The sequence below is a fragment of the Emcibacter sp. SYSU 3D8 genome, from assembly GCF_039655875.1.
Classification (GTDB): domain Bacteria; phylum Pseudomonadota; class Alphaproteobacteria; order SMXS01; family SMXS01; genus RI-34.
The window spans coordinates 456,485-633,945 of sequence record NZ_JBBYXK010000003.1 but is presented as its reverse complement, the minus strand read 5'-3'; the positions used below and the strand labels follow the sequence as shown (position 1 = coordinate 633,945).

Below are 177,461 nucleotides of genomic sequence, written 5' to 3'. Positions count from 1 at the left end.
GGCGCGCTATCGGGCTGCCGGGACGTACCGGACTGCGCTGCCTCGGGACGTGCCCGCGAACGCCGCTCCTCGGCGGCATCAGCCGGCGCGCTATCGGGCTGCCGGGACGTACCGGACTGCGCTGCCTCGGGACGTGCCCGCGAACGCCGCTCCTCGGCGGCATCAGCCGGCGCGCTATCGGGCGGCGGGGTCACACCCGGCCGCGATGCCTCGGGGCGTGCCCGAGAGCGCCGCTCCTCGCTGGCAGCATCCGGCTTTGTACCGGGCGGCTTGACCGCACCGGGCCGCGCCTGATCAGGGCGCGTCCGCGCACGCCGTTCCTCGGCTGTATCACCCGCAGGCGTATCGGACACTCCCGCACCGGGTTTGGCGCGGTCCGGGGTTGACGGCCTTTTGACCTGGGGCGGTAAGGGTGCATTGCGGACGGTTTCGCGCGTGTAGAGACGGTGTGCGTTCTTGCCTGACGGCTCCACCCTGCCTTTGCGGGGCTCGAATTGCGTCGAGAGGCCCTTGACGACCTCGGCTGACGGTTTCGGCGCACTGTTCTGAAGCCCGGCACCTTGCGGAACGCGCTGGCGGACGCGCGTTTGCGTTTCCCGTCCCGCCTCCACCTTCGTAATCAGGTCAGGCTTCTTGGTTATTTCGCTCCTGTTTACGTATTCTATACGCTTGCCTGTCGAGCGCTCGACCTTGGCGACATCAATGCTCGCGTTTACAACGTAATTGTTTACGACCTTATAATTGGTGATGTTGGTCGTGTTGTTCAGAATATTGACAACCGCGGGCCGGCTTTCGACGGCATACCGCCGGTAATCTCGATCGACTATCCGATTCGGGCTGATGAATACCCAGTTCGCGGAAAACAGGTTTTCATTATAGGCGTTTCCATACCACTGCCTGTAGCCGTAATAGTCACGAGTATTACGAAGATCTATGTGGATACCGATGCTGAGCGATCCCTGACGGCCCTCATTGCGGAAATCGCCACGGATGAATTCTTCGTCGGGAGGCATGGGCATCCAGCCAATGTACCGATCATTCGAGCGCCAGATCACCCAGCCCGGGCTCCACACATAACCGGGAATCCACAGCCAGCCGTCATAGGGATCATTGACCCAGCGGCCATAGTGGAACGGGATATCGCCCCAGTCGTCATACGACACCCAGGTGAATCCATACTCCCTGGTGCTGACCCAGCGGCCATTGGTGGCATAGGGGTGGAAGTCGCGGTCGACGTCGCGCGGGATCCACACGGGGCCCCAGCGATCGCTGTAGACCCAATCCCCATAGGGAGCCAATGCGCGATGAAAGCTGTCAAAGCCGACCGCCGCGTTGTCCTGGCCATGTTCGCGATGATAGCGCTCCCAGCGCCCGCGCTCCATATAGAATGGCAGCCCGCGATAATAGCTGTCCCAATAGCTGCCGAACCTGAACGAAACCTGGCCGATCCCCGCATAGGGCCCCACATCGGCAAGAAGTCTGCGCCGATCCCGATAATCGACCAGCAGATCTTCGGCATCGATCCATCCCCGCTCAGAGCGTACGCTGACATCACAGAAGCTCCAGTCAGCCAGGCACCCATAGACGTTGACGATGCGTCCCTCGCGAACGCTGCGAACGACCGGGTAATCGTCGTCGGGTCCGGCGCGCAGTGCCGTGGATTCAGCGATGTACGCAGTTGCCCCGATGGCGGCGCCCGGCAAAAGCATTGCGCCGGCCACGAACGCGGCGGCGATGAGCGACTTCTGACTCATGGTATTCTCCAGAGTTGGTTCGTCAGTTTCCAGCGCGGACGTACGTGCTGGATCGATCAACGGTATGGGATGGCGTGATCATGCTCGATCTCGAGAAGCGCCTATCGCTCGATAAAGCTGTGAGCGATTCAAACCAAATCTTCAGCAATGGCCGTCAGATACCACAGGCCCGTCAGTGCGAACGTTCACTGCGGGCAGCGGTTCCCTGTCGCCCAGCTTGCATTCGTCCTGACGATACACTCCCGTTATGAATATCGGCTTAACGGCTGATCCCGACTTCCCTGGTACCCCAGGTCGGCCGAGCCCAGCCCGCCGTCCTTACCCGCCGAACGACTTCACCGCGATGAGGGTCAGCAGCACGATCTGCGCGCCGTAGAACATGAAGCGCAGATAGACCGCCGGGATGCTGGTCGAGGCCATGTGCACAGCCGACTGGAAGATGCGGGCATAGAGGATCCATAGGGCATAGCGGTCGGCCATGGCGCTGTTGCCTGCCAGGATGGCGACCAGCAGCACGCCGATGACGATCGGCAGGTTCTCGTAGCAATTGGCGTGGGCCCGTGCGAGGCGGCGGGAGAAGCCGCCGACGTCCTCGCCGGTGGGCGAGAACTCGTTGGCTGCCTTCCTGCCCCGCATCACCAGGACAGTGCGGGTCATGGCGATGGTGACGCTGAGCAGCAGCGTCCACATGGCAAAGCCCAGAATGGCCATCAATGTCGGTGTCATCAAACCGTCTCCCCGCGATTCACCCCGGCGCAGCATAGCCGTGAATGCGGCCTGCTTGGAACGGGCATACGCTCTGCTACACTCGGGCACCGGAACAGGCAGGAGACCTTCATGAGCGGACAGATCGCGGCGCGGCTACAGGAACTGGGCATCGAACTGGCCGAGGCGCCCAAACCGGTGGCGGCCTATGTACCGTTCGTGGTGACCGGCGGGCTGATTTTCGTGTCGGGCCAGGTCTCGGCGGTGGCGAGCGGCGTGCGCTATACCGGCAAGGTGGGTTTCGACCTGACCGTCGAACAGGGTCACCAGGCCGCGCGGGTGTGCGGCCTGAACATCCTGGCGCAGCTGAGCGCGGCGCTGGATGGCGACCTGGACCGCATCACCCGGATCGTCAAGCTGACCGGCTTCGTCAATTGCACCGACGGCTTTACCCAACAGCCGCAGGTGGTCAACGGCGCATCGGAGTTGATGGTCGACGTGTTCGGCGACGCCGGCCGCCACGCCCGCGCGGCGCTGGGCGCGAACGCCCTGCCGCTGGGCATGGCCGTCGAGGTGGACGCGGTGGCAGCGTTCACGTGAGCCTGTCGCCATGAGTGCCGCCGTCACCGCCACCGCAATCCCGTCGCTGTCCGCCGTTCGTGCACAGGACTGGGACGCCTGCGCCGGCCCGGAGAATCCATTCGTTTCCTATGCCTTCCTGTCGGCGCTGGAGGACAGCGGCTGCGTGGGCGCCGGCACCGGCTGGCAACCGACCCATATCGTCATCGAGACGGACGGCGGCGGACCGGGCGGCGGGGCGCTGGCCGGCTGCGTGCCCATGTACCTGAAGTCCCATTCCCAGGGCGAATATGTGTTCGACCACAGCTGGGCGCATGCCTGGGAGCGCGCGGGCGGCGACTATTACCCCAAGCTGCAGGTATCGGTGCCGTTCTCGCCGGTGACCGGCCCGCGCCTGCTGGCGCCGGACGCGGACACCCGCGGTCTGTTGCTCAATGCCTGCGTACAGGCTGCCGACCAGATGGGGGTGTCGTCGCTGCACATCACCTTTCCCACCTTCGAGCAATGGACCGAAATGGGCGCGGCCGGCCTGCTCCTGCGCAAGGACCAGCAGTTCATCTGGCGCAACGACGGCTATGCCGGCTTCGACGACTTCCTGGCGGCGCTGAGCTCGCGCAAGCGCAAGAACATCCGCAAGGAACGGGCCCAGGCGGTGGCGCCCGGCATCGACATCGAGGTGCTGACCGGCAGCGACCTGAAGGAGCATCACTGGGACGCGTTCTACGGATTCTATGTGGATACTTCCTCGCGCAAATGGGGCCAGCCCTATCTGAACCGGACGTTCTTCTCGCTGCTCGGCGAGCGCATGCCCGAGAAGGTCGTGCTGGTGCTGTGCAAGCGCGCCGGGCGCTACGTCGCAGGCGCCATCAACCTGCTGGGAAGCGACGCGCTGTACGGCCGCAACTGGGGCTGCATCGAGGACCATCCCTGCCTGCATTTCGAGGCCTGCTATTACCAGGCCATCGACTTTGCCATCAGCCACGGGCTGAACCGCGTGGAGGCCGGCGCGCAGGGCCAGCACAAGCTGGCGCGCGGCTATCTGCCCCAATTCACCTATTCCGCCCACTGGATCGCCGACCCGGGTTTCCGCGCGGCCGTCGCCCGGTTCCTCAAGGAGGAAGGCGCCTATGTGGAATCCGACCAGGAAGTGCTGGCGGCCCACGGCCCGTTCAAGAAGGTGGGCGGGGACGCGCAAGGGGACGAATAGGTGGGGAGCGAGACAACGCGCTTCACCCTGTCCTATTCCGAGGAGTAAATTTGACGCACAGCAAAAAGGGCCGGTGTTTCCACCGGCCCTTTGCTGTTTTCACTCGCCTGACGCTCAATCGGCCAGGACGGGCTCGTCCTTTTCCTTTTTCGTGTTCGGGCGCGGCGTGGCGGTCAGCGGGGTGATGGCGAAATCGAGCGCGTCGTTCTTCACCTTCACCTTGACGTGACCGCCCTTGGCCAGCTTGCCGAACAGCAGTTCGTCGGCCAACGGCTTCTTGATGTATTCCTGGATGATGCGGCCCATGGGGCGCGCGCCGTACAGCCGGTCGTAGCCCTTGGTCACCAGCCACTCGATGGCCGCCGAGGTAAGCTCGAAGGTCACGTGACGGTCGGTAAGCTGGGCCTCGAGCTGCATGATGAACTTCTCCACCACGCGGCTGACGACTTCCGGGCTCAGATGACCGAAGGCGATGGTCGCGTCGAGGCGGTTACGGAACTCGGGCGTGAACATCTTCTTGATCGCCTCATCATCGGCATCGTCCTTGGTGCCGCGGCCGAAGCCGATGGAGGACTGGCTGAGCTCGGCCGCGCCGGCGTTGGTGGTCATGATCAGGATGGCATTGCGGAAGTCGACCGACTTGCCCGAATGGTCTGTCAGCTTGCCGTGATCCATGATCTGGAGCAGCACGTTGAACACGTCCGGATGGGCTTTCTCGATCTCGTCGAGCAGCAGCACGCAATGCGGGTGCTGGTCGACCGCGTCGGTCAGCAGGCCGCCCTGGTCGAAGCCCACATAGCCCGGCGGTGCGCCGATCAGCCGCGAGACCGAATGGCGTTCCATGTATTCGGACATGTCGAAGCGGATCAGTTCGATACCCATGATGGTCGCCAGCTGTCGCGCCACCTCGGTCTTGCCGACGCCGGTCGGGCCCGAGAACAGGTAGGAGCCGATCGGCTTTTCGGGCTCGCGCAGGCCGGCACGGGCCAGCTTGATGGCCGACGACAGCGCCGAGATGGCCGCATCCTGGCCATAGACAACCTGCTTCAGGTCACCGGTCAGATTGGCCAGCGCCGCCCGGTCGTCGCGCGATACGGACTTCGCGGGAATGCGGGCGATCTTGGCGACGATTTCCTCGACCTCGCGTACGCCGATGGTCTTGCGGCGGCGGCTTTCCGGCACCAGCATCTGCGCCGCGCCGACCTCGTCGATGACGTCGATGGCCTTGTCCGGCAGCTTGCGGTCGTTGATGTACTTGGCCGCCAGCTCCACCGCCGTCTTGATGGCGTCGTTGGTGTAGCGGACCTTGTGATGTTCCTCGAAATAGGGCTTCAGGCCCTTCATGATCTTGATGGCGTCTTCCACCGACGGCTCGTTGACGTCGATCTTCTGGAACCGGCGCAGCAGGGCCCGGTCCTTCTCGAAATACGAGCGGAATTCCTTGTAGGTGGTCGAGCCGATGCAGCGCAGGCCGCCCGACTGAAGCGCAGGCTTCAGCAGGTTGGAGGCGTCCATGGCGCCGCCGCTGGTGGCGCCGGCGCCGATCACGGTATGGATTTCGTCGATGAACAGGATCGCGTTGTCGTGTTCCTCGACCTCCTTCACCACGGCCTTGAGCCGCTCCTCGAAGTCACCGCGATAGCGGGTGCCGGCGAGCAGGGCGCCCATGTCGAGCGCGAAGATGGTGGCGTCGCGCAGGATCTCCGGCACTTCCTGCCGGATGATCTGGCGCGCCAGGCCCTCGGCGATGGCGGTCTTGCCGACGCCGGGGTCGCCGACCAGCAGCGGATTGTTCTTCTGCCGGCGGCACAGGATCTGGATGACCCGCTCGACCTCGGCGTGGCGGCCGATCAGCGGGTCGATCTTGCCATCGCGGGCCTTCTTGTTGAGATCGACGCAATAGGTCGACAGCGCCTCGCCGCCTTTGGCCGACGTGGGCTCAGGCTCTTCCTCGGCACCGCGCGGGATGCGCGTCTCGGTGCGCGTGGCCGCCTTGGCGATGCCATGCGAGATGTAGTTCACCGCATCGAGCCGGGTCATGTCCTGCTCCTGCAGGAAGAACGCGGCATGGGATTCTCGCTCGGAATAGATGGCGACCAGCACATTGGCGCCGGTCACTTCCTCGCGGCCCGAACTCTGCACATGAATGATGGCGCGCTGGATCGCCCGCTGGAAGCCGGCGGTCGGCTTGGCGTCCATCTTCTCGGAGACACGGATACCGGCGAGCTCACGCTCGAAATAGTCGAGAATGGTCTGGCGCAGCTTGTCGAGATCGACGCTGCAGGCGCGCATCACGGCGATGGCGTCCGGGTCTTCGGTCAGTTTGAACAGAAGGTGCTCGAGGGTCGCGTACTCGTGGTGATGCTCATTGGCCAGGGCCAGAGCACCGTGAAGCGTCTTTTCGAGATTCTGCGAAATGGCTGGCACGGTCTGTTCCTCTTTCTACTCTTTTTCGAGAGTGCACTGCAGCGGATGTTCGTGCCGCCGCGCGTAGTCGATGACCTGGGTCACCTTGGTTTCAGCCACTTCGAACGTGAACACGCCGCAGACGCCGATACCCTTCTGATGCACCATCAACATGATATGGGTCGCTTCTTCGCGGTTCTTATTGAAAAAACGCTCCAGCACGTGCACGACGAATTCCATCGGCGTGTAATCATCGTTCAGCAGCAGGACCTTGTAGAGGGACGGCTTCTTGGTCTTGGGCTTGGTTTTGGTGACCACGCCGGTGCCGGTGCCCCCGTTTCCGTCTTCGTTCTCGTTGCTCATTCAGACCGTATCCGCTCATGGTGTCGCCGCGCCGGGTTCGGGGCTGCGGAGCGCAGCGGGCGACGGGCCTATTAAATAGGGAATTACGGTCGGTTTCAAAGGCGATTTTATTTGGGCGCCGCCGGGGGATGCTCCAACGAAAAAGGCCCGGTACATCGTCTGCACCGGGCCTTTTTTCCATCTGACTGCTCCGCCGCCCTAGAGGGCGAGGGGTTTGGAAAGCTTTTCCATGGCCGCGCTCAGCCGGCTCTGTATCGGCGCCATGGCGTCCTTGGAATATTCGCCCAGCATCTCGCCGATCTTGGTGGTGTCGGCGACCATGTGGTCCCACGAGGTCTTCATCATGTCGGTCTGAAGCTCGAAATATTCCTTCGGGCTCTTGGCGGCGGCAAGCGCCTTCACGGCGGCGACGCTGTCTTCAACGTTGCGCTTGGAGATGGCGGCGATCTCGGCGTTGACCGCTTCGATGCCCTTGGCGAACACAGTGCCGGCGCTAACGACGGCGTCCATGTTTTCCCGCCCGATGGCGGAGATGTCGCTGATGTTCTGCATGGCTGTTCCGTACTTCTCTTTGCTGGTTGCGACTGCTTGCCCGATGGTCTTGGTGATCTTGCCGGAGCCGGCCTTGACGGCCTTCTCGGCGGCCGACTTGCCGACCTTGACGGCCTTGACCGCCGTGTCCTTGACGGCCGACGCCGCAAGCTCGGCGGATTGTGAAAGTTCGGCGGCGGCGTCCGCGGTCGGGGGCGCCTCAGTTGCCGTCGCTTCGACACGATCGGCGACCGGTTCGACGGTGGGGGGAGACGCCGTCGCTGCCGCCGGAGTGGCCGCGACCGGGGCAACCGGCTCCGCGGGAGCCGGCTTCACCGTCTTCGCCCGGGGCTTGGCCGCCCTCGAGGCCGGCTTGGCGGCTGCCTTCGCGGTAGGGGAAACCGCGGTTGCCGTCTTGGTCGCAGGCTTCGATCTGGTGGTGCGGGTCGTGGCCATTTTGCTTCCTCTTCAGTAACCAAGTCACTCGCAGCGCCGCCGGGAGGGTAGTTGGGGAGAGGTTTATTGCAGCGCAACGTAACCAGAGTATGGGCAGCATGGCCGGGAGCGTCAAGGAATAATTTGTGCACTGCAGCACACAATGTTGCGGTGCGGCCGTAAAACCGCTTCACGACAATATCTTGGACACCGCCCTGGACGCAGATCTGGTGGCGAGGCGGATGACCGCCACGCCTGCCAGGGTCGCCGGTTGAGGTTAGCGCGGTGAAACCTAAAGAGAATCCGGCGGCATGATACCGCTCTGCCGGAGTTGCGCGACCAGTTGCTCCTTCAGACGAGCGAGCCCCTCCCCGGTCGCGGATTCGCAGCGCGCGACCAGTACGTCCTGGGTATTGGAGGCGCGCAGCAGCCACCAGCCGTCACTGTTGGTGACCCGCACGCCGTCGATGTCGTTGACGTCGTCGCCGGAGCCGGCAAGACGGGCCCGGATTTCGCCGGGCACGGCAAACTTGCGGTCCTCGGCGCAGGGAAACCGCAGCTCGGGCGTGTTCATCATGCTGGGCAGGCTGGCGCGAAGCTCGTCCAGGGTCTTGCCCGAGGCGGCGATGGCGCCGAGCAGGCGCACCGCGGCATAGATCGCGTCGTCGAAGCCATACCATTTGTGGGCGAAGAAGATGTGGCCGCTCATCTCGCCGGCCAATGGCGCGCCGGTCTCGGCCATCTTCTGCTTGATCAGCGAATGGCCGGTGCGCCACATCAGCGGCTTGCCGCCATGGTTTGCCACATCGTCGAACAGCACCTGGCTGGACTTCACGTCGGCGACAATGGTGGCGCCGGGCACGTCGCGCAGCACATCGCGGGCCAGCAGCGCCAGCAACTGGTCGCCCCAGATGATGTTGCCCTTGCCGTCGAGCGCACCGATACGGTCGCCGTCGCCGTCGAATCCGAGTCCCAGGTCGAGGCCGTTGTCCAGCGTGGCGGCGCGCAATTGATGCAGGGTTTCCGGATCGGTCGGGTCGGGGTGATGGTTCGGGAAGGTGCCGTCCACCTCGGCGTTGATCACCACCTGACGGCCGCCGATACGCTTGGTGAGCGCCTCGACCACCGGGCCGGCGGCGCCATTGCCGGTGTCCCAGGCGGCATTGAGCGTGCCGCCGGTCCAGTCGCGCAGCAGCCGATCGATATAGGCGTCGAACACCGGCGCGTCCTCCGCCGAACCGCTGCCGGATTCATAGTCGGCGGCGGCGGCGATCCGGCCCAGATGCAGGATCTGCTCGCCGAAAAACGGCTTCTTGCCGATCATCATCTTGAAGCCGTTGTAGTCGGGCGGATTGTGGGAGCCGGTCAGCATGACGCCGCCATCGGCGTCGTTGTGATAGACCGAGAAATACAGCATGGGCGTGGGGCCAAGGCCGATGCGCAGCACCCGCAGGCCGCATGCCTTGAGGCCCTCGACCAGAGCCGCCTCGAGCGCCGGCGAGCTGACCCGGCCGTCATAGCCTGTGCACACGGATCTGCCGCCATTGCGGCGAACCAGCGTGCCGAAGCCACGGCCGACGGCATAGGCATCGGCCTCGGACAGCGTCTTGCCGACAATGCCGCGAATGTCGTATTCGCGCAGCACGGTGGGATGGAACATATGGGCGGTCATCTCGCGGCTCCCCGGCCGATGGAGTGATAGACGAAACCTGTCCCGTCCAGTTCCTCGGGCTGATAGATGTTGCGCAGGTCGACCAGCACCGCCTGTTTCAGCAGACCGCGCGCGCGTTCAAGGTCGAGCGCGCGGAACTGGTTCCATTCGGTGATGATCACCACGCCGTCCGCGCCGTCCATGGCGTCGTAGGCATCGGCGCAGAAGACAACGTCCTCCAGCAGCTTGCCCGCTTCCGTCATTCCCTCGGGATCGTAGGCCCGGATCGTCGCGCCGGCCCGCTGCAGGGCGGGCACGATATCGAGGCTGGGGCTGTCGCGCATGTCGTCGGTGTTCGGCTTGAACGTCAGGCCCAGCACCGCGATTGTCTTGCCCGTGACGGTTCCGCCGCAGGCGGCGACGATGCGATCGGCCATGACGTGCTTGCGCCGGTCATTGGCGCTGACCGCCGCATGGACAATACCCAGCGCCACATCGGCTTCCTCGGCTGTCGCCAGCAGCGCCCGGGTGTCCTTGGGAAAGCAGCTGCCGCCATAGCCGGGACCGGGATGCAGGAACTTGCCGCCGATCCGATGATCGAGGCCGATGCCGTGGGCCAGGTCCTGCACGTCCGCGCCGACCCGCTCGCACAGATCGGCCATCTCGTTGATGAAGGTGATCTTGGTGGCGAGAAAGGCGTTGGCGGCGTACTTGATCAACTCGGCGGTCTCGATCGACGTGAACAACATGGGCGTCTCGCGCAGCGACAGCGGCCGGTAGAGCCGCTGCATCACCCCACGGGCGGCGTCATTCTCGATTCCACAGACCACCCGGTTGGGGCGCATGAAATCGTCGATGGCCGAACCTTCGCGCAGAAATTCGGGATTCGAGGCCACATCGAATGTGACCGTCGAGCCGATTTCCCGCAGCCGGTCGCCCACCACCTGGCGGACCCGCGCCCCCGTCCCCACCGGCACGGTGGACTTGGTGACGATGATGACGTGATCCTCGAGCGCGTCGGCCACCTCGCGGGCGGCGGCGAACACATAGGTCAGGTCCGCGTGACCGTCGCCGCGCCGCGACGGCGTGCCGACCGCGATGAAGACCGCGTCGGATCCAGGAACGGCCGAGGCAAGGTCCGTGGTAAAGGTCAGCCGGCCGGCCGCCACGTTGCGGGCAACGAGGTCATCGAGACCCGGCTCGTAGATCGGCATCTTGCCGCTTTCCAGCGCCCCGATCTTCGCGGGATCCTTGTCGACGCAGACCACATCGTGGCCAAATTCAGAAAAGCATGCTCCGGAAACGAGGCCCACATACCCGCTTCCGATCATTGTAATGCGCATTCACCTGTCCTGGTGCTAGAGGCCCAACTTCTTGATAAACGCAATAACGCCATCGCGCAGGTCCTCCCGCTCGAGCGCGAACGCCAGGTTGGCCTCGAAGAAGCCGACCTTGTCGCCGCAGTCGAAGCGGGTGCCCTCGAACCTGTAGCCATGGAACGGCGCGCCGCCGATCATCCGGGCCAGCGCGTCGGTCAACTGGATTTCGCCGCCGGCGCCTTTCTGCTGGCCGGCAAGATGCTTGAAGACCTCGGGCTGCAGGATGTAGCGGCCGACGACGGCCTGGGTGGACGGCGCCTCGGCGGGCTTGGGCTTCTCGACCAGCCCGGTCACTTCGGTGAGTCGCCCGTTGACCGTTCCCGGCGCAATGATGCCATAGCGCGACGTATGGTCGTGCGGCACATCCATCAGCGCGATCATGTTGCCGCCGGTTTCAGCCTGGGCGTCAACCATCTGCTTCAGGCATGACGTATCGGCCTTGATCAGGTCGTCGGCGAGCAGCACGGCAAAGGGCTCGTCACCCACGAGGTATCGCGCACACCACACCGCATGGCCCAGACCCAGCGGGTCCATCTGCCGCGTATAGGACACCTGACCCGGCTCCGGGACGGAACCGAGCAGTTCCTTGAGCACATCGCCCTTCGCCTTCTCGGCAAGCAGCGCCTCAAGCTCGACCGAGCGGTCGAAATGGTTCTCGATGGCCGACTTGCCGCGGCCGGTAACGAAGATGAATTCCTCGATGCCGGCGGCCTGCGCCTCCTCGACCGCGTACTGGATCAGGGGCTTGTCCACCACCGGCAGCATTTCCTTGGGCATGGCCTTGGTGGCGGGCAGGAATCGCGTCCCCAGGCCGCCAACGGGGAATACGGCTTTTCGTACGGGTCTGTTCATGATCTCGGCGTTTATTGGAAGGGATTTCAGTGCTGTAAGTCTATGCCGGAGCGCCGCGGCTGTATATGTGCGAACCTTGGCGAAAGTGTGTTGCAGTGCAAACCGGGCCTGGCCCTGCCCCGGATCGGATCAGGTTTTCAGCAGCAGGTCCCTGGCTTCATTGAGGCGGGTGGCGAAGTAGGTCGAACCGCCTTGGTCCGGATGGAACTTCTTCATCAGCCGGTGGTGCGCGTCCCGGATTTCCGTGGCCGTGGCGTCCGGCGCAATGCCCAGAATCTCGAACGCCTCGTCGCGCGTCATCGGGCCGTCGCCGGCGGGGCCGGGCCCCGGCTCCTGCCGCCATTCGCCCGGATAGGCGCGCGCCAGATAGGCATCGAGCAGCCGCGCGCCTTCCGGATCGTCGCGCAGAAGCTCGTCATAGAGCGTGCTGAAATCTTCCCGGCCCAGCTCGTCAAGCCGCTGGCCGGCGAAGCGTCCGGCCAGGATGACGCCCGCAAGGTCGCCGGTGTCGTGGTCGAGGGTGACGCGCAGAAAGCTGGTTTCAACCTGGGATTGCTGCTGCGGCGCCTTCTTGCCGCCGCCCAGAAATGCGAGGCGCTTGCGCGACGCCAGCGTGCCGGCCAGCGCCAGCAATGCAAGGGCGACGCCTGTCAGGCCGCGAGCGATCAGGAACAGCGCCGCGACGCCAACCAGGAACGCCCCGAAATACCGCGCCACGCGGCGGACCGTGGCACGGTCGGCACGGGCGGCCCAATTCACCAGCAGCACAAGCAGGACGAGAACAATCGCCCCAAAGAAAATCAAAGGCACCAGGTTTCCCTATATCGTCGGTTCGGCAGCCATCATGGCCCAGCTTGGCGGCGCAGGCCATAGCGAGCGTCACGCCGCCAGATGCCGTTCACCCGCCGGCCACCAGTTTCGCCAGCCGGAGCACCTCGCCGCCCTGGCGATTGCCATAATCCGAAAGCGCCTTGCGCCCGCCGGCGGCGAAGATGGCCACGGCGCTGAGCAACTCGCGGAGCTGCCCGGCGCTGTCGCCATCAAACGGGCACCACGCGCCGCCGGTCAACCGCGCGACCTCGCGGAACACCGACTGGGCATAGGGATCGCCGCCTTCCTGGAACATGAATGCGGGCACGCCGGACAGCGCCAGTTCACCTGCGGCCGCGCAGACCGCGTCGATTTCTTCCTCGCAACTGTCGCCCACATAGACCAGCGCGTTCACCTTGGCTTCGCGCGCTTCCTTTGACGCCCGCTTCAGCACCCGGGCAATCTGCGTATAGCCGCCCTGGCACTGGATCGACGTCATGGCGCGGGTCAGGGGCGCCGACTGGCCATACCAGGGGCTGGCCTTGCATTCGCGGTATCCCCTGAAGAACACCAGCTTGATATCGAGCCCGCCGACCGCATCGGCCTCGCGGAACATGTCAGCCTGGATGTGGCAGGCCCGGTCCCAGGTGGGCTGTCGGCTCATGGTCGCATCGAGGGCGAAGATCAAACGCCCCCGCTTGCCGGAGGCGGGCGCCGGCGTCAGCGACAGCTTGCGCAGGAAGGCGTCGACCTCGCCCGGTCCGCCCACAATTTTTGGTGTCTTGCCCGCCATGCTTGAGTATCGTGCCGCCATGCCAGAGGAACCAGTCATCTTACGTGGCGTCGCCGACCTGCGGGGACAAGTGGCCGCGTGGCGAAAAGCCGGTGAAACCGTCGCCCTCGTCCCGACAATGGGCGCACTTCATGACGGTCACCTGTCGCTGATGCGGCTGGCGAAAGGCTTGGCCGACCGGGTGATCGCCAGCATCTTCGTCAATCCGGCCCAGTTCGGTCCCGGCGAGGATTACGAGCGTTATCCGCGCACCGAGACCGAGGATGTGGCCAAGCTGGCAACCGCCGGCATCGACGCGGCCTTCGTGCCGACGGCGCGCGAGATGTATCCCGAGGGCTTCGCCACCAGGGTGCATATCGACCGGCTGGGCGACGTGCTGTGCGGCGCGCACCGTCCCGGCCATTTCGACGGCATGGCGCTGATCGTGGTCAAGCTGCTGACCTCCGCGCTGCCCGACGTGGCGATCTTCGGCGAGAAGGACTACCAGCAACTGCAGATCATCCGCCGTTTCACCGCCGACCTGAACATTCCGGTGCGTATCCTGGGCGCTCCCATCGAGCGCGAGCCCGACGGCCTCGCCCTGTCGTCGCGCAACCGGTATCTGAGCCCGGAACAGCGCAGGATCGCCGTGGCCCTTTCCCTGGCGCTCAAGTCGGTGCGCGATATTGTGAAGGCGGGCGGCGACCCGTCCGCGGCCTCGGCCACGGCCCGCGAGCAGGTGCTGAAGGCAGGTTTCGACAGCGTCGACTACATCGAGGTCCGCGATCCGGCGAGCCTTGAGCTTGTCACCGCACCCGGCAAGCCCGCCCGGGTTTTCGGCGCGGCCCGGCTGGGGACGACGCGGCTGATCGACAATTGGGCCGTGGAATAGCGCCGCGATCCCCCAGGTAGCGTCATCCCCGCCCATGCGGAGATGACGAACCATTCTAGAGCTTAGAGCAGCCCCAGTTCCCGCAATTCGGCAATCATTTCCGGCGGCATGTCGCCGGTGTCGCCCTCGCTCAGATCGGGCGGCGCGTCCTCGGGCTTGAGGTAACGCCAGCCCTGGTGCGGTCGCCGGGGCCACGGCTGGACCGGCACCACCGTGCCGTCCAGGTAGATCCGGCAATAGGCGCGGCCGTTGTCGTCCTCGAGGCGCTCGATGGACGTCAGCAGCTGACGCGCCTGGATCTTGCGGGCGATGATCCAGTAGACCGAGCCGCCCTCGAGCAGCTCGTCGGCGCGCTTGGGGATGTTGCGCGTATGGATGCAGCGCTCGTCCCCGCGCTCCCGCGTCACCTGCCGCAGATGGTCGAGGTCCGTGACCCCGACCGCCGGCCGCAGCAGGTGAATGCTGGCCATTACGCCAGCTCGATGGCCAGCGCCGTGGCCTCGCCGCCGCCCAGGCAGATCGCCGCGACACCGCGCTTCAGGCCGTGCTTCTCCAGCGCATTGACCAGACCGACGATGATGCGGGCGCCCGACGCCCCGACCGGATGCCCCAGCGCGCAGCCCCCGCCATGAATGTTCATGATGTCGTGGCCGATACCCAGGTCGCGCATCACCGCCATGGGGACGACGGCGAACGCTTCGTTGACTTCGAACAGATCCACGTCGGAGACTTTCCAGCCGACCCGGTCGAGCACCTTCTTCACCGCGCCGACAGGCGCCGTGGTGAACCATTCCGGCTCGTGGGCGAAGGTCGCCTGACCGACGATGCGGGCCAGCGCCTTGACGCCGCGCTTGTCGGCATTGGCGCGGCTCATGAGGGTCACGGCGGCGGCGCCGTCGGAGATGGAACTGGAATTGGCCGGCGTCACCGTGCCGTCCTTGGCGAAGGCCGGCTTCAGGTTGGGGATCTTGGAATGATCGGCGGTGCGGGGCTGCTCGTCCGAATCCACCACCGACTCGCCCTTGCGGGTCTTCACCGTCACCGACGCCATCTCGCGGCGGAAGGTGCCATCCACATTGGCGGTCTGGGCCCGGGTCAGCGAGGCCACGGCGAAGGCGTCCTGCTCCTCGCGGGTGAACTGGTAGCGCTGGGCAGTCGCCTCGGCATAGGTGCCCATCAGACGGCCGTGGCGGAAGTCCTCGAGGCCGTCGGTGAACATGTGGTCCCTGACCTCGCCATGGCCCATGCGCAGGCCCTGACGCACCTTGGGCAGCAGATAGGGGGCGTTCGACATGCTCTCGAGGCCGCCGGCGATCACGATGTCGGCCGATCCGGCGACGATCATGTCGTGGCCCTGCATGATCGCCTTCATGCCCGAGCCGCACATCTTGTTGACGGTGGTGGCGCCCACCGTGTCGGGGATGCCCGCGCCCAGGCTGGCCTGGCGGGCCGGCGCCTGGCCGAGGCCGGCGGGCAGCACGCAGCCCATGACGCATTCGTCGTAATCGGCGACCGGAATGCCGGTCTCGGCGACGGCCTTGCCGACGGCGATGGCGCCCAGTTGCGTGGCGGTCAGGGAGGACAACTCGCCCTGGAACGTGGCCATGGGCGTGCGGCCGATGCCGGTGATGACGATCGAAGTGTCAGACATGGAAATTCCTTCGTTGCGATGCGCCGTGACGGCGGCGCGGTGGATGTGTTTTGTTTTGGCCGGGGGCCGGGAGTCAACCCGCAATGGGACACAGGGTGTGCCCCGCGACGGATTTACATCAGGATCAGCGCGGCGAGACCGAGGAACGCGAAGAAGCCGACCACGTCGGTGACCGTGGTCACGAACACGCTGGAGGCCACCGCCGGATCGACTCCGGCGCGGGCCAGCCCCAGCGGGATCAGCACGCCGGCAAACGCCGCAACCACCAGATTGATGATCATGGCGCTGGCGATAACGCCGCCCAGCATCCAGTTGCCGAAATAGAAGCCGACAAGCAGGCCGATCAGCAGCGCCATGGTAAGGCCGTTCAGCAGGCCCACCGACGCCTCGCGGATCACGGTGCGCATGGCGTTGCTGGAAGTAAGCTCCTTCATGCCCAGCGCTCGCACCGCCACGGCCAGCGCCTGGGTGCCGGCATTGCCGCCCATGCTGGCCACGATGGGCATGAGGACGGCCAGTGCAACCATCTGCTCGATGGTGGCGTCGAACTGCTTGATCACCGAGGCGGCGAGGATCGCGGTCAGCAGGTTGACCAGCAGCCAGGGCAGACGGGTGCGCACGGTCCACAGCACCGATTCGTGCACCGAGGCGTCGGATACGCCGGACAGCAGCAGAATGTCCTCCTGCGCCTCGTCGTGGATGACGTCGACGATGTCGTCGACCATGATCACGCCGAGCAGCCGGTTGTCGTCGTTCACCACCAGCGCCGACACCAGATTGTATTGCTGGAACAGGAACGCCACTTCTTCCTGGTCGGTCATCGCATTGATCAGGATCGGGTCCGGCTCCATGATCTCCTCGACCTTCACCGCCCGCTTGGCGCGCAGCATGCGGTTGAGCGCGACGGTGCCGAACGGTTTCATCTTCGGGTCGACGACGAAGATCTCGTAGAAATCGTCGGGCAGGTCGTCATGCTCGCGCATGTAGTCGATGGTCTGGCCGACGGTCCAGTAGGCGGGCACCGCGATGAAATCGCGCTGCATCAGGCGGCCGGCGGATTCCTCCGGATAGGCCAGCGCGGCCTCGACGTCGGCGCGGTCCTCGACCGGCATGGCATCGAGCACCTCGCGGCGGTCGGCGTCGTCAAGGTCCTGGATCAGATAGGCCGCGTCATCGGCCTCAAGCTCGCTCATGGCCGCGGCGATCTCGCGCGGCTCGAGCAGGTCGATAATCTCGTCGCGAACCGTTTCTTCCAGTTCGGTCAGCGCCTCGGGTGCGATCCGGTCGCGGGCCATCTCGACCAGCCGGACGCGATTCTTCGACGACAGCTGCTCGATCAGGTCGGCCTGGTCGGCCGCGTGATAATCGTCGAGCAACGCGTGGATGAAGACGGTGTCGTCGTTCTTGAGAGCCTCGGCGACCTGCGCGACTTCCTCGGGGGAAACGCGATAGGGCGAGTTTTCAGGTGCCTCGGTGACGGGGCGGTCTTCCGTATCCGTCTCTTCGCTCTGCATGGGCAGCCCCTGCTGAACACCGGTGCACTGAAGAAAAAAGACCTGCAGGTAACTCAGCTACCTGCAGGTCCCTGAACTGGTGCGGTCGAGAAGACTCGAACTTCCACGAGCTTGCGCCCACAGCGACCTCAACGCTGCGCGTCTACCAATTCCGCCACGACCGCAGTGGGCGCTCAAGTAGCAAAATCGAATGGAGGCCGCAAGGAAAGAACGGCGCATTCAGGGTATTAGGTTCGAGCGGTGGAACGATTGCCCGCCGCAGGCCCGGATAACCTCAGATATTCTCCGCGACGTGAATGCCGCACTCGGTCTTGTCCGTGCCCGCCCAGCGGCCGGAACGGTAGTCCTCGCCGGCCTCGACCCGCTTGGTGCAGGGCATACAGCCGATCGACAGATAGCCGTCGGCAACCAGCGGATGACGCGGCAGCTGTTTTTCATTGGCGATGCGCTGCAGATCTTCCAGGCTGAAATTGGCCAGCGGGTTGACCTTGATGCGGCCCTCGCTTTCCTCGATCAGCGGCAAGGCCGCGCGGGTGCCGGTCTGGAACCGCTTGCGGCCGGTGATCCAGGCATCGAATCCTTCCAGCGCCGCGTCCAGCGGCCGGGTCTTGCGCAGGTCGCAGCAGGCATCGAGATTGCGGGTCCACAGCAGGCCGTTCCTGTCCTCTTCCCGAACCTCATCGGCGTCGGGCTTCAGGGTGCGGATGTCGGTCAGGCCGAAGCGGCTCTCCAGCGTGTCGCGGTAGCGCAGGGTCTCGCCGAACAGCTTGCCGGTGTTGAGAAACAGAATCGGCGTCGACGGGTCGATCTGGGCGACCATGTCGATCAGCACGGCGGATTCCGAGCCGAAGGACGACACCAGCGCGATGCGGCCGGGGAAGACTTCCTTGATCATGACCTCGAGCAGATCCCTGCCGTCCAGATGGCCATAGTGTTCGTTCAGCCACGCTTCGTCGCGCGGCCGGTCCTGCTGCTTTGCTTGCAACGCCAAAGTCATTTCAACCACTCGCTCTTCTCGATCATGGCGTCGGTGCGCTCGGCAACCGTCGCCATATCGGCGCCTTCCTCGATCCACTTCCGGCGCTGCGCCGACAGCGTCAGGAGCCGTTCGGCCCATTCAGGCCCAAATTCCTCTTCCAGGTGGCGGCGCAACCTGCGCGCCAAACCCGGACTTGCCCCGCCGGTGCCGACGGCGATCAGCAGGTCGCCGCGCCGGACCGAACCGGGCACGTGGAAGTCGCACAATTCGCGAACATCTTCCACATTCACCAGCACGTTATGCTCGCGTGCCATCAGCGCCAGGCTGAACGACGCGTCGTTGTCGAGCCCGGCGACGTAGAGCAGATCCACGCCGGCCAGATCGGCCACTTCGGGCAACCGGTCATGGACCACGCCGTCGGTCAGCGCCGCGAACCGATCGGTCTCGCCAGGCGCGAACACCGCCACGGCCCTGGCGCCGCCCTCGCGGGCCTGACGCACCCGTCGCTCGGCGGCGGGTCCGTTTCCCGCCACCACGATGGCCACCCTTTCCGGGTCTATCATGATCGGGATCATGGGCCGCTCCGCTCCCGGCAATCGCGCCGACTACCAATTGACACTGTATATTAGGGGTATCGGAAAAAATCTCAAGGGATCATGTAAAACTCAAAATATTACACCGAAATTATGTTAATTCAATTCCCCCGCCAGAACCGACGTTGTTGTGGAACTCTCACCATCGCGTGCCTATTCTGGCGATCCTTCTTGAGAGACATCCAGCGGCAGAAAGGGGAGCCAGCATGTCGGATTCCGTACAATATGTGGCCGATCGTATCGCGTTAACGGACGTGATGCTGAAATACACCAAGGGCGTCGACAATCGCGACCTCGACCTTTATCGGTCGGTGTTCACCGACGATGTGGAAGTCGTGGGCTTCGGCGAGAACGTTTATCATGGCGGCGATGCGTGGACCGCATATGTCAAGGAAGCGCTGGCCCAGTACGGACCGACCCAGCACATGCTTGGCCCGCAGCTCGCCACCGTGGACGGCGACAAGGCCCATTGCCGCACCGACGTGCAGGCACTGCATTATCTGAAGGACAAGCCCGACACCACGCTGACGCTCTGGGCAACCTATGAGAGCGACATGAAGCGCGTGAACGGCGAATGGAAGATCGCCCGCCACGAACTGGTCGCCCGCGGCACCCGTATCCAGGCCGGTTGATCAGCCGGGACAATGTTCTAGCTTGACGGGTATGCCGGACTGGATCATCGCCGACGCACCCGTCGCCTATCCCGACGCGCTCTCCTTCATGGAGCAGCGCGTCGCGGATATCGCGGCCGGCGCCGCGCCCGAGACGGTCTGGCTGCTCGAGCACCCGCCGCTCTACACCGCCGGCACCAGCGCCCATCGCGAAGATCTGCTGACGCCCGACCGGTTTCCGGTTTTCGACACCGGACGCGGCGGCCAGTACACCTATCACGGCCCCGGCCAGCGCGTTGCTTATGTGATGCTGGACCTGAACCGGCGCGGCCGCGACCTGCGGCGCTACATCGCCAGCCTGGAACAGTGGATCATCGACACCCTCGCCGCCTTCAACGTGAAGGGCGAGCGGCGCGCTGGACGCGTCGGCATCTGGGTGGACAGAGGACATGGCCGCGAGGACAAGATCGCCGCCATCGGCGTGCGGGTGCGCCACTGGATCACGTTCCACGGCATCGCCATCAACGTCGACCCGGTGCTGGAGCATTTCTCGGGTATCGTGCCCTGCGGCATTTCCGAGCACGGCGTGACGTCGCTGGTGGATCTGGGCCTGCCGGTCACCCTGGCCGACCTGGACGTGGCGCTGAAGCAAAGCTTCGACGGCGTGTTCAGCGACGCTTACTCGTCATAGGGTCCATCAGTTCGCCGGTCTGCGCCACCGCCCATGTGTTTAGCCCGGTGCTTTCCGGTTGTGCCTCTACCCTGAAAACGTCTCGCGTCCAATCCCGCCTTCACACAGCCTCCAAATTCACCTGCCGCCAAAGGTGGCCGTAAACGAGCATTCTGAACATCGGGATGGAATTACACAGGAGCGGGCAGGATCTGGACAAGATTCCCAAAAAGCACACTGCTCCTGGCCGCTTCGATGCTAACCGTGGCGCGGGACATTTACCGACGGTCTCGTCACTGTTCCATCGGCGGCAAGACGTTCACGCGACGCCTGCGTTCTCAAAGCGGCATGGATGAGCTATAAATGACTTCATGATACCGCTGGTTACAGACAGGCTGAGTGACATTCGCGCTTTGTGCATCAAGCACAAGGTCCGCAAGCTGGCGCTGTTTGGCTCGGCGGCCCATGACGATTTCGATCCGGCTACCAGCGATCTGGATTTTGTGGTTGTGTTCGAGCCGCTGCCTCCAGTGGACTACAAGGATCACTTTTTCGGTCTTCAGCGCGACCTCGAGGATTTATTTTCCCGCAAGATCGACCTCGTCGTCGAGGATGCCATCCGGAATCCCTATCGCCGTGACGCGATCCTGTCTTCAAACGAACTGATTTATGAAGAAGCGGCGTAGCGCGGGCGCCTACCTTTGGGACATCGTGGATGCTTGCGACAAGACGCGGCAGTTCACTGCCGGCGGCACATTGGAAACATACACAGCCGACGCGTACATGAAGTCTGCTGTCGAACGTCAGCTCATGATTGTCGGAGAGGCTATCGTCCAGTTACTGCGGCAATACCCCGACTATGCGGAACACTTCCCCACGCGCTCAGCCATCATCGCCTTTCGCAACCGGCTGGTGCACAGCTATGAGGATACAGCCGACGCGATTGTCTGGGGCATCGTGATCGACGACGTTCCTGAACTGCGGGCCAAGGCCACCAGACTTCTGAACGATCCGCCAAACTAAGCCTGCAATGGGGCCGGCACCCCGAAAAAGCGACGGGCGGGCCACCTTGCGATGACCCGCCCGCCCTGAATATTGCGAAACCTAGAAGCGGAAGGTGCCCTGCACCATCAACTCGCGGCCACGCTCGACGACGCCGGCGAGATCACCGCGGTTGCCGCCGGGTTTGTCGCCCGACGTCAGCACCTTGATCTCGTTGGTCAGGTTGCGGCCGATGAACGCGAACTCCCAGCTGTCGTCGGGATCGTGGAACCGGATCGACGCGCTGATCTTGGCATAGCCGGATTGACGGCTGCCCGGCGCCTGGCTGTCCTGCGACCAGTACCAGCTGATGTACTTCACGTCGCCCGACAGGCCGATATTGACGCCATCGGTGATCGGCGTGTCGTAGGAAACGCCGAAGAAGCCAGAGAACCGGGGCGCATTGGCCAGGGTCTCGCCACTCAGATCAAAGACGTTCGGACCGCCCGGCTTGGACGGCAGGCAGCCTTCCGACGGCAACTGGCCGTTGAAGCACGGCGCGGTGGAGAAGTCCCTGAACTTGGCGACGTTGTAGGTCAGCGCGGTGCGGACGGTCCAGTGATCGTCCGGCACCCACATGATTTCCGCCTCGACGCCCTTGGTCACGGCGGACGCCGCGTTGCGGATGACGAACGAGGTGGTCACGATGTCCAGCGACGAGCGCTGCAGGCCCTTGAACAGGTAGTAATAAGCGTTCAAGTCGACGCGGATGGTGCCGTCCAGCAGCACGCCCTTGTAGCCGATTTCGCCGCCCTTGGCGGTTTCCGGGCCGAACGACAGACCCTGAAACGTCTCGGACTTGAAGATCAGGCCGGCATGCGAGATGCCGCCCGACTTGAAGCCGGTCTTGTAGGCCGCGTAGATCGTATGGTCGGGCGCGGGGTGCCAGGTCAGCGTGGCCTCGGGCGACCAGTTCGACGTGTCCGTGGTGCCCTGGATATTCTGGCCCGGCGGCAGCATCAGCAACTGGAACAGCGAACCGGGATTGATGTAGAGATTCTCGCGGAACGCATACATGTGCTCGTTGGTATAGCGCACGCCAGCGGTGAACTGCAGGTCCTCGACAATGTCCCAGAGCACCTGACCGAAGCCGGACAGGGTCTCGCGCTTGTTGGTGTCGCGGTGCCAGTACCCGATGAAGAAGGGCACCGTGGGGTCCAGGGTCAGGGCCGTGTTGAGGCCGCCGCGTCCCGCATTGTAGGGATGCCGGGTCGTGTTCTCGTAATAACCGCCGATGACGAAATTGACCGGACTGTCAAAGGTACTGGTGACACGCAGCTCCTCACTGAACTGAGACTGGCTTTCGCCATTCAGTCCCGGAAAATGGGTCGACGTGTCATAGCCGTAATTGCCCCATCCCTTGGTGTCGAGATAGTAGAAGCCGGTGATCGAATTGATGTTCACGCTGCCAAAATCGTAGCTCATGTCGAGCGAGATCAAGGTGCTCTTGATCTTGGTGAAGTACTGGCCCTTGTTGCTCTTCTTCTGCAGCGGGTAGGTCGAGGCGATGAACTCGGGCATCTGGCTCGACACGCGGAAATGGTCGGGCACGCAATCCTCGTAGGGATCACGGAAGCCGCGGGTGGTGGCGCCGTCAGCGCCACAGGCGACAACCTGGGTGATGCCGGTCTGCTCGTCATCGGTGTATTGCGAACCCAGGATGCGCAGGGTCGCGGTAAACCGGTCGGAGGGATCGAATTGCATGGTGATGCGGCCGACCAGGTTCTGGTCCGACGGCGTGACCTTGTTCCGCTGGTTGGGGCCGGGCAACGGATAGGCAGGCTCGAACGGGTTGGCGAGCGGGCCCGAGACGTTGCGGAGGTACCCTTCCATCTGCGAGTAGCGGACCGCCACGCGGATACCGAACTTGTCGTTGACCGGGCCGCCATAGGCGCCCTCGACCATGAATTCCTGGGCCTCGAACTCGTAGCCGGCCTGGACGTAGCCTTCCCATTCCGAGCCGGGCCCCTTGGAGCGCAGCGACACCACGCCGGCCGGGCTGTTCTTGCCGAAGAACAGGGCCTGCGGGCCTTTCAGCACCTCGACCTGTCCCAGGTCGAAGAACGCGGCACGCGAAATATAGCCGCGCGAGATCTGGACGCCGTCGACATTGAAACTCACCGCAGTCTCGATACCCGCGTTGGTGGACGAGGACGCGATGCCGCGCAGGATGACTGCACCGCCATTGCCCGACGTACCGGGTGTGATCTGCAGCTGCGGCACCATGTCGCCGATTTCGGTGAGCCTGGTCGCATTGTAGCGATCCAGATCATTTTCGGTCAGCGCGCTGACCGCGACCGGCACGTCCATCAGGGTTTCTTCCTGCTTGCGCGCCGTGGTGGTGACGGATTCGATGCCGCCGGTGCGGGCCGGCGGATCCTGTGCGAGAGCTGGTGCAGCAATGCCGATGCTCAGTGCGCCGAGCACGAGCGGGCGGCAGAGCGCTTGCGCAAGAGCGCTTGCGAAACGATTCATGATTCCCCCCGGGGGTTAATAGACGCTGTTATCCGGGATGGACTGAGCCATCCCTGCTTTCAGAAATTCATTTGTGGCCGGAAACCCCTGTGTCTCCAGCACCAACTTTGTATATGTCCATATATAAAAGTCAAGACCGTCTGCTTTTGACGATTGCCCCGTGCGCCGGGGCCTCACCGACCAGCGGTCAGGGCCGGAAGGCCCCTTCGAGCAGCAGATGGGCCGCGTCGTGCGCAGCCTCGATATCGACCGCCCCCGGATTGACCCGCGCCTGAACGCCGATCCCCCTCAGCATGCCCACAAGCAACACGGTTACGGCGGCCGTAGGCAGCCGGGTGTTGACATCACCGTCGGCCTTGGCCTGCTCGATCATCGTCCCGAGAATGTCGCGGAACAGCGCGTCGAGTTCGGAGAAAGCACTACGGACCACATTGTTGGGCCCCAGCGCCTCGCCAAGCAGGACAAAGAAGGTGCTGGAGCTGACCGAATTCCGCATCAGCGACCCGCAATAGGCATCGATGAAGCGGTACAATGCCGCCAGACCGCGCGCGTCCCCCAATGTCTCGAAAACCTCGTCGCGGAACCGGCGGTGAATCTCGTGGGTGACGGCGGCGATCAGGCCATCCTTGGAGCCGAACCGGGCCATGACCAGACCGTGACTGAAGCCCGAACGGCGGCCGATTTCCATCATCGACGCCCGCGTGCCCACTTCGAGGAATAACTCGACCGCCGCGTTCAGGATCGCATTGGAGGACGCGGCGGATCTCTCGGCCTGCGACCGGCGCGGCTTCCTGCCGGCAAGTGTCATTCGATAAACACCCTTGGCCTCGAATTCCTGCACATGCTGAATGAATGGCGCGAACGGTGGCACAAGTCCTGCGTACGCTCAAGGCGATCGGCGCGCCGGCGCCCCGCTAGGCAGTCTCGCGGATTTCAAATCCGGTGCCGGGGTCGGCCCGCGAGGGATCGGACACGGCCTCACTCACCTTCGAGCCCGGCGGTCCCAGATAGCACGACATCATCATCTCGATGACGTCCTCGTTGGGACCGGAGAACATCGCCTCGACGCTGCCGTCCTGGCGATTGCGGACCCATCCCCTGAGCCCGCGCCGCGTCGCCTCGCGCAATACCCAGGCGCGAAAGCCAACGCCCTGCACGCTGCCGCGGATGCGGGATATGACAGTGCGGCTCATGGGCCTATTCGAATTCCATGATGACCTGGTCGACGGCCATGCTGTCGCCGGGCTTGGCATGGATCTTGGTGACCCTGGACTGCTTCTCGGCGCGCAGGATGTTCTCCATCTTCATGGCCTCGACCGCCGCCAGCGTCTGGCCGGGAAACACTTCCTCGCCCTCTTCGACGGCGATCGACACGATCAGGCCGGGCATCGGGCAGAGCAGCAACTTGGAGGTGTCCGGCGGCACCTTCACCGGCATCATAGCGGCATATCGGGCCACCAGCGGCGAGCGCACGGTAACCTTCACGAACGAGCCGTCACGGGTGAGCAGGTAGCCGTCGGCCAGCCGATCCACCTCGACGGCGAATGGCATGCCGTTCAGCAATCCCTTGAACACCGGCTGCCCCGGCTTCCAGTTCGACTGCAGGTTGACGAACCGGCCGTCGAGGAACACGTCCCAACCGGCGGTGGCCGCAGCGATGCGGGCGTCATGGGATTCGTCGTCGACGCCGACCACCCAATCCGTCGCCTCGGCGGGCGTCCAGTGTGGCAACTGGCCCGACACGGTGGCCTCGCGGGCCGCCGACAGGGAATGGACAACCGTCGCGACACCGATAAGGCCGTCCCTGGTGGCCGGTGTCAGCGGCGCACCGTGGAAGCCGTCAGGATATTCCTGGGCGATGAAATTGGTCGACAGCCGGCCTTCCTTGAAGCGCGGATGGGCCATCACCGCCGACAGGAACGAGACGTTGTGCGAGATGCCGCGCAGGTAATATTCATCGAGCGCCACGCGCATGCGCTCGATGGCCTCGAGCCGGGTCGGCGCGTAGGTGCACAGCTTGGCGACCATGGGATCGTAGAACATGCTGATCTCCGATCCCTCATAGATGCCCGTGTCGATGCGGACGCCGTCGGTTTCGGCCGGCGGCTGATAGCGCTCGATGCGGCCGATGGAGGGCAGGAAGTTGCGCAGCGGATCCTCGGCGTAGATGCGGCTTTCCACTGCCCAGCCGGTCAGCGTCACATCGTCCTGGGTGATGTTCAGCGGCAGGCCGGCGGCCGAGCGGATCATCTGCTCGACGAGGTCGACGCCAGTCACCAGTTCGGTCACCGGATGCTCGACCTGCAGGCGGGTGTTCATTTCGAGGAAATAGAAACTGCCGTCCTGGCCGACGATCATCTCGACGGTGCCGGCGCTGTCGTAGTCCACCACCTGGGCAAGGGCCACGGCCTGCTCGCCCATGGCCTTGCGCAGTTCGGGCGTCAGGAACGGGCTTGGCGCCTCCTCGATCACCTTCTGGTGCCGGCGCTGGATCGAGCACTCACGCTCGCCCAGATAGATCACGTTGCCGTGCTTGTCGCCCAGCACCTGGATTTCGATGTGACGCGGCTCCTCGATGAACTTCTCGATGAACACGCGGTCATCGCCAAAGCTGGAGCGCGCCTCGTTGGTGGCCGAGGTGAAGCCCTCGCGGGCCTCGGCGTCGTTGAAGGCGATACGCATGCCCTTGCCGCCGCCACCGGCGGACGCCTTGACCATGACCGGATAGCCGATCTCGGCCGCGATCTTCGCCGCCTCGTCCTCGTCCTTGATCACGCCCACATAGCCGGGAACCGTGCTGACATTGGCCGCGGCCGCCAGCTTCTTGGATTCGATCTTGTCGCCCATGGCGAAGATGGCATGCGGGTTCGGGCCGATGAAGGCGACGCCCGCCTCCTTCAGCGCATCGGCGAACTTGGTGTTCTCGGACAGGAATCCGTAACCCGGATGCACCGCCTGGGCGCCGGTGCGCCTGACCGCGTCCATGATCTTGTCGATCACCAGATAGGACTGGGCGGCGGGCGACGGGCCGATATGGATGGCCTCGTCAGCCATCTGCACGTGCAATGCCTCGCGGTCGGCATCCGAATAGACCGCGACGGTGGCGATGCCCAGCTTGCGGGCGGTCTTGATGACGCGGCAGGCGATTTCGCCGCGATTGGCGATGAGGATCTTGTCGAACAGCATGGGCTTCCTCCCCTCGCCTTAAAGCGGCAGGTTGTCGTGTTTTTTCCAGGGATTGCGCACGTCCTTGTTCTTCAGGATGCGCAACGAGTTGGCGATCCGGCGCCGCGTGGAATGCGGCATGATCACCTCGTCGATGAAGCCTCGGCTCGCCGCCACGAACGGATTGGCGAAGCGCGCCTCGTAGTTCCTCGTGTGCTCGGCGATCTTCTCGGCATCGCCTATGTCCTTGCGGAAGATGATCTCGACCGCGCCCTTGGCGCCCATCACCGCGATTTCGGCTGTTGGCCAGGCATAGTTGACATCGCCGCGCAGGTGCTTGGAGCTCATCACGTCATAGGCGCCGCCATAGGCCTTGCGGGTGATGACGGTAACCTTCGGCACCGTGGCCTCGCCAAACGCAAACAGCAGCTTGGCGCCATGCTTGATGATGCCGCCATATTCCTGGGCGGTGCCCGGCAGGAAGCCCGGCACGTCGACAAAGGTGACGATCGGGATGTTGAAGGCGTCGCAGAAGCGCACGAAACGGGCAGCCTTGCGCGAGCTGTCGATGTCGAGGCAGCCGGCCAGCACCATGGGCTGGTTGGCGACGATGCCGACAGTGGAGCCTTCCATGCGGCCGAAGCCGGTGATGATGTTGCCCGCGAACTTGGGCTGAACTTCCATGAAGTCGCCCTCGTCGACGACCTTGGAGATCAGCTCCAGCATGTCGTAGGGCTTGTTCGGATTGTCGGGTATCAGCGTATCCAGCGACATTTCGAGCCGGTCGGCGCGATCGAAGGATTCGCGGACCGGCGGCTTTTCCTTGTTGTTCAGCGGCAGGAAATCGAAGAAGCGGCGCGTCTGCAGCAGCGCCTCGACATCGTTTTCGAACGCCAGGTCCGCCACCGACGATTTCGTGGTGTGGGTGATGGCGCCGCCGAGCTGCTCCTGGGTCACGGTCTCCTGGGTGACCGTCTTCACCACTTCGGGACCCGTGACGAACATGTAGGACGTGTCCTTCACCATGAAGATGAAGTCGGTCATGGCGGGGGAATAGACCGCGCCGCCGGCGCACGGGCCCATGATCAGCGACAGCTGGGGAATGACGCCCGATTGCTCGATGTTGCGCTGGAACACGTCGGCATAGCCGGCCAGCGAGGCGACGCCTTCCTGGATGCGGGCGCCGCCCGAATCGTTGATGCCGATGACCGGCGCGCCAACACTGGCGGCGCGGTCCATCACCTTGCAGATCTTCTCGGCGAAGGTTTCCGACAGCGCGCCGCCGAAGACGGTGAAATCCTGCGAGAACACGAAGACCAGGCGGCCATTGATGGTGCCGTGGCCGGTGACCACGCCGTCGCCGGGAATGCGTTGTTCCTGCATGCCGAAATCGGTGTTCCGGTGCTCGACGAACATGTCGTATTCCTCGAACGAGCCGGGATCGAGCAGGACTTCCAGCCGCTCACGGGCTGTCAGCTTGCCGCGCTTGTGCTGCGCGTCGATACGCGCCTCGCCACCGCCCATGCGGGCCTGGGCACGGCGCTTTTCCAACTCCTGCAAGATTTCCTGCATGGCGGGATACCCCCAACGATTGATTGTCGATTATGGAGAGACCGACCGGCAGCCGGCAATTTGGTGGCGACCATATAGCAAGGTTAACTGCTTTGTAACAGACTCTCGCATCTGCGGCATAGGTCGTTTGGCGGGTGCCGGGCCGGGCGATTTTTCACGGGCGGCGTGTGTCAGGAACGGGTCAGCGTCATGAACCGGGCGGCATCGAGCAGATCCTGGCGCAGCAGAACGCGGCGCGCCACCGCCTCGTCGTCAACGCCCCACAGGGATTCCTGCCAAAGCTCGTCGATCTGGCTCAGATCGAAGGCGTCTTCGGCAGCCAGATGGCCTTCGGCGATGGCAGCGGCGAGCACCACCGAGCCCAGCCCCTGGGTCAGCCGGCTGATTCCGACCATGGTGAAATCGTCATAGGCGTCGAGGTGGCGCTGGGCCGCCTCGATGGTACCGGGCGCCTGCGCGACGTGCACGACACCAGTCGTCACGACAAGGCGCAGACCGAGGTGCTCTGCCGCCCAGTCGAGCAGCGGCTGCCAGCTCTCGTCCTGTCGGACGCGGAGGCCGGCCGGCGCATCGGCGCGGTAGCACAGCAGATCGGCATCCGCATAGCCGGCGGCATCCGTCAGTATTTCGCCCCGGCGCGTCGCCATCAGGTCGATGGCGGCGTTGGCCAGTCCGGTCATCGGCATGGACTGGGGCCGCACCTCGTCCTCCTGGGCATCCCATTCGGCGGCAATTGCGGCGGCCAGCGGCCGCGACGGCACGACGAACGGCGCACGGGCCGGCGTCCGGACGGGCTTGCCGTCGAGCGTGATGGCGTGGCCGCCGTCGACGGAGACCGCCTCGACGGCCTTGTAGAACCGCTTCAAGCCGCCTTCTCCCACAGGGTCCCCAGCCAGGGCGACAGGCCGGCATAGTCGCCCAGCACATGGCGCGCGCCGGCATCGGTCAGCTCCTCGGCGGGATGGTAGCCCCAGGACACGCCCAGCGGGTGAACCCCGGCGCTGCGCGCCATGTGAATGTCGAAGACCGTGTCGCCGATCATCACCGTATCCTCGCGCCGCGCCCCGGTGGCGCTCAGAGCGTTGTCGAGCATGCCCGGATGAGGCTTGCTTGGCGCGTCGTCGGCCGTCTGCAGGGTCACGAACAGGTCCCGCATGCCGTGCAGCTTCAGGGTGCTGGCCAGCCCGCGCCGCGACTTTCCAGTAGCGACGCCGAGTAGATAGCCGGCCCCCGACAGTGTCTCCAGCGCCTCGCGGACGCCGGGAAACAGCGGTTCGGTGTGCAGCGGATCATGGCGCAGATGCCCGAACGCATCCTTGTACGATTCGGCCAGGTCGACATGGGTCTTGCGGTCCAGTTGCGGCACCAGCTCGGCAACCGCCTCGACCAGCCCCAGGCCGACGACGCGGCGCACCGCGTTCAGGTCCGGGCAGGCCATGCCATGCCGGTCGAATGCATGGTTCATGGCGGCGAAGATGACATGCTGGCTGTCGACCAGTGTGCCGTCGCAGTCGAACATGATCAGGCGCAGGTCAGTCATCGGCGAACACGTCCTGCCGCATGTTCGGATCGAACTCGAACAGGGCCCAGGTCTCGCGCATGTGCGGTGGCAACGGCGCGGTCACATCGATGGTGCCGCGCACCGGATGGGGAATGACGATATTGCGGGCATGCAGGTGCAGCTTGCTGGAAATACCGTCGCGGAAGGAGTCCTCGCTGCCGTATTTGCCATCGCTGATAATGGGGGTGCCAAGCTGGGCGCAATGGACGCGGAGCTGGTGGGTGCGGCCCGTCACCGGCCGCAGCGCCAGCCAGCACAGCGCATTGCCCGCGTTCTCTATCACCTTGTATTCGGTGATGGCCTTCAGGCCCTTGTCGCCAGGCCGGACGCGCTCGTCCTCCTCGCCGTCCTTTTCCATCATCGAGGTGATCTCACCCTCGTTCGGACTCGGCACGCCGGTGACCAGCGCCCAGTAGGTCTTCCTGGTCTTGCGGTCCTTGAACGACAGCGCCAGCGCGGCGGCCGCCTGGCGGGAACGGGCCAGCACCAGGACGCCGCTGGTGTCCTTGTCCAGACGGTGGACCAGCCGGGGGCGATCCGAGGCGCCGAAGCGCAATGCCTCGAGCATGCCGTCAAGATGCTTGCCGATGCTGGTGCCGCCCTGCACGGCAAGGCCCGGCGGCTTGTTGATTACGATGACGTGATCGTCCTTGTAGAGCACCGCGTCCTGCAGCATCTGGACGTCCTCGCTGCGCGGCGGCGCCGGCAACGGCTTCTTCATGGGCAAGGCCATCTCGCCCATGGGGGGAATGCGGATCTGGTCGCCCGCCAACAGCCGGTAGTCGGCCTTGGCGCGCTTGCCGCCCACCCGGATCTGGCCGGTACGCAACAGCTTCTGCAGGTGGCCGAATGACAGCGCCGGGAAATGCTGCTTGAACCAGCGGTCGAGCCGCTGGTCGGCATCGGCCGGTTTGACCGATATGGTTTGCACGACACTCATGACACGATCCCGTCCATCACTCTAAACCGAAGGTCCAGCCTTCGAAGCGGCGGACCCTATCCGATAAGCCCGCCGGATTCCACAGCGAGGCAGCGCCGGAAAGCCGGCGCAGACCGGCGGCGAGAATCAGCGCGTCGGTCATGTCGTCTGACAGTGCAAATGTATCATTGTTCCCGCCCGGAAAGGGCCCGGAGCCGAAATGGTCCAGGACCCGGTTCAGCCGCCCGGCGCAGCGCACCTTCCCCCGGCCGCAATCCGCCATGCGCACGAAGGCCGTGGGGAAGGTTTCGGCCAGCACCAGCCGGGCACCGGCACTGTCATCGAACGGCCACACCGCCACGCCGGGGCAGTGCTTCAGCCAGCGCAGCATCCGCATGCCGGACAGGGATGCCAGACCCACCTGCCCCGCGCCGACCAGGTTGAATACGGATTCGGCCGCGCCCAGGCCCCGCGCATGGATCAGCGTCTCGACCGTGCGCAGGCGGCGCACATAGCGGTCGCCCGTGACCCCGCCGCGGCGGAAGTGGCGCTGAAACGGACCGGCGCCGGCGAAGTCACCGCCGAACAGGCTGCCTGCAGCGCCGCAATGCGCCTCGACCAGCGCCCACAAGCCGGCATGATCCGCCGGGTCGTCCGCGAAGCCGGGGAAATAGGCCTGCCGGTCTTCCCACGGAAAGCCGAATGAAAAGTCGAGGCTGCACAGCACCCGGTGCGCAGCCGACCGGTCCAGCAGCCACCGGGCGAATGCCGGCCGCGTCCACGGGCCGCCTGCCGGATTGCCGACCAGCGAAGGCGCAGCCTGTCCCGGCGCACACATCGCCACCTGCAGCCCTTTCAGCCCGGGGCCGCGCGCACCCGACCAGTCCGCCCCCACGAACAGGTCGAACGGGTTCACTGCTGGCCGGCCTCGCGCTGCTGCCGTTCGGCGCGCAGCCTGGCCCAGTAGTCGAGGCGCTTGAGCACATCGCGCTCGAAACCCCGCTCGAGAGGCCGGTAGAGTTGCCGGCGTTCCATGCCTTCGGGGAAGTAATTCTGGCCGGAAAAGCCGTCGGCGGCATCGTGGTCGTATTCATAGCCCTTGCCGTAACCCAGATTCTTCATCATCCGGGTCGGCGCGTTGAGGATATGCATGGGCGGCATCAGCGATCCCGCCTCGCGCGCGGCGGCGTTGGCCTGCTTCGAGGCGGTATAGACCGCGTTCGATTTGGGCGCCGTGCCCAGATAGATCACCGCCTGGACGATGCCCAGTTCGCCTTCGGGCGAGCCCAGAAAGTCGTACATGTCCTTGGCGGCCAGCGCCTGGACCAGCGCCTGCGGATCGGCCATGCCAATGTCCTCGGCGGCGAACCGCACGAGACGGCGGGTGATGTAGAGCGGGTCCTCGCCGGCCGTCAACATGCGCGCCAGATAATAGAGCGCCGCGTCCACGTCCGAGCCGCGCAGGCTCTTGTGCAGGGCGCTGATCAGATTGTAGTGGCCCTCCTGGGCCTTGTCGTACACCGGCGCCCGGCGCTGCACCACGTCGGCAAGCGCCGCGGTGTCGAACGGTTCGGTATCCGGGCCGAGCGCGGCCACTTCCTCGACCATGTTGTAGAGAAACCGGCCGTCGCCGTCGGCCATCGCCTTCAGCGCCACTCGCGCATCGGGCTGCAGCGGCAGTGGATGGCCGGTCTCGGCCTCGGCACGCTCCAGCATGGTCTCCATGGCCGCATCGTCGAGCCGGTTGAGCACCATGACCTGGGCGCGCGACAACAACGCGGCGTTGAGTTCGAACGACGGATTCTCGGTGGTGGCGCCCACCAGAATCACCGTCCCATCCTCCACATAGGGCAGGAACGCGTCCTGCTGGGAACGGTTGAACCGGTGGATCTCGTCGACGAAGAGAAGGGTGCCCTTGCCGTCGCGGCGGCGCCCCCGGGCGGTGTCGAACACCTTGCGCAAATCGGCAACGCCCGAGAACACCGCCGATACCTGCTCGAAATGAAGGTCGACATGGTCGGCCAGCAAGCGGGCAATCGTGGTCTTGCCGGTGCCGGGTGGTCCCCACAGGATCAGCGAGGCCATCCGCCGCGCGGCCAGCATGCGGCCGATGGGTCCGGTCGGGCCGAGCAGGTGCCCCTGCCCGACCACATCCTCGATGCGCGCCGGCCGCAGCCGGTCGGCGAGCGGGCGCGGCGCCGATGTCTCGAGCCCGGCTGTCTGGAACAGGTCTGCCATTGGCCTAATGTAGGGCGTGCGGCCTACTGGCGGAAGGTGCCGCTGACGATCTGGCCCTGGCGTTTGATCTTCACGTTCATGACGCCCTTGTAGCCGGCCCACACGGCGTTGAGTTCCGCCACCGTCTTGACCGGCTTGTCGTTGATCGAGACGATGAAGTCGCCCGGCCGAAGACCGGCGCGGTGGGCCGAGCTGCCGCGTTCGATGGCGAGGACGATGACCCCCCGGGCCATGATGTCGAGCTGCAATTCGTCGGCCAGCGCCGGCGACATGTTCGCCACCTTGGCGCCGGCGAACAGATGACCGGCGGGCAGCATGGTTTCGTCGCGCTTGGGCACTTCCGGCGCGGCGACCAGCGGCACGCGAAGGCTCATGGTCTTGCGGTCGCGCACGATCTCGACCTCTACCTTGCCGCCAACGGAATGGGTCGCCAGGATCGAGATCATGCTGCCCGGATCGTCGACCAGCCGTCCTTCAACCTCGGTCAGCACGTCGCCGATCTGCAGCCCGGCCTTGTCGGCGGGACCGCCCGGATAAATTGCGTTGATCAGCACGCCGCCAGGTCGGTCCAGACCAAGCGAGTCGGCCAGGTCGCTGGTGATCACCTGTCCCGTTGCGCCGAACCACGGCCGCAGCACCTTGCCACCCCGGTCGGCCGCATCGACGATACGCTTCACCATGTTTGCCGGGATGGCAAAGCTGATGCCCGCATAGCTGCCGGTGGGCGAGTAGATCCAGGTATTGACGCCGAACAACGTGCCGTCGAGGCCTACCAGCGCGCCGCCGGAATTGCCCGGATTGATGGCGGCATCGGTCTGGATGAAGAATTCATATGCGCCGGCTGAAGAGCGGCTGGCGCGTCCCACTGCGGAGACAATGCCCTGGGTCACGGTCTGGCCGATGCCGAACGGGTTGCCGATGGCGAAGGTAACGTCGCCGACCTCGATCGTGTCCGAGTCCCGCAACTGCAGGAAAGGCAGGCCGGCCGATTCGATCTTCAACACCGCCAGGTCCAGGCGCGCCTCGTCGGCGACGATTTTCGCCTTGAACTCCCGCCGGTCATTCAGCACGACGAATATCTCGTCCGCGCCATCGATGACGTGGTGGTTCGTTACGACAAGACCATCGGCGCGCACGATGACGCCGGAACCCAGCGAGTTCTGTTCCTTCTTTTTCTGTTGCGGCTCGTCGCCGTAACGGTCACCGAAGAATTGGCGGAAGAACGGATCGTTGAACAACCGGTTGCCGCCGGTCTGCACCATCTTGGTGGTGTAGATGTTCACCACGGCAGGCGCCACGCGCTTCATGAGGGGCGCATAGGAATATTCGATCACGGAGGTGTCGGCGGGAACCACCTTCTGAACCGGCGCGGGCGATGCCAGCGGCGCGGGAGCATCGGCGTCCGGTTCGGGCGGCCCGAGTTGCGCGTAACTCCCATAGATGGCACCGCCGACCGCCAGCATGACCACGACCGACAGCGCCCCGCGCCAACCCGACATCCATCCGCTCATATGTCCGTCACCCCGTTCAAAGTCACGTGTTCTATTTAGGCAACCAGCCCCCAAACGCAAAGGGCAGCCGATGAGGCTGCCCTTTCGTGAATTCCCTGTGGACCAGGCTTATGCCTCGTCCTCGACGTCCTCGTCGCGGGCGTCGGCGGTGGGACCGGCATCGGTGCCCTTGGCCGCCGGATCGCGGTCAACCAGCTCGATGAAAGCCATCGGCGCGGCATCGCCGTAGCGGAAGCCAGCCTTCAGCACGCGGGTGTAACCGCCTGACCGCTCTTCGTACCGTTCCGCGATGGTCGAGAACAGCTTGTCCACCACCTTGGACTCCGGAATCTTGCCCGCAGCCTGGCGGCGTGCGTGCAGGCTGCCGGCCTTGCCCAAGGTAATCAGCTTCTCGACGTAGGGCCGAAGCTCCTTCGCCTTGGGCAGTGTGGTCTTGATCTGCTCGTGCTTGAGCAGTGACGTCGCGAGGCTCTGCAAGAGCGCCTTGCGCGACGACGAGTCGCGATTCAGTTTCCGTCCCGACATACCATGGCGCATCGCGCTACTCCCGAATGACCGGCCTAGGGCCGATCAGTACTCACTTTCCAGTTTCTTCGCCAGTTCCTCGATGTTTTCTGGCGGCCAGTTGGGCACTTCCATGCCCAGCTTGAGGCCCATCGAGGACAGCACTTCCTTGATCTCGTTCAGCGACTTGCGGCCGAAATTCGGCGTGCGGAGCATCTCCGCCTCGGTCTTCTGGATGAGATCGCCGATATAGACGATATTGTCGTTCTTCAGACAATTGGCCGAGCGCACCGACAATTCGAGTTCGTCGACCTTGCGCAGGAGATTCCGGTTGAACTCCGGCTCCTTCTCCTCTTCGCGGCGGACGACCTCGCGGGGCTCTTCGAAGTTGACGAACAGCTGCAGCTGGTCCTGCAGGATACGGGCGGCGTAGGCCATCGCGTCCTCGGGGCTGATCGAGCCGTCTGTCTCGACGTCCATGGTCAGCTTGTCATAGTCGAGAACCTGGCCCTCGCGGGTGTTCTCGACCCGGTAGGACACCGTCACGACCGGGCTATAGAGCGCATCGACCGGAATCAGGCCGATCGGCGCATCGTCCGGACGGTTGCGGTCCGCCGGCACGTAGCCCTTGCCGTTGTTGACGGTCAATTCCATGTTGATCTCGGCGCCTTCGTCCAGCGTGCAGATCACCAGGTCCGGGTTGAGGATCTCGATCGACGCATGCTCGCTGATGTTGGCGGCGGTCACCTGCCCCGGGCCCTTGGCCTTGAGCGACAAACGCTTGGGCCCCTCGACGTGCATCTTCACGGCGAGCGACTTGATGTTCAGCACGATGTCGGTGACGTCCTCGCGGACTCCCGAAATCGAGGAAAACTCATGCAGAACATTCTCGATCTGGATGGCGCTGACGGCCGAGCCCTGCAGTGAAGACAGCAGCACGCGGCGCAGAGCGTTGCCCAAGGTCAGCCCGAAGCCGCGCTCGAGCGGCTCGGCGACGACGGTCGCCTTCGTCTTCGCGTCGTTACCCGGCTTGACCTCCAGCTTGTTCGGCCGAATCAATTCCTGCCAGTTCTTCTGTACTACCACCGTTAGACCCCTTTTTAAGGTCAAGCGCCCCGGTGGGGGCGCCGTACTCTTGAATGTTCCGCGTGCCTTGAGGCTTAGACGCGGCGACGCTTGGGCGGGCGGCAACCGTTATGCGGGATCGGCGTCACATCCTTGATCGAGGTGATCGTGAAACCCACCGACTGCAGCGCACGGAGCGCCGACTCACGACCCGAACCAGGACCGCTGACTTCGACTTCAAGCGTCTTCATGCCGTGTTCCTGCGCCTTCCGGCCGGCATCTTCGGCGGCCAGCTGGGCCGCATATGGCGTGGACTTACGCGAGCCCTTGAAGCCCTGCGCACCAGCCGAGGACCAGGCAATCGTGTTGCCCTGGTGATCGGCGATGGTCACCATGGTGTTGTTGAACGTGGCGCTGACATGCGCAACGCCCGAGGTGATGTTCTTGCGTTCGCGACGCTTGACGCGGCCGGTATCGGTTGCCATTGCGCTCTGTCCTTACTTCTTCTTACCGGCGATGGGCTTCGCCTTGCCCTTGCGCGTCCGCGCATTGGTGCTGGTGCGCTGGCCGCGTACCGGCAAGCCACGACGGTGGCGCAGGCCGCGATAGCAACCCAGATCCATCAGCCGCTTGATATTCATTGCCACTTCACGGCGCAGATCGCCTTCGACGATGAAGTCGCTATCGATGCTCTCGCGAATATGAATGACCTCGGAATCGGTCAGTTCGTTGACGCGGCGTTCCGCCGGGATGCTCAGCTTCGCGCAAATCTGTTTGGCGCGCGTATGCCCAATCCCATGAATGTAGGTCAGCGCGATCTCGACCCGCTTGTTGGTCGGTATGTTTACACCGGCGATACGTGCCACGACGTTAGTCTCCTTACGCGTTCAATTCTGCGCTGATCCGCCCTGATTCGCGGAACGCGGGATTATAGAAAGCTACAGCGTCCAGTCAACCGCTCAACCGCTGGTCGGCGGCGAGTACGGTTTTGATCTCTTCGGCGACCTGGTCCATCGGCGCCATGCCGTTGAGCTGAACCAGATTGCCGCGCTTCTTGTAATAGGGCAGCAGCGGCGCCGTTTCCTTGTGATAGGTGGCCAGCCGCGATCGCACTGTCGTCTCGTTGTCGTCGGCGCGGCGCACCATCTCGGTCGAACCGCACACGTCGCACACCCCGGCAACCTTCGTCGGCTTGAACCGGTCATGATAACCGGCGCCGCAATTGCCGCAGGTGAAGCGTCCGGTGATGCGCTCGACCAGCGCCTCGTCGTCGACTTCCATCTGGATCACATGGTCCAGCTTGAGGCCCTTCTTCTCCAGCATGGCGTCAAGCGCTTCGGCCTGGGCCACATTGCGCGGGAAACCATCCAGGATGAAACCGCGCTTGGCGTCCGGCTGATCGATTCGATCCGAAATGATCGACACCACCACGTCATTGGGCACCAGATCGCCGCGCTTCATGATGTCTTCGGCGATCTTGCCGACATCCGTGCCGGCCTTCACGGCGGCACGCAGCATGTCACCTGTCGACAGCTGGACCATTCCGTGACGCTCCTCGAGGAGCTTGGCCTGTGTGCCCTTGCCAGCGCCAGGAGGACCCAGAAGAATAACGTTCAACCCTTCCTCCCGCGCAGCCGCGACTTCTTGATGAGGCCTTCATATTGGTGCGCCAGCAGGTGCCCGTGGATCTGCGTCACCGTGTCCATGGTAACGTTGACGACGATCAGCAGTGACGTGCCGCCGAAATAGAACGGTACCGAAAACTGCGAGATCAGGATTTCCGGGATCAGACAGATGACGCACAGATAGGCGGCGCCCACGACGGTGATGCGGGTCAGCACGTAATCGATATATTCGGCCGTCTTTTCGCCCGGCCGGATGCCAGGCAGGAAGCCGCCATGCTTCTTCAGATTGTCGGCCGTGTCCTGTGGATTGAACACCACCGCCGTATAGAAGAAGCAGAAGAAGATGATCATGCCGAGATACATCGCCAGATACAGCGGCTGACCGTGTCCCAGCGCAGCGGTGACGGTTGTCAGCCATTCCGGCCCGCCCTGCGACGAGAACTGCGCCACGGTAAGCGGCAACAGCAACAGCGAGGAGGCGAAGATCGGCGGGATAACACCGGCGGTGTTGAGCTTCAGTGGCAGGTGCGAGCTGTCGCCCTGGAACACCTTGTTGCCGACCTGACGCTTGGGATACTGAACCAGCAACCGGCGCTGCGACCGCTCGACATAGACGATCACGCCGACAGCCGCGCCCACCAGAATCAGCAGCACCAGGACGAACCAGATGCTGAACTGCTGCTGGTTCCAGCTCAGTTCGAACATCTGCACGACGGCGCGCGGCAGGTTGGCGACAATGCCGGTGAAGATGATCAGCGAGATGCCGTTGCCGACGCCGCGAGCGGTGATCTGCTCGCCCAGCCACATCAGGAACATGGTTCCGCCAAGCAACGTGGTTACCGTGCTGACGTAGAAGAACGGCCCCGTGGACATGGCCAGGTTCTGCGACGCCAGGAACACGGCGATGCCGTAGCCCTGGACGATGGTCAGACCGACCGTGCCGTAGCGGGTGTACTGGTTCAGCCTCTTGCGGCCGCTCTCGCCCTCTTTCTTCAGCTGCGCCAGAGCCGGCGACACGCTGGTCATCAGCTGAACGATGATCGACGCCGAGATGTAGGGCATGATGCCCAGCGCGAAGATCGCCATGCGCTCGATGGAGCCGCCCGCGAACATGTTGAACATGCCCAGGAGGCCGCCGCCCTGCTGGCTGAACATCTGCGACAGCGCGACAGGATCTACACCCGGCAACGGAATGTAGGTGCCAAGACGATAGATGATGAGCGCACCCAGTGTGAACCAGATGCGCTTCTTGAGTTCAGTTGCCTTCGAGAAGGCGCTGAGATTAAAGCTCTGAGCTAGTTGTTCGGCAGCCGACGCCATAGGACTTCCCGCTTCCGCGCCTAGGCGCTTTTATTCGGCGCCGTCCGTCGGCGTCGCTCCCGCGACGATGTGGACCTTGCCCCCCGCCTTTTCAACCGCCTCGATCGCCGTCTTCGACGCACCATTGGCGGTAATCTCGATGGCGGCGGTGATCTCGCCCTTACCCAGCAGACGGAAGCCGTCACGCAGATGCGTCACCACGCCCGCCGCAACCAGCACGGCGCCGTCGATAACACCGGCCTGGAGCTTGCCGGAATCGATGGCTGCCTGCAGACGGCCGATATTGACCGATGCATAGCGCTTGCGATTGATGCTCTTGAAACCACGCTTCGGCAGCCGGCGATGCAGCGGCATCTGACCGCCTTCATAGCCGTGGATTGCCACGCCCGAGCGCGAGGTCTGACCCTTCACGCCACGGCCGCCGGTCTTGCCCTTGCCGGAGCCAATGCCCCGTCCGATGCGCTTGCTGGTCTTGGTCGCGCCGGGATTGTCGCTGATCTGGTTGAGACGCATCTCGATATTCCTTCGTTAGGGGACGACGCTTAAACGTCGACCTCTTCCACCTGCACCAGGTGGTGAATCTTGTTAACCATGCCGCGCACCGAGGGCGTGTCTTCGAGCACGCGGGTACGATGCATCTTGTTCAGGCCCAGGCCAACGAGGGTCGCGCGCTGGTCCTTGGCCCGGCGGATCGGACTACCGATCTGCGTCACCTTCAACATTTTCTCGGACATCTTCCTGACCTTCCGCTTCCGGCCTTATCAGCCTTCGACAATTTCGCCGACCTGCTCGGGACGGCGGACGAGAATGTCGCCCACCTTCTTGCCGCGCTTGCCGGCCGCCATACGCGGCGACATCTGCTTCTTCAGCGCGTCGAACGTGGCGCGCACCATGTTGTAGGGATTCGACGTGCCGATCGACTTGGTCACCACGTCGTGGATGCCCAGCGCCTCGAACACGGCACGCATCGGGCCACCCGCGATGATACCGGTACCGGCTGGCGCCGTACGCAGAACCACCTTGCCGGCGCCATGGCGACCGTCGATGTCATGATGCAGCGTGCGGCCTTCGCGCAGCGGCACACGGATCAGGCTGCGCTTGGCGGCTTCCGTCGCCTTGCGAATTGCCTCAGGCACCTCGCGCGCCTTGCCCTTGCCGAATCCGGCGCGGCCCTTCTGATCACCGACGATGACGAGCGCGGCGAAACCAAAACGCCGACCACCCTTCACCACCTTGGCGACGCGGTTGATGTGCACCAGGCGATCAATGAACTCGCTGTCCTGATTGCGGTCATGCGAGCGATCCGACCGTTCTCCACGTTCCCGTGCCATTTCGTGTTCCTACTCGATTCCGTTATCGGCTTAGAAGTTCAGGCCGCCTTCGCGCGCGGCATCTGCCAAGGCCTTGATCCGGCCGTGGTAGAGGAAACCGCTACGATCGAACATGACATCCTTGATGCCAGCATCGACCGCACGCTTGGCGATCAGGGTGCCCACTTCACGGGCCGCGTCCACATTGGCGCCCGACTTGCCGGCACCGCGGAAATCCTTCTCCAGCGTCGACGCGGAGGCCACCGTCCGGCCTTCCCGGTCGTCAATGACCTGGGCATAGATATGCTTGCCACTACGGTGCACGGCCAGGCGCACCCGCCCGGTTCCGCTTTTCCGCAGCCGGTTGCGCACCCGCTGCTGGCGCCGAAGAAACAGCTCAATTCTCTTGTTCATGGCTTCAAACCCACCAGTGTGCCAAACGCGGCATTTACTTCTTCTTGCCTTCCTTGCGGAAGATGAATTCGTTGGCATAACGCACGCCCTTGCCCTTGTAGGGCTCCGGCTTGCGCCATTCGCGGATCTTCGCCGCGACCTGGCCAACCTTCTGCTTGTCGATGCCCGAAATCTCGATCTCGGTCGGGACCGGCGTCTTGATCTCGATGTCGTCGGGAATCGGGAACACCACGTCGTGGCTGTAACCGAGCTGCAGCGTCAGGGTCCGACCCTGCACCGCGGCGCGGTAACCGACGCCGGTGATCGCCAGCTTCTCGGTGAAGCCCGTGGACACACCGGTGACCAGATTGCTGACGAGCGTGCGCTGCAAACCCCACATGGCGCGCGAGCGCTGGCTCTTGCTGCGAGGCTGCACCGAAATCGCGCCATCTTCCTGCGTCACGACCACGTCATCGACGAAAGTCATGGCGAGCACGCCCTTTGGTCCCTTCACCGACAGCTCCGACCCGCTCAACGTCACATCGACGCCGCTGGGAATGCTGACTGGCTTCTTACCGATACGAGACATCGTTCCGTTTCCTTACGCTCTCGGCCTTAGACGACCGTGCAGATCACTTCGCCGCCAACATTGGCCGCACGGGCCTGGTTGTCGGACATCACGCCCTTGGGCGTTGAAATGATCGAAATGCCCAGGCCGTTGGCGACACGCGGCAGCTCTCCGACCGAGGAGTAGACGCGGCGTCCCGGCGTCGACACGCGGGCGATGGTGCGAATGACCGGCTCGCCCTCGTGATACTTCAAGGACACCTCGATCTCGGCCTTGTTGTCTTCAAGATCGTGGCGCTCGTAGGCGCGGATGTAGCCTTCCGACTGCAGCACCTCGAGAACGCGCTCACGCAGCTTGGAGGCTGGCACGCGCACCGTCGACTTGCGCCGCATCTGGGCGTTGCGAATGCGGGTCAGCATATCGCCGATTGGATCTGATATCGCCATGGGCGTTTCTCCGTTACCAGCTCGACTTGACCAGGCCGGGGATCTGCCCCTTCGACCCGAGCTCGCGCAAGGCAATTCGTGATAGTTTGAACTTGCGATAGACGGCGCGCGGACGGCCAGTCAGTTCGCAGCGATTACGCACGCGGACCAGCGCACCGTTCCTCGGCATCTCGGCCAGCTTCAGCCGGGCGCGGAACCGATCTTCCGGCGACAGCGTGTCGTCCTTCGCCTGAGCCTTCAATTCACGGCGCTTGTCGGCAAACTTGGTCGCCAGACGCTCACGCCTCTTGTTCTTAACAATCGAACTCTTCTTAGCCACGATCAAGTCCTCCTGAGACCTGCTCCAGCGCAAACAACGCCTTAACCCCGGAACGGCACTTGGAAACCGGTCAGCAGGGCTTTCGCCTGCTCGTCGTCGGTCGCCGTGGTGCAAATGATGATGTCCATGCCCCGGATCTCGTCGATCTGGTCATAGTTGATTTCCGGGAACACGATCTGTTCCTTCAGGCCCAGCGCATAATTGCCGTTGCCGTCGAAGCTCTTGGGCGAAACGCCCCGGAAATCCCGAACCCGCGGCAACGCGATGGTCACCAGACGGTCCAGAAACTCGTACATGCGCTTGCCGCGAAGCGTCACCTTGCAACCGACCGGCATGCCTTCGCGCAGCTTGAAGCCGGCGATTGACTTTTTGGCCTTGGTGACCACCGGCTTCTGGCCGGCGATCCTCGTGAGCTCTTCGGCCGCGATGGTGATCTTCTTGGTGTCGCGGGTGCCTTCACCCACGCCCATATTGATCACGATCTTGTCCAGCTTGGGCACGGCGAGCTGATTCTTCAGCCCGAACTGCTCCATGAGCTGCGGACGCACCTCGGTCTCGTAATGGGCCTGCAGGCGCGCTTTTTCAGCGGTCTCAGACATCGATATTCTCTCCTGACTTCTTCGCGAAGCGGACCTTCTGGCCATTCTCGAAGCGGAAGCCGACACGGGTCGCCTCACCCGTCTTGGGGTCGACGATCGACAGGTTGGCCAGCGCCAGCGGCGCCTCTTCCGACTTGATGCCGCCCGGATCGAGCTGGCTCGGACGCTTGTGCTTCTTGACCATGTTCACGCCCTGGACAACGGCGCGGCCGTCATCGGGAATGACCCGCAGCACTTCGCCCTTCTTGCCCCTGTCGCGGCCCTTGGTCACGATGACCTGGTCGCCTTTTTTTATCTTCGCAGCCATTACAGCACCTCCGGCGCCAGCGAGATGATTTTCATCATCGACTTCGCACGCAGTTCGCGGGTCACCGGGCCGAAGATACGGGTACCGATGGGCTCGCCCTGCTTGTTGATCAGCACGGCCGCATTCGTGTCGAACCGGATGCTCGACCCGTCCGACCGGTAAATTTCCTTGGCGGTGCGAACGATAACGGCGCGATGCACGTCACCCTTCTTCACACGCCCCCGCGGAATCGCCTCTTTGACGCTGACGACGATGACGTCGCCGACGGAAGCGACCTTCCGCTTGGAACCGCCGAGAACCTTGATGCACTGGACACGGCGCGCACCCGAGTTATCGGCAACTTCCAGATTCGACTGCATTTGAATCATGGCGTATCTCCCGGAACGTCCATCAAGCCTGTTCGGCAATCACCCGCCAGCGCTTCATGCGCGAGATCGGCGGGCATTCCTCGATACGCACCATGTCACCGACCTGGCAGGTATTTGCTTCGTCATGGGCATGGTAGCGCTTTGACTGGCGCACGACCTTACCCAGCAGCGGATGCTTCACGCGTCGTTCGACACGGACCACCGCAGTCTTTTCGTTGGCGTTACTGACGACCACGCCTTGCAGAATTCTTTTCGGCATCTCTAGCGTACTCCGTCCTACGCGCCGGCCCCGGGGGCCTGTTTCTCGCCAAGAATTGTCTTGATCCGCGCGATGTCCCGGCGCACCTGGCGGCGACGCGCTGGGTTTTCCAACTGACCTGTGGCCTGCTGGACCCGCAAATTGAACTGTTCACGCTTCAGTTCACCGAGACGGTCACTGAGCTGATCGGGGGTCATACCCCTGGTTTCCGAGGCCTTCATGGCTTCAATCTCCTAGTGTTCGCCGGGCCGCGATACCAGACGAGTCTGGATCGACAGCTTGGCGGCGGCGCGATCGAAGGCCTCGCGGGCGATCGTCTCGGACACGCCCTCGATCTCGAACATGATCCGGCCCGGCTTTACGCGAGCCACCCAGAATTCCGGCGAGCCCTTACCCTTGCCCATGCGGACTTCGGTCGGCTTCTTGGAGACCGGCACATCCGGGAAGATCCGGATCCAGACACGACCGGCACGCTTCATGTGACGGCTGATCGCGCGGCGGGCCGCCTCGATCTGGCGCGCCGTGATGCGGCCCGGCTCTACCGCCTTCAGACCGAAGGCGCCGAAGTTGAGTTCGGTGCCACCCTTGGCCTTGCCATGGATGCGGCCTTTGAAGGCCTTCCTAAATTTCGTTTTCTTCGGCTGAAGCATGGACCTGTACCTTCAGTCTGCGCTAGTTCATCGACCGGGAGCCGGGGCCGCCTTGCTGCGACTCCAGTGCCCGCTTTTCGGAGGCCATCGGGTCATGTTCAAGGATCTCGCCCTTGAAAACCCAGACCTTCACACCGCACACGCCGTAGGCGGTGTTGGCACGCCCCTCGCCGTAATCAATATCGGCGCGCAGCGTATGCAGCGGCACACGACCTTCGCGGTACCATTCCATGCGCGCGATTTCCGCGCCGCCGAGACGGCCACCGCAATTGATGCGGATGCCCTTGGCGCCAAGGCGCATGGCGGACTGAACGGCGCGCTTCATGGCGCGGCGGAAGGCGACGCGGCGCTCGAGCTGCTGCGCGATGTTCTCGGCGATCAACTTGGCATCGATCTCGGGCTTGCGGACCTCAACGATGTTGAGATGCACTTCCGAGCCCGTCATCGTCGAGATCTCCCTGCGGAGCTTGTCGATGTCGGCGCCCTTCTTGCCGATGATCACGCCCGGACGCGCCGAGTGAATGGTGACTCGGGCCTTCTTGGCCGGCCGCTCGATGACGATCTTCGAGATACCGGCAGCAGACAGCTTGCTCTCCAGGTATTCGCGGATCTTGATGTCCTCGTGCAGCAGCCGGGCGAAATCCTTGTCATTCGCGTACCAGCGCGAATCCCAGGTGCGGTTTACGCCCAGGCGAAGACCAATTGGATTAATCTTTTGACCCATCAGGCCGTCTCCTCGACTTCGCGGACGATGATCGTCAGCCGGCTGAAGGGCTTTTCGATCCTGGCGCCGCGGCCACGCGCACGGGCATGGAACCGCTTCATCATAAGCGCCTTGCCCACATGGGCTTCGGCGACGATCAGCTGATCGACATCCAGCTGATGATTGTTCTCGGCGTTGGCGATGGCGCTTTCCAGCACCCGCTTCACATCGTTGGCGATGCGGCGCTTGGAGAAGGTCAGGGTATTGAGCGCCTGCTCGGCCTTCATGCCGCGGATCATGCCGGCGACCAGATTCAGCTTACGCGGGCTGGTGCGGATCGAGGTGGCGATAGCCGTCGCCTCGTGATCGCCCAGAGCGCGCTCTTTGGCTTTCTTGCTCATATCAGCCCCTCTTCGCCTTCTTGTCGGCGGCGTGGCCATAGTAGGTACGGGTCGGCGAGAACTCGCCGAGCTTGTGGCCGACCATTTCCTCGGACACATGCACCGGTACGAACTTGTGGCCGTTGTAGACGGCGAAGTTGAGACCGACGAACTGCGGCACGATGGTAGAACGGCGCGACCAGGTCTTGATCGCTTCGCTGCGGCCGCTGTCGCGGACGGCTCCGGCCTTCTTGAGCAGGTAGCCGTCGACAAACGGGCCTTTCCAAACTGAACGTGGCACGCTCTGTCTCCTACTTCTTCCGCGCGTGGCGCGAGCGAACGATGAACTGATCCGTCGACTTGTTGGACCGGGTCTTTTTACCCTTGGTCGGCTTGCCCCACGGGGTGACCGGATGACGACCGCCCGAGGTGCGGCCTTCGCCGCCGCCGTGGGGATGATCGACCGGGTTCATGGCAACACCACGCACCGACGGGCGCTTGTTCAGCCAGCGGTTACGGCCGGCCTTGCCAAGGTTGGTATTCTGATTGTCCGGGTTCGACACCGCGCCAACCGTGGCCATGCATGTGGAATGCACGATCCGCTGTTCGCCCGAGGCCAGACGCAGGATCGAGTAGTCGCCGTCCCGGCCCACATATTGCACATAGGTGCCGGCGGCGCGGGCGATCTGGCCGCCCTTGCCCGGCTTCAGCTCCACGTTGTGCACGATGGTGCCGACCGGCATGGCGCCAAGCGGCATCGCGTTGCCCGGCTTCACGTCGACCTTCTTGCCCGCGATCACCTGATCGCCAACCGACAAACGCTGCGGCGCCAGGATATAGGCCAGTTCGCCGTCCTCGTACTTCACGAGGGCGATGAACGCCGAGCGGTTCGGATCGTATTCCAGACGCTCGACCGTGCCGACAGAGTCGAACTTGCGGCGCTTGAAATCGACCAGCCGGTACGACCGCTTGTGACCGCCGCCCTGACCGAACGCGGTAACGCGTCCGGTATTGTTGCGGCCGCCCTTCTTGGTCAGGCCATGGGTGAGCGCCTTGACAGGCTTGCCCTTCCAGAGACCGGACCGGTCGACCAGCACGAGGCCGCGCTGGCCGGGCGTGATCGGATTATATGTCTTAAGCGCCATCGGTTAGACTCCCGTCGTAATATCGATCGTCTCGCCTTCGGCGAGGGTCACGATGGCCTTCTTGTAGTCGGGACGCTTGCCGACAACACCGCGGAACCGCTTGACCTTACCCTGCTGGCGCAGGGTATTGACCGCGTTGACCTTCACACCGAACACCGTCTCGACGGCTTCCTTGATTTCCGGCTTGGTCGCGTTGAGGGCGACCTTGAAGGTAACCTGGTTGTTCTCGACGCCAACCGTCGACTTTTCAGTGACGACAGGCTTCAGCAGCAGGTCAAAGTGCTTGTTCTTCGCCTTCATCTTGCTCATTTCAGGCGCTCCCCGAGCTTCTCGACCGCGGCCTTTGTCAGCACCAGCGTGTGATGACGCAGGATGTCGTAGACATTCGCGCCCTGGCTGGGCAGCACGTCGATGTGCGGAATGTTGGCCGCGGCGCGAGCGAAGTTCTGCTCGACCGCATCACCATCGATGATCAGCGCGTTGGACCAGCCGAGCTTGGCCAGAGTAGCCACGAGCGCCTTGGTCTTGGCATCCGACAGGGTCGCGTGATCCAGCACCACCAGTTTGCCTTCGGCGTGCTTGACGGACAACGCGGTCTTCAGCGCCAGTTTGCGAACCTTCTTGGGCAGATCATGCTCATGGCTGCGAACGACCGGACCGAAGGCCTTGCCGCCGCCGCGGAACTGCGGCGCCTTGCGATCGCCGTGACGGGCGCCGCCGGAACCTTTCTGCTTCACGAACTTCTTGCCGGTCAGCGCGATTTCCGAGCGACCCTTGGTTTTGTGCGTGCCGGCCTGGCGCTTGGCCAGCTGCCAGCGCACGGCGCGCTGCAGCAGGTCCTGGCGAGCAGGCAGGCCATAGATCGCGTCGTCCAGATCGGCCGAGCCGGCGGCGCCGGCGTCGAGGGTAATGACGTCAACTTTCATCGCCATCACTCCTTGTTCTCGGCGGCATCGCCGCTGGTTCCATCGACCTGGGCCGCGTCAACCTGCGCCTCATCGACCTGGGCTTCCTCGACCTGCGGCTCCTCGGCCACGGCGGCCTGACGGATCGCCGCCGGGAAAGGCAGGTCTTTCGGCTGCTTGCGCTTGACCGCGTCGCGAACCAGGACCCAGCCACTGGCCGGACCCGGAACAGCGCCGTGAACCAAAATCAGGCCACGCTCGACGTCAGTGGAAACCACCTTCAGGTTCTGGGTCGTGACGCGCACGGCACCGAGGTGACCGGCCATCTTCTTGCCCTTGAACACCTTGCCGGGATCCTGACGCTGACCGGTGGAACCGTGCGAGCGATGCGACACCGACACACCGTGCGAGGCCCGCAGACCGCCAAAGTGATGGCGCTTCATGACGCCGGCAAAGCCCTTGCCGATGCTGGTGCCGGTCACGTCGACGAACTGGCCTGCCACGAAATGATCCGTGGTCAACTCCGCGCCGACATCGATCAGCGCGTCCTGCGACACGCGGAACTCGACGACCTTCTTCTTCGGCTCAACATTCGCCTTGGCGAAGTGGCCGCGCATCGGCTTCCCGACCCGGCTTACCTTGGCCATGCCCACTCCGAGCTGGACGGCGGAGTAGCCGTCACGGTCCTCGGTCTTCTGGGCCACGACCTGGCAATTGTCCACCTTGAGGACGGTAACGGGCACATGAGCCCCGTCCTCGGCGAACACGCGGGTCATTCCGACCTTCTGTGCTATCATTCCCGAACGCATTGGAGTCTTCCTGCCTTAGGCCTGCAGCTTGATTTCGACGTCGACACCAGCGGCGAGGTCGAGCTTCATCAGCGCGTCCACGGTTTCCGGCGTCGGGTCAATGATATCCAGCAGCCGCTTGTGGGTGCGGATTTCGAACTGCTCACGCGACTTCTTGTCAATGTGAGGCGAGCGCAGCACGGTGAACTTTTCGATCTTGGTCGGCAGCGGGATCGGGCCGCGAACACGCGCACCGGTCCGCTTGGCCGTCCCCACGATCTCGCCCGTCGACTGGTCGAGAATCCGGTGGTCAAACGCCTTCAGGCGAATGCGGATATTTTGGTTGTCCATGCCACTCTCACCAAATAATTGGGCCGGTCCGGAATAGGCCGGACCGGCCCTTGTTCTTTTCTTACTTCAGGATCTTTGCGACGACGCCGGCGCCGACGGTACGACCGCCCTCGCGGATGGCGAAACGCAGACCCTCGTCCATGGCGATCGGCACGATCAGCTCGACTTCCATGGAGATATTGTCGCCCGGCATCACCATCTCGGTGCCCTCGGGCAGCTTCACCATGCCGGTCACGTCCGTGGTGCGGAAGTAGAACTGCGGCCGGTAATTGCTGAAGAACGGCGTGTGACGGCCACCCTCTTCCTTGGTCAGGATGTAGGCTTCGGCCTGGAACACCGTGTGCGGCGTGATCGAGCCGGGCTTGGCCAGCACCTGGCCACGCTCGACATCGGTGCGATCGACGCCGCGCAGCAGCGCGCCGATGTTGTCGCCCGCCTGGCCCTGGTCCAGCAGCTTGCGGAACATCTCGACGCCGGTGCAAACCGTCTTGCGCGTCGCCTTCATGCCAACGATCTCGACTTCCTCGCCCACCTTCACGATGCCGCGCTCGACACGGCCGGTCACAACCGTGCCGCGGCCCGAGATCGAGAACACGTCCTCGATCGGCATCAGGAACGGCAGGTCGACCGGACGGTGCGGCTGCGGGATGTACTCGTCAACCGCCGCCATCAGCTCCAGAATCTTGTTCTTGCCGATCTCGTCGTTCTTGCCTTCCAGCACCGCCAGCGCCGAGCCGGTGATGATCGGAATGTCGTCGCCCGGGAAATCGTACGACGACAGCAGCTCGCGCACTTCAAGCTCGACCAGCTCAAGCAGTTCCGGATCGTCGACCTGGTCGACCTTGTTCAGGAACACAACAATCGCCGGAACGCCAACCTGGCGCGCCAGAAGAATGTGCTCGCGGGTCTGCGGCATCGGGCCATCGGCCGCCGAAACCACCAGGATCGCGCCATCCATCTGCGCCGCGCCCGTGATCATGTTCTTCACATAATCGGCGTGGCCGGGGCAATCGACGTGCGCGTAGTGACGGTTCGCCGTCTCGTACTCGACATGCGCCGTCGAGATCGTGATGCCACGAGCCCGCTCCTCAGGCGCCTTGTCGATCGAGTCATACGCCTGGAACGTCGCGCCGCCCGTCTCCGCCAGAACCTTCGTGATCGCCGCCGTCAGCGACGTCTTGCCGTGGTCAACGTGACCAATCGTTCCGACGTTGCAATGCGGCTTCGTCCGCTCAAACTTTCCCTTAGCCATGGGATAATTCCTTCTCTCTGCGTTGCTTACGCGCGTTTCGCGACAACCTCGTCACTGACGGCCTTGGGAACTGGCGCGTAGTGCGAGAACTGCATTGTGTACTGGGCGCGGCCCTGGGTCATGGACCGCAGCGTGTTCACGTAACCGAACATGTTGGCGAGCGGCACCGACGCCTTGATGGCGTTGGCATTGCCGCGCATGTCGGTGCCTTCAACAAGACCCCGGCGGCTGTTCAGGTCGCCCATCACGTCGCCGACATAATCTTCCGGAGTCACCACCTCGACGGCCATGATCGGCTCGAGGAGCTGAATGCCAGCCTTCTGGGCCGCTTCGCGGAACGCCGCACGGCTGGCGATTTCGAACGCCAGCACGCTGGAATCCACATCGTGGTACGCGCCGTCGATCAGCTGGACCTTGTAGTCGATAACCGGGAAGCCCGCCAGCACGCCGGCAACGGCGACGCTGTGAACGCCCTTCTCGACGCCCGGAATGTATTCGCGCGGCACCGAACCACCGACGATGGTGGACTCGAACACACCGCCCGAACCAGGCTCGCCGGGCTCGACCACGATCTTGACGCGGGCGAACTGGCCCGAACCGCCGGTCTGCTTCTTATGGGTGTAGTCGACCTCGGCGCGGCGGGTCAGGGTCTCGCGGTACGCCACCTGCGGCGCGCCAACATTGGCCTCGACCTTGAACTCGCGCTTCATGCGATCGACGATGATTTCCAGATGCAGCTCGCCCATGCCCTTGATGATGGTCTGACCGCTTTCGTGGTCGACCGAGACGCGGAACGAGGGATCTTCCTGGGCCAGGCGATGCAGGGCGACGCCCATCTTCTCCTGGTCGGCCTTGGTCTTCGGCTCGACGGCTACTTCGATGACCGGCTCCGGGAATTCCATACGCTCGAGGATGACCGGCTTGACCGCATCGCACAGCGTATCGCCCGTGGTGGTTTCCTTCAGGCCGCAGAAGGCGATGATGTCGCCGGCGCGGGCTTCCTTGACGTCCTCACGGTGGTTCGCATGCATCTCAAGCATACGGCCGACACGCTCGCGCTTGCCCTTCACCGAATTCAGCACCTGGGTGCCGCTCTCTACGACACCGGAATAAATGCGAACGAAGGTCAGCGAGCCGACGAACGGGTCGTTCATGATCTTGAACGCCAGCGCGGCGAAAGGCTGGTCATCGGACGCGCTGCGCTCGGTGGTGTCGTCGCTTTCCGGAACGTGGCCCACATAGGCCGGCACATCGAGCGGCGACGGCAGGAAATCGACAACGGCATCGAGCAGCGGCTGCACGCCCTTGTTCTTGAACGCGGTACCGTTCAGCACCGGCACGAACGCACCGCCGATGGTGCCCTTGCGGATGCACCGACGCAGGGTTTCCTCGTCCGGCTCGTTGCCGTCCAGGTAAAGCTCCAGCGCCTCTTCGTCCTGCTCGACGGCCAGCTCGATCATCTCGAGGCGGGCCGTGGCGGCGGCTTCGGCAAGATCGGCCGGAATATCGACATAATCGAACTCGGCGCCCAGCGACTCGTCGCGCCAGATGACGGCCTTGTTGCGGATCAGGTCGATCAGACCCTTGTAGTCGCTCTCCGAGCCGACCGGCAGCTGAATGACCAGCGCGGTCGCGCCCAGACGGTCGCGGATCATGCCCAGCGTACGCTCGAAGTTGGCGCCGGTGCGGTCCATCTTGTTGATGAAGCACATGCGCGGCACATGATACTTGTCGGCCTGACGCCACACGGTCTCGGACTGGGGCTCAACGCCCGCCACACTGTCGAACACCGCGACGGCGCCATCGAGCACGCGCAGGCTGCGCTCGACTTCGATGGTGAAGTCCACGTGGCCGGGGGTGTCGATGATGTTGATGCGATGGTCGCGCCAGAAACAGGTGGTCGCGGCCGACGTGATGGTAATGCCGCGCTCTTGCTCCTGCTCCATCCAATCCATGGTGGCGGCGCCATCATGGACTTCGCCGATCTTGTGACTGCGGCCGGTGTAATAAAGAATACGTTCGGTCGTGGTCGTCTTACCGGCATCGATGTGCGCCATGATGCCGATGTTGCGGTATCGATCGAGCGAAGTGGTGCGGGACATTTTGAATCAGACCTTAGGGTTCGTTACCAGCGGTAGTGCGAGAACGCGCGATTGGCTTCCGCCATGCGGTGGGTGTCTTCGCGCTTCTTGACGGACGAGCCGCGATTATCGCTGGCTTCCAGGAGCTCCTTGAACAGACGCTCTTCCATCGTGTTCTCGGACCGCTTGCGGGCCGCATCGATGAGCCAGCGAATGGCCAGAGCCTGGGCGCGCTCGGAGCGAACCTCGACCGGCACCTGGTAGGTGGCGCCGCCGACCCGACGCGAGCGAACCTCGATCTGCGGACGGACATTATCGAGCGCGTCGTGGAAGACGCGGACCGGCTCGTTCTTGCCGACCTTCTCGATGCGCGTAAAGGCACCGTACACGATGTCTTCAGCGGCGGACTTCTTGCCGTGATACATCAGGTTGTTGATGAACTTGGACACCACCACGTCGCCATACTTGGCGTCGGGCAGAACTTCACGTTTTTCGGCGGCGCGACGGCGCGACATACTCGGAACTCCTTACTTGGGCCGCTTGGCGCCGTACTTCGAACGGCGCTGACGACGGTCCTTGACGCCCTGCGTATCGAGCACACCGCGCAGGATATGATAGCGGACACCAGGAAGATCCTTTACGCGGCCACCGCGGATCAGCACGACGGAGTGCTCCTGCAGGTTATGGCCTTCGCCCGGGATATAGCTGGTAACCTCGAAGCCGTTGGTGAGACGGACGCGCGCAACTTTACGCAGCGCCGAGTTCGGCTTCTTTGGCGTTGTCGTGTAGACGCGCGTGCAAACACCGCGCTTCTGCGGACAAGCTTCGAGCGCCGGAACCTTGTTTCGTTTCACCGGCTGCTGGCGCGGCTTGCGGATCAACTGGTTAATCGTCGGCATGAGAACCCTTTGGCGTCCATCAAAAACAGCTGCGGCGAATGCCGCATCCAACTAGCAGAAAACCAACGGCATCCCGCCGCTAGGCGGCTGCCGCTGATCGTGTTCTCGGGGTGATCGGTGAGGCTGACATCCACTACTTGGACTGTCACAGCGCAGCGTCTAGGACTTGGCCTACAGCCTGCACCCTCGAGAGGCGCGGAACATATAAGCGGCCTGCCCACTCGTCAAGCGTTAGATCAGGATTCATCCACATGGCGCCGGTGCCTGCAATTCGGCCCAAATCCTGACCATTTCCGCCACTCCCTGGCCCGGTATACTGCGCGTTCATGCAGCGAGGAGGCGGCAATGTCAGGCAGCGGGACAGCATCCGAGGGACGATGCCTGTGCGGAACGGTCCGATACCGCGTCAGCGGGACGCTGGGGCCGGTGCGTTACTGCCATTGCCGCATGTGCCAGCGCGCCTCGGGCAGCGCATTCTCAGCCAACGCATCGGTTCCGGTGGAGCGATTCGCGCTGCTGGCCGGCGCCGACAGCATCCGGGAATATGAGGCCTCGCCCGGCGCATTCCGCTGTTTCTGCGGCCGATGCGGCTCGCCGGTGTTCGCCAGGCTGGCGTTCGACCCGGCGCATATCCGAATCAGGCTTGGCGGTCTCGACCGTCCACACGGTGTCGAGATCACCGCGCATGTCTGGACCGATTCGAAATCCTCCTGGTACGAGATCGGCGAAGCGCTGCCGCAATATGGCCAGGGGTTCGGCTGAGGCGCCCCTCGCATCCATAATGCGGGTGGCGGCATAACCCGGTAGAGTAGCGGCTTGTTAGGTCCAGCCGGACCGCTATTCATTGGGGCAATGCCATGTTGCGACCCATCATCCTTCTGCTCGCTTGCCTGCTGATCGCCGTCCCGCATGTCGAGGCCAAGACCGGCCCCAGGACCAAGGTGGCGGTCGGCGACATGCCGCCCGACTATCTCGGCAAGAACGACACCGGTGGCGACATCCTTGCCAGTGCACTGCGCGGCAAGGTGGTGGTGGTCACATTCTGGGCGACCTGGTGCGGCCCCTGCCTGCTCGAGCTGCCCGTGCTGCAAAGCATTCGCGAGCAGGTGAGCGAGGACAGGCTGGCTATTGTCGCGATCAATTACGGCCAGGGGAAAAGGATCTACCGGAAGATCCTGGAGAGAACGCCCGACTGGACCCTCACCTTCGCCTATGACCCCTGGCAGCGGGCCGCAAAGGCGTTCGGCGTGACGGGACTGCCCCACATGTTCATCATCGACAAGCAGGGCAAGGTCGCGTCAGTACATATGGGCTATGGCGAGGAGACGCTGGCGGCGCTGGTCGGCGAGCTCAACACCTACCTGACAGCGAAACCCTGAAACGAAAAAGCGCGCGGCCCTTTCGGAGCCGCGCGCTTCCTCAAACGTTATGCGCGAGTGTCTTTACTCGGCCGCAGGCGTCGCGGGACTTTCCTCGGCGCCGGGAATCAAACCGGCCACTTCAGGCTGTTCGCTCTGCTGAGCATCAAGGAATTCGCGGTCCCGTTGACTGGCAACCTGGCGCATGCGGTTCATCATGTTGCCCGTACCCGCCGGGATCAGACCACCGACGATGACGTTTTCCTTCAGACCGACAAGGCGATCGATCTTGCCGTTGACCGCCGCTTCGGTAAGAACGCGGGTGGTCTCCTGGAACGAGGCCGCCGAGATGAACGAACGGGTCTGCAACGACGCCTTGGTGATGCCGAGCAGCACCGGCTCGGACGTGGCGACCTTGCCACCTTCCTTGACCGCCTTGGCGTTGAGTTCATCGAACTCGACCCTGTCGACCTGTTCGCCCTTCAGGAACGTGGTATCGCCCGGCGTGAGAATCTCGACCTTCTGCAGCATCTGGCGAACGATCACCTCGATGTGCTTGTCGTTGATCTTCACGCCCTGCAGCCGGTAGACCTCCTGGATTTCGTTGACCAGGTAGTTGGCCAGCGCCTCGACACCCTGCACGCGCAGGATATCGTGCGGCACCGGATTGCCTTCCAGCACGTACTCGCCGCTCTCGATGTAATCGCCTTCGCGCACGCTGATGTGCTTGCCCTTGGGGATCAGGTATTCCACCGGTTCGCCATCGCCTTCCTTCGGCTTGATCACGATCCGCTGCTTGTTCTTGTAATCCTTACCGAACTCCACATAGCCCGAGTTCTCGGCGATAATGCCGTGATCCTTGGGCCGGCGGGCCTCGAACAGCTCGGCCACGCGCGGCAGACCGCCGGTGATGTCGCGGGTACGCGCCGCTTCACGCGGAATACGTGCGACCACGTCGCCGGCATGCAGATCGACACCATCGTTGACCGTGAGGATCGCGTCGACCGACAGCATGTAGCGGGCCTCGAGGCCGTTCGACAGATGGACGATCTCGCCCGCCTCGTCACGCAGGGTAATGCGCGGACGGAGGTCGACGCCCTTGGGCTGTGACCGCCAGTCGATGACGACACGCTGCGAGATGCCGGTGGTTTCGTCGAGCACTTCGCGGATCGAGACGCCGTCGACCAGATCGACATAACGGGCGATGCCGCCGCGTTCGACGATGATCGGGATGGTGTAAGGGTCCCATTCGGCCAGCTTGGTGCCGCGCTTGACCGCACTGCCGTCGTCGACGAGAAGATGCGCGCCGTACGGCACCTTGTAGCGCGCGCGCTGACGGCCGGTGGCATCGGAAACCACGACCTCGCAATTGCGGCTCATGGAGATGAGGCGCTTTTGCGAATCCTCAACGACGTTGCGGTTCTCAAGCATGATCGTGCCGTCGCTGGTGGCCTCGACCGAGGACTGCTCGGCGAACTGCGCCGCGCCGCCGATGTGGAACGTGCGCATGGTGAGCTGGGTGCCCGGCTCGCCGATGGACTGGGCCGCGATGACGCCGACGGCTTCGCCGATGTTCACCTTGGTGCCCCGGGCCAGATCGCGGCCATAGCAGGCGCCGCAGACGCCGCCAGCGGACTCGCAGGTCAGCACCGAGCGGATCTTGAGGGTAGACAGCCCCGCGCGCTCGATCTTGTCGACGATCACTTCGTCCAGTTCCTCACCGGCGCGAACGATCAGCTCACCGGAAACCGGGTCCATGATGTCGTCGGAAGACGACCGGCCGAGGATACGCTCGATCAGCGGTTCGATAACTTCGCCGCCTTCCATCACCTCGGACATGGTCAGGCCGCGGGTGGTGCCGCAGTTCCGCTCGACAATGATGCAGTCCTGCGCCACGTCGACCAGACGGCGGGTCAGGTAACCCGAATTCGCCGTCTTCAGCGCCGTGTCGGCCAGTCCCTTACGGGCGCCGTGAGTCGAGTTGAAGTACTCGAGCACGGTCAGGCCTTCCTTGAAGTTCGAGATGATCGGCGTCTCGATGATTTCGCCCGACGGCTTGGCCATCAGGCCGCGCATGCCGGCAAGCTGCTTCATCTGGGCGGGCGAACCACGCGCGCCCGAATGCGACATCATGTAGATCGAATTGATCGGCTTGGTGCGCTTGGTTTCCTCGTCGATCTGAATCGAGGAGATGCGCTGGATCATCTGGTCGGCGACGCGGTCGGTGCACTGGGCCCAGGCGTCGATGACCTTATTGTACTTCTCGCCCTGGGTAATCAGGCCCTCGGCGTATTGCTGCTCGTATTCCTTCACCAGCGCGCGGGTCTTGTCGACCTCGGCGATCTTGGTTTCCGGAATGACCATGTCGTCCTTGCCGAACGAAATGCCGGCGAGCGCGGCCTGGCGGAAGCCGAGACCCATGATCGCATCGGCGAACAGGACCGTCTCCTTCTGGCCGCAATGGCGGTAGACGATGTCGATCACTTCCGAGATCTGCTTCTTGCCCAGGGTCCGGTTGATGACCTCGAAGCTCACCTTCGGATTCTTGGGGAGGTGCTGGGCCAGAATCATGCGGCCCGGCGTGGATTCCACGCGAACCGTGATCGGGTTGCCATCGGCGTCGACCGTGTCGTAACGGCAGTTGATCTTGGCGTGCAATGACACGGCCCTGGTCTCGAGCGCCTGGCGAATCTCGCTCACGCCCGAGAAGGTCATGCCCTCGCCCGGCTCGTTGTCGTACTGCAGGGTCATGTAATAGAGACCCAGCACGATGTCCTGGCTCGGCACGATGATCGGCTTGCCGTTGGCCGGGCTGAGAATGTTGTTGGTCGACATCATCAGCGCGCGGGCCTCGAGCTGCGCTTCCAGCGACAGCGGCACGTGCACGGCCATCTGATCGCCGTCGAAGTCGGCGTTGAACGCCGAGCAGACCAGCGGATGGAGCTGGATCGCCTTGCCCTCGATGAGTACCGGCTCGAACGCCTGGATGCCCAGACGATGCAGCGTCGGCGCCCGGTTCAGCATGACCGGATGTTCGCGGATGACCTCGTCGAGGATGTCCCAGACCTCGGGGCGCTGGTTCTCGACCATCTTCTTGGCCTGCTTGATGGTGGTCGAGAGACCCTTCTGGTCGAGACGCGAATAGATGAACGGCTTGAACAGCTCGAGCGCCATCTTTTTCGGCAACCCGCACTGATGCAGCTTCAGTTCCGGGCCCACCACGATGACCGAACGTCCGGAATAATCGACGCGCTTGCCAAGCAGGTTCTGACGGAAACGGCCCTGCTTGCCCTTCAGCATGTCGGACAGCGACTTCAGCGGACGCTTGTTGGCGCCGGTGATGGTCCGGCCGCGGCGACCATTGTCGAACAGCGCGTCGACCGACTCCTGCAGCATGCGCTTTTCGTTACGCACGATGATGTCCGGCGCACGCAACTCGATCAGCCGCTTCAGGCGGTTGTTCCGGTTGATGACGCGGCGATACAGGTCGTTGAGATCGGACGTGGCGAAACGGCCGCCGTCCAGCGGGACCAGCGGGCGCAGTTCCGGCGGAATGACCGGCACGACGGTGAGAATCATCCACTCCGGACGGTTGCCCGACTCGATAAACGCCTCGACAACCTTCAGCCGCTTGATCAGTTTCTTCGGCTTCAGTTCGGACTTGGTCTCTGCCAGCTCGGTGCGGATCTCCTCGCGGATGATCGACAGGTCGAGGCCTTCCAGGATGTTGCGGATCGCCTCGGCGCCGATGCCGGCGGTGAAGGCGTCATCGCCATAATTGTCCTGGGCGTCGCGGAATTCTTCCTCGTTGAGCAGCTGGCCCTTCTTCAGCGGCGAGAGGCCGGGCTCGATGACCACATAGGACTCGAAGTACAGGATGCGCTCGAGATCCTTCAGGGTCATGTCGAGCAGCAGGCCGATGCGCGACGGCAGGCTCTTCAGGAACCAGATGTGGGCGACGGGCGCGGCCAGTTCGATATGGCCCATGCGCTCCCGGCGAACCTTCGACAGGGTCACCTCCACGCCGCACTTCTCGCAGACGATGCCGCGATACTTCATGCGCTTGTATTTGCCGCACAGGCACTCGTAGTCCTTGATCGGACCGAAAATGCGGGCACAGAACAGACCATCGCGCTCCGGCTTGAATGTCCGGTAGTTGATGGTCTCTGGCTTTTTGATCTCACCGAAGGACCAGGACCGGATACGATCCGGTGATGCGATCGAAATCTTGATCGAGTTGAAGTTCTGGGCCTTGTTCTGCGGACTGAAGAGGTTAGTGACCTCTTGGTTCATGTTCTGCTCCTCGACTGGACCCGAAGCGGATCCTGCTCGGTAAGATAAGTTCGCAACCTAGTGTACCTGACGTGTCAACTGGGTCAGTCGTCGATGGTGACCAGTTCCACGTTGAGCGCCAGCGACCGCATTTCCTTCACCAGCACGTTGAAGGATTCCGGAATGCCGGCCTCGAACGTGTCGTCGCCCTTGACGATCGCCTCGTAGACGCCGGTACGGCCAGCCACGTCGTCCGACTTCACCGTCAGCATTTCCTGCAGGGTGTAAGCCGCGCCGTATGCCTGCAACGCCCACACTTCCATCTCGCCGAAGCGCTGGCCGCCAAACTGGGCCTTGCCGCCCAGCGGCTGCTGGGTCACCAGGCTGTACGGACCGATGGACCGTGCGTGGATCTTGTCGTCCACCAGATGGTGCAGCTTCAGCATGTAGATGTAACCGACGGTCACCTTGCGATCGAACGACTCGCCGGTGCGGCCGTCATACAAGGTCACCTGGCCGGAGCCGTCCAGGCCGGCCGCGACCAGCGCGTCGACGATGTCGGCTTCCTTGGCGCCGTCGAACACCGGCGTGGCCAGCGGGATACCCTTCGACAGGTTCTTCGCCAGCTCGCGCAGCTGCTCGCCATCCAGATCACGGATGACATCGTCGTACTGGGTGTCGCCGTAGAGCTCCTTGAGACGATCGCGCAGCGCCTGATCCGAGCCCGCGCGTTGCACGTCCTCGAGCAGTTTCGCGACCTGACGCCCGAGGCCGGCCGAAGCCCAGCCCAGATGGGTTTCCAGAATCTGTCCCACATTCATGCGCGACGGCACGCCGAGCGGGTTGAGGACGATGTCGGCCACGGTGCCGTCCGCGAGGAACGGCATGTCTTCCATGGCGGCGATCCGCGAGATGACACCCTTGTTGCCATGGCGACCGGCCATCTTGTCGCCGGGCTGCAACTTGCGCTTCACCGCGACGAACACCTTGACCATCTTCATCACGCCGGGGAGCAGCTCGTCGCCGCGCTGCAGCTTGTCGACCTTCTCCTCGAAACGCTTCTGCAGACGGTCACGGGCATCGTCGAACTGCTTGCGCAGCGCCTCGATGTCGGCCTGACGCGCCTCGTCCTTTACAGCGACATGCCACCACTGGCCCTTGGTCAGCTCGGCCAGCATGTCCTTGGTGACCTCGGCGCCGGGCTTGAAGCCCTTGGGGCCCTTGGCGATCGCCTGTCCGACGAGCAGGTCGTCGAGACGGGCGTAGGAACTGCGCTCCAGGATCGCCAGTTCGTCATCGCGGTCCTTCGCCAGACGCTCGATTTCCTCGCGCTCGATGGTCCGGGCACGCTCGTCCTTGTCGACGCCGTGCCGGTTGAACACGCGGACCTCGACCACCGTGCCCGAGTCACCCGGCGGAACGCGCAGCGACGTGTCGCGGACGTCCGATGCCTTTTCGCCGAAGATGGCGCGCAGCAGCTTCTCTTCCGGGGTCATCGGCGATTCGCCCTTGGGCGTTACCTTGCCGACCAGGATGTCGCCCGCACGTACCTCGGCGCCGATATAGACGATACCGGCCTCGTCCAGGTGGGACAGGCTTTCCTCGCCCACATTGGGGATGTCGCGGGTGATTTCCTCGGGGCCCAGCTTGGTATCGCGGGCCATGACCTCGTATTCCTCGATGTGGATCGAGGTGAAGACGTCCTCGCTGACCATCCGCTCGGAGATCAGGATCGAATCCTCGAAGTTGTAGCCGTTCCAGGGCATGAACGCGACCAGCACGTTGCGGCCCAGGGCCAGCTCGCCCAGATCGGTCGACGGACCATCACCGATGATGTCGCCCTTCTTGACCAGATCGCCCACACGGACCAGCGGACGCTGGGTGATGCAGGTGTTCTGGTTGGAACGCTGGAACTTCACGAGATTGTAGATGTCGACGCCGGACGAGCCGGGATCCACCTCGGACGAGGCACGCACGACGATACGGGTCGAGTCCACCTGGTCGATGATGCCGTCGCGCTTGGCGACCACAGTCACGCCCGAGTCACGCGCCACGACTTCTTCCATGCCGGTGCCGACGAGCGGCGCCTCGGCGCGGACCAGCGGCACGGCCTGACGCTGCATGTTCGAGCCCATCAGCGCGCGGTTGGCGTCATCATTCTCGAGGAACGGGATGAGCGCCGCGGCGACCGACACGAGCTGCTTGGGCGACACGTCCATGGCGCTGATCTGATCCGGCGCCACCATGACGAACTCGCCCGCTTCGCGGCACGACACCAGATCGCTGGTGAAGCGGCCTTCGGCGTCCAGTTCGGCGTTCGCCTGAGCGATGGTGAACTTGCCTTCTTCCATCGCCGACAGGTAGACGACCTCGTCGCTGACCTTGCCGTCGATGATCTTGCGGTAGGGCGATTCGATGAAGCCGTACTTGTTCACCCGCGCGAAGGTGGCGAGCGAATTGATCAGGCCGATGTTCGGGCCTTCCGGTGTCTCAATCGGGCAGATGCGGCCGTAATGGGTCGGATGCACGTCGCGCACCTCGAAGCCGGCGCGCTCGCGGGTCAGGCCACCCGGGCCAAGCGCCGACAGACGACGCTTGTGGGTCACTTCCGACAGCGGATTGGTCTGATCCATGAACTGGCTGAGCTGGCTCGAGCCGAAGAACTCGCGCACTGCGGCAGCCGCCGGCTTGGCATTGATCAGGTCATGGGGCATGACCGTGTCGATCTCGACCGAGCTCATGCGCTCCTTGATGGCGCGTTCCATGCGCAGCAGGCCGATGCGGTACTGATTCTCCATCAGTTCGCCGACCGAGCGGACGCGGCGGTTGCCAAGGTGATCGATATCGTCGATCTCGCCCTTGCCGTCCTTCAGTTCCGTGAGGGTCTTGATGACCGCCAGGATATCGTCCTTGCGCAGGGTGCGGACAGTGTCCTCCACCTCGAGACCAAGGCGCATGTTCATCTTCACACGGCCGACCGACGACAGGTCGTAGCGTTCCGGATCGAAGAACAGGCCGTCGAACAGGGATTCAGCGGTCTCCTTCGTCGGCGGCTCGCCCGGGCGCATGACCCGGTAGATCTCGACCAGCGCGTGCTCGGCGCCCTCGACCTTGTCCGCGAGCATGGTGTTGCGCATGTGCGCGCCCACATTGATGTGGTCGATGTCGAGGGTCGGAACCTCGACAATGCCCGCATCCTCGAACATGGCGATATGCGCTTCGGTGATTTCCTCGCCGGCTTCCAGATAGATCTTGCCGGTCTGCTCGTTCACCAGATCGATCGCCACATAGCGCGTGACCAGATCCTGGGCGGGAACGAGGACTTCGGTGAGGCCCTGCTTCTCGAGCTGGCGCGCGGCGCGCGGGGTCAGCTTCTCGTCGGCCTGCAGGATGACCTCGCCGGTCTCGGCATTGGCGATCGGATAGGGCAGCTTGGCGCCGCGCATGGACTTGGCGTCGAACGGCCGCTTCCAGCCGTCCTTGGCGCGCGTATAGGTGACGTGATTGTAGAAATAGGCGAGGATTTCCTCGCTCGACATGCCCAGCGCATAAAGCAGGGTCGTGACCGGCAGCTTGCGGCGGCGATCGATACGGGCGTGGACGATGTCCTTGGCATCGAATTCGAAATCGAGCCACGAGCCGCGATACGGGATCACCCGCGCAGCGAACAGGAACTTGCCCGACGAATGGGTCTTGCCCCGGTCGTGGTCGAAGAACACGCCCGGCGAACGGTGCATCTGCGAGACGATCACGCGCTCGGTGCCGTTGATGATGAAGGTGCCGTTCGACGTCATGAGCGGCATGTCGCCCATGTAGACTTCCTGCTCCTTGATATCGAGCACGGACTTGGCGCCGGTATCCTCATCGACTTCGAACACGATCAGCCGCAGCGTCGCCTTGAGAGGCGCCGCATAGGTCATGTCGCGCTGCTGGCACTCTTCGGTGTCGTATTTCGGCTGCTCGAACTCATAGCGCACGAACTCCAACGACGCAGTCTCGCCGAAGTCGGAGATCGGGAATACCGACTTGAACACTCCCTGCAGGCCGGCATCGTCGCGCTGGTCCGGCGCCGAATCCTTCTGCAGGAACTGGTCGTAGGAGTTCTTCTGCACCTCGATCAGATTGGGCATCGAGGCAACTTCTTTGATATTGCCGTAGAACTTGCGGACCCGCTTACGACCGGTGAACGAGTTTGCCATCCTTGATCCTTCTCTGACCGCTCAGTCTCATGCCGATGAAAATAGCGGCGATTTTGTGCCTAAATGACCAAAACGGGCAGGCTCCCCAGAACGGAGAGCCTGCCCAATTCCGTAGCGAAGTCTTACTTCACTTCGACCGTGGCACCGGCTTCTTCAAGCTTCTTCTTGAGATCAGCCGCTTCGGTCTTGTTCACGCCTTCCTTCACAGGCTTCGGCGCGCCCTCAACCAGGTCCTTGGCCTCTTTCAGGCCCAGGCCCGTAATCGCACGGACTTCCTTGATCACGTTGATCTTCTTGTCGCCCGCACCGGTCAGGATGACGTCGAAGGAGTCCTTCTCCTCGACGGCTTCGGCCGGAGCGGCACCACCGCCAACGGCGGCGACGGCAACCGGCGCGGCGGCCGAGACGCCCCACTTCTCTTCGAGAAGCTTCGACAGCTCAGCGGCTTCGATCACGGTCAGGTTCGAAAGGTCGTCTACAAGTTTCTGCAGGTCAGCCATTTTGTATCTCCAAAGATTAAGGCCATGTCGGGTTCAACCGATCAGGCGGCCTCGCTATTCCCGTAGGCAGCAAATACGCGAGCCAGCTGGCCGGCCGGTGCCTGAAGCACGCCCGCCACCTTGGTCGCCGGCGCGTTGAGCACGCCGAGGATCTTGGCTCGCAATTCGTCCAGAGACGGCAGTGACGCGAGGGCCTTTACGCCGTTCGCATCCAGTTCCGTCTCGCCCATCACGCCGCCCAGAACGATCAGCTTCTCGTTCTTCTTGGCAAATTCAATCGACACCTTGGCTGCCGCCACGGGGTCATCCGAGTAGGCAATCGCCGTAGGCCCGGTGAACAGATGGGATATGGACTCGCATTTGGTGCCCTCGAGAGCAAGCTTGGTCAGCCTGTTCTTCGTCACGCGGAACTGTGCACCAACACCGTGCATCTGCACGCGCAAGGCCGTCATTTCGGCAACAGTGAGCCCGGAATAGTGCGAGACTACCACGAGGCCCGTCTTGTCGAAGACGCCCTTGAGTTCGGTGACCAGATCCGCCTTTTGGGCTCGGTCCACTTTCACTCTCCAGTGTAAGCGCGACGGGGATTTCCCTGCCGCGCAGCCACATCAAGGTCCGGATAGCGGCGTACCGCCGACCGGACCCGGTTACCCTGTCCCAGGGCCGTGAACCCGATGCCCGCCCGAAGGCCTCCCTGCCAGGAGCGGCCCGGAATATGGTATCCGGACCGAAAGCTTCAAGTACTCGTTTCCCCGTCTGTGCAGGCCGGTGCACCCGATTAAGCCGCTTGCGCGGCGCCTACGGTCTTGGACAGGCGGGCGGCAAACAAGCCGCCCTATCTCCGGACGCCGAGGCGTCCGGAAAATCTCGTTGCTAGGCGCTCAGGCCCGTCACGTCGATCTTGACGCCCGGCCCCATGGTCGAGGTGAGCGAGACCTTCTTCACATAGGTACCCTTGGCGCCAGTCGGCTTGGCCTTGATCACCGCATCGGCAAACGCCCGGATGTTCTGGGCGAGATGGTCCTCGGAGAAGCTGGCCTTGCCAACGCCGCCATGGACGATACCGGCCTTCTCGGCGCGGAACTCGACCTGGCCGCCCTTGGCCGCCTTGACCGCGCCCGCCACGTCGGGCGTGACGGTGCCCAGCTTCGGGTTCGGCATCAGGCCGCGCGGACCGAGCACCTTACCGAGACGGCCAACGAGGGCCATCATGTCGGGGGTGGCAATCACGCGGTCGAAATCCATGACGCCGGCCTGGATCTGCTCGGCGAGGTCTTCGGCACCGACAATGTCCGCACCGGCGGCGCGGGCTTCATCGGCCTTGTTGTCCTTGGCGAACACGGCGACGCGAACGTCCTTGCCGGTGCCATTGGGCAGCAGCACCACGCCGCGGACCATCTGGTCCGAATGGCGCGGATCGACGCCCAGGTTCATGGCGACCTCGATGGTCTCGTCGAACTTGGACCGGGCATGCTGCTTCAGGATGCTGACCGCCTCGTCGAGCGAATAGGTCTTGTTGGAATCGACGGCCTTGCGGTCGTCCTTCTGACGCTTTGACAGTTTCGCCATCGGACTACTCCCTGACCTCGATGCCCATGGAACGGGCAGAACCTTCGATCATCTTCATCGCCGCATCGATATCGTTGGCGTTGAGATCCTTCATCTTCGCTTCGGCGATCTGCTGCAGATCGTCGCGGGTGACGAAGCCGGCGCGGTCGCGGCCGGGAGTCTTGGAGCCCGAATTGATCTTGGCCGCCTTCTTCAGGAAGTGCGCCGCGGGCGGTGTCTTGGTGATGTAGGTGAAGCTGCGGTCGGCATACACGGTGATCACGACGGGGATCGGCGTCCCCTTCTCGATCTCCTGCGTGGCCGCGTTGAAGGCCTTGCAGAATTCCATGATGTTCACGCCGCGCTGACCCAGCGCCGGACCGATTGGCGGCGACGGGGTGGCACTGCCGGCAGCAACCTGGAGGTTGATGTATCCGGTGATCTTCTTCGCCATGGACTTCCCTTCCTTTCGTTACGGGCGGGCGCCGCTTTCGAGGCTACCCAGGGATGCGCGGTCCGGTCATGGCAAACCTCCCGCACGTTCGGGCGCCGGAGCGCCCATAAAACGCGTTGAGCTCAGGTCTTCTCGACCTGCGCATATTCCAGCTCGACCGGCGTGGCGCGCCCGAAGATCGACACCGCCACCTTGAGGCGGGCGCGCTCTTCGTCGACATCCTCGACCAGGCCGTTGAACGACGTGAACGGACCGTCGGTGACCCGCACCTGCTCGCCGATCTCGAACCGGATCGACGGCTTCGGCCGGTCGACGCCTTCCTGAACCTGGCTCAGGATGCGCGCGGCCTCGTTGTCCGTGATCGGCATCGGCTTGTTGCCCGAGCCCAGGAAACCCGAGACCTTCGGGATGTTCTTCACCAGATGATAGGTCTCATCGGTCATGTCCATCTTCGCCAGCACATAGCCGGGGAAGAACTTGCGCTCGGCGTTGACCTTCTGGCCACGCCGGATTTCCACGACCTCTTCCATCGGAACGATCACCTGCTCGAACATGTCAGTCATACCCTGGAGGGCAGCCTGCTCCTTGATCGATTCGGCGACCTTCTTCTCGAAATTGGAATAGGTCTGGATGATGTACCACCTGGCGGTCATGTCGGTTCCGTTTGGCTCAGCCGTTATTCGGCAGGATGAGTTTGACGGCCTGGGCAAAGCCCATGTCGACCAAGAGGAAAAATAGTGACGCGAACAGCACCATGATGAACACCATGAGCGAGGTCACCCAGGTTTCCTTCCACGAAGGTGTGACCACCTTCGAGACTTCCTGTTTGACCTGCCGCATAAACTGCGCTGGATTGGTTCTTGCCATCTTTCCTCAGCGTACCCGCATACTCGTTTGTCTATGTCGCCGTGGCGCTGGCGTAGATACTGGCAGGAGTGGAGGGGCTCGAACCCCCAGCCCCCGGTTTTGGAGACCGGTGCTCTACCAATTGAGCTACACTCCTAAGGCTTCTTAGCCGTTGCTTCGCTCTTCACCGCACCGTCCACAAAGCATCCGGGGACGGCATGTCGCCGCCCCCGGAGCCGTTGATCTGTTTCGAGCCGCACCTTCTATTGTGAACCGGGCTCGATTGTCAACCGTGCGGTGGGCGAAAATCCTTACTTCAGGATCTTTGCGACGACGCCGGCGCCGACGGTACGACCGCCCTCGCGGATGGCGAAACGCAGACCCTCGTCCATGGCGATCGGCACGATCAGCTCGACTTCCATGGAGATATTGTCGCCCGGCATCACCATCTCGGTGCCCTCGGGCAGCTTCACCATGCCGGTCACGTCCGTGGTGCGGAAGTAGAACTGCGGCCGGTAATTGCTGAAGAACGGCGTGTGACGGCCACCCTCTTCCTTGGTCAGGATGTAGGCTTCGGCCTGGAACACCGTGTGCGGCGTGATCGAGCCGGGCTTGGCCAGCACCTGGCCACGCTCGACATCGGTGCGATCGACGCCGCGCAGCAGCGCGCCGATGTTGTCGCCCGCCTGGCCCTGGTCCAGCAGCTTGCGGAACATCTCGACGCCGGTGCAAACCGTCTTGCGCGTCGCCTTCATGCCAACGATCTCGACTTCCTCGCCCACCTTCACGATGCCGCGCTCGACACGGCCGGTCACAACCGTGCCGCGGCCCGAGATCGAGAACACGTCCTCGATCGGCATCAGGAACGGCAGGTCGACCGGACGGTGCGGCTGCGGGATGTACTCGTCAACCGCCGCCATCAGCTCCAGAATCTTGTTCTTGCCGATCTCGTCGTTCTTGCCTTCCAGCACCGCCAGCGCCGAGCCGGTGATGATCGGAATGTCGTCGCCCGGGAAATCGTACGACGACAGCAGCTCGCGCACTTCAAGCTCGACCAGCTCAAGCAGTTCCGGATCGTCGACCTGGTCGACCTTGTTCAGGAACACAACAATCGCCGGAACGCCAACCTGGCGCGCCAGAAGAATGTGCTCGCGGGTCTGCGGCATCGGGCCATCGGCCGCCGAAACCACCAGGATCGCGCCATCCATCTGCGCCGCGCCCGTGATCATGTTCTTCACATAATCGGCGTGGCCGGGGCAATCGACGTGCGCGTAGTGACGGTTCGCCGTCTCGTACTCGACATGCGCCGTCGAGATCGTGATGCCACGAGCCCGCTCCTCAGGCGCCTTGTCGATCGAGTCATACGCCTGGAACGTCGCGCCGCCCGTCTCCGCCAGAACCTTCGTGATCGCCGCCGTCAGCGACGTCTTGCCGTGGTCAACGTGACCAATCGTTCCGACGTTGCAATGCGGCTTCGTCCGCTCAAACTTTCCCTTAGCCATCGGCTCGACCTCTGCTAGTGCGCCCGCACGGCGCGATTGACGTGACCCAAACCTCGTAGTGGAGCGGGTGATGGGAATCGAACCCACGTAGCCAGCTTGGAAGGCTGGAGCTCTACCATTGAGCTACACCCGCACGCGCCGCCGCTTCCGCAGCTCCTTCTGCCCATCAGTTGGACCTTGGTGGAGGGGGTAGGATTTGAACCTACGTAGGGTTACCCCGGCAGATTTACAGTCTGCTGCCATTGACCGCTCGGCCACCCCTCCGCACGGGTCTGCCCCGAAGATGGTGCGGGGAACTAAGAGAATTTGGCCTATGCTGTCAACCCCGAATGGGGTTAAACCGCGTTTCCCTCGTCATGCCCCACGGAACGCCGCGATGAACAGCGACAGACACCACGGAAAACAGCCTCCCGGAGAAGAGCCCTACTGGCTCTACGGCATGCATCCGGTGCGCGCCGCGCTGGCGAATCCGCGCCGCAGGATTCGCCGATTGCTGGCGACCCGGAACGCGGCCCAGACTCTGGCCGAATCACGGAGAGCCGAAGACGCGCCGGGAATCGAGCCCGAAATCGTCGAGCGCAAGGCCATCGACCGGCTGGTGCCGCCCGACGCCGTGCATCAGGGCGTGGCGCTGCTGGTCGACCCGATCGCCGACATCCACCTCGATTCCCTGCTTGAGGACGAGGCGACCCGCATCGTGCTGGTGCTGGATCAGGTTACCGACCCGCACAATGTGGGCGCCATCCTGCGCTCGGCCGCCGCATTCGGCGCCGCCGCCGTGATCACCACATGGCGCCATTCACCGCCCGAGACCGCCGTGCTGGTCAAGGCTGCCGCCGGCGCGTTCGAGGCCATGCCCTACATCCGCATCCAGAACCTGGCGGGCCTGCTGGAGAAGCTGCACGAGCACGATTTCCTCAGCATCGGCCTCGATGCCGGCGGTCCGGTGTTGATGCGCGACGCGCCCCACGGCGAGCGCACCGCGCTGGTGCTGGGCGCCGAAGGCAAGGGCCTGCGTCACCTGACAAGGGAGTTGTGCGGCATGCTGGCGCGGCTGCCGATCTCGGAGCAGGTGGAAAGCCTCAACGTATCGAACGCGGCCGCCGTGGCGCTCTACGAACTCACGCGGGAGAACTGACCACCGGGGCCGTACGACTCGCGCGGCGGAAGACCAAGGCCGCCAGCGCCGCGGGCACAAGCGGCCCCAGCGGAATGCCGTTGACGGAGGCTGCCACGATCACTGCGGGGGCAAAATACAGCACCGCCAGACCCAGCCGCTCATAAGGCAACCAGCCGGTCCTGAGCGCATCGGACTTCAGCCAGAAGCCCGGCACCGCCATGATCGCAAGGTCGTATTCGCCCAGAAACGGGACGCACAGCCCGGTCGCCGCGACCAGCATGGCCAGTTCCGCCCGACCGCCCGGCCGCCGTCTTGCCGTCACGAACAGCATGATCGCCGCGAGCGCCGCCATCATTGCCTGGGCAGTCCAGGCCGCGGCGGCGGGCACCCCGAGAATCCGCGCCGCCGGATAGACCCCGGCGAATCTGTCGAAGCCCGATACGCCGCCGGTGTTCAACTCCCGCACTTCCTGCAGCACGGGCAGATAGGCGGCCCAGGCTTCAGCGCCGAAGCAGGCCACAGAGGCCGCGACGAGCGCCGCGAGGGTGACTGCCGCGCCTGCAACGGATCGCCAGCGCCCCGCCGCGATCAGTACCAGCGGCACCAGCACCGCCAATTGGGGTTTGAACGCCAGGCACCCCAAAAGCACGCCGGCGAGCACCGGCCGGCGGTCGAGGAGCACGGCGGCGCCGGCGAACAAGGCCGCCGAAAGGAGCGAGTTCTGGCCGTACAGGACGCAGATTGTCACCGCCGGAAACGCCAGGGCGGCAGTGAACGCGGCGGTGCCGGCCAATGCCCGCATGGCCGTCAGGTAAGCAGCGGCGCTCAGACCAAGCCATGCCGCGAGGGCCACCGGGAAGGACAGTGTCGCGAAGGGCGACCAGAGCAACAGCGCGGTTGGCGGATAGGCGAAGGGCCAGTGGGCGGCAGGGCCGAGTCGCGCCGCCACCGCGGCCCGAGCCTCGGCGCCATAGGCAGCCGCGCCGTCACCGGCCGATGCCAGGCCGGCCGCCGCCCACAGGGGAACGAAGTCGGCGCCCACCACCAGCGAGGGCGCGACCAACGGCAAGGCTGCCAGAAGCAACAGGATCGCCGCCAGCCAGACGGTCGCTGCGGCCCGCGCCCGGTCTCCGGTGAGCCACAAGGCATCCCTGAGCGGATGGTGCAGGATCGGTGTCAACGGCTACGGCCTGTTCCGCGATCAGGCGAAGCGATGCCAGAACAGGTAGAAGATCGCCTTCACGCCATCCTTCCAGTTGATTTTCTTGCCTTGGTCGTAGCTGCGTCCGTAATAGGAGATGCCGGTTTCGTAGATGCGCAGACGCGATGCGCGCGCCACATTGGCCGAGAACTCGATCTCGAAACCGAAGTCGTTGCGCCGCAACGTCAGCACCTTGAGCACCTCCCGGTTGAACATTTTGTAGCAGACCTCGATGTCCGACAGGATCTGGTTGTAGAGGATGCTGAAAATCAGCGAGATCAGCTTGTTCGCAAGATAGTGATGGTAGTAGAGGCAGCGATGCGGCTCGCCGTGAAACCGCGACCCGTAGACGACGTCGGCGTGGCCCTTCTCAAACAATCCCCAGAAGCGTTTCCAGTCGGCCGGGTCATATTCCAGGTCCGCATCGTGAATGACGATGACATCGCCCGAGGCCTGGCCAAGGCCGGTTCTCAGCGCGGCGCCTTTTCCCATGTTGCGCTCATGCAGGATGGAACGAACGGTCGAAACCGCCCCGGCATCGTTGTCGGGGATGGTGTCGAGCAGCACCGGCGCGCCGGCGCCCGCACACGCTGGGCGCGGCCCCTCCCCGATCACGGACGCGATCCACTCGCGCGACCCGTCAAGCGATCCGTCGTCGACTACGATGATTTCCTTTTCGACGCCCGGCAACGCCGCGAGCACCCGATTGAGGCTCTCGGGCAGGTATTCGACCTCGTTGTAGACGGGAATCACCACTGACAGCTTCATGTGGCTCCTCGGACGGCCGGCACGCGTCTCCTCGCCAGCATGGTCAGGTTGCGATCGCGTCAGAAGATGTACGCCCGCCGAAAAAGTTCAGCCGGATTTCCAGTTTCTGTCAACCCGCAAGGCCAGCCGCAAGGTGCAGCGGAACGCGTGACAATTCTTCTCGTTTGCCGTATCCCGTTCGCGCTTGGTAGCGCCGGATTAGCTCAGTGGTAGAGCAACCGCCTTGTAAGCGGTAGGTCGTCGGTTCAAGTCCGACATCCGGCACCACTCCCCCATCTGCCGTACGACACCAACGCCTGTCAAAGCCCAGAAATCTGCGCTATACTGTATGCTGTCTTGTCACATACACCCTGACATGTCACCACACAGCCGCTCTCGGCTGGGGGCCACATAAGGGGCCACTACATAACATACCCACAGGAGTGGCCCCCAATGTCACTGACCTACACCGCTATCCGGGCCGCTAAGCCCCGCGCGAAGCCCTACAAATTGGCCGACGAGAAGGGGCTGTTCCTGCTGGTTCAGCCTTCTGGCGGACTGCTGTGGCGGCTCAAGTACCGCGCAGACGGCAAAGAAAAAAAGCTGTCGCTGGGCACCTACCCCGCCACCAGCCTTAGTGATGCCCGAGCACGCCGAGACGCAGCACGCAAGCTGCTGGAAGCCAGCGTAGACCCCGGCGCGGCCCGGAAGCAGAAGCAGGCCGAGCAGGCGTTGAGCATCGCCAACACGTTCAAATCCGTCGCGATGGAGTACATCGACAAGATCGAGCGCGAAGGCCGGACCGCCAGCACCACCAAGAAGGCGCGCTGGTTCCTGGAACTGCTGGCGCCCATCGGCGAGCGCCCGGTTGCTGAAATTTCACCGCAGGAGCTGCTTGCGACCCTCAAGAAGCAGGAGGCACGCGGGAGACTGGAAACGGCGCAGCGGCTGCGCTCGTTTGCGGCACGCGTCTTTCGGTACGCGGTCGCGACCACCCGGGCGTCTTCGAACCCAGCCGAACCCCTTCGCGGTGCGCTGGTATCGCCAAGGGTCAAGCACCGGGCGGCGATCCTAGAGCCTAAGCGCGTCGGTGAACTGCTGCGCGCCATAGAAGGATATGAAGGCCAGCCGACGACGATGGCAGCGCTCAAGCTGGCCCCTCACGTGTTCGTGCGCCCCGGCGAATTGCGGCATGCCGAGTGGGCGGAGATCGACTTCGACAAGGCGGTGTGGATCATCCCTGCCGGCAAGATGAAGATGCGCCAGCCGCACTCCGTTCCACTGTCCAAACAGGCGGTGGCCATCCTCCACGACGTCCAGCGGCTGACCGGGCGCGGGCGGTACGTCTTTCCGTCGACCCGCTCCGCTGCCCGGCCCATGTCCGAAAACACCATCACGGCCGCGCTGCGCCGGATGGGCTACGGTGGGGACGAGATGACGGGACATGGTTTCAGGTCCACCGCGAGCACGCTGCTCAACGAGAGCGGCAGGTGGAGCGCCGACGCCATCGAGCGCGCCCTTGCCCACAAAGACGCGGACCTTGTACGCGCGGCTTATCACCGGGGCGCACACTGGAAAGAGCGCGTCGAGATGGCGGCGTGGTGGAGCAACTATCTCGACAAATTGAGGGCTGGCGGCGAGATTATCCAGCTCAGTCGCATAACTAGTTGATATGCAATACCAATCTCATGGTAACATGTCAGCACAGCTAACAAGCACCAATAGTTGGTGATAGCAACTCTTTTATTTTATGTTAACTAGCTAACAGCTTCCTGTTTAGCCCTTGAAGAACACACAACTACGTCGACATACCTCCTCCATTGATTACCTGTGGAGGAGACAATATCGTGGACGAGACCTACACCTTCGATGACTTGTCGGACGATGACTTGTTGCGCTGGGCGGACTGGGCAAGGCGGTCGCCCATCAGCCGCTCGGAAGCGCACGCGCGCATCCAAGAGGGCCGCTTCCCCGCCCCCATCAAGATCGGCAACCGCGCCTCGGCATGGCGCGTCGGCGACCTGCGCGCGTGGCGCGCGGACCCGGCGGGATGGCGCGCGCCGGGCGTAACGGAAATCAAGCCGCGTTCTCGGCGGCAGAGCTGGCCGCGCAAGGGCGAGGTGACGCGGTGAGAGGTGTGCAGGCGTCCATGTCCAAGCCCTCCGTCCTCGCCGTGATCATGGACAACATCCCTGAACTGCTGCGAAGCCGCCCATGCTGGGTACTCTGGCGGATGACCTATAAAGGCGGGCGGTGGACCAAGGTGCCGCACCAGCCGGACGGACGCCACGCTAGCTCGACCGACCCCGCGACTTGGAGCGACTTCGACACTGTCGTCATGGCGTACTTGTGCGACAACTTCGACGGCATCGGCATCGCCCTAGATGGCCGGCTCGACGCGGAGGGGCTGGCTCTCACGGGGGTCGACATCGACAAGGTGAAGGGCAACGCCGCCCAGCAGGCTCGCGCGGACGAGATCATCAGCCTGTTCCGCCCCTACGGCGCCTATGTCGAGTGGTCGCCCGGTGGGGCCGGCTACCGCATCTTTTGTCGAGCGCGTCCCGTCGTCGCCGGGAGGTCGCAGGGTGGCGTCGAGTTGTACACCGACAAGCGTTACCTGACGGTCACCGGCAACACTGTTGGGGGTGCGGATGCTTAACATGGACGCGACGGCGCCCGTCGAGTGGCTGCTGGGCACGCTCGGCGCGACACCACGCCAGATCACCCCACCACAAGCCGACGACGATGCCTGGACCTTCGGCGACCAGCCGGCGGGCGTTCGCCAGCGCCTACCCTACACGGCAACATCGAACCTACCTCTGGTTCAGCGGGCCGGCGTCCTCGCTCTTGAGGAAGCGTGCCGGCTGCGCCAGGTGCCGGCTGATCACTGGTGCGATTACGGCAGCTGGTTTCTGCTCGCGAGCGCGGTTGCAGCTGCGATCGTTGTTCATCCCGACGCCGAGTCTTATCTGCGCGAACTGTTCCACGAGATATCGAGGCAACCGACCGCGTTCTCGTCGACTGGCGTTCACGCGAACGGGTACGACGAGGCAGCAAATGACGAGGCACTAGACCGAGCCATCGCCCGTAGCACCAAGAGGCTCGCCGAGGGCGACGCGGTCAAGACTTTGACCGGCCTTATCCTCGACCTCGACAATCTTGGGCTCATCACGGCGGACGCGGCGTCGGCGATCACCACGCCGGTCGGCGGCGCAGCCAGTCGCCTACATTTCAGCTGCGGTTTCGACGTCATGCACAAGCGGCGACCCGTTGCCGGAGGTCTGGGGCTGCGCGGTGAAGTGACACTGATCATTGGCCCCGGCGGCATAGCCAAGAGCACGGTGGTCACGTTGGTCTGCATGGCGGTCGCAGCTGGGACGGACCATGCCGGCCCGCTCGGTCACCCGCCTCTGTGCGTGCTGATGATCAACGGCGAGGATCAGCGCGGTGAGGTAACGCTGCGGTACCAAGCCACGCTGGCGCATCACAGGCTCAGCACGCAAGATGTTGGCCTGCTTCACATCGCCGGCGCTGACGACCCAGATGTAGCTGGTATTGCCCTTACCGAAGTGGACCGCGAAACCGGCCGGGCTCGCGTCAACAAGAGCGGCATCGCTCGGTTGCGCCAGCTTGTCGTTGAGATCGGCGCCCAGCTCCTTGTGCTCGACCCACTTGCCGCGTTCGTGACAGCTGGCGTGAACGAGAACGAGGTGGCCGCGGCGGTCCTAGTCGCGCTCAAGAGGGTGGCCGCTGAGACTGACTGCGCCATCGTACTGGTCGCCCACACCAAGAAAGGCGCGGCGGCCATGGGCGACAACGCCGAGGCAACGCTCGGTGCCGTGGCGTGGGTGAACCTATCACGCGGCGTCCGGCTGGTCCGCAAGTCCGATGCCAAGACCCTCCGCGACATCGGCGCCATGCCCGGCGAGGATGGTGACATCCGGGAGGTCATCGCGGTAAAGGCCAACATGGGGCCGGCGGACGCGCGGCAGTTCTTCAAGATCGTCGGCGTACCCATGAACAACGCGACGGCTGAGTACCCTGAGGCGGATTGGGTCGGCGTGGCGGAAGTGTTTACGCCACGTACGCCGGGAAGCCAGTTCACGGCGCAAGCTCTCGAAGCGGTGTTGCGGACGCTGGCTCAAGGTGTAGGCGGAGGGACAACCGCTTACAGTGCCTCGCCGCGAGCGGTCGGGCGCTTCTATGGCGACGCGGTGGGGCGCGCGCTGGCACCCTTCTTTGCATCCGTCCACTCCAGCCGCCTGACAGACGTGGCCAAGACCGCGTTCGCCGAGTGCGCTGCTCAAGGTTGGATCGCCGAGGTGCCGGTGAAGGTGGCCAAGCCCGGTAGCACGAGCACCAACACCAAGCAAGGGATCGCAGTGCTCTGGACGCAGTCGCCGTTCGCCGTCCAGCCCTTGCCCGGCCCGTTCGCGACGTGAGCTGCCTCGACGCCTGGGGTTCGCCTCGACGTGAAGTTCATGCGACAGGCCGGGACTGAGGGCCGGCCCCTTCAGGGACGCGCCTCGACGTCCTGTAGGGAGTGTGAGGGACGAGGCGAGGCGTGCCAGCGGCACCTTGTTAAGAACTAAACAACTATGGAGATGACTATGGGTTGGACTGACTTTGGTGTTTCGACCGCGCGGACTGGTGCCGGCTATGAAGGGTGGTGGGTCGACAACGCCGGCAAGCGCCGGCACACCCTCTCCTGCCTCTCGGAGGCAGAGGCCGCGTGGAAGCTCGCTCGGTTGATGCCCCTTCCGCCGCTGTCCGCTGAAATTGAACGCGCATGGAATGGTCTGCGGGCCGAGGCCGGTGGCCACTCGCCCGACGATCCGACCGCCGAGCAGGTTGAGCTAGTGTGGTGGGCCATCAAGTTCCTGGAGAGTAAGAGGAAGTTCGTGACGTTGGGCCTCACCGTGAGCCCCGCCGAGATCGACGCAATTGGCGATGGGCCAGTCAGCCTTCATGTGCATGGCTGCAACACGCACGCCGCCGCGCGATACGAGTTGCGCCGGATGGTGTACTGGCGCTTCGGCGACACCGTCCGCTCGGACAAGCTCGTCGAGGAGAAGATGCGGGAGATTTGGGACGATCCCGCATCGCGCGCGGTGTGCGGAAGCCCCTTGATTCGGCTTTTCTGGATCACCGCCAGCCGCGTGCGGATGGCCATTAAGGAGCAAGCCATGATGCTGTTCCCACCCGGCGCGCCTGCGGCCGATTTCGCGTGGAGCGTGTCGCGCGTCGAGGTGGCCGGCGCGACAGTGACACAGCTCCAACTCGACAGCGTGTGGCCGGTGGGCTTCCCTGCCTCGCATGAGCCTGACACCTGCCTCGACGGCTGGGCGGAGGACATGGCCCGGCGCTGGGACGTGGACGAGAGCTTTCTGAAGCACTGGCGGCTGATGCACTCGGCCGCGCCTGCCGAGCACTACCGCTCGCTGCAACTCGACGCCGAGCTAGAGGAGGCCCTTGGGTAGTCGCAGACCACTCTCTGCCATGCCCGACGGCGAAAAAGGACCCTTGGGTGCAGGAACGCGGCTCCTTGATATTAGTGCACCCGGCAGTTCGGGAGAGTGTGGTATCCTGCCCCTCTGGCTTGGAAGGCGCATCTGTTGCCACGCAGCATGGTCATCGGAGCGCCTGCGGCGCCTAGTGGGACGGTTACGATGACGCTGAGCGATCTGGCCGCCACCACATCTACGTGATGGCCGGCGGACCGCTACCGCCTGATCAGTCGCCCTAGATGGCGAAGCACAGCGCGCCACGCCCTGCCAATCACTCCCGGCCGCTTCGCCGCAGTAGGTGGCAACACAGCGAACGGTGCTGCCTCGGCTCGGGCTGGACGTACCCGACATGTGCCGCGACTCGCCAAAGGAACGCGGTCCCGCAGCCGCACGGTATCGTCGTCGGAAGCACCGGGAGAAATCGACCGTCCACGTCTCTGTCGCTATCTCGGAAGGTGATCGACACCAGCCGCGCCTTTCGGTGCACACGCCCGCAGGTAGGGCAGGCGTAGAGATCGAAGCCCGCTATCATGGTCATTGCGCCGCCTCGTTCATATCGGCTCCGTGTGAAACTCGAACTTGGCACCAGCGTCATAAGGTCAGCACCCCCTTACTCACCATCAAGGAGGCTTACATGCCACGACCCACGCTTACAGCTGACCACCTGCTGGTGGGGCTGCGCTGGCGCACTTTCCTTGGTGGAGAGGGAACATACCGCTTAGTGGAATTCCAGGCCCAGCCCGGTACCTTGACGCTGAGAACGGCTGCCAAAGGAAGAAATCCGCGGCCTTTGGGCGTACTGACGTTTTTTGGCGGTCCCGTAAGGATCGAGTGCATAAACCGCCGGGGCGAAATTATGGAACGAGCACAGGTGAGCGGCGTGCTCAACGCAGCCGAACTGATAGTTGATATGTTGGAGAGGTGCCCCTGGATTCCTACCCTGTTATTGGGCTGGATGAATATCTCTTCAGCCAGGGGCGTCACCCGGATCAGCCTACGGGTGCAAAGCCAAGATTGCAATATGGTCTGCCTTACGGGCACGTCGAGTGGCTTTCTTCCAGGATCAACCTCCTAATGCGGCGTGCGCGATCCGCGCTGAAGTTGAAGAGACCCGAGGGGACGGCCGAGCTCCAAACAGCAGTTGTTGGGCTAAAATATGCGAGCAACCCACTAAGCAACCTTCCGGGCCGCCACGCGGCCTACGCGAGTACTGGCGGACAACACCCAGCCGAGCGGCGCTACAAGCAATTAGTGGGTTTTGGAATAGCGGCGGTACAGTCCATCGAGAGCCGATTAAGCCTAGGCAGCGACCCCGTCGTGGAGTTGGCATCTTGGGCTCGCGAGCCAAACCCATGGGAGGACCTAGTAAAAATCGCTGTCGTGAGGGCTCGGATGAATTTCCATGGCTGGCCGTATTAAAGTGGTTGGTGCAGATGCTGGCTATCGCTGAAGGCGATACTGTAACCGCATACGCGTCACGGCAGTGCCGGCTCGCGGGAGCGGTCGAAGGATTACGAATTCTCGGACGGTTAGGGGGATCCAAAATAGCGGAATCCCCGCCGCGGGAGCGGGGCTCAACGTCCCTATTAATTATAGAGGCAGCGCCCCCGCTAGCGTTTCAGTGATAGCACCTCAGAGTAAGCGCCAGGCGTACCAACCTCGTACCGCTCGGGATCGAAGTAGATGAGCCAACGGATCAACGTCTGGCACGCCGCCTGCCGTTGAGCATGGTTGGCATCCGGCAGTAGGCGTTTCAGCCATTCCGTGACAGCCCCGAACCTGCGGGGCTCACTTAAAAAGTCCTCCAGTTGTTGAACCATCGGCGAGCCTCGCAACTTCTCGCGCACCCGCGCCTCGAACGCGGCATCGCCACCTCCAACATCCACGTCTAAAGCGAGAAGGTCTCGAAGGGCCGCCTCCGATGGTGCTGACCGGACCAACCACTCGGTGTCCCGAGCGAGCCCGTAGAGACGATCAGGTGAACGGAATTCTGGAAACCAGCCAGCAGACAGGTCGCTCGCAGTGGGGTCATCAAGCTGCGCATCGGAGGGCGAGCCAAGGTCCGGCGGCAGGTGGATCTTCAGATCAGCGGCAAGACGTAATACTAAGTCTGCCTCTTCGCGCGTCGCTGTCCGACTCCTCGCCTTTAGGTCGGCGAGAAATAGCGCTGCTGTCGCAGCCTCCATGTCCACTGCTTGCAGCAACTCCAGGTTGGGCTTGGACGATGTCCCCAGAGCTGCCGCGGTGACGTTTGCAGATCCGACCAAGGCTCGCGTACCATCCACCAAGAAGAGCTTGGCGTGGAGTTCGTCACACAGACCAAGTTCTGTCAAAGGCCGGGCCTCCAAAATGTCCAGGATCTGCAGATCGCTTACGCCAGCGGCCACCTCGTCTACACGCCAGCGTGTGTAGACGCTCAAGCTAACCGCAGGCGCCACCGCTTCAAGAAGCCGCTTAAGGGCCGAAACCTTGATGAAAGGCGCCGCAATTACAACGGATCGCTCCGCAAGACCAAGATGGCGTCGCACGTGAGCGTTTAGGTTGCGCCAGAACACTGACTGCGCCTACTCGTCCGCCTCTTTCAAGAAGTCACGGGCGATGCGGCCCCACTGCCCACGGACATCCTCCAACTCGACCCTTTGGTCGCCCGTCGCCTCGTCCTCCATGCGCGCCCAAGCTGTAAGAAGTAGCTTTAGCCCCTGCAACGCCGGACTCTCGGGCGTGTCCGCCTCACCTTCTCGTAGTAGCTCGAAGAGGTGCGCCTGTGCCGGGTGCTTGGTGTTGATGGTGATAATAATAACTCCGGCCTTGGAAGTGACGTCAAAAACCGAGAAGCCTGGGAAGTCGGCGTGTCGGAAGAGAAACTTAATCTTTCGCGTCACGTAGCTGACTGCAATCTCCCGAGCGGTCTGCGGATCCAGCCCCTCCTGCTCGATCTCCCCGCTTAATGCATCCGTACGCTCTTGGTCGGAGGCGTTCTCATCCTTGTCGCTAGCGCCCGTCGCACCGAGTTTCTCCTGCCGTCGGCGTAGAGCTCGGGTCGCAATGGTTTCCGCCGTTGTGCCATCTTCGGACTTTGCCGCCTGTTCGGTTCTCTCGCCCTCGCGCATCCGGTTGATTTGGACACGCATAGTCTCCAGCAGCTTGTCGATGCGGTTGCTGATTTCGTACATTGGCAACCGTGGGTCGTTATCACGCTTCAGCTGCTCTTGATAGTCGGCTAGCTTCATCCCTTGGGCGGCTGCGTCTTCTTCGATATCTAAGCGCTGGAAGCCAGTCGCCGACTGCTTGTTGTTGGTTACCCCAAAGACCACATCGAGTCCCGGTGGAAAGCTGACCTCGATGCCCCACCACCGCTCCCGTGTGTCGTAGGAGTTTTCAAAGGAGCGGTCCAGCTCGAGCTCGCGGTCTGCTCTGACGACCGAGACACCTTGGTTCTTTCGGGCATATGAACCGATGGCAGAGCTGCCGCCCCCCTTTCGGGTCTCCACCTTACAGATTGATGCAGTGATGACGACCCTGTGCTGCTGCCCATCAAAGCCAACCACGAGTTCCTGCGGCTCTCCGAAGGGCTCAAAAGCCGGCGAGATGTCATACGGCGCGGGTGCGCTCGTACGAGCCATCAACATAAGCGGATCGTTGGAACGGACTAGCTCGTCGATATTGTTGACAAACCGTCCACCAATTTCTTCGTAGGCTGCCAACCGGATACTCACGCCGCCCCAGTTAATGAAGTAGCGGTAGATCCGCCCGATCATAAATTCGGCATTACGTAGCAGCGCTGTGCTTTGCTTCCATTTCATCAGATCGAGTTCGGACCAGATGACGAGGGTTCCGCTCTCGCCGATCTCCCCGCTTACCAAAGTCAGCCATTCTTTCGGGATGACGGCGGGCTGTGGCTCCGGGACTTCGACTATTGCCCCGCTCATGATCTCGTCCAAGTCCAGATAGCTGTGCCAGGTCTGGCCATTCTGCCAAGTGTAGACATCGACATGGCGGCATTGGGATATCGACGAATTAGGCAGGCCCATGCCAAACTTGCCTATACCCTTCTGTTTTTCCTCATCGAGATGGCCCCCTACGCCAAACTGCAAGGCGCGCCGAAGCGTATCGGCGTCCATGCCACAGGCGTTGTCGAAGACTGCCAAGCGGTTCAGCCGGCGATGGCCGCCGTCGTAGCCTGGCTTATCGACACAAATTACCTGCACTTGGATGGGCCGTTCGAGGTCCTCCCCTGCTTGGATGGAATTATCGATCAACTCGGCGATTGCATACGCACTGTCCTTGTACCCAGAGCTGCGCATCGCCTTGATGGACAGCGCCTGAGGAATGATCGCGAAGGTCACTGGCTATTCCTCTTCCCAAATGTCATCCCAGAACTCAAAGCCTTCGGCGAGGCTTCGAAAGCCTGGCGCCTGATCAACAACGGTTAGGATTCGGCAGGTCTCGTTACCGCCTGCTCTTGTGCCGCGCGCAGCGCGACCTATCATCTGGCTATAGAGCACCACCGAAGCGGTCGGCCGCGCGATGAAAGCTACATTGGTTTTGGGCGCATCGAACCCGGTGGTGAGCACCCCGTAATTGCAGAGCACGTCCAACTCGTCGGTGTCGCGGTAGCGCTGGATGATCTGCCTCCGCCGTTCTGTCGCCGTGGCTGAGGTCACCGCCGCAGCCCTGACCCCCCGAAGTCGCAACACGCTTGCTAGTAGCCCGGCGTGCTCCACGGACATAGCGAAAAGGATTATCCTTCCACCAGCAGCGATCTCAGCTTCCACGTTCTGAATGATAAGCAGATTGCGCATATCGTCCGCGGCCAACTGCTCGAGGATCCTGGGCGGGAGGTCAAAGCCTTCCTGCAGCCGTTCCTCTTCCGCCTTCGAAAGATGCACGTCCCCACGGGGGCGGAACGGCAGTTGCATGAAATCCATCTTTGCCAGATAGCCTTCCGCAATAAGGTAATCGATAGGGTTGGCATAGCCTTCGATTACTAGCTGCACCTTCTGCCGATGGAAGAACTCGGCTAGCTTGAGATCCGCCTCCACGTCGCGCAAGGAACGCCCCGGCGTCGCCGAGAGTCCTAAAATCCCCGTCACCGGTCGCCGCTGTAGGAGGTTGATGAGGTGGCTGTAGGTAGGCGCAATTGCTTGATGCGCTTCGTCCATGACGATCAACTTCAGTCGGTTTGAGAGTTCGAGGATCTCTCCCTGCCGGCTGAGGCTGTCTTTGTAGAGGAGCTGTAAACCTGCGACAATAAACCCGTCCTGTACCCGCCCGAAGTCAGCAATCCGGTGCGCACCATAATGACGATAGATCGTCATCTCCCGTGAACCTAGGGTCGCCCAGGCTCGCGCCGCCTCTTCCGCGGCTTGATCACATAGCTCTTCAGAGTGAGCAAGCCAGACAACCACCTGCCCGTCTGGCAAGCCACGCAATATGTCCACAATGCTGGTTAGGGCAGTCCGAGTCTTGCCGGAGCCCGTCGGCATGTGCAGTAGAACCCGGGCATCATTGGGACCCAGCTTCTCGCGCACCTTGAGCGCAGCACGCCGTTGGTGGGGAAAGAGAACATAAGGCGGCTGGAGCGTTGCAGTGGAGGGTGTCTCCTCCTCCAAGCTCGCCTCATAGGCCACTCCAAAGAAGGCGTGGAGAGTAGTGAGCTGACCCTCGGAGCGTGAAAAATCAACATTTGCTAGTTGATTGAAGGGATCACCTTCCTCGAGAGCCAATACTTCGCTGAGCTGTTTGGCCTCTTCAGGTTTCAGCGCGCTAATCGCCAAGCTGCGAATATCGGCTGTTTTAAGAGCTTCATTCGCACCTAGTCTCTCAACCACGATGACGGCAAGGTTGTGGGCGTTAAGTGCACGGGTCTCAAGACGGTCAAGTAGGTCTACAGCGCCCTTGCCAGCGAGCGCGTAAAGTGGCTCAACGCCAGCACGCGCCAATGTGTCGATTAACCGCTTGGACACAGCCCCCCCAAAAAAAACTCTAAGCGGCCTCCGCCGCTCAATCCCTCGTGTATAACGCGGTATTCTTTGGTTGCTAAACCTTTTTCAGGCCAGTGGGGGAACCTCCTGCTACTTGTGGCAGACCACGCAGCCAGCCGCAGCCTCGTCGATTCCATACAAATCGTCAATCGTGGGCGGCGTGTCGCCGGCGAGCGGATTGAGCGGCCGCTTGGCGGCTTGCCGCTTTCGACGAGTCTCGAACTCCCGCTCGATTTCGGCAATTCGCTCCGGCTGCGCGAGTTCCTCGAGGCTTTCCCCCTGGCTCCACGTGAAGGGAGAGCCGTGGCTGAGGGCCGTCTTCTCGTAATCTTTGGCTTCTACAAAGGCCGCGGGGTGCTCCCGGCTCAGGCGTACCCATTCGATCTTCTGTTGGAAGAAGCAGAAGGTGCAGCCCGATCGGGAACGCCACCTGTAGTATTCCGGCTCGCCCACTCCCGCACCTTCAAGTATGTCAATAACCCCTCTTCGGTCGATTCCGGCTTCACGCAGCGGCAAGTGGACCTGCATGTTATCGTGGGTGGCTTTGTAACCCTCGCGATTGGGCTCATCTGCCCGAATGGCAACGTACGAATGTATTGTGACGCCTGCGTCGAGGTCCTCCTTTAGCCATTGTTCAAGCGGCCTAAGCTTAAGCTGTCGCGTGCACCAGCGAGTCCGCGGCGACGGCAGGAAATTATTGTACTCTCGAAGCCAGAACTCAAAGTCGCGGTCGGGATTAAGCCGCGTGATGGGCTTGCCTAAAAAGCCCTCAAGCCGATCTAAGAACTGGTAGACCTCCTCAAGCTCCTTGCCCGTGTCGGTGAAAAAATACTCGAGATCGAGCTCTGGGGCAGTCTCACGCATGTATACAGCGAGGGCTGCACTATCGCGCCCACCGGAAACCCCCAAAATGTGCCTTTCGCTCATCAGGCGGCCTCGCTCAATTGGGCGCTCAGGCGCTCGATCACCTGGGCGATGGCCGCGAGTTCGACGTGAGTGGGGGCCGCCATTTCACCCCGCATCGCGTACAACAGGGTATCGGCCAAGCGCTCCGCCTGCTGCCGCTCCTGCTCGGTTACCTCAAAAGTGTGGAAGAGAGGTTGACTTCTAGGGTCGAGCCCAACGACCAGCGAGATGGCTTGTGCAGTGGGGTCTCGGCCCTTAATCGCAGCCAACGCCTCAGCCTCACGGAAGCGGCGTGTGAGCTTGGAGAGCTCGAAAAGGGCTTGCTGCTGCTCACGATCCGTCCAAGAACGCGGGGGCTTATGTACCAAGAGGCTCGCCAGACCTTCGATATCCCCGTCTGCTGCCTCCAATGTGCCGGCCCTCATGGCGAATGCGTCAAAGCGCAAGTCCCCGGTTACGCCTGTCACCATGACTGTCCGTGGTCCAAGCCCTTCAAAAGTTCCTGGCGCGACACCAAGCTGCTCAGCTAATCCTTCCTTGAGCTCGCTCAGCATACGCGGGAAGGCAGCTTCACACTCTTCAAGTGCGCCGGTGACCGCCACGGCGAGATCCGTTTCCTCCTTCAAGACGTCCATTAAATCAGTGAAGAGAAGGGCCTCCGGATCTGAGGCCTTTACCACGACGTCGCGGATGCGCCGCGCTCGCTCAGTGAGCTGCTGCGTACGCTGCGCCCACTGTGGCAAAGCCCGGAATCGTTGATATAGACGGGCGGCAACAGGCAGCGCCTCAGCTTCCAGGGTTTCACCCTCGAGGCTGAGCAGGTGCGCCAGCGCGTTGATAAAAGCCGAGTCCTGGCCCGAACGCCGGATGCGCCGGAACTCGATATGCGATGGATCCTGGAGTAGGCGATCTACGAAGACCTCGTCTAACTGCGGTTGGAAGATTCCTTCCAAATAGACTGCGACCGAGGCGCGGTGCGCAAGCAGATAGGCGAGCGCCAGAATTGGCATCACACCCCGTTTCACGCCAAAGGGCGGCCTGCCCCAGATCCTATAAAGCTCGTCGAGTTGGAGGGACGTGGCCGCCAAAGCCACTTCCCATGCCGATTGGAGCGACGCGCCAAGAGCCGCGTCTTCCGGGTTGCTGAACCGCCAGACACCGTCGGCATCTGGCCGATGCAAGCCGAGTGGGCGCAGAATAGTAAGATAGAGACCGCGCTCCGGCGGGTAGCCTATCATGCCAAGATCAGGCTCACTCCCTTTGCTTACCATGGCGTAGGCGAGCGCCCGTAGAGCGGCCATGGCGTTGGTTGAGGGTTTATCGCGATAGAGTAGCTCGCTGTGCACAATGGGTGCCTGATCGAAAGTTGTCCGGGCGACCATCGACGCGATCATCGAGAGGGGGCTGCCGTCTAACCCCTGCAGCTTGGCGCCGCAGCTGTACCAGCTGGCACTAGCGAAGGTGGACAACAACTCCCGCCGGACGGCCTCCAAAACCTGACTGCGGCGCGCGGCCAGCTCACGACGCGCAATACGGTCACCCTCAAGCTGAGGATGTGCAACCTCTAGGCGATCAATGGCATAGAGGTCTGCCCCATGATCGCGCAGCATGTAGACTGACTTAGCGGCACCTACCGCTGCTATCAGGCCCCGTGCTGCCAACGCGGTGGAGAGCTCCTTGGCAGCCTTCTCCGGCTCGACCTTGAAAGAAGCGCCATCCGGCAGCAGCAGTACCAATATCCCACTTGCCTTCCGCTTTCCTCGGGCCAATCGCTCAGCGCAGGACTGCGCCCATCCAGCCAAATCGACGGACACCTCCTCGCCTAACTGCAGCACCACGTCGAAGGTCCGGAGTGCGCCAGTCTCCATATAGTGCCGCTTGGCAGCAATGGGGCCAATCTGCAAGCGCGCAGGTAGATCAGCAAGAGTTTCGGAATCTAGGCGCTCGCGATGGTTAGTAATCGCCTCATCAAGATCGAAGTCACTGCCGGCGAAGAGTGCATAGCCGCCAAGCCGTGGCTGTCGGATGAAGACTGCCCGCTCCACCAGCTCGGCGATTGCCTCCTCGATCTCGCTGGCTTTTGCCGCGGGGGCACAGAGCGTCAGGATGTCATCTGTAACCGCAAGGCCCGAGCCATTGCGGAAGAACTCAATTAGCGCCGCAGATTTGGCCAGTCTTGCATGCAAGGCTCCTCGCAGAGCGGCCCGTTCCACCGCCTCTATAGCCAGCGACAACTGCGTGCCGTCTACCCCCACCGCCAAGGCCGAGCCGAAATTTGCAACGAGATAGTCCCAAAGCTGGTCGGGCCCGAACCAAGGGTCTGCCGCGTCTACGTCCATCGCGGCTAGGTGCGATTGAAAGCCATGCGGCTCGGCCGATGCCAAGAATCCGAAGACACTCCGCTCGTTTTGCGCAAACCGCTGCCTCGAAACGGGGCCAAGAAGAAGAGTTGTCACTGGGTGCAGCGGCCAGGATGCCTCAAGTACGCCCGCAAGCGCCTCAGCATCCACAGTACGCCGCTTTGCGACGGCGTCGGCGGTTGCAACTGCTAACGGCTTAGCAGCGGATGGCCGTGTCTTCACCTGCACGGCGCGTGCAATAAGCGCAGCCACTTCATCTGCTTGGGCCACGAACGGGATATTCAGATAACGGCCCTGAATCTTGGCCCATTCGTTCCGGGACGTCTTGCCGAGCTTGTTGGCATACTGCTCGAACGACTGATGTAGCAGCCCCACCACGACGAGGCGACCCTTAGAGCGGCTGGCGCGCTCAGCGAGATCCTGCAGCAAATGGACGTCGCCACCCTCGGCCACAGAGTACTCCAAGAACTTGCCCATTTCGTCGATAAGCAGCAGAACGCCGTCGCGCTCTAAGGCCTCACTTTCTAGCTTGGCTATCAGCAGACGATCGTCATCCGCGAGCTTGCAGGTATCGTCTTTGGACCAACCGAAGGTAATGGCACCTGCCTCGGCAATCTCGTTACGAAGCTCCGCGCGTCGGCCAGTTAGGGCGAGAACTGCCCAGCCCTTGCCGGTTTCAGGGAAGGCTGCTGCAAACCGCTCAACCAGTTCCGGCCCAGCTAGTCGCGCGGCAAGAGCCCGCTGTTCGGCCTCCCCCGCCACCAAGCTCGCTACCAGAAGGGCGGCACAGGATTTGCCACCTCCATAAGGTCCCGTCCACGTGAAGGCCGCTTGACCAGCCTCCGTCAGGCCATCCGTCATGGCCTCTAGCGCGCGATTTACACTGGGCTGCATGACGTAGCCAACCAGAGGCGGCGCTCCCTGCAGATCAGTATCCAAGCGGGCTGAGCGGGCGAACCGGCGCTCGACCTGAACAAGCTCGATGAGCCGGGTCATGCTGCCTCTCTCCGCTCCAAGTTGTATGCCTGCTCTAGCAAGTGAGATTCGTTCGGCGGCCGGATCCGAGCTACTTGTCGTAGCCCAGCGGTGTCGGTCCAAACCAACGCTCCGTCAGTTACTTGATCAAGCCGGGTCATTCGCTCAAGAACACTTTCCTCATCAAGCTTGAAGATCCTGCCCGGCGATCCAGCCGCATAGCTTACCTGCTCAACCGACATAGTAGGTGACGTCTCATGCCAGCGGGTCCAGAACTGCCAAAGAGCCAGGGCAAAGACGCCGTCTGGCAGGGTCGGCTTCGGCCCGCGAACGAACTCGAATTGACCCGCGAGACGCGACTCTCGCACCAACCCCAGCTCCGCGAGCAGCGGCTCGACAGCATCTTCGCCGCCATCCCTGCGCGCCACATAACTGCGAACGAATACTTCGACATCGCGACGTAAGGTGTCGAATGATACCCGCAGGCCAGAACGATCCTTAATGAGATCCATCAGACCTTGGACCACCATGTTACGATCGAACATCGCCTGATTCAGGCCATTGAACGCGTAAAACCAAGTGGCAAGCTCCGGCTTTCCAGCAATCGATGCATGCACCAGCCAAAGCGTCGCCGGTTCTTCGAGATAGGGATCAAAACCCTCTCCAAGGTCGAAAACTCGTCTCGCCCAAGGCGTCGGCGAGAGCAAGCCACCCTCGTCACGCAGAACCCCCGCGGCCAATGCCCAGTGCCGGATCGAGATTGCCATGTTTCGTCCGACGCCAAACCGGGCAATGGCATCTTGTTCCTGAAATGTTCCACGGCCAATGGATCCCGCTGCAACTGCGTCATAGGCTTTGCGCAGCCAAAGCAGCCTCAAAGGGAAGGTTTCATGGCCGGCGAACTGCAGCCGCACGCTAGTATCAGCAAGAATCGACCTCATGACACTATGCTACTGGACCCTCGATCCAGTGACAAGGCTTGCTCGTACGGCTGCTGAGATTTTGTCGGCCGCATAGCCCACGTCATCCTCCGACACGTACCTGTCGAAATACATACGTAAAGTCGAGGAGGATTCCGCCTCAGTCAAATTCATGGCCTTAAGCACATAAGAACTAGCCATATGGCCAGCCGAGCAAGCAGAACCGGTTGATAAACATACCACATCCGACAGGCGTCCCACTAGCTCATCGGCGTCTATACCCGGAAACTGGAGACTTAAACTTCCAGGCAAACGTGCTGCACTAGCCACGTTCTGGATGAACCGAACATGTCGCGCCTTGAGCTCAATCAGCATTCGCTCAGCAAGCGCCGCTTGTCGCTCGCCATCCTCACCCATCCTTAATCGCGCGCGCCTAGCTGCCGCCCCGAAGCCAGCAATTAGCGGGGTGGGCAGGGTGCCGGGTCGAAGATTTCCCTCTTGGCCGCCTCCAAACATTAGAGGGCGTGGACGAAGCGACGCGAGAGCGGACACGTAAAGGGCACCTACGCCCATGGGGCCGTGTAGCTTATGTGCCGACAAACTAGCATAGTCGAGTTCGAGAGTAGCTACATCCACCGGCAGCTTACCTGCGAGCTGCGCAAGGTCACTATGGACGAGTGCCCCCTTTTTATGGGCGGCGCTCGCGACGATCTTTAGACGCTGCAAAGCCCCCATCTCGTTGTTAGCGCCCATCACAGAGACAAGTAGGGTCCCTTCGTTCAAAATCTCCTCGAGAGCGTAGAGATCCACGAGCCCATCACGCGTTACCGGTGCCAAACAGGTCTCGAATCCGCGCCCCCCCAGCTCCTCTAGCACCGCTAAGACACTTCTGTGCTCTATCGCGGAGGCTACGATCCGCCGCCGACCCTGCCCAGTCTCTCGCGCTGCTTCAGCAACACCAAGTAGCGCGAGGTTATTGGCTTCGGTAGCGCCCGAGGTGAAGACGACTTCCGACGGCGCAGCCCCAATCAAGAGAGCAACCTCCGTCCTCGCACGCTCGATCTCCACTGCGGCGGCTTGGCCGCGGGCGTGGGGCGAATGGGCGTTCCCAGCCTGCTCAGCCCATAGCCGCGCCATCGCTTCGGCGGCTTCCGGTGCAAGTGGCGTGGTGGCGTGTCCATCAAGGTAAACTAGGCGATTCATGCAGGTATGACCGTAACAGTTCGTTTGCCCACACATGCTATCAGGTCCGCCAAGAACAAGTACATAATGTGAACGCAGAACACGACCCTTCAAGCGCCTTTCCTCTAGTCGCTGCCGGCGCACGGTCGGTAACCTGGCGGGATGCGATATCCGCCTTTGGCAGCTGGGGTCTGAACTCGTCTGCCAGCTAGCATCGCTAGGAGGTGGCTTATCCCAGTGTTGGCGACCCAAACCTGAGAATCAGCGCCTTCGGCTGTTCGGCGGCCGGATCATCATACGTCGGCGAATCAGGAAGTTCACTCTGCCCATTGATCAGTCTCGGCACTGAGCGCGCCTCTGGAATGTTGATGATGATGGATGTACGGGCACCTACCGCCTCGGGCCGTTCGTTCCCAAGTCCCTGCAACTTTGCTGTCGTCTCGATGCCTCGGTGCAGCTGGCCGCTGAGCGCCGCTAGGACCATGGGACGGTCCTCAGTCACAGCACGGTCGGCTTCAGCGTCCAGCCGCCCCAGCGACTTCGCAAGCCGCCCTAGCAGCGCCGACAGGCTTAGCAGATCATCTTGGGTTGGCAGCACCTCACCCGAGACGATGCCTTTGGCGCGGACTACTTCTGCACGAGGGCTGGGCGACGGAGAGACGACTCGCAGCGCAGCGGCGATCTTAGGCGCTAGGCAATCCTTGCGATGCCGTGCGACCGCCGACTTAGATAGGCCGAACCGTTCGGCCACCGCGCGCAACACGACTCCGGAAATGAGGGCGTCCTCAATTTCTTGCGTATCGGTGTGGTGGCAGATGGAGCAAATTCGACCCGTCATTGTTATAGTATAACATTTGTGTCGGTTGTCCCGATAGAGATTTCTTTTTTGGACGCGGGAGGTGCCAAAATCACCCGGTTTCCTGCCCATCCAGAGAGCGAACCATTCCCCTGTCCCGATAGCCATCAAAAGGGCCGCGTTCTATACGAGATAGGTAAACACCCCCCACCCAGTACGTTCGCGTGGCCCCACCCCACCCCCTCCGAAAGGCTTCCAGGTCGTTACGGTTCGGCAACAAGACGTTGACGTTGGGCCGGCTTCATGTGCGCAGGTGGTTCGCAGGCTGGCAATTCTCAGACGCGCTACTGCCGAACTGTTAAGGTGCTAACAGCATACCTGAGGTGACCGTGATGATCCTACCTGCGTGGCTGCACCAACCTACCAAGGTGGAGTTGCAAGGACCGTCGTTCCCTGCTCGCTCCTCTGTATGCTTCCAGAAGCGCGGCGACTACCCGCCACGTCCAGAAACAATCCCGCTGTTCCTGCGGCGCGGCTACATCGCGGCGGCCAGGCGCCCGGTGCTGAGAGTGTTGGCGAGGGCGCGGGCCGCATGGCGGGCGGTCACACGATGAAGAAAAAGCCCGAGATAGAGTCGCGACCGACTATACACAGCGGGTGGCCTCGCGACCCGACGAAGCTACCTCCCGCGCCGATCAAGATCACGCCGCGCCGAGGGCTGACGCAGAGCATATTCGACCGCATCAGGCACCGGCTCACTGCTTGTTGCGTGGGCACCGCTGAGCCGTGGGGGCCATATTGGGGGCCACTGTCGTGGGCGCGGCAGCAGGATTGCCGGACACGCTAGGCTAATTGCCTCTCATGTGGGTCCGACATCCGCACCACTGCCCGGCCTCCGACTCACGCACGCTCCAGCACGACAACCGGAATCTCGCGGCCAGCCTTCTGCTGGTAGTCGTCATAGGGCGGGAACAGCGCCGCCATCTCGCGCCACAATTTGCCGCGCTCGGCACCGGTTGCGATCCGCGCCCGGGCCGGGAATTTGTCCGCCAGCACCTGAACATTCACCGCCGGATCGGCTTCCAGATTGAGGAACCATCCGGGATGGGCTGGCGCGCCGCCCTTGGAGGCAATCACCACATAGTCGTCGCCGCTCCTGCCATAGATCAGCGGCATGATGAATTTATCGCCGCTTTTCCGGCCGGTGGTGGTCAGCAGCAGGGTTGGCACCGGGGGCATCTTGCCCGCCGCGAACATGTGGCCGTCCGCGCCATCCGTCGCCAGATAGCGGCGGACATGATCCTTTACCCAGTCAAGCACGCCATCCGGCACTTTCGCTTCGCTCATGGCAATCTTCCCGCTTGTTGAACCAGTCGCGCCTGGCGCTCCAGCGCCTTCGTCATGCGCCTCGAATCACCAGCACCCCGCCGCCGCCCGCATCAGGCATAGGCCGCCACGGCATCCGCATAGGCCTGCAACTGGGCGAAGGCCTGATCCCGCCCGTCATTGGGCAGTCCGAACACCATGCGCTCGACGCCGAGTTCAGACAGCCGGTCGATATATTGGGGCTCGGGCGGCAGGCCGAGGGCGGTGATGGTCGTCCGGCCGCGTCCCGCCTCGGCCTCCAGCTGCCGCTGCTGGGCGATCATGTCCGGCAGCTCGTGCAGCGGAGTCATCTTGTTTCTCATCGATTCGTGCCACTGCGCCGCGACGACCGGCATCCAGCCATCGCCATAGCCGACCACGCGCTTGATGATGCCCGCGCCGGCGCCGGCCACCAGGATCGGCGGATGCGGCGTCTGCACCGGCTTGGGCCATTGCCAGGACCGGCTGATATTGACGAGTTCGCCGTGATATTCGGCTTCCTCCTCGGTCCACAGCCGCTTCATCGCCTCGACGCGCTCACGCATGATCTTGAACCGCGTGGCGAAGGCGACGCCGTGATTCTCCATTTCGGGCGGATTCCACCCGGCGCCGACGCCGAATACCACGCGCCCGCCTGAGATCTGATCCAGGGTCGAGATCGCCTTGGCGCAATGGATCGGGTCATGTTGCGGCACGATGCAGATCGCCGTTCCCAGCTTGATCCTGCGGGTCACGGCCGCCGCCGCGCCAAGCGCCACGAACGGATCCAGCATGCTCCGATAGGCCATCGGCACGTCGTCACTGAGCGGGAACTTGGTGTCGACCGGAATATGCGAGTGCTCGGACACGAACAGGGACTCGAATCCAAGGCGCTCCGCCTCGGCCGCGATCTCGGCGGGTCCCGCGCTGAAATGCGTCACGAATATGCTGACCCCGAACTTCATGCGTGTCTCCTCGCCCCGATGTTACCGGAAAGTATCCCCTGGCGCAGACTAGCGGCCTCCGGTCTTGCCGTCCATGGCATGCGCCCATGTTGCCTTCACGAACCGTGCGGCAAGGAAGTCGATCAGCGCGGTCACCCGCGCCGGGCGCAGGGTGCCCGGCGGGGTGACGATGTGCAGCGCGATGGACGGAACGGACCAGCCGGGCAGCGCCTCCTCCAGCCGGCCGTCCCGCAGCTCGCGCCAGATCAGGAACTCAGGCTGCAACGCCATGCCGACGCCGGCGAGCAGCGCCGGCACCGCCACATCGCCATTGTTGGTCGCGAACTGGCCGGTGACCTTCACGGCCACGTCGCCCTCCAGCGGGTGCTGGAAGGTCCAATGGCTGGGGGAGGCAAGGTGCGAATAGATGATGGCCCTGTGCTGCTCCAGGTCGCGCGGATGCCGTGGCGTGCCATGCCGCGCCCAATAGGCCGGCGAGGCGACCAGTGGCCGGCGCACCGCACACAGCCGGCGGGCGCGCAGCGACGAATCGGCCAGCGCGCCGATGCGCAGCGCCACGTCGATGCCCTGCCCCACCAGATCGATGGCGTAGTCGCTCAGATGCAGGTCGACGGCGACATCCGGATACAGCGCCAGAAAGTCGGGCAGCGCCTCGCCAAGATGCTCGATACCGAACGACATGGGCGCGGCCAGCCGGACGGTGCCGCGCGGCATGGCGGCCGTCTCGGTCGCCTCCAACTCGAGCGTCTCGCCTTCCGCCCGGATACGCGCCGCCCGCTCGAGGGCCAGCCGGCCCGTGTCGGTCAGCGCCAGCTTGCGCGAGGTGCGGTGCAGCAGCGGCGCGCCGAGGCGCAGCTCCAGCCGGCTTACCGCCTTGGACACCGTGGCCTTGGACAGGCCCAGATCGGCAGCCGCCGCCGAGAACGATCCCCGTTCGGCGACCGTGGCGAAAATGGCCCAGGCTTCAAAGTCAGGCAGCATGACGATTCCTGAAACAAAGAGTTTCGATCATGTGTATTTCGTCAACGAATGAAAGCACCCATCTTGTGTCCATGCAAGGCCGCGACGCGGCAGGACATGACACACAAGATCAGGAGAATTCAGATGATCGAGCTTCGTCCCTTTACCAGCCTCGGCGGCGCCGACCATGGGTGGCTCGACGCCAAGCATCATTTCTCGTTTGCCGGCTACCGCGACGCGGAGCGGATGCACTGGGGCAATCTGCGGGTGTGGAACGACGACACCATCGCCCCGCACAGCGGCTTTCCGCCGCACCCGCACGCCGACATGGAAATCATCACCTATGTCCGCAAGGGCGCCATCACCCACAAGGACAGCCTGGGCAATGAAGGCCGCACCGAGGCGGGCGATGTCCAGGTGATGTCGGCGGGCACCGGCGTCTCGCACTCCGAATACAACATGGAGGACGAGGAGACGACGCTGTTCCAGATCTGGATCATCCCCAGCGAGCCGGACCGGAAGGCGCCGTCCTGGGGCGCCAGGCCCTTCCCCAAGGGTGACCGCTCCGGCCGGTTCGTGACCCTCGCCAGCGGCATCGACGGCGATGAGGACGCGCTGCCGATCCGCACCGACGCCCGCGTCGCCGGCGCCACGTTGAAGGCTGGCGAGACGATCGAGTATCGGCTGGGCGGCGACCGCTACGGCTACCTGGTGCCGGCCGTCGGCTCGGTCGAGGTCAACGGCGTGCGGGTGAACACCCGCGACGGCGCGGCGATCAGCGAGGTCGACGTGCTCCGCGTCACCGCGCTGGAGGACAGCGAGCTGGTACTGGTCGACACCGGCTACACGCCGTAGCCATGGAAGGCCCCCGCAGCGACGCGGGGGCCTTTTTCATGGCGAGCGGGCCGGGGCGATCAGATGGCGGACCACCGGCTTGTCCGGTCCCAGATGGAACCGGGCGATGTCGTCCTGCAGCGCGTGGTCGGTGTGGGTGACCCGCTCGTGCTGGCGCAGGTGCTCGAGCCAGCTTTCCAGCACGAAGGTCTCGACCATCAGGCCGGGTTGCGACGGATCCTCGTAGAGGTTCCAGGAGATCGCCCCGTCCCGCCGGCGGACGCGGTGCAGGCTGTCCATGGCATGGGCGAACTCGGCCACGCGCGCCGGATCGACCCGGTATTCCACTGTCACCATCACCGGCCCCCGGTCGAGCGCGACCTCGCCGTCGACCTGCGGGGCCGGCCAATGCATGGAAGCCGCCAGATCAAGCCGGGAATCGCCGCCGAGCGGCCGGATGAACGCCACGGCGACAGCCACGAGCTGGCCGGCCGCCGCGACCATCAACGCCGTGCGGACATCGGTCTGCGCCGCGAGCACGCCCCAGAGCGTGCTGCCGGCGGTCATGGCGCCCTGGAACACCACCATGTAGACGGCGAGCGCCCGCGCCTTCACCCAGCCCGGCGCCGACATCTGCGCCGCGACGTTGAGCGCCGACAGCATGGCGATCCACGACATGCCCGCGACAGCCATGACCGCGCAGGCGGCCCAATAGCTGGACACCATCGACAGGGCCAGGGCGACACAAGCGAAGCCGATGGTGGCCGCGACGGTCAAGGCGTTCGAGGAGACGCGGCCGCGCAGCCTGGGCAGGAGCAGGGCGCCGGCCACCGCGCCGCCGCCCATGAAGCCGAGCAGGCCGCCATATTCCGCCGCGCCCAGCCCCATGTCGCGGCGTGCGATCACCGGCAATAGCGCCCAGGTGGCGCTGGCGAACAGGAAGAACGCGATGCTGCGCACCAGCACCACGCGCAGCTCCGGCGACTGGCGCACATAGCGCGCCCCCGCCCTGAGCGCGCCCAGGAAGTGCTCGGGCGGCAGGTGTGACGCGGCCGGCGGCCGGCGCCAGCGATAGAGCACCACCATCACGCCGAGGACGGAGACGGCATTGAGCAGGAAGACGGCGGCCGGACCCGACGCGGCGACGATCAGGCCGCCCAGCGCCGGGCCGATGGCGCGCGAGATGTTGACGCCCAGGCTGTTGAGCGCGACCGCATCGGGAAGCACGGTTTTCGGCACCAGCTCGGGCACGATGGACTGAAACGCCGGCGCGTTGAGCGCGGCCGCCGTCGCCAGCGAGAAGGTCAGAAGCAGCAGCACGAGGGCATCGGTCAGTCCCGCCAGCGTCAGCGCCGCCAGCGCCCCGGCCGACAGCAGGCTCCAGACCTGGGCCGCCAGCAACAGTTTGCGGCGGTCGACGATGTCGGCGAGCGCGCCACCGGGCAGCGCGAACAGGAACATCGGCAGCGTCGTCGCCGCCTGCACCAGCGCCACCATCAGCGGATTGGCCGACAGAGAGGTCATCAGCCACGCGGCGCCCACGTCATGCATCCACGTCCCCACATTGGAGACGATGGTGGCGATCCACAGCGCCCGGAAGACCGGCAGGCGAAGGGGGCCGGGCTCGCCCGCCGTCACCTCACACCGCCCAGCAGCCGCAGCCGAGGGCGCCCCAGAAGCCGCGGTCGTCGGCCACCGGAAGGCGCGCGCCCAGCGACGCCGCGTGATCGTGCCCGTGTACGGCGCAGGCGCTGGCGCAGCCGCAGGCGGCCGCCATGGCATGGGCATGACCGGCGTCGCGGTGATAGCCGCCAAAAGTCCTGACCGGCGACCAGTCCGGCGCCGGCGGCGGCAGCGGCGGCGCGAGCGGGCCATAATCGCCCTCGCCATGCACCAGCCTGCCGCCCAGCAGGGTGAGCACCGAGCGCAGGTGGACGATCTCGGCCTCGGGAACACTGAAATAGTCGCCGCTCAGCACGGCCAGGTCGGCAAGCTGGCCAGCCTCGATCCGGCCCTTCTTGCCGGCCTCGCCCGAGAACCAGGTGTTGGCGTCGGTCCACAGCCGCAGCGCCTCCTCCCGGTCCAGCCGGTTGGCCGCGGGATAGAGCCCCAGGCCGCCGACGGTCTTTCCCGTCACCAGCCAGGACAGCGACACCCACGGATTGTAGCTGGCGACCCGGGTCGCGTCGGTGCCCGCGCCGACCGGCACGCCCGCGTCCAGCATGCGCCGGATGGGCGGCGTCGCCTCGGCCGCCCTGGCGCCGTAGCGCTCGACGAAATACTCGCCCTGATAGGCCATGCGGTGCTGCACGGCGATGCCGCCGCCCAGCGCGGCGATCCGCTCGATGTTGCGCTGGTCGATGGTCTCGCAATGATCGAAGAACCAGTGCAGGCCGTCGAACGGGATGTCCCGGTTCACGGTCTCGAACACGTCGAGGGCGCGGCTGATGGTCTGGTTGTAGGTGGCGTGCAGCCGCCATGGCCAGCGCTTCTCGGCCAGCAGGCGCACCACCGCCTCGAGGTCGCCTTCCATATTCGGCGGCATCTCGGGCCGCTCGACCCGGAAGTCCTCGAAATCGGCCGCGCTGTAGACCAGCATCTCGCCGGCGCCGTTCAGCCGGTAGGTGTCGTCGCCCTGCCCCGGTGTCGCCATCTCCGCCCAGCCGGCGAAGTCGGTCAGCTCCTGATTCGGCTTCTGGGTGAACAGGTTGTAGGCGATCCGCACCGTCAGCTGGCCGTCGTCGTGCAGCGTCTCGATGATCTGATAGTCCTCGGGATAGTTCTGGAAGCCGCCGCCCGCGTCGATCACGCCCGTCACGCCCAGCGAATTCAGCTCGCGCATGAAGTGCCGGGTGGAGTTCAGCTGGTATTCGGGCGGCAGCTTGGGACCCTTCGCCAGGGTCGAATAGAGGATCATCGCGTTGGGCTGGGCGAGCAGCAGCCCCGTGGGCTCGCCCGCGGCGTCGCGGACGATCTCGCCACCCGGCGGATTGGGCGTGTCCTTCGTGTAGCCGACGGCGCGCAGGGCGGCGCGGTTGAGCAGCGCCCGGTCGTAGAGATGCAGGATGAACACCGGGGTTTCCGGCGCGGCGGCGTTGATCTCGTCGAGGGTCGGCAAGCGCTTCTCGGCGAACTGGTGCTCGGTGAAGCCGCCCACCACGCGCACCCATTGCGGCGGCGGCGTCACCTGCGCCTGCTTCTTCAGCATGGCCATCGCGTCCGCCAGCGACGGCACGCCGTCCCAGCGCAGCTCCATGTTGTAGTTGAGCCCGCCGCGGATGATGTGCATGTGGCTGTCGATCAGCCCGGGAATGACCCGCCGGCCGCCCAGGTCGATGACCTGGGCGTCTGGAGCGGCGGCCTGGCGCACCTCCTTCTCGGTTCCCACCGCGAGGAAGCGGCCGTCACGGATGGCGAGCGAATCGGCGGCGGGTCTGGCACTGTCGAGCGTCGTGACCTTGCCGTTGATCAGGATGAGGTCGCGGTCTGGCATGATCCTGGTTCCTCGGTTAGCGAAGGCCGGGCCGAGCGCGGCAGCCACGCCGAGTGCCGAAGCGCCGGCGATGGCATATCGGCGGGTGATCTGTGCCATGTTGCCTTCACTTGGATTGGGTGACGACATCCTGGGCCTTCTGGTAGCTCTCCATCACGGCGGCGTAGTTCGGCGCCACGAGAGCATAGAGCTTGGCCAGTTCGGCGGCTTCGGGGCGGCGCCAGGTGCGGTGGGTCTCCGACAGGACTGCGTTCGTCGAGGTCGGAATCACGCCGGCCTGGGTGAAGCGCGCCAGCGTCGTCCGCGACGTCATCTCGCTCGGGTCACCCGATGCATCGATCACGGCGTACACCTTGAACCCTGCCGCCAGGGCGTCGAGCGCCGGAAACATCACGCAGACACTGGTCCATACGCCGGCCATGACCAGCGTTTTGCGGCCGGTGTCGCGCACCGTCCTCACAAAATTTTCGTTGTCCCAGGCGTTGACCTCGCCGGTACGCGGCACGTAAGTCGCATGCGGCGCATGCTCATGGATTTCCGGCATCAGCGGTCCGTTCGGGCCGCCCGGCTCGGATGCCGTCGTGATGACGGGTATCTTCAGCAGCGACGCGAGCCGGGCCAGCATGACCACGTTCGTCCGAAGCTCGGCGACACTGATGTCCTTGACCGTCTGGAACAGCCCCGACTGGTGATCGAGCAGCAGTATGACCGTGTCGGATACGTCGATCAGCGCCTGACCGCCGCCCGTGGCCAGCACGCTCGAAGATGTAGTTGAAGATGTCGACATGGAAATTCCCCTCCTCGGATCAGCGCCGCGGCCATCGGTTTCCCGTCGCGGCAGGACCTACAATGCTACCTCGCGAACGCGTTAAAAATAGAAAAGGTTGAAACGGACCGTTTACGAAATCGAACCGTAACCGCCGGCGCTATTCCAGCAGCAGGGCGCGCAGATCTTCCTTCGCCTGGGCGGTCATGCCGAGGCCTTCGGTGAGATAGCCGTCGAAGCTGCCGAACGCCTCGTTCACCGCCGCGTAGGACGCCAGCAGATAATCCGGGTTGGCGGCCATCATGGTGTGGAACAGCTCGGGCGACTTAAGCTCGGGATATTTGTCGATCAGGTTGCGCCGGGCATAGTCATTGGTCAGCGCGTAATCCTCGAGGATGGTCTCGCGCGACACGCCCAGCGCCTCGAGGATGATCGCCGCGGCGAAGCCGGTGCGGTCCTTGCCGGCGGCGCAGTGGAACAGCAGCGGCAACTGGTCGGCACGGGCGACCCGGCGCATGAATTCGGCATATTGCGGGGCGAACTTGATCGCGAATTCCCGGTAGATGCCCTTCATCACGTCGCGCAGCTGCTCCTCGGTGGCCTCGCCGCTCCACAGATATTCATAGAGCTTGGAATCCTTGCGCTGCGGACCAATGGGGAGTTGCAGGATCGTGGGCGCATTGCTCGCGGGCAGCCGGCTCGGCGCCTCGACGCTTTCCTCCTCGCGGCGCAGGTCGCAGATCACCTTGATGCCCAGACCGCCGAAATGCTCCAGGTCCGTGTCGGTCAGCGCCGCCAGTGAGTTGGACCGGTACAGGTGCCGCCATTTCACCTTGCGGCCATCGGCCGCCTCGTATCCGCCCAGGTCGCGAAAGTTGCTCGCGCCCTGGAGATCCATCCGTCGCTGGGGGGCGGTTCCTGTCGTGCTCATGCGGTATCTTCCTCGGTTCATGCGTGACGATTTATAGCGCACCCGCATGACAAAGTAAGTGCGGCAGGCGAGAAATGCTTTGCCTGCGCGGGCCGCTTCGCTCCCAATATGGCGAGGCCGGCAAATGAGGGGGACATCGTGCAGGCGATCTTGGGCATCGTGGCGCTGACCGCGCTGGCATGGGTTATCAGCGAGGATCGGCGGGCATTCCGCATCAAGATGGTGCTGGGCGCCCTCGTCCTGCAGTTTCTGCTCGCCCTGCTGTTCCTGCGCGTGCCGGGATCCAAACAGGTGTTCTCGGGCATCAATCACCTGGTCGAGGCCCTGCAGCAGGCGACCACCGCGGGCACCAGCTTCGTATTCGGCTATCTGGGCGGCGGGCCCTCTCCGTTCGCCTCGGGCGGCACCGGCAGCACGTTCATCCTGGCGTTCAATGCGCTGCCGCTGGTGCTGGTCGTGAGCGCGGTGAGCGCCCTGCTCTATTACTGGCGGGTGCTGCCGGCCATCGTCAGCGCCTTCGCCTGGGCGCTGAACCGTACGCTCGGCGTCAGCGGACCGGTCGGCCTCAGCACCGCCGCCAACATATTCGTCGGCATGGTCGAGGCGCCGCTGCTGATCCGTCCCTATCTGACGCGCATGGACCGGGGCGACCTGTTCCTGGTGATGACCGGCGGCATGGCGACCATCGCCGGCACGGTGCTGGTGCTCTATGCCGCCATGCTGGCGCCGATCATGTCGGATGCCGCCGGCCATCTGGTGACCGCGTCGGTAATCAGCGCACCGGCCGCCATCATGGTGGCGGCGCTGATGGTGCCTCCGACAGCGCGGCCGCAGGACTCCATGATGGTCGTCCCCCGGTCGGAGGCCGAGAACAGCATGGACGCGCTGACCCGTGGCACCACCAACGGCATCGCCCTGCTGCTCAACATCATTGCCATGCTGATCGTGCTGGTGGCGCTGGTGACGCTGCTCAACGCCGCCATCGGCTTGCTGCCGGATGTGAACGGCGCACCGCTGACCCTGCAGCGCATGGCCGGCTGGGCGCTGTCGCCGGTGGCCTGGCTGATGGGCATCCCCTGGACCGAGGCGCAGACCGCAGGCGGCCTGCTAGGCACCAAGGTGATCCTCAACGAATTGCTGGCCTATGCCGAGATGGCGGCGCTGCCCAACGGCGCGCTGTCGCCCCATTCGGAGCTGATCATGACCTATGCGCTGTGCGGCTTCGCCAATTTCGGCAGCCTGGGCATCATGATCGGCGGCATGGCCGCCATGGCGCCCGAGCGGCGCAGCGACATCGTCGGCCTGGGTCTGAAGTCCATTGTCGCCGGCACTATCGCAACCTGCATGACGGCGGCCATCGCAGGACTGATCGTTTAGAGCCGGTTGTGTCGGCTCCGGGCCCATGCGCCAATCGACGGCCCGGGTGATGGGATCAAGGAGTTGTCGCCGCCCAGTCTGCACTTCTCACGCGGGGCCGGCCCGGACTTTCCGATTGAGGTAAGGGGTGCCCGCCCATAGCATGAATTTTTATCCGGGAAAAAAGGGAGGGCGGTCCATGGGAAGGGTGCAGGACAAGGTGTGCCTGGTCACGGGCGGCGGGTCTGGTCTGGGTCGGGCGGATGCGCTGGCGCTGGCGCGTGAGGGCGCAAAGGTTGTCGTCACGGACATCAACCGGCAGGGCGGCGAGGAAACCGTCCAGCAGGCAGGCGGGAGCGCCATCTTTATCGCGCACGATGTCGCCGAGCGCGACCAATGGGAGCGGGTCATCGCGCAGACGCTCGATCATTTCGGCGAACTCAATGTCGTGGTCAACAATGCCGGCATGGTCCGGCCCGGCACCGTCGAGTCATGCAGCTGGGAGGATTACCGCCTCCATCAGCGCATCCACATGGATGGCACCTATCTGGGCCTCAAATACGGGATCGAGACGATCAAGCGGAATGGCAGACCGGGCTCGATCATCAACATGGCCTCGACCACGGCGATCATGGGCTACAAGGACGTCTTCGCCTATGCCGCCTGCAAGGGCGCGGTGCGGTCGATGACCAATGCCGCGGCGATCCATTGCCAGCAGGAGCGCTACAATATCCGCGTCAATTGCCTGCTGCCCGGTGTGATCGTGACGCCGCTGGTGCTGGGCCTTCGCGCGGAGACCGCGGGCACCGGCGAGGCCGAACAGATCCAGGAGCAAGCGGGCGACCCTAAACCCGGCCCGGGCCTTGGCGAACCGATGGACGTGGGCCACACGGTGCTGTTCCTCGCGTCGGATGAATCGAAGTTCATCAACGGCGCCGAGCTGCGCATCGACAACGCCGCCTGCGTCAACCCGGCACCGCTCTAGCGGCCTTGACCTACAGTCATTCGGTCTGTCCGTCCCGGCAGCGGAGACGGCGGCGCGCACATCGAAGATGAGCGACCCGCCCTCGCGCCGTGGGCCCCGGGCCAACAACAAAGAAAAAGGGCGCGTGCCGAAACACGCGCCCTTTCTTTGGCCTGCGAGGTGATCAGCCCTTCTGCGGGCGGCGGCCCTCGATGTAATCGTCGATCACTTCGTGATAGCGGCGAATGCGGCGCTCCTGGCCGGAGAGATACACGCCGTTGAAGCCGCGGCTGCGGAAGCCGAGCTGCTGGCCTGCGGTCACGCCCATGTCCTGGTCGATGGCAAAGCCCAGGCTCTTCTCGCCGTAATCGAACACGTCGAGGTCGACCTCGGCATCACGATCCACCGGGCCGCCCGCCGTGAACACCGGCGCGGTCTCGCCTTCCGGCTGGCTGGCGTACCACCAATTGTCGAAGATGCACTTGGTCGGGTCGGTCGGGTGCGGGATGGCGCGCAGGAAATGGAAGCCATCGGCCCACGCCGTCACCGCGAAGTTCGGGAAGATCGTGTAGTGATAGGCGTCCGTCAGCTGGTCGTCGCGCAGATTCTCGTAGTGGGTGTAACCCTTCTGCTTGCCGACTTCGCGCTTGGCCTGCTGGATCGCTTCGCGGGTCTCGTATTCGCGGCCCTCGAATTCAGCCGGATCGAGGCCCCATGCCTTCAGCGTCGAGATCAGCGGCTCGCGCAGCAGCGGGACATTCTTGTCCCTGAGGGAATTGGACGGCAGCCCCGCCTTCATGATCATGCGGTTGTGGCCCTCTTCCGACAGGTCGAACTGGGTCCACTTGTAGTTCTCTTCGATCGACGTATCCGATTCCGGATGCACTGCCGGAAGGTGGTAGGACTCGTTGAAGTTGTCGAGCACGACCTTCCAGTTGATCGGGGCGCGCACGCGCATGGCCTGGTAACGCTTCCAGCTGTCGAAGCCGTAGGCGTTCCAGTCATCCCAGATCGGGCCGAGATATTCCTTCAGGGTGACGGCTTCGGGATCCATGTTGATCCAGATGAAACCGGCGAATTCCTCGCACTTCACTTCTTCGAGGGTCAGCTTGCCGCAGGGATCGCCCTCGGGGAAATCCTCGGGGTCGAGCGCGAAGGTCAAGGTGCCGTCGATCTCCCAGCGCCAGCCATGATACGGGCAGGTGAACGAATCGACGGTGCCGATGTCGTTGAAGATCAGGCGGGCGCCGCGGTGCTGGCAGACATTGTAGAACGAGCGGATCGAGCCGTCCTGCTGGCGCACCATGAGGAAGGATTCGGGTCCGATCTCTTCCATCTGGTAGTCGCCGGGCTCGGGGATCTCGGGGGCGCGGCCGACCAGCAGCCACACCTTGGTCCACATGGTCTCCCATTCCTGCTTCCAGAAATCCTCGGAGTGATAACGGTAGCCTGGGATGCGGTGACCACGCAGCTCGGGTTCCGGCCACTTGGGCGACGGCTGCGAGCGCCAGTCGTTAACATCCTTGAGTTTTGTAGCCATGGATCTTCCCCTTAAAGACAATCTGCTTCCAGCTCTCCGTAGCGTATCAGAAAAGCCCGACACCCGCGAACTATCGAATCTGACAGGCAGCGGATTGACGCGGCCAGCCCCGAGGGTACAAGTCACTGAACCACAAGGAGGCTTGCGTGACCGACGACAATCCGACCAGGCGCCGCAGCGCCGCGATCAACGATACACTGGGCGCCACCTTCATCGACGGCCATGCGGAGCAGGGCTGGATTCGCATCCGCTATCTGGGCACCGAGGCGTTCGATAACAGCAGCGGCCTGATACAAGGCGGTATCCTGGCGGCCATGCTGGACAACGCCATGTCCCGCGCGGTGCTCCAGCGACTCGATGATGGCCAGATCATCCAGACCCTGGAGATGAAGACCACCTTCATCGGCCCCGCGCCCATCGGCCCGGTGGTCTGCGAGGGTCAGGTGGTGCGCCAGGGGCGCTCCATCGTGTTCCTGGAGGGCCGGCTGTTCAACGAGGCCGGCGACCTGCTGGTCACCGCGTCCTCGACGGCCAAGCTGGGCGTCCGCAAGCGCTAGGCGCTGACGTCCTCCGGCACATCCTGGGACATCCCGGCCGCAGCGGCATAGCCGCTGTCCACGGCGAGCCTGTCGCCCGATGAGAAACCGGGCGGACGCTTGCCCTCGATCAGATCCTTGTGGGGCATGATCGCATTGGCCATGAAGTTGATGAATGCCCGGACCTTGGCGGTGCGCCTCAGGTCGGCATGGGTAAGCAGCCACAGGTCGAACACCGGCTCGAGATGGTAGGGCGGCAGGCGCCGCAATTCCGGGCTGATGTCGCCGACATGGCAGGGCAGCATACCGATACCGACTCCCGACAGGATGCCATGATACGCCGCCTCGACATTGTTCAGCCGCACCCGCGTGCGGGCGTTCGGGTAGACGTCGCTGAACCAGCTTGCATCCGTATAGTCGCGACCGGAGCCCTCGAACGCGATGACGTCGGGCGCCGCCGACGCGCTGGTCGCCCCGGGCTCACCCGGCGCAATGAAATCGTGCCGCCCATAAAGCATGGCCGCCAGCCTGCCGATGCGGCGGCCGACCAGCGTGTCGGGTGGATTGAGCGTGGCGCGGATCGCCACGTCGACCTCGCGGGCATGCAGGTTCGCCAGATCGGTCGACACCACCAGATCGATGTCGATGCCCGGATATTCGGCCAGGAACCGCCCGATCTGCTCCATCAGGAACGGATTGACGAAGGTACCGGCCGTCGTTACCCGCAGCACGCCGCCAAGCTCGGTGTCCCGGCCATAGAGCCGGCGGTCGAGGCCAAGCGCCTCTTCCTCCATGCGCTGGGCCGACGGCACCATCTCCTGCCCGGCAGGGGTCAGGTTGTATCCGGTGGCGACCCGGTCGAACAGCCGGACGCCCAGATTATCCTCGAACGCGGCGATACGGCGAGACACCGTCGAATGGTTCACCCCGAGGTCGCGCGCGGCCGACGTGATGGAGCCGCGGCGAGCGACGGCGAGGAAGTAGCGGATGTCATCCCAATCAATCATGAGCCGCATTAATGCACGGCTCCCCTGCTTGAGTCGAGCGTGGAAGCACGCTCGCACTGACAGCATATACCGGGCGTGAATCGTGTTGCAGCGCAACACATCCGCCTCTATGTCATTGCATTTATGCATATCTTAGTATTTTTGTTTTTGTACATATCCGACTGTTTTATATCGTTTTATATGCGTTTTTCAGCGCCTTTTTCGGAAACGCATCAATCTTCTTTAACACATATCAAGATCGTTTATGCACACCCATTATGCATATTCCGATCATTTTAACACGGCCGCACCTGCAATATATTTCTCTTATCGGAAGGGCATCCCCGCCCCGAGATACGACACGAGGATAACGACCATGAATACGACCCGTCATTTCGACATCGACAGCACGCTCAACGTCGCCACGGGTGCCCTGATCGCGCTGCTGACCTGCGCCGGCCTCTTCACCGCCTTCGTAGGCTGATGCGTTCCCTCCCCGGGGGCATCAGGAAAGGCCGCTCCGTCTGACGATGGCGCGGCCTTTCTCTTGTCTGGGGACCAGCCACCGCGGCATCGTGCGAATACGCACGTCTCGAGCGATATTTCCGATCATTTTATCACAACAGCTTTGGTGGTATTCTTGAGTTGTGAGGCCAACGCAACTCACCACTGGAGCAAGCAAATGCGTACCCTCAAGATTCACCGCCCCGATACCGATACGGTTGCCAATGCCGTGGAAGCGGTGACGATCATCGCAGCCGACGCGTTCATCGCGCTGGTATTCATCGGCGGAATGGTTCTCGGCCTGGCGATCTGAGCCAGTTCCGGTCCAGCCTTGCCGACTCGCGACAGAAGGCAAGTGTTCAGCGCTGACTGTCGCGGCGTGGCGTCTGGCCCCATCTTCCTCTCCCGCTGCCGGGACACCGGCAAGGCTTGTGTTCGACGCCGAAGCCACCTAGTGCTTAGGGCCCGCTTAACAGCCGATGCCGAGATGTCCGACCTCAAGCTCAGCGTTGTCGACCAGTCACCGATCCGCGAGAGCGGCACCGCGGCCGACGCCATCCATGAGACGATCGAACTGGCCAAGGCCGCCGAGCGCTGGGGCTATACCCGGTTCTGGCTGGCCGAGCACCACAGCACCAGCGGCTTCGCCGGCTCGTCTCCAGAAATCCTGATCACCCGCATCGCCGCCGAGACTTCGCATATGCGCGTCGGCTCGGGCGGCGTCATGCTCAGCCATTACAGCCCGCTGAAGGTGGCCGAGAACTTCCGGATCCTCGAGACCATGTCGCCGAACCGGATCGACCTGGGCATCGGACGCGCACCGGGCGCCGACCATCTCACTTCGGCGGCGCTGGCCTATGGCTCGCAGGTCGGCGTGGAATTCTTCGGCACCAGGGTGGCCGACACGCTGGCCTTCCTGACCGACACGCCGCCCGCGACCCAGGCGCTGGCCGATGTCCGCGCCACGCCGCGGCCCGGCACGGTACCGCAGGTATGGATGCTCGGATCGAGCGACCAGAGCGCGGCGCTGGCCGCCCAGTTCGGGCTGGCGTTCTCGTTCGCCCACTTCATCGCGCCGGACGGCGGCCGCGAGATTGTCGAACAGTACCGCCGCTACTTCCGGCCGTCGCGGTTCTATGGCGTGCCCAAGGTCAGCGTCGGCGTGTTCGTGCTGTGCGCCGACACCGAGGAGGAAGCGCTGCGCGCGGCCGCCAGCCGCGACCTGTGGCGGCTGCGGTTCGAGCAGGGCCGGCTTGGCCCCTATCCGTCGCCCGAGGAGTCACTGGCCTATCCCTATACGGACGAGGAACGGGCCATGATCAACCGCCGCAAGACCCACTCGATCATCGGCGCGCCGGAGCAGGTAAAGCAGCAGATGGCCGAGTTCGCCGACAACTACGACACCAACGAGCTTGTCGTGCTCACCATCTGCTACGATTTCAAGGCCAGGCTCCGGTCCTACGAATTGCTGTCGGAGCTGTTCAACCTGCCGAGGCGCCCATGAAACTCTGGACCCCGACCGGCGCCGTGCTGGCGTTTTCCGCCGTTGCCCTGGGCGCGGCAGGCAGCCACGCGGTGCCGATGGACGATCACGCCCGGTCGCTGTTCGAGACGGCCAGCCACTATCACTTCACCCACGCCCTCGCACTGGTCGCGGTGGGCCTGGCCATCGGTCACGCCCGCGCCGGCATCGCCCACGGCGCAGGCATGGCTTTCCTGTTCGGAACGGTATTGTTCTGCGGCTCGCTCTATCTGCGCGCCTTCGGGGCGATGACGCCCACATTCATGGCGCCGCTGGGCGGCACGGCGCTGATGCTGGGCTGGCTGCTGCTGGCGGTCTCGGTGTTCCTCGGCAGGAGGTCCGGCTGATGTCCCGCATGCGCGGCACCTTCGAATCCATCGTCAGCGCGTCGGACGCGCAAAGCGCCATCGACATCGCCGCCGAAGCGATCCCGAAGGGCGCCGACATGACCAGCAGCGAAGCCGAGGACGTGTCGGCTCAGTTCGGCAAGGACAGCTGGCAGGTGAGGATAAAGTTCAAGCGCCAGGCGCCGGAAGGCGACTTCGACGCCTGAAAAACGAGTGAGGCGCGGCTGGGGGGATATCAGCCGCGCCTCACATAATCCGCCGGAAATCAGTCTGACGAGGACACAAGTGTCCGGCGAATATTTCTATGAATTGTTCATGATCTTCCAGCTGCCGTCGGGCATGCGGCACGCCGTGCCGTAGCCTTCCTCGCGGCGGCCACCGATCCAGATTTCCTGCTGGAACTCGCGGCACTGCAAGCCACGGCGGTCGGTATACGAGCGCTGAGGGGTGACTGCGCCGCGCGCGCCGGAATCGGGGTCGTACCAGCCCGCAGTGTCGTAATCCCGGTTGTTGTTCATGGCGTGGTAATAGGCCTGCTGGTGCTTGATGCGGTCCGCCTCGTCGAGCCGGTTGCCGACGCGGTTGCCGATGGCGCCGCCGAGGATGCCGCCCATGACCATGGCCGCGCCGCCGTCGCCGTGCACCGTGGAGCCCAGCGCCATGCCGAGGCCGGCGCCGATGATGGTGCCGGCGACTTCGTTATTGTTGCCATAGCCATCGCTTTCACAAGCCGCGAGCAGACCCGCGCAGAGCATGACGGCAAGTACCTTCTTCACATTGAACCTCGCTTTGGGCCTGCGGAGAATCCCGCCGGCCACGTTGAAACAACAATGCAGCGCCATAGCTGAACAGTCCCTGAACGATGGAAGCGGCGGGATGTTCCGGGATCAGGCCGGACCGGAATCGGCGGCGGCCGGCAAGGTGAGGACGGCCTTGAGACCACCGAGCTCCGAACGATCGAGGGCGATGCCGCCGCCATAGAGGCCCGAAATGTCGCGGACGATGCTGAGTCCAAGCCCGCTGCCCGGTATCGCCTCGTCAAGTCGCTGGCCGCGGCTGAACACCGCCTCGCGCTGCTCGTCGCCGATACCCGGGCCATCGTCCTCGACCAGGAAGACCAACTGGCCGTCCTGCCGCTCGCAGGTGACGTGAACGACGGTTCTTGCCCATTTGCAGGCATTGTCCATCAGGTTGCCGAGCATTTCGTCGAAGTCCTGCCGCTCGCCCCGGAAACTGAGACGCTCGCCGCCATCGACCAGGATGGAAAGTTCGCGTCCGGCATAGATTTTCTCCAGCGTTGATTTCAGGCTGTGCATGGCGGGCGCGACCGGCGTCCTTGTGCCGATCACCTGCCCGGCCGCCGCCGTGCGGGCGCGCACCAGGTAGTGATCGACCAGGCGGCGCATTACCTCGAGCTGGCGCCGGATCGACACGCCAAGCGGGCTGGAATCGGCATCGCTTTCGTTGACCAGCACCGACAGGGGCGTCTTCAGCGCATGGGCCAGATTGCCCACATGGGTGCGGGCGCGCGCCAGCACCTCGGCATTATGGGCGATCAGCTGGTTGAGTTCGCCGACCACCGGCGAGATTTCAGCGGGATAGCGGCCCTCGAGCTGGTCGACGGTGCCCGAGCGCACGCGCTCGAGTTCGCGCCGCAGGCTGCGCAGCGGCCGCAGGCCGTAGCGGACCTGGATGATCACGGCGATGACGAGGCCCGCGCCCATCAGGCCCAGGGCGACGACGATCGCGCCGACGAAACGGGCGACCTGCTGCTTGTTCTCGGTGGTGACCGCCGCCACGGCGAAACGGACGCTGGCGTCCGCATCGGGGAAGATGATGTCGCGCTCGATGACGCGGATCTGCTGGTCGTCGGGGCCGATGGCATAATATTGCCGCGGCTGCGGCGCCGGGGTCGACAGGTCCTGCGCCAGTTCCCGGTCCCACAGCGAGCGCGAGATCATCACCGCTCCGCTGCGCGGCGTGATCTGCCAGTACCAGCCCGAATAGGGCTGCTCGAAGCGCGGATCCGGCAGCGGGCCGCTGAGATAGACGCCCTGCTTGCGATCGTATTCGGCGGATACGATCAGGCTTTCAAGCAGCACGTTGAGGCGCGCGTCGAAGCTGCGCTCCACCGTCTGGCGGAACAGGAACGACAGCACCACGCCGACGATGATCAGCGCGAAGAGGGTCCACAGACCGGCCCCGAGAATGAGACGAAGGGTTAGGGAGCTAGGACGCCTCACCGTCCGGCTCCATGCGGTAGCCCAGGCCCCGCACGGTCTTGATCACATCGACGCCCAGCTTCTTGCGCAGCCGGCCGACGAAGACCTCGATGGTGTTGGAATCACGGTCGAAGTCCTGATCGTAGATGTGTTCGGTCAGCTCGGTGCGGGACACGATCTTGTTCAAATGATGGATCATATAGGACAGCAGTTTGTATTCGTGTCCGGTCAGCTTGATGGATTCGCCGTTGACCGTCACCGTGGCGCTGTTGGTATCCACCTCGACAGGGCCGCAGCGCATGACCGGCGAGGCATGGCCGGCGGCGCGCCGGATCAGCGCCCGAATACGCGCCAGCAACTCTTCCATCTGGAACGGCTTTGTCAGGTAATCGTCGGCGCCCGCGTCGAAGCCGGCCACCTTCTCGCTCCACTGGCCGCGCGCCGTCAGGATCAGCACCGGCATGGCACGCCCCTTGGAGCGCCACGATTTCAACACCGATACGCCGTCCATGACGGGCAGGCCCAGGTCGAGCACCACCACGTCATAGGGCTCCACCTCGCCCAGATACATGGCTTCCTCACCGTCGGTCGCCTGATCGACGGCATAGCCTTCGGTGCGCAGGGTTTCCGAGAGCTGCCGGATAAGGTCGGGATCGTCCTCGACCACCAGGGCGCGCATCTAGCGCTGGCCCTTCACGCCGATGATCCTGGATGTCCGCGCATCCACATCGACGTTCACGATATTGCCGTTGGGCGACAGCACCCGGAACTTGTAGACGTAATCGGCATTGTCCGATTTGAGGCGGGTTCGGATGATCTGGCCATTGAAATCCCGCTGCACGTTGCGCCTGATATCTTCAAGCGACATGATCTCGCCACGCTGGAACGCGTCCCGTGCGTTTTCCTGATCGCTGGTGGCCCATGCCGGGGCAGAACCCGCCAGCAGCACAGCCCCCACTATGATTGTCGTCCATCGCATGCGGTGATTGTACCTACCCCCACCTAAACCACAAATGAACAATCCCGGCGATGATAAGTCAATTGTCGGAAAACCATGTGTTTTTCTGATTTTTAAACAGGGTGCCGCCGCGTTCGCCGCGCGTCGACTCGGTATCGGGCTTGCGTTGACGGGCGCCGGTGGGTAAGTGACGGTCAACGTGAGTGAGCAAGCATGACCATCGAATCCCCCTGTGTCGGCGTGTGCCGCCTTGGCGATCGCCATTGCCTCGGATGCTACCGCACCATCCGCGAGATCGGCGGCTGGTCGAGCTACAACGACGAGGAAAAGCTCGGCGTGCTCGCGCAGCTTCCCGGCCGCCGCGACGCCGCCAGGGAGTCCTGACGGCGCTGGCCTCGGGCGCCGGCGAGCGGCATACTCGCTGACCATGAAAACACTCATTGTCCTGTTCTATCTGCTGAACGGAAATCTGGTCAGCTACACGGTCAGCGAATATGGCGCGTTCCAGCGCGAGGCCCATATCGACGTCGCCGTCCCGTGCGAGGCCGCCATCGGCAACAAGGATTTCATCGATAGCGTCCGCAAGGGCCTCATGGCCGAGGAAAGCATGCAAGCCGCCTGCTACAAGAGCGACGACCTGATGAGGCTGGGCGAACCCTACAAATCGGTTACCATCTCCCGTCAGTGATGATGCCGCCCTTGGGGCTTCGGGGGGAACACATGCGGATCGCGGCAATGGCGTTGTGCCTGTGCCTGTTGGCGCCTGACGTGCAGGCGCGCGGCCTCCTCGGCCTGTTCGCCGAGGAACCGCCGGCGCCAGCGCCGGTCGCAGCCCCGGCGCCGCGCCCGGCCCAGCCTGCCGCGCAGGACCGCCCGGTTGCCTGGATCAGCGGCATGCGCGGCGCGTCCGGCCGGTCGGCCGTGCTTTACGGCTACGTCCATGCCGGCGACAGCATCGACCTTGGGACCGAGGGAGAGATCACCCTGACCTGGCTGTCGCCGTGCCGCGAGGAAAGCATCATCGGGGGGCTGGTGTCGGTGACGGCGACCGGCCCGCAGGTGATCGGAGCGCCCGCGTCCGAAAGCCGGGCGCTATCCTGCCAGCCGCTCGAGCTGCTGCTCCCCGATGGCCTTTCCGCGTCGCCCCAGGAGGCGCCGCAGGCGGCGGCCATCAACACTGCCGAGCCCGTCTTCGTGTGGCCGGCAGCCCGCGCGGCGTCAGGGCGGCTGATCCTGATGGACATGGCCGGCAACGAACCCTTCGAAATCTGGTCAGCCAGGGTCACGGGCGCCGCCGCACCCTATCCGCACGATGCCCCGCCGCTGCGCGAAGGCAGACTTTACCGGGTCAGCGCGGCGATCAAGGACGGCGTCGTCTATCGGGCCCTGTTCACCTACGACCCGAGCCTTCGCTATTCCAGTGCGCCGATCAACGCCCTGGTGGTGCTGCGCGAGGGAGCCGCCCCATGACCGGCAGGGCGGAGACGCCGTCATGACAGCACGGCGCGGCCTCAGCGGCCCGCAATTCACCGCGCATCTGCTGTTCGCGCCGCTGGTCCTGCTGGCCGCGTGGCACGCCTGGCGCGTTTCCACCCCGGACATCTGCGCACTGATGGGCGTTTACCTGGTCGCGGCCACGCTGCTCCACGAACTGCTCGCCCGCATGGGCCGCCGACGCGGCGCGCGGCTGTTCGCCGGGACGGGCAAGGCCTATGCCACGTTGGCCGGACTCCTCGCGGTCTATATCGCCTCGGACGCCCATGTGCTGGAACAGGCGTCGCGCGCCTATCCGGCCGGCGGCCGATGGTTCGGCCTGTTGCTGGGCAACATCGCGGTGCTCGGCGCCCTCCAGCTGGTGCACCGGTCCGGCCGCGCGACCAACGGCGCCGGGCCGGCGGCCAGGCATGGCTTTGCAAGCCTGGGCCTGGGGCTGTTCGTTGTACTGATCGTACTGCAGCTGCTCGCCATGACGGCGCTGCTGCCGTGGAGCCTGCTGGCGGTGCTTTACCGGGTGGTATTCTGCGTTGCCGCGGTGTGGGTTGCCCGGCTGGGGCTTGTCCAGCACAGCGGCGTCATTTTCGGCTGGGGCCTGGCGTTCCTGTGGCTCGGCCTGATGACCGCCTATCTGGATCTGCTGTGGCCGTGGCGAATGACACTGCCGTTCCTCGCGGGTGCGGCCGTGCTGGGCACGGCGCTGGCGCTGGCGATGGTCGTCCAGGGACGGAAGCTGGCGGCCGCTAGGCCGTGATCGGCGCGGTGGCCGCTTCCAGCCAGGCGCGGGTCGGGTCATCCAGCCGGGGACCGATTTCGTCGAACACCCGGCGGTGATAGGCATTGAGCCAGTCCAATTCGGGGCCTGTCATCATGGCCGGGTCGATCAGCGACCGGTCGATGGGCGCCAAAGTCAGTGTCTCGAATTCGTAAAACGGCGAATCGCCTTCGCCCGGTTCGGACGGCACCACGGCGACCAGGTTCTCCATCCGGATTCCGTACTCGCCTTCCTTGTAGTAGCCCGGCTCGTTCGACACGATCATGCCAGGCTCCAGCGCCACGCTCGACACCCGCGGCGAAATGCTGTGCGGCCCTTCATGCACGCCCAGATACGAGCCGACTCCATGACCGGTGCCGTGGTTGAAGTTGAGCCCACCCTGCCACAGCGGCATGCGCGCCAGCACGTCGAGCTGATGGCCCGTCGTGCCCTTCGGGAAGCGCGCCATGGCCAGCGCGATGTGGCCGCGCAGCACCCGGGTGAAGCGGTCCCGGTGCTCGGCCGTCGGCGTGCCGATGGCAATGGCGCGGGTCACGTCGGTCGTGCCGTCCAGATACTGGCCGCCGGAATCAACCAGGTAGAGCTCGCCCAGGCCAAGCGGACGATTGGTCTTCTCGCTGGCGCCGTAGTGAACGATGGCACCGTTCGGACCGGCGCCAGAAATGGTGTCGAAGCTGAGATCGCGGAACAGGTCGCCCTGTTGGCGGAACGCCTGAAGCCGGGCCACCGCCGAAAGTTCGTCCACCGTTCCCTGGGGTGCATGCTCATCCAGCCAGCAAAAGAACTTCGCCAGCGCCACGCCGTCGCGCCGGTGGGCGGCGCGGGTGCCGTTCAACTCGGCGGGATTCTTCAGCGCCTTGGCCTTCTGGACCGGATCGGTCTTGCGCACGACGGTGGCGCCGCCCGCTTCGAGCTGCTCGATGATCCAGGCCGGGGCGCTTGCCGGATCGACCATCACCTGCTTGCCGCTGAGCGCCGCCAGCGCGGCCGCCAGGCCGGCTTCGGGGGCGACCGTAACCTGGTTGCCCAGATGGGTGCGGAGGGCGGCATCCACCTTGCGTTCGTCGACAAACAGATCGAGCGAGGCGTCGTCATGCAGCAGGGCATAGCACAGCGCGAGCGGCGTGCGCGCCACGTCCGCACCGCGGATATTGAGCAGCCAGGCGATGGAATCCGTGGCCGACAGGGCCAGCGCGTTCGCGCCCGCGTTCTTTACCGCCTCGGCCATGCGGGCGCGCTTGTCGGTGGCCGGCTCGCCGGTATAGCGCAGGTCGTGCGGCACGATCCGCGCCAGCGGCCGCGGCGGCTGATTGGTCCAGATTGCATCGACCGGGTTGCCGTGGACCGCGACCAGTTCGGCGCCCGCGCCCTCACAGGCATCGTGCAGCGCCTTCACGCCGGTTTCGGTATGCAGCCACGGATCATAGCCCAGCTTCTGGCCGGCGCTCATGGTCTCGCCCAGCCATTTGGGAACGTCGAGATTGGACCGGGTTTCGTAGACCGCGAGATCGACCTGATCGCGCACCTGCAGGGTGTAGCGGCCATCGACGAAAACGGCGGCCCTGTCCGCCAGCACGATGATGGTGCCCGCCGAGCCGAGAAAGCCGCTGAGCCATGCGAGCCGCTGGGCGTGGCGCGGCACGAATTCGTTCTGGTATTCGTCGGCCATGGGCACGACGAAGCCGTCGAGGCCGCGGTGCGCCAGCTCGCCGCGTAGCGCGGCGACCCGCTCGGCGGCCTTCTCCATCCGGATCTGGCCGTCGAACCCGCTGGCGGCCCGCTCGACATAATCGGCCACGTTCGCGGCAGGAACCGGCGCGCCCTCGCCCGCGATCAGCGCCATGTCGACGCCGGTCACGAGGCTGACCGGCGCGGCGGCGACAGCCTTCGCACGCTCCAGCACATCGGCCGGCAGGTCTGTTTCAGGCTGCGTATCGACTCGAAGATCCATGGGGGCGCTTTCCAATCCTGCGCAATTTATATTGGTTCGAAGGTGCAACGGAAAAGAGGTTTCCGCCACATCGTCTTTCCCCGCGGCTTTCGGCGGCGCGGCAAGCCTCGCCTGAAAGCGCTTTTTCAGTCCCGCGCCGAAAGTACGCCGACCACCGCGTCCGTCAACCGCCGAAGGTCGTCCGCGCCGATTGTGAACGGCGGAGTCAGATAGACGATGTCGCCGAGCGGCCGCAGCCAGACGCCCTCGTCCATGAACCGGGCCTTCAGGGTTTCCTTGTCGCTCATGTCATCCAGCTGGACCGCTGCGACCGCGCCCATCACCCGGACGTCGACCACGCCGGGAAGCGCGCGGCAGGGCTCCAGTTCGCGCCGCATCTGCGCTTCAATGCGGGCGACATTGTCCTGCCAGGGTTCCTGCTCGAACAGATCGAGCGCCGCATTGGCCGCCGCGCAGGCCAGCGGATTGGCCATAAAGGTGGGCCCGTGCATCAGCGCCGCCCCGGGATCGTCGCCAAGAAACGCCTCGAACACGTGGTCGCGGGCGATGGCGGCCGACAGCGGCGTGGTGCCGCCGGTCAGCGCCTTGCCGATACACATGATGTCGGGCACGACGCCAGCGGTCTCGGCGGCGAACAGGGCGCCGGTGCGGCCGAAGCCGGTGAATATCTCGTCGAAGATCAGCAGCGCGCCGGTGCGGTCGCAGGCCTCGCGCAGGCAGCGCAGCACGGCTGCGTCATGGAACTTCATGCCGCCGGCGCCCTGCACCAGCGGCTCGACCATGATCGCGGCGATATGGTGGGCGTTCTCGTCCATGAACAGATCGAACGCCTCCCGCTGCGCCGGCGTGCGCGGCAGTTCGGCGATGTAGTTCTGCGGCATGGCATCCCTGAACAGGGCGTGCATGCCGTCCTCGGGGTCGCAGACAGACATGGCCGCGAAGGTGTCGCCATGGTAGCCGCCATTGAAGCTGACGAACTTGCTCCGCTCCGGCTGGTCCCGGTTGATGAAATATTGCAGCGCCATCTTCATGGCCACCTCGACCGCGACCGAGCCGCCTTCGGCGAAGAACACCCGGTTCAGGTCGCCCGGCGCCAAAGCCGCCAACCGCGAGGCCAGACGGAAGGCCGGTTCGTGCGCCAGACCGCCGAACATGACATGCGGCATCTCGGCGACCTGCTTTTGCATGGCGGCGACGATATGAGGATGGTTATAGCCGTGGCACGCAGTCCACCAGGACGCGGTGCCGTCGATCAGCTCGCGCCCGTCGGCGAGGGTGATGCGCACGCCATCGGTCCTGGTCACCGGGATGGGCGGCGGCGTGGTCTGCATCTGGGTATAGGGCATCCAGATGTGCTGGTAACCGTCACGCAGCCATTCGGGCGCCGTATTGGGCAGCAATGGCGTCGTTGGATTCATTCGGCCGCGTGGCGCGCCGCAAGGTCTTCCGCGCCCAGCGGCTGGATACCCAGCCGGTCGAACAGGCGGGCGTCGCGGTTGTTCTCGGGGTTCGGCGTGGTCAGCAGCTTCTCGCCGTAGAAGATCGAATTGGCGCCGGCCAGAAAACACAGCGCCTGCACCGCGTCGTCCATGGTTTCGCGGCCGGCCGAAAGCCGCACGAAGCTTTCCGGCATCATCAGCCGGGCGACGGCGATGGTGCGCACGAACTCGAAGTGATCGAGCGCCTCGGCGCCGAACAGCGGCGTGCCCTCGACCTGCACCAGCATGTTGATCGGCACGCTCTCGGGATGCTTCGGCAGGTTGGCCAGGGTCATCAGCATGCCGGCGCGGTCGTCGCGGGACTCGCCCATGCCGACGATACCGCCGCAGCAGACGCTGAGACCGGCGTCGCGCACATGCTCGAGCGTCTCCAGCCGATCCTCGTAGCAACGGGTGGTGATGATCTCGCCGTAGAACTCTTCCGAGGTGTCGATGTTGTGGTTGTAATAGTCGAGGCCCGCGTCCTTCAGCCGCCTCGCCTGTTCGGCCTTGAGCATGCCGAGGGTGACGCAGGTTTCGAGGCCCATGGCGCGCACGCCGCGCACCATGTCGATGACCTTGTCGAGATCCTTGTCCTTGGGCGAGCGCCATGCCGCGCCCATGCAATAGCGCGAGGCACCCGCGTCCCGCGCCTGGCGCGCATCGGCCAGCACCTCTTCCAGGGGCAGAAGCTTGCCGGCATCGACGCCGGTATCGAAGCGCGAGGCCTGCGGGCAATAGGCGCAATCCTCTGCACAGCCGCCGGTCTTGATCGACAGCAGCGTGCTGAGCTGGACCTTGTTGGGGTCGAAATGGCGCCGATGCACGCTCTGGGCCTGGAACAGCAGGTCGTTGAACGGCAGGTCGTACAGCGCCTTGATCTGGTCGATGGTCCAGTCGTGACGGATTGCGGTGTCGATCATCGGCATCCTCCGGAATTCGCGGCTACCCTTGCCGCGGTCGCTGCATCTGTCAAGCGTGCGGCGGCTATGATACATGACGCGCCATGACATCGCTTGACGACTTTGCCCGCGAAAAGCTGGATCGGCTCGAGGCCCAGGGCCTGCGCCGCCGCATGATCCCGACCGACCGGTTCAGCGCGACCGGCGCACGGCGCGGCGGACGCGACCTCATCTCGTTCTGCTGCAACGACTATCTCAGCCTGTCGCACCATCCCGAGGTGATCGAGGCGGCGCGCGAGGCCACCGCGCGCTATGGCGTGGGATCGGGCGGCTCGCGGCTGATCTCGGGCAATACGCCGCTCTACGATGCGCTGGAAGCAGGGCTGGCGCGCTGGAAGCGGACCGAAGACTGCCTGGTGTTCGGCAGCGGCTACCTGACCAATGTGGGCGTGATTCCCTGCCTTGTCGGCGGCGGCGACCTGATTCTGCAGGACGAACTCAACCATTCCTGCCTGTTCGCCGGCGGCCGCATGAGCGGCGCCACGGTGCAGACCTTCCGCCACAACGACCTGGACCATGTCCGATCGCTGCTGCGCGCGCACCGCGCCGCGCACGGCACCTGCCTGATCGCCGTCGACGGCGTGTTCAGCATGGACGGCGACATGGCGCCCATCGACGCCCTCGCCGCGCTTGCCCGCGAATACGATGCCTGGCTGTTGACCGACGATGCCCACGGCCTGGGCGTGGTCGGCGGCGGCCGCGGCAGCAGCTTCCTGGGCAAGGCCAAGTCCGACGTGCCGCTGCAGATGGGGACCTTGTCGAAGGCCATCGGCGCCTATGGCGGCTATCTGTGCACGAGCCAGCCGGTCGCCGACCTGATCCGTAACCGGGGCCGCAGTTTCGTCTATTCGACCGGCCTGCCGCCGGGAACGCTTGCCGCCGCCATCAAGGCGCTGGAGATCATCGAGCGCGACCCGGAAATGTGCGAGCGTCCGGTGAACAACGCCGCCCGGTTCTGCGCCGCGCTCGACCTGCCCGCGCCGGTCAGCCCCATCGTGCCCGTCATCCTGGGCGAGGCGCGGCGGGTGATGGAGGCATCGGCCGCGCTGCAGGAGCGCGGTTACCTGGTCACCGGCATCCGGCCGCCGACCGTGCCCGACGGCACGGCCCGCCTGCGCGTGACCTTCTCAGCCGCCCACACCGAGCAGGACATCGACGGCCTGGTCTCGGCCATGCGGGACCTGGGACTGGCGGGATGACCCGCACCTTCATCACGGCGACGGGCACCGCTATCGGCAAGACGCTGGTGACCAGCCTGTTGGCCCGTCAGCTGCGGGCGCAGGGCAGGACGGTGCGCGCCCTGAAACCGGTAATCAGCGGCTTCAGCGATGCAACGCTGGACCAGAGCGACACCGCCGAATTGTTGCGCGCCATGGACCTGCCGGTGACACCCCAGACCATCCAGGAAATCTCTCCCTGGCGCTTCGAGGCGCCGCTGTCGCCGGACATGGCCGCGCTGCGCGAGGGAAGGACAATCGATTTCCGGCAGCTGATCGATTTCTGCGAAGGGCCGGCAGATGCCGAGCACACCCTGATCGAGGGCGTCGGCGGCGCGTTCGTTCCCCTCGACGACGACCACACGGTGGCAGACTGGATCGCAGCGTTACGCGCGCCGGCCCTGCTGGTCTGCGGATCGTATCTGGGAACGCTCAGTCACACCATCGCGACGTTGGAAGCGTTGGCCCAACGGCGCGTGAGGGTGACCGGCATCATCCTCTCCGAATCCCCCGAAAGCCCGGTGCCGCTGGCGGAGACGCAGGCCACGCTGGAGCGGTTCGTCGGGCCGATTCCAGTTCTCGGCCTGCCACGCCTGACGCCGCGGACCGACACGCCGGACTTCACGGCGCTGGTCAGCTGACGGCGGGATGCATCGTGCAGAGGGTTGAGACAGACGCCAAGCAACAGGCCGTCGACCTGACCGCAAGCGCGCACCGGTCGCGCACGCTGGCATTACTCATCGTCGGTTTCTAATCCTCGCGGTACCAGTCCGGCGCCAGCTGCCTGGTGATCGGGCTGTCATAGGCCCAGGAGTGACAGCCGCCGATGGAGAACGGCTTGCGCTTGGGCGCGTTGGGATCCTTCGGCTTGTCGGCATCGCGGATGCGGGAATAGCTGGGGATCGACTGGAACGCCACCGTCGCCATGGGGCCGAACAGCTCCACCACATGCGTGCAGCCGTGCTTGCCGCCGACCCGTTCGCGCACATTCTTCATCCAGCCGGAACCGACCTTCAGACCGAGCAATTCCTGGAAGTTGGGCTCCACTTCATTGCAGATCGAGAACGGGAAGACATCCATCTTCACCTCGATGCCCTGGACCACGAAATGATCGTCCAGGGTCATGCGGATGAACATGTCGTGGACCCGGTCGCCGGCATCGACCTGGCCGCGCACATGGCTGTCATAGCCATAGTTCTTGACGTCGGTGACCCGACCCTCGATGTCCCACAGTCCGTCCTGGCGGTAGAAGGCGTCCATGACGATGGTACGGGTGTGCAGCGGCTTGCGCCCGGCCTGCGGCTCTGAAAGAGGCATATGGTTGCTCCTGCTCCTGCCCGGCAATATGCGCAGACCGAACCGGCGGCGCAACCGCTGCGAACCTTGCACTTGCCGCCGACTTCTGAAATCAATGGCAGCGAGTTGGATCACGGACGGAACACCATGGAAGACACCGACAGCATCGACCCGAGGACCCTGCGCCGCGCCTTCTCGTGCTTCGCGACCGGCGTCACCGTGGTCACCACGCGCAATCGCGCCGGCGGGCCGATCGGCCTGACCATGAATTCATTCACCTCGGTGTCGCTCGATCCGCCGCTGATTCTGTTCAGCCTGGGCAAGAAGTCCGAGCAATATGACGACTTCATGGCCGCCGACGAATTCGCCGTGAACGTGCTGTGCGAGGAGCAGGCCGAGCTGTCTGGGCGCTTTTCCACGCCAGGCGACAAGAGCTTCGGCGATGTTCCCTTCGAGCTCTGGAAAACCAGCGCGCCGATCATTCCCGGCGCGCTTGCCGCGTTCGATTGCCGGCTGGACCAGCGGGTCGACGCCGGCGACCATATCCTGTTCATCTGCCGGGTGCTGCACACCGCCGTGGTGTCGGAATCCGCCCCCCTGCTGTTCCACCGCAGTGCTTATGTCCGCCTGGAGCCGCCGGTAGACGCATGAAGGTGCTCGACGCCACCGGCCTGCTCTGCCCGCTGCCCGTGCTGCGGGCGCAGAAGGCGCTGCGCGACATGGCGGCGGGCGATGTGATCGACGTCCTCGCCACCGACAAGGCCTCGGTCGCCGAATTTCCGGCCTTCTGCCAACAGACCGGCAACGAATTGCTGGAATGGGAACAGACCGGCGGCCAATTCCGCTTCCGCCTGCGCAAAGCCTGATCAGCGCCGCAGCAGCGCACCCGCCAGTCTGAGCGCCCGCGCCGGCTGGCCGAATTTCACCAGCCGCGCCACCAGCCGCCAGGCCTGATCCACCGTGCCACCCTCGCGGATCTGGTCGAGCACCATGCCGAAGACATCGGGCGACAGGCCGACCGGCGTATAGATCAATTGCGGCAGCGCCATTTCGCGTACGGATGCAGCGGCGCCCGAACGGCCCAGCAACCCATCGAGGTCACCGACAGGCGGCAGACGATCCATCCCGTCGAACGGGTCGGCGCGGCCCGCCTGGCGCTCTTCATGCGCCAGCCAAGCCATCGCCGCGCCGATCGCCTGGGCGACGATATGGCGGTTGCTGACCTGCCCCGGCGAGCGCCGGTAATAGGTCAGCGCGTCGGACAGGCTGGCCAGCTTCGTTCGCTCGGACAGGCGCAGCCAAAGGTCGCGGTCCTCGCAATGGACAAACTGGCCCCTGTAGCCGCCAACGTCGAGCACCGCCGCGCGCCGCATCACCACGCTGGGATGGCACATCACGTTGCGGCTTGCCATGGCTGCCCGCAGCGCCGCGTCACTGGTGGGGAATTCCGGCGACGCCCATCGGTTGCCGGCATCGTCGAAAGAAATGGACTGGGTGCCGAGCGCACCGTGATCGGGATGATCGAGCATGAACCTGTATTGCCGCGCGAGCCGCTCCGGGTGGCAATCGTCGTCCCCGTCCATGCGTGCGATCAGTGGCGCCCGCGCCTCGTGGATCATTCGGTTCAGGCTGGCGACGAGGCCGCGATTTTCCTGATGGATCGGCCTGATCCGGCCGTCCTGCTCCGCAAACGCATCGATGATCGCGCCGGAATCATCGGTCGAGCCATCGTCAACGATCAGGAATTCGAAGTCGGTATGGGTTTGCGCCAGCATGGCGCTGATGGCCTGGGCCAGATGGGGCGCATTGTTATAGACGCTCATGGCGATGGTGATGGAGGGTGTGCCCGCGTTCATACCGCCTCGCCGCCATTGTCGGGCCACTGGCCGATCGCTACCGGATCCGATCCGTGCCTCGGGACAGGCCACAACGGGAAGCGCCGGTATGCCAGATAGGCGAGCGGATGGTGCCGGAACAGCGTGCGGGCCTCGCCGCCATGCCGGTCGACCCAGTTCAGGACCAGTTCGCGGGCGGTTTCCGGCAAGGCTTCGGGCTTGCGGCGGTCAACGGCCAGGTGCTGGCGAACGGCACGGTTTTCCAGCATGCCCTGCGCCTGCCGCAGCATCCGCCCGAACTGGCCTCGAGCGACCCCAAAGGGCGACCCAGCGGCCACCGCCACGGTCCATGTCGCCCCCGGATCGACGTGCATGCGGCGCTCGTTCCATTCATGGCGCGCCGGATCGAGCCTGAACTTGACGACACTGCCGACCGTGGAATCAGTCCGGTAAATGCCCACCGGCAGCCGGAATCCGGTGTCCCGGAAATGTGCCATAACCCAGCCTCGAAGGGCATACAGATTGCCGTGAATGCCGCCGCTCCGCAGCATCTGGTCGCGCAGCCGCAAAGCCGACCGGCTGTGGGTCGGGACACCCGTGCCTCCCAGGATATCGGGATCGTCGCCCAGGCTGCGCCTGATGGAGGCGAGCGCATCCGGCAGCACCCGCGCATAGCCGTCGATGAAGAAGGCGAGCGCCGATCCGGGCCAGAGCGAATGAACATATTCGTTCCACGCATGGGCCTTGTCGGCGACCGGAAGGTGGAAAATCCGCACCATCATGCCCGGCGGCAGCGCGCCGTCCTGCTCCAGCCTGTCTCGAAGCAGGTGGGCCGTGACGGCGGACGGGCCGTTGACGACAACGTCGCAACACGTGGCCATTCCCCGGCTCGCCTCGATCGCCGCGCGGACGGTCCCATGCAGGACCTCCGGCGTCTCACGGGCCGAGAGGACCGCAACGCTGATGTCGTATGATGCCATTCCGTCAGCCCATCTGCCGCCGGGCGAGCATGCGGGAGACGCCGCGGCACGACAAGGCCGCGCTGGCCGCCGGCGGCCATTGCAACCCTTTTGATATTGACGTTTACGTAAAGGTAACCTATGGTCTGACACAGGCTGAGCGACTCGAAACGGGAATTTTCTTCGTGCCGCAGACATGGACCATATCGGAACTCGCCAGGGAGTTCGGGGTCACGCCCCGGACCATCCGCTTCTACGAGGACGAAAACCTCCTCAACCCGAAGCGCGAAGGCCAGAACCGCATCTACGACGCCCGCGACAGGGCGCGCCTTGCCTGGATCCTGCGCGGCCGGCGGGTCGGCTTTTCCCTCGCCGACATTATCGAGATGCTCAATCTGTATGATCTGGGTGACGGCCGTGAGACACAGCGGGTCGTCACGCTCGAGAAGTGCCGCGAACGACTGGCCGCACTCGAGAGCCAGCGTGCCGATCTGGAGGCCACGATCGACGAACTGAACAATTTCTGCTGCCTGCTGGAAGACTGGAAAGCGGGCACGCCGCTGGACGAGATCCGGCGCAAGCACAACGCCAAGCTGAGGAGTGTCGCGGAATGACGACCTACACCGCACCGATCAACGACTTCAAGTTCGTGCTCAACGATGTAGTCGGTCTGGACAGGTACGCGAACCTGCCCGGTTTCGAGGAAGTCTCGCCTGACCTGGTGGACGCCATTCTGGAAGAAGCCGGCAAGGTTGCCTCCGAGGTGCTGCACCCGATCAACCAGAGCGGCGACCTGGAAGGCTGTCACTGGGACGACGGCGTCGTCACCACGCCAAAGGGCTTCAAGGAAGCCTACGACCTTTATGTCGAAAGCGGCTGGGGCAGCCTGACCGCCAAGACCGAACATGGCGGACAGGGCCTGCCGCAGACAATCGCCATCATGGTCTCGGAAATGATGATCGCCGCCAACTGGGGCTTCACCATGTATCCGGGCCTGACCAAAAGCGCGGTCGAGGCTCTCGACGCGCACGCCTCGGATGAGTTGAAGGAGCGCTATCTGGCCAACATGGTTTCCGGCAAATGGACCGGCACCATGAATCTGACCGAGCCCCATTGCGGCACCGACCTGGGCATGATCCGCACCAAGGCCGACCCGCAGGCCGATGGCAGCTACAGGATCAGCGGCACCAAGATCTTCATCTCGGCCGGCGAGCATGACCTGAGCGAGAACATCATCCACCTGGTACTGGCCAAGATTCCCGGGGGCCCCGCCGGCACCAAGGGCATCAGCCTGTTTCTGGTGCCCAAATTCCTGGTCAAGGACGATGGGTCGCTGGGCGCGCGCAACGGCGTGTCCTGCGGCTCCATCGAGCACAAGATGGGCATTCATTCCAACGCCACCTGCGTCATGAATTATGACGAGGCCACCGGCTATCTGGTCGGCGAGGTCAATCGCGGCATGCCCGCCATGTTCACCATGATGAACGAGGCCCGGCTCTGGGTGGGCATCCAGGGCCTGGGCATCGCCGAGGTGGCGCACCAGAACGCCGTCGCCTATGCCCGTGACCGGCTTCAGGGCCGCGCGATCAGCGGGCCCAAGAACGCCGACGGCCCGGCGGACCCCATCATCGTCCATCCCGACGTGCGCCGCATGCTGATGACCGGACGCGCCTTCACCGAGGGCGCCCGCGCCATGGCCGCCATCGCCGGACTGCAGATCGACCTGGTGCACCATCATCCCGACGAGGCGGTGCGCCAGAAAGCCGACGATTACGTCGCCCTGATGACGCCGGTGATCAAGGCCTATTTCACGGATATGGGCGTCGACGTGGCCAGTCTGGCGGTCCAGACCTGGGGCGGCCACGGCTTCATCCAGGACAACGGCGTCGAGCAGTTCCTGCGCGACAGCCGCATTGCACCGATCTACGAGGGCACCAACGGCATTCAGGCCATGGACCTTGTCGGCCGCAAGCTGGGCATGAATGGCGGCCGGGCGATCCAGGCGTTCTTCGCCGAGGTGGGACAATTCATCGCCGAGAACAAGAGCGACCCGGTCCTGGGCCCGCTGGTCGCCGAACTTGAAAAGGCGCTGGGCCGCCAGCAGCAGGCCACCATGTGGCTGATGCAGAACGGCCTCGCCAAGCCCGACAATGCGGGCGCGGCCGCGTCCGATTATCTGCGGCTGATGGCGCTGGTGGCCATGGGCCATGTCTGGGGCATGATGGCCAAGGCAGCCCAGACCCGGCTGGCTGAGGGCGCCGACAATCCCGCCTTCTATGAATACAAGCTGGTCACCGCCCGTTTCTTCTTCGATCGCCTGCTGCCCGACACCGGCAGCCTGCTGAAGAAAATCGAGTCCGGCAGCGAGTCGCTGATGGCTCTGCCCGCCGACGCATTCTGACAATCCGAACCCGAGGAACAGACCCATGGCAGACGCATTCATTTACGACACTGTCCGCACCCCGCGAGGTCGGGGACGGAAGGACGGCAGCCTGCACGAAATCACGCCGATCAGCCTGACCACGCAGGTCCTTGAGGCGATCCGTGACCGCAACGATCTGGACACCGCGCTGGTCGACGACGTGATCTGGGGCGTGGTCGATCCGGTCGCCGAGCAAGGCGCCGTGCTGCCGCGCGTCGCCGCGCTGAACGCCGGCTATTCGGAAGAGGTCCCCGGCGTCCAGATCAACCGGTTTTGCGCGTCCGGTCTCGTGGCGACCAACTTTGCGGCGGCCCGGGTGATGTCGGGCCAGTCCGACCTGGTGGTGGGCGGCGGTACCGAATGCATGTCGCGCGTTCCCATGGGATCGTCGGGCGGCGCGTGGAGCATGGACCCGTCGGTGGCGATCAAGACCCATTTCGCCCCCCAGGGTATCGGCGCCGACCTGATCGCCACCAAATACGGCTTCAGCCGCGACGACGTGGACGCCTATGCGGTCGAAAGCCAGAAGCGTGCGGCCAATTCCTGGAAAAACGGCTATTTCGCAAAGTCCGTAATGCCGGTGAAGGACCAGCTGGGGCTCACCATCCTGGACCATGACGAGCACATGCGGCCGGATACGACCATGCAGAGCCTGGCGGCGCTGAAGCCGGCATTCACCGACCTGGGCCAGCTGGGCTTCGATACGGTCGCGCAGCTTCGCTACCCGGAGGTTGAGACCATCCACCACGTCCATCACGGCGGCAACAGCTCGGGCATCGTGGACGGTTCGGCGGGCGTGCTGATCGGCACCAGGGGGATCGGGACATCGACCGGCATGAAGCCGCGCGCCCGGATACGCGCCTTCGCCGACGTGGGTTCCGAACCGACCATCATGCTGACCGGTCCGTCCTACTCTGCCGAGAAGGTGCTCAAGCGCGCCGGCATGAACAAGGAAGACATTGATCTGTGGGAGCTGAACGAGGCCTTCGCCTCGGTGGTGCTGCGCTTCATGCAGGTCCTCGATGTCCCGCACGACAAGATCAACGTCAATGGCGGCGCCATCGCCATGGGCCACCCGCTGGGCGCCACCGGCGCCATGATCCTGGGTACGGTGCTGGACGAGCTGGAACGCCGCGACCTGAACACGGCGCTGGTCACCTTGTGCATCGGCGCCGGCATGGGCACCGCCACCATCATCGAACGCGTCTGAGTCCGGAACCGGGAGAATCACCATGACCGAAACCATCAAGTTCGAGGTCGATGCCGACGGCATCGCCCTGCTGACCATCGACCTGCCCGGCCGTTCCATGAACGTCATCAATGGGGACGTGTCGCGCGACCTGTCGGCGCTGATCGAGAAGGTCGCCGACGATCCGGCGATCAAGGGCGCCGTGATCACCTCTGGCAAACCGGCATTCCTTGCTGGCGCCGATCTGGGCATGCTGGGCTCGCAGGCGGGCGCATCGTCGCTCAAGGACATGTTCGAGCACGCCCACGCCATGAACCGGCAGATGCGCCGGCTCGAAACCTGCGGCAAACCCTTCGCGGCAGCCATCAACGGCCTTGCCATGGGCGGCGGGCTGGAGATCACGCTGGCCTGCCATTACCGCGTCTGCGCCGACGACCCGAAGATCCAGCTCGCCCTGCCGGAAGTGAAGGTCGGCCTGCTCCCGGGCGGCGGCGGCACCCAGCGTCTGCCACGCCTGATGGGCGTGCAGGCTTCGCTGATGTATCTGCTGAAAGGTGATTCCATGACCCCGCAGCAGGCCAAGGCCGGCAATGTGGTGCACGAGCTGGCGCCGCTGGCCGAGATCGTCGCCCGCGCCAAGGCATGGATCAGGGAGAAGGCGGACCCGGTGCAGCCCTGGGACAAGAAGGGTTTCAAGGTGCCAGGCGGCGAAGGGCCCTTCAATCCGGGCATCGTCCAGACCTTCACCGGCGCCTCGGCCATGGCGCAGAAGGAGACGCTGGGCAATTATCCGGCCGTCGAGGCGATCCTGTCCTGCGTCTATGAGGGCCATCAGGTGCCCATGGACGCGGCGTTGCGCATCGAAAGCCGCTATTTCACCAGGCTGATGATGGACCCGTCGTCCAAGGCCATGATCCGCTCGCTGTTCATCAACAAGCAGGCGGCCGACAAGCTTGCCCGCCGGCCGCAGGGCGTCGACAAGTTCCAGGTGAAGACCCTGGGCGTGCTGGGCGCCGGCATGATGGGCGCGGGCATTGCCTATGTCTCGGCCCAGGCCGGCATGAACGTGATCCTGCTCGACACCACGCAAGAGGCCGCCGACAAGGGCAAGGCCTATTCGCAGGGCCTGGTGGACAAGGGTGTGCAGCGCGGCAAGGTCAGCGCCGAAAAAGGCAAGGCCCTGCTGGACCGCATCACACCGACCACGTCCTATGACGCTCTCGAGGGCTGCGACCTGGTGATCGAGGCTGTGTTCGAGAACCGCGAGATCAAGGACGACGTCACGCGCAAGACCGAGGCCGCCGTGCCCGACCTGCCCGTGTTCGCGTCCAACACCTCGACCCTGCCGATCTCGGGCCTGGCGAAGAGTTTCTCACGCACGGCCGATTTCATCGGCCTGCATTTCTTCTCACCCGTCGACCGCATGCCGCTGGTCGAGATCATCATGGGCAAGGACACGTCGCAGGAAACTCTGGCCCGCGCCATGGATTACGTGGGCCAGATCCGCAAGACGCCGATCGTGGTCAACGACAGCCGCGGCTTTTATACGTCGCGCTGCTTCGGTACCTATGTGGCCGAAGGCCTCGCCATGCTGGCCGATGGCATCGTGCCCGCATTGATCGAGAATGGCGGCAAGCAGGCCGGCATGCCGGTCGGCCCGCTGGATGTGGGCGACGCCGTTTCCATCGAACTGGGCTACAAGGTCCGCGAACAGACGAAGAAGGATCTCGGCGACGCCTACAAAGCCGCGCCGGGCGACCACATCGTCGACAAGCTGATGGAGCTTGGCCGCCTGGGCAAGAAGGCGGGCAAGGGCTATTACGAATATCCCGAAGGCGGCAAGAAGTTCATCTGGCCCGGCCTGACCGAGAACTGGCCTTCCGCCACGGACCAGCCGGACGTCGCCGAAGTGAAGAAACGCTTCCTTTATCGGCAGGCCGTCGAAGCCGCCCGCTGCCTGGAAGAGAACGTGCTGACCGAACCGGCGGACGGCGATATCGGCGCCATCTTCGGCTGGGGCTTCGCGCCCTTTACCGGCGGGCCGTTCAGCCTGATCGACGCAGTAGGCGCCGAGGCCTTTGTGCGCGAGTGTGACCGCCTGGCCCAGCAATATGGCGCCCGCTTTGCCCCGCCCCAGCTGTTGCGCGACATGGCGGCCAAGGGCGAGAGCTTCTATGGCAACAAGGCGAAGGCGGCGGCGTAGCCAATCGATGCCGACAATCATGGGCCGGTGTTCGACACCGGCCCTTTTTCTTGAAGGGGACAATAATGATCGGCAAAGCCGTCAAACTGGAGGTCAAGGATCAGATCGCCCATGTGATCCTGAACCGGCCCGATGCGTTCAACAGCCTGAACCCGGATTTCTGGGTGGAGTTTCCCGCTGCGTTCGAGGCCATCGAGGCGCGCGACGACGTACGCGTGGTTGTGCTGTCGTCGACCGGCAAGCATTTCTGTGCCGGGCTCGACCTCAATTCGTTCAAGAGCCTGAACGCCCCCAATGACGAGGACGAAGGCCGCAAGCGCGAGGCGTTCCGCCGGCATCTTCTCGACCTGCACGACCGGATCGGGCGTCTGGAAAAGTGCCGCTACCCGGTGCTGGCCGCCATCCAGGGCGCGTGTGTCGGCGGCGGGCTGGATATTACCGTGTGCGCCGACATGCGGTATTGCACCCGGGACGCCTTCTTCGTGGTGCAGGAAGTGAATATCGGCATGGCGCCTGACCTGGGCACTCTGCAGCGGCTGCCCCGCCTGATTCCCGCCGGCATCGCGCGCGAGCTGGCGTTTACCGGCCGCCGCATGTATGGCGACGAGGCAAAGGATGTGGGCTACGTCAACCAGGTGTTCGAGACTCACGACTCGATGCTGGAGGCAGTGATGGAGATCGCCCGCGCGATTGCCGGCAAATCGCCGCTTGCCGTCCACGGCTCCAAGGAATTGATGAATTATGCCCGCGACCACAGCGTGGCCGACAGCCTCAACTATGTGGCGATCTGGACCGCAGCGACTCTGGTTGGCGGCGGCGACCTGCGAGAAGGTGTGGCCGCGTTCCGTGAAAAGCGCAGCGCCAACTATGCCAACCTGCATCCCGTCAGCGCCAACCGCAGGCCACACGACGACTGAGCGCGACTCACGGCCCCGGCCCGCGTGGAAGCGCCGGGGCCGGGGCCTCGATCTGCCGCCGTGTTGCGATAATGCGCGACGATTTTCACATTATTATTCAATTACTTGACAGTACGCCGGACAACGTGACTCTTTTCCATTGATCGGCCTGCAGGCTTCGGGTCAGCATGGCGGCGGTCAACACGGCCATTCGCGGGCTAGGGGGTCTCGGATGCCATTCAAATCCATCGGTGCGATTCTGCTCGCCGGCTTCCTGCTGGGTTTTGGCGCCGTGCCTTTCGCACAGATGCTGAGCGGCGATCCACCGCCCGAATATTCACCAGTAATAGCGCGCCTTGGTGGCAGCGGCGCCCGCTGATCGCCCGCTGCAAGGCCGCAGGGTGCGAATCGGCCCAAGTATCGCCGGATTTGTTCTGCCCGCCTGTGGATAACGACCGGAATTCGACAAGAATTCACGTTGGGCCCGGTTCGAGTGCTTCAAATCCAGCCTGACAGACATCCCTTCGCCCCATCTTTGCCGTTTTTTAACGCAAGATCGCGTGACTCCTCTTGCGATTGAGGACATTTCGCGGCATGTTTGGATCGGTTGGGAACCACGTAAAGTGCGATTTCTCCGGTTTATCGACGCCTTTGGATTTCTATTTTTTAGTTGGGCAATCCGAAGGCACGCTGGGCGCATGACGCCGGCAATCGGAGATTGCGTAAACTGACGGGGTTCAGTTTTGGGTATAAGCGAATTCAGTCAGCCCCTGTACCCACACCGCTGTTTTGCCGGCCCAAGCACTATTGCGGTGGGGATCCGGAGAGCTATCGGCCCATAGCCGGATCCAGTACTGGGGTTGCGGGGCGGCACAGTTAATTTTCTAGCTGTGCCGCCCCACTCATTTCCGGGCCACTTCTCACAGCACCAAGGACTACATCCGCATACGTGATCACACTGTACGGGTGGCGGCCCATGCCATCGTGGAGCCGCCGAATGCCGCCTATTCGCTCGCCAGCATCATGTTGCGGACCAGCGGATAGATCTGGCTCTGCCAGCGCCGGCCGCTGAACACGCCATAATGTCCCACGCCGGGCTGCATGTGGTGACGCTTGCGGTAGGGCCGCAGCTTGCTGCACAGATCCTGGGCCGCCATGGTCTGGCCAACCGCGCAGATGTCGTCGCGCTCGCCTTCGACGGTGAGCAGCGAGGTGCGCCGGATTGCCGACGGATCCACCTTCATGCCGCGCCATTCCAGATTACCCTGTGCGAGTCTGGCTTCCTGGAACACCCGCTGAACGGTCTCCAGGTAGAACTCGGCCGGCAGGTCGAGCACGGCGAAATATTCGTCGTAGAAGGTCTTCGTCGCGTCCGCCTTGTCCACGTCGCCATTCACCAGGTGCTCGAACAGCTCGGTGTGCGCCTTGACGTGCCGGTCCATGTTCATGCTCATGAATGCAGTGAGCTGCACGAAGCCCGGATAGACCCGCCGCCCGGCGCCGGCGAAGCCCCAGGGCACTGTCGAGATCAGGTTCTTCTCGAACCAGTCGATCGAATGGCTGGTGGCCAGGTCATTGACCTTGGTGGGATTGATCCGCGTATCGATGGGGCCAGCCATCAGGGTCATGCTGAGCGGCTGTGCCGGATTCTGTGTCTGCGCCATCACCGCGGCCGCGACCAGCACCTGCACGCAGGGCTGGCACACCGCGATGACGTGAGCGCCCGGTCCCATCTGTTCCAGGAACTGGATGACGTGATCCACATATTCATCGAATCCGAACACGCCGGCAGAGACCGGGATGTCCCGCGCATTGTGCCAGTCGGTGATATAGACGTCGTTCTCCGGCAGCAGCGTCTCGACCGTATTGCGCAGCAGCGTGGCAAAATGTCCCGACAGCGGCGCCACCAGCAGCACCCGCGGCTGCGCCGTCTCGATGTCCTTCCGGAAGCGCAGCAAGGTGCCGAACGGCGTCGCGAAAGCCGCCTCCTCGACAACCTCGACCTCGCGATTGCCGACCTTGACCGTGTCGAGGCCATAGGATGGCCGTCCGTGGGTGAGCTTGGTACGGCTGAGCAGTTCGAACGACGCCGCCATGGTGCGGAACATGTAATTGTCCGCCATGCCGCTGGCCGGGTTTCCGAACATGGACGACGCTATCTGCGCGACGGCGCGGAATGGCTCCATGAAGTTGGTGGCGGTCTGGTAAGCGAGGTAGATCATGCGCTTGGGCGGATCCGGTCAATCGTGTGGGGCGGTCGCCGCATCATGCGCCAAAGCCGCTGGAGCATCAGGCTAATGCATTTTTTGCTGCACCGCGAGAGACTTCTGCGCACGCAACATCTCGTTACTTTGCCTCAATTCCGAGCAGTATGGCGTAATATTTAGCCTCGTTCGCAAATATCTTTTCGCACTTGCACAATTCGCCGGAACCGATCAGAATCGTGGGGTTGAGCGACACAACGCACGGCAATGCCGGCGGAGAAGGAACATGGGCAAGGCAACACTGACGATCAGCAGCAAGAATTATTCCTCGTGGTCGCTGCGCGGCTGGTTGCTGACCAGAATGGCCGGGCTGGACTTCAAGGAGGAGGTCTTGCCGGCCGACGATCCGTCGACCCGCGCCGAACTGCTGCTGCTGTCACCCTCGTTTCAGGTGCCGCGGCTTACCCATGAGGGTGTCTCGGTCTGGGACACATTGGCCATCGCCGAGTATCTCCACGAGATCAACCCGGGCGCCGGGCTGTTCCCGACCGACTCCGTCGACCGCGCCCATTGCCGGTCCATCGCCGGCGAAATGCATTCCGGGTTCGCCAATCTCCGATCGGCACTGCCGATGAACCTGAAGGCCCGTTTCCCCGACTTCAAGATCTGGGCGGGCGCGCAAGCCGATATCGACCGGATCATCACCATCTGGCGCGAGTGCCTGCTGTCCAACGGCGGCCCGTATCTGTATGGCGATCTGTCCATGGCGGACGCCATGTATGCGCCGGTCTGCACCCGCTTCCGCACCTACGACGTCAAGCTGGACAAGGAATGCGCCGCCTATGCCGAACGCATCCTGGCCTGGCCGCTGATGGTCGAATGGACCGACGCCGCCAAGGCGGAACCCGAGGAACTGGAAGAACTCGACGTCGAGTTCTGATCTCTCCCGGGACAACGCCAAACCAGGTCCCGCCAGTTGCCCTCGGCTCTCGCGTACCGTAGCTTGCAGCAGGGGGCTACATGACACGCAAATCCAAACTGCTCATTATCGGCCTCGACGCCTTCGACAGGGGGCTGGCCCGACAATGGATCGACGAGGGCGCGCTGCCCAATCTGGCGGCACAGATGGCGACCGGCGTCACCGCCGGCGTGCGCAATCCCACCGGCATGGAATCAGGCTCGCTCTGGGCAAGCTTCGCCTATGGCTGCAATCCGGCAGTTCACGGGCTGTTCGACGGCATCCGCCATCTCGATCCCGAGACCTATCTGTACCGCCCGCACCGACCGGACGAGATCGACTTCCGTCCGTTCTGGTCGAGGATTGACGATTCGGGGGGCAAGTCCATCGTGATCGACGCGGTCGTGCCGTCCGAGACCACCGCCAACCGCGGCACACGGGTGATCGACTGGTTCGCCCATGCGCCGGCGGGCGGCAGCGCCACCATGAAGATGCGGACACATCCGCCCGAATTGAAGGCGACGATCGAGCGGGATTATGGCCCGGATCCGCTGGGCGGCCACATGTGCGACTACCATCAACCGCGCAGCCTGGAGCAGGTGCGCTGGTTCACCGACGCGCTTCTGCACCGGGTGGACCGCAAACGCGCGCTGACACTGGATCTGATGGCGCGGGAGGAATGGGACTTCTTCATGGTCACGTTCATGGACGCCCATTGCGCGGGCCATCATTGCTGGAATGTGCACGATCCCTCCCACGAGGAGCACGATCCGGCCGTTGCGGCGGCGATCGGCGATCCGCTCAAGACCATCTACATGGCCATCGACGACGCCGTCGGCGCGATCCGGCGCCAGGCCGGTGCCGACGTGACGGTGATGACCTATATGAGCCAGGGAATCGGCAACGGCTATACCGGACTGCGCCTGCTGGACCGGGTGCTGGCACGCATCAACGGCGAGATGCACGAGGGCCGCAACAGCTTTGTGTCCGGCCTGCGCCGGGTGTGGCGCACGGTGCCGCTGTCGATCCGCCACCGCCTCCTTCCGCTGCACAATGCCGCGCGGAACTCGTTCTACCGGGAAGGATTTCTGCCGTCGCCCGAGAAGAGGTTGTGCTTCGAGACCAACTGCAACGAGCGGACCAGCGGAATCAGGATCAACCTGGTGGGACGTGATCCGCACGGCATCGTCCGGCCAGGGGACGAATACGAAGCGCTTTGCAACCGGTTGATCGCCGAGCTTGGCGAAGTACGCAACGACGAGACCGGCGGACCGCTGGTAACGGAAATCGTGCGCACCCGGGACCATCACAATGGACCGAAAGCCGAGACCTTGCCCGACCTGCTGGTCACCTGGAACCGCGAAAAGCCCATCCGGGTGGTCTCGTCACCCGCCATCGGCCGTCTGGTCCACCCGCACCCGACCATCCGCACCGGTGATCATCGCCCTGACGCGCTGATGATGTTGAACGGGCCCGGCTTCGGGCACCGCACGCTCAATCAGGATATCGACGTCATCGACCTCGCGCCGTCACTGACGGCCCTGTGCGGACTGTCATCGGCAGGTTTCCAGGGACAGGCTCTCCCGGCGCTCGCACCGGACGAGTGAGCGTCCTACTTGCTGCCGAACAGGGCCCGGTAGACGCCTGCACCGATAATGCCGCCCACGATCGGCGCCACCCAGAAGAGCCAGAGCTGATGCAGCGCCCAGCCGCCGACAATCAGCGCCGGCCCCGTGCTGCGTGCCGGATTGACCGAGGTATTGGTGATGGGAATGCTGATCAGATGGATCAGGGTCAGTGACAGCCCGATGGCCAGCGGGCCGAAGCCCGCAGGCGCCCGCGTGTCGGTCGCGCCCATGATGACGACCAGGAAGCCGGCCGTCAGAACCGCCTCGGCCACCAGACAGGCGACCAGGCTGTAGCCGCCCGGCGAATGTTCGCCAAAACCGTTTGCCGCGAAGCCGCCGACCTCGAAGCCGGGTTCACCACTGGCGATGACGAAGAGCACCCCCGCGGCCGCGATCGCGCCCAGCACCTGCACCACCACATAGGGTGCGACATCGCCCGTCGGACACCGCCCACCGGCCCAAAGGCCAATGGTCACCGCCGGGTTGAAATGGCCACCGGAAACATGCCCGAGGGCATAGGCCATGGTCACGACCGTCAGGCCAAAGGCCAGGGCGACGCCGGCAAATCCGATGCCAAAGTCGCCGAAAGACGCGGCAAAGATCGCCGCACCGCAGCCGCCCAGCACCAGCCAGAACGTGCCGATGAATTCCGCACCCAGTTTCTTGAGCATCCCATTTCCCCTTTTGCCGGTCCCGGTCGGCCTCCCCGAGGCCGTGGCTTCCGGTTGCGGTATCATAACACCTAAAAGCAGAAGCTATCAGCACAATCCGGCAAACGGGCAACCAGACCCGGCACAGGACTGGCCGGCTGCCGGTCGCGCCGGTACCGGGCCGTGCACAAAAAAAGAGGCGCCGCAAGGCGCCTCTTTCACACCGGATTTTGACGAGGCGGGCCGGGTCCCGCGCCCCCATCAGCCGCTGGCCGAACTGCCGGCGGCTTCAATACTACAAACACCAGGCCGCCACTGCCGCCCGCGCAAGTTCCAAACAATGGGATTCGTTCAAATTTTGTCTAAAGTACCGAATCTCAAGACTCAATCCAACACAATTCGACCACAATTGGAACCAATTTCATCCTGCGCGAGCAGCATGTCAGCCCTATTTACAATTTAAGGTTGTCCGGCGTGAACGCGGCGAAGGTGCGCGCGACCTCCTCGGAAGTCGCGCCGCCCAGCGGTGCGATGATATGGGTATGGATGCCGGTATCGGCGCACCATTTCAGCCGTTCGCGGCACTCGGCCTCCGTGCCGATGATGGCGATTTCATCCACCATCTCGTCGGAGAGCGCGCCGGTGGTCTTGTTACGGTCCTTCTGCGCCCACCCTTCGCGGATGACGGCAGCGGCGTCCTCATATCCGGCCCAGGCGAGGAAATTGTTGTAGACCGGCGTGGCGTAATAGGGTGCGAAGGCTGCCCGGAAGCGCGCCCGGGCGCTTTCCTTGTCGTCGGTCACCAGCACCATGTGACGGTTTACCACCTCTACCGAGTCCGGATCCTTGCCGGCGCGCCGGGCGCCGATCTTCACATGCTCGATCATCTTGGGCAGGGCGCGCTTGGGCCACAAATTGAAGATGACGCCGTCGCTGAACTCGGCGGCGGTTTCGATCATGCCCGAGCGCAAGGCGGCCATGTAGACCGGCACCGGCACGTCCAGCTTCTGCTGGATGTAGCCGTGGCTGCGCAGGGTCTCGAGATCGAAGTTCGACTTCTCACCCGCCAGCATGGACTTGACCATGATCGCGGTTTCCTTGACGCGGGTGACCGGCTTCTGCAGCGGCACGCCATGCCAGCCATCCATCATGTTCTGGCTCGATGCGCCCAGGCCCATGACGAACCGGCCCGGCAGGATCTGGCCCAGCACATTGGCGGTGGCGGCGAGCACGGCGGGTGTGCGGGTGAACACCGGCGTCACGGCGACGCCAAGGCGCAGACGGCTGGTGTGATGCGCGATGGCCGCTGTACTGGTCAGCGAATCCGGCGCGCCGCCATCGCCGAACCAGGCATCGTCATAGCCATTGGCCTCGGCCCATTTGACCCGCTCGACGGTATCCTGAATCTTCGGTCCGCCGGGCAATGTGACCGCGATGCGTTGCTTGAGCGCCATGTCCCCACTCCATCTATCCGTTCGCCCGCGAAACTAGTGGCTTCACCGGCGAATGGCCATGGGGAAATGGCGCGGTTCAGCCCTTCAGTGCACGCGGCGGGGCGCGATGACGCGGACCGCGACCGCCTGCGCGCCATGTTCGCCGACGGTTTCGGAGAAGACCACCTCCTGACCAGCCTCGAGATTTTCAAAAGCGCCGTCGGCCACGCTGTCCCGATCGAAGTACAGGTCGCGGCCGCCCGGGCCGGCGATCAGGCCGTAGCCCTCATAGGGATAGATCTTGGCGATGATACCGGGCGGCAGCGCCTCGCGGTGCCGGGTGCGCAACTGGCGCTTGCGCATGGCGTCCTGCAACTGTCGCTTGGCCGCCGCGAAGGCGTCATGAATGGCGTTATAGACGTCCGAATGCGATCGCCGGTGCCCGGGATCCTTGCTGACGATCACATCGCCGCCGCCGGGCAGGGTCACATGGATGCGGACGTAAAAGGCATTGCCTTTCTGGTGATGCTGATGGGGTTTGTCGATGACCACGCGGCACGAGGTAATCCGGTGGTAGAAGTGCTCCAGCTTGGAGGCTTCCTGTCGAACACGGGCCGCCACGGTTTCGGAAGGCTCCAGTCCTTCAAAGGCGATCTCCAGCGGTATCTCCATGACGCATTCTCCTTCTTTCGTACCTGAGTAACTCTCTATCCCTTCGTGCCTCCCAGGGCGCCGTTCGTTCCCGGCGCCTGACCTTTGATCATGCGCCTCCTACCCGCTCTTTTCCAAATCGAGAATGAGCGCCATCAGGAACCTGGCCGCCTCGCCGCCGGTCACCACCCGGTGATCGAAGGTCAGCGACATGGGCAGCACCGGATGGACGGCGACGCCGTCGCCATCGGGAACCACCTTGCGGACGATCCGGCCTGCGCCAGCGATGGCGACCTGGGGCGGGACAATCGCCAGATGGGCGTGACGTCCGCCAAGGGTGCCGAAATTCGACAGCGAGATGGTCTGGCCCCTGAGATGCTCGAGTGGTATCTCCCGCGAGCGGACCGCGGCCTTCAGCGCCTCGAGACCGCGTTTGAGGTCATCGAGCGGGCGGTTGGCGACATCGTTGAGCACCGGCACGAACAGGCCATCCCCGGTATCGACGGCGATACCCAGATGAACCTCGGGATGAACCAGCAAGCGCTCGCCCGCCGCGTCGTACCAGGCATTGAGGCCGGGTGACGCGGCGACACCGGCCGCCATGGCACGCACCAGCCGCATGGTGACGTCGGCGTTCTCGGCCCAGCCGTGAATATCGGCCTCGTCCATGATGGTGGCGGGCACCACCGAGCGGCCCGACGCCGCCATGTTGCGCGCCATGGCCCGGCGCACGCCGCGCACCTTCTGCCACTCCAGGTCGGCCCGGGCGGGTTCGTGCCTGGCACCACCGGTGGCGGCGGCTTCCACGTCCTCGCGGGTGACCTGGCCGTGTGCGCCGCTGGGCGCGAGCGTCGCCAGATCGACGCCCAGGTCACGGGCAAGCGCCCGGACAGCCGGCGTGCATTTCACCACCTCGCCCCGCGCCGCGGCAGGCGGGGCGGGTTTTGCCGCGGCTGGCGGGGCCGGAGAAGACGACACGCTGCCGACGACCGTCCCCGTGTCGGCGCCGATCTCCTGCTCGATGTCGACCAGGTCGGCGCCCACCGCGACGGTGTCGCCGGTCTGGGCGAACAAGGCCTTAACCCGTCCCGACCAGGGCGACGGCACCTCGACAACGGCCTTTTCCGTCTCGACGGAGACCAATGGCTGGTCGGCGACCACATGATCGCCCTCGCCCACATGCCAGGTCACAATTTCGGCCTCCTGCAGGCCCTCGCCCAGATCAGGCAGCTTGAACAGGCTCATTGGTAGCTCACCGTTTCTCGCGCGGCCTTGAGGATGCGGGCGACGCTGGGCAGGTACAGATCCTCCATGCGGGGCAGCGGCATGACCGTGTCCCAGCCGGCGACCCGCCGGACCGGCGCGGTCAGCGAGAGCAGGCCCCTGTCGGCGAGGCGGGCGGCGATCTCGCCGCCGAAGCCGCCAGTCAGCGCCGCCTCGTGGACGATGACGCAGCGCCCGGTCTTGCCGACAGACTGGAGGATGGTGTCTTCGTCCAGCGGCTTGATGGTGGCGACGTCGATCACCTCGGCATGGATGCCTTCTTCGGCCAGCGCATCGGCGGCAGCCAGGGTCTCGCGGGTCATGGCGCCCCAGGTGACGAGCGTGATGTCGCCGCCCTCGCGCAGCACGAAGCAACGGTCGAGCTCGGCGGCCTCGCCATGGTCCTCGACCTCTTCCCGAACCGCGCGGTAGATGCGCGTGGGCTCAAGGAAGATCACCGGGTCCGGATCGCGGATCGCGGCGAGCAGCAAGCCATAGGCCCGCATCGGGGACGAGGGAATGACAACCCGTAATCCAGGCACATGCGCGAACATGGCCTCCATGCTTTCCGAGTGATGCTCGGGCGCCTTGATGCCGGTGCCCATGGGCATGCGCAGCACCATGGGGCAGCTGAGCCGGCCGCGCGTGCGGTTCCGAAGCCGGGAGGCATGGTTCACGATCTGGTCGATGGCCGGATACACGAAGCCCATGAACTGGATCTCGGCGACCGGCCGGAAGCCCTGCGCGGCAAGGCCCACCGACATGCCGGCGATCAGTCCTTCCGCAAGGGGCGTATCAATCACCCGCTCGGGCCCGAACCGCTCCAGCAGGCCGTCGGTGGCGCGGAATACGCCGCCGTCCCTGCCCACATCCTCACCCAGCACCAGCACGGTGGGATCGTCCTGCATGGCCCGCACCTGCGCCATGGCCACGGCCTCGACCAGGGTGATCTCAGCCATCGCCGTCCTCCACCATGCGGCGCTGCCCGGCCAGTGACGGCGGCAGGGTTTCATGGAGGTAGTCGAAGATGGCGGTCGGTTCCTGTGGCGGCAGCGCCAGATAGGCCTCGGCCGCCCTGTCGACCTCGGCCCGCACCTCGCGGATCAGCGCCTCTTCGTCCGCCTTGCCCCACCAATCGCGCCCGACCAGGTAATTGCGCAGCCGCAGGATCGGCTCTTCCTGCCAGCGGGCGCTGACCTCGGCATCGTCCCGGTACCGGCGGGCGTCGTCGGCGGTGGTGTGATCGCCCAGCCGGTAGGTCAGCGCCTCGACCAGTTGCGGCCGGCCCCGCCGCGCCTCGTCCAGCGCCCGGGACACCACATCATGCACGGCGACGACATCGTTGCCGTCGACCCGCGATCCGGCAATGCCGGCGGCCACCGCCTTCTGCGCCAGGGTCGGCGTGGCGGTCTGCATGCGCGTGGGCTCGGAGATCGCCCATTGGTTGTTGTTGATGACGAACACTGCCGGCAGCTTCCAGACGCCGCAGGCATTGATCGCCTCGTAGAAATCGCCCTTCGACGTAGCGCCGTCGCCGACGATGCAGACGGCGACGCGCGGCTCCTTGCGAAGCTGGAATGCCATGGCCACGCCGACCGCGTGCGTTGCCTGGCTGGCGACCGGAATGGCGACGGGAAAGTCCTCGCGCGGCCCGGCGAAGTCGCAGCCGCGCTCGTCGCCGCTCCAATATTGCAGAATCTCGGTCATGGTCACGCCGCGCCAGAGCATGGTGCCATGGTCGCGGAAGGCCGGCAGCAGCACATCGTGCTTGTGCATGGATGCACCGACACCGACCGAAACCGCCTCCTGGCCAAGCGACGATGCATAGGTGCCGAGCCGACCGGTCCGCTGCAGCGACACGGCCTTCTGGTCGAAGGTCCGTGTCGTTACCATGGCCCGGTAGAGCGAAACCAGAATATCGCGGTCATCGAGGCCGTCCGGCAGCGGCGCGATGGCGGCGCCGGCCTTGTCCAGGTAGCGCAGCAATGGCCAGTAGCGACGAGGGTCCAGATCGGGGGTGCCGATGTCCGTTTCGGGCTTCATGCGACGCCGCTCCAGCGCCCGGTGGCGCGAGTGCTCGTCAAGGCCGCACGATGTTTCCCCATGATTCTGATAATGGGACGCCTCGAGGGAAAAACAAGCCCGCGCACCGTCGGGATAACAGGTGGGTACGGGTAGCCGGCAATGACGAAAGGGCCGCCCCGCGCACCCGGCAGGGCAAGCGATGCATCTGATGGCGCGTCACGAGGGTATCAGTTGGATAAACGCTCGGTGAACCGATGTGTTTCCCCGTCTCGGCGATCAGCGAACATTGGTCTGACCGCCGTCGACCGGGATCAACTGACCCGTGATGAATCGCGATGCATCCGAAGCCAGGAAGACCATTACCGGCCCCAGGTCGCGATCCGGGTCGCCATATTCCTGACCCATGGCGATCGTACTCACATTCAACCAATAGCCGGCGGCTTTCTGTTCATCCGTGGCGCGGGCGGCGGCTTCCTTCAGCATCGGAGTCGCAATTGCCGGCAGGATGGCGTTGACGCGAATGTTGTCGGCACCCCACGTGCCTGCCGCCGTCCGCGTCCAGGAGTGAACCGCGCCTTTGGAGGCGGAATAGGCCGCCGCTGCGGGCTCGGGCCGCAATCCCGAAATGGAGCCGAAATTGATGATGGCGCCGCCGCCGGCTGCCTTGATGTAGCCGTGCGCGGCCTGATTGGTCAGCATTGTCCCTCGCACGTTGACGGCGAACATGAGTTCCCAGTCTTCCACGCTGACATCACTGGCTGAAGACGAACGCTGGATCGCCGCAGGATGGGCAAGCGCATCGAGCCCGCCCAAGCGCTTGACCGCTTCGGCAAAAGCAGTTGCCACGCTTTCCTTGTCGGAGACGTCGACGTGCAGATAGTCCGCTGTGCCCGGGCCTTTCGCGTTCGCGTCAACGGCGATGGCGGCGCCGGCCTCGTCCATGAGATCCATGCCGATGACATTGGCGCCGGCGCCGACATAGGCTCGAACGGCTGCCGCCCCCATGCCACGGGCTGAACCCGTCACGATAATTCTCTTGTTGCGCAATTCCATCGTCCGTTCCCCATTTGCTTCGGTATCGAACAGGCCCGCCGCGCAAGCCCGCACGCTTGTCCTGGACACGTCCGGACTAGTGGCCGCCGGCCGCCCTGACGGGCAACTTGCGACGTCCCCAGAACAGAAACGGTCCGATACGCTCCCCCTCATCGATCATCTCGAGGTTCGGGCAGCGCTTCCGCAAGGCCTCCAGCATCACCTCGGCCTCCAGCTTGGCCAGTTCCGCGCCGATGCAGAAGTGGACGCCCAGGGCAAAGGATGTGATTTTTCTGACCGGACGGTGCACATCGAATGTTTCGGGGTTCTCGAAGACGTCTGGATCCCGATTGGCCGCAGCATAATGGATCATGACCTTGGTGCCGGCTGGGATCCGAGTCCCCGCTATTGTTTCGTCACCAGCCGTGGTTCGGAACATGGCAAGCAGCGGCGGATCATACCGCAAGCTTTCGTTGATCAGATTTTTCATATCAATCTTGCCCGCGCAGAAATCCGCCCACTGATAGCCGTCGCCCAGGAGACGCATCATCACGTTCGTAATCAGTGAAGTGGTGGTTTCGTTGCCTGCCACGAAGAGCTGCAGAACCAGCGAAACCGCCTCTTCGTCGCTCAGTTCCGCCCCGTCCCGCCGAGCGCGGGCAATGCGGGCGAGCAGACCCTCATCGTCAAGATCGTCATGCTTCTCGTGCAGCAACGCGACGAGGTAATCGCGCATGCGCATCAATTCTTCCACATAGGCGGACGGGTCCTGGGCGGAGAGCGCGGCAACCGAGGTATCCGACCATTTCTTGAACTGCCGGAGATCGTCGGTCGGCACGCCAAAAATCTCGCAGATGATGGTCACCGGCAAGGGGAAGGAGAAATCGTCGTGAAGGTCCCAGGTCTCCTTGTCTTCAACGGCGTCGAGCAGCTCATCGGCGATGCGTTCGAGCCGCGGGCGCAGTCTTGCGATTGCGCCGGGTTTGAAGTCGTCCTGCACCAGGCGGCGGAAAAAAGTATGCATGGGCGCATCGGAGACAATGCCGGCGGGCGGCACGAAGTTGGGCCCCTGGCCGTGACCGCTCAGGAACCGCGTGGGGTTCATGAGTACGTGGTTTACATCCTCGAAGCGCGAGACGACGAAAAACGGAGGCAGGAACTTTTCATAGAGACGACAGCGATCCCCGGCGTAGAGCCGTTGAATGGTGACGCTTGGATCGGACATTTCCTCCGGACACAGGAAGTCGAGTGCGGCTGCGTCGTGGGCCAGATCGGTCATGCCATCTTCTCCTTGCATCCACAAATCGTCCACCGGGCCCAACTGACGCACCATCGAGTGCCGCGGCAGCGTGCCTGGATCCATGACCCGGCATACCAATTTATACTGAGCTCTAATTTATACTGATACACTGTGTCAATATTTTTAGATCGCAAATCATTTTGCCAAGATTGTCGTTATAATCCTTATATTAAAACCCATTTAGGCGTAGGATCCTCATCATAAATTTAATCATTTCTTTGTATATTGTAACGGTGATATCGACATTGTTCCGATTCGGAACGGAAGGAAAAATCCGAGTGCAGACGTTGGAGGCCATGCATGAAAGACGCCAGCGCATCCTGGCGCGGGCCAGGAAACTGCTTGCGGGAAGCGATGCCGAGGCGTTCAGCGTGCGGAATCTGGCTGCGGCCGCCAATGTGTCCGCAACCACGATCTATAATCTGATTGGCGACAAGAATACGCTGATGCTCGAGATCTGCATCGAGATGGTCGCCGACATCGAACGCCAGGTGGAAAAGGTCGATGACGAGCATATTCTGGAAAAGCTCGAGGCCGGCGTCATGGTGACGACAGACTTGGCCGATCCGGCAATACAGGAGCTCCGCAGGGCGGCCAACATCGCATTCGACAACCTGTCGAGGCAGGGCGCCTACAAGGCCGAAATCGAGGAACTGACCGAGCTGTTGTTGGCCGGACAGCAGCGCATTATACGCCGGGGGCAGATTTCGGGTAAGCTGAAGGGAGCGATTTCCGCCGAAATACTGAGCAGACAGATATTGAACAGCCAGATGAAGACGCTGCTGGACTGGACCTATCGGCACATCACATTGGGCGAATACCGCAAACGCTGTCTGCTGGCGCTCTATGTCATATTGGCCGCCGACGCTTCGCCCCCCTTGTACCAGACACTGATCGGCAAGATCGGCATGTTGGAGGCGCGCTAGGGTTTTGCCATTGCGGCGGCACTGCCCCTAATCCCGACGATCATCCTTCCGCTCAACAGGCATTCTTCAAATCCAGGTGCCGAGCCCGCAGCATGGCGCAGCGGGCCCGGTCATCGATCAGTTATACCGGCCGATCACCGAGATGGCCGAGACATTGGCGTGCGGCGCGCCTCCCAGATTGTGGGTCAGGCCAAAGGTCGGGTTCTTCAGCTGGCGGGGACCGGCGCGGCCCAGCAGCTGCAGGTAGACCTCGTAGATCATGCGCAGTCCCGAGGCGCCGATGGGATGACCGAAGCACTTCAGGCCGCCGTCGATCTGGCACGGGACGGGGCCGTCGGCGTCGTAGAAGCCATCCATGACGTCCTTCACCGCCTGGCCTTCCGCCGAGATATACAGATCCTCCATGGTCACCAGCTCGGTGACCGAGAAGCAATCGTGCACCTCGATCATGCTGAGTTCCTTGCGCGGATCCTTGATGCCGGCTTCCTCATAGGCCTTCTTCGCCGCCACGCGGGTGGTGGCGAAATGGCTGCCGTCCCAGGTGTTGAAGGCGCTCTCGACACCGTCGGATAGGCACAGCTGGAGCGCCTTGATCGAGACGATGTCCTGCTTGCCCAGGCTTTTGGCGATCTCGGGCGTGGTGACGATGGCGCAGGCCGAGCCGTCGCTGACGCCACAGCAATCGAACAGGCCCAGCGGCTCGGCGATCATCGGCGCGTTCAGGATGGTCTCCATGGTCACCGCCTTCTGCAGGTGAGCCTTGGAATTCTTGGCGCCGTTCTGGTGGCTCTTCCACGACACGTGGCCGATGGCCTCCTTGAGGTCCTGGGCGCTGACGCCATGCTTGGCCGAATAGGCGGTGGCCAGCTGGGCAAAATTGCCCGGCGCCGAGCCGTTCGGCACCCAGAGATCGGGCAGCGGACCGCGCGAACCGGCGGGCAGGCCGCCATAGCCGGTGTCCTTCAGCTTCTCGACGCCCAGGGCAAGCGCGATATCGCAGGCGCCGGAGGCGACCGCATAGGTGGCGCCGCGCAGCGCCTCGGTGCCGGTGGCGCACATGTTCTCGACCCGCGTGACCGGAATGCTGGACAGCCGCAGGGCCGTCGACAGCGGCAGCGCCGAGGCGCCCACATGCACCCGGTCGAAAGCGGTGCCAAGCCAGGCCGCCTCTATCTGGTTCTTTTCGATGCCCGCGTCCGTCAACGCCTCGTTGAACGCCTCGACCATCAGGTCCTCGGCGTTGGAATCCCAGCGCTCGCCGAATTTGCTGCAGCCCATGCCAATGATGGCGACCTTGTCGCGAATTCCCCGTGCCATGTTCAGGCCTCCTTGCCTGTTGAAACCGGAGCCGCCTTCCAGAAATAGCGGCGATAACCCCGGTCGTTGTCATAGTCCTTGATGCGGAACATCATTTTCAGCGAGGAACCCACGTCGATCTGTCCCGCATCCGTGTCCGTGAATCCCATCAGCACCCGGCCGCCGGTTTCGAACTGCACCTGGCCGTAGAAGAAGGGCGGGCTGGGATTGTAGGACAGCCAGTCCGCCGTGAATGACATAACCCGCGCCGGACTGTCGGCAAACGAGTAGGGCTCCTGCGTATCGAGGGCCTGGCAGTTGGGATTGACGCAATAATGGGTCCGCGGAAACTGCACCGTGCCGCAGACCGAGCATTTGCCGCCGGTGAAGCCGGTGACCATTTCCTTGTTGCGGTATTCGCTGCTGAGCGCGGTCTTGTTGTCGACCTCGCCGCGCATGCCCCAATCCAGCTTCACGTTGCCCTGGAAGGACAGGAACTTCATGTAGTCGTCTTCCTTCCGGCCCCGCGCCAGCGCGCCCGAGACGCCCTGCCGCCCGGGCAGGCTGGCAATGGCATCGGTCACCTCGAGCAGGATGGCGTCGGCGCCCTGGCCGAACGCGGCGACCAGGATCAGATCGCCCGCCTTGGCCGTCTCCAGCGCCGCGGCCAGCATCAGCAACGCATGCGCCGCGCCGGTGTCGCCGCATACCTCACCGAGGGTGTCGGCGACAGCCTCGGCCGGAATGCCGAATCCCTTGGCGATCCGGTCCGGGATGCCCTTCATGGTGCAGGGCATGACGAACCGGGAAATCTGCGCGCCGGCGACGCCGGTCTTTTCCAGCAGGGCCTTCACCGCCTGGGGCACGATCTTCGAATAGCCCTCCTCGCGGATCCATCGCTCTTCCCAGCCATAGTCGAACTCCTGGCCTTCGCCGCGAAAGTGATCGACGAAATCCGTCGTGACCGTGTAGCTACCGACCAGCCGGGCCACGATATTCCCGGTGCCCACCGTCAGCGCCGCGGCGCCGTGGCCAAACTGCATCTCGCTCGATGAGGCCGGCTGTGCCTTGCGCGCATCGGCGGCCACCAGCAGCGTGTCGCCCTCGCCCGCACTTTTCAGGGCGGTGATCAGCGCCGACGTGCCGGCGCGCTGCGATCCGGTGATGTCGAGCGACGAGATGCCGTGTTCCAGGTTGAGCGCGGCGCCGATGACGCCGGCGTTCTGGCGGTCGATGAACGGCAGGGTGGTCGAGGCGAAGAATACGCCGTCGATGTCCGAGCGATCGCGGCCTGTCAGGCAATCGCGGGCGGCCTCGACCGCCATGGTGATGGCGTCCTCGTCCCAGTTGCACATGGAGCGTTCGCCCTTGGCCATGCCGCGCAGGCCGGGCATGGCCCATTTGTGCGCGGCCGCGATGCTGGCCCTGTTCAGCCGCAACCGCGGAATATATGCCCCGAACGCCGTGATGCCCGCCGCCATGAATTCTGTCCTCCCCTTCATTCGCAGGGGCGCAGCTTAACGGGGCGGGGTCGTCCGCTTCAAATCAAAAAGCGGCGTGGCCTTTCCCGGTCGGCCAGCACTTCGCGGCGGGCGTTTCAGGCGCTGGCGCGGTGGATGGTTTCGATGCGCGAATCCAGCTGGATGCGCAACTGGCGTGACAGCTCGGCCTTGCTGAACGGCTTGCGCAACAGGGCGAAGGGCTTGTCCAGCTTCTTGTTCCGCTCCATGGCGTCTTCCGTATAGCCGGACATCAGCAGGATGGCGCATTGCGGGAACGCCTCGTGGACTTCCTGGGCGAACTGGATGCCGTCCTTGCCGTGAGGCTGCAGCACATCGGTCAGCAGCAGGTGGGGCCGCAGACCTTCGTCCAGCATGGTCTGGGCCTCGGCGGCGCTCGGCGCCTGCCGGACCACATAGCCCAGCGCTTTCACCGTACCGACGATGACCGTGCGGACCTCTTCGTCATCCTCGACGACAAGGATGGTTTCGCCGTCACCCAGAAGGGCCACGGACGAGGAATCCTCGTCCTCCAGGGCGCGGGAGACCGCGTGGATCGCCCGTGGCAAATGCAGCATCACCGACGTGCCCTGGCCGATTTCGCTCTTGATCTCGATATGGCCTCCCGATTGCTTGACGAAGCCGTAGACCATGGAGAGGCCGAGCCCGCTGCCGCGGGTGGAATCCTTGGTGGTGAAAAACGGCTCGAAAGCCCGATCGAGCACCTCGGGCGGCATGCCCCCGCCGGTGTCACGCACTGTAATTACAACGTAGTCGCCAGGAGCAAGCGTCGGATGGCGCATGGCGGCGATGTCAGCCAGCGTCTCGTTCGACGTCATGATCGACAGGGTGCCGCCTTCCTTCATGGCGTCGCGGGCGTTGATCGCCAGGTTGAGCAGCGTGTTCTCGAGCTGGGCCGGATCGACCAGCGCGTCCCATATGTCGGGCGCCAGTTCGTTGTCGATGCGGATATGCGGCCCAAGGGTGCGGGTCAGCAATTCGGTCATGTCGGCAACCAGCCGGTTGATCGAGGTGGATTCCGGCCGCAGCAGCTGCTTGCGCGAGAATGCCAGCAACCGCTGGGTCAGTTCGGCGCCGCGGCCCACCGCCTTGAGGGCGGCCGCCACATAGCGGTCGACCGCCGGATCGTCGGCAACCACCTCGCGCAGGAACTCGATATTGCCCTGCACCGCCATCAGCAGGTTGTTGAAGTCATGCGCCAGGCCGCCGGTGAGTTCGCCCACCGCCTGCATCTTCTGTGCCTGCAGCAACTGCCGCTCGATCTCGCGCTGCTCGGTGAGATCCTCGCCCGAGCCAAGCACGCCGATCACATAGCCGCTCTGGTCGCGGATACGGGCCAGGCTCCAGCCGATCACCCGGCGCTGGCCGTTCTGGCCGCGGATGGTGTTTTCGAAATAGGGCTTTTCCTCGCCATCGCCGGCGACGATTTCGGCGAAGGCGCGCTTGGCCTCCTGCCGGTCGGCCGGGTCGACGAGCGTGTCGAACCAGTTCTGGCCGACCAGTTCCTCCTCGGTGAAGCCGGTGACCTCGGTGCCCTTGCGGTTGAACCGCGTGACCTTGCCCTGACGGTCCATCGCCAGGATGACCGAGGCGGCAACGTCGAGATATTGCTCGGCGCGGGCCTTCTCGCGGTGCAGGTCCTCGGTGGCGACGACCCGGTCGGTGATGTCGATCACCACGCCTTCCAGCGCCTGGACCGCGGACCGGCCGGTGATCTGTGGCGTGCCCTGCTGCATCAGCCACTTCACATCGCCCTTGCGGGTGATGACACGGAAGCTGACCTGGAACGGTCGGCCGAGATTGATCGCCTCGAGGATCTCGCGGCGTACCCGCTTTTCGTCTTCCGGGTGGATCATGGTCGCGAAGGCGACCATGCGGTTTTCGATCAGCGCCTCGGGCGGATAGCCCAGCACCTCGAAACAGCCCTTGGAGATGATCTCCATGGTCCAGAACGGATCGTGCCGGCACCGGAAGGCGAACCCCCCGGGCAGGTTGTCCATCAGCGTGACCAGCCGCCGTTGGCTCTCGCCCAAGGCCTTCTCGGCCTCGCGCTGGGCGGTGATGTCGACGCAGGACGCGATGGCGCCAATGGGCGGGCCATCAGGAGCGCGGACAAGACTGGCCGAGACCTGCACGACACGTATCGCCCCGTCGAGCCGCGACGCGTTGGTGACGCCGATCCAACGGCCGGTGTCGATCAGCGTCTGCCAGATCCGCGCCGCCTCGCCTGGCTTGCCCCACAGCGCCTCGGCCTGCTGGCCGGTCAGATTTTCGGGGTCGCCATAACCGAGCATGTCGGCGAACGCGGCGTTGGCGTACGTCACGACACCCTCCAGATCGAACATGGCAAGCGGGCTGAGCGCCGACGCCATGGCGGCATGTCGGATGCGCGCCTCTTCTTCCATGTTCCGTTGCTGGGTGACGACCTCGGTGATCATCACCAGGCCGGCGACGGCACCGTCCGGGGCACGCAACGGCTGCACCTCCCAGCGCAGCCTCTCGCGCACGCCGTCAGCGCGCAGGAACACATCTTCCGATTCCAGCGTCTCGCCGGCGAGGCAACGCGTATGAACCTCCGCCCACAGCGCCTCGGCATCCGGCATCAGATCGTAGAGCCTCTCGCCGATCACATCGTCGGCGCCCAGGCCATATTCCTTGCGCCAGCGGTCGCTGAGCCCAAGAATCCGCAGATCACGATCGACGACGGCGATGGCGGCCGGCGTATGGCTGACCAGCGCATTGGTCAACTGGCGCAGACTGGACGCCTCCTCCGCGAGGTTCCAATAGGCCGCGACCGGGGTGAGTACCTTCTCCAGAAGGCCCCGCCGTTTCATGGTATCCGCCCCCAAGCGCCCATGTTCATGTCCAACCTGCCCGGACGGCTGCTAAGAAATCCGGCGGGAAACATCCAGCGCCGAAGCGGTACCGATGCGGCGCATGATGTCGGGTAAAGCAACAGGGCGGCTGAAGTAAAAGCCCTGCGCGTAGTCGCAGCCCAAGGTCATCAGCGTATTCGCCGATGCCCGTGTCTCAACGCCTTCGGCGCACACCTTCATGCCAAGATTGTGCCCCAGATCGACGATCGATCGCACAATGGTGAAGGCTTCTTCGTTCTGGTCCATCTCGCTGACGAACGAGCGGTCGATCTTCAGCTCGGTAAACGGCATGCGATAGATCTGGATCAACGAGGAAAAGCCGGTGCCGAAATCATCCAGCGACAGGCCGAAACCCTTCAGCCGGAAGCGGCTCAGCACGTCCATGAAATGCGGATCTTCGGTAACCGCGGAATTCTCGGTGATTTCCAGGATCATCTGATCGGGCGACACGCCAAGGGCACCGGCCTTGTCCGCCAGCCGGTCAGGCAGGTCGAGATCCGCAAGAGTAGAGGGCGAGATGTTGACGGCCACATTGAGCCGCACGCCGCGCGCCTTCCACTGGGACAGAGCCTCGATAACCTGCCGGAAGACCGACTGGGTCAATTGTTCGATCATCCGGGAGCTTTCGGCCACCGGGATGAATTTCACAGGCGACACAAGGGCGCCGTGCGGATTGCGCCAGCGGGCCAGCGCTTCGAAGCCCATCACCTCGAAGGGCGTGTCGTCGACGGTCAGCGTCAGCACGTCGCTGTCGGTTTCGGCGATACGCTCGCCCGCCAGCCGCACCTTGGGCTGGTAGTGAACGAACAGGTGATCGTCCGCGATCGCCTGTTCGAGGTCGTGGGCGCTGAAATCGCCGGACTCGCGCAATTGCTTGCGCAATTCCTCCTTGAGCGTGGTCACCGACACGGGCTTGTTCAGCGCGCCGACGATGTTGAGACCAAGCGAGACGCCAAGGCGTTCGGCAGTCTGCACAACCTTGGGATCGAAACCGCTGAGCAGCCAGATCTTGGCCTTGCAGCCGCGATCGGCGAGATAGCGCAGAACCTGGATTCCATCCACGTTGGGAAGCACCAGATCGAGAACCATCACATCCGGCTCGGCCGTATCGACCTGAATCTTCAGCGCCTCGAAGTCCTGCACGGCACGCGCAGCAAAACCCACCTGCTGCGCCGCCTCGACTACGAGCTGGCCCACAAGATCGTCGTCGTCGATAACCACGAGCGTTTTATCGCCCACTCGGACGGCCCCCCTTGCCAATTGTTCTACCGGCCCCGACTTGCGTCAGAAAATTCGGCAAGCGTGTTACTGGGCCGCCATCGTACCCGTTGCGCCTGAAAACTCAAAACATGAAATTCCCCACCGCCGCGGCCACGAGACCCCCTGCTTGCTTCTAAGTGGCGAATATATCGAACCTTTAGCTGATGACGCCGGACGCCCCGCAGGCCTCGGCAGCCGCGTGGGCGGCAGAGGACCCGACTGAACTGACGGTTTTCCTGACGCTGCGCCCGTGACTCGGCATCGCCAGCATGACGCGGGGGATGCCCGACGGCGACAGGTCAGGCCGATAAAGGCGAAAAGATGTTCGAAATTGCCTCGGCCAATAGTACAATGATACCGCGCAAGCTGGGGGACTCCACTGGATCGGCTGGCAAATCGCGACGCCATCGCAGCCGCGCATTGCCATAGTCGACAGCTCGACGCCTCCCACGGGGGCAAGGCCCCGCGCATGAAGCCGAGAAGGGAACCGCAGTGATCGAGTTGGGCCGCAACGCTCTCCCGGATCTGATTGCCATGATCGAACAGACCGGCCAGATGGGATACTGGCAACTGCACGCGTGCAGCGACCGGATCAGTTGGTCGCCCCAGGCCTACAGGATCCACGGCCGGCATCCTGCTGGCGGCGACATCTCGCGGCACGACGCGCTGGCCTGCCTGCACGCCGATGATCGGGCACGAGTGGAAGACTGCCTGCGCGCCGCTACCGAGGCGCGCGAGAACTTCGAGACGAACGCCCGGATCATGCGGCCTGACGGCAGCATGCGATATGTAAAGATGGCCGGGAGGCCGCTCAAGGGCAGCAACGGAGAAGCGGCGGACGTCATCGGCATCCTGGTCGATGTGAGCGAATTCAAACGCACCGAGAACAAGTTGCGGCGGCTGGCTGAGACCGATCCGCTGACGGGCGCCGCCAACGTGCGGCGTTTCGAGGCGATCGCCCTGGCGGAATTGCGGCGCACGGCCCGGTTCGGCAAGCAGGCATCCATCGCGATCATCGACATCGACAGGTTCAAGGAAATCAATGACACGTTCGGTCATCTGGTCGGCGACGAAGTACTGCGCAAATTCGTCCAGACCATGCGCGGCGCGCTCCGGGAGGTGGACGTGGTCGCGCGGATCGGGGGCGACGAGTTCGCCATCATGCTGCCGGAAACCACCGCGGCCGAGGCCGCCATCCCGCTGGACCGCATTGCGGCGGTGAGCCGGTCGCTGAAGGTGGAAAGTGAAAATCTCACCATCTGCCTGACATTCAGCAGCGGCATCTCGGCACTGACGCCTGGCCTGGACTTGCGCGAAGTCCTGCGCTCGGCCGACAGCCTCCTCTATCAGGCCAAAAAGGCCGGGACGAGCGGTGTCGAAACCTTCACCGGCGAGCTGCGCAAGCGAGTATCGTCGTGATGTCGTTCCGCCCGCCGCACCGCCTCTCGAAGCCGCCAGACTCAGGCGCGTGAAGCTTGTAGACTTGCGCTGAACGTGCAAAAAACGACATTGTCTTTATGCCTATGCTGGCCAACTGGGGATATTTTTCGTGACTGACGCCTACGCTGATCTGATCGGGCTGATCGAGCGCCTGCATCGTCGATGCCTTGACGTCATCAAGGCTGAAATAGACCGGCACGAAATCCGGGATCTAAACGCCGCGCAGGCGATGATCCTGTTCAACATCGGCGACCGTGAGTTGCCGATGGGTGAGTTGATCGAGCGCGGCTATTATCTGGGCTCGAACGTTTCCTACAATATCAAGAAGATGGTCGAGAACGGCTATGTCGTGCAGACCCGTTCGCCCTACGACCGCCGCTCGTTCCATGTCCGGAGCTCAGAGCGCGGCCGCGAGATCTGCGACCGGCTGGAGAAGCTGTTCGAGTGGCACTCGGCTCAGCTGTTCGAGGCCATGCAGATGGAAACCGAGTTGATGCAGACCCGGGAATCCCTGCTCAAGCTGGAAGGCTTCTGGTCTTCGGCACGGCACGCCCTGCCTTCGCGCTGACAGCCACCAGTGGTGGCGACACCATCAGCCACTGGTCTTCATCGTGGTTATATAGCCTTGCCTTAAAGGGTGCGGAAATCGCCGCCGGCTCACGCCTTTCAGATGCTCGTGCTGACCGAGGTGAACAAGGTCGTGACATTGGTGCCGATCGAACCGATGGTCGCAACAAAAGCAACCCCGATCAGGATCGCGATCAAACCGTACTCGATCAGGGTAACGCCGGCCCTATCGTTAGCAAACCGCCGAACGGTGCTGTACATTCTCTTCCTCCAAACGACACTTCCAGACGCCGTCCGCCCACGCCTGCGACGCTCGAAGCTATCAAGTATAGCAAAACCGTGGGATTGCGTCAAAATTCCCAATGGTTTCCATTGAAGTGAAGCCTGAAATCCACTGCCGCGATATCGCGCCCACCCAGACTCCTTCCAATTGGGCGCGGCGGGGCACTTCGGAGATCATATGACGCATCGCCTGCTGGAGCGAGAGTTTCGGGAGTTCGCGCCCTGGGCGGCGGCCGCTCTTGTTCTCGCCATAGTCCTGTTTCACCCGGCCGTGTTCAATGACGGCGACACCTACTGGCATCTGGCGACCGGCGACTGGATTCTTGCGCATGGCAGGGTGCCGGCCGCAGACCCGTTCTCCTATACCCGTCCGGGCACTGGCTGGGTGTGTCACGAATGGCTTTCAGACCTGCTTCTGGCGCTGGCCCACCGGGGAGCTGGCTGGACCGGCATGGCGCTGCTGGCAGGGACCGCCAGCGCAGTGGCAGCCTATTGCTTTACGCGCTACCTGTGCCGGTGGTTTCCCGCACTTCCTGCGGCGGTGTTCACGGTAGCCGCGCTTTGCCTCGTTGCCCCCAGCCTGCTGGTGCGCCCCCATGTGCTCGCCCTGCCCATGCTGGTGCTGTGGATGATCGCATTGCTGGACGCCCGGACCCAGGGACGGGCGCCGGCATGGACCGTCCTGCCCATCATGATCGTGTGGGCCAATCTGCACGGCAGCTACGTCCTTGGCATTGCCGTGACCGGATTCTTTGCCGTCGAAGCCGTTCTGGCAGAGGCCTCAGACCGGCGCGGCACGCTACGCGCCTGGGCACTGTTCCTGATCGCCACCTGCGTCGCAAGCCTGGTGAGCCCGCTGGGGTTTTCGGGACTGCTTCATCCGTTCTCCATCATGCGGCTGGACACATTGCCCATGCTAGTGGAGTGGCGGCCGCTGGACCTCAGCCGGTTTCAACCGCTCGAAGTATTGGTGCTGGCGGGCGCATATTTTCTCGTCTCCCGAGGTATCCGGCTCCCCCCTTCCCGGCTACTGCTGCTGCTGGCCACCATTCACCTTGCGTTCGTTCACGCCCGCCACGGCGTCCTGGTCTGCTTTGTCGGCCTTCTGGCGATCGCGGAACCGCTGGCGCGGGCAACTGCCGATCCTGTGCCATCGGCCCGCGCACCGCGTCCGGGCTGGATGGTTGCGGGTCTCGCGATGATCGCAGTCCTTGTGGCAGCCCGGTTCGTCTCACCCATCGCCTCGATCGAAGGACCGTCGGCACCGGTAACGGCGTTGAGCCAGGTCCCGCCCGCACTTGCAAAACAACCCGTGTTCAACGAGTATGGTTTCGGCGGCTATCTCATCTTGTCCAACGTCCAGCCATTCATCGATGGGCGCGCGGACATGTATGGCGACGTCTTCATCAAGGACTATGACGACGCGACACAGAATAGCCAAAAACTCACGCGCATTCTGGACCGGTATGCGGTGCAGTGGACAATCCTTCGCACCCGTACCCGGCCCGCCGCGATCATGGCCGAGCTTCCGGAATGGTGCGCCATCTACACCGACTCCCTGGCGACGGTGCATGCGCGGCGATCAACCGGTCATTGCCCCAGTTGACCGCCCCGGCCCCGATCGGGCACCATTCCAAGGTCGGCAGGGTGAACCGCTGCGCAACCTGACTGAGTCGTCACCACTGCGCGCGTTGCGGCATATGGCCAAGGTGTTAGAGGCAATATTTGAGAGCTTGGGGCAGGCAATATGCTCAATTTGGGTAAACCATCTGCAACTTGGGCGGGCGTTTTTCCAAGACGTATTATGATCTCGAAGCGGCGGCCGCATCGGAATTTCACGGCGCTGCCAGGAGGGCGAAGACGCTCTACATATTGTGTTCACTTTGTGGCCAAACCGCCACAATCACACTATATTTCGATACGTTTACCAACTCGCGCAGTGGAAGTACGACTAGCCGCGACCGGAAATTTTCTTTAACAGTCATTGATGCTTATGCCGCCAGAAAGTGGGTAACGTAGACTTTTATCTTTCTTTTAATAAATTAAAAATATTTTGCACTGCACCCCAGAATGTGGCCTTCTTGTGTCATCCAAGGCACGGCTGGCTTTCACCCTTGCTGGCAGTGGATACATGAAACTCGGCATTTGGAGGAATTCAATGCGCAACGCACTTAAAAACTTCGCTTCCGACGTCAAGGGCGTCACCCTGATCGAGTACGGCCTCATCGCCGCCCTCATCGCGGTTGCCCTCGCCACCATCCTCGGCACCGTCGGCACCAACCTGAGCACCCTGTTCAACACGGTGTCCACGAAGGTCTAATCGACGGTCCTCGGCTGCCCTGCCATCCTACGACTGGCAGGGCGGCGGGCGGGAGTTGGCTTGCCGGAAAATGGTCGTGCGCCTGCGCAACCAGGCCGCCGATTTTTTTGTTTTTGGCAAGCCATCATCCATCCGGCAGCCGGCCCCATGACGCCTTGCGGACACTGACCCATGCCTGACACCGGCGCCACAGCGATTGTGCCACTGGCGGCGCTTTTCGGGTTGTTGGCCTGGTGCGCCATCGACGATATCCGCACCCGGACCATTCCCCACGCGGCGATTGCCGCGATCATCCTCGTATACATAGTCTTCGCCCTGGCCGGTCACGCTGACTGGCTATCCGGCCTGATCAGCGCGGGCATCCTGTTGCTGCTCGGGTTTTTATTGTTTTATTTCAATATCATGGGTGGAGGCGACTCCAAACTGATTGCCGCGATGGGTCTGTGGGTTGGCCTGAGCCACATGGTGGCGTTTCTGTTGTACACGGCGATCGCGGGCGGCTTCGTGACCCTAGCGGTCCTTTTAATTCATCACCTTACGGCGCGGAATTCTGGTAATATCACACCTGCGGCACCCACGGTGCCCTATGGTGTTGCCATCGCCCTTGGGGGCAGTATCGCGGCATGGCAAGCTGCTCTAACGGAGGCCATCTGAAATGAAGGCGCGTTTTGCAATCCTCCTGCTGATCAACATTCTGGCGGTGGTCGGCGTGGTGGTGTTCCTGGGAATGGGCAGATCCGACCAGCCTCCCTCGCAAGGTGTGACGGCGGCGGCGCCGGCCAACGATTCCGTTGACGTGCTGGTCGCGGCAGCAAACCTGCCGCCGGGTACGCTGATCCAGCCAACGGACATCGTCTGGCAGAAGTGGCCGAAAGAAAATCTCAGCGATACCTTTACCAACAAGCCCCACGACATGCCCCCCGAACAGGCTGCCGCGCTGCTGGACTCGGTCTCGGGAAGCGTGGTCCGTCTCGGCATCGCCAAGGGGGCGCCCATCGTTACAGGCGCGGTCATCAAGCCCGGGGAAAAGGGTTTCCTGGCGGCAATCCTGGCACCCGGCATGCGCGCCATTTCGATCAACATCTCGGCATCGTCGGGCGGCGCCGGCCTGATCATGCCGGGTGACCGCGTCGACGTGCTGCTGTCCCAGGGGTTGAAGGTTGCCGATGCCAGCGGGGCTGAGAAGGAACGCCGGGCGACGGAAACATTCATCCCCGATCTGCGGCTGATCGCGCTTGACCAGAAAGTGTCAAGCGACCCCGCGGATCCGGTGGTCGGCCGCACCGCCACACTGGAGGTCACGCCCCGCCAGGCCGAGATGCTCATACTCGGGGAAGACATGGGAAAACTGTCACTTAGCCTGCGCAGCGTGCAGAAGGCGGATACAGATACACTTGGGCGCACGGTGATTTGGGACTATGGTGCGTCAATGGCCATCGGCAGCCAGAACCGGACTGCCGCGCCAGCCATCGTGCGCGGTGGCGAAAGTAAATAGAGACCGGCCAAACTAATAACATCAGAGGGGGGCCACATTTGATGTCGATCACTGCCAGGGGCTTCCCATGGATGGGCCCGGTTTTCAGGCGTCGCAGTGCGCGCCTGGTTCAGGTGATTGTTATATCGGCACTTGCGCTGTCTGCTCCGGCATCGGCCGACGCCGACCCATCGACATCGACCCTCGAGGTCAGCGTCCACAAGGGCACGATGGTGCGTGTCAGCCGGCCGGCGGTCACGGTATTCGTCGCCGACCCGACGATCGCAGATGTGGAAAGCCGCTCGCAGAAATCGATTTTCGTCTACGGCAAGAAGCTGGGCGACACCACGCTGATGGTGCTCGACGAAAATGACAAGACGCTGCTCAACGTGACGATTCACGTCACCCACGACCGATCCCAGCTCGAGAGCCTGATCAAGCGGATTGCTCCGGACGCGCAAATCAGCGTCTCGTCCGTTGACGGCGGCATCATCCTCGAGGGCAGCGTCGAGGAACCGCAGGAAGCCGAGGATATCCAGAACGTCACCGAGAAGTTCCTCGGCGACAAGGAAACCGTGCTGAACCGGATCGCCGTGACAGCGCCCACCCAGGTCAATCTGCGCGTGCGGTTCGCCGAAGTGTCGAAGGAAGTGGTTCGGGCGCTCGGCGTATCGTGGTCGGCAACCGACCTTACCGGCAACACGCAGTTCAACATCCAGGCGCTGCGCCCGTCAGTAACCAGCGCAGGAAGCCAGGTCATCGACTTCGCCCAGCAAATCGGGCCTGTGTCGCTCGAGACGACCATCGACGCCCTGGAACAGGAAGGGCTCGTGTCGCTGCTTGCAGAGCCGAACCTGACCGCGATCTCGGGCGAGACCGCGTCGTTCCTGGCCGGCGGCGAGTTCCCGATTCCGGTCAGCGTCGACAGCAACAGTGGCGCCGGTGGCAGCACCATCGGCATCGAGTTCAAGTCCTATGGCGTGAGCCTTGCCTTCACGCCAACCGTGTTGTCCGGCGACAGGATCAGCCTGCATCTCCGGCCCGAGGTCAGCGAACTGAGCGACGCCGGCGCGATCATCCTTGATGGCTACCGCATTCCCGGCCTGATCACGCGGCGCGCAGACACGACGATCGAATTGGCCAGCGGCCAAAGCTTCATCATCGGCGGCCTGATGCAGAACCGTATCGCCAACAGCATCGACAAGGTGCCGGGCCTGTCGGACCTGCCGATCCTGGGAAAGCTGTTCCAGTCGCGGAATTACCAGGCCAATGAAACCGAACTGGTGATCATCGCCACGCCGTATCTGGTCCGGCCCATTGGCGCGGGCAAGAAGCCCCTGACGCCGACGGACCGCCCCATGTCCGATTTTCAGTTCGAAAGCCTGCTGAAGAAAAAACTTGCCGATTCCGGCGCTCAACCCGACCTCAAGGCCGCTGCCAGCAGCCGGATCGCCGGTCCCGTTGGCTTCATGGTGGAGTGATTGACATGACGCTTTACCGCCCCGCCTTTGCCCTTCGCTCGGCCTGCCTCACCCTTGGCATGGTGGCCGGCGTCGCCATGCTGGCGGCCTGCGGCACCAATAACAACTACATGCCGCCCCGCACGGGCTATCTGGACACGCCACCACGCTCGACCGTCACGCTGAATTCCCTGGCCTACCGGCTGGAGCTTGGCCGGGGACAGACGGCGCTGACCCGCGCCCAGATCGACGGATTGAACAGGTTCCTCGCCTCGAATGGCGAAGCCGATGGCGATCATATCGAAATTCGGACGTCGACCCTCGCCGGTCCGGGCCGGAATGCGGCCATCGCCGATGCCCTTCGGGGCAGCTTCCTCGCCGGCGGCTACACCCCGTCGCGTGTCGAGATCATCGAGACTCCCGGTTCGGGCGACCTGCTTGAGGTGATCATCCAGCGCTACACGATCGTGTTGCCCGATTGCAGCCATGAGATCCAGCGGGACAACGGCTTGATGGAATGGAGTGACGAACCGGTCAACATCCGCAAGATGGGCTGCTCAAACGAGTATAATTTCGGTTTGATGCTCGCCGACCCCCGCGACCTGGATGGTGGACGCACGCTCGGCGAGAGCGCCGGTTACAGGGAGGTCGGCGCGGTTCAACGCTATCGCACCGACAAAGTGAAGGAACTCAAGACCCTGTCTACGACCTCGGGCGTGGAGTAGAAACTGAACTAGCTTCGTCGCAATTGAAATGAACGGACCACTCAATATGTCGACCACCGCCCCGGACGATAAGCAAGGCTCGTCCCAGAGGGACCCGTTTCTGGCATTCGTGACCGATGACATGAGCGAGGCCGTCGTCCGCGAAATCGCGGAATCGCTCCTGCTGCCCGATGATCTGGTACGTCGGGGTTCCATGGAGCAAGCCCGCGTTTTTCTGGAACGCATGCATTCGCCCCGCCTGCTGATCGTCGATATCGACGGCTCCGCCGATCCGATCGAGGAGGTGGTCAAGCTGGCCGATGTCTGCGAACTCGGCACCCGGTTCATCGCCCTCGGCTCGGACAACGACGTCACCCTTTTCCGTGATCTGCTCAGCATGGGCGCCGCCGACTATCTGGTGAAGCCCATCGACCGTGACGTGCTGCTGCGCTCGATCAACAGCCTGCAGGATGCCGCCACCAGCATTTCGACCATGGGCCGCACCGGCAAGGTTATCTCGTTCATCGGCGCCCGGGGCGGCGCGGGCACGACGACACTGGTGAGCAATTGCGGCCGCGCGATTTCACAAAGCGCCAAACGCAAGGTCGCCATGGTCGACCTCGACCTGCATTTCGGCAATCTCGGTCTCTCGATGGGCGCCAACGTTCATGAAGGCCTGGCCGACGCCCTGCAACAGTCCGACCGCATCGACAGCCTGTTTCTCGAACGGGTGATGAGCCCCTGCGGCGACCGGCTGTTTGTCATCGGCGGCGAAGAGAACATGTCGCGCTCGACCAACACCAGCGATCCACTGGCGGTCGATGCGCTGATGAGCGAGTTGCGCTCGATCTTCCATTTCGTGCTTATCGACATCCCGCGCTCACTTTCCGATCTGGCCTACCGGGCGGTGCAGCTCTCGAGCGTGGTCGTGATCTCGTCCGACCTGTCGCTTGCCGGCATGCGCGATGCCGTACGGCTGCTCAAGTTCGTGCGCGAGAACAATCCAGGCGCCCAGATCATCATGATCGTCAACCGGATCGGCGAAAATCCGAAGGCCGAGATACCGATAGCCGAGTTCGAGAAGGGTCTGGGCCGCAAGGTAGATTATCGGATCAACTTCGAGCCCAACGCGTTGCTCAACGCCGCCAATCTGGGCCGGCCGTTGATCGAGTCCGGCGGGCCGGCCGCCCGGGTCATCGAGCAGCTGGCCGAGCGGCTGGCGGGACCGGGCCCGAAGACCCAGCAGCCGGCGCCTCTGATGAAATCGCTCCTTGCACGCTTCAGGAAGTAACCAGCCATGTTCGGTCGCCGTCCACCCAATGCCGATATCGGCGGGCGCAACCGGCCCCGGGTAGAACCGGCCGCCGAGGCACGGACCAACGTTCCCGATACGATTGCCGCCAAGGCCATCGAACCCGCGCCCACGGCGGGCATCGACGACGTCACCCATGCCATGGCCATGCAGAAGGGCGCACCGTCGCGCTCGACGGCCGAAGGCAACCGGGACGAGATCCTGGCCGAGGTGCTGGAGCGCATCGACGCCTCGACCGCCGTCCGGCTCTCGCGCGAGGATCTGCAATCCCAGCTCAGCGGACTGGTCGCCGAGATTCTGCTGGAGCGCCGTATCGTTCTTGGCCAGCGGGAGCAGCAAGACCTGACCCGCCAATTGGTGGACGAGATGGTCGGCTTCGGGCCGCTCGAGCCGCTGCTGAACGACGAGGGCGTCACCGACATCATGGTGAATGGTCCCAGCAAGGTCTATGTGGAGCGCGGCGGAAAGCTCACGCTGACCGACGTCACGTTCCGCTCGAACGCCCATGTCATGAACGTGGCCCAACGCATCGTCAGCCGCGTCGGCCGCCGTATCGACGAATCCGTGCCGCTGGTCGACGCCCGCCTGCCTGACGGCAGCCGGGTCAACATCATCGCACCGCCGCTGGCGCTGGACGGCACCTCGATCTCGATCCGGAAGTTCTCGCAAAAGAAGATCACGCTCGACGTCATGGCGCGGCAGAAGAATCTGTCCAACGCCATGGCCACCACACTCAAGATCGCCGCCGCCTCCCGCCTCAACATCCTGGTGTCCGGCGGCACGGGCTCGGGCAAGACCACCCTTCTCAACGCCCTGTCGCGGATGATCGACCTGGGCGAACGGATCGTCACCATCGAGGACGCCGCGGAGCTTCAGTTGCAGCAGCCGCATGTGGTGCGGCTCGAGACCCGGCCCATGAACATCGAGGGTCGCGGCGAAATCAACATGCGCGACCTGGTGAAGAACGCCCTGCGTATGCGTCCCGACCGCATCATCCTGGGCGAGATTCGCGGCGAGGAAGCCATCGACATGCTGCAGGCCATGAACACCGGCCACGATGGTTCGCTGAGTACGGTGCACGCCAATTCGTCCCGCGAGGCGCTGATCCGGATCGAGAACATGATCTCCATGGGCGGTCATTCCATGAGTGAGCGCGGTCTGCGCACCCAGATCGCCAATGCCATCGACATGATCGTGCAGATCGAGCGCATGCGCGACGGCATCCGCCGGATCACGCAGATTTCAGAGGTCCTGGGCCTTGAGGGCGACGTCATCCTGATGCAGGACCTGTTCACATTCGACTATGGCGGCGCGCTGCATGAAGGGCGACTGGTCGGCGACTTCAGGTACACCGGTCTGCGGCCTGCCTTCCTGAAGAAGGCCGGCTATTTCGGCTACGACCGCGTGCTGCTGGCCGCCCTCAACGAGAACCCGCAATGATTGAATTCCTGCAGGCGAATTCTCTCTTTGTGATCCTTGGCGCCGGCGTCGCGATCCTGGTGACGCTGTTGCTGATGGCCATCGGCTCCGCAGACGAACGCAGGCTGCAGAAGCGCCTGTCCCAGGTGGCCGCTACCGGCGGATTGCCCGTAACAGGTTCCGGCAAGAAGACCGATCCGTCGCTGCCCACCCTGAAGGCCGCCGCCAACCAGCGCCGCGCCTCGAAGGCTGCACAGGGCGGTGGAATTGGCTCGATATTGCCGAATATCGATCTGCTGACCCTGAGACTGGAGCGCGCGGGCCTCAATATCAGCGTGTCGACCATGCTGATCATCGCCGCCTGCCTGTCGCTGTTCGCGTTACTGCTGTTTGCGGTGATGCTGAAAATCCCCCTGGTGCTGGCACTGCTGGCGGCGATTGCCATTGGCATTGCGCTGCCGAGCTATTTTGTCTCCTCGGCCGGCAAGAAGCGCGCCAAGCGCTTCCTGAAGGACCTGCCCGATGCCATCGACCTGATCGTCCGCAGCGTCAAATCGGGACTGCCGGTGTCCGAGGCGATCTTTGCGATCTCCCGCGACCTCAAGGGTCCGGCCGCTGTCGAATTCACCAAGATCAGCGATCAGATGCGCATCGGCATCCCGCTCGACGAAGCCTTTGCCCGCTCAGTGAAGCGGATCGGCATCAGCGACTTCGCGTTCCTCGCCATTTCGCTGTCGATCACCCAGGAGACCGGCGGCAATCTGGGCGAGACACTGACCAACCTGTCGCGGCTGCTGCGGTTGCGGCAGCAGATGCACCTGAAGATTCACGCGCTCACGTCCGAGGCCCGCGCCTCGGCGATGATCGTCGGCAGCCTGCCCTTCCTGGTGGTCGGCGCGCTGACGGTGCTTAACCCCGACTACATCAACGTGCTGTTCACGGATCCGACGGGTCACAAGGTGCTGTACTTCGCTGGCGGCAGCCTGGGAATCGGGTTCTTCGTGATGAGCAAAATCGTGAAATTCGACTTTTGAACGCCATCAGCAACTTCTTCGCCAATGCCTCGGGCACCGAACTGGCTGCCGTGGGCGCCATGGTGGTCATCATGGCGGCGGTCTTCCTGGTCTGGGTGAACCTGATCGAGCGAGACCACCTGTCCAAGCGCATGCGGGAGATGGCGAGCCACAAGGATTCGGTCTACCGGCGCGAGACCGCAGCCCAGGCAAAGAGCTCGGTGCGCCGCCAGTTCCAGACCGTCAGCTTGTTCAACCGCCTGGGTTCGAACCTGCGCCGCGCCCAGACCGAACAGGCGACCAAGACCCGCCGATTTCTCTCCCAGGCCGGGTGGCGGTCCACCGAGGCGCTGGGCATCTATATCTTCATTTGCGCCATTATGCCGCTGGTCGGGGTGGTCATCGCCTTCCTGCTCTACAACACGGTGCCGGCGCTGCATGACAGGCCGCAGATCGTCAAGCTGGGCGGGCTCGTCCTGTTTGCGTTCCTCGGGTTCAAGCTGCCGGAATGGGTGGTCGGATGGGTCGTCAAGAAGCGCAAGGAAAAGCTCGACCGCGCGCTGCCCGATGCGCTTGACCTCATGGTGGTGTGTACCGAGGCCGGACTGGGACTCGATGCCTCGTTTCAGCGGGTATCGGGCGAAATCGGCCAAAGCCATCCGGTGCTTGCCGACGAGCTGATGCTGACCTCGGTCGAGTTGAACATCCTGCCCCGTCGGCAGGAGGCGTTGGACAACATGCTGCACCGGACCGGCACCACGTCCATCGAATCCGTGGTCAACACGCTCGGCCAGACGGAACGGTACGGCACACCGCTCGGACAGTCGTTCCGCGTCCTCGCAAGCGATTTCCGGGAACAGCGCATGCTCAAGGCGGAAGCCAAAGCCGCGCGCTTGCCCGCCATCCTGACCGTACCGCTGGTGGTGTTCATCCTGCCGTCGCTGTTCGCGGTGCTGCTGGGACCGGCCGTCATCAAGTCGCTCGACGCGTTCTAGCTTCCGGGCCTCAGGGCTGGCCGGAATCGGCCGGCGGCGGATCTGCACTCTCGGTCCTGACAGCCGAAGCCTGCCGCGGCTCACATGCCAATCCCGCACCGCGAACCGCCAGGCAGGCGCCGCGTGCATCCTCGTCCCCCCAGAATGGCCCCGCCAGCAGCCGTCTTCCGATCCCTTCCGGTTCCAGATAATGCACTGCCTGGGCGAATTTTGCCTGCTGCCTGACCTGCTGCCAGACGTCGCGCGCCGCCACATCGGTTTCGAATACACCCAGGTCGACGACCCAGGGTTGCCTCACTCGCACGGGCTGGGACTTCCGCTCCGATTGCGCCGCAGGAGCAGCCACGGGTGCCGTGGGGCCAGCCTCGGCTACCGTTGCAGGAGATGCCGGTGATCCGGCAGCCTGTGAGGAGGTCGATGCCTGGGCTGGGGGAGCAGGCGGCGCCGCGGCCTCGACCGCCTTTTCGGAACTGGCAGGCGCGGCGCCGTCGGGCGGCGCAGCCGGTGGTGGCGCGGCTGGCACAGCCGGCATGGGCTGTGCCGCCACCTGACCCGACGGCTTGGCTTCCGGCGTTGCGGCCGTTGGTCGGGCGGGCGCGGAAACGGCCGCAGCCGCAGGCGATGCAGACTGCGACATTGCCACCGATGTGCTCTGTTCGGCATCGAACAGCACCTGCATGGTTGCATAGGTTGCCATGTTGCTGGCCACGTCATCGGGCGACAGGTCCTGGCTGGCCAGCGCCTGAGCCTTTTCCGTCTTGCCGAGCAGCCCATAGAGCAGCGCAAGATTCTGCCGGTGCTGAATGGTCGAGGTGCCGGAGGCATAAATGCGCTCCAGGATATCGATCGCCTCCGGCACCTTGCCGGAAAGGGCGTAGGACATGGCCTGGTTGTTCTGTATGGACTGGTTCGTGGATGCCAGCGCCATGGCTGACTTGTACTGAGCCTGCGCGGCGTCATGGCGTCCCAGCATGTCAAGGCAGACGCCGCGCCCGTTCATCGCCTTGACGTCAAGCGGATTGCTGGCCAGCGCCGAATCATACTGAACCAGGGCCGCTTCGGGCCGAGACAGCCATGCAAGGGCCCGGCCATTTCCCCGCCGGATGATCGGGCTGTCGTAGCCCGCCTTCAAGGCTGCCGCAAAAACTGCGGCGGCCTCGTTCGGCGCGCCCAGAGTCAGCAGGATCTCGCCCCGCCGCTCGTAAATCTGTCCACTGGCATTGCCACTGGCGATCAGCTGGCCGTAGAAGCCCTGCGCCGACACCAGATCGCCCGACCGTTCCGCGGCGCTGGCAAGCGTGGCCGTGACCAGCCCTTTGTCCGGTTGACGCAGCCCCTGCGTTTTCGCGGCCGGCGCAGAGCCGGACTGGCAACCGGATAGCGCCAGCGACCACACCAGAATGCAGGCGCCGACATACTTCTTCGCCAAACCGTCCGTCTCGACTGCCACCGTCGCCCCGCTCCTCGTTGGACCAACACACTAGCCTGACTTCCTCGGCCTAGAAAGCGCCGACCCGCCCTCATGCCGCACCGGCCGACCCTGGGGGCGCGAAACAGGTGGCTTTCCCTCCACGGCACATAATCCTTTCAGATTAGTCAGATACATTGATAAAAATTGAAATAAATCCAGCCCGTGGCGCGGCGCGGGCGTACTGACTCAGCATAGAAGACCAAACTATTCCCCTATCCGATTTGTTAATTAAAAATATGTATCAATTATCATGGCTGAAGATACGGACACGGTATTTTTTTTAGTTATTTACAACAAATAGTACTTAAGTTTTACCATGTTTTTGACGCATTTTTGATTTCCCGCATAATCTTCCAACCGCGCCATCTTAAGGGATATGCATGCCGTATACCTGACGCGATTCCGCGCTCTTCAGTAATTAATAGATTTCGCCGACATTCAGGAATATTGTGGCCGCATAATGAATCGTGCGGCACACGTGATGGCAACGAATCGAACCCGTTTGCGTCTTGCACCGACCCTGTCTGCTCTGCGCTTCCGGCGCGAGAGAACGGGGTCCGCCGTTGTCGAGTTCGCGCTGCTGGCGCCGGTTCTTTTCCTGATGCTGATCGGGATGTTCCAGTTCGGCATCATGATCAACAACTACATCCAGGTGACCGAGGGCGTGCGCGTCGCAGGCCGGACCCTGGCGATTTCCCGCGGCTCCGATACGCCTTGGACATCGACAAGAACCGCGCTCTTCGGTTCCGCGCCGGGGCTCACTCAGGGAAACTTCAGCACAATCAGCCTGAAGATAAACGGCGCCCCCTGCGTCAGTGACAGTAATTGCAAAACGAAGCTGACTTCCGCGCAAGGCCAGGATGCTGAGTTCATGGCAAGTTACAATTGCACCAGCCTGATCGTCTACGGCACCAACTTCATGCCAAATTGCTCGCTTTCGAGCACTACCACCATCCGTATCGAATGAGGTAGATCATGTCGCTCCTGCGTAGGGCTTGCGCCGACACAAAGGGCTCGGTAGCGATCATCGTGGCCATTGCCATGATCGCCCTTCTCGGCGTCACCGCGATCGTCGTCGATATCTCGTATATCTACAACGTCCGGCGGCAATTGCAGAACGCGACCGACCAGTCCGCCCTGGCGGGGGCGCAGAATATCTATCAGGGATCGGCCGTATCCACGGCCAACAGCTACAGCGCGACCAGCGGCAACAAGAATGTCTCACCCGGGGTCACGGTCACCATGGTCAGCGGCTATCCGCTGCTGAAGTGCCTGAGTTCGACCGGGCTGCCCTGCGCCGGCACCCCGCCGGCGAATGCCATCACCGTGATGCAGACGGCCACGGTGCCGTTGTTCTTTGCCCGCATCTTCGGCAAGAACACCGCCGACATCACCGTCCAGGCGACAGCGAGCGCCGCCGGCAACCAGCCCAAACCCTACAACATCATATTGATCATCGACACCACCGGCTCGATGGACACCAATGACGGCAATTGCAACGGCACGACCCAGACACGCATCACCTGCGCCAAGCTGGGCGGTCAGCAATTGCTGAAGGGCATGTATCCCTCGATGGATCAGGTCGGGCTGATGACATTTCCCGGCGTCAGTTCCGCCACCAAGACCAAGCACTACAATTGCAGCACCGACGAGGCATCCTCGGTCGCGTACAACGCCTCGCCCACCTACTCGATCGTTGCGCTGTCCAACGACTACAAGGCCAGCGACGCATCGACCACGCTGGTGACCGGATCGAACCTGGTGCGCGCCTTCGGCGGGGGCGGTTCGGGCTGCGCCCAGGGCATGGGCACGCCAGGCGGTCAGGGCACCTATTTCGCCGACGTGATCAGCGCAGCCCAGACGCAACTGCTCGCCAACGCGACAACCGGCACGCAGGCGATCATCATCCTGCTCAGCGACGGCGATGCTGGGGCGACCTCCAGCAAGGTCGGAAGCGCCAAGTATGACGATCAGTGCCAGCAGGCGGTGAACGCCGCCGCGGCGGCCAAAAACGATGCAACGACGAAGACCTGGATTTATGCCGTCGCCTACAGCGCGCCCACCTCGGGCGGATGCAACAGGGACAGCCCCTATATCTCGCCCTGCAACACCATGAAGGCGATTGCATCGAGCGATGACAAGTTCTTCGCCAGCGGCGGCAGTTGCACCTCGCCGGTGAACAACATGTCCGATCTGGTCTCCATTTTTGCTCGGATCCAGTCCAGCCTGACATCGCCGCGGCTGGTGCCCGACAACACCACCTGATCCCTCGTTCACGATTGGCGGAACGGCGTGCTATTGAGTTTGACTTGCCGTTCTTACATGGCCGATGCTCGCTCGGTGGCGATCAGGGGTCGTCAACCGTTTGCCTTTATTGGAAGTTCGAGCGGCGATGCAGAATCAGCAACACGTTGAGAAACAGCGCATCCTGGTCGAAGTCCAGCTGAGCACCGGTGTCAGCCTGTTCGGCTACATGTATGCAGGCCGGGGCACGCGCGTGTCCGACGTCCTTAACGACGCCCGCGCCTTCCTGCCGTTCGAGAACGTCGATGGCAAGACCACGCTGCATGCCAAGACCGCCGTGCTGCAGGTTTTTGAAATCTGCAATGTCAGCCACTACATGTCGCAAACCGATCCTTACTTCCTGCTGGGTGTCCGGCGCAGCGACGAGATGGATGTTGTCCAGCGCGCCTTCCATCAGCAGATCTCGGTGTGCCATCCGGACCATTTCCTTCACCGCAACCCGCCGCAGGCGCTGATCAAGGTGCTCGCGGAGATTTCGCAGCGGCTCAACACGGCCTACCAGGCCATCAAGTCCGAACGGCGAATCACCACCGACGACTGACGCCGGCAACCGGTCGGCCGCGACGGCGTTGTCCGGAAGAAGGGGAATGGCTACTCTCGGCTCCTGGGCGGCAATCTCACCGGAGACCTGGAGACTTGCAACTGTTCGGCGACGCCAGCGGCCGTAACGACGACATGACGGACGCAGGGCGTGCGATGACGCCCCGGCGGTCAATGACCGTCCCTCCCGAGCTTGTCATGGTGATGGCTGCTGCCTTCGCCATCAGGCTGGCGGTCCATTATCTGCTTCCCAACATTGTCTATCCCGACGAGATTTTTCAGGTTACCGAACCCGCCCACCGGCTGGCCTTCGGCACCGGGCTGATGAGCTGGGAATGGCATGTCGGCATCAGATCGTGGCTGCTGCCCGGCTTCTTCGCCGCGCTGATGTGGCTGGGCGCGCTGATGGGCGACGCACCGTGGCTGGTCAACCTGCCGATCGCCATCTTCATGGCGGCGGCTTCCTGCATACCGGTCGCCTGCGCCTATGGCTGGGGCCGGGCCGTATCCCGGCGCACAGGCGGCTTTGTTGCGGCCGGTTTCTGCGCGGTCTGGATCGACCTGGTCTACATGTCCAACCACACGCTGACCGAAGTGGTTGCCGCCAACTTCATGGTGCTCGGGCTGTATCTGGCCTATCCGGGCACCGAAGCCGCGGTGTCGCGCCGGCGGCTGTTCTGGTCCGGCGTGATGTTCGGCGTGGCGTTCATCCTACGCTTTCACCTGTCGCCCGCGCTGGCCGTCGCGGCGCTCGGCATTTGCGGGACGCGAGGCTGGCGTCCCTGGGCGGTATTCCTGGCGGGCGCGTTACTGCCCGTGGCCGTTCAGGCGGCGCTGGACTGGGTGACGCTGGGTATGCCGCTCCAGTCCATCTGGCTCAATTTCTGGCTCAACGTGGTCGTCGGCGTCAGCAAGGGCGCGGGCGTAAGCCCGTTCGCCACGCTGCTTGTCATGCCGCTGCAGGTCTGGGGTCCGATCGGATTTCTTCTGGTTGCCGCCGCCATCGGCATTGGCGCACGCCGCCTTCCCCTGCTGCTGCTGGTCGCGCTGACCATCTTCCTCACCCATTCGTTCGTCGCGCATAAGGAATATCGTTTCATCTATCCGGCAATGCCGCTGCTGGCCGTGCTGGCGGGCGTGGGCACGAGTTGGATCGCCGGGCGTGTCATCGAGACCCGCAAGCTGCGAACGGGCGGGCGGGCGACGCTTGCCTGCACCCTGCTGCTGGGCTGGTCTGTATTGTCGCTGTCGATCGGCGCATCCGACATGTTCAAGATTCCGTGGACCCGCGCGCGTTCCCAATTGCTGGCTTTCGACGCTATTTCGCGGGATCCGGCGGCCTGCGGGGTCGGCATCTATGAGATGTTCTGGACGACCACCGGCGGACACACTTCGCTGCCGCGCGGCATGCGGCTGTACGACACCACCGCCGCAACGCTGCCCAGAGAATCCGCCGCCTACAACGTCATCGTGGCGGAACGCGGCACGGCGGTTCCAGATCCGTCCTATGAACTGACCGCCTGCTTTGCGGGCGACAGGGACCGCGCCGGCAAAGCGCACCGGCAGGATTGCCTGTGGCGGCGCCCGGGAACGTGCAGCCCTGACGCCGCGCCGGAACCCGGCCCGATCTGGTACAAGTTCGAAGCGGCGCGGCGCTATCTTCCCGACCGCCGGGGTCCGCCATGATCCCCGACGGCTTCAGCCTGTTCAGGAACGACCTCGACTATATCGGCGCCGGTGTGCGCCCGCTGCGCGGCGCGCTGGCCGGCGCATCGATCCTGGTCACCGGCGCCACCGGCTTTTTCGGCATGTGGCTTGTCGAAGGCCTGTTATGGGCCAGCACGGCGCACGACCTGAGCCTTCGGGTAACGATGCTCAGCCGCGATGGACCTCGTTTTCTGGCCGGACGGGGCCGCCACCTGGGCGTCCACCCCAATCTCACGGTCCTGTCCGGCGACGTCGCATCGTTCGATGATCACGGCCACCGGTTCACCCATATCATCCATGCGGCCAACGAGGGTGCTGCCGGGCACGCCGCCAGCCGGCACATAGGAACTGCCATTGGCGGTACGCGCCATATCATCGATCTGGCTGCGGCGCACGGCACCGAGGCGGTGCTGCTGACCTCGTCCGGCGCCGTCTATCGCCCCCTGGACCCGCCATCGTCCGGCGCATCCGCTGAAGGACCGGCGGGCGCGGCGGATTACACCGTCTATCGTGCGGTCTATGCCGAAGCCAAGCGGATGACGGAGACCATGCTCGCGGCCGGCAGTGAACAGCACGGCTTCAGGGCGGCCATCGCCCGCTGCTTTGCCTTCACCGGCGCCTACCTGCCGCTCGACGGCGGGCAGGCCATGGGCAACTTCGTCGGTGACGCCCTTGCCGGCCGCAAGATCGGGGTGGCCGGCGACGGTACGGCGGTGCGCTCCTATCTGTACGGGGCCGATCTTGCCATCTGGCTGCTGACGGTTCTGGTCAGGGGAAAGAGCGGCCGGCCCTACAATGTGGGCGGCGACGAGGCGATGACGGTCGCGGAGCTGGCCCGCCTGGTGAGCGCGGCGGCAGGCGATACCGGCGTCGAGATACGCGGCGCGGCCCAGCCGGGCGCGACGGCGGACATCTACCTGCCGGACCTGACGCGAAGTGCGGGGGAACTTGGCCTGCGTGCCGGCATCCCGACCCGGGACGCCATCCGCCGAACGCTGGACTGGTATACTGTGAAACGGCGATAAGCGAGACGGCGCTCAGGCGACCTGGGCTTGAGCGCGCGGTGTCTGGCGCGCAACCGTGGCCGCCAGGTCGTCCTTGGTAAAGGGCTTCAGCAGAACGCTGGCGTGATCGCCCATGCCCGAGAGTTCCTTGTCGAACTTCTCGGCATAGCCGGTGGTGATCACGACCCGAAGGTCCGGCTTGGCCTTGATGGCACGGTCGGCGAACTGCAGACCATTGTAGGCGCCGGGCATGACCACATCGGTCAGCAGAATCTCCACCTCGGGATGGCGCTGAAGGAATAGAAGGCCCTCGACGGCGTTGTCCTTCGAGTAAACCTTGTAACCGATGGACTCGACCATCTGCACGATCATGTTGCGGACATCGTCGTCATCATCGACGACGAGCACGGTCTCCTCACCCTTTCGCATGGCGGCAACGACGGATGATTGCGCAGCCGGCTTGGCGGCGGCCTCGACCTCTGGCAGCCACATGGTAAAGACGGTGCCGCGGCCAGGCTCGCTGTCGACCCGGATCGTGCCGCCCGAGCGCTGGACGAAGCTGTAAACCATGGCCAGTCCCAGGCCGCTGCCCGCGTCATGGGCCTTGGTGGTATAGAACGGCTCGAAGATGTGCTGCCTGACCTCCGGGGACATGCCCACGCCGGTGTCGCGAACCTCGAGCACGATATAGCGGCCCGGCGCCAGGCCAGGCATCGTCTCGGCGCCGCCTTCCTCGACGGCGACGGCGCGGCTGGTGATGCTCAGAATGCCGCCGCCGGGCATGGCGTCGCGCGCATTCACGGCCAGGTTGAGCAGCGCGTTCTCGAAGGCGTTCGGGTCGATCACCGTGTTGCCCAGACCATCGGCCAGGATCTCGTCGATCTTGACCTTGCCGCCCAGGGTCCGCTCCAGAAGCGGCGTGACGCCCTGGATCAGATCGTTGAGGTCTACGGACACGGGGTTGTCGGGCTGGCCCTTGGAGAACGCGAGCAGGCGCCGGGTCAGCTGCGAGCCGCGATCGCCCGCCATCTTGATCTGCTTCAGGAACCGGGTGTCCGGCGATGTATCGGCCTCCTTGCCCTCGAGCAGGAAGTCGATGTTGCCCATGATCACCTGCAACAAATTGTTGAAGTCGTGGGCAATGCCGCCGGCCAACTGGCCAACCGCCTCCAGCTTCTGGGCCTGCGCGAGCTGCTGTTCGATATCGCGGTTCCTGCGCTCCAGATCCCGTTCGTCGGTGATGTCGCGGAACCACAGGATGGCGCCATCCACCTTGCCGTCCTCGGCATGGAGCGGCACCGCCGATTCGAGCAGCCTGACTTCGCGTTCGGAATTCGGCAGAGCGAGGAGCAGTTCCTCCTCCAGCACCGTCATTCCGGAAAGGGCGAGCGTCGACGGCCGCTTGCTCTTGGGCAGCATGGCGCCCGTATGCGGGTCCACATACCGGGCCGCCTCGAGGAACTTGTCTCGGAACAGGCCGATATCGATGTAGCGGCGGGCTGCCCGGTTGGCATAGAGCACGGTCTTGCGCGCGTCCATGATGACCAGGCCTTCGCTGAGGCCTTCGATCGCCTGGGTCAGCAGGAAACTCTTGCGGGAATTGTCGGCATTGAGCGCGGCCAGCTGCTGGCCCTGGATGTTGGACTTGTTGCGGTACTGCACCGCCAGCAGGATCGCGAACAGCATGGGAATGCTGCTGGCGGCCAGAAATGCCCGGCTGATATTCGACGTGGGGCCCGGAATGTCGATCAGGCCGGTCTGGACGCCAACGCCCAGAGCGATCAGCACCACCGAAATAGTCCCGAACAAGATCCGAAGGGTTCGGACCGTAATCAGCAGGTAAAGCGAGACAAAGGCAGTGGCGCCCCAGACAACGGCGCCGCCGATATCCAGTCCAGCCAAGGACTCAGTGACGAGCATCGACACCTCCTTGCGCCGCAAGGCGGACACGAGTCAGCGCGTCGTCAGGCACGGGGTCGTCCCGCCGCCAGCTTTTGTCGCATTTACTCAATCGGAGCGCCCAAATCGCCCATAACGGGTACAGCGTAACATCGAGACCAGTCCCCCGGAAGTTTCTCTGCACCTATTGTGGGTGCTACGCCGCATTTGTGGCATTATCAGGGCGAGGGCGGTTTGGGATTCGAGGAGTACACCGGGTGGCACTAGGCGCGGAACTGGTGAAGGCTGGCTATATCCGGCCCGAAGACGTTGAACTTGCACTTGAACGCCAGCGTGCCAGCGGCCAGCCGCTGGGCGAATGCCTGATGGCCATCGGCGCGATTACGAGCGAAGGGCTGGACAGCTTCTTCAATTATTCGGTGCCGCCTGTCGTCAAGATCGAGGACACCGGCCTGAACCGTTTCTTCGTGCTCGACCTGATGCTGAAGATCATGTTCTCGTATGGCAGCGAGACCAAGCGGGCCGTCGCCGACGAGATCAAGCTGCCGCTCGCCATCGTCGACAAACTCATGGACCTTGCCTATGAACGGCGGTTGGTGGAATCCATGGGTGCCACCGACCAGGCCCGCCTGTCGTCGGAATTGCGCTATGGCCTGAGCGAACTGGGCCGCACCGCGGCCATTCGCGCGCTCGAACTGTCCAACTATGCCGGTCCGGCGCCTGTCACCCTGGAACAATTCTCGGCCCAGGCCGAGCGCCAGCGCATCATCAACGACCGCGTCGACACGGAGCGGCTGAAAAAGTCGCTGTCACGCCTGACACTGCCGCCAGGTCTGGTCGAGCGTCTCGGCCCCGCCGTCAATTCCGGCCGCTCGCTGCTGCTTTACGGCGAGCCCGGCAACGGCAAGACCTCCATTGCCGTGGCGATCGCCGACAGCTTCGAGCAATATATCTATGTACCCTATGCGCTGGCGGTCGGCTCGCAGGTCATCAACATCTATGACCCGTCGCTGCATCAGTCCATTTCCACCGACCGGGACACGCAGGACGCCGCCTCGGAAATGCCGGCCCTGTTCACGCCGTCCGGGGATCCACGCTGGCTGCGCTGTCACCGGCCCATCGCCATTACCGGCGGCGAGCTGACCATGAAGATGCTGGACATCAACTACAACGAGCAGCTGCGCTACAGCGAGGCGCCCTTGCACCTGAAGGCGGTGAGCGGCGTGCTGCTGATCGACGATCTGGGCCGGCAGGAAGCACGCGTCGAGGACATCCTCAACCGCTGGGTATTTCCGCTGGAGCGCGGCATCGACTTCCTGACCCTGCATACCGGCAAGAAGTTCGCCGTGCCCTTTGGCGGGCTGATCATCTTCTCGACCAACAAGCCGCCCTCGGCGCTGGTGGACGAGGCCCTGCTGCGGCGCATCCCGTACAAATATTATATCGGGCCGCCGACGATGGACGAGTACATCAAGATATTCAAAGAGGTCTGTGAAGACGCGAACATGAAATATTCGCAGGAGCTGGTGGATGATCTGATCCGCAGCTTCTATCCGAAGTACAACCTGCAGCTTGCCCGGTTCCATCCCGGTTTCATGATCCGCCACATCATGGCGACCTACCGGTATGAGGGAAAAAGTGCGGAACTGACCCGGGACGTCTTGTTCGAGGCCGCCGAACACCTGATCGTCAAGGACTGAGCAGAAAATCTGTATGTCGTTCGCAGCGGCCGGCGCGGGATGGAGTCTCGCCAGTTCTTGTCCGTCTCGGCCTTGTTCATGTCTCTTTACTGGAGCCGTGTTTCAAATTTTATCAACATTGCCAGCTGTTCTGGCGGGAACCGGCAATTCGGTTGTACCAGTCGCGGTTTGTTCTGTATCATGGCGGGCCTTGAAAAGGGCTGGGCCAACAGCGCGCGACGGGGCAACCGTCACGTGCAACAGGATGAGAGCGCATGAAGAATGCGATATTCGAGGACCTGTTCGTCCTCGAACTTGCCAATAACCATTGGGGGTCGCTCGAGCGGGGCCTGAAGATCATCGGCGACTTCGGCCAGGTGGTGCGCTTCAATAATGTCCGCGCGTCGATCAAGCTGCAATTCCGCGACGTCGACAGCTTCGTGCACAAGGACCACCGCCAGCGCGAGGACGTCCGCTACATCAAGAAGACCGTCGCCACCCAGATGCCTTGGGACTCGCTGCGCGCCATGGTCAAGGCGGTGCGCGCCCAGAGCATGCTGAGCATGGTGACGCCGTTCGACGAGACCTCGGTGGACAAGGCGGTGGAGTTCGGCGTCGACATCCTCAAGCTGGCGAGTTCGGACATCCGCGACTGGATCCTGATCGAGAAGATCGCCGCGACCCGCAAGCCGGTGATCGCCTCGACCGGCGGCTCGTCGCTGCGCGACATGGACGACCTGATCACCTTCTTCAACCGGCGCGGCATCCCCTTCGCGCTCAATCATTGCGTATCGATCTACCCGTCCCACGATTCCGAGATCGAGCTGAACCAGATCGACTTCCTGAAGAACCGCTATCCCGACAACGTCATCGGCTTCTCCACCCACGAACAGACCGACTGGCAGTTCTCGGTGATGATGGCCTATGCCAAAGGCGCGCGGACCTTCGAGCGCCATGTGGACATCGACTATCAGGGCGTGCCGGTATCGCCCTATTGCACCCTGCCCGAGCAGGCCGACCAGTGGTTCAAGGCATTCAAGAAGGCGCAGGAGATGTGCGGCGCACCCGGCACCGCCAAGCGCATTCCGCCGGAGAAGGAGGTCAAGTACCTCAACGAACTGGTGCGCGGCGTCTATGCCAGGGCCGACCTGCCGGCGGGCCATGTGCTGACCGACGAAGACGTGTATCTGGCGATCCCGCTGCTCAAGGGCCAGCTCTCGTGCCGCGAACTGATGCGCGGCGAGGTGCTGAGAGCGCCGGTGACACAGGACGCGCCGATCAACCTGGGCGATATCGACAGCCCCTATTCGGCGGATTCCGCACTTCGCAGGATGATCGACGACCGCGGCGTCTCGCCCCTGCCCGCCGAGCCGGACGCGCGCCTGCGGCTGGCGTCGAAGGACTGATGCGCCGCCGCGGCTACCCTGCACGCCGGCGCCCGATTGCTTTTCCCTGCCGACTGGACTGACCATGCGCGTTGCCGACTATATCGCCCTCCGCCTCGCCGATGCGGGGCTGAGCCATGTGTTCATGGTGACGGGCGGCGGCGCCATGCACCTCAACGACGCCTTCGGCCGCCAGAAGCGGCTGGCGACCGTGTGCTTCCACCACGAGCAGGGCTGCGCCATGGCGGCCGACGGCTATGCCCGGCTGGGCGGCAAGGCGGCAATCCTGAACGTGACCACCGGCCCCGGCGGCATCAACGCGCTGAACGGCGTGTTCGGCGCCTATACGGACAGCCTGCCGATGATCGTGGTGTCGGGGCAGGTGCGCCGCGAGACCATTGCCGGCAACTTCCCGATCGGCCTGCGCCAGCTGGGCGACCAGGAGGTCGACATTGTCCGCATGGTGGACGGCATCACCAAATATGCGGTGACGGTGCAGGACGCCTCGCGCATCCGTTATGAACTGGAGCTGGCGATCCATCTGGCCACGTCGGGCCGGCCCGGGCCGGTCTGGATCGACGTGCCGATCGACATCCAGGGCTCCCAGGTCGATCCGGAGACGCTGGAAGGCTTCGACCCCGCCACGGGACAGGACCGGATCGCCGCCATCACCCCGACGGAAGCGGGCGCCCTGGACGGCGACGCGCTGCGTCAGGCCGCGCGGCAGGTCGTCGAACTGCTGCGCGGCGCCGAACGCCCGTGCATCCTGCCGGGAACCGGCGTGCGCATCGCCGGTTGCGCCGACCTGTTCCTCGACGTCGCGGCGCGGATCGGCGCACCCGTCGCCACCGCGTTCAATGCCCACGACCTGATGGCCAACGACCATCCGCTCTATGCCGGCCGGCCCGGCACCGTCGGCGACCGGCCCGGCAACTTCGCGGTGCAGAACGCCGACTTCCTGCTGGTGCTGGGCTGCCGGCTGAACATCCGCCAGATCAGCTACAATTGGGACTCGTTCGCCCGCGCCGCTCATGTGGCCATGGTCGACATCGACCGGGCCGAACTGGCAAAGCCCACCCTGTCGATCGACCTGCCCATCCACGCCGACCTGACCGCATTCCTGACCGTCCTGCGCGAGGAACTGGCCGGATACCAGCGGCCGGCCGCCCACGCCGATTACGTGGCGTGGTGCAGGGAAAGGCTGGCGCGCTATCCGGTGGTGCTGCCCGACTACCGCAAGAATACCGGCACGCTGAACCCCTATTGCTTCGCCGACAGCCTGTTCGGCGCCATCACCGACGACGACGTGGTGGTGACCGGCGACGGCACCGCCTGCGTCGTCACCTTCCAGGCCGCCGACATCAAGGCCGGCCAGCGGCTGTTCTCCAATTCGGGCAGCGCCTCCATGGGCTATGACGTGCCGGCGGCCATCGGCGCGTATTACGCCAACAGCGGCAGGCGGGTGATCAGCCTGGCGGGCGACGGCAGCATCATGATGAACCTGCAGGAGTTGCAGACCATCGCCGGCCTCGGCTTGCCGGTGAAGGTGTTCGTGCTGAACAACAACGGCTATCTGTCGATCCGCCAGACCCAGGAGAACTATTTCCCCGACAGCATCATCGGCTGCGGCCCCGAGAGCGGCGTGACCTTTCCCGATTTCGTCAAGCTGGGCGCGGCGCTGGGCTTTGGCGTGCGCCGCATCGAGCACCCCGGCGACCTGGACCGGGGCATCGCCGCAACGCTCGCGGCCGAAGGGCCGCAGCTGTGCGAGGTGATGCTCGATCCCGGCCAGGGTTTCGCGCCCAAGCTGAGTTCGCGCAAGCTGGCCGATGGCCGCATGGTGACCTCGCCGCTTGAAGACATGGCCCCGTTCCTGTCGCGGGAGGAACTGGCCGAGAATATGGTCATTCCGTTGCTGGAGCCGTGATGACCGCCGCAGCCCATCATCAGTGCATGGTTTGCGGCGGTGAGACTGTGTCCATCGTGACGACGGCTATTGGCGAGCGGGCCTATTGCCGGAACTGTTTTCATGGATGGCGGCTCGAAGCACCATCATTTGAATATTCGACGGTCGCCATGTGCTCGATGGTCACCACGCTCGAGCGGCAAGAGTCCCAGGCTGCATTCATCGCGCCATTCCTGAATTCTGAACCACGGATACTGGAAATCGGCTGCGCCGGCGGTGAGCTTGCCGCGACGCTGCGCCGCGCTTTTCCCGGGTGCTGGTACGAAGCTGTCGAGCCGTCGCCGATGGCGGAAAAGGCCATGAATCATGTCGATCGCCTTCATACCCGGCCGCTGGATCGCCTTCTGGCAGATCGCGAGGTGGGCGACAATTTCGACCTGATCGTGATGTCGCACCTGCTGGAGCACCTGCCTGATCCGCAGGGCGTTATCCAGTCGCTGTCAGGCCTGCTTTCCCCCGGCGGCACGCTTTTCCTGGAGGTGCCGAACCGCTCCGGCCATCGGGGATTGCCACTGGACGACAACATCTCGCATCTGCACTTCTTTTCTCCGTCGTCGCTCCTGCGATTGCTCTCAAATGGCGGCTTCGAGGCGCAGGCCGTAGCAACCGGCGCCCGGCTGGATGCCAGATATGCCGACTCTCTCAGAATTATGGCGAGGCGCTTCGCCCCACCGCAACCGGACAGAACGTTATTGAGCGCAGACCCGGCATTCGCTCACGAAGGCAGTATCGTGGTTTGGGGGGCAGGCAGTGTCGCACTGGAAGTGCTGGCGAACTTTCTGGATCCGGCAAAGATCGACTTCTTCATAGACAAAAACCCGGCAAAATACGGGTCGATGTGCTTGGGTAAGCTCGTCAAGGCTCCTGCGGCACTCGGGAGCACACCTCGCACCATACTGATCGCCAGCGTCGATTTCGGCGAGGAAATCAGCCGAGAAATACTGCGACTCTATCCAGACGCAGGTCACAGACTCATTCTTGTGAGCGAGATACTTGACCGAGGACTGGACGGCATAAAGCGTTGATATGGCGACCCGGCACCCACTATTACCCCGGTCCTGCAATTTCATTGGCGTACCTATGGCACTGTCCAATTGTGATATGCGTCCAAAAGGCGCGGTATTTGAATCCTTGCGCGCCCGG

General features: G+C 63.7%; 172 protein-coding genes and 5 tRNA genes. 62 read left to right on the top strand and 115 right to left on the bottom strand.

The features are described from left to right. Together WJU21_RS13990 and WJU21_RS13985 are read right to left on the bottom strand one after the other, a co-directional pair. On the bottom strand, positions 1 to 1,754 hold a 1,754-nt coding region (locus WJU21_RS13990), incomplete at its 3' end, for a DUF6600 domain-containing protein (RefSeq protein WP_346324053.1). Positions 1,755 to 2,072: 318 nt separating this feature from the next. Beyond that, entirely contained in the window at positions 2,073 to 2,480 is a 408-nt protein-coding gene (locus WJU21_RS13985; protein ID WP_346324052.1) for an MAPEG family protein, read from the bottom strand. Positions 2,481 to 2,591: 111 nt separating this feature from the next. Between WJU21_RS13985 and WJU21_RS13980 the strand changes: the two genes are divergently transcribed. Both WJU21_RS13980 and WJU21_RS13975 read left to right on the top strand, forming a co-directional pair. Beyond that, positions 2,592 to 3,059, top strand: coding sequence for a RidA family protein (locus WJU21_RS13980; RefSeq protein WP_346324051.1), 468 nt, complete (start codon positions 2,592 to 2,594; stop codon positions 3,057 to 3,059). Between the two features lie 10 nt (positions 3,060 to 3,069). Continuing rightward, on the top strand, positions 3,070 to 4,245 hold the full coding sequence (locus WJU21_RS13975) for a GNAT family N-acetyltransferase (RefSeq protein WP_346324050.1): 1,176 nt from the start codon (positions 3,070 to 3,072) through the stop codon (positions 4,243 to 4,245). A 114-nt stretch (positions 4,246 to 4,359) separates the two neighbouring features. On the opposite strand, the gene clpA is transcribed toward WJU21_RS13975, so the two are convergent. The 8 genes from clpA to WJU21_RS13935 all read right to left on the bottom strand — a co-directional run bounded on the left by clpA (position 4,360) and on the right by WJU21_RS13935 (position 13,465). Then, a complete protein-coding gene (gene clpA / locus WJU21_RS13970; protein WP_346324049.1) occupies positions 4,360 to 6,672 on the bottom strand; it encodes an ATP-dependent Clp protease ATP-binding subunit ClpA in 2,313 nt (770 codons plus the stop codon). A gap of 15 nt (positions 6,673 to 6,687) precedes the next feature. Then, positions 6,688 to 7,014, bottom strand: a complete 327-nt coding sequence (gene clpS, locus WJU21_RS13965; RefSeq protein ID WP_346324048.1) for an ATP-dependent Clp protease adapter ClpS — start codon at positions 7,012 to 7,014, stop codon at positions 6,688 to 6,690. 198 nt (positions 7,015 to 7,212) lie between these two features. Beyond that, the gene (locus tag WJU21_RS13960; RefSeq protein ID WP_346324047.1) at positions 7,213 to 8,001 is read right to left on the bottom strand and encodes a phasin family protein; all 789 of its coding nucleotides are present in this window, start codon (positions 7,999 to 8,001) and stop codon (positions 7,213 to 7,215) included. Between the two features lie 271 nt (positions 8,002 to 8,272). Continuing rightward, entirely contained in the window at positions 8,273 to 9,652 is a 1,380-nt protein-coding gene (locus tag WJU21_RS13955; RefSeq protein WP_346324046.1) for a phosphomannomutase/phosphoglucomutase, read from the bottom strand. Then, a complete protein-coding gene (locus WJU21_RS13950) occupies positions 9,649 to 10,974 on the bottom strand; it encodes a UDP-glucose/GDP-mannose dehydrogenase family protein (protein ID WP_346324045.1) in 1,326 nt (441 codons plus the stop codon). Before WJU21_RS13950 ends, WJU21_RS13955 begins: the two co-directional genes overlap by 4 nt. A gap of 15 nt (positions 10,975 to 10,989) precedes the next feature. Next, positions 10,990 to 11,862: a UTP--glucose-1-phosphate uridylyltransferase GalU gene (gene galU / locus WJU21_RS13945; protein ID WP_346324044.1), complete on the bottom strand. Its 873-nt coding sequence runs from the start codon at positions 11,860 to 11,862 to the stop codon at positions 10,990 to 10,992. Positions 11,863 to 11,991: 129 nt separating this feature from the next. Next, positions 11,992 to 12,672, bottom strand: coding sequence for a DnaJ domain-containing protein (locus WJU21_RS13940; protein ID WP_346324043.1), 681 nt, complete (start codon positions 12,670 to 12,672; stop codon positions 11,992 to 11,994). Between the two features lie 88 nt (positions 12,673 to 12,760). Beyond that, positions 12,761 to 13,465: a VWA domain-containing protein gene (locus WJU21_RS13935; protein WP_346324042.1), complete on the bottom strand. Its 705-nt coding sequence runs from the start codon at positions 13,463 to 13,465 to the stop codon at positions 12,761 to 12,763. Positions 13,466 to 13,484: 19 nt separating this feature from the next. Between WJU21_RS13935 and panC the strand changes: the two genes are divergently transcribed. Continuing rightward, positions 13,485 to 14,336 (top strand): pantoate--beta-alanine ligase, encoded by an 852-nt coding sequence (gene panC, locus WJU21_RS13930; protein WP_346324041.1) that lies wholly within the window; start codon positions 13,485 to 13,487, stop codon positions 14,334 to 14,336. Between the two features lie 62 nt (positions 14,337 to 14,398). Here the strand turns inward: panC and WJU21_RS13925 are convergent, their stop codons facing one another. The 6 genes from WJU21_RS13925 to WJU21_RS13900 all read right to left on the bottom strand — a co-directional run bounded on the left by WJU21_RS13925 (position 14,399) and on the right by WJU21_RS13900 (position 19,055). Further along, a complete protein-coding gene (locus tag WJU21_RS13925; RefSeq protein WP_346324040.1) occupies positions 14,399 to 14,806 on the bottom strand; it encodes a DUF1489 domain-containing protein in 408 nt (135 codons plus the stop codon). Next, positions 14,806 to 15,987 (bottom strand): acetyl-CoA C-acyltransferase, encoded by a 1,182-nt coding sequence (locus WJU21_RS13920; RefSeq protein WP_346324039.1) that lies wholly within the window; start codon positions 15,985 to 15,987, stop codon positions 14,806 to 14,808. The genes WJU21_RS13925 and WJU21_RS13920 overlap by 1 nt, the downstream gene beginning before the upstream one ends. A 113-nt stretch (positions 15,988 to 16,100) precedes the next feature. Beyond that, the gene (mgtE, locus tag WJU21_RS13915) at positions 16,101 to 17,501 is read right to left on the bottom strand and encodes a magnesium transporter (RefSeq protein WP_346324038.1); all 1,401 of its coding nucleotides are present in this window, start codon (positions 17,499 to 17,501) and stop codon (positions 16,101 to 16,103) included. Positions 17,502 to 17,578: 77 nt separating this feature from the next. Further along, a tRNA-Leu gene (locus WJU21_RS13910) sits at positions 17,579 to 17,665 on the bottom strand. Between the two features lie 110 nt (positions 17,666 to 17,775). Then, positions 17,776 to 18,498 carry a phosphoadenylyl-sulfate reductase gene (locus tag WJU21_RS13905; protein ID WP_346324037.1) on the bottom strand — a complete coding sequence of 241 codons (723 nt, stop codon included), beginning with the start codon at positions 18,496 to 18,498 and terminating at the stop codon, positions 17,776 to 17,778. Then, positions 18,495 to 19,055 carry an NAD(P)-dependent oxidoreductase gene (locus WJU21_RS13900; protein WP_346324036.1) on the bottom strand — a complete coding sequence of 187 codons (561 nt, stop codon included), beginning with the start codon at positions 19,053 to 19,055 and terminating at the stop codon, positions 18,495 to 18,497. The genes WJU21_RS13905 and WJU21_RS13900 overlap by 4 nt, the downstream gene beginning before the upstream one ends. Positions 19,056 to 19,279: 224 nt before the next feature. On the opposite strand from WJU21_RS13900, the gene WJU21_RS13895 reads away from it, so the two are divergent. The 4 genes from WJU21_RS13895 to WJU21_RS13880 all read left to right on the top strand — a co-directional run bounded on the left by WJU21_RS13895 (position 19,280) and on the right by WJU21_RS13880 (position 21,377). Continuing rightward, on the top strand, positions 19,280 to 19,705 hold the full coding sequence (locus WJU21_RS13895; RefSeq protein WP_346324035.1) for a nuclear transport factor 2 family protein: 426 nt from the start codon (positions 19,280 to 19,282) through the stop codon (positions 19,703 to 19,705). 31 nt (positions 19,706 to 19,736) lie between these two features. Then, entirely contained in the window at positions 19,737 to 20,375 is a 639-nt protein-coding gene (lipB, locus tag WJU21_RS13890) for a lipoyl(octanoyl) transferase LipB (RefSeq protein ID WP_346324072.1), read from the top strand. Between the two features lie 350 nt (positions 20,376 to 20,725). Further along, a complete protein-coding gene (locus tag WJU21_RS13885; RefSeq protein ID WP_346324034.1) occupies positions 20,726 to 21,040 on the top strand; it encodes a nucleotidyltransferase domain-containing protein in 315 nt (104 codons plus the stop codon). Next, positions 21,024 to 21,377 (top strand): HepT-like ribonuclease domain-containing protein, encoded by a 354-nt coding sequence (locus WJU21_RS13880; RefSeq protein WP_346324033.1) that lies wholly within the window; start codon positions 21,024 to 21,026, stop codon positions 21,375 to 21,377. Before WJU21_RS13885 ends, WJU21_RS13880 begins: the two co-directional genes overlap by 17 nt. An 81-nt stretch (positions 21,378 to 21,458) precedes the next feature. Here the strand turns inward: WJU21_RS13880 and WJU21_RS13875 are convergent, their stop codons facing one another. The 42 genes from WJU21_RS13875 to rpsL form a co-directional block, all read right to left on the bottom strand. After that, entirely contained in the window at positions 21,459 to 23,870 is a 2,412-nt protein-coding gene (locus WJU21_RS13875) for a TonB-dependent receptor (protein ID WP_346324032.1), read from the bottom strand. A 187-nt stretch (positions 23,871 to 24,057) separates the two neighbouring features. Beyond that, on the bottom strand, positions 24,058 to 24,678 hold the full coding sequence (locus WJU21_RS13870; RefSeq protein WP_346324031.1) for a helix-turn-helix domain-containing protein: 621 nt from the start codon (positions 24,676 to 24,678) through the stop codon (positions 24,058 to 24,060). 106 nt (positions 24,679 to 24,784) lie between these two features. Next, positions 24,785 to 25,063 (bottom strand): acylphosphatase, encoded by a 279-nt coding sequence (locus WJU21_RS13865; protein WP_346324030.1) that lies wholly within the window; start codon positions 25,061 to 25,063, stop codon positions 24,785 to 24,787. Positions 25,064 to 25,067: 4 nt separating this feature from the next. Further along, positions 25,068 to 27,053 carry an acetyl/propionyl/methylcrotonyl-CoA carboxylase subunit alpha gene (locus tag WJU21_RS13860; protein ID WP_346324071.1) on the bottom strand — a complete coding sequence of 662 codons (1,986 nt, stop codon included), beginning with the start codon at positions 27,051 to 27,053 and terminating at the stop codon, positions 25,068 to 25,070. Positions 27,054 to 27,074: 21 nt separating this feature from the next. Further along, positions 27,075 to 28,607: an acyl-CoA carboxylase subunit beta gene (locus WJU21_RS13855; protein ID WP_346324029.1), complete on the bottom strand. Its 1,533-nt coding sequence runs from the start codon at positions 28,605 to 28,607 to the stop codon at positions 27,075 to 27,077. Positions 28,608 to 28,777: 170 nt separating this feature from the next. Then, positions 28,778 to 29,473, bottom strand: coding sequence for an ATP12 family protein (locus tag WJU21_RS13850; RefSeq protein ID WP_346324028.1), 696 nt, complete (start codon positions 29,471 to 29,473; stop codon positions 28,778 to 28,780). Next, positions 29,470 to 30,147 (bottom strand): HAD-IA family hydrolase, encoded by a 678-nt coding sequence (locus tag WJU21_RS13845; RefSeq protein ID WP_346324027.1) that lies wholly within the window; start codon positions 30,145 to 30,147, stop codon positions 29,470 to 29,472. The genes WJU21_RS13850 and WJU21_RS13845 overlap by 4 nt, the downstream gene beginning before the upstream one ends. Then, positions 30,140 to 31,108, bottom strand: coding sequence for an RluA family pseudouridine synthase (locus tag WJU21_RS13840; RefSeq protein ID WP_346324026.1), 969 nt, complete (start codon positions 31,106 to 31,108; stop codon positions 30,140 to 30,142). The genes WJU21_RS13845 and WJU21_RS13840 overlap by 8 nt, the downstream gene beginning before the upstream one ends. A 16-nt stretch (positions 31,109 to 31,124) precedes the next feature. Continuing rightward, a complete protein-coding gene (locus tag WJU21_RS13835; protein ID WP_346324025.1) occupies positions 31,125 to 32,003 on the bottom strand; it encodes a hypothetical protein in 879 nt (292 codons plus the stop codon). Beyond that, a complete protein-coding gene (locus WJU21_RS13830; RefSeq protein WP_346324024.1) occupies positions 32,000 to 33,325 on the bottom strand; it encodes a replication-associated recombination protein A in 1,326 nt (441 codons plus the stop codon). Before WJU21_RS13830 ends, WJU21_RS13835 begins: the two co-directional genes overlap by 4 nt. Positions 33,326 to 33,348: 23 nt before the next feature. After that, on the bottom strand, positions 33,349 to 34,836 hold the full coding sequence (locus WJU21_RS13825) for a DegQ family serine endoprotease (protein ID WP_346324023.1): 1,488 nt from the start codon (positions 34,834 to 34,836) through the stop codon (positions 33,349 to 33,351). 108 nt (positions 34,837 to 34,944) lie between these two features. Continuing rightward, a complete protein-coding gene (rplQ, locus tag WJU21_RS13820) occupies positions 34,945 to 35,373 on the bottom strand; it encodes a 50S ribosomal protein L17 (protein ID WP_346324022.1) in 429 nt (142 codons plus the stop codon). Between the two features lie 33 nt (positions 35,374 to 35,406). Continuing rightward, positions 35,407 to 36,450 carry a DNA-directed RNA polymerase subunit alpha gene (locus WJU21_RS13815; RefSeq protein WP_346324021.1) on the bottom strand — a complete coding sequence of 348 codons (1,044 nt, stop codon included), beginning with the start codon at positions 36,448 to 36,450 and terminating at the stop codon, positions 35,407 to 35,409. A gap of 50 nt (positions 36,451 to 36,500) precedes the next feature. Continuing rightward, positions 36,501 to 36,890 (bottom strand): 30S ribosomal protein S11, encoded by a 390-nt coding sequence (rpsK, locus tag WJU21_RS13810; RefSeq protein ID WP_346324020.1) that lies wholly within the window; start codon positions 36,888 to 36,890, stop codon positions 36,501 to 36,503. Between the two features lie 12 nt (positions 36,891 to 36,902). Next, positions 36,903 to 37,271 (bottom strand): 30S ribosomal protein S13, encoded by a 369-nt coding sequence (gene rpsM, locus WJU21_RS13805; protein WP_346324019.1) that lies wholly within the window; start codon positions 37,269 to 37,271, stop codon positions 36,903 to 36,905. Between the two features lie 85 nt (positions 37,272 to 37,356). Continuing rightward, positions 37,357 to 38,022, bottom strand: a complete 666-nt coding sequence (locus tag WJU21_RS13800; protein ID WP_346324018.1) for an adenylate kinase — start codon at positions 38,020 to 38,022, stop codon at positions 37,357 to 37,359. Then, the gene (gene secY, locus WJU21_RS13795) at positions 38,019 to 39,350 is read right to left on the bottom strand and encodes a preprotein translocase subunit SecY (protein ID WP_346324017.1); all 1,332 of its coding nucleotides are present in this window, start codon (positions 39,348 to 39,350) and stop codon (positions 38,019 to 38,021) included. The genes WJU21_RS13800 and secY overlap by 4 nt, the downstream gene beginning before the upstream one ends. Positions 39,351 to 39,380: 30 nt before the next feature. After that, a complete protein-coding gene (gene rplO, locus WJU21_RS13790) occupies positions 39,381 to 39,863 on the bottom strand; it encodes a 50S ribosomal protein L15 (RefSeq protein ID WP_346324016.1) in 483 nt (160 codons plus the stop codon). A gap of 29 nt (positions 39,864 to 39,892) precedes the next feature. After that, positions 39,893 to 40,084, bottom strand: a complete 192-nt coding sequence (gene rpmD / locus WJU21_RS13785) for a 50S ribosomal protein L30 (protein WP_346324015.1) — start codon at positions 40,082 to 40,084, stop codon at positions 39,893 to 39,895. Positions 40,085 to 40,111: 27 nt separating this feature from the next. Further along, entirely contained in the window at positions 40,112 to 40,681 is a 570-nt protein-coding gene (gene rpsE / locus WJU21_RS13780; RefSeq protein ID WP_346324014.1) for a 30S ribosomal protein S5, read from the bottom strand. 30 nt (positions 40,682 to 40,711) lie between these two features. Then, positions 40,712 to 41,074 (bottom strand): 50S ribosomal protein L18, encoded by a 363-nt coding sequence (rplR, locus tag WJU21_RS13775; protein ID WP_346324013.1) that lies wholly within the window; start codon positions 41,072 to 41,074, stop codon positions 40,712 to 40,714. 34 nt (positions 41,075 to 41,108) lie between these two features. Next, complete coding sequence (rplF, locus tag WJU21_RS13770) at positions 41,109 to 41,642, bottom strand: 50S ribosomal protein L6 (protein WP_346324012.1); 534 nt, start codon at positions 41,640 to 41,642, stop codon at positions 41,109 to 41,111. A 26-nt stretch (positions 41,643 to 41,668) separates the two neighbouring features. Then, entirely contained in the window at positions 41,669 to 42,067 is a 399-nt protein-coding gene (rpsH, locus tag WJU21_RS13765; RefSeq protein WP_346324011.1) for a 30S ribosomal protein S8, read from the bottom strand. A 13-nt stretch (positions 42,068 to 42,080) separates the two neighbouring features. Further along, positions 42,081 to 42,386: a 30S ribosomal protein S14 gene (gene rpsN / locus WJU21_RS13760; protein ID WP_346324010.1), complete on the bottom strand. Its 306-nt coding sequence runs from the start codon at positions 42,384 to 42,386 to the stop codon at positions 42,081 to 42,083. 41 nt (positions 42,387 to 42,427) lie between these two features. Then, positions 42,428 to 42,985 (bottom strand): 50S ribosomal protein L5, encoded by a 558-nt coding sequence (gene rplE, locus WJU21_RS13755; RefSeq protein WP_346324009.1) that lies wholly within the window; start codon positions 42,983 to 42,985, stop codon positions 42,428 to 42,430. Continuing rightward, on the bottom strand, positions 42,978 to 43,292 hold the full coding sequence (rplX, locus tag WJU21_RS13750; protein ID WP_346324008.1) for a 50S ribosomal protein L24: 315 nt from the start codon (positions 43,290 to 43,292) through the stop codon (positions 42,978 to 42,980). Before rplX ends, rplE begins: the two co-directional genes overlap by 8 nt. Next, a complete protein-coding gene (rplN, locus tag WJU21_RS13745; RefSeq protein ID WP_346324007.1) occupies positions 43,292 to 43,660 on the bottom strand; it encodes a 50S ribosomal protein L14 in 369 nt (122 codons plus the stop codon). Before rplN ends, rplX begins: the two co-directional genes overlap by 1 nt. A gap of 22 nt (positions 43,661 to 43,682) precedes the next feature. Beyond that, positions 43,683 to 43,919: a 30S ribosomal protein S17 gene (gene rpsQ, locus WJU21_RS13740; protein ID WP_346324006.1), complete on the bottom strand. Its 237-nt coding sequence runs from the start codon at positions 43,917 to 43,919 to the stop codon at positions 43,683 to 43,685. A 17-nt stretch (positions 43,920 to 43,936) separates the two neighbouring features. Continuing rightward, complete coding sequence (gene rpmC, locus WJU21_RS13735) at positions 43,937 to 44,140, bottom strand: 50S ribosomal protein L29 (protein ID WP_346324005.1); 204 nt, start codon at positions 44,138 to 44,140, stop codon at positions 43,937 to 43,939. A gap of 12 nt (positions 44,141 to 44,152) precedes the next feature. Further along, entirely contained in the window at positions 44,153 to 44,569 is a 417-nt protein-coding gene (gene rplP, locus WJU21_RS13730; protein ID WP_346324004.1) for a 50S ribosomal protein L16, read from the bottom strand. Between the two features lie 22 nt (positions 44,570 to 44,591). Next, the gene (gene rpsC, locus WJU21_RS13725) at positions 44,592 to 45,293 is read right to left on the bottom strand and encodes a 30S ribosomal protein S3 (RefSeq protein WP_346324003.1); all 702 of its coding nucleotides are present in this window, start codon (positions 45,291 to 45,293) and stop codon (positions 44,592 to 44,594) included. Continuing rightward, positions 45,293 to 45,673: a 50S ribosomal protein L22 gene (rplV, locus tag WJU21_RS13720; protein WP_346324002.1), complete on the bottom strand. Its 381-nt coding sequence runs from the start codon at positions 45,671 to 45,673 to the stop codon at positions 45,293 to 45,295. Before rplV ends, rpsC begins: the two co-directional genes overlap by 1 nt. 1 nt (position 45,674) lies before the next feature. Further along, the gene (gene rpsS / locus WJU21_RS13715) at positions 45,675 to 45,953 is read right to left on the bottom strand and encodes a 30S ribosomal protein S19 (protein WP_346324001.1); all 279 of its coding nucleotides are present in this window, start codon (positions 45,951 to 45,953) and stop codon (positions 45,675 to 45,677) included. A gap of 10 nt (positions 45,954 to 45,963) precedes the next feature. After that, positions 45,964 to 46,797, bottom strand: a complete 834-nt coding sequence (rplB, locus tag WJU21_RS13710; RefSeq protein WP_346324000.1) for a 50S ribosomal protein L2 — start codon at positions 46,795 to 46,797, stop codon at positions 45,964 to 45,966. A 3-nt stretch (positions 46,798 to 46,800) separates the two neighbouring features. After that, the gene (locus WJU21_RS13705; RefSeq protein WP_346324070.1) at positions 46,801 to 47,097 is read right to left on the bottom strand and encodes a 50S ribosomal protein L23; all 297 of its coding nucleotides are present in this window, start codon (positions 47,095 to 47,097) and stop codon (positions 46,801 to 46,803) included. A gap of 5 nt (positions 47,098 to 47,102) precedes the next feature. Then, a complete protein-coding gene (gene rplD, locus WJU21_RS13700) occupies positions 47,103 to 47,723 on the bottom strand; it encodes a 50S ribosomal protein L4 (RefSeq protein ID WP_346323999.1) in 621 nt (206 codons plus the stop codon). Positions 47,724 to 47,728: 5 nt separating this feature from the next. Then, positions 47,729 to 48,511: a 50S ribosomal protein L3 gene (rplC, locus tag WJU21_RS13695; protein WP_346323998.1), complete on the bottom strand. Its 783-nt coding sequence runs from the start codon at positions 48,509 to 48,511 to the stop codon at positions 47,729 to 47,731. A 15-nt stretch (positions 48,512 to 48,526) separates the two neighbouring features. Then, positions 48,527 to 48,841, bottom strand: a complete 315-nt coding sequence (gene rpsJ, locus WJU21_RS13690) for a 30S ribosomal protein S10 (RefSeq protein WP_346323997.1) — start codon at positions 48,839 to 48,841, stop codon at positions 48,527 to 48,529. 61 nt (positions 48,842 to 48,902) lie between these two features. Continuing rightward, the gene (tuf, locus tag WJU21_RS13685) at positions 48,903 to 50,093 is read right to left on the bottom strand and encodes an elongation factor Tu (protein WP_346323983.1); all 1,191 of its coding nucleotides are present in this window, start codon (positions 50,091 to 50,093) and stop codon (positions 48,903 to 48,905) included. Positions 50,094 to 50,119: 26 nt separating this feature from the next. Continuing rightward, positions 50,120 to 52,195 (bottom strand): elongation factor G, encoded by a 2,076-nt coding sequence (gene fusA / locus WJU21_RS13680; protein WP_346323996.1) that lies wholly within the window; start codon positions 52,193 to 52,195, stop codon positions 50,120 to 50,122. Between the two features lie 23 nt (positions 52,196 to 52,218). Further along, positions 52,219 to 52,689 (bottom strand): 30S ribosomal protein S7, encoded by a 471-nt coding sequence (gene rpsG / locus WJU21_RS13675; protein ID WP_346323995.1) that lies wholly within the window; start codon positions 52,687 to 52,689, stop codon positions 52,219 to 52,221. Between the two features lie 12 nt (positions 52,690 to 52,701). After that, a complete protein-coding gene (gene rpsL / locus WJU21_RS13670; RefSeq protein ID WP_346323994.1) occupies positions 52,702 to 53,073 on the bottom strand; it encodes a 30S ribosomal protein S12 in 372 nt (123 codons plus the stop codon). Positions 53,074 to 53,418: 345 nt separating this feature from the next. Here rpsL and WJU21_RS13665 point away from each other — a divergent pair, with 345 nt between their 5' ends. Both WJU21_RS13665 and WJU21_RS13660 read left to right on the top strand, forming a co-directional pair. After that, on the top strand, positions 53,419 to 53,835 hold the full coding sequence (locus tag WJU21_RS13665; protein WP_346323993.1) for a GFA family protein: 417 nt from the start codon (positions 53,419 to 53,421) through the stop codon (positions 53,833 to 53,835). 95 nt (positions 53,836 to 53,930) lie between these two features. Next, positions 53,931 to 54,452, top strand: a complete 522-nt coding sequence (locus WJU21_RS13660) for a TlpA disulfide reductase family protein (protein ID WP_346323992.1) — start codon at positions 53,931 to 53,933, stop codon at positions 54,450 to 54,452. Positions 54,453 to 54,515: 63 nt separating this feature from the next. Here the strand turns inward: WJU21_RS13660 and rpoC are convergent, their stop codons facing one another. From rpoC to WJU21_RS13600, 12 genes are all read right to left on the bottom strand, one after another. Further along, positions 54,516 to 58,724 carry a DNA-directed RNA polymerase subunit beta' gene (gene rpoC, locus WJU21_RS13655; protein ID WP_346323991.1) on the bottom strand — a complete coding sequence of 1,403 codons (4,209 nt, stop codon included), beginning with the start codon at positions 58,722 to 58,724 and terminating at the stop codon, positions 54,516 to 54,518. An 83-nt stretch (positions 58,725 to 58,807) separates the two neighbouring features. Further along, positions 58,808 to 62,902 carry a DNA-directed RNA polymerase subunit beta gene (gene rpoB / locus WJU21_RS13650; RefSeq protein ID WP_346323990.1) on the bottom strand — a complete coding sequence of 1,365 codons (4,095 nt, stop codon included), beginning with the start codon at positions 62,900 to 62,902 and terminating at the stop codon, positions 58,808 to 58,810. A gap of 122 nt (positions 62,903 to 63,024) precedes the next feature. Next, positions 63,025 to 63,402 (bottom strand): 50S ribosomal protein L7/L12, encoded by a 378-nt coding sequence (rplL, locus tag WJU21_RS13645; protein ID WP_346323989.1) that lies wholly within the window; start codon positions 63,400 to 63,402, stop codon positions 63,025 to 63,027. A gap of 41 nt (positions 63,403 to 63,443) precedes the next feature. Continuing rightward, the gene (gene rplJ, locus WJU21_RS13640; RefSeq protein WP_346323988.1) at positions 63,444 to 63,959 is read right to left on the bottom strand and encodes a 50S ribosomal protein L10; all 516 of its coding nucleotides are present in this window, start codon (positions 63,957 to 63,959) and stop codon (positions 63,444 to 63,446) included. 316 nt (positions 63,960 to 64,275) lie between these two features. Then, positions 64,276 to 64,971: a 50S ribosomal protein L1 gene (gene rplA, locus WJU21_RS13635; protein ID WP_346323987.1), complete on the bottom strand. Its 696-nt coding sequence runs from the start codon at positions 64,969 to 64,971 to the stop codon at positions 64,276 to 64,278. Positions 64,972 to 64,975: 4 nt separating this feature from the next. Then, positions 64,976 to 65,404 carry a 50S ribosomal protein L11 gene (rplK, locus tag WJU21_RS13630; protein WP_346323986.1) on the bottom strand — a complete coding sequence of 143 codons (429 nt, stop codon included), beginning with the start codon at positions 65,402 to 65,404 and terminating at the stop codon, positions 64,976 to 64,978. Between the two features lie 122 nt (positions 65,405 to 65,526). Then, on the bottom strand, positions 65,527 to 66,057 hold the full coding sequence (gene nusG / locus WJU21_RS13625; RefSeq protein WP_346323985.1) for a transcription termination/antitermination protein NusG: 531 nt from the start codon (positions 66,055 to 66,057) through the stop codon (positions 65,527 to 65,529). A 16-nt stretch (positions 66,058 to 66,073) separates the two neighbouring features. Continuing rightward, positions 66,074 to 66,244, bottom strand: a complete 171-nt coding sequence (gene secE / locus WJU21_RS13620) for a preprotein translocase subunit SecE (RefSeq protein WP_346323984.1) — start codon at positions 66,242 to 66,244, stop codon at positions 66,074 to 66,076. A gap of 87 nt (positions 66,245 to 66,331) precedes the next feature. Next, positions 66,332 to 66,407, bottom strand: a tRNA-Trp gene (locus WJU21_RS13615). A gap of 154 nt (positions 66,408 to 66,561) precedes the next feature. Further along, positions 66,562 to 67,752: an elongation factor Tu gene (gene tuf, locus WJU21_RS13610; protein ID WP_346323983.1), complete on the bottom strand. Its 1,191-nt coding sequence runs from the start codon at positions 67,750 to 67,752 to the stop codon at positions 66,562 to 66,564. A gap of 59 nt (positions 67,753 to 67,811) precedes the next feature. Then, positions 67,812 to 67,885 (bottom strand) — tRNA-Gly (locus WJU21_RS13605). Between the two features lie 45 nt (positions 67,886 to 67,930). After that, positions 67,931 to 68,016, bottom strand: a tRNA-Tyr gene (locus WJU21_RS13600). A 112-nt stretch (positions 68,017 to 68,128) separates the two neighbouring features. Between WJU21_RS13600 and rlmB the strand changes: the two genes are divergently transcribed. Beyond that, complete coding sequence (gene rlmB, locus WJU21_RS13595) at positions 68,129 to 68,890, top strand: 23S rRNA (guanosine(2251)-2'-O)-methyltransferase RlmB (RefSeq protein WP_346323982.1); 762 nt, start codon at positions 68,129 to 68,131, stop codon at positions 68,888 to 68,890. Here rlmB and WJU21_RS13590 read toward each other — a convergent pair. Further along, positions 68,874 to 70,052 (bottom strand): glycosyltransferase family 87 protein, encoded by a 1,179-nt coding sequence (locus tag WJU21_RS13590; RefSeq protein ID WP_346323981.1) that lies wholly within the window; start codon positions 70,050 to 70,052, stop codon positions 68,874 to 68,876. The genes rlmB and WJU21_RS13590 overlap by 17 nt on opposite strands. Positions 70,053 to 70,073: 21 nt before the next feature. Then, a complete protein-coding gene (locus tag WJU21_RS13585; RefSeq protein WP_346323980.1) occupies positions 70,074 to 70,841 on the bottom strand; it encodes a glycosyltransferase family 2 protein in 768 nt (255 codons plus the stop codon). Positions 70,842 to 71,033: 192 nt separating this feature from the next. Here WJU21_RS13585 and WJU21_RS13580 point away from each other — a divergent pair. From WJU21_RS13580 to WJU21_RS13555, 6 genes are all read left to right on the top strand, one after another. Further along, a tRNA-Thr gene (locus WJU21_RS13580) sits at positions 71,034 to 71,108 on the top strand. A gap of 165 nt (positions 71,109 to 71,273) precedes the next feature. Continuing rightward, positions 71,274 to 72,491: an integrase arm-type DNA-binding domain-containing protein gene (locus tag WJU21_RS13575; RefSeq protein WP_346323979.1), complete on the top strand. Its 1,218-nt coding sequence runs from the start codon at positions 71,274 to 71,276 to the stop codon at positions 72,489 to 72,491. 176 nt (positions 72,492 to 72,667) lie between these two features. Continuing rightward, positions 72,668 to 72,952 (top strand): AlpA family phage regulatory protein, encoded by a 285-nt coding sequence (locus WJU21_RS13570; protein WP_346323978.1) that lies wholly within the window; start codon positions 72,668 to 72,670, stop codon positions 72,950 to 72,952. A 17-nt stretch (positions 72,953 to 72,969) separates the two neighbouring features. Beyond that, positions 72,970 to 73,479, top strand: coding sequence for a hypothetical protein (locus tag WJU21_RS13565; RefSeq protein WP_346323977.1), 510 nt, complete (start codon positions 72,970 to 72,972; stop codon positions 73,477 to 73,479). Position 73,480: 1 nt separating this feature from the next. After that, positions 73,481 to 75,262 carry an AAA family ATPase gene (locus WJU21_RS13560; RefSeq protein WP_346323976.1) on the top strand — a complete coding sequence of 594 codons (1,782 nt, stop codon included), beginning with the start codon at positions 73,481 to 73,483 and terminating at the stop codon, positions 75,260 to 75,262. 168 nt (positions 75,263 to 75,430) lie between these two features. Continuing rightward, positions 75,431 to 76,300: a hypothetical protein gene (locus WJU21_RS13555; protein ID WP_346323975.1), complete on the top strand. Its 870-nt coding sequence runs from the start codon at positions 75,431 to 75,433 to the stop codon at positions 76,298 to 76,300. A gap of 1,637 nt (positions 76,301 to 77,937) precedes the next feature. Here the strand turns inward: WJU21_RS13555 and WJU21_RS13550 are convergent. The 11 genes from WJU21_RS13550 to WJU21_RS13500 form a co-directional block, all read right to left on the bottom strand. Further along, positions 77,938 to 78,882, bottom strand: coding sequence for a phospholipase D family protein (locus WJU21_RS13550; RefSeq protein ID WP_346323974.1), 945 nt, complete (start codon positions 78,880 to 78,882; stop codon positions 77,938 to 77,940). Between the two features lie 9 nt (positions 78,883 to 78,891). Continuing rightward, complete coding sequence (locus WJU21_RS13545) at positions 78,892 to 80,673, bottom strand: ATP-binding protein (protein WP_346323973.1); 1,782 nt, start codon at positions 80,671 to 80,673, stop codon at positions 78,892 to 78,894. Between the two features lie 3 nt (positions 80,674 to 80,676). Beyond that, positions 80,677 to 82,293: a DEAD/DEAH box helicase family protein gene (locus tag WJU21_RS13540; protein ID WP_346323972.1), complete on the bottom strand. Its 1,617-nt coding sequence runs from the start codon at positions 82,291 to 82,293 to the stop codon at positions 80,677 to 80,679. Between the two features lie 108 nt (positions 82,294 to 82,401). Next, the gene (locus WJU21_RS13535; protein WP_346323971.1) at positions 82,402 to 83,238 is read right to left on the bottom strand and encodes a phosphoadenosine phosphosulfate reductase family protein; all 837 of its coding nucleotides are present in this window, start codon (positions 83,236 to 83,238) and stop codon (positions 82,402 to 82,404) included. Continuing rightward, positions 83,238 to 86,573, bottom strand: coding sequence for an ATP-binding protein (locus WJU21_RS13530; protein WP_346323970.1), 3,336 nt, complete (start codon positions 86,571 to 86,573; stop codon positions 83,238 to 83,240). Before WJU21_RS13530 ends, WJU21_RS13535 begins: the two co-directional genes overlap by 1 nt. After that, positions 86,570 to 87,493, bottom strand: coding sequence for a DUF4007 family protein (locus WJU21_RS13525; protein WP_346323969.1), 924 nt, complete (start codon positions 87,491 to 87,493; stop codon positions 86,570 to 86,572). The genes WJU21_RS13530 and WJU21_RS13525 overlap by 4 nt, the downstream gene beginning before the upstream one ends. A gap of 9 nt (positions 87,494 to 87,502) precedes the next feature. Continuing rightward, positions 87,503 to 88,675, bottom strand: coding sequence for a cysteine desulfurase family protein (locus WJU21_RS13520; RefSeq protein WP_346324069.1), 1,173 nt, complete (start codon positions 88,673 to 88,675; stop codon positions 87,503 to 87,505). Positions 88,676 to 88,883: 208 nt separating this feature from the next. Further along, a complete protein-coding gene (locus WJU21_RS13515) occupies positions 88,884 to 89,618 on the bottom strand; it encodes a hypothetical protein (protein ID WP_346323968.1) in 735 nt (244 codons plus the stop codon). Positions 89,619 to 90,350: 732 nt separating this feature from the next. Beyond that, the gene (locus WJU21_RS13510) at positions 90,351 to 90,797 is read right to left on the bottom strand and encodes a nitroreductase family deazaflavin-dependent oxidoreductase (protein WP_346323967.1); all 447 of its coding nucleotides are present in this window, start codon (positions 90,795 to 90,797) and stop codon (positions 90,351 to 90,353) included. Between the two features lie 92 nt (positions 90,798 to 90,889). Beyond that, positions 90,890 to 91,759 carry an LLM class F420-dependent oxidoreductase gene (locus WJU21_RS13505; protein WP_346323966.1) on the bottom strand — a complete coding sequence of 290 codons (870 nt, stop codon included), beginning with the start codon at positions 91,757 to 91,759 and terminating at the stop codon, positions 90,890 to 90,892. A gap of 48 nt (positions 91,760 to 91,807) precedes the next feature. Then, positions 91,808 to 92,746 (bottom strand): LysR family transcriptional regulator, encoded by a 939-nt coding sequence (locus WJU21_RS13500; protein WP_346324068.1) that lies wholly within the window; start codon positions 92,744 to 92,746, stop codon positions 91,808 to 91,810. A gap of 117 nt (positions 92,747 to 92,863) precedes the next feature. Here WJU21_RS13500 and WJU21_RS13495 point away from each other — a divergent pair, with 117 nt between their 5' ends. Next, positions 92,864 to 93,574, top strand: coding sequence for a pirin family protein (locus WJU21_RS13495; RefSeq protein ID WP_346323965.1), 711 nt, complete (start codon positions 92,864 to 92,866; stop codon positions 93,572 to 93,574). A 36-nt stretch (positions 93,575 to 93,610) separates the two neighbouring features. Here the strand turns inward: WJU21_RS13495 and WJU21_RS13490 are convergent, their stop codons facing one another. The 4 genes from WJU21_RS13490 to WJU21_RS13475 form a co-directional block, all read right to left on the bottom strand. Continuing rightward, entirely contained in the window at positions 93,611 to 95,191 is a 1,581-nt protein-coding gene (locus tag WJU21_RS13490) for an MFS transporter (RefSeq protein ID WP_346323964.1), read from the bottom strand. A 1-nt stretch (position 95,192) separates the two neighbouring features. Further along, positions 95,193 to 97,046 carry an amidohydrolase gene (locus WJU21_RS13485; protein WP_346324067.1) on the bottom strand — a complete coding sequence of 618 codons (1,854 nt, stop codon included), beginning with the start codon at positions 97,044 to 97,046 and terminating at the stop codon, positions 95,193 to 95,195. A gap of 106 nt (positions 97,047 to 97,152) precedes the next feature. Next, positions 97,153 to 97,833 (bottom strand): isochorismatase family protein, encoded by a 681-nt coding sequence (locus tag WJU21_RS13480; RefSeq protein WP_346323963.1) that lies wholly within the window; start codon positions 97,831 to 97,833, stop codon positions 97,153 to 97,155. A 139-nt stretch (positions 97,834 to 97,972) separates the two neighbouring features. After that, positions 97,973 to 98,743 (bottom strand): tyrosine-protein phosphatase, encoded by a 771-nt coding sequence (locus WJU21_RS13475; protein WP_346323962.1) that lies wholly within the window; start codon positions 98,741 to 98,743, stop codon positions 97,973 to 97,975. A 135-nt stretch (positions 98,744 to 98,878) separates the two neighbouring features. Here WJU21_RS13475 and WJU21_RS13470 point away from each other — a divergent pair, with 135 nt between their 5' ends. Together WJU21_RS13470 and WJU21_RS13465 are read left to right on the top strand one after the other, a co-directional pair. Further along, on the top strand, positions 98,879 to 100,120 hold the full coding sequence (locus WJU21_RS13470; RefSeq protein ID WP_346324066.1) for a nucleoside transporter C-terminal domain-containing protein: 1,242 nt from the start codon (positions 98,879 to 98,881) through the stop codon (positions 100,118 to 100,120). Between the two features lie 178 nt (positions 100,121 to 100,298). Beyond that, positions 100,299 to 101,084, top strand: coding sequence for an SDR family oxidoreductase (locus tag WJU21_RS13465; protein ID WP_346323961.1), 786 nt, complete (start codon positions 100,299 to 100,301; stop codon positions 101,082 to 101,084). A gap of 163 nt (positions 101,085 to 101,247) precedes the next feature. On the opposite strand, the gene WJU21_RS13460 is transcribed toward WJU21_RS13465, so the two are convergent. Beyond that, positions 101,248 to 102,603 carry an aromatic ring-hydroxylating dioxygenase subunit alpha gene (locus WJU21_RS13460; protein ID WP_346323960.1) on the bottom strand — a complete coding sequence of 452 codons (1,356 nt, stop codon included), beginning with the start codon at positions 102,601 to 102,603 and terminating at the stop codon, positions 101,248 to 101,250. A 146-nt stretch (positions 102,604 to 102,749) separates the two neighbouring features. Here WJU21_RS13460 and WJU21_RS13455 point away from each other — a divergent pair, with 146 nt between their 5' ends. After that, positions 102,750 to 103,160: a PaaI family thioesterase gene (locus WJU21_RS13455; RefSeq protein ID WP_346323959.1), complete on the top strand. Its 411-nt coding sequence runs from the start codon at positions 102,750 to 102,752 to the stop codon at positions 103,158 to 103,160. Here WJU21_RS13455 and WJU21_RS13450 read toward each other — a convergent pair. Further along, complete coding sequence (locus WJU21_RS13450) at positions 103,157 to 104,155, bottom strand: LysR family transcriptional regulator (protein ID WP_346323958.1); 999 nt, start codon at positions 104,153 to 104,155, stop codon at positions 103,157 to 103,159. The genes WJU21_RS13455 and WJU21_RS13450 overlap by 4 nt on opposite strands. 652 nt (positions 104,156 to 104,807) lie before the next feature. Between WJU21_RS13450 and WJU21_RS13445 the strand changes: the two genes are divergently transcribed. The 4 genes from WJU21_RS13445 to WJU21_RS13430 all read left to right on the top strand — a co-directional run bounded on the left by WJU21_RS13445 (position 104,808) and on the right by WJU21_RS13430 (position 106,704). Beyond that, entirely contained in the window at positions 104,808 to 104,942 is a 135-nt protein-coding gene (locus tag WJU21_RS13445) for a hypothetical protein (protein ID WP_346323957.1), read from the top strand. A gap of 174 nt (positions 104,943 to 105,116) precedes the next feature. Beyond that, positions 105,117 to 106,133 (top strand): LLM class flavin-dependent oxidoreductase, encoded by a 1,017-nt coding sequence (locus WJU21_RS13440; RefSeq protein ID WP_346323956.1) that lies wholly within the window; start codon positions 105,117 to 105,119, stop codon positions 106,131 to 106,133. Further along, positions 106,130 to 106,498 (top strand): DUF423 domain-containing protein, encoded by a 369-nt coding sequence (locus tag WJU21_RS13435; RefSeq protein WP_346323955.1) that lies wholly within the window; start codon positions 106,130 to 106,132, stop codon positions 106,496 to 106,498. The genes WJU21_RS13440 and WJU21_RS13435 overlap by 4 nt, the downstream gene beginning before the upstream one ends. Then, positions 106,498 to 106,704, top strand: coding sequence for a hypothetical protein (locus tag WJU21_RS13430; protein ID WP_346323954.1), 207 nt, complete (start codon positions 106,498 to 106,500; stop codon positions 106,702 to 106,704). Before WJU21_RS13435 ends, WJU21_RS13430 begins: the two co-directional genes overlap by 1 nt. Positions 106,705 to 106,800: 96 nt before the next feature. Here the strand turns inward: WJU21_RS13430 and WJU21_RS13425 are convergent, their stop codons facing one another. The 4 genes from WJU21_RS13425 to WJU21_RS13410 all read right to left on the bottom strand — a co-directional run bounded on the left by WJU21_RS13425 (position 106,801) and on the right by WJU21_RS13410 (position 109,699). Then, on the bottom strand, positions 106,801 to 107,274 hold the full coding sequence (locus WJU21_RS13425) for an RT0821/Lpp0805 family surface protein (protein WP_346323953.1): 474 nt from the start codon (positions 107,272 to 107,274) through the stop codon (positions 106,801 to 106,803). A gap of 111 nt (positions 107,275 to 107,385) precedes the next feature. Further along, a complete protein-coding gene (locus tag WJU21_RS13420; RefSeq protein ID WP_346323952.1) occupies positions 107,386 to 108,741 on the bottom strand; it encodes an ATP-binding protein in 1,356 nt (451 codons plus the stop codon). Beyond that, on the bottom strand, positions 108,728 to 109,399 hold the full coding sequence (locus tag WJU21_RS13415; protein WP_346323951.1) for a response regulator transcription factor: 672 nt from the start codon (positions 109,397 to 109,399) through the stop codon (positions 108,728 to 108,730). Before WJU21_RS13415 ends, WJU21_RS13420 begins: the two co-directional genes overlap by 14 nt. Further along, on the bottom strand, positions 109,400 to 109,699 hold the full coding sequence (locus WJU21_RS13410) for a PepSY domain-containing protein (RefSeq protein WP_346323950.1): 300 nt from the start codon (positions 109,697 to 109,699) through the stop codon (positions 109,400 to 109,402). 192 nt (positions 109,700 to 109,891) lie between these two features. On the opposite strand from WJU21_RS13410, the gene WJU21_RS13405 reads away from it, so the two are divergent. From WJU21_RS13405 to WJU21_RS13390, 4 genes are read left to right on the top strand one after another with little or no spacing between them, the layout of a single operon-like run. Next, positions 109,892 to 110,062 carry a DUF1289 domain-containing protein gene (locus WJU21_RS13405; protein ID WP_346323949.1) on the top strand — a complete coding sequence of 57 codons (171 nt, stop codon included), beginning with the start codon at positions 109,892 to 109,894 and terminating at the stop codon, positions 110,060 to 110,062. Positions 110,063 to 110,105: 43 nt separating this feature from the next. Next, entirely contained in the window at positions 110,106 to 110,366 is a 261-nt protein-coding gene (locus WJU21_RS13400) for a hypothetical protein (protein ID WP_346323948.1), read from the top strand. A gap of 32 nt (positions 110,367 to 110,398) precedes the next feature. Further along, the gene (locus WJU21_RS13395; RefSeq protein WP_346323947.1) at positions 110,399 to 111,148 is read left to right on the top strand and encodes a hypothetical protein; all 750 of its coding nucleotides are present in this window, start codon (positions 110,399 to 110,401) and stop codon (positions 111,146 to 111,148) included. Positions 111,149 to 111,170: 22 nt separating this feature from the next. Next, complete coding sequence (locus tag WJU21_RS13390) at positions 111,171 to 111,926, top strand: hypothetical protein (protein WP_346323946.1); 756 nt, start codon at positions 111,171 to 111,173, stop codon at positions 111,924 to 111,926. On the opposite strand, the gene WJU21_RS13385 is transcribed toward WJU21_RS13390, so the two are convergent. From WJU21_RS13385 to bioB, 3 genes are all read right to left on the bottom strand, one after another. Then, on the bottom strand, positions 111,916 to 113,898 hold the full coding sequence (locus WJU21_RS13385; protein WP_346323945.1) for an aminopeptidase P family protein: 1,983 nt from the start codon (positions 113,896 to 113,898) through the stop codon (positions 111,916 to 111,918). The genes WJU21_RS13390 and WJU21_RS13385 overlap by 11 nt on opposite strands. A 125-nt stretch (positions 113,899 to 114,023) precedes the next feature. Continuing rightward, positions 114,024 to 115,316, bottom strand: coding sequence for an adenosylmethionine--8-amino-7-oxononanoate transaminase (locus WJU21_RS13380; protein ID WP_346323944.1), 1,293 nt, complete (start codon positions 115,314 to 115,316; stop codon positions 114,024 to 114,026). Next, on the bottom strand, positions 115,313 to 116,299 hold the full coding sequence (gene bioB / locus WJU21_RS13375) for a biotin synthase BioB (protein WP_346323943.1): 987 nt from the start codon (positions 116,297 to 116,299) through the stop codon (positions 115,313 to 115,315). Before bioB ends, WJU21_RS13380 begins: the two co-directional genes overlap by 4 nt. An 83-nt stretch (positions 116,300 to 116,382) precedes the next feature. Between bioB and bioF the strand changes: the two genes are divergently transcribed. Both bioF and bioD read left to right on the top strand, forming a co-directional pair. After that, positions 116,383 to 117,537 (top strand): 8-amino-7-oxononanoate synthase, encoded by a 1,155-nt coding sequence (gene bioF / locus WJU21_RS13370; protein ID WP_346323942.1) that lies wholly within the window; start codon positions 116,383 to 116,385, stop codon positions 117,535 to 117,537. Next, complete coding sequence (gene bioD, locus WJU21_RS13365) at positions 117,534 to 118,196, top strand: dethiobiotin synthase (RefSeq protein WP_346323941.1); 663 nt, start codon at positions 117,534 to 117,536, stop codon at positions 118,194 to 118,196. Before bioF ends, bioD begins: the two co-directional genes overlap by 4 nt. Before the next feature lie 109 nt (positions 118,197 to 118,305). Here the strand turns inward: bioD and WJU21_RS13360 are convergent, their stop codons facing one another. Then, positions 118,306 to 118,872: a DUF2889 domain-containing protein gene (locus WJU21_RS13360; protein ID WP_346323940.1), complete on the bottom strand. Its 567-nt coding sequence runs from the start codon at positions 118,870 to 118,872 to the stop codon at positions 118,306 to 118,308. Between the two features lie 126 nt (positions 118,873 to 118,998). Between WJU21_RS13360 and WJU21_RS13355 the strand changes: the two genes are divergently transcribed. Both WJU21_RS13355 and WJU21_RS13350 read left to right on the top strand, forming a co-directional pair. Continuing rightward, positions 118,999 to 119,502, top strand: coding sequence for a flavin reductase family protein (locus WJU21_RS13355; RefSeq protein ID WP_346323939.1), 504 nt, complete (start codon positions 118,999 to 119,001; stop codon positions 119,500 to 119,502). Continuing rightward, a complete protein-coding gene (locus WJU21_RS13350) occupies positions 119,499 to 119,717 on the top strand; it encodes a sulfurtransferase TusA family protein (protein ID WP_346323938.1) in 219 nt (72 codons plus the stop codon). Before WJU21_RS13355 ends, WJU21_RS13350 begins: the two co-directional genes overlap by 4 nt. Here the strand turns inward: WJU21_RS13350 and WJU21_RS13345 are convergent, their stop codons facing one another. Together WJU21_RS13345 and WJU21_RS13340 are read right to left on the bottom strand one after the other, a co-directional pair. After that, entirely contained in the window at positions 119,718 to 120,707 is a 990-nt protein-coding gene (locus tag WJU21_RS13345) for a glycosyltransferase (RefSeq protein ID WP_346323937.1), read from the bottom strand. It lies immediately after the preceding gene. Next, positions 120,704 to 121,666, bottom strand: coding sequence for a hypothetical protein (locus WJU21_RS13340; protein ID WP_346323936.1), 963 nt, complete (start codon positions 121,664 to 121,666; stop codon positions 120,704 to 120,706). Before WJU21_RS13340 ends, WJU21_RS13345 begins: the two co-directional genes overlap by 4 nt. 164 nt (positions 121,667 to 121,830) lie before the next feature. Here WJU21_RS13340 and WJU21_RS13335 point away from each other — a divergent pair, with 164 nt between their 5' ends. From WJU21_RS13335 to WJU21_RS13310, 6 genes are all read left to right on the top strand, one after another. Further along, entirely contained in the window at positions 121,831 to 122,259 is a 429-nt protein-coding gene (locus WJU21_RS13335) for a MerR family DNA-binding transcriptional regulator (protein ID WP_346323935.1), read from the top strand. Then, complete coding sequence (locus WJU21_RS13330) at positions 122,256 to 124,046, top strand: acyl-CoA dehydrogenase C-terminal domain-containing protein (RefSeq protein WP_346323934.1); 1,791 nt, start codon at positions 122,256 to 122,258, stop codon at positions 124,044 to 124,046. Before WJU21_RS13335 ends, WJU21_RS13330 begins: the two co-directional genes overlap by 4 nt. Positions 124,047 to 124,071: 25 nt before the next feature. After that, positions 124,072 to 125,277 (top strand): acetyl-CoA C-acetyltransferase, encoded by a 1,206-nt coding sequence (locus WJU21_RS13325; protein ID WP_346323933.1) that lies wholly within the window; start codon positions 124,072 to 124,074, stop codon positions 125,275 to 125,277. Positions 125,278 to 125,299: 22 nt separating this feature from the next. Next, positions 125,300 to 127,459, top strand: coding sequence for a 3-hydroxyacyl-CoA dehydrogenase NAD-binding domain-containing protein (locus WJU21_RS13320; protein WP_346323932.1), 2,160 nt, complete (start codon positions 125,300 to 125,302; stop codon positions 127,457 to 127,459). A 65-nt stretch (positions 127,460 to 127,524) separates the two neighbouring features. Continuing rightward, entirely contained in the window at positions 127,525 to 128,376 is an 852-nt protein-coding gene (locus tag WJU21_RS13315) for a crotonase/enoyl-CoA hydratase family protein (protein ID WP_346323931.1), read from the top strand. A gap of 211 nt (positions 128,377 to 128,587) precedes the next feature. Then, positions 128,588 to 128,734 carry a hypothetical protein gene (locus tag WJU21_RS13310; protein WP_346323930.1) on the top strand — a complete coding sequence of 49 codons (147 nt, stop codon included), beginning with the start codon at positions 128,588 to 128,590 and terminating at the stop codon, positions 128,732 to 128,734. Positions 128,735 to 129,359: 625 nt separating this feature from the next. On the opposite strand, the gene phaZ is transcribed toward WJU21_RS13310, so the two are convergent. Continuing rightward, on the bottom strand, positions 129,360 to 130,577 hold the full coding sequence (gene phaZ, locus WJU21_RS13305) for a polyhydroxyalkanoate depolymerase (protein WP_346323929.1): 1,218 nt from the start codon (positions 130,575 to 130,577) through the stop codon (positions 129,360 to 129,362). Positions 130,578 to 130,845: 268 nt separating this feature from the next. Between phaZ and WJU21_RS13300 the strand changes: the two genes are divergently transcribed. Next, entirely contained in the window at positions 130,846 to 131,499 is a 654-nt protein-coding gene (locus tag WJU21_RS13300) for a glutathione S-transferase family protein (RefSeq protein WP_346323928.1), read from the top strand. Between the two features lie 80 nt (positions 131,500 to 131,579). Beyond that, positions 131,580 to 133,124 carry a hypothetical protein gene (locus tag WJU21_RS13295; RefSeq protein WP_346323927.1) on the top strand — a complete coding sequence of 515 codons (1,545 nt, stop codon included), beginning with the start codon at positions 131,580 to 131,582 and terminating at the stop codon, positions 133,122 to 133,124. A 5-nt stretch (positions 133,125 to 133,129) separates the two neighbouring features. Here WJU21_RS13295 and aqpZ read toward each other — a convergent pair whose 3' ends face one another. The 8 genes from aqpZ to WJU21_RS13255 all read right to left on the bottom strand — a co-directional run bounded on the left by aqpZ (position 133,130) and on the right by WJU21_RS13255 (position 141,478). Further along, positions 133,130 to 133,816 (bottom strand): aquaporin Z, encoded by a 687-nt coding sequence (gene aqpZ, locus WJU21_RS13290; RefSeq protein WP_346323926.1) that lies wholly within the window; start codon positions 133,814 to 133,816, stop codon positions 133,130 to 133,132. A 431-nt stretch (positions 133,817 to 134,247) separates the two neighbouring features. Then, complete coding sequence (locus WJU21_RS13285; protein ID WP_346323925.1) at positions 134,248 to 135,249, bottom strand: LLM class flavin-dependent oxidoreductase; 1,002 nt, start codon at positions 135,247 to 135,249, stop codon at positions 134,248 to 134,250. Between the two features lie 84 nt (positions 135,250 to 135,333). Beyond that, positions 135,334 to 135,900: an HPF/RaiA family ribosome-associated protein gene (locus WJU21_RS13280; RefSeq protein ID WP_346323924.1), complete on the bottom strand. Its 567-nt coding sequence runs from the start codon at positions 135,898 to 135,900 to the stop codon at positions 135,334 to 135,336. A gap of 99 nt (positions 135,901 to 135,999) precedes the next feature. Continuing rightward, positions 136,000 to 137,124, bottom strand: coding sequence for a dihydrolipoamide acetyltransferase family protein (locus WJU21_RS13275; RefSeq protein ID WP_346323923.1), 1,125 nt, complete (start codon positions 137,122 to 137,124; stop codon positions 136,000 to 136,002). After that, positions 137,121 to 138,101: an alpha-ketoacid dehydrogenase subunit beta gene (locus WJU21_RS13270; RefSeq protein WP_346323922.1), complete on the bottom strand. Its 981-nt coding sequence runs from the start codon at positions 138,099 to 138,101 to the stop codon at positions 137,121 to 137,123. The genes WJU21_RS13275 and WJU21_RS13270 overlap by 4 nt, the downstream gene beginning before the upstream one ends. Then, entirely contained in the window at positions 138,094 to 139,185 is a 1,092-nt protein-coding gene (gene pdhA / locus WJU21_RS13265; RefSeq protein WP_346323921.1) for a pyruvate dehydrogenase (acetyl-transferring) E1 component subunit alpha, read from the bottom strand. The genes WJU21_RS13270 and pdhA overlap by 8 nt, the downstream gene beginning before the upstream one ends. A gap of 258 nt (positions 139,186 to 139,443) precedes the next feature. Then, on the bottom strand, positions 139,444 to 140,220 hold the full coding sequence (locus WJU21_RS13260) for an SDR family NAD(P)-dependent oxidoreductase (protein ID WP_346323920.1): 777 nt from the start codon (positions 140,218 to 140,220) through the stop codon (positions 139,444 to 139,446). Positions 140,221 to 140,296: 76 nt separating this feature from the next. Further along, a complete protein-coding gene (locus WJU21_RS13255) occupies positions 140,297 to 141,478 on the bottom strand; it encodes a cytochrome P450 (RefSeq protein WP_346323919.1) in 1,182 nt (393 codons plus the stop codon). Positions 141,479 to 141,777: 299 nt separating this feature from the next. On the opposite strand from WJU21_RS13255, the gene WJU21_RS13250 reads away from it, so the two are divergent. After that, positions 141,778 to 142,425, top strand: a complete 648-nt coding sequence (locus WJU21_RS13250; RefSeq protein WP_346323918.1) for a TetR/AcrR family transcriptional regulator — start codon at positions 141,778 to 141,780, stop codon at positions 142,423 to 142,425. Positions 142,426 to 142,542: 117 nt separating this feature from the next. Here the strand turns inward: WJU21_RS13250 and WJU21_RS13245 are convergent, their stop codons facing one another. The 4 genes from WJU21_RS13245 to WJU21_RS13230 form a co-directional block, all read right to left on the bottom strand. After that, positions 142,543 to 143,742, bottom strand: a complete 1,200-nt coding sequence (locus tag WJU21_RS13245) for an acetyl-CoA acetyltransferase (protein ID WP_346323917.1) — start codon at positions 143,740 to 143,742, stop codon at positions 142,543 to 142,545. A gap of 2 nt (positions 143,743 to 143,744) precedes the next feature. Further along, on the bottom strand, positions 143,745 to 145,202 hold the full coding sequence (locus WJU21_RS13240; RefSeq protein ID WP_346323916.1) for a 3-oxoacyl-[acyl-carrier-protein] synthase III C-terminal domain-containing protein: 1,458 nt from the start codon (positions 145,200 to 145,202) through the stop codon (positions 143,745 to 143,747). 116 nt (positions 145,203 to 145,318) lie between these two features. Then, the gene (locus WJU21_RS13235) at positions 145,319 to 148,075 is read right to left on the bottom strand and encodes a PAS domain S-box protein (RefSeq protein WP_346323915.1); all 2,757 of its coding nucleotides are present in this window, start codon (positions 148,073 to 148,075) and stop codon (positions 145,319 to 145,321) included. 51 nt (positions 148,076 to 148,126) lie between these two features. Further along, complete coding sequence (locus WJU21_RS13230) at positions 148,127 to 149,356, bottom strand: EAL domain-containing response regulator (protein ID WP_346323914.1); 1,230 nt, start codon at positions 149,354 to 149,356, stop codon at positions 148,127 to 148,129. 513 nt (positions 149,357 to 149,869) lie between these two features. On the opposite strand from WJU21_RS13230, the gene WJU21_RS13225 reads away from it, so the two are divergent. Both WJU21_RS13225 and WJU21_RS13220 read left to right on the top strand, forming a co-directional pair. Then, a complete protein-coding gene (locus WJU21_RS13225; protein WP_346323913.1) occupies positions 149,870 to 150,796 on the top strand; it encodes a sensor domain-containing diguanylate cyclase in 927 nt (308 codons plus the stop codon). 130 nt (positions 150,797 to 150,926) lie between these two features. After that, on the top strand, positions 150,927 to 151,385 hold the full coding sequence (locus WJU21_RS13220; RefSeq protein ID WP_346323912.1) for a MarR family transcriptional regulator: 459 nt from the start codon (positions 150,927 to 150,929) through the stop codon (positions 151,383 to 151,385). Between the two features lie 98 nt (positions 151,386 to 151,483). On the opposite strand, the gene WJU21_RS13215 is transcribed toward WJU21_RS13220, so the two are convergent. Next, positions 151,484 to 151,645 carry a Flp family type IVb pilin gene (locus WJU21_RS13215; protein WP_346323911.1) on the bottom strand — a complete coding sequence of 54 codons (162 nt, stop codon included), beginning with the start codon at positions 151,643 to 151,645 and terminating at the stop codon, positions 151,484 to 151,486. A gap of 199 nt (positions 151,646 to 151,844) precedes the next feature. Here WJU21_RS13215 and WJU21_RS13210 point away from each other — a divergent pair, with 199 nt between their 5' ends. The 10 genes from WJU21_RS13210 to WJU21_RS13165 all read left to right on the top strand — a co-directional run bounded on the left by WJU21_RS13210 (position 151,845) and on the right by WJU21_RS13165 (position 162,363). Continuing rightward, positions 151,845 to 153,272, top strand: coding sequence for a hypothetical protein (locus WJU21_RS13210; protein WP_346323910.1), 1,428 nt, complete (start codon positions 151,845 to 151,847; stop codon positions 153,270 to 153,272). 552 nt (positions 153,273 to 153,824) lie between these two features. Continuing rightward, entirely contained in the window at positions 153,825 to 153,986 is a 162-nt protein-coding gene (locus WJU21_RS13205) for a Flp family type IVb pilin (RefSeq protein WP_346323909.1), read from the top strand. Between the two features lie 171 nt (positions 153,987 to 154,157). Continuing rightward, a complete protein-coding gene (locus WJU21_RS13200; RefSeq protein WP_346323908.1) occupies positions 154,158 to 154,640 on the top strand; it encodes a prepilin peptidase in 483 nt (160 codons plus the stop codon). 1 nt (position 154,641) lies between these two features. Beyond that, on the top strand, positions 154,642 to 155,481 hold the full coding sequence (gene cpaB / locus WJU21_RS13195; RefSeq protein ID WP_346323907.1) for a Flp pilus assembly protein CpaB: 840 nt from the start codon (positions 154,642 to 154,644) through the stop codon (positions 155,479 to 155,481). A gap of 41 nt (positions 155,482 to 155,522) precedes the next feature. Next, on the top strand, positions 155,523 to 156,941 hold the full coding sequence (locus tag WJU21_RS13190; protein WP_346323906.1) for a type II and III secretion system protein family protein: 1,419 nt from the start codon (positions 155,523 to 155,525) through the stop codon (positions 156,939 to 156,941). A gap of 5 nt (positions 156,942 to 156,946) precedes the next feature. Further along, the gene (locus WJU21_RS13185) at positions 156,947 to 157,645 is read left to right on the top strand and encodes a CpaD family pilus assembly lipoprotein (protein WP_346323905.1); all 699 of its coding nucleotides are present in this window, start codon (positions 156,947 to 156,949) and stop codon (positions 157,643 to 157,645) included. Between the two features lie 46 nt (positions 157,646 to 157,691). Then, a complete protein-coding gene (locus WJU21_RS13180; protein ID WP_346323904.1) occupies positions 157,692 to 158,915 on the top strand; it encodes an AAA family ATPase in 1,224 nt (407 codons plus the stop codon). Between the two features lie 6 nt (positions 158,916 to 158,921). Beyond that, complete coding sequence (locus WJU21_RS13175) at positions 158,922 to 160,376, top strand: CpaF family protein (RefSeq protein WP_346323903.1); 1,455 nt, start codon at positions 158,922 to 158,924, stop codon at positions 160,374 to 160,376. Then, on the top strand, positions 160,373 to 161,389 hold the full coding sequence (locus WJU21_RS13170) for a type II secretion system F family protein (protein WP_346323902.1): 1,017 nt from the start codon (positions 160,373 to 160,375) through the stop codon (positions 161,387 to 161,389). Before WJU21_RS13175 ends, WJU21_RS13170 begins: the two co-directional genes overlap by 4 nt. Further along, positions 161,386 to 162,363 (top strand): type II secretion system F family protein, encoded by a 978-nt coding sequence (locus WJU21_RS13165; RefSeq protein WP_346323901.1) that lies wholly within the window; start codon positions 161,386 to 161,388, stop codon positions 162,361 to 162,363. The genes WJU21_RS13170 and WJU21_RS13165 overlap by 4 nt, the downstream gene beginning before the upstream one ends. Before the next feature lie 10 nt (positions 162,364 to 162,373). Here WJU21_RS13165 and WJU21_RS13160 read toward each other — a convergent pair whose 3' ends face one another. Further along, positions 162,374 to 163,813: a tetratricopeptide repeat protein gene (locus WJU21_RS13160; RefSeq protein ID WP_346323900.1), complete on the bottom strand. Its 1,440-nt coding sequence runs from the start codon at positions 163,811 to 163,813 to the stop codon at positions 162,374 to 162,376. A 502-nt stretch (positions 163,814 to 164,315) separates the two neighbouring features. On the opposite strand from WJU21_RS13160, the gene WJU21_RS13155 reads away from it, so the two are divergent. The 5 genes from WJU21_RS13155 to WJU21_RS13135 all read left to right on the top strand — a co-directional run bounded on the left by WJU21_RS13155 (position 164,316) and on the right by WJU21_RS13135 (position 169,410). Further along, the gene (locus tag WJU21_RS13155; protein ID WP_346323899.1) at positions 164,316 to 164,801 is read left to right on the top strand and encodes a TadE family protein; all 486 of its coding nucleotides are present in this window, start codon (positions 164,316 to 164,318) and stop codon (positions 164,799 to 164,801) included. An 8-nt stretch (positions 164,802 to 164,809) separates the two neighbouring features. Further along, positions 164,810 to 166,099: a pilus assembly protein TadG-related protein gene (locus tag WJU21_RS13150; RefSeq protein WP_346323898.1), complete on the top strand. Its 1,290-nt coding sequence runs from the start codon at positions 164,810 to 164,812 to the stop codon at positions 166,097 to 166,099. A gap of 127 nt (positions 166,100 to 166,226) precedes the next feature. Then, positions 166,227 to 166,679: a J domain-containing protein gene (locus WJU21_RS13145; RefSeq protein ID WP_346323897.1), complete on the top strand. Its 453-nt coding sequence runs from the start codon at positions 166,227 to 166,229 to the stop codon at positions 166,677 to 166,679. Positions 166,680 to 166,774: 95 nt separating this feature from the next. Further along, positions 166,775 to 168,364, top strand: a complete 1,590-nt coding sequence (locus WJU21_RS13140) for a hypothetical protein (RefSeq protein WP_346323896.1) — start codon at positions 166,775 to 166,777, stop codon at positions 168,362 to 168,364. Beyond that, positions 168,361 to 169,410: an NAD-dependent epimerase/dehydratase family protein gene (locus WJU21_RS13135; protein WP_346323895.1), complete on the top strand. Its 1,050-nt coding sequence runs from the start codon at positions 168,361 to 168,363 to the stop codon at positions 169,408 to 169,410. Before WJU21_RS13140 ends, WJU21_RS13135 begins: the two co-directional genes overlap by 4 nt. A 12-nt stretch (positions 169,411 to 169,422) precedes the next feature. Here WJU21_RS13135 and WJU21_RS13130 read toward each other — a convergent pair whose 3' ends face one another. Next, entirely contained in the window at positions 169,423 to 171,309 is a 1,887-nt protein-coding gene (locus WJU21_RS13130) for an ATP-binding protein (protein ID WP_346323894.1), read from the bottom strand. Positions 171,310 to 171,545: 236 nt separating this feature from the next. On the opposite strand from WJU21_RS13130, the gene WJU21_RS13125 reads away from it, so the two are divergent. The 4 genes from WJU21_RS13125 to WJU21_RS13110 all read left to right on the top strand — a co-directional run bounded on the left by WJU21_RS13125 (position 171,546) and on the right by WJU21_RS13110 (position 177,343). Beyond that, positions 171,546 to 172,988 carry an ATPase gene (locus tag WJU21_RS13125; protein ID WP_346323893.1) on the top strand — a complete coding sequence of 481 codons (1,443 nt, stop codon included), beginning with the start codon at positions 171,546 to 171,548 and terminating at the stop codon, positions 172,986 to 172,988. Between the two features lie 254 nt (positions 172,989 to 173,242). Then, positions 173,243 to 174,373 (top strand): N-acetylneuraminate synthase family protein, encoded by a 1,131-nt coding sequence (locus tag WJU21_RS13120; RefSeq protein ID WP_346323892.1) that lies wholly within the window; start codon positions 173,243 to 173,245, stop codon positions 174,371 to 174,373. A 64-nt stretch (positions 174,374 to 174,437) separates the two neighbouring features. Then, entirely contained in the window at positions 174,438 to 176,279 is a 1,842-nt protein-coding gene (locus tag WJU21_RS13115; protein ID WP_346323891.1) for a thiamine pyrophosphate-binding protein, read from the top strand. Continuing rightward, positions 176,279 to 177,343, top strand: coding sequence for a class I SAM-dependent methyltransferase (locus WJU21_RS13110; protein ID WP_346323890.1), 1,065 nt, complete (start codon positions 176,279 to 176,281; stop codon positions 177,341 to 177,343). The genes WJU21_RS13115 and WJU21_RS13110 overlap by 1 nt, the downstream gene beginning before the upstream one ends. The last annotated feature ends 118 nt before the right edge of the window (positions 177,344 to 177,461 follow it).

Excerpts from the sequence above, each read along its gene's own strand:
- WJU21_RS13985 (WP_346324052.1), bottom strand. The coding sequence starts at position 2,480 with ATGACACCGACATTGATGGCCATTCTGGGCTTTGCCATGTGGACGCTG.
- WJU21_RS13980 (WP_346324051.1), top strand. The coding sequence starts at position 2,592 with ATGAGCGGACAGATCGCGGCGCGGCTACAGGAACTGGGCATCGAACTG.
- WJU21_RS13975 (WP_346324050.1), top strand. The coding sequence starts at position 3,070 with ATGAGTGCCGCCGTCACCGCCACCGCAATCCCGTCGCTGTCCGCCGTT.
- clpS (WP_346324048.1), bottom strand. The coding sequence starts at position 7,014 with ATGAGCAACGAGAACGAAGACGGAAACGGGGGCACCGGCACCGGCGTG.
- WJU21_RS13960 (WP_346324047.1), bottom strand. The coding sequence starts at position 8,001 with ATGGCCACGACCCGCACCACCAGATCGAAGCCTGCGACCAAGACGGCA.
- WJU21_RS13955 (WP_346324046.1), bottom strand. The coding sequence starts at position 9,652 with ATGACCGCCCATATGTTCCATCCCACCGTGCTGCGCGAATACGACATT.
- WJU21_RS13950 (WP_346324045.1), bottom strand. The coding sequence starts at position 10,974 with ATGCGCATTACAATGATCGGAAGCGGGTATGTGGGCCTCGTTTCCGGA.
- galU (WP_346324044.1), bottom strand. The coding sequence starts at position 11,862 with ATGAACAGACCCGTACGAAAAGCCGTATTCCCCGTTGGCGGCCTGGGG.
- WJU21_RS13935 (WP_346324042.1), bottom strand. The coding sequence starts at position 13,465 with ATGGCGGGCAAGACACCAAAAATTGTGGGCGGACCGGGCGAGGTCGAC.
- panC (WP_346324041.1), top strand. The coding sequence starts at position 13,485 with ATGCCAGAGGAACCAGTCATCTTACGTGGCGTCGCCGACCTGCGGGGA.
- WJU21_RS13925 (WP_346324040.1), bottom strand. The coding sequence starts at position 14,806 with ATGGCCAGCATTCACCTGCTGCGGCCGGCGGTCGGGGTCACGGACCTC.
- WJU21_RS13920 (WP_346324039.1), bottom strand. The coding sequence starts at position 15,987 with ATGTCTGACACTTCGATCGTCATCACCGGCATCGGCCGCACGCCCATG.
- mgtE (WP_346324038.1), bottom strand. The coding sequence starts at position 17,501 with ATGCAGAGCGAAGAGACGGATACGGAAGACCGCCCCGTCACCGAGGCA.
- WJU21_RS13905 (WP_346324037.1), bottom strand. The coding sequence starts at position 18,498 with ATGACTTTGGCGTTGCAAGCAAAGCAGCAGGACCGGCCGCGCGACGAA.
- WJU21_RS13900 (WP_346324036.1), bottom strand. The coding sequence starts at position 19,055 with ATGATCCCGATCATGATAGACCCGGAAAGGGTGGCCATCGTGGTGGCG.
- WJU21_RS13895 (WP_346324035.1), top strand. The coding sequence starts at position 19,280 with ATGTCGGATTCCGTACAATATGTGGCCGATCGTATCGCGTTAACGGAC.
- lipB (WP_346324072.1), top strand. The coding sequence starts at position 19,737 with ATGCCGGACTGGATCATCGCCGACGCACCCGTCGCCTATCCCGACGCG.
- WJU21_RS13885 (WP_346324034.1), top strand. The coding sequence starts at position 20,726 with ATGATACCGCTGGTTACAGACAGGCTGAGTGACATTCGCGCTTTGTGC.
- WJU21_RS13880 (WP_346324033.1), top strand. The coding sequence starts at position 21,024 with ATGAAGAAGCGGCGTAGCGCGGGCGCCTACCTTTGGGACATCGTGGAT.
- WJU21_RS13875 (WP_346324032.1), bottom strand. The coding sequence starts at position 23,870 with ATGAATCGTTTCGCAAGCGCTCTTGCGCAAGCGCTCTGCCGCCCGCTC.
- WJU21_RS13870 (WP_346324031.1), bottom strand. The coding sequence starts at position 24,678 with ATGACACTTGCCGGCAGGAAGCCGCGCCGGTCGCAGGCCGAGAGATCC.
- WJU21_RS13865 (WP_346324030.1), bottom strand. The coding sequence starts at position 25,063 with ATGAGCCGCACTGTCATATCCCGCATCCGCGGCAGCGTGCAGGGCGTT.
- WJU21_RS13855 (WP_346324029.1), bottom strand. The coding sequence starts at position 28,607 with ATGCAGGAAATCTTGCAGGAGTTGGAAAAGCGCCGTGCCCAGGCCCGC.
- WJU21_RS13845 (WP_346324027.1), bottom strand. The coding sequence starts at position 30,147 with ATGACTGACCTGCGCCTGATCATGTTCGACTGCGACGGCACACTGGTC.
- WJU21_RS13840 (WP_346324026.1), bottom strand. The coding sequence starts at position 31,108 with ATGAGTGTCGTGCAAACCATATCGGTCAAACCGGCCGATGCCGACCAG.
- WJU21_RS13830 (WP_346324024.1), bottom strand. The coding sequence starts at position 33,325 with ATGGCAGACCTGTTCCAGACAGCCGGGCTCGAGACATCGGCGCCGCGC.
- WJU21_RS13825 (WP_346324023.1), bottom strand. The coding sequence starts at position 34,836 with ATGAGCGGATGGATGTCGGGTTGGCGCGGGGCGCTGTCGGTCGTGGTC.
- rplQ (WP_346324022.1), bottom strand. The coding sequence starts at position 35,373 with ATGCGCCATGGTATGTCGGGACGGAAACTGAATCGCGACTCGTCGTCG.
- rpsK (WP_346324020.1), bottom strand. The coding sequence starts at position 36,890 with ATGGCAACCGATACCGGCCGCGTCAAGCGTCGCGAACGCAAGAACATC.
- secY (WP_346324017.1), bottom strand. The coding sequence starts at position 39,350 with ATGGCGTCGGCTGCCGAACAACTAGCTCAGAGCTTTAATCTCAGCGCC.
- rplO (WP_346324016.1), bottom strand. The coding sequence starts at position 39,863 with ATGCGTCTCAACCAGATCAGCGACAATCCCGGCGCGACCAAGACCAGC.
- rpmD (WP_346324015.1), bottom strand. The coding sequence starts at position 40,084 with ATGTCCGAGAAAATGTTGAAGGTGACGCAGATCGGTAGTCCGATCCGC.
- rpsE (WP_346324014.1), bottom strand. The coding sequence starts at position 40,681 with ATGGCACGGGAACGTGGAGAACGGTCGGATCGCTCGCATGACCGCAAT.
- rplR (WP_346324013.1), bottom strand. The coding sequence starts at position 41,074 with ATGAACAAGAGAATTGAGCTGTTTCTTCGGCGCCAGCAGCGGGTGCGC.
- rplF (WP_346324012.1), bottom strand. The coding sequence starts at position 41,642 with ATGTCTCGTATCGGTAAGAAGCCAGTCAGCATTCCCAGCGGCGTCGAT.
- rpsH (WP_346324011.1), bottom strand. The coding sequence starts at position 42,067 with ATGGCGATATCAGATCCAATCGGCGATATGCTGACCCGCATTCGCAAC.
- rplE (WP_346324009.1), bottom strand. The coding sequence starts at position 42,985 with ATGTCTGAGACCGCTGAAAAAGCGCGCCTGCAGGCCCATTACGAGACC.
- rplX (WP_346324008.1), bottom strand. The coding sequence starts at position 43,292 with ATGGCTGCGAAGATAAAAAAAGGCGACCAGGTCATCGTGACCAAGGGC.
- rplN (WP_346324007.1), bottom strand. The coding sequence starts at position 43,660 with ATGATTCAAATGCAGTCGAATCTGGAAGTTGCCGATAACTCGGGTGCG.
- rpsQ (WP_346324006.1), bottom strand. The coding sequence starts at position 43,919 with ATGCCGAAAAGAATTCTGCAAGGCGTGGTCGTCAGTAACGCCAACGAA.
- rpmC (WP_346324005.1), bottom strand. The coding sequence starts at position 44,140 with ATGAAGGCCTCGGAAACCAGGGGTATGACCCCCGATCAGCTCAGTGAC.
- rplP (WP_346324004.1), bottom strand. The coding sequence starts at position 44,569 with ATGCTTCAGCCGAAGAAAACGAAATTTAGGAAGGCCTTCAAAGGCCGC.
- rpsC (WP_346324003.1), bottom strand. The coding sequence starts at position 45,293 with ATGGGTCAAAAGATTAATCCAATTGGTCTTCGCCTGGGCGTAAACCGC.
- rplV (WP_346324002.1), bottom strand. The coding sequence starts at position 45,673 with ATGAGCAAGAAAGCCAAAGAGCGCGCTCTGGGCGATCACGAGGCGACG.
- rplB (WP_346324000.1), bottom strand. The coding sequence starts at position 46,797 with ATGGCGCTTAAGACATATAATCCGATCACGCCCGGCCAGCGCGGCCTC.
- WJU21_RS13705 (WP_346324070.1), bottom strand. The coding sequence starts at position 47,097 with ATGAAGGCGAAGAACAAGCACTTTGACCTGCTGCTGAAGCCTGTCGTC.
- rplD (WP_346323999.1), bottom strand. The coding sequence starts at position 47,723 with ATGAAAGTTGACGTCATTACCCTCGACGCCGGCGCCGCCGGCTCGGCC.
- rplC (WP_346323998.1), bottom strand. The coding sequence starts at position 48,511 with ATGCGTTCGGGAATGATAGCACAGAAGGTCGGAATGACCCGCGTGTTC.
- rpsJ (WP_346323997.1), bottom strand. The coding sequence starts at position 48,841 with ATGGACAACCAAAATATCCGCATTCGCCTGAAGGCGTTTGACCACCGG.
- tuf (WP_346323983.1), bottom strand. The coding sequence starts at position 50,093 with ATGGCTAAGGGAAAGTTTGAGCGGACGAAGCCGCATTGCAACGTCGGA.
- fusA (WP_346323996.1), bottom strand. The coding sequence starts at position 52,195 with ATGTCCCGCACCACTTCGCTCGATCGATACCGCAACATCGGCATCATG.
- rpsG (WP_346323995.1), bottom strand. The coding sequence starts at position 52,689 with ATGTCGCGCCGTCGCGCCGCCGAAAAACGTGAAGTTCTGCCCGACGCC.
- rpsL (WP_346323994.1), bottom strand. The coding sequence starts at position 53,073 with ATGCCGACGATTAACCAGTTGATCCGCAAGCCGCGCCAGCAGCCGGTG.
- WJU21_RS13665 (WP_346323993.1), top strand. The coding sequence starts at position 53,419 with ATGTCAGGCAGCGGGACAGCATCCGAGGGACGATGCCTGTGCGGAACG.
- WJU21_RS13660 (WP_346323992.1), top strand. The coding sequence starts at position 53,931 with ATGTTGCGACCCATCATCCTTCTGCTCGCTTGCCTGCTGATCGCCGTC.
- rpoC (WP_346323991.1), bottom strand. The coding sequence starts at position 58,724 with ATGAACCAAGAGGTCACTAACCTCTTCAGTCCGCAGAACAAGGCCCAG.
- rpoB (WP_346323990.1), bottom strand. The coding sequence starts at position 62,902 with ATGGCAAACTCGTTCACCGGTCGTAAGCGGGTCCGCAAGTTCTACGGC.
- rplL (WP_346323989.1), bottom strand. The coding sequence starts at position 63,402 with ATGGCTGACCTGCAGAAACTTGTAGACGACCTTTCGAACCTGACCGTG.
- rplA (WP_346323987.1), bottom strand. The coding sequence starts at position 64,971 with ATGGCGAAACTGTCAAAGCGTCAGAAGGACGACCGCAAGGCCGTCGAT.
- rplK (WP_346323986.1), bottom strand. The coding sequence starts at position 65,404 with ATGGCGAAGAAGATCACCGGATACATCAACCTCCAGGTTGCTGCCGGC.
- nusG (WP_346323985.1), bottom strand. The coding sequence starts at position 66,057 with ATGACCGCCAGGTGGTACATCATCCAGACCTATTCCAATTTCGAGAAG.
- secE (WP_346323984.1), bottom strand. The coding sequence starts at position 66,244 with ATGCGGCAGGTCAAACAGGAAGTCTCGAAGGTGGTCACACCTTCGTGG.
- tuf (WP_346323983.1), bottom strand. The coding sequence starts at position 67,752 with ATGGCTAAGGGAAAGTTTGAGCGGACGAAGCCGCATTGCAACGTCGGA.
- rlmB (WP_346323982.1), top strand. The coding sequence starts at position 68,129 with ATGAACAGCGACAGACACCACGGAAAACAGCCTCCCGGAGAAGAGCCC.
- WJU21_RS13585 (WP_346323980.1), bottom strand. The coding sequence starts at position 70,841 with ATGAAGCTGTCAGTGGTGATTCCCGTCTACAACGAGGTCGAATACCTG.
- WJU21_RS13575 (WP_346323979.1), top strand. The coding sequence starts at position 71,274 with ATGTCACTGACCTACACCGCTATCCGGGCCGCTAAGCCCCGCGCGAAG.
- WJU21_RS13565 (WP_346323977.1), top strand. The coding sequence starts at position 72,970 with ATGTCCAAGCCCTCCGTCCTCGCCGTGATCATGGACAACATCCCTGAA.
- WJU21_RS13560 (WP_346323976.1), top strand. The coding sequence starts at position 73,481 with ATGGACGCGACGGCGCCCGTCGAGTGGCTGCTGGGCACGCTCGGCGCG.
- WJU21_RS13555 (WP_346323975.1), top strand. The coding sequence starts at position 75,431 with ATGGGTTGGACTGACTTTGGTGTTTCGACCGCGCGGACTGGTGCCGGC.
- WJU21_RS13535 (WP_346323971.1), bottom strand. The coding sequence starts at position 83,238 with ATGAGCGAAAGGCACATTTTGGGGGTTTCCGGTGGGCGCGATAGTGCA.
- WJU21_RS13530 (WP_346323970.1), bottom strand. The coding sequence starts at position 86,573 with ATGACCCGGCTCATCGAGCTTGTTCAGGTCGAGCGCCGGTTCGCCCGC.
- WJU21_RS13525 (WP_346323969.1), bottom strand. The coding sequence starts at position 87,493 with ATGAGGTCGATTCTTGCTGATACTAGCGTGCGGCTGCAGTTCGCCGGC.
- WJU21_RS13520 (WP_346324069.1), bottom strand. The coding sequence starts at position 88,675 with ATGAATCGCCTAGTTTACCTTGATGGACACGCCACCACGCCACTTGCA.
- WJU21_RS13515 (WP_346323968.1), bottom strand. The coding sequence starts at position 89,618 with ATGGCTATCGGGACAGGGGAATGGTTCGCTCTCTGGATGGGCAGGAAA.
- WJU21_RS13510 (WP_346323967.1), bottom strand. The coding sequence starts at position 90,797 with ATGAGCGAAGCGAAAGTGCCGGATGGCGTGCTTGACTGGGTAAAGGAT.
- WJU21_RS13505 (WP_346323966.1), bottom strand. The coding sequence starts at position 91,759 with ATGAAGTTCGGGGTCAGCATATTCGTGACGCATTTCAGCGCGGGACCC.
- WJU21_RS13495 (WP_346323965.1), top strand. The coding sequence starts at position 92,864 with ATGATCGAGCTTCGTCCCTTTACCAGCCTCGGCGGCGCCGACCATGGG.
- WJU21_RS13485 (WP_346324067.1), bottom strand. The coding sequence starts at position 97,046 with ATGCCAGACCGCGACCTCATCCTGATCAACGGCAAGGTCACGACGCTC.
- WJU21_RS13480 (WP_346323963.1), bottom strand. The coding sequence starts at position 97,833 with ATGTCGACATCTTCAACTACATCTTCGAGCGTGCTGGCCACGGGCGGC.
- WJU21_RS13475 (WP_346323962.1), bottom strand. The coding sequence starts at position 98,743 with ATGAGCACGACAGGAACCGCCCCCCAGCGACGGATGGATCTCCAGGGC.
- WJU21_RS13465 (WP_346323961.1), top strand. The coding sequence starts at position 100,299 with ATGGGAAGGGTGCAGGACAAGGTGTGCCTGGTCACGGGCGGCGGGTCT.
- WJU21_RS13460 (WP_346323960.1), bottom strand. The coding sequence starts at position 102,603 with ATGGCTACAAAACTCAAGGATGTTAACGACTGGCGCTCGCAGCCGTCG.
- WJU21_RS13450 (WP_346323958.1), bottom strand. The coding sequence starts at position 104,155 with ATGCGGCTCATGATTGATTGGGATGACATCCGCTACTTCCTCGCCGTC.
- WJU21_RS13445 (WP_346323957.1), top strand. The coding sequence starts at position 104,808 with ATGCGTACCCTCAAGATTCACCGCCCCGATACCGATACGGTTGCCAAT.
- WJU21_RS13440 (WP_346323956.1), top strand. The coding sequence starts at position 105,117 with ATGTCCGACCTCAAGCTCAGCGTTGTCGACCAGTCACCGATCCGCGAG.
- WJU21_RS13435 (WP_346323955.1), top strand. The coding sequence starts at position 106,130 with ATGAAACTCTGGACCCCGACCGGCGCCGTGCTGGCGTTTTCCGCCGTT.
- WJU21_RS13430 (WP_346323954.1), top strand. The coding sequence starts at position 106,498 with ATGTCCCGCATGCGCGGCACCTTCGAATCCATCGTCAGCGCGTCGGAC.
- WJU21_RS13415 (WP_346323951.1), bottom strand. The coding sequence starts at position 109,399 with ATGCGCGCCCTGGTGGTCGAGGACGATCCCGACCTTATCCGGCAGCTC.
- WJU21_RS13410 (WP_346323950.1), bottom strand. The coding sequence starts at position 109,699 with ATGCGATGGACGACAATCATAGTGGGGGCTGTGCTGCTGGCGGGTTCT.
- WJU21_RS13405 (WP_346323949.1), top strand. The coding sequence starts at position 109,892 with ATGACCATCGAATCCCCCTGTGTCGGCGTGTGCCGCCTTGGCGATCGC.
- WJU21_RS13400 (WP_346323948.1), top strand. The coding sequence starts at position 110,106 with ATGAAAACACTCATTGTCCTGTTCTATCTGCTGAACGGAAATCTGGTC.
- WJU21_RS13395 (WP_346323947.1), top strand. The coding sequence starts at position 110,399 with ATGCGGATCGCGGCAATGGCGTTGTGCCTGTGCCTGTTGGCGCCTGAC.
- WJU21_RS13390 (WP_346323946.1), top strand. The coding sequence starts at position 111,171 with ATGACAGCACGGCGCGGCCTCAGCGGCCCGCAATTCACCGCGCATCTG.
- WJU21_RS13385 (WP_346323945.1), bottom strand. The coding sequence starts at position 113,898 with ATGGATCTTCGAGTCGATACGCAGCCTGAAACAGACCTGCCGGCCGAT.
- WJU21_RS13380 (WP_346323944.1), bottom strand. The coding sequence starts at position 115,316 with ATGAATCCAACGACGCCATTGCTGCCCAATACGGCGCCCGAATGGCTG.
- bioB (WP_346323943.1), bottom strand. The coding sequence starts at position 116,299 with ATGATCGACACCGCAATCCGTCACGACTGGACCATCGACCAGATCAAG.
- bioF (WP_346323942.1), top strand. The coding sequence starts at position 116,383 with ATGACATCGCTTGACGACTTTGCCCGCGAAAAGCTGGATCGGCTCGAG.
- bioD (WP_346323941.1), top strand. The coding sequence starts at position 117,534 with ATGACCCGCACCTTCATCACGGCGACGGGCACCGCTATCGGCAAGACG.
- WJU21_RS13360 (WP_346323940.1), bottom strand. The coding sequence starts at position 118,872 with ATGCCTCTTTCAGAGCCGCAGGCCGGGCGCAAGCCGCTGCACACCCGT.
- WJU21_RS13355 (WP_346323939.1), top strand. The coding sequence starts at position 118,999 with ATGGAAGACACCGACAGCATCGACCCGAGGACCCTGCGCCGCGCCTTC.
- WJU21_RS13350 (WP_346323938.1), top strand. The coding sequence starts at position 119,499 with ATGAAGGTGCTCGACGCCACCGGCCTGCTCTGCCCGCTGCCCGTGCTG.
- WJU21_RS13345 (WP_346323937.1), bottom strand. The coding sequence starts at position 120,707 with ATGAACGCGGGCACACCCTCCATCACCATCGCCATGAGCGTCTATAAC.
- WJU21_RS13340 (WP_346323936.1), bottom strand. The coding sequence starts at position 121,666 with ATGGCATCATACGACATCAGCGTTGCGGTCCTCTCGGCCCGTGAGACG.
- WJU21_RS13330 (WP_346323934.1), top strand. The coding sequence starts at position 122,256 with ATGACGACCTACACCGCACCGATCAACGACTTCAAGTTCGTGCTCAAC.
- WJU21_RS13325 (WP_346323933.1), top strand. The coding sequence starts at position 124,072 with ATGGCAGACGCATTCATTTACGACACTGTCCGCACCCCGCGAGGTCGG.
- WJU21_RS13320 (WP_346323932.1), top strand. The coding sequence starts at position 125,300 with ATGACCGAAACCATCAAGTTCGAGGTCGATGCCGACGGCATCGCCCTG.
- WJU21_RS13315 (WP_346323931.1), top strand. The coding sequence starts at position 127,525 with ATGATCGGCAAAGCCGTCAAACTGGAGGTCAAGGATCAGATCGCCCAT.
- WJU21_RS13310 (WP_346323930.1), top strand. The coding sequence starts at position 128,588 with ATGCCATTCAAATCCATCGGTGCGATTCTGCTCGCCGGCTTCCTGCTG.
- phaZ (WP_346323929.1), bottom strand. The coding sequence starts at position 130,577 with ATGATCTACCTCGCTTACCAGACCGCCACCAACTTCATGGAGCCATTC.
- WJU21_RS13300 (WP_346323928.1), top strand. The coding sequence starts at position 130,846 with ATGGGCAAGGCAACACTGACGATCAGCAGCAAGAATTATTCCTCGTGG.
- WJU21_RS13295 (WP_346323927.1), top strand. The coding sequence starts at position 131,580 with ATGACACGCAAATCCAAACTGCTCATTATCGGCCTCGACGCCTTCGAC.
- aqpZ (WP_346323926.1), bottom strand. The coding sequence starts at position 133,816 with ATGCTCAAGAAACTGGGTGCGGAATTCATCGGCACGTTCTGGCTGGTG.
- WJU21_RS13285 (WP_346323925.1), bottom strand. The coding sequence starts at position 135,249 with ATGGCGCTCAAGCAACGCATCGCGGTCACATTGCCCGGCGGACCGAAG.
- WJU21_RS13280 (WP_346323924.1), bottom strand. The coding sequence starts at position 135,900 with ATGGAGATACCGCTGGAGATCGCCTTTGAAGGACTGGAGCCTTCCGAA.
- WJU21_RS13275 (WP_346323923.1), bottom strand. The coding sequence starts at position 137,124 with ATGAGCCTGTTCAAGCTGCCTGATCTGGGCGAGGGCCTGCAGGAGGCC.
- WJU21_RS13270 (WP_346323922.1), bottom strand. The coding sequence starts at position 138,101 with ATGGCTGAGATCACCCTGGTCGAGGCCGTGGCCATGGCGCAGGTGCGG.
- pdhA (WP_346323921.1), bottom strand. The coding sequence starts at position 139,185 with ATGAAGCCCGAAACGGACATCGGCACCCCCGATCTGGACCCTCGTCGC.
- WJU21_RS13260 (WP_346323920.1), bottom strand. The coding sequence starts at position 140,220 with ATGGAATTGCGCAACAAGAGAATTATCGTGACGGGTTCAGCCCGTGGC.
- WJU21_RS13255 (WP_346323919.1), bottom strand. The coding sequence starts at position 141,478 with ATGACCGATCTGGCCCACGACGCAGCCGCACTCGACTTCCTGTGTCCG.
- WJU21_RS13245 (WP_346323917.1), bottom strand. The coding sequence starts at position 143,742 with ATGGCACGGGGAATTCGCGACAAGGTCGCCATCATTGGCATGGGCTGC.
- WJU21_RS13240 (WP_346323916.1), bottom strand. The coding sequence starts at position 145,202 with ATGGCGGCGGGCATCACGGCGTTCGGGGCATATATTCCGCGGTTGCGG.
- WJU21_RS13235 (WP_346323915.1), bottom strand. The coding sequence starts at position 148,075 with ATGAAACGGCGGGGCCTTCTGGAGAAGGTACTCACCCCGGTCGCGGCC.
- WJU21_RS13215 (WP_346323911.1), bottom strand. The coding sequence starts at position 151,645 with ATGTACAGCACCGTTCGGCGGTTTGCTAACGATAGGGCCGGCGTTACC.
- WJU21_RS13210 (WP_346323910.1), top strand. The coding sequence starts at position 151,845 with ATGACGCATCGCCTGCTGGAGCGAGAGTTTCGGGAGTTCGCGCCCTGG.
- WJU21_RS13205 (WP_346323909.1), top strand. The coding sequence starts at position 153,825 with ATGCGCAACGCACTTAAAAACTTCGCTTCCGACGTCAAGGGCGTCACC.
- WJU21_RS13200 (WP_346323908.1), top strand. The coding sequence starts at position 154,158 with ATGCCTGACACCGGCGCCACAGCGATTGTGCCACTGGCGGCGCTTTTC.
- cpaB (WP_346323907.1), top strand. The coding sequence starts at position 154,642 with ATGAAGGCGCGTTTTGCAATCCTCCTGCTGATCAACATTCTGGCGGTG.
- WJU21_RS13190 (WP_346323906.1), top strand. The coding sequence starts at position 155,523 with ATGTCGATCACTGCCAGGGGCTTCCCATGGATGGGCCCGGTTTTCAGG.
- WJU21_RS13185 (WP_346323905.1), top strand. The coding sequence starts at position 156,947 with ATGACGCTTTACCGCCCCGCCTTTGCCCTTCGCTCGGCCTGCCTCACC.
- WJU21_RS13180 (WP_346323904.1), top strand. The coding sequence starts at position 157,692 with ATGTCGACCACCGCCCCGGACGATAAGCAAGGCTCGTCCCAGAGGGAC.
- WJU21_RS13175 (WP_346323903.1), top strand. The coding sequence starts at position 158,922 with ATGTTCGGTCGCCGTCCACCCAATGCCGATATCGGCGGGCGCAACCGG.
- WJU21_RS13170 (WP_346323902.1), top strand. The coding sequence starts at position 160,373 with ATGATTGAATTCCTGCAGGCGAATTCTCTCTTTGTGATCCTTGGCGCC.
- WJU21_RS13155 (WP_346323899.1), top strand. The coding sequence starts at position 164,316 with ATGGCAACGAATCGAACCCGTTTGCGTCTTGCACCGACCCTGTCTGCT.
- WJU21_RS13150 (WP_346323898.1), top strand. The coding sequence starts at position 164,810 with ATGTCGCTCCTGCGTAGGGCTTGCGCCGACACAAAGGGCTCGGTAGCG.
- WJU21_RS13145 (WP_346323897.1), top strand. The coding sequence starts at position 166,227 with ATGCAGAATCAGCAACACGTTGAGAAACAGCGCATCCTGGTCGAAGTC.
- WJU21_RS13135 (WP_346323895.1), top strand. The coding sequence starts at position 168,361 with ATGATCCCCGACGGCTTCAGCCTGTTCAGGAACGACCTCGACTATATC.
- WJU21_RS13130 (WP_346323894.1), bottom strand. The coding sequence starts at position 171,309 with ATGCTCGTCACTGAGTCCTTGGCTGGACTGGATATCGGCGGCGCCGTT.
- WJU21_RS13120 (WP_346323892.1), top strand. The coding sequence starts at position 173,243 with ATGAAGAATGCGATATTCGAGGACCTGTTCGTCCTCGAACTTGCCAAT.
- WJU21_RS13115 (WP_346323891.1), top strand. The coding sequence starts at position 174,438 with ATGCGCGTTGCCGACTATATCGCCCTCCGCCTCGCCGATGCGGGGCTG.
- WJU21_RS13110 (WP_346323890.1), top strand. The coding sequence starts at position 176,279 with ATGACCGCCGCAGCCCATCATCAGTGCATGGTTTGCGGCGGTGAGACT.